We start from the raw sequence: 230,686 nt of genomic DNA on the forward strand, positions 1-230,686 counted from the left end.
GCCGCAATGATAGATCACAGAGGCTCATCAGGGAATATACTGATAATGAGAAATGTGGGCACCAATGTGGCGAGGGTGAATAAGTCAGGGACAGGTTTTTTCAATGGCGGAACACAAAACAGCGGTGCAGACGTTGCTGAAGCATTTGATGTGGAAGGAAAGACTTCAGAATATGAACCTGGTGACATTTTAATTATTTCAACCAACTCAGACCGTACAGTAGAAAAATCATCAAAACCTTATTCCAACCTCGTAGCCGGAGTGTATGCAACAAAACCAGGCGTGCTCCTTACCGAAGAGAATATAGATTCTGAGCTTACAGGAAAAGTTCCGATGGGTGTTATTGGAGTGATCCCGACAAAAGTTTGTCTTGAAGGTGGTAAAATTAAAAGAGGAGATCTTCTGGTTACTTCATCAAAAACGGGAACAGCCATGAAAGCCAACCCTAAAAAGGTAAAAATAGGACAGGTGATTGGAAAAGCGCTTCAGGACTACGACCAAAACTCTATTGGTAAAATTAAAGTATTGGTAAACATTAAATAAACGATCATGAAATCACTATATATCATTTCATTTTTAGCATTAAGCGTGTCCGCTTATGCTCAGGAAAACAAGAAAGTTCAGGAATCCGAAGATCAGGCTCAGATCGTGAAACAGCTCAGAGAAAGGGAAGCCCAACAGGCAAAGGATCTTCAGGAAAATACACTCCAAAAACAGACCGTGACCACTCTGGTTTCAGAACAGGGGCTTGAGGTAAAGAAACAGGCCACAAAAGCTCAGAATTCCAGCTCAAATAATTCTTCAGGAAAACTGCTGCCCAATACGGCAACATTAGACGAAATAAAAGCTTCAATTCCCAACAGACAGACATCCCGCACTGGTACAGCAAATCCAGGGAAAACGAGCAGTAATGCCGTAGGTCTGCCCAATACGGCAACTCTGGAAGAAATCAAGAAAACCATTCCAAAAAACTGATAACATAACCAGATTTCAAACAAAAAAGTCCGTTCCAGCGCGGACTTTTTTTATTTTTAAGTTCAATAGCTATTTTCATATCCAAACTTCAGTTTTCCTGAGCTTGAAACGATGCTTTTAATCCCAGTCTGCCGCTACAAATTTCATAGAATTTCCTCTGTCATCAGACAAGGTAAGAAAATGCCCTTCTATGGAATAACGGGTCATTTTATCGAATTTCCGGGTGAAAGCTGTTTCCAGTTCCATATTCTGACAGGCTTTCAACGTACTCCCGACTCCTGAGATTTTTACTTTTCCTCCGTTTTTAAATTCGGAAGTAAAAAATATACTGTTGCATCCCATATGGGCGGAACCCTTTATTTTTCCTTTTTCCATAATATCTGTCAGGTTGATCCCGGCCTTATTTCTAATCAGTTCTTCTTTGGAAAACTGATCGAAGGAGACCAGCATCCACTGTCTTTGAAGAGCTGGATTTTTTTCAGGAACTGCAGAACAGTTTACCACAGCTCCCAGAAATAAAACTGCAAAAAATGCTGTAAGTATTTTTTTCATGTGGGGTATCCTTCCATTTTCATACCATTCCGGGACAGAATATCGTAAAAATTAGTAAATTAGCGACACAAAAATTATTTTATAAAATGAAAAGACTATTTCTACTGTTCACTTTCTTATTGGGCTTTGCCCAGATGAGGGCGGATGAGGGGATGTGGCTGTTAATGCTCATCAAAAGACTTAACGGGGTCGATATGCAAAAAGAAGGACTGCATTTGACACCTGAAGAAATTTATTCGGTAAACAATTCAAGCTTAAAGGATGCTATCGTAAGTTTTGGAGGCTTCTGTACAGGAGAAATTGTTTCTGACAAAGGACTTATCTTCACGAACCACCACTGTGGTTACGGTGCCGTTGCTGCTGCTTCCACTCCGGAAAAAGATTATCTGAAAAACGGATTCTGGGCTATGAAGCAAAAAGATGAATTCAATGCAAAGGATCTCTATGTAAGATTTTTGGTAAGAATGGATGATGCTACACAGAGAATCAATTCCAAGCTTAACAACAACATGACCGGAGCAGAGAGAAAAGCAGTCATTGATGCTGAAACCAAAGCCATCCAGACTGAAAACTCCGAAAACGGAAAATACACGGTAGTTGTAAAAGATTTCTTTAACGGAAATGAGTTCTACTATTTCGTATATCAGGATTATAAAGATATCAGATTGGTAGGTGCACCTCCTTCATCATTGGGTAAATTCGGAGGTGATACCGATAACTGGGAATGGCCAAGACATACCGCTGACTTCACTGTGTTCAGAGTATATGGAGATGCAGCAGGAAATCCAGCAGAATTTTCTCCAAGCAATGTTCCATTGAAGCCTAAGCACTTCCTTCCGGTTTCTCTTAAAGGAATCAAGCCTGGAGATTTCTCTATGATCCTGGGATACCCTGGAAGAACAAACCGTTACCTTACTTCTTACGGAATCCAGCAGATGGTTAACAAAGACTATCCGGCTTGGGTAGAAGCTTCCAAACTAGCTATGGATGTTATGAAAAAGTATATGAACAAGGATAAAGCAACTCAGCTTAATTATGCTTCTCAATATGCTTCTGTAGCCAACTACTGGAAAAACAGACAGGGAACTATCGATGCGGTAGACAAAAACGGAACGATCTCTGATAAACAAAAGATCGAGGATACTTTCAGAAAATGGGCTGCATTACCTGGAAATTCAGAATATGACGGTGTTTTAGAAGATATCGGAGCTTACTACAAGCAGGTTTCTGACAGAAATGTTGAAAGAAACTATGCTACCCAGTTCTCCAGAAATGCCAAATATATTACTCTTGCCCTACAGCTGGGATCTGTTCTTAAAGCTTATGCAGCTCAGGATATGCAGGGAAGACTGGCTATGAAGCCTAAAACTGAAGCAGCAATCAAAGCAGCTTACGAAAACTTCAGCCCATCTCTGGAAGGAGAAATGCTAGCTTCTATGGCTGGCCTTTACCAGTCCAGAGTAACGAATAAAGAAGTGGCATCTGCTACTATTTTAGGATTAGATTCCAAGACTCTTTCCAATGTAGCCTATGCTTCAATTTTCGCAAACAAGACTTCTGCAACGAACTTCTTGTTGAACCCGGATGCATTGAAACTTGATGCCGACCCACTTTGGAAAATCGCCAACGGAATCGTTGCCGATCAGAAAATGATGACGGAAAAGTATTCTAAAGTTGATGATAACTTTAACAAGAACAACCGTTTATTCCTGGCTGGGTTAATGAAAGCTATGCCTGAGAAAAAATTCTATCCGGATGCTAACTCTACAATAAGATTAACTTACGGAACGGTAGATAAACTTCCTGTAAGAAATGACAGAAACTACTTCGGGGTTACTGACAATTACTATACGGATATGACAGGTCTTGTAGGAAAATACAAGAAAGGAGATGAAGAATTCGACCTTCCTCAAAGAGTGATCGATCTTTATAACCTTAAAGACTTCGGTCAGTATGCTGATGCTGCAGGATATATGCCGGTAAACTTCCTTTCAAACAATGACATCACGGGTGGTAACTCCGGTTCTCCAGTAATTGACGGAGATGGAAACCTTATCGGTATTGCATTCGACGGAAACAGCGAAGCATTAAGCGGTGATATCGTATTTGAACAGGACTGGCAGAAAACAATTAACGTAGATGTACGTTTTGTTCTTTGGACAATCGACAAATATGCAGGAGCAAGAAGGCTGATCGATGAATTAAAGCTTGTAAGAGGGGAAAACACACCTCCTGATACGAAGTCTAAAAATTCAGGGACTACCCAAATGCCTAAGAAAGCAAAAAAAGTAAAATAATCTTTTTTGATATATTTTAAAACCGTGAATTTACGTTCACGGTTTTTTTTATTTTTGATTTAAAATCCTCATGATGAAACAGAAAATAGAATTTACCGGAATTATAAAGCAAAACGGATCCATGAATGCTGCTTTTGTAGAATTCCCTTTTTCTACGGAAGAGCTGTTTGGCAAAAAAGGCCAGGTAAAGATCAAAGCGTTATTTGATGACAGGGTTGAATACCGGGGCAGCCTTGCCAAAATGAAATCCGACTGTCATATTTTAGGATTAACCCAGGACATTCGGAAGCAGCTTGGAAAGACTTTCGGTGATGAGGTTTTAGTAAGTATTATCGAAGATAAAGAAGAAAGAACTATTGCCATTGCTGATGATATCGCTTCTGTTTTCAATGAAAATCCCGATGCCAAAAATCTGTTTGACACCATGAGCTATACCCACAGAAAAGAATACATCCGCTGGATTGAAGAGGCTAAGAAACCTGAAACCAGGGAAAGCAGAAAAATCAGGATGATTGAAATGATTTTGAGTGGAAAAAAGGGAGTTTAGAAATCCAAACTCCCTCAATTATTTATACTTTCAATTCTGCTTTAAGCCATTGTGCTGTGTTTCCATTTGTAATGGTAATTTTCCCATTATTATGAGTAATAGTAACTCCAAGATTGTTGACAACCGGTAGAAAATATCCTTTATTAAGATTAGTATCTATATCCCTCTGCCACAAGAACATTGCAAACTGTCCGGAATCATTCTGAAGCATTAAAGTTCCCAAAGTACTTCCAAAACCAAAAGGTTCAATCCCAATTTCGCTAACTTCATTGGCATTAAAATATTTTTTTGGAAGTAAATCAATAGATCCGTTCAGATAAGCTTTCGTTTTCTTGCCATTGGTCTGCCAGGTATGCTCCATATAATTAGCTGTTGTGGTTGCATCAATTGCAGTTGCTCCAAACTGGTGATTCCCATCTTCCAGAAATCTTGCATGAAAAGTCTGTGGTGTAAAAATAATGGGAACATTCCATTCCGGGGAAGCGTTTGCTCTTCCACCATCATACTCACCAACATATTCTGAAGCCTCTGCTACTGGTATTCCACCTTGTTGCGAAGGGGTATATCTCCATGCGTTGCCGTTATAGTTAATATTTCTTTGGGTAGAATCACCATTTCCACTCAAATTAAGAGCATGTAAAGTTCCTATAAAGTTTCCAGTGATGGAAATACCCACTACATTATCTAATTTGATAGCCTGCATCGCACCTGTGTAAAATAAATTTCCCGCAATGTTAATGCCTGCTACGTTTTCATATCTGGCACTTAAACTAAGCTTGATATAGGTGTCTACCTTCTTTTCATCATATCCTTCAAAATAGTTCCCGGTAATATTAATCCCAAAACTCCTGTCTATGACCAGACGTCCTGAAGCATCTTCAAAGCTACATCCTGAAATGTTTCCTCCGGTGGTAGTATTAATAATTTCTGATGGAATACCTCCGCCCAGAATTTTTAAATTGGTCACATTAAAAGCATTTGTTGCATTATGAAACTTAAACGCCTGATATGTTCCCTGAAAATATATAGAATTCAGTTTTGTATAATAGCAATTACTTAAATCGAAGCCTAATTTCATACCGTCAAAATTGCAATCAGTGATTCTCAGATAATGACTTGAATCTGCTTTAAGAAAAGTCTGTGCTTCAGGGACATTGCTTGTTAAAAAGTTTTTAATATGAATATTATTAGCTTTATAAGCATCGCCTGCATTATCAATAGTAAATATAATGACATCCGCTCCTCTCATACTTGAAATAAAGCAATTTTTACCATCAATAATAAGATCACCACGCTGAATATTGATTGTGGAATTTACCAAGACTTTTTCCAATCCGTAAAACGCAATTTCGTTTACTTTTCTGTTATCCTTAATATCTAAAAACACTTGATTTAATTTTGCGCTTTCATCAGTTCCATCTCCACTTACACCCCACCATCTTACATCTGCAACTTCAAATATTCTTTCATATTTATAGTTTCCTATATTTTTGGTTAATACATTGTTTACTGTGCTATCAGCAGCTCCTGTTTTTCTCCACGAATATTCCAATCCGGTAAATTCATCTGTCAATAAAATAATTTCGTCTGTTGTACTCATTTTTAATATTTTTTGATTTGTTATAGGGCAAGCATATATTGATATCTGTTCAGTATTTGTTTGTCCATATTGCAAATATCACCCTGTATAGCGACAAAACTCGACGTATTATTTTAATAAGGCCGGAAAGTTTATTTCCGGCCTTATACTCAGCAATTAAGGTTATGATGTTGGAATTCCCAGATACTTTAAATAGACATCCAGTATCTTTTTATCAAAAACCGGCTCCTCAATACCTGATCCGTCCAGAAACTGAATGACATTCGAACAGTCCCAGACATAAGTATTCTGATAAAGCTCCACCGTGGAAAGTCCTTCATGCATATTATCCTTAAACAAACTTGTTAATGGATAAAGACGATTTTTACTATCATCTTCCCACTGTTTCCTCCACTCTTTGTAAGGAAGTCCCTCAAGAGTAAGCGGGTAATATTTCTTCAGGAGCATAAAGAAATCTTCAAGGGTAAGATTGGTTTCCGGTCTTGCGATCAGATTAAACTTTTTACCGATCGCCTCTTTATTTTTTGTGATATGAGCCATTGCTTTGGTCATATAGTCTACCGTAATCAATCCTTCTCTCAATTCAGTAAGCAAGGGATAAGATTTAAATTCAACACAGTTTTTTACAAGTCCAGACCACCATTGGTAAGGAGCGCTGGCCCCTGTCCGGCTGTGACACATGGCATAGCCAAGACGATAAGTAATTAACGGAAGTCCTTGTTTAGCGGCAAGATCAGCCACCGCTTCCATGACCCATTTACTTCTTACATACCCGATATCCTTGCTTACAGACATCAGATTCTGGGCAATATCATCACTTTCCAGCATTACTTTTTTCCCAGTGAAAATATGCCCCCAACTGTAAACAGAAATAGTAGATAACAGGGCCAGACATTTGGTTTTCACGGCACCTGCAAGCTTTATAATTTCCCTTAATCCTTCCACATTAGGTGCTTTCATATAAGAATAAGGTTCTATAAAATTAACAGAACTGCCGGAGTGATAAATAAGATCCAGCATCCCCGCAATATTTTTGAACCTTTCTTCAGAAAGACCTAATAACGGAAGAGACAGATCTCCTATTACCGGGATAATTCTAGGCTTCTGTTCTTCTTTTCTGTCAATATGATATTGTTTATAGCACCGGTCTATTTTATCTATCGCATGAAATTCATCCTGGGCCCTTACGAGACAGTAAATATCAGCTGATGTAGTATCTAAAAGTTCCTGGAGCAAATGGATTCCGACAAATCCGGTAACTCCGGTCAGAAATATTTTTTTAGGATTTTCCAGCTGTTCAGGATCAAAACCTCCTGCAAAAACGGTCCCCGGGGCCAGGTAAACATCCTGCTGAAGGGCTACATATGGCTCTACATCTTCCTCAGGAACTGCACTTTGAGCCTCTTTCGTTCTGGATATCAGCTCATTGGAAAGCTCTTTAAGAACCGGAAACTGGTAAATATCCCGCATATAAACTTTGGTTTCCAATCTGGAATTCAAGGCAGTGGCCACTATGGCAACAAGCAGAGAATTTCCACCTATATCAAAGAAATTATCGGTAATATTAATGACGGGACGCTCCAGCTCTTCAGCCCAGATATCTGCTATAATCCTTTCAGTTTCGTTGGTAGGAGGTTCTGTAGAAATAAGTTCTCTTGCCTCTTTATCTGCAAGTTCCTTTAGCAAATGGGTGTCAGTTTTTCCATTAGGAGTAAGGGGTATTTTATCAATAGTTATGATCTGGGCGGGAATCATATAGCCCGGAAGCTCTTCTTTCAGTTGTTGTCTTACCCATGCAGCATCTGCTTTTTCTTCAGATTTCAGTAAGATAAAGGCTACAATATATTTATTGCTTCCATGATCTTTTGTAATGACAGCAGCTTCCTGTATTCCTTCCAACCGGGTAAGGCTGCGTTCAATTTCTCCCAATTCCACCCGGAAACCTCTAATTTTCACCTGATTGTCTATTCTCCCTAAAAATTCAATATCTCCATCAGGTTTCCAGCGGGCAAGATCGCCGGTGCGGTACAGTCTTTCATTTCCTCTGAATGGATTTTCAACAAATTTCGAAGCGGTAAGCTTTTCATTGTTAAGATAACCTTTAGCCAGAAGCGTTCCTCCTATATATAATTCTCCCACGGCTCCTACGGGCAATAATTCTCTGTCTTCTCCTAAAATGTACGCCTGCGCATTGGCTATTGGCTTCCCTATTGAAGAAATGTATTGTCCATTTATATCTTTAACTTTTCTGAAAGTAGCATAGACCGTACATTCGGTAGGACCGTAGTAATCAATCAATTCATAGCTCAATTCGCTGGTAAGCACAGGCTTGAGCTTTTCTCCTCCTGTAAAAAGGTACTTAAGATCTATATTATTATATTTCCGGGTTTCTTCAACAACAGCCGGTACAAGAACCGAAGGTGCAAACCCATGGGTAATTCTGTTCTTTTGATAAAATTTAACAAGCGCTGATGCTTCCACCCTGTCTTCGTTGTCAGCTATAAAGATAACAGCACCGGAAGTAAGTGCTGACCAGGTTTCCCATACGGAAATATCAAATGCAAGCCCGGCAACAAGGGTAAGCCGCGAGGTGTGATCAACATGAAAATACTGGTTGTGCCAGACCGCCAGGTGCTGGATGCTATGGTGGGAAATCATAACACCTTTAGGATTTCCTGTTGATCCGGAGGTGTAAATGGTATATGCCAACGCCTCCTGATGTAAAGTAATATCAGGCAGTTCAGTTGGTAAATAGTCCAGGCTTTCCTGATGGTCCAGGTAAAATATTTCAGTCCCCTCCGTTAATAAATTTCCATGGGCAGTATCGGTAATAATAATTTCTGCTGAAGTGTCTGCCAGGATGTATTCTACCCGTTTTACCGGATAAACAGGATCTACAGGAACATAAGCGGCCCCGGTTTTCAAAATTCCAAGGATGGCAATAAGCCATTCCAATGAACGGTCCAGCCATACCGGGACAAATATTCCTTCTTTTATTCCTTTTTCCAACAGGATATTTGCCAGTTGATTGCTTTTCTGATCAAGCTCCCGATAACTTATTTGTTTTTCCTGATAAACAGCAGCAATATTTTCCGGGTGAAGTAACACCTGTTTTTTGAAAAGAGAAACCAGTGTTTCTTCCTTGGGATAATCCCAATTTGTTTCATTAAAACTATTAAGAAGTTTTTCTCTGTCTTCAGTAGACAAAAGAACAGGTACACTAGCAGGCTGCCCCGCCGGTGATGGTATTGTATTCGGCATATTAGTTTGTTTTGGTGGTGATAATAGGGTCAAATGATCTGCATTAAGCAGCCTTCCAGACATATTAATATATCTAGTACAGATTAAATAGCTAGAATACTGTAGCTTCTATACTATTCTCATTCAAAAATTTAAATGATTAAGTCGTGTTAATGAATTTCTCTTTCATAATGCAATATTTTTAAAAATTTGGTAATCAAATTTAACATAATATTTAGTATGAGCAAGAATTTATCAGAAAACAATAGGTAGCATTATTTAAAGAAAATAACAAGAGAACATTCTCATAATTTTGAAAATGACAGGAAATATCAAATAAATTAGAATCCTTTTCCGGAATTAGACTATTCCGGAATTTTAGCATTATACATTCCAGAACTCCCGATCCAGGCTTCTGTATTGTATAGCTTCTGAGATATGATGAGACAATATATTTTCTGCCCCCTCCAGATCAGCTGCTGTTCTGGCTACTTTCAGGATACGGTCGTAAGCTCTGGCAGAAAGATTCAGTTTTTCCATAGCCAGTTTAATAAGCTGCAGCGAGGCTTCGTCTAAACTGCAAAAGGCTTCAATTTCTTTAGGACCTATCTGCGCGTTATAACTGATATTAAGATCTTTATACCGTTCATTCTGAATGCTGCGTGCTTTCAGGACACGTTGTCTTATATCTGCACTTTTTTCTCCTTTTCTTTTTTCTGCCAACTGTTCAAATTCCACTTTCTGTACTTCAATATGGATATCAATCCTGTCTAATAAAGGCCCGGAAAGCTTGTTCATATACCGCTGCATTTCGTAAACGGATGAGGTATTTCCCGGATCATCAGGAAAAAACCCACTGGGACTCGGATTCATAGAAGCAACCAACATAAAGCTTGCAGGATAGTTTACGGTAAATCTGGCCCTGGAAATTGTTACTTCCCGGTCTTCGAGGGGCTGTCTCATCACTTCCAGGACCGTTCTTTTAAACTCCGGCATCTCATCCAGGAATAAAACCCCATTGTGAGCAAGCGAAATTTCTCCAGGCTGGGGATAGCTTCCTCCTCCTACCAATGCAACATCTGAAATAGTGTGATGCGGGGAACGGAAGGGACGGACGGTCATCAGAGAGGTTTCAGCACCCATTTTACCGGCAACGGAATGTATTTTTGTTGTTTCCAGGGCTTCTTTTAACGTTAAAGGAGGAAGAATACCCGGCACTCTTTTGGCAAGCATGGTTTTTCCGCTTCCGGGAGGACCGATCAGAATGATATTGTGACCGCCGGCAGCTGCAATTTCCATCGCCCGCTTAGCTGTTTCCTGGCCTTTAACTTCGGAGAAATCAAACGGAAAATCATTCATTTTTTCCTGAAACTCCTTTCGGGTGTCCAGTGTAACTTTTTCGAGAGGTTTTCCTTCATTAAAAAAATCAATGACCTCTTTAATGTTTCCTGCGCCGTAAACTTCCAGATTGTCCACAATTGCTGCTTCCCGTGTATTTTGCATAGGGAGTATTATTCCTTTGAAACCTTCTTCCCGCGCCTGAATCGCAATTGGAAGCACTCCTTTTATAGGTTGGAGGCTTCCGTCAAGGGAAAGCTCACCCATAATAATGTAATCATGAATATTTTCAGCATGGATCTGACCTGATGCGGCAAGAATGCCTACAGCAATGGAAAGATCATAAGCCGCTCCTTCCTTCCGGAGATCTGCAGGCGCCATGTTGATTGTAATTTTTTTACCCGGAATTTTGTATCCTACGTTCTTCAATGCAGCGGAGATTCTGTAACTGCTTTCTTTGATGGCATTATCGGGTAGGCCCACAAGGTGATACCCTACTCCACCGGTGTCTACATTGACTTCAATGGTAATGGTTTGCGCGGCAACCCCGTGGATTGCGCTGCCATAAATTTTAACTAACATGATTGGTGTTTTTTGTAAAAATAAATAATATATTATTTTAAAAAATCACCTTTGTGCGGATAGTTTTCCTTTAGAAAATATATTTTGAAACAAATTATTCTTAAAAAAGACAAACCGGCACAGATTATCTCCATACCGGCTTACCATTGATTAAAAAAAACTAATTAAGGAATCTATATACCATTATTTTTTGATGAATTTATTCTTATAGGATTTTCCTTCTGAATCTTTGGAAAGAATAATATAATTTCCGGGTACAAGCCTGCTTACGTCAATGGCTTCATTAAACCGGTGATCTTTCTTCTGCAGGACTACTTTACCTGACATATCCAGAATAGAAATCTCTTTGTACATCTTATCAGATTCTTTTCCGATGTAAAGGAACTGCGCTGTAGGATTCGGGTATACTTTCAGGCTATTTTCTTTTCGTTTTACTTCGTCAGTTCCTAGGCTGCAGAATTCCCAACTTCCGAAATTGACTTTTACAAAGTTTCCGGTTCCTAAAAACTCACACTGATCCGGGCAATATTCCGTACATGCATAAAATCCGTATTCTCCCGATTCCGTTGCCACATAACTATCTCCCGTTACCCCATTGATGACGCAGGGATCTCCCGGCGAAGGCGGCGGGCTGCTGGGAATGCATCTGTACCAGACATGGGTTCCGTACAGATCAGGGAAAGCATCATCGAATTTTACGGATGCACCTGTACATACATTAAGCTCTCCTGCTCCTACCACCTCAAAGGTTCCGGGAGCCATCGTGCTGATCATTGCAGGAAGCGCATAAGCAAAGCCATCTGCCATTATTGCAGGGCTTTCCGCAGTACAGTCGCCCTGTGTAACCGCTACTTTAAAATAATAAAGCTGGTCATCATTTCCATTAATGGTAAGGGTTTGTGAGGTTGCCCCGGGAATTGCAGTCCAGGGATTGTTATTGGGTGTTTGCCAGGTCCATTCTTGTTTGTACCACTGGTAAGTTCCGAATGCCTGCGTCGAAAGTACTTCTGTTTCGGTGTTGCAGAACAGAACTTTATCAGGGTATTTCAGGCCCAGCCTCGGACTTGTAATGGTGGGGTTGCACTGTGCTTTCATATTCATTAAGGCCATGAAAAGGAAAGCCAAAAAAATCAGTTTTGGTTTCATATGTTAAATATTTAATGGTTTGATATATTTAGAGGCATCAGTCTAATAAAAGCCTGATCCCGAATTTCATATTGAAGTTTAAAGGTTTTTCTTTATAAATGGTATTAAGCTGGCTGTCATTCTTGAAATGGTAACCAATTCCGGGCTCTGCATATATTCCGATCTTATCGATAATCTTCACCTGCAATCCTACCGCTGAATTCACGGAAACCTGTACGGGTTTAGTATCAAGCTTCTCTTCCTGTGTATCCTGCACTTCATCGTCAACGATATACTGGGTTTTAAGCTTTCCTGCGACTGCTTTTTCAGCAAGCACACCTCCGGTAACATATCCTGTAAAACGCCCTTTCTGAATCACATTATAATTGACCTGCACAGGAATACCTATATAATGAACGCTCTGATCACCTTTTATGTAATTTGAATTGCTTCCTGAGTGAAGTTCTGAGGTAAGTTTTGTATAATTCACCCCTGTTCCTATCCCCCATCTTTTTCCAAGGTTGTAATATACAGATACTCCAAATGTAACGGGAACCTTATGCCTTATCCTGGCTTCCACTTCTTTACTTTGATTAGCCAAAAGCACTTCTGTAAGCGGATCAGGGTCTGTCCCGGAAATCCACATATCGCTAAAAGTCATAGGCGCTCCGCTGATGGAAGTGTAGCCCGGAAATTTTTGTTCGGAAGAATTGGAGGAAACATTGCCTGTAAGCATGCTCAGCATCCATTTCCTTGATTTACGGCCAGAAATTTTAGGCTTATCATTAGCGGCAAACTTTTCCGGAAACTTCTCATTATTATTAAAATTCTCTCCCGCATTTTGTTCATTCAGCACCGGATTTTCATTGATTGGAGAAATGCCAGAAACAGGAGGTTCTTTTTTAGTTAAAAGGTTTACTTCGCTTTCTCTTTCTCCGTGTCCCGGAATTGTTGTAGGACTATCTGTTATTTTTTTGCCCAATACATGATCTAAAATGTTATGAACACTCATCTTTCCTGCCGGCTGATCTCCCTGGCTGCTATACTTATCACCTGATACAGTATTGATTGGATCGTCTGTATCTGTTTTTACCTGCTTTTCGTGTTTTGTATCGTTTTGCTTAAAACTATCTGCGTTTTCAACATTTTTTGATATTTGAGGTCCTGTTTTATCTGCATTCATTTCCAGCAGGAATTTTCCTGTAAAGAACAACATGGCAATAGCTGCTGCCATTCCGCCAATACGGTACAGCAATGTATTTGTTTTAACGGGAGGAATTGTTTTGTCTTCTTTTTTGTCATCATTTTGCAACATCAAACCTCCGGCAATTCCTTTGTCTTCTTCTCCGGAAAAAAGTTCGTCTTTAATATCATCCCACAGCCCATCCGGAACATCCTCTTCGTGGTCTTCCATTTTCCTGTGCAGGTCATTCAGCCACTGATTATTCATATTGTGCTTTTTTTGACATTTTAAATTCTTTAATTTTCTGGACCAGCAGCCCTTTTGCCCTATGAAACTGGGAAGCAGAAGAGTTTTCTGCTATTCCTAAAAGTCCGGCAATTTCTTTATGGCTTTTTTTCTCAAATACAAACAGGTTAAAAACAGTTCTGTACCCATCCGGAAGCGACCGGATCATTTTCATAATAGCTGCCTGAGGAATTTCCTCAAGATCGGGTTCTTCATCATTGGGAATATCAGGATATTCCGCGAAATCATCGGTTGTTGTAATGCCGGAATGCTGTCTTATATGCTTTAAAGCTTCGTTCACGGTAATGCGGATCATCCATGCCTTCAATGAACCATTGCCTCTGTATTCAAATGTTTCTATTGAGCGAAACATCTTAATAAAGCTGTTCTGGAGAACATCATGAACATCATCTTTTCCTGAAAGATAACGGGAACAGACTCCGGCAAGGTTTCCGGAATAGTTTCCGAAAAGTTCTTTCCAGGCAGCTTCTTCCTTCGTGAGAAGGCGTCTTATCAAAATCTGCTCCTTGTTTTCTTCCATGTATGATTGAGGTCCGGGTTTTGATACCGATTAAAATTTTAAAGCAAAAATAGACTGCATCCGGCAAACCACAATCTATTGTCTATATTTTATGAATATTAATTCGTTTTTATGCAGTATGGAAAATTATAGTAAATAGGCTCAAAAGGGTTAAGTGCCGTTCCATTTACGGTAATTTTTTCTGCTGCCAGAGCAAATCTCAAGGTGTAATCCAATCCGGAAAAGTAACCTTTCTGTTTTGCTGCCAATGTTACAACTGTTTTTTTATTGACTCCATCTACGGGAATCTGAAGTTCAAGATCTTTGGGTGCAAAAGTGAGTTCTACCCAATTTTTATCCGCATTTACTGCAGCGTTATAGTTGAGGTTATATTTCACTTTTCCCATTGCTGCTAAGGCATTCTGCACTTTTACAGGATCTTTTACTACTGCCGTTACAATTTCTTTCAAGGGAAACTCAGGAAATGTCAATGTATCTTTTTTTATTTTAAAGTCAACAATCTTCTCTGCTTTGAGCTCTCCCTGTACCGTAATCAGCCTTCCTTTGTAATTGCCGTTAATATTTTCCAGCTTTACAGGTGGTACCTCTATCCTGTCCTCATTCATGCATGAGAACAGGGAAAAGAGGATTGAGATAACCAAAACGGCGGTAATCACTTTAAGTACTATTAAATTCTTCATTTCATTATTTTTTTAACATTAAACATTAATTATATTGAGTACTCATTTATAAAATCCGGTTTTTGGGAAATCTTGCGTGGAATTTTGAAAAAAGGGGAATTATTTTTGCAATTCGTTGATTTACTGTGGATAAAATTTGCAACCAATTTCTTTTCTTTTAGAAAAATTTAAGTGGGCCCCATCTATCTTGCAATAACTAAGCATTTAGTTTACTAGGAATCAAAAACTATAATGTAATAATAAACAGGAAAGTTTACCCTTAAGAAAAAATAGCAAACGAAAATTGATCAATAACAACGAACTTCCTGAAAATCAAAACAAAAAGTCGTAAATTTATTATGTAAAAAACAGTGTTTTCCCCCTTTTGCAGAGTTGAGCAGTTACCTAATTTTGTTATAAAACTAAAACCCATAAAAATGAAGACTCTCTTTTCAATCAAAGACTTAAGTTCACTTTTTGTTGTACTTATCGTAAGCTTTTGCATGTTAAGTTGCACCCGTTGCTCCGAACCACCTAAGGAACCTGTAAGCGACAGTTATAAAAAGAAACTGATCAGCTATCGTGAAGGCAGAATATTGTATGACGAATACTCCAGAACCAACAACGCAATTCTTACCAAATACCGAAACGGAGAACCCGATTCAAGATGGTACTGGTTTTCTGTGGAAGATCTGGAGGGTTATATTCATTACGTAAAGGAAACGGCTAAAAAACAGCATCTTAAAAACCCCGGAATCAGGATTTATATGGGAAAATACCCGATGAACCATCCCAGAAATAAAATGGCAAAACCTGAGTATGCCGGCTATCAGACTATATTTCTGGTGCCGACTGCTCAAGGTTTAAAACAAGACAATCCTAATGTAAAGTCCAGAGCAATTATTTCAACGGACGAAAATAAAAATCTGACAGACATGGAAGTTCTGAATATGACCAATTTGGCTCCTCCTCCTAAAGTATCCACAGCCGATATGCCTTAAAAATAAAAGTCATGAACTGGAACATAGAAATAGGGAAGCAAATATCTATGGTGATATCGCTTCTGGTGATCGCTTTGATGGTCATCAAATACAGGAAAATCGGGAAAGAGAATTTGTTTTTTATCGCAGGATATATCTTATTCTCCCTGATTGATATTTTTTGCTATTTCTATTTTAAATCTACTCATCAATCTACCGAAATGTTCTATGTGATTGGCTTTCTAATGGTCGTATTCTGTATGTACCTGCTGTATTATTTTCAGCTCCTGTATTGGCACGTTCTTAAAAAATTACAGCTTTTTTTACTGGTTCTTTTTGTTGGTAATATTGCTGTAATGTTTTATACGGAGGAAGACCTGCTGCATCATTTTTCTTTTAACATGCTGTATATCAATATCCTCTTGTTGTTATTTTCCATTATTTTATTTTTATATCAGACCTTTAATTCCGATAAAATACTGGAACTTAACAATTACCTGCCTTTTTGGATATCGGTGTCTTTATTGATTCTTTTTATCGGGAGTATTCCTATCCTGTATTTCAGGACTACTGTTTCAGAACATATTTATTTTTTCATTTTGTTTATGTTGAATCTTATCAGTAACGGAATACTCATGTTAGGATTGATCTGGAATAAAACTGGACAGACTTAGATAAGCATTTTTTGAAGTATGGAAGAAAATAATTTGGTTATTACCTTCACCATTACCTTACTTATTGTCGTTTTAATGATGATCTTCATCTATGTGGTCTTTATCAAAAAGAAAACAAGCCTGCTGATAGCGCAAAAAGAAAAAGATATGCGGTTTGAGAAAGAACTGGCTACTTCACAGGTGGAAATAAAGGAACAGACGCTGAATTATATTGGCCAGGAATTGCATGATGATGTGGGTCAGAAACTCTCAGTGGTTCGTTTACGGCAAAATCAGCTGATTTCCAAACTGAAAAATGCAGAAAAGGAAGAACTAAATGAATTAAGTGAACTTTTGGGCGAATGCATCCAGGATATCAGGAATTTATCCAAAACACTGATCACGGAGCAGATTATCCATTTCGGCCTGACAGAATCCATAGAAAGAGAAGTAAAAAGGATTCAGAAACTAAAATTATTAAAAATAGATTTCATCACCCAGAAACAGGATATCGACATTTCTCCAAAACATGGACTTATACTCTTCAGGATCATTCAGGAAAGCATCAATAATATTTTAAAGCATTCCAGAGCCAAAAATGTATCCATAAGGCTGGAAGACAACCCTGACATTTTACGAATTTATATTTCGGATAATGGAAAAGGCTTTGATACCACCAAAATACAGGACGGTTCGGGATTGAAGAATATGGAACTGAGGGCAAAATTAATCCATGCTGAATTTTCCATACAGTCGGAAATTGATAAAGGAACACAGACCTCAATAACCTATCATAAACATTTAACATGAAAACTATCCCTATAGCTATCGTTGATGATCACACTCTGATGTCCAAGGCACTGGAGAACATGATCATGGAAAACCCGCAGTACAGTGTTATCATGAATTGTCCTAACGGTGAAGATTTCATAGCTGCCATAGAGAACGCTCCCGAATTGCCGGCCGTTGTGCTAATGGACATCAACATGCCTTATAAAAACGGTATAGAAACCACAGAATGGCTAACCGAGCATCATCCTGATATAAAAGTAATTGCCCTGACCATGGAAGACGATGAAAAAGTACTCATCAAAATGCTGAAAGCCGGAGCAAAAGGATATCTGCTGAAAGATATGCAGCCTGCCATTCTCTTTCAGGCAATAGATACTGTATTTGATAAAGGCAGTTTCTATACTGATTTTGTCGCCCAGAAATTATTGAAAGTAAAATCAGAAAACATAAAAAACGCTTCCCTTCTTTCCGAATTAAAGGACCGGGAAAAGGAATTCATCAAATGGGCCTGCAGCGAACTTACCTACAAAGAAATTGCGGACAAAATGTTCCTCAGCCCTAAAACCATCGACGGTTACAGGGATTCCGTCTTCACCAAGCTGGAAATAAAGAACAGAGCCGGGCTTGTCCTTTTTGCCTTAAAGCATGATCTGTGCTGATTCGGTTTTTCCTTTAAACAAACATTTATAGCTCAATATTCATCCGGTAGATTTTACAATTTTCCGGATTTTTTTGTTTTTAGTTGTATTGAAGAGTTTTGTTGTAAAAAATTATGTTTGTTTTTTTACGCAAAGTTCAATTTTTTAATGCTGTATAAGGAAAGCAAAGGAAGAATCAATTTCATTGATTCGATTAAGCAGGCTTCTTATCTGAGCTTTCATCATTTACCAGTATCTACAATCATTCGTGTAATCTGCAATCCGTGGCTAAAAACTCATCACTCATTAGAATTGTCACGCAATATAAAGACCTACCTCTTGTTGACCATCAAAAAAGGTGTTTTTCCTGCCATATAATCAGTCCTTTGCCTCTGTTTTCACTTTCTTAAATGATGGAATTTTGTCCTGTAAAATAACACTTGAAGGCGGAACCCGAAAAGCCTAAACAGAGTAGGGAGCATTTTAAAAACTAATAACAATGAAAAAAGCACTAATAGTAGGAATTAATGACTATGCCCCTATCGGATCAGGCGGCCCGGACCTAAACGGATGTATCAATGATGCACGCGACATGGCCAATACATTGGTAATATGCGGTTTTGATCCGGCAAAGATTAAAATTCTCACCAATCAAAATGCTACCAGAGCCAATATATTAAATTACCTGAAATCATTGGTTAACAGCAGTGTAAAAGGAGACTCTCTTGTCTTTTATTATTCAGGACATGGAACCAGGGTAGCCAATATAGGAACAGATCTGGAAATTGACGGTATGGATGAAGCTATTTGTCCTCACGATTATGCAAGTGCCGGTGTGATCCGGGATGATGATTTCAAAACGGTGCTCAGTAAACTGAAAGCCGGTGTAAACCTGGAAGTTATTTTCGATTGCTGCCATTCAGGAACGGGAACCCGCAAAATGGATCTCGGGCTAGATCTGGAACTTTCTTATGAAACCCCACGCTTCATTCCTCCTATGCTTGAAGATGAATTTTATATGACCTATGCAAGCGAAATGCAGTCGTCCAAAAATTCAAAAAAAGCAATTACCATGACCAAAGCTTTAGTCCCGGTCACTGGAATGAACCACACATTATGGGCCGCTTCTAAAGACAACCAGGTATCCATGGAAGGAAATATGAGCGGGCAGATCAGGGGATATTTCACCTATCATTTATGTAAAATATTAAGGGCGACCAACGGTAATATTGTAAGAAAAACACTCGATAAACAGATTGCCATAGCTCTGGCAGCAATGGGTGCCGCACAAATCAACCAGACAGAAAGCATCCCGGCAGAATTTTCTCAAAAAATATTCTCATAACATTCTGGCGGAATCCGAAAAGCCATCCAAAGAGTAGGAAAAAACTGACAAAAACTAAACAATCATGTCTAAAACTGAAAGTAACAAACCAATGACAGCGGAAGAAGTATCAAGACTTAAAACCGTTAAAGCAAAATCAGCTGAAAAATTAACCAATGCCGAAAAACTAACAAACCAGGGACCCGCCATGGAAACCATTGACGGACGGTCTTTCCCAAAAGGAATGAAATCGATCGGAATGCCTGCCAACGAAAAAGCTGCAGAAGGAAAAGTACTGGAAACCGATCACTTCTATCCTACTCATTCAGATTTTGAGTACCAGCCTAAGCTTGAGGCTAAAAAAGATCGTAAGCCGAAATTTATTGAAAGAGAATCTTTCTTAGCCGCAGAAGGGGTAAAAACTATATTCGGTCCTGATCAGAGAAAAGTATATAACTCTACTGCCTATCCCTGGCGATGCGTAGGAAGAGTAGAAAGCGCATTGGGTTCAGGAAGCGGAGTGATGATCGGTCCGAGACACCTCCTTACCTGTGCCCATATTGTAGACTGGCAGCCTAATAACACCACAGGCTGGCTGAAATTCACACCTATGTATTATAATGGAAGTGCACCTTACGGAAGTGCCTGGGGTACATTAACTTATTATAAATACAAAGTGGCGGGACCTACCATTGATTCAACGGAAATCCAGTACGATTATGTAGTCATAGTTCTGGACAGACCCATTGGAAACAGTACAGGATGGCTGGGTTCAAAATCATATTCCGATTCGTGGGATGGCGGGGCTTACTGGACGCATGCAGGTTATCCGGGAGATTTAACGGGAACGCAAAGACCTACTTACCAGACAGGAATTGCTTTAGATGGTGATTTTTGGAGCGCAGACGATAATGAAAGTATGAGCCACAAAGCAGATATCTGGCCAGGACAAAGCGGCGGCCCGTTCTGGGGTTACTGGGATGGAACTCCATATGCCGTTGCTACACAAAGTGCCCATAATCCAAGTGAAAATTTTGCAAGTGGCGGTTCTGATCTTGTTAACCTTGTTATAAGAGCCCGAAACGAGCATCCTTAACCAATTTATTATCTTTACTGAAGAGCCCGGCTAATGCCGGGCTCTTTTTATATGCTTCCTGAACTTCAAACTGATATTTAAAAATACAGGAATTAAATTATTTTAATGATTTACTGTTCAACAATTGTAAGTGCATTATATACTCCACTTCCCGAAACATCAAACTGACTGATTGTACCATCAAATGCTACTGTAATCCAGGTAAAAGGTCTTAATTTATCACCCTTATTTAAATAGACACTTACAGTACAGGCTGAGCCTACCGGTACGGCATTAGGGCTTCCTCCGGTATCGGAAGAATATCCGTTATTGGTTTTTACCCTTTGGGTGATGGTACCTGCCGAATTTCTAACTTCCCAAATTGCCTCTGTCTGGTTATTGGAACCGGTATTTACCTGGCTGGATTGTAGTGCGAAGGTAAAAGTTGCAAAATACACACCGTCACGCGGTGCTATAAATTCACCTGTAGCAGGATCAAAGTTGGAGGTTGGAACACCCGAATCTGAATCTAGTTTTTCTGTCCAATTGGTTAAATAAGAAGACCTTCTCTGGACAATACCGGATTTAGGCCCTATTTCTGAAGGGGTTGCACTTTCAAATACATAGGTATCCTGAGTAGTTTTACTCGCCATTACTATAATACGAGGTTTTCCTTTAGGGAAAAAGCTCACCCAGTTTGTACCGTCGGAAAATTCTAAATAACCCTTTACACCAATAGCAGGACTGTTCACATATCGTAGCGCACCAGCACCAGCCTGAGAAGCGGTTTTTGTAGTATTACCAATAGCGATAGTCCCATTATTTGTACCGCCGCGCAAATCCAGTGCTACTTTTGGATTAGCTGTCTGTACACCTATTCTTCCGGAATTATTAATGATAATATTGCCTGCATCTGTTTTTATTTCGACAGGATTGGTTGGATTGGGTACCCCTATTCCTATCTGAGCATTTATTTGTGTTACTGCAATTGGCAAAACAATAAAGGCACTGATCAATCTTTTTATTTTATTTTTTGGTCCCATCATCATATATTTTTTACAATTCGCTGATGCTTAAATTATTTAATTTACCGTCGTTCAGAGTGTTTCGGGCACTCCCAATATTATGTCTCACACTAAACCGTATGGTATCATCTTTTTTAAGATTGAAGATAGCGTTACAATTGCCTCCTATAAAGTTACTTACTGCACCGGCCTGAAAAGCAGGGTAAGAATTTACAGTTTTGAATACAGGGATGTTATTCGTGCTCTGACTGCTCTCTATCGCAGTTTCTATAAATGTATTTTTAGGTATATTTCCATTAGCCAGGGTAATATTGAAAGAAACCAGATAAAAACCATCACGCGGAGCTTTAAAAATTCCAGTTGCCGGATCAAAGTCTCCACCAGCACCGGTACCTAAATCAACGGTTTCCGTCCAGTTTGTAATGACTGTTGTGGTAGCACTTGAAATGCTTTGTGCAGAGGATTTACTGGCATTCACCAATGCTTTGGTCGGAGGAGCCAGAGGCAGTGCTATCCATTGTTCGCCATCAGAATATTCTAAAAATCCACCGGCATTGTAACGTATTGCTCCTCCGCCTGCTGCAGCAGGACTCTGAGTATTAGTTCCCAATCCAATGATTCTCTGGTCGCTAGAAGATCGAAGGTCTACTTTAGTAACCGGATTTAAAAGCCCAACGCCTATCTGTCCTTGTGATGAAATAACAACATCATTGGATATTTTTGTTGCATCAGGAGCAGCGCCGTTATCTTTCCCTGCATCTATGTGTAAAGGCTGCGCAGGAGTGGGAGTGAAAAATCCTACCTGTGCAGTGGTTTTAATTGCAGAGAAGAATAAAATACAAGCGAATAGTTTATAAGTTATACCGATTTGCTTTTTCATAATCTATATCTTAGTGTTCTATTATGGTTAAATTATTAAATCCATCATCCGGGTTTGCAGGATCAGAAGCGTTACTGGTCACCCTAAGTGGAATGGATCCTGAGGTAAGATTTTGATATAGTCTCACACTTACCTTCGTTCCGGCGGTCAAAGTAAGGGTAACGGTACTCGATCCTCCAGCCTGTGTTGAGCGTGTAGAATTTGCGTCATCGGATGTACCTGTCATAGACTGACCAAAAGTTTTATATACGCTGGCAAGAACTGTGCTTGTAGTAGGGTTATAAAATTGGGATTCAACTCTGGAACCATCACTAATAACAGCCCCGTTAAAATTGAATGTTAATAAAAAAGTATAAGTTCCGTCCCGGGGAGCTGTAAATTCACCGGAAGTGGGATCGAAACTATTGCTCATGTCACGTACTTCGTTCCAGTTAATAATAGTTGTAGCAGTAGCTGTAGGTATCGACTGGCTTGAAACTTTACGAAGAACAACCACCGCTTTTTGAGGAGCGATATAGGCTTTGTTCCATGCTACACCATCAGACACTTCAATTTTAGGTCCTACCGGTGCACTGCTTACGTCGTATCGTGTAGCACCCGCACCAGCCGTTGCTGCCGACATGGTAGTTGTGCCTAAACCAAGGGCGTTTTCACTTCCTGCTGATCTGATATCCAGCTGAACCTGAGGATTCAGAACCCCCGCTCCAATAAAACCTGTTGTTTTATTTATAATAACATCATTGGAAATTTGTGTTGGAGTTAATGTTCCGGACGCCGGATTATCCTTTGCACCATCTATGTGTAGAATCCCTTGCGGGTTATTTGTCCCAATTCCAATTTGTGCATGTAATATATTAATTAGAAAATAAACGGGAAGTATCAATGTTTTGCGTATTTCTTTTCTCATATTCATAATTTAAAATTTAAAGTAATAATTAAATTTAATCGTCCGTTAATCTTAATTTATACTACATAAACAAGATCAGATAGCATTCAATACATCATCTTAATACCTGGTAAAATGCCTATTAATTATGTAAATCTTATATTTGGTGCTGCACTTCAGTCAAATTAAAAGCTTTGCTTTCGAGGGATGAGGCAAAGCTTAAATTTTTTGGCATGTAATTAATAATACATTTTACTCTAAAAATTATAGCTTTTTATAGTTGAGTTTCTTTTGATTTAATGTGCTTTTAGAATCTTACTTTATTATGCAACTATTCAATTCTAGCTATTGAGAATAAATTTTTTGCAAAATTGTTGATTTTATGCAATCAGTCAAAAGATTTCACGTCGATATATTTCGATGTACCTGTAGATTTTTTCCTACGGTTAGGATGCAGAAGATTGGGGAGTACCATCAAATGGTATTTTCTTGTCTAAAGAAATCGAGGGAGGAATAAAAATTTTCATAATGTATGTTTTTTGCAAAGCTATACAATTTCTACAATATTTTAATAGCAAATTGCTATAATTCAATAATTTATTTTTTAAAATGTAAAATATGATTGATTTTATGATTATTGATTTATCATTTCGTATTGCAGATAATCCTCCTTTTTTGGGGTTAAAAAAAGAACAAAAAACCTCTCTAAATTCCTTTTTAAGAAAGCAACACTATAAATATTTTAATACATTTGTTTAAAACATATTCTGAATGAACTTTGAGCAGATCAACTTACATCTTGAGGCTTACAAGGAACACAACCAGATCCTGGATGCCGCCAGATTTCTAATCCATTCTTTTGACCTGGAACATGAAAACTTTGCCGGCTTTGGATTCCGGGAAGAGCTTTCGCCCACTTCCATGCTTTTAACGGCAGAAGGGGTATTAGGCGGCCCTCAAACCGTAATGATTCCAAAGAATCTATTTGATTTTGATCTTAGTCTTGTCCTGAATATGATTGCCCATGAAATGCTTCATGTACGTCAGAAAGCCCCCGGGCAGGTTATCGAAGATAAAAATGAGCGGGAATTTCAAGCGTATTCTGAAATGCTTTTTCATAAAGTATTTCCACGGATCCCGGAATTATCAGATCATTATAAGAAATTCTTCGGAGGCCAGGCATTGGAATATTACAGAAGAATGGGTGAAGGGTCTGAACTTCAGAAAAAATATGAAGCACAGAAATCAGAAGTAGAACATTTAATTAATTCATTACCATGACGATAAAACCGGAAATATCCTGGTCAGACTTTGAAAAAATAGACATCCGATGCGGAACAATCATTTCTGTAAACGATTTTGAAAAGGCAAGAAACCCTTCTTACCAGCTGGAAATAGATTTCGGGGACCTTGGCATTAAAAAATCTTCAGCACAGATCACTTCCCTCTACGGAAAAGAAGAGCTGATAGGAAAGCAGGTAATGGCCGTGGTGAATTTTCCCAGAAAACAGATCGCCAATTTTTTCAGCGAGTGTCTTGTGATGGGAGTTTATGGTGAAGACAAAAAGGATGTTACCCTTTTAACCCCTTCCCTGCCTGTAAAGAACGGTATGCCAGTAGGATAAAAACATCAACACATATGATACAGCACATTCCACTAGAAAAGATCTTATTTCTTGATATTGAAACAGTTCCGGGCTCAGGATCCTGGGACGAACTGTCTGAAGCCGAACAGAAACTCTGGGATAAAAAAACAAGGTTTCAACGAAAGGAAGATGTAACTGCTGAAGAATTTTATGACCGGGCAGGTATCATGGCCGAGTTCGGAAAGATCATCTGCATCACGATCGGAATGGTAGAAAAGAATGAAACTTTAAAAATTAAGAGCTTTTCCGGTCACGATGAGAAAAAACTGCTTCAGGAATTCGGAGAAATTTTCAACAGCCCGAGACTGAATAATGTAATTCTCTGTGCCCACAACGGGAAGGAATTTGATTTTCCATGGATTGCAAGACGGTATCTGATCAATGGAATACAGCCTCCGGTTCCTTTCCAGATGTTCGGGAAAAAGCCCTGGGAGATTCCCCATATTGATACTATGGAGCTCTGGAAATTCGGGGATTATAAAAGTTTTGTTTCCCTTGAATTACTGGCTCATGTGTTCGGAATTCCCACTCCCAAAGATGATATAGACGGCTCAATGGTTTCATCAATCTACTACATAGAAAAAGACTTGCAGCGAATAGTTGACTATTGTGAAAAAGATGTCTTAACTTTGGCAAATGTTTTCCGGCGTATGCGTCAGGAAGATTTGTTGAAAAGGAATATCAATCTAGATTAAAAAATGAAATTTACAGACGATCAAATTGCTGACATTGGTGAGGAAATCATTAAGGTTTTAAAATCCGTTTACGACCCGGAAATCCCGGTTGACATTTACGAATTGGGCCTTATCTATGATGTCCAGATCTCCGAAGACGGCGATGTAAAAATTATAATGACCCTTACTACCCCGAACTGTCCGGTTGCAGAATCCCTGCCGCAGGAGGTCAAGGATAAGGTAGGAGATGTGGAAGGCGTAAAAAGTGTAGATTTAGAACTTACTTTTGAGCCTAGCTGGAATAAGGATATGATGAGCGAAGAAGCGAAGTTTGAACTGGGAATGCTTTAAAACCTAAGGGGTGAAACTAATCCGGACTTTAGCTTTGGTAATCGCTTATAAAATAATGGCTCAGATTGTAAATCTGAGCTTTTTTTATGACTTGTTTTAATTGATTGCGCCTATCAATAGAATTCCCGTTTTTTCAATACTCCGTCTTTATATGTTTCAGTATATATCAGTTTCCCTTTTTTTCTTGTCTCTATTATTGGTTCTCCTGTTTCTTCATTGTATTCCTGAGATAATTTATAAAAATTCCATTTTCCTGTAGGCAAACCGTTTTTATATTCAGCTTCAAGATAAGTATACGAATCTGTAAATTCAGGGTATTTTTTTAAATCTAAATGATTATTTGATTTAAATTCTACCCATTTCCCCTCTTTCGTGTGATTTTTCACTGTACCTTGTTCTCCTTCATTTTGATAAGAACCGTCATGATGATAATACACGGAAAATTTTCCGGAAGGAAGAATCTGGTATTTACTTGAAGGCTTTAGCTTAAAAGGACTTTCAGTAAATTCATAGTCCTGTAAGGAAATGATATAATCTTTATCAATGTTAAATAAGGTATAGTTGGCAAACCCCATTTCTCCCTGGTGATTCAGGTATATTCTTTTCATATCAATAAGATGGTTATTCTTCATTGAAACTAAATAGATCTTTTCAATATACGGGTCAGCGTAACGAACGGTATTGAATACACCAATAAAATACAACGAGTATTCTCCGTAACACAGAAAGTCAGATGCTATTTTGATCCTGTCAACTTTTTCATTAACATTTTTGCTGAATGGCAGGAAAACATTGTATTCTTCAGGAAGCAACAAAAGGTCTTTTTTTATATCCTTATCAAATTTTAATGATTCAATTTCTTTCAATTTACTTTGGTCCTGTATGGCAGCCAGAACTGAATCAACAGTTTTTAGCCTTGAAATATCTCCATAGCCGAAGGGCAGCGTTATACAATCTGCTTTATTGGTATTGAAAAGTGTTCTTTTTTCTGCTGAATATGCTTCTGTTTTTATTGTTTTATTCTCATTTGCTACCTGAGACTTACCCAAACAAGAAATAATGAAAAATAAGGCAAAAAAGCAGGCTCTGTTAATGTTACGCATAAATATCTGGTATTTGAGCAAAACCGTGAACATGCAAATGGTTATTGTGTCTCGGAGTGGCTGTATGGGTTGTATGGGGTAACCGTGTACTGGCATTGTCTGCAGTACTGGCATTTGCGGTATTGGAAAAGTTCTCTGAGCGCCCTAATAAAAATCCAAAATCATAGAGAATATTTCGGAGAATGACTGCATTATCATAATCAAAATTCGCTGCCGTAAGGATCGTATTGACTCCATCCTGTTGTGTCGTCAGCAAATTAAGATCCCCTGCCTCTCCATTTACGTGCTCTGCGCTGGGATAACATGATGCATCAGAATAAGAAAACCCCTGGGAAACAATATAATGATTGTGTCCTTCCTGCCTGAATTGGGCTAATGATCCCAGAAAACCGGCAAATAAATCCGGCTGAATGCTTCTTCTCCTTGTATGCTGGAATCCATACCGGATAATGACCCCGTTTTGATTATAATTGAATGCTTCAAAAATCTGTGGTCCTACTCCTGCATTTCCTAAAATATCCATATTCACCAGCTCTACATTTCCCTGTTGGTTAGCATACCATTTGTCCGTGGCCCCGTCACCGAGGGTTCCATTGGAATACACCAATAGCTGATGGGCATCAATATTCTCTCCGGCAGCTCTGTTTGCGGTGTAATCTATTGTTTGCAAAAGAGTTCCTCTCTGAGCAAGCGGCGGAATGGTATTGACTCTTCTTTTTCTGGTTACAGTTTCTTTAATTCTGGAACAGATCCTGTGTTCATTATCATTCTGGTCATAGTAGAAAAAAACAACTTCAGTAGAATGGTTATTCAGCACTTTCTGAATCCTTCTTCTTCTTTCCGGATTTGTACTGATTACCGCTAGGGTATTGTAAGCATTACTGCCATGATGAATGTTATATATATTTTTACCGACTACCCTGAATCTTGCAGTATCATTTAAGAAAATACCGGCTCCGTTTACTTCCTGCTGTTCGTCTTTATAGGCACATGGATTATTGTCTGTTCTTTCTACTGCTACTTCCAGATTGATGCTGCCCTCTGCCAGTCTTCTGGTCCATTCATCAAAAACAGCTCTTCCATCAGGTCTGAGTTGCAGTTTAATAATAGCTTTATTGATATGGTCAGCCTGCAAATTAGTATAATGGGCATGGCTGCCGTCTTTGTTGTTCAGGGCATCAAAATTTCCTACCTGTACCGTAAACAGTCTCTGTGCTTCATACCGGTCAGGAGATACAAAACGCATGAGCTGTAAGGTATCCGTATTTTCTGTCATGGTATTGGCGGAAGGTCTTATGACGGCATCTATACTCAGGGTGGCCATATTGCTGGTTTCTATGATGAGATAGACCGTTTTTCCCAATATGGAATCGTATGGAATTTCCTGATTCTGGTGATCCCGCTGCACGTGGGCAGAATCAATTTTTGTGAAACTTACCCTTGTTCCATTGTCAGTTGTCACTTTTTTGGCAAAATAAACGTCACTGATGCGCTGTAATGAGTCATCGGGAGTATCCGGAGCCAACGGACTATTTAAGGTTTGAGTTTGTCCGGAATCTGTTATGGTAATACGTGTTGCCATCTTAAGATTTTTCTTTTTTTAATATGGGTGTTTTTGCTATTTCCTGACGAGAATTATCGCAATTTTATTTTGATCTAACCAATGCTGCATTTCTTCAATTCATCTTAATTTTTTAAAGTTCTTCATGACTTATTTCTTTTATATGATAGATGATTTTCTTTTGGTAGTTTTCTCCCAGGGAAAATTCTATGGTAAGTTTATGCTCCAGAACCTGTTTGGTTTCAAAATCCAATAACATCTGTCCTTTGTATTTGTCCAGTTTGGGAACATCTGCTTCCCTATAAGCAATTTCCTTTCTTCGCATCTCTCCATAAAACATTTCCCAGTTTTTATCCGAGGGGATGTGACCGGTATACTGTAAAAGCAATAATTCATCATCATAACGCATAGCCTCGGTTTGTATACTTTCGTCTATATCTATTACAGTGTTGGTCATAAAATTACGGTATCGTACACTATGCTTTACCTCGTTTTCCTGCTCATATCTCCCATAAAATTTATGAAGGATCATCCCAAAATGATTATTTCTTAAAAAATCTCTACAGACTAAATTTTCCTTTTGGTAAAACGTCTTTAAAAACTGATAAAAATCTTCTGCCTGCCTGCCAACAAAGGACCGGGAAAGTTTTTCTACTGTCTTTTCTAGTTTATCCTGAAGAACCGACAATCCCTGTAAGTTTTTTAACTTTCCATATTCATCCGTTATGAGTACTACATCATTATTGATCGCTGCAATTTGATCTAAAAAATCCTTTTCGGACAGTGAAAGTTCTTTATCCCGGTGAACTCTGTCAAAAATTTCGATATGATATTCAAATGTTCCTGTTTCTAAAAGCTTCAGAGTGACATGAAAATTTTTGTTAAGCTCACTTCTATGGGTTTGCCCATTGACCGTTGTATATTCGTTATAGGTATAGCGGTAAAATTTTTTTCCTTCGTGAAGGTTTAATTTAACGTCTATAGGAAATACCGGCTCCATAATTTTTACGCACTATTTTTTATTTAAATACTACTTTTCCACCGGCAGAAATCCACTGGCTTTTTTTGTTCCATGATCCATCACAATCCTGTTGCATCTGTTTTACTATTTTTACTTTTTTCAGATCGATAATGGCACAGGTATAGTTTTCATGCAGGGTACTGTCTTTATCACTTTCATGTACATAATCTTTGATGACGGCATCCACAACTACATAATTTGCATTAGGGGATAACCTGGAAAAGAGCTCACTTCCGGTGCCATTGTATTCATTTCCTTTACCTACTTTTATACGTTTCTTTTTCTTGATGATATAGAGATTATACCACAGTTTAGTATCGCTGTTATAGGAAGCATAGTATAATGATAAAGTATCATTTAAAGCTATGATGGTATCTTTCTTTATTGTTTTATTCTGTACATAATGACTTTGGCGGTGAACTGTGTTTCCGCATGTAATACAAATGATTAAAATCATTACGATCGATGTAATTTTTTTCATGACAGGTTGGAATTTTTTTTCATTTTTTCATACCTTTTATCCATATCGGTCCCTCTTCTTGCATCACCATAATCATCCAGAATTTCCTGCTCATATTTGCCGTGCATATCTCCCCAGTCTCCCGGATTTCTTGATAGTTTTTCTAATTTTTCGCCTTCTTTTTTTGTTTTATTTTGTTTGGCCGTATCTGCATCTTTTTTAGCAAAAAACCGGCCTAATGCCGCTCCGAAATCGTCTTTCACAAATCCCGGCCTGTTAATGTGATGATCCAGTACGGTGGCTTTACCTAATTTTGACTGCAAATAGTCTGACAATTTATATGAATAGCCTGTAGGAGTTAAAGGAAGTACTTCCTCTTTTAATCGCTTGATAAAATCCAGCACCTGCTTTTCCTGAAATGTCTTATCAATAACTGCATTTACAATGGGCTGCAGAGGTTTACATTCCACTGTTTTTCCGAATAAAGATTCTTTACAGTTTTCTCTGATTTTATTTGATAAGGTATTTCCTGTAATTTTTTCCGCTTTGGAATTCGAAGGATCTTTATAATACAGAATTCCTGAATCAACCGTCCATCCGCATGATACAAACAACTCGTCATATTTTTCAGGATACTGCGCTTTAAATTCTTCAACCTGTGTTGTAAATTCTCCTTTTCCTGTATGATCCACTGTTTTCTGCATGGCTCCGGCAGTTAATATCATCTGTTCTCCGGAGAGGTCCCAGTCATAGGACTGTACAGAATCCAATTTACCTTCATTTTCAGACATTCCTATCAAGATAGCCTTTTCTTCAGTGGTGATTTTTTTGTCTGCAATCAGCGTATCCCAATCAGCATAATTTTCAAGTTTTTTCGATCCCCAGTAGGCGGGTCCGTATCTTTTGCTGTACCGGGTACAGGTTATATCATAGTTATTTCCACAATTACAGTATCTGATCTCAAACCTCTCATTGTCTTTATTTAAAAACTCATGTGTCTCATCCGGAAACTTCACTTCATCCTCTGTCCCTGTTACTTCAGCTTTGAAATATAAGAAAGCATTCCTGTCATCTCTTTTATTAAATTTATCTATCAGCTTTTTTAAATCTTCATCACTTTTGGGACGCATCGTTATTTCTTTTGCATATACCAGTTTTCCGTCGATCGTGAACTCTATTTTATTTTTCTCTGTCTCACCATCCAAAAACTTGACAGGATTTTCATAGATGTTTTCCGTATTTTTCAATTTATTCTCATGAATCTCCACAGAGAGTTTTCCACTGGCTCCCTGACATTCTGCGACAACCCATACTTTTTTTTTAATGGTGGCGCTGTTTATTTTTTCAAAATCAAAATCCGGGCTGCCATCAGCTTTTTTTGCCTGCACTTCTTCTTCCCATGTAATTTTCACCTCATCTTTTGCTTTTAATTTTACAGAATCTTCTTTATCTGCCTGGATGTTTCTTCTTCCTTTTTTTTCATACTTCTTTTTTACGTCAGATACCAGACCGCCACTTTTTACGGGATAAGTTTCTTCTTTCTTTTCCCAGGTCATTTTAGGAACCTGTTTCGCAAAATATATTTTCACCACATTCACCTCATGATCTACCTGGTGCGGTATATCAAAAGACTTCTGATTGGGGTTTGCAGCATAATCATCTTTTTGTTGTACTTCACTCATGACGTTTTATTTTAAGCCGATTAGTAAAAATCATTTGAGCTTTCTTTTCCAAATCTTTAATAGTTTTAAAAATCTTTACCAGCAAAATTTATCTGATACTGCATATTCTGTACATTGATCAACCCTTTTGAGTTTGTCTCCAACAACTTGATTTTTATAAAGTTTTCTTTCGCCAGCATCACTCATTCCTGTTATCAGATACTTCCCGGTCTTATCCCATCCGTAGAATGCGGCTTTATTGAAAAAATTCTCTTCAAGTGAAATTCCATTTTTCCCTCCTTTGAACATAACATATACATCGTTATCCCGCATACTGTTTTGAAGGTCAAGAAGTAAAATATCTTCATATCCATCTTGGTCAACATCGAAAATATATAAAAGCTTAGAAGAAAACTCTCTCACATATTTTTTTTCGTATTCTACAAAATCCGTCCTCTTAAATTTCAAATTTTTATAATTTTCGTAAGCAGATTCATAATCAGTATTAATAAGACCTGTTGAAGAATTAAAGTTGTCCTGTAATATTGTATAAAATTCTTTCGGTAAAGGAAGATTACTAGTAATGCTTGATACATTTGTATAAACACTATCTTTCTCACATAATAATTGGATAGAATATTCTTTATTATTGTAATGTAACGGAATAATAAAAGTGAAAGAATCTGATGCCCTTTCCTTTTCAACATTAATATTATTGGCTGGAAGATTGGTATGTGCCTCTTTACCTGAACAATTAATATTTATAGAAAATATTAAGGGAAGGAGTATTATTAAGTTATGTGCTTTCATAAAAATTATTCGTTAATTTTTCCTATTCTTTCATTATAATTAAAATCCAAGCTATTTTTTCGCTCTATACTTAATGTTCCATCTTTAGAAACCCCAACAATATAATGACCACCATTATATAGTTTAATTATTTCTGCGTCTAATATGGATTTTTCATTCTGATTTGCAGAGGTATCCGGTAAATACCCACTAAATTGTTGCAATTCCGGAATTGTGCTCGGACATGTTTTATAGGTTATATCTCCTTCCTTAATAGAATATGATTTTAATTGTTTGGTATTTTTTAAAAGACGACGAATATGATTAACTGCAGCCCGTATTTTTTCCGGTAATTTTATATTCATTTTCACTGCAATATTTTCTTTCCAATTCCAAATATAATCTGGGTTTTCAAGTGCTTTTTTTGATTCTGCAGATGTTGTACTTAAGTTATTTTTCTCATATTTAAAATCTATTTGACATATCCCCCAACCATCAGGATAACCATAATTAGGAATCCCCTTACTTTCAGAGTTTCTTCCGGAAGGCCCATATACTGCCTCTTTTCTATTTTTCCCTTTCCCCACAAATTCAGGATCCCAAAACTGTTTCATTAATGGGATACCCTCACTTCCGGATTCACTGACAGCCATTTTATAAATAAACCAGTATTTTGATAAATATCCCTTATCCGTAAAATATTTTTTTACTACTTCCTTAGTAGGATTTTTTCCTCTTATATAAAATTGAAAATTACTTACCATAGAAGTTTTTGCTTCATTCCATACTTCTACAGTAGCGGTACCTCCTCTAAATAGTCCCCGGAAGTCAACATCCCATTTGGTTTTTCCTTTATTGGCAATCATAAATGCAGCCCCTCCATCAGACTTTGCCGGAAAATAATCAACATCGTTTCTGTCATAGAGTGTGGCACTAGCTTTAAACTTAAATTCCGTCTTTAATCTAAATCTTAAACTTTTATGTATACAATCCTTTCCTATATAAACTTCAATTCTTATTTTAGGCATTGCGGGCTCTGGCGAAATAAAAACGAAAGACTCGGGATCAATTTTTACATCATTATAATAAACTGAAACCGTAAAAATATTATCTTCTGGTGTTAAAATCCTATCCACCTTCGGTATAGGCGACGGAGAGGCAGAATTAAATTCAGGATCGCAATTGATAAAAGACTCTTTTACCAAAACCTTTTGTTCCTGTATAATAGAGGTTCCCGGATTTTGCCAGGGGCTTAACTTTATAACGCTCATACATGGTGGGGGAGACATATTTCTTGCAGGCCATTTGGGATGCCCACAGGTTCCTTTAAACTGAAGGTTCACCATGTTATTACCATCACCTATTGTTGCAAATGGCTGATCCTGAAGCTTTATTTCGTTAGAGGTAACTTTCAGTTCCCCGGGTGACTGAGCATAGGGACATTTCAGCTTTGCTCCATGCATTACCTGTTCTCTTTTTTCTACAGGAGAATCTTCGCTGGATTTCTTTTGCTGTTCTGTTCTTTTTTGGTTAAGCTTTTGATCGTGCGCTGAAGTATTTTGATCTTCCATGTGTTAGTTTTTTGGATTGGATTCAATTGCAAGGCTGGAATCATATTCGCAGGCAATGAAATTTACTTTCATCACCGTAGCAGATTTAGCCTTTACTTACTTTAACGTCTTTTCCTCCCTGGAATACGGCCAATGATGTTCCTCTCAGTTTTAAATCTCCTTTAGAGGTCTGTATATCGGCTTCCCCGGAAATACTTTTAAACTTATTACCCGTGCTTTCCGTCTGATCCTGTTTAACAGTAATTATTTTATTTTCAGAAGTTTGTATATATCTCTTTGTTATAGACTCAGTATGATCATTTCCAATGTTTATGGTGCTGTCCTGCCCAATCTTAGTGGTCATATTCCTTCCCACGGAAATATGCATATCTTCACCTGCCGTAAAGGTCATATTCTTAGGTGCGGTAACATGAATATTCCCCTGACCATCCATAAAATAAGTATTCCCGCTTGGGTCTTTAATGGTTACACTTTTTTCCGCATCATTCATTAAAACCTTAATTCCACTTCTGGTCTGTATAGATTTCAAATGATTGTCCACACCTCCGCCCAGGCCTACCTGGCCATGAAACATTCCACCCATTGCAAATGGAAAATCGGGATTGTGGTATTCAAATCCCACCATGACCTGATCCCCAATTTCAGGAACTGCTACAAATCCCCGGTTTTGGGTAACAGCATCCGTACCTCCTGCATCAGGGCTCATCATCCTGATAAAGTGGGTGGTATCATTTAGCTGCCAGTCAAACCGGACCTGTATTCTACCCTGATTCAATGGATCTACATTGGATATAACTGTGGCTACCTGCGGCTCTGCTTTAGGCATTTCAAAATCAGGTTTTGGCATAAATCCAGTTCCTTCAGCAATAGCTTCAAAACTTCCTGTATAATATCCTCTTGCATTAACTTCATGACTCACCTCTGTGATCATAAGGGTTGTAAAATGCGAGGTTTCATTGCTGTCCGTCTTTCTCATAGCCAAATCTGCAACACAGCCAATATACAGGAATGGAACTGTCGTGTGTCCTGTAACGGTAAAAACCTCTACTGCTTTACTTCCCCTTGCACTTTTCTGGGAATCATCCACATCGCGGAACATATTGGCATTAATGGGAGTAGGAGTTAATGATCGGGTAGTAAAAATAGTATCATTCAGTTGATAAGCTTTGGAAGATAATTCTCCTACATGTTTTACAGGATCGTCAGCACCGATCATTTTAGTATGACTGCTGCTGTTATAGCCAAAGTATTCCGGTTTGGTGTGAACGGCCTTTAACTCAACATTCACATCAGTTACGTTGCTACCATATATCAACTGGATAGGTTTCTCAGAAGCGGGGAGTTTCCCGAAATGAAGAATTTCTCCGTCATAATAAAACTGTTCTCCGTAGGCTTCTGCAATTCTTGTAAGATAGTTGTAGTGGGTTTCGTTGTATTGTGAGCTGTAACTGATATAGCTTTTATTCTGGGTATCTATCCTGAAATCAAATTTATTTGACCCTAATGTCTCATTGATAATACGGTTGGCAATAATATTTGTATTCACCTCCTGGCCCCCCCCGAAACTTTGGGTATGTGGAGCGGAATCCATCAGGATAGTGGGGCTTTTCCCTTTTAGAATAATATTTCCCAGACTCATTTTTTCCTGACTGAATGCCACTTTGGTAATAAGACCCACAAACGTTCTCTCAGGGCTGTCATTTTCAGCATCCTTATATTTAAAAACAATGGTTATTCTTTTTCCTAAAAATTTCTGGGCCTGTTCAAGGTTGTGATTTTGTGCTTCCCCTAAAGAGTCATGAGCCAATACCAGTTCAAAATCATGGTGCTTTCTTGCACTCTGCTGTAAACGAAAGTGTTTGAAGTGATTGATAACCTTGCCCTCAATCACAATTTCCAGTTTCACCACACGGTTAATACCCGAAATATGGTTTTCTGAAATCTTATTAGAATTTGAGGTATTTTTCATAATATTTTGGGTGTGTTTTTATATTATGTCACCTAAGTTAGATAAAAAATTGAACGCTAAATATATAATTTTATTAAAATCTGAATAATTGTAGTAAAACTACGATTCATTAAAAAGAGCTTTGAAGTGCTTGGGTTTATATTTTTGAGGTGAACTTTTAGCTTCATGTAATCAGTGGTTTAGATCTTTTTTTCTCATTCTGCTCCAACACTGATTTTAAATCATATTTTTCCAAAGTCTGTTGATGATGTATAAAATAACACCAAAAAAATCCGCCTCAGCTGTGAGGCGGATTTTTGATCCTGAGATATTCTGTTTAAACAGGTAAAAGAATAAAAAATTATTTTCTGAGAACTATGATTATTTATCTGAAAATAGCTTTCAGTCTTTAGCTCTCCTTCGCAATTTCTTTCCCTTCCCTCCTGCTCCATTCGCTCCACGAACCTACATAGAGGTCAGGAATCGGGAAACCTGCATAATCCAAGGCTAAAATAGTATGGCAGGCAGTAACTCCTGATCCGCAATGGATGATCAGATGCTGAGGTTTATCTTTTAAAATCTGTATATATTTTTCTTTTAAAACTTCGGGTTTCAGGAAGTTTCCGTTTTCATCCAGGTTTTCTGAAAAAGGAATATTGATGGCTCCCGGAATATGGCCGGCCACGAGATCAATCGGCTCAGATTCACCTCTGTAGCGGTAAGCATCCCTTACATCAACAACCGTCGAAGAATGGCTTATCAACTCATTTTCAACATCTTCCAATGTCTTAACAGGAAGAAGCCAACCTTCTGTTTTAATTAGATCTGCTTTTTTAAAGATCTCTTCGCCGGCTGAAAATTCTATTCCCTCTTTTTCAGCAGACTGAATTCCGCCATCCAAAACCTGAACATTCTGAAACCCAAATGATCTCAGCATCCACCAGGCTCTTGCAGCGGCATTAGCTCCATTCTTATCATCATAGATAACCACATGCGAATCTTCAGCAATCCCTAATCCCGCAAGTGTTTCTGCAAATCTTTCAATTCCCGGCAGAGGATGTCTTCCTCCAAAGGCAGCATTGTCCCCGATTTCTGCCAGATCTTTATCCAAATCTATAAATCGGGCCCCCTTAATGTGCTTTTCAAGGTAGGTTTGATACATATTTTTCCCAGCTCTGGCATCAAGAATGATGAGGTTAGGGTTCTGGAAAATATCTTTTAATTCTGCTGGTGAAATAATGGGTGACATGGTGTTAATATTTGAGATTAAATAATAGGTTTTGGCTAAAGCCAGATTGATTTTTTAATATAACAGAGCGGGTTAAAACCCGCTCCTATTGATTTTTTACGCAGATTACCAGAATATATAGTTATTTCTTTCTAAAACTTATATGTATCTGACTGATTGCGTGAGAATATTAATTAAAAATGAAAGATATCCTTTGCTTTATTGTAAGAACTTTCAAAATTCAGCAGGTTCAGTTTATGAGCTGCTTTTTCTACACTCATAAAATTGATCACCTGTTCTGTCGGCATATTTCCTACAAGATCGTCTTTTGCCATAGGGCATCCGCCGATTCCTTTAATCGCGCTGTCGAATCTTCTGCAGCCTTTGTCGTAAGCTGCTTTCAATTTTGAATAGGAATCTTCGTAACGGTTATGAAAGTGTCCTCCGAAGTTAATTTCCGGATATTTTGACGGAATTTTTTCAAATAAAAGAGCAATGGTTTCAGGAGTGGCAACGCCTGTAGTATCGGAAAGCAGAATGTCTTTAATTCCTATTTCTGAAAATCGTTTTGCCCAGAAATCCACATCCTCCCATTTCCACATTTCACCGTAAGGATTTCCGAAAGCCATAGAAAAATAGATATTCAGCTGTTTTCCTTCACTTTTAACCAATTCAAGCATTCTGATGACTTCTGCAAAAGCTTCTTCCTGGTTCTTATTGGTATTCCTGTGCTGAAATGTTTCCGAAATAGAGAACGGAAAGCCCAGAATATCTACCGACTGATGCTTCAGTGCTTTTTCGGCACCTCTGTAATTCCCGATGATGGCAGAGACTTTTGTATCGGATAGAGATTTATCAATATTTTCAGCAACCTCATCAGAGTCGGCCATCTGCGGAATTGCTTTCGGGGAAACAAAACTCAGACAGTCCAGTACATCGAACCCAACTTCCATCAGGGAATTGATGTAATCTATTTTTTTACTGGTCGGGATAAATTCTCCCCAACCCTGCATGGCATCTCTAGGACATTCTGTTAGAAACATTTTTACTTTTTGATTTTCTCAAATATAATAAAACTATACTATTCTGTACAGGCTTTATACAAAGCTAATATTATTTTGATTTTCAAAGTTTTATATCCGATTTAAAATTTCGATATTTAATATTTTTGTTCAGATAATAGGGATGAATGGTAAAATATAAGTGGATTTAAGATTTACACTCACTCTCAATGATTAAAATCTTTCCAATCCGGCATCTTTAAAATGATTTTTGAATCTATCTTTACAAGAACACTAATGTCCAATTATTTGCAGGAGTTTTGACTGTACCCGGCAGTTGATATTCATATTTTTGGAGCAATTACTCCAGAATCATTATTCCTATTATCAACAGTGTACTTAAAGGGCTTTTATTATTTTTCATACATTAATACGACGATACGTGCAAACAATCATAGTAATTCAAAATAAAATACAGAGTCTTTTCTAATTACTTTTAAACTTAAACTTTTTTTTTGTTTAATTAAGCTATCTCCTATTTTCAATTTATAATAAATAATATCTTTTACTGAAATTTTTTTATTCTCAGCCGTCAAAACAGTCCCCTGTCCATGATTATCATAATCTCTGTATAATTTTTTAATTCTAGAATTAACCGTATCATTAAAATGATTTGGATGTGTTTTAATTAAGAAATAAAACCCACTAAAAAACACGATAAGAATCAAAATAACAGTTATATTAGTAATAAGTTTTAGTTTCATTTCTTATTAATTTTTCATTACTTCCCTGCTAATATATAATAAATATATTATTTTCAGTGCATCCAATCTTCTTTATATCAAAGATTTAACAATGGTTATCAGGCTCATGATAATAACCACTACCCCTACAACAGCAAACATTTTTTTGGCCGGCAGCCGTGAAGCAAACATCGCTGAAAAAGGAGCAGTAAAAACACCTCCCAGAAGAAGTCCGAGCACAATATTCCAGTGATGAATGCCAATGGTAAAAATGAACGTCACCGCACTTACAATAGTCAGTAAAAATTTGGCCATCGTTGAGCTTCCCACTACATACCTCGGTGTTCTGCCTTCCTTAATTAGGGTTCCGGTAACGAGCGGTCCCCATCCTCCTCCGGCAAAAGAATCGATGAAACCTCCTGCCAGACCCAATATTCTAAGATTGGTCTTTCTTTTACGAAGCCTGTTTTCCAATCTTTCTTTTCCTTTAAAGGCATTCCTAAGAATGTTAATCCCTAAATAAAGAGTATAGCATGCAATGACCGGCTTTACAATATGGGCATAATATTCCCCGAAATGCGACAGCGCAAATGCTCCGATAAACGCTCCCACTGCTGCCACAGGAAATAAAACCCACACCATTTTTTTATTGACATTCCCCAGTTTGTAATGGCTGATACTTCCCGCTGCCGAGGTAAATGATTCTGCAGAATGGATGCTTGCACTTACCACAGGTGGCGGAACATTCAATAAAAGTAATATGGTTGTACAGATCACACCATAGCCCATTCCCATTGACCCTGCAACGATTTCAGCAAGGAAACCGGCCAGCAGCATCCAGTAAAAAATATACCCGTCTTTGCTGAGAAAACTTTGGATATTTCCTGCCAGATTAAATTGATAGATAATTAATGCCAATACACCGACAAGTGCCAGCACTCCAATGATTCCCAGATAAATGTTGGCTCTGCGCTGTACTGTTTTGGTAATATTGATCAGTTTTTCCATCTCCAGTTTTGTTTCTCCAGGATGAATTTCCTGCTCTCCCAGATATTCTGTAGTGAGCCTGTTAAGTTCCTGTACTTTATAGGTAAAGTCTCCTTTCAAACGGTTTCTGATATCCTGCATATTATCCAGAAGGCCGTCCATTTCCTTATCCGGAATGGTTTCTGTCAGTATTTCACGGATTCTTTTGGCTATCGTCGGGGACTTTCCATTGGTAGAGACTGCAATTTTAAGATCTCCTTTGCGGACAATTGATCCCAGATAAAAATCACACAGGTCCGGTTTATCAGCAATATTCACCAAAGTATTATTCTGATGGGCCCTGTCCCGGATCTGTTCTGCCACAAAAATGTCATTTACTGCAACAATCGCAATATCGGCACTGTTAAAATCATTATCCGTGTAGGACCTTTCGTGAAGGGTAAGATTGGGGTAATTTTGCTTTAAATCTCTAACCTGATCATTAATTTCCCTGGCTACCAGCTTAATACGGGCCCGGGGAGAATTTCCCAGAACTGACTGCAGTTTTTCCAAGGCAATATTTCCGCCTCCAATGATGAGTACAGATAATTCATCAAGTTTTAAAAATATGGGATATAAGGTATTGCTCATTGTTTTCAGAGTTTTAAATCGTAGGTAAACGCTAAATAATAAAGGCCGCCGATCTCCGGGCCTGCCGCATACTGGAGATATCTGCGGTTCAGCAGATTGGTGGCCCCTATTTTCACATTTGCTTTAATTTCAGGGATTCTCCAAGTTGCCTGCGCATCAATGGTATAGTAAGCCGGAATATTTCCCGACGCCAGCGGACTTTCCCATAAAAAACTGTTCTGCCATCTTGCAGCAACGGTAAAACCTATATTTTTGATAATTTCCCGGTTGCCTACACTCAGGTTCACAGCCCATTTGGGTGTATTGAACGCTGTAATAAAAAGGTCTGACGTATTGGTAGAAATCAGATCATTATAGGATACGTTCACATTCACATTATAGTTCTTCACGAGGTTATAGCGGATTCCTAAAGATGTTCCAAAGCTTTTATAAGTACTGTTGCTGTTGGTATACACCCTGTAACGGTCCTGCTTGCTTCTGTCGAGCATCGCCAAAACAGCGTTGTCGCTTCCGATGGTTTCGTTTTTAGGGACAGCCACTTCTACCTGTCCTAAAAAGCCTTCGTAAACATTGTAGTAAAAATCCCAGTCAATGACCAGTTTGCTGTTAAAAAGTGCTGATTTATATCCTATTTCAAAAGAATTTACCTTTTCTGGCTGTAATTTAGGCAGATTGGCTGCAGTTAAAAGATTTCTGTTTTTCAATGCCGCCTGATTCTGGCTGAGTCCTCCATCCACATCTTTATTTACTGCACTTGTAAACTGATCGATGGAAGCCAGTGTGTAAGAGTTCTCAAGGTATCCCAAGCCTTCATTCGCCATGGAAAGACCTCCTACTCTTCTTACATTTCCGTTATTCACAAAAGACAAAGCTTCAAATAAGGAAGGAAAACGGTAACCGTTCTGGAAAGATATCCTGAAGTTATGCTGGTTAACAGGAGAATATACAAGACTTATACGGGGATTGAATTTGGTTTCAAATTCCGGATTTCTGTCTGCACGCAATGCCAGATTCACCTTCAGTTTATCATTGAAAAAAAGTTTGGTAAGCTGGGCAAAAGCTCCGTATTTCTGGTAGATCACATTTTTCCCGAAAGTACCGTCAGCCAGCGGAATATTTCTTTCTGCGACAGGTCTTCCAAAATCAACGAAATTATTCCCGTCCGGTGTAATGCTGTAAAGACGGTAATCTGCTCCCGCCAGAAGGCTGAATACTTTGACGAATCTGCTGAAATCGTAAGTGATTTCTCCCTGGTAAAAACGGGATTTCTGATCAAGCTTTGCTCCTCCGGTTGCCGGAGCGCCTGCAATTCCCGAATTAGCGGAATCCCAGTTGTTAATGCCAATAATTGTACTTTTTAACTGTTCAAAAGCGGCTGTTCCTGGAACGACTCTGTTTTTATCTGCTTCCTGTCTGGCAAGAATAAAGGCATCATTAAGGTTCACGCCGGCATTGAGCCTATCCTGTAAAGCGGACTGAAATATATTTTTCCAGTTGGTATTGGAAAGATTCGTAAGATCAAGATTATCTGCCAGAGGTTTCAGATTGTAGGAATCTCCTGTATTTTCTATCGACATATAAGCTCTGAATGTCAGCTCTTTCCCCGTTAGTTCCACTTTATGATTCTGAACGGTAGCATTCTGCAGCCGGATCTTGTTTCCGCGCTGGAAAGTCCCGTCCAGAAGACCATAACGATAGACGTAGGAAGTTCTCCACTGATCCCCGAAACGGTAATATAATCCGGCATCAAATTTTATATTTTTTACTTCCGGACTTATGAGATCTTTTTCATAATAACCTGTCCTTGACACATTAAACGTCGTTGGCTTTCCATTGTAATTCACTTTTACAGTAGTTCGGTTATTTCTTTCATCACCGTATTTGTTCCAGAGATCTTCAGCAGGATTATTGTTTAAAGAAAAGTTCGGATTGGCAGTGATTAATGAATTGGGATTCTGATCTGTATGGTTGTCCGAGATCCAGTCTATACCGCTGAAATAGGACCCGTTGATTTTGACTGCAAAGTTTTTATTGATAACCTTCGCTATTCTGAATGCACTTTCTCCTAAAGAAGCTATTTTGTGATTAACATTATCGACATGGTTCACGCCGCCCCTGAAATAAAGACTTACTCCTTCCGAAGTAAACGGATCTTTCGTCTGGAGGCTGGCAAGACCATTAACGGCATTCATTCCATAAAGAGCTGAAGCTGCTCCTGGTGTAATTTCCATAGACTGGATATCCAGTTCCGTAGGGCCAATAGCATTTCCAAGCGGAACACCGAGTGTGGCAGACTGTACATCTACCCCGTCTACCAACTGCATGAAGCGAAAGTTATTCGGAGAATTGAATCCCCTGGAATTGGGAACTTTGAGGGTAAGACTTGAGGTTAAAAGTTGAAGTCCCTTTACATTTTCCAGGGTTTCGTAAAAAGTGGCAGCAGGGCTTTCCCGGATGGTTTTAATATCTATTTTTTCAATGGCAATCGGGGATTTCATGATTTTCTCCGGAACACGGGACGCTGAAACAACCACTTCATTAATGATGGTATTCTGAGGATTCAGGTCTATTGAAATTTTATTGGATGGCGAGAGTATTTCGGTAGTTTGTCCGGCAAATCCGTCTTTGGTAACAACAATTCTGAAGGGAATCTTTACTCTTGTTCTTAATTTAAAGCTTCCATCCTGATCGGTTGTGGCGGTGTCCTGAGTATTTTCCACCTGGATCTGTACTCCGGCAATCCCTTTCTGAGTATCCGTGTGCTTAATAATTCCACTGACTTCAATAAGTTGCTGCTGAGCCTGTAAAAATCCCGTAAAGAAAAGGGCCAGGAAAGAGATAAGATATAATTTCTGTTTATAATATTGGTGGTGTATGGATTTCACTTGTATAAAATTTAGGGTTTAAAAATGATTTATGTGTTGTCTATCAATTAATGAACAGCACATACACATTCGTATCCCTAAAAGATTCCTGTAGTGTTTTCTGGCATTTTTCTGCCTGTAAAGAAGATTGATCATATTTTATGGTAGGGTTTGTAAATAGCGGTAAGAGAAATCTCCGAATGTTTCCTCCGGTTTTCTTTGCTCCGAATAAATTGCGAAAAGTTCATCAAGAGTTTGCAGAATCTCTTCTTCGCCGATGTTTTCTTTAAATTTTGTATTCAGGCGCATTCCCAGTCTGTCTCCACCGATATGAAGGTTATATTCGCCATAAGCCGTTCCCACGAATCCGATTTCGGCATTGGGAGATCTTCCGCAGCCATTGGGGCAGCCTGTCATTCTGATGGTTATATCTTCATTCTGAAGACCGTATTTTTCAAGAAGGGGTTCTATTTTAGTGACTAAAGATGGTAAATAACGCTGAGCCTCTGCCAGTGCCAATGAACAGGTATTCAGTGCCACACAGGCCACAGAGTTTTTGCGCAAAGCACTGGCTTCATCCGTATAACCGGAAATTCCTGATTCTTTCAGAAGAGCCTCAATTTCAGCCTTATCATTTTCTGAAATATCGGACAGGATCAGGTTTTGATTACATGTAAAACGGAAAGTCACTTTTCCGGTCTCTGCAATTTTCAAAAGCCCTGATTTTAAAGGGTATCCTTCAATATCCAGTACCCTTCCGTGTTCTACAAATAAGGTATAAAACCATTTCCCTTCATGGTTTTGTGTCCATCCGTAACGGTCTTTTCTCTGTTTAAATTTAAATTCTCTTGCCGGTTCAAAGCTGAAACCGCATCTTTTCTCTACTTCTGCTCTGTAACCTTCGATGCCAAGTTTATCTATCGTATATTTTAACCTTGATAATTTCCGGTCACTTCTGTTTCCAAAATCGCGCTGTACGGTGATAATTTCATATACAGCTTTCACTACCTTTTCTTCAGTATCCACAAATCCCAGCACAGACGCCAGACGGGCATACGTAGCCTCGTTGCCGTGGGTGGCGCCAAGCCCGCCGCCTGCCGCAATATTATATCCTACAATTTTATCATTTTCTATAATGGCAATCAGGCCAATATCATTGATAAAAACATCCACATCATTATTGGGCGGAACCGCAATTCCTATTTTAAGTTTTCTCGGCAGATACCTGTCCTGGTACAAAGGATCTTCCTCTTCTTTTCTGTTGATCACCAACTCGTCATCGATCCACAGATCATAGTAGGCTTTGGTTTTCGGCAGACACATTTCACTGATCTTTCCTGCCAGCTCAAAAGCTTCCTGATGCAGGGGCGATTCGGAAGGGTTGGAAGTACAGGTTACATTCCGGTTCACATCCCCACATGCTGCTATAGAATCCAGATGCTGAAGATTGAAGCTCTGAATAGTCGGCTTTACGTGAGATTTTAAAATCCCGTGCAGCTGGATGGTCTGGCGGGTCGTTATTTTAATGACTCCTGTGGAATGTGCTCCTGCAATGTCATTGAGCCCAACCCATTGTTCCGGCGTCAAAAAACCTCCAGGAAGCCTTAGTCGGATCATGTATGAATACAGCCATTCCAGTTTTTTTCTTACTCTTTCTTCGCGTCTGTCCCTGTCATCCTGCTGGTACATCCCATGAAACTTGATGAGCGTCTGGTCATCTTCCCTGATGGCTCCTGTGAAATCGTCCAAAAGGCTTTCCTTTAAGGTTCCTCTGAGGCCGTTGCTACCTGTTTTTATCCTTTCTACCGGGGAAAGGTTATTTTTATCTGTCATTGTTATCCATTTATGATTTAATACACATCTTTTACGTATCTCCCGCTGAGTTCCAGCTCTTCAAGATAAGCCTGCGCTTCTTCTAAAGTCTGTTTTCCCTTGTCCTGAAGGATGTTCAGAATTGTTTTCTCTACATCTTTACTCATAGGATCTTTAGCTCCGCATATATACACGGATGCTCCTCCTTCCAGCCAGTGGTATACTTCCTGGGCTTTCTGCTTCAGCCTGTGCTGTACATATATTTTTTCTGCTGTATCTCTGGAAAAGGCAAGATCAAGATGGGTAAGTGTTCCTGTTTTGAGGAAGTCCTGAAGTTCTGCCTGGTAAAGGAAATCTGAGACAAAGTTCCGGTCCCCGAAAAAAAGCCAGTTTCTCCCTTCTGCACCTATAGCATCCCTTTCGTAAAGGAAAGACCTGAAAGGGGCAATCCCGGTTCCCGGCCCGATCATAATAATGTCTTTATCCTGGTTCGGAAGTCTGAAATGTTTGGCTTCCTGAATGTAGAATTCAAGGTCTTCTCCTTCATTAAAAGCGGAAAGAAAGCCACTGCACAGTCCATTCTGCTTTTTATCGCTGATCAGGAACTCAGATTTGGCTACGGTAATATGAATTTCAGTATCGCCATGAGCTTCCAGTGATGATGAAATGGAATATAAACGGGGCGACTGACCTGTTAAAATGCCGATCACCTGTTCAAATTCTGCTGCACTTTTTACAGGATAGATCCGAAGGAGATCAAGAAGGCTTAATCGTACTTCAGGAATATTCTGACCTGTGATTTGGGCGTATTGAGCAACCGTAGATTTAAGGAGATAGCTTATATTCAGATGTTTATACAGCAGTTCTTCTGCACTGGCAGTAATTTTTGAGGTTACAATTTGCTTTTGGGCGTCAATTCCGGTCAAAGAAATGATTTCATCCACTTCTGTTCTTGGGTTGAAAGCCATCACTCCCAGAGCATCTCCGGGGCTGTAAACAAGGGGTTCTTCGGTTTCTATTTCGATGTGGTAGGTTTCCTTATCAGATCCGATATCATTCAGGTTAATGATGGATGAAACTTTTCCCTGGTATTTTTTTCTTCCCGTGGATGTTTTTGGCGATATCGTACTTTTCTGGCTGCTTTCTGCTGTTTTACTGACTACATTTAAGATATGTTCGGCCCAGCTGTGGGATTCCTGCTCATAATCAACATCACATTTTTTTAGAGGAATGATTCGCTGTGCTCCTAATACTTCAAGACGTGCATCCACATCTTCTCCTGTTTTACAAAACAGAGGATAACTGCTGTCTCCCAGTGCCAGGACTCCAAATTTCAGGTTGCTGAGATCCGGATCGTTTTCATGAAGATGATCATAAAATTTCTTTGCAAGAATCGGAGGTTCTCCTTCTCCCTGCGTACTGATAATAATAAAGAAAAAGTCTTCTTTCAAAAGATCTTTCGGCTTATACTGGGAAAGATCTGCCAGCTTCACCTGAATGCCTTTTTTCTTAATAATTCCGGCCAGTTCTACTGCCAGTTTTTTGCTGTTCCCCGTTTCAGTACCGTAAGCAAGGGTAATTTTTTTGGCAGAAACAGTTTCGGCATGAGCAGCCGGCGAAGGAATATCCTGTACTGTAACGGAAGAACCTGCAATACCGGCGAGAAAACCACTGGCCCAGACAGCTTCATCTCTGGAGAAGCTTCCGGATATTTCTTTCAGGGCATTTAATTTAGTTTCAGACAGCATATTCAAATATATTTTGAGGGTTTGATACTAAGGTTCCATTGGTTACAGATTTAAAATAAATCCCTTCCTGTATAGGCTCTTTCAGCCAGGAAAATTCTTCATGCAGGTTCACTACTTTCCCGATAATAACCAATGACGGTGATACAAAATCCTTTTTTCCCAATTTTTCATGAAAATCTTCGAGAGAAGCGGTGTATACTTTCTGGTAAGGGGTGGTAGCCTGTTCAATGACGGCGATCTTTTTGCCTTCTGTTTTTCCTACTGATAAAAACTGATCGACCAAACCTTCCAGATTTCCTTTAGACATATAAAAAACAAGGGTGTCTTCTGATGCTCCGAGTTCTTCCCAGTAGTCACTGCTGAGAATTTCGGTTTTGTAATAAGTCAGGAAACGGACTGACGTGGCGTAGCCTCTTGCTGTTAAAGGCATTCCGGCATAGGCAGCCGCCCCCGAAGCCGCTGTGATTCCCGGAACAATTTCAAATGGAATATTGTGTTGTTTCAAAACTTGAAGCTCGTCCAGAACATTGGAAAAAAAGGAAATATCTCCTCCTTTGAGCCTGACCACAGTTTTTCCCTGTAAAGCATAATCAACGATTAATGTATTGATCCGGGATTGCGGTGTGGAAGCATTTTTACTGCATTCTTTTCCCACATATATAATTTCTGCTTTTTTACCGGCATAACGTTCTATGATTTCGGGACTTACAAGACGGTCACATAAGATCACATCGGCTTTAGCAATGGCTTTTACGGCCTTTACAGTAATCAGATCAGGGTCGCCAGGTCCTGCGCCTACCAGGAAAACCTGTGGCGAATTGTTATTTTGTTTCATTTTAAATCTTTTTATTAGTGACGTCTAGAAGAGCCCTTCAATAGACAGGTATCTTTCGCCTGTATCATAATTCACAGTCAAAATGCTGGATCCGGCAGGTATTTCAGGTAGTTTTTTTGCTACTGCAGCCAAAGCGGCCCCGGTAGAAATTCCGACGAAAAGCCCTTCTTTTTTGGCGGCTTCCTTTGTATGTTCAAAAGCTTCGTCTTTACCGATCTGAATAATTTCATCTAAAAGAGCGGTATCAAGAATGGACGGAACAAATCCAGCTCCTAAGCCCTGCAACGGATGAGGCGCCGGAGCTCCTCCACTAAGGACAGGTGAAAGTTCCGGTTCTACAGCAATAACTTTGATATCGGGGAACTGCTGTTTTAGAACTTTTGCAATTCCTGTAATGTGGCCGCCGGTTCCCACGCCTGTGATGAGATAATCAAGTCCGTCAGGAAAATCTTTAATGATTTCCTGTGCAGTGGTTTCTACGTGCACTTTTACGTTGGCCGGGTTGTCAAACTGTCTCGGGATCCAGGAATTCGGGGTCTGCTGTGCCAGCTCTTCTGCCTTTTCAATGGCTCCTTTCATTCCTTTTTCTCTGGGAGTCAGAACGAATTCTGCTCCATATGATTCCATAATTTTGCGGCGTTCCAGACTCATACTTTCAGGCATCACAAGGATGAGTTTATAGTTTTTTACAGCAGCTACCAGAGCGAGTCCTATTCCTGTGTTTCCGCTGGTAGGTTCGATGATAACACTATCTTTGTTCAAAAGTCCTTTGGCTTCTGCATCCTCGATCATGGATAAAGCAATTCTGTCTTTGATGCTTCCTCCGGGATTGGATTTTTCAAGTTTGATCCAAACCTCGTGTTCTGTACCGAAAAGTTTATTAATTTTTACAACCGGGGTATTTCCGATGGTTTCTAATGTGTTCTGGAACTTCATACCGACTCAATTTTATGTTGTTTTTTATATTTTAACCATTAAGAATTTATCATTGCTATATCACAAATGTTAAAGATTCCGGGAGCGGCCCGTTGTCTTTTATCTTTATTTCACTTTTATTATAGACCAGAGAATTGGGCGGAACATCCTGTGTGATCCAGACATTTCCTCCGATAATACTGTCTCTGCCTATGGTTGTACTGCCTCCTAAAATGGTCGCTCCTGAATAAATAATGACATGGTCTTCAATATTGGGATGCCTTTTTTCGTTGGCCTTATCTTTTGAAACATTCAAAGCTCCGAGGGTTACTCCCTGATACAGCTTCACATGATTCCCGATCCGGGTGGTTTCCCCTATGACGATTCCAGTTCCGTGGTCAATAAAGAAATGTTCTCCAATGACCGCTCCGGGATGAATATCTATTCCTGTTCTGCTGTGAGCATATTCCGATATCACACGAGGCAGGGTTTTCACGTTCTGAATCCACAGCTGATGGGAAATTCTGTAAACATACGCTGCAAAAAATCCCGGATAGGAAAGAAGGATTTCTTCCAGAGATTCCGTAGCAGGATCAAATTCCAGGATGGATTCGGCATCAAGGACCAGTTTATTATAAATATCGGGAAGTACGTTAAAGAAATCTTCGGTCTGCTTTTCAGCTAAAACCTCATCCTGCGTGGTACTTTTAACCAAATTCAAGAGAAGTTTACCTAATCGCTCAAACTCATTCTGAAGATGATCTTCCGTATTTACTTCCTGGCAAAGAAACAAGTTGCCGTAAAGCTCTTTGACAAAATTTTCCATGCTTGTTTTATCAAAGAAGCCTCCAGAGCTGCCGTTCTTTTTTTCAAGGACTTTTTTAATAAAATAATCTGAAACTGCCATGATCTACTGAATTATACATGCTGCCACCGTCGCATTGGAGGTTTCATCCACTAAAATGGCCGATCCCGTTTTCTTATTGCTTATAAAATCGTCAAATACTAAAGGCTGCGCTGTACGAATCGTTACTTTTGCTATTTCATTGAGCTTGATTCCTTCATCCGCACTTTCTTTTTCGAGAGTATTGACATCAATTTTATAGTCCACCTGCTTTACCACAGCCTTCAACTGCCTGCTGTGATGCTGCAAAACATATTTATTTCCAGGCTGAAGACCTTTCTGATCCAGCCAGCACAGTAAAACCTCTATTTCTTTTTCAACTTTGGGAAGTTCTTCTGCCGAGGTGAAGAAATCTCCCCTGCTGATATCGATATCATCTTTAACCTGAATGACGGCCGGCTGCCCTTCAAAAGCTTCCTGAACCTCAGCACCATTGACTTCTATGGATGAAATCTCCGTGATAATCCCGGCGGGAAGAATAGCAATCTTATTTCCTTTCTGAAAACTGCCGCTTACGATTGGTCCTGCATACCCCCTGTAATCATGCAATTCCTCAGTCTGAGGACGGATGACATACTGCACCTGGAAACGGCTTCCGCTATTCTGCTCCTGATCAATCTGTACTTTTTCCAGGTATTCGAGAAGAGAGCTTCCTTTGTACCATCCGGTAACAGCCGACAGGGAAACAATATTGTCTCCTTTCAATGCGGAAATCGGAAAGTAGGTAACATCTTCCAGCCCCAGTTCTTCAGCAATTCCGGAATAGTCTGCTTTTATGGCTTCAAAGACTTCTTCCGAATAGTCTACCATATCCATTTTATTGATGGCAACGGCTACCTTTTTCAGTTTCAGCAATGAAGCGATGATGGAATGTCTTCTTGTCTGCTCAATAACTCCTTTCCGGGCATCGATCAGGATGATCATCAGGTCAGAATTGGAAGCTCCGGTAATCATATTCCGGGTATACTGAACATGTCCCGGAGCATCTGCAATAATAAATTTCCTTCTGGATGTCGAAAAGTATCGGTAGGCGACATCAATGGTGATTCCCTGCTCTCTTTCTGCACGGAGCCCATCCGTTAAAAGGGCCAGATCCACACCGTCTTCATTTTTGTTTTTAGAATGTTTCTCAAGCACTTCCAGCTGATCCTGTAAAATACTCTTGCTATCGTAAAGCAGTCTTCCGATGAGGGTGCTTTTACCGTCATCTACGCTTCCTGCTGTTATTAATCTTAATATATCCACGATTTTTTATAAATGATGATTGATCAATGATGAGTAATAAGTAATGGATAATGAGTAATATGTTGTATTCGCTATTGCTCATTACTCATTGTTCATTACTGATTAAAAGTAGCCTCCTTTTTTACGGTCTTCCATTGCGGCTTCGGTCACTCGGTCGTCAATTCTGGTTTCGCCCCTTTCTGAAATTCTGGTGGCGACAATCTCCTCAATGACTTTGTCTACGGTAGCTGCTTCAGATTCTACTGCGGCAGTACAGGTCATATCTCCTACGGTACGGTAACGGATCCGTTTTTTTGTTACCATATCACTTTCTTCCAGTACAGCAAATTCTGAATTCGCGATCCACTGTCCGTTGAGGTCCACTACTTCTCTTTCATGCGAGAAGTAAATAGATGGCAGCTCAATTTTCTCTCTTCTGATATAGTTCCATACATCCAGCTCTGTCCAGTTGCTGATCGGGAAAACCCTTACATTTTCTCCTTTATGGATTTTTCCGTTGAAAATATTCCAAAGCTCAGGACGCTGCAGTTTAGGATCCCACTGTCCGAATTCATCTCTTACAGAAAATATTCTTTCTTTTGCCCTGGCCTTTTCTTCGTCTCTACGTGCGCCTCCGATGCAAGAATCAAATTCAAATTCTTCAATGGTATCCAGTAGTGTAAAGGTCTGCAACCAGTTGCGGCTTGGGAATTTTCCTTTCGGTTCTGTGAGTTTTCTTTCACGAATGGTATCTTCTACCTTTCTTACAATCAGGTCGACATTCAGTTTTGTGGCGAGATCGTCTCTGAAGCTTAAAACTTCCGGAAAATTGTGCCCTGTATCTACATGAACAAATTTGAAAGGAATTTTCCCGTGGGGAAATGCTTTTGCCGAAAGATGAGCCAGTACAATACTGTCTTTTCCGCCACTGAACAGTAAAGCCGGACGCTCAAACTGTCCTGCCACTTCCCTCAGTATATAGATGGATTCTGCTTCTAACTGATCTAAATAATTTAAATGATATAATGACATATTGAATTTTTTATTGATGGACATGTAAACCGCATTCTTTTTTATCTGCATCTTCCCACCACCAGCGGCCCGCTCTGAAATCTTCCCCTTCTTTGATCGCTCTTGTACAGGGTTCACATCCGATACTTACAAATCCTTTTTTATGAAGATGATTATATGGTAAGTGGTGGTTTTGAACATATTCTGCGACCTGCTGCGTCGTCCAGTGAAGGATGGGATGGAATTTTATGATCTGATGATCCGGATCCCATTCCAATTGAGGCATCTGCCCTCTTCCCGCGGAATGCTCCGAACGTAAGCCGGTGATCCATACTTTATATCCCTGAAGTGCCTTTTTGAGAGGAACTACCTTCCTGATATTACAGCAAGCTTTTCTCTGCTCTACGGATTGGTAAAAAGAATCCGGTCCGTTTTCTGAAACAAATTGCTGCAGAGATTCCGGGTCCGGATAATAGGCTTTTATATTTTTTTTAAAGAATGCTCTGGATGAGGTCCATGTCTCGTAGGTCTGCTCAAAAAGTCTACCCGTATCCAGAGTAAAGATATCGATATCAAGATTTTTTATCAGATGGGTGACTACCTGGTCTTCATAACTGAAGCTGGTAGAAAAGATGACTTCTGCAGGAAATTTTTTGGCAAGAACCTCCAAAAAATCATTGGCAAAAACCCCACCAGAGGCCTCTCCAAATAATTTATCGAATTCTATTTTCAGAGTATTTTCCATTTTGAATTGAAATTAACTTCTGCAAATATATATAAATCCTATTTATCCTACCAAATTAGTAGGATATAAAAATTAAAAAAAAATTCAGCTGTTTTTTATGAAGGAAGTAAGGGTGGCTTCCATCATACTTTTTCTTGTTTTTTCTCTTACAATGATCAGTTCATTCCTTAGATAACAGGTTGCCTCATCTACACAATCGTCACAAGGTTCATAGAAATTTATTGAAATACAAGGAGTTAAGGCAATAGGCCCTTCAAAAATACGATAGATATCAGCCAGCGAGATATCATCAGGCGACTTCAGCAGGTAATATCCTCCGGCAGTCCCCTGCTTACTGTTGACCAACTTGGCTCTTTTCAGCTCAAGAAGGATTTGCTCTAAAAATTTTTTGGAAATATTCTCATCCTGTGCAATAACGGCCGTTGACAAAAATCCCTGATTATAGTTTCTTGCCAATCTAACCATTGCTTTCAAAGCATATTTGCAACGTTTGGACATCATAATTCATGCAAGTTATAACAAATTATTTGATTATCGAAATTGTGGTTCCTGATTAGGAAATGAAATCGTATTCAGGGCTGAAATTATGCTTTAAAACCCAGATTTGAAAAATTTACATTGTATATTTGTTGAAATTTAAAATTCATGAGCGCAATAGAATTTAACCAGATGTGGAAAGAGAAATTACTGAACCGTTTTCTTGCCTATGTAAAAATATATTCAACCAGCGATGCAGAGAGTGAAACTACACCTTCTACTCCCAGACAATGGGATATTGCAAATTATATTGCTGAAGAATTAAAAACGATAGGTCTGGAAAATGTTTTTATTGATGACAACGGTTATATCATGGGATATGTTCCTTCCAACCTGGATAATGATGACAGACCTACGATCGGTTTTATCTCACACTACGACACGTCTCCGGATTTCAGCGGAGAAAATGTGAAGCCACAGGTTTGGGAAAACTATGACGGTAGTGATCTTCTTTTAAACTCAACTACCGGATTTACATTATCCGCTTCAAAATTTGAAAGCTTAAAAAAATATATCGGTCAAACGCTGATTACTACTGACGGAAATACATTACTTGGAGCTGATGATAAGGCTGGTTGTGCAGAGATTGTAACGGCTGCAGAATATCTTATTGCCCACCCGGAAATTAAACATGGAAGAATTGCGGTAGGATTTACGCCTGATGAAGAGATCGGAAGAGGTGCACACAAATTTGATGTAGCAAAATTCGGTGCTGAATGGGCTTATACAATGGACGGAAGTGAAGTGGGAGAGCTTGAATATGAAAATTTTAATGCTGCAGGTGCTGTGGTAAAAATCCACGGATTAAGTGTTCACCCGGGTTATGCTTACGGAAAAATGGTGAATGCGGCTCTTTTGGCTGCTGAATTTATACAATTGCTTCCGGCCAATGAAACTCCGGCTACGACTAAAGGTTTTGACGGGTTTTATCATTTAATGGACATTACAGCTGATATTTCTGAGGCTAAACTTCAATACATCATCCGTGATCACGACGAAGAAAAATTTGAAGCCAGAAAGAAATTCATGGAGGAAAAAGTGGCTGAATTCAACCAGAAATATGGAGAAGGGACCGCTGAAGTTGAGATTAAAGAACAGTACCGAAACATGAAGCAGCAGTTTGAAGGAAAAATGCACATCATTGACCTGGCTGCCAAAGCAATGAAAGAAGCAGGCATTGAGCCCTTAATCAAAGCAATCAGAGGAGGAACGGACGGAGCACAGCTTTCTTATATGGGACTTCCTTGTCCGAATATTTTTGCAGGAGGAATGAACTTCCACGGACCTTACGAATATGTTGCCCTGGAAAGCATGGAAAAAGCAACCGAAGTAATCATTAATATTGTAAAAGCGTAATCCTGATGAAAAAACTTTCAGCATTAGTACTGATTCTTATTTTTTCTTTCAGCTATGCCCAGGTTTCTGAATTTCAGAAGGCGGACTCACGGTACGAGAGAAAGATCAAGTCTCTGTACAAGAAATATCCGAAGCCTAATGATGAAAGAACTAAACAGGAATGGCTACTTACGGAAGAAAAGATTTCAGCATACAAAAATGCGTTAGAAAAAATTTCTGAGGAGGAAAAGAAAAGTTTTACGGATGTTCCGCCTCCGGCAGCTCCCAAAATTACAAAGGAAGCTGAATATGAAACCGGAAAAGCATCTTTTCAGAAACTTTTAAATGAAGCTATAGACCTTACTTTCCTGAACTTTGCCGTAAATCCTTATAAGATCACTTTGAAATTCACTCTGGATTCTAAAGGAAATGTTTTTAATGCAAGGGTAAAAGGAAATAATGAAGACGTGAATGCCTTTATAGAAGCCGCTTTTTACCGTATCAGGGATAAAGGAAAATGGAAACCGGCAGAATCCAATGGAAAACCTGTCCTTTCTGTAGTCAGTCTTCCTTTACAGTTAAATTTCAGTAAAAAATAATTATCAAACCGTTGTGAGAGCAGCGGTTTTTTATTTTAAGAACTTTCAACGCTAAATCTTATCTATCCTATTTCTCTTCCTGATGAAATGATTTCTTTTTTTGGTATATTTACGTAAATACCAGATTACTAACTTTAAACATCAAATTATTATGAGAAACATTAAGAAAATTTCAAGGAAGAATCTTGCAGTGATTCTTGGCGGAGGAGGCAACGGATGCCATATGAGCGGCGATTCTGCTTACTGCTGGACAGACTGTGACTGTACTTTCGGAAAAGCCTGCGAAATGGATGCTGACGGAAATCCGGGAACGTGCGTTGCAGTAGGCGGAGGAAATCCAGGTGGCGGAGGCGGAGGCTGCATTCCACCAACCATTTGTGAAGAAGAACCTTTTTAATACAACCGGCCGGAAGATCTGCTTCCGGTTTTTTTATTTCATTCACCCAAAAACAGGTCCTTGTCAAAGCATCTGTGCCGTTCATCAAATAAAGTTTCATAAACACTCTGATCGTTGTTGTTTTGCATCAAATTATTAACAACAATTTATGAAACAGCAGATTTTAGCACTCAGCACTTTTTTATTATGTATTACCTGTTCGGTAGAAACCAAGGCACAACAAACACCGGCTTTCCATATCGGGATCAAGGGCGGCGCCAACTTCACCAAAACTTCAGCGGGATCTTCATCACTGGAAGGAAAGTATGGTTTCGGGTATCAGGGTGGAATTATGACCAGAATGGACATCGGAAGGCTTTATGTACAAGGAGAGGCTTTATTCAACAAAAGAAAGACATCATTTGATTCCAAAGACGGAAGTTCTCCGAAACTGACCTGGAACTCAGTAGATGTTCCGATCGTTATCGGGTATAAGCTGATCAATGATAAGGATTTTAATGTAAGAGCGTTTGCCGGAGGTGTTTACAGCTATGCTTTAAAAAATAACCTATCAACCTCTAAAGCATTGCAGGATGGCTTTAAAAACTTTGACAAATCCAATATTGGCATTACGGGGGGTATAGGAATTGACTATAAAAATTTCTCGGCAGATTTGAGGTATGAAACCGGCCTGTCAAGCATCAGTAAGGAGTTTAAATCCAAACCGCACAGCTTTACGCTCGGGATAGGATACTTCTTATTCTAAAAACTTGAATTATCTTTACGTGTTAGAAACTGCGTCCTGCAGTTTCTAATTTTTTATAAATCCACTTTATTTTATCCATGACAAAACCATTTATTTTAAGAAAATATATTTTTGTTACCATTTTCTGGCTGGTGTTTGCTGTTGCGGTGTACGTGAACTTTCAATCGAGCGGCGACCGTGACACGGCCTTCCTTCAAACTGTTGTGCTGGTTGTTGTCTCCTTTCTTTTTACGCATGCGCTTACCACAAAACTTCTCCCCAAGGCCCTTAGATTAAAAAAAATGAAGCTGTTCCTTTTTCAAGCTGCTGCTGTCATTCTTCTCCTGAGCTTGATCTATGCCGTCATTTTCACTTATATCGAAGTTGAATCTAAAAACCAGCTTCCTCCAGGCTTCCGGAATCATATTCCTGTTTTATGGAAAGGCTTTTATATGTCTATTCCGGCCTCTTTCCTGATCAACGGATCTGCATGCGGCATCAAGTTTTATCAGGAGCACGGAAAGATAGAACGGGACCATATCCTTCTTCAGCAGGCTCATTTGGAGAATCAGCTGAAACTATTGCAGGACCAGATCAATCCCCATGTGGTCTTCAATATCCTGAATCATATTCATATTTTAATGAAAACCGACACGAAGCTTGCAGATTATTTATTGCTTAAATTTTCGGATATTCTGCGCTACCAGCTTTATCACTGCAGCCAGAACCTGGTCCCGGTGATGCAGGACATTGAACATCTGCAGAACCTGGTAGAAGTGGAAAAACTGAGATGGGGCAATGAGCTGGACGTAAAAGCAGAATGGAACATCCAAAGTAAGGGAGCATTCATCGCTCCTCTCCTGCTCGTGCCTCTTGTTGAAAATGCATTTAAATTCGTCTGCAGGCTACCTGGCCAAAGGGGTTATGTAGCGATTTCCTGCCTTGAAAAAGACGGAATTCTTGTGTTTTATGCCGAAAACAGCTACTCGGATGTGGCAAGCTATAAAAAGAAGGAAGGATCCAGCGGTATCGGTCTTCAAAATGTAAAAAAACGTCTGAAACTCCAGTATCCGGATTCCCATGATCTTAAAATTGAATCTGATAATAACGTATACAAAGTAACTTTAACCTTAAAACTGTCGAACGAAAATGAGTAATGTTCCTAAAATGAAATGCCTGATTATAGATGATGAACCTCTTGCAAGATTTCATATGAAAGAGCTGGCCGGTCAGATTGATTTTTTAACGGTTGAAGGAACCTGTGCCAGCGCTCTGGAAGCCGGTACTGTGGTAAAGGAAAAGGAAATTGATCTTCTTTTCCTTGATATCAATATGCCGTATTTAAGCGGCCTGGAATTCCTGGAACAACTGGAAAATCCTCCTTTGTGCATTTTAACAACCGCCTATTCAGAATATGCACTGGAAGGTTACCGTCTGCAGGTTGTGGATTATCTTTTGAAGCCTATTGCTTTTAACCGTTTCTATCAGGCCGTAAACAAGGCACAGCAGCAGTTCATTGTATCTGAAAAGATGATGAAGAATTCTCCTTTTGATGATCCTTTTCTGTATGTAAGACAGTCTGATACCTTTATAAAAGTTTCCTGGGTAGATATTTTATACATTGAAAGTATGCAGAACTATACAAAGCTTCATTTTAAAGATAAATCTCTGGTGATCCATCAAACGATGAAGGCCATTGAAGAGTCTCTGCCAGCTGAACATTTTTTCAGAATCCATAAATCGTTCCTGATCAATATCACCCATATTGATATGATATCGGGCGGACGGCTGTTTATCAATAAAACTGAGCTTCCTATTTCCCGAACCCGAAAAGAGGAGCTGCTGAATCAGGTGGTGTATAAGAAGCTTATCAGTAAATAATTTAGAAGGAAGACGGGAGCGGAAGGTTTTTTGAAGCGGATCATTATCATTCAACTTCCTTTTTATTAATATCTGTACAAGATAACTCTAATAGGTGAAGACATGCAATAGACGTTGGATATTAACTTTTTCTCTCCCCATCTTCCATTGATTCTTATGGCAGATTCCACCTCAGCGATACGGCTGCGTAAAATGTGGTGGCAAACTTCGGGTCATCCATTTTTTTGTCTTTGAAAATGCTTTTGATTTTTCTGTCGTTTTCACTGAAGCTTCTCAGCAGAGCTGTTCCTCCTGTAAGACTGAGGCTAAGTTTATCATTCAGCTTTACTTCAGGACGGATTCCGGCTGTAATCTGCTGATAGCCCAACAACATTGATTTCCCGTCTTTATTTCTTTCTACGGTCATTCCGCTGAGGTTTACAACGGCTTTTAATGCAAATCTGTCTGAAAACAGGTAACCGGCTTCCATTCCTTCCGGGAAGTTGATGTTCAGCTTAACTTTTCCGTTTGTTTTCCAATCGAAATAGATCCAGGGTAAGATCATGGGAACTCCAAACGCGGTTGTAAGTACCGGACCTGCTCCAAGCGCCAGATTGGGATTAAAATGTCTTATAAATAATACTCCACCCTGTCCCAGGATATCATCAGAACTTATTTGCTCAAGATCCGTATAAATTCCGACCGAAGCGGTCATCATCATACTCCATTTCTTCCCCAAGGGTCTTATGTGCTGGATTCCAGCCTGTGCATTGAGCATCTGATCGGGAAAAAGCTGTTTCTCATAGTCTTTATGGGTCATTTTTGCATAAGAACCGCTGAGCAGTACGGACCAGGCCTTTACCCTTCCGCTGCTGTCTTTTTTCATTGAAAGCGGAATGCTCAGGTTGAGGTCTGCGCGTTTAAAATTGCTTTTAGAATTTGTTTTTACACTGTCCTCCGGACGGATATAGCTGGAGAACGGGATATATTCTGTTTTAAGCTCTCCGGATATTCCTGACTGTGCACTGACCCAACAGCCAAGCAGACAGCCAGCAGCTGCCAAAAGATGTCTCTTCATATTTTAAATTTTATGCAAAGAGATACTTTTGGAGATGGTTTACAAAAATTACTTGATTAAGTGCCCGGATGGTATGACCAAACGGAGAAACAGCGTGATGACCTATCAGAATGACTTCCTGTTCCTGATCAAGTATAGTTTTAAAATCACAGAGAGGCTTTTCTGTTTTTAAATGAACGATAGGCAAACCAAACAGCAATACAGGCAATGCCAGCCCGAATCAGAACCATCGGCATAATGGAATCTGCCTCTAAAAAACCCGCAAGTCCTGAAAGTAAAAAGGTAACCATGAGCTGCATAAATCCCATGACAGCAGCAGCAGTTCCACGCCCTTCCTTAAAAGGAGATAAAGCATGGGCAGAAGTAATGGGAAATAGAATTCCTATGGCCAGCAATGACAGGTAGAGCATCATAATTTCCAGTATTACTGAAAGGTTCGTGGCTGCGATGAGGATATGCAGGCTGCACACCGACAGCAATATCAGGGTAGCAGTTAATAAAAGTTTTGTGTCACTGATCCTCTTTATCAATTTAGGGGTGAGATAGGCCGCCGTTATCAGAGCCAATGAATTAAACCCAAATATCAGACTGAAAACGCCGCTGGAGAATCCGTGGAGCTTCATGAATAAAAACGGGGCATTGGAAATATAAATAATAAGGGAAGCAAATGCGATACTTCCAATCATAGTACTGTTGATGAATTCTTTGTTGGATATGATGGTTTTCAGATGGTCTTTTAATTTTTTTTCATCTTCTTTATGATCGAAAATTTTATCCTTCAAATTGGTTTCAGGAACAAATTCAAATACCATGAACAGGGTAATCAGACCAAGAATACTTAAAAAGGCAAACGAACTGTTCCATCCCCAGAATTTAAGAAATACACTACCGAGTAATGGGGCAATAATAGGAGCAATCCCGCTTATCTGAGATTGCTGGGAAAAGATCGCTACAGATTTCTGCCGGTCGTACAGATCAATAACAATGGCCCGTCCTATTACAATTCCGGCACTTCCGCCGAATGCCTGCAGAAAACGCATGGCCCATAGCACGTAAATATTTTCTGTAAAAAAAATGGCAGTAGCACCTATGATAAAAAGGAAAAGTCCGCAGTACAGCATTGGCTTACGTCCGGTTTTATCCGATAAAGGCCCCCAAAGAAGCTGTCCGAAAGCAAATCCTGCAAAGAATACGGAAATTGAAATCTGGATATGCCCGATATCGGTCTGAAATATCTGAGCCATACTTGGAAAAGCAGGCAGATAAAGGTCTATACTCAGTGATTCGAGGGTGTTGAGCAGTGCCAGAATAAACACTACGATACTTAAGTTTCTCATAAAGGGTAAGTCAGTAAAAACAATCCGCAAAGGCGGTTTTTTCTTCCGGCAAAATTCCTTTAAAAAGTAAAGCCGCTCAATACAGGAACTGGAGAAATGCCAGCACAAATTGAGTATTTAATTTTGCATTTTCTTTTATTTAAAACAATTTTAAAAGAATATTCCGGAGATTATGATTTCCCTGATTTAAAACCTTCAGGATTCTGGCCTGTCTGTTTTCTGAAAAAGCGGGAGAAATAGGAAGCGTCACTGAATCCAAGTTTAAAAGCAATTTCTTTAACGGTTAATGCTCCAAAGCTAAGTTCTCTTTTAGCTTCCAGCAAAAGGCGCTGGGCGATCATTTTTTTTACGGTCGTTCCTCTTGAATGGCGGACAATATCATTGAGGTGATGTATGCTTATTTTGATTTGATCTGCGTAGAAACGGGTGTCTTTTTCAACAGTATAATGTTCTTCGATCAGGCTTACCAGCTGATGGATACGCTGCCTGTCATTAATTGAAGGATCCTGCAAGCTGATCTGTTCTGTAATGATAATACAGAATGCTCTCAAATAGGTTTTTAATAAACCGATCCTCGACGCTCCATTATATTCTTTTTCTATAAGCGAAATGACCGTACTGCAGGTTGTCTCATTTTCTTCATCCAATAAAAAAGGAATTGTTCCTCCCGCCAAGATAGTTTCAATATCACACGTTTCTTTGAATATTTCTCTGCTAACGGCAATTACATACCCCTTTTCCCCTCTCAGCTTCATATTGAATACCTGTCCGGGTGCAATGATACAGATCTGGTTATTTTTGAGGCTATAACTTTCAAAATCCAATTCCAGACTACTGTTTTCTTTCACTTTCTGAAACCATATGATCTCAAAGAAATTATGCCGGTGAATATCATTAAAATTCTCCGGATGGCCCGTGTCGAGAGTCATCAGCTGAAACTGTTCGGTGGTGAGGTGATGGGTGGGGATGTTTTTTTCTGATGGAGGCATTTTTGTTTTTGAATGATAAATGTAGAGAATTATTTGCTTTATGAAAAGAACCGCCACGATGTTGTGACGGTTCAATTTTATTATTACTTAAAGCTCTAAATTTGCATAACACAGTGGCTTTAGTTATTTACAAAAAATTTATATGTTATAAATATCATTATTAAATTAATTAATATATTTATAATCATTGCTAAAATATTATTTTTTTTATAAAACAATAAAGTTAATAATTGCACTAATAATAAAGGTATTATTATATAGATATCTACATAATATGCTCCAAAGAATCCATTCGATGGTAACATATTCGTAATTAGTATTAATATGATAGAAAATATAATACTTCCAAAAATTTTACTCAACCCCATTTTGTTGTAATTTTCTACCTAATTGTTCAATTTTTTTATCAACTTTTTTTCCTGGTCGAGCCAAATCAAAATGAGCACCATTATCTCCATCTCCTAAAGGACTATTTTGTATTCCTCCTCTTATAAATTGTCCTTCAGTTTTTGGATTACTTAAAAGATCTCCTTTAATATCCTCTCTTATTATATTTCCAATTTTACCAGCTTCTTGATATTCTTTTAATTTATTCATTAAATCACTACCCTCAGAGGTAGGGCTTCCTATTAAAATCAAATTATCTACCTTATACCCTTTATCTGCTAATCCAATTGCAAGATGCTCTTGTAAAACAGAACCATAACTATATCCTGTAAGATTTAATTGCTCGCCATCTTTCAAAGGATTTTTCTTCAAATCATTTAAAATACCTTTCAATGCCATTTTATATTGTTTATCATCTGAGGCACTATGTTTTTGAGGAGAAGAAAACTCTGGATTTGTCCAATATGATTGTTTATTACGAAAATCATTTACGAATCCAATATCTCCAATTTTACCATGACTAGCATTAACTCTTTTAAAGTCTTTTATTCCTAAAGAAGACCATATTGATTTAAAGCGACCTATATAGTTCCATCCATCAGAATCATTCCCTGCTCCTCCAATAAAATAAACTCTACGGCCATCAGGGTCAATTGCATTGATTGGATTTTGCATACAATATATATAAGGACTCCAAGATGGATACTTCTCTGCCAGCGGATCCACATTCAACCAAAGAGAAACTCTAGGATTATAATACCTCGCTCCATAATAATAGTACCCTGTTTCAGCATCAAGTTCCTTGCCATTAAATTTGTATGGGCTATGGTTACTATTTCTGTGGTTTTCCACAAAGGTTTCACCGCTTGGGAAGTATTCTATATTCTGGGTTACCTCTCCATCTGCACCTGTAATAAAGCTGCTGGAACCTAAATGATCCGGATGGAACCAATAGATTTCTAGTTCTTTATTTCCTGCATAATTATTAACACAAGCTCCGTTGTATCCTGCATTCTGCCCGTAATTAGGAGGTGGCGTGATATTATTCTGCTGCATTACTGTAAGAGTAGCCTGAGTAGCTGTCTGCAGAATGGCATTTGATGTATTGACCGGATTAATCGGCGGAGTGCTTCCTGCAAATGGAATAATCAGCCAGTTACAATCAAATACTCCAATATTTTCACTTGTCCCGTTTTTAGTGACTATTCTCTGGCTTCCTGCATAATAATGCTTGGTGTATCGGGGCTTCAGAACGGTTCCATTGTCATCAAATGATACATTCAGAGTCAATAATCCATTCGGATATACTGCTGTATTATGAGTAGTCCCAAAATATTGCGGCGGAGGCGGGGATATAACAGAGGGATCAGCTATAGCTATAGCTCTTGCCAAAATCCCAGATTGTAATACATCCTTAATAATTCTTTCTCCTCCCGCATCATAGGTATAAATTGCTGCACCATCAACTTCCGGTGTAGAAGGGTTGGTATCTACAAAACGTAAACGATTTTCTTCATCCCACTGATAAACTGTTCTTTCTTCAGTGTAGGTACATGTTTCCTGTTCAATAGTAGTAGGATTTCCTTTTGCATCGTATTTATAATGTTGGAACTTCACTCCCGGATCATCCGGATTACAGCATGTGGAAGATGGCACCAAATTAGGTTCATCTATAATGGTTGTAGGAGCATGTGGATGTGAAGAGTTTTCATATTTGTAGTTCAGCCTGTAAGAGGTTGGCTCCATTGCCGTCCAGTTATTGTTGCTCGCACCTGTCGTCCATTCATGCTTCTGGGTTTTGCTCATGATATTGTGCATATTATCATAAGACATGGCAACGGTATACCGGTGGCGTTCTTCCTGAGCCTGTGTATTGATTCCTCTCCAGTTTCCTGAAGCCGAAGTCAGACGATACAAGTCATCATAACCGAATGCATAATTGGTTCCTCCTCCTAAAAGACCATTTACGACAGGAGCATTATTGTGAACCTGCATTACGTTAGATACCACATCGTATTGGTATACGTTCTGCATGAAGAACCTGTTGGCATTGGTATTCTGAGCATACATTTTCAGCAGTCTTCTACGGTTTGTCTCGTATTCATACGTTGTTTCTGTACCGTTTCCATTTTTCAGGTATACTCTCTGCTCAAATTTATCATATCCAAGATTATTAATCATCGGATAGGAATTACCGTCTTTTACAGAGGCAACATTATTTAAGTTACCCGCTCTGTTGTATTTGTATGTTAATTTTTCTCCATCCGGATATGTAATGGTTTTCACACGGTTCCAGGTATCATACTGCCATTCTGTTCCGAACCAGTAAACCTGTGCTCCAGGTACTGCAACTGAACGTCTTTGGTAGGTGAGTTCACCCAATCTTCCGTATTTCAGATACTGCGTTCCTGTAGCATCTGTCTGATACCATAATCTCCCTACTGCATTATTATCCATCGCTGAAGCATCCAGTGCATTTCCGTAGTAATATTTTACGTTGTTTTCAGGATATAAAGGATATTTAACCTCTTTCAGCCTTGAATAATCATATTGATATTCTACCGTTTCATTGGCTGCATTAGTTTTGGAAGTCATGTTACTTGCCGGATCATACTTGTAAGTAGTAACTCCACTATCAGGATGAGTGTAAGAAACCCTTCTTCCCAGGTCATCATAAACGGATGTCGTAATATTACCATTTACATCTTTTACCTGAAGAATTTCGCCGATAGCATCATGGGTAAACTGAGTTTTGATATCTCCGGTATTGGATACTTCATGAACTGAGGTTGTTCTTCCTTTGATATCAGTATATGTTTTTTTAACGCTTCCCAGTTCATCTTTGAAAACTGTTTCAAACATATTTCTTCCCTGAACATCTGTCCCAAAACCGTAAGTAATTGTTGAGAACAGGTTTTCTCCAGGCAGTTTGGTATAAACCGCCCTGTCTAATACATCATACTGGTTGATGGTAGGCTCAATAGTATCTACGGCAGGATTATACTGTGTATTATTTGAGCTAATACTTTCAACTGTCGGATAGTAAGTTTTTAACGCTCTTCCAAAGGCATCTTCTTCTACTTTTCCTCCTACAATATATTTTACTCCTTCATTATGAATATCTCCGGTTTTCTTCACCTGAACCGCCCCTCCGAAACCATCTGCAATGGTAATGGTATTAATGGTGCTGTCTGTATATTCCGGATCATAATGTTTGGTTGTTGCAAAAGACTGTGCATTTGTTGCATTAAGCGGAGCATCCGTAATCGGATTGTACTCAAATTTTATAGTCCATGGAATGTTGTTAAATAATTCGTATGGTCCTGTAATTTCTGTAGTTCTTGCTTTGGCATCATATACATACTTCATCGGCTGCAGGTTCATATCCTCAGTATAAGTAGGCACTCCGAAACGGAAATCATACTGGGTTTTGCTGCTGTATCCAAAGGCATCCTGCACTTTTACCGGATAAGTTTTTACATTATCATCATAAGTATACTGCTGGAAGAATCTTTGGTTCTGAACATTTGCAGGGCCAGTAGACTTGGTTATATTTCCATAAACGTCATATTCAAAATCATAAACGGAATAATTCACGCCCTGATTAAGAACCGTCATCTTAGAAAGATTACCATCAGTGTTATATTCTGCTTTTTTCTCTCTGGTTACACCACTTGCCGTATTTTTCACTGAGGTTGGCATAATGATATATGCCGACGGATTGATTAAAGTGTATACGATCTTACTCGTTAATATCTCAGAAGCTCCAATATCCGGATCTCCTGAATCTTCTACATCTGTGGCATTACCCCACTGGTCATATGTGTTTACTTTTGTAATTATATTTTTCCAGCCAGTATCGCCCTCACGGAATATAGATTGGTTTTGAAATAATGCTATAAAACAAGCGTAATTTTGATACGTTTTTTCATCTTCTTTGTTCTTAATAATAAAATTACTATTTGTATTTTGAATTTCTTTTAAAGAATAATCATTGGTTTTTATTGTCCATGTTTTATCGTTCGCATCAAAAAGTCTTTCTGTGCTTAATAATCCTTTTAAATAATAGTTTCCATTGTGAAATCTTTGTATCGTTTTTCTGTAAATCACATTGGAGGAGGCTCCACCCTGTTTTGTATCAATCTGATTGATGGTAACTTGTCTGAAGCCATAAAATGTTCTCTCTCTTCGGCTATGATAAGGTTCTTCATAATTTACCGTAATTTTAGAAACATCCGGACTGTAGGCATTATCCCCGGTAAATCCGTCATTGGTAATTACACTTTTTAATACGTATTTACTTTGAGGCATATCATAAGTATTCCCTACTCTTTCATAATCAACTTCCCAAGAACCTCCCATTGGAGTGGTTACCTTTTTAAGAAGATTAGTTGTCCCAATTTGGTTTAGTTGTACAGTAATATTATCTGTATCGTCAGATTTTACAAAATCCGGATAGCCATCTCCATTCATATCTCTGAACGTCGTATGGGATCTTGAAGTGGAATTCCCTTTAGAAACACCTAAAGTCACATTCAGCTTCAGCCCGCTTACTCCTGCAACAATAGGAATAGGAATTAGAATAGTTCCTGCTGCATTTCCTCCAACACTGATCGATGCATCTTTATGAACATCATTCACATTCTGGAAATTTAAATTTAACGGAGTGGTGGACATTCTGTCTCCTAAATTAAGATATACTGTCGCGGTATTTCCTGAATATAAAACCTTATCTGCCAGACCATCACCATTAATATCAACCAGCTCTTTTGTGGTGTTATTTGTATTAGAGCTAAAATTAACTCCGAATTCAAAACTTCCCCTGAATAAACTGATTCCTCCTCCAAGTCCAAATCCATTTCCTACACCCTCCGGCTTGATATCTGATCCCCAGGAATCATTTCCTGCAAATCCGTTTCCTATATTCAGTTCAAAATTATTTGTATTAAACTTATCAGGAAGGCCATCTCCATTAATATCCAGGAATGTCTGTTTTGAATGTTCTGTAGAAGTCTCTCCGTTTGCACTGACAGATAATTTAGTAGCGGCTACCTTACTATCAACTGAACTCTTGATTAAGTTATCATTGAATGCTCTGCTTTTTGATTTTTCTCCAGTCGTCTGTATAAAGGCCATTCTTGTAGATTCACCATGTACAAATGAATAACTTGATGAAAGACCTGTGGAGCTGGCTTTTGAAATAGACTGGCTTCCCACGTTTAAAGAATTTCCTGATAAAAACCCTACAGGATATGTAATTTTCACATTGGTTTTATTGAAATCATCCGGAAATCCGTCTCCATTATAATCTAAAACATTTCGTACAGATTTAGCTTCAGAGAAAATAGTTTGTGATACGTTCACTCCGGCAAAGCCGGCACTTGCTCCCGCACCAACACTTATACTTTGATTTTTAAGCTGAATATTCGGTGCATTCAGCTCAGACCCGACAGCCTGGCTTAATGAATTGTTATTAAAATTAGAATCTATATTATGTACTCCTAAACGGGAAGCATTGATTGTATTCTGAGAAATATATATGCTTGGATCTACATCTATTAATCTTCCCTTATCAGTATTATTAACATTTGAATTGATGGTCAGGAAATAATTCTTTGATAATGCTCCATCATTATCTACAATCGTAACATTTCCGTTAGGATCCACTGTAGGGTTGTTAATTGTCGGGTTCGTACCCGGATCTGTACCATAAGCATTGCTTAGTTTCAGGCGCGTCTCATCCACTTTCATTTCTGCAACAGTGCCTCCATTAGCATAGTTATTGTTAATGTCATAGGCTTCTACAACTGTATTCTTGCTTAGATTATTACCATTCAGGATAAATCCACCCCAGCCACGATACAGTATACCAAATCTACTGTCATACTCATTTGAGTTTGATGCAGATGTTGGTGTTTGCGGTCCCAAAACTGGTTTATGCGGCGGCGTATTTGTAAAACTGGTGATGGTAGTTTCACTTCCCGGATTTTCAATATATAATTTTGTAAATGCTGAAGGTGCTCCTCCAGGAGAAAATGTCAGCGTATAGGTATAAGTTCCCGGATTCAGCATGGTTTCCGAATACACAGGCATTCCCGATTGCCCGGATAAGGTTCCGTTAGGGAAAAAAGTATTTATACCGAGTGTTGCTGATGTTCCTGCAACATAATTTCCTAATTCAAACTTCAGCATTGTAGCCTGGCTGATTACAATTGTTCCTGTTTGCTGTACGGTATTTGAACCGGATAACTGTACCGATAAGTTATTCGGGTTGTCTATATAATTGAGACCATTGTTGATCAGGATACCGCTAATGCTTGTTATATTGTTGATAAAGTCTCTGTCGTCACTACTTACTGTTGTTTCCAGGTATATATTCTCATTTAAATCCTGAGAAACTATAGTATATGGTGTTCCAAAAGCCGGAGTTACATTACCACTAACAACATTATAAACTGTCTTGGTTAATAATTTATTTTTAATTTTTGCCGAGATAACGACCTTTCCGCTTTTACCATTAAAATTAGGAAGGGATGATGCTTTTACAGAAATCTTTTTCCCGATATCTCCCGATTGGGTTGCGTAGGTTATAAAATTTCCTCTGTCATTATACATACTGTACTCTACCTGTAAATAGGTCTTTTCACCGGTTGAAGTCTCGGTAAATTCAGGAATTAATTTAAAGTTTGACCAATCGATCTGGGTATCAGTATATACTTTTACAGATACTTTATCATTAGGATTCAAATTCACCTGTGAACCAATAACACTATTGCTGTAAGTAGAGCCAGAGGCGATCGTCATTGGGAACTGAGGATAATCCACATCATTGATTGTCAGAAATATTTTAGCATCATCTGACAGCGGGATTGTTTTATTTAAATATAAATTTAATGTCCCGGCATTTCCCACCATGAAAGAGCTGGTCCCGGAGTTTACAAAATCTTCCTGTGATTTATAGGTTGACAAGTCTCTGTTATCACTATCAACAGCTGGAATATTTGGAGTTGAATAGGTGATTTCAGGGTTCCATGTAACCTGATCCATTGTCCCGTCATATTTAGAAGAGACTCTGAAATATAATTTTTCTCCTTTCCCAATATTTATTACCTGATCTCCAAAAGAATGTAAACTATAATCTCCTGCATTAATATTATTAACCAGCGGATCATTATCTTTATACTGAAAAGAGACTGCAACCCCATCTGCCTTACTGCAGTCTTCTTCCGGATTACACAGTATCTGATTCAGTTTGAAAGCATTTTTAACTGTAATCGTTCCGGATTTTGGAGCAACCCATACACGAACGACATCGTGCAGTGGATTTTGTTCCAGCATCATCTTTTTCTCTGCTTTATCCTGATCATCAAATAATGAGACTGAAGGCTGCACACCGGTTGCTGTAACATTAATAGGATATGGCGTCAAACCACTATTAGGATCAAACGAAGGAACATTTCCTACGAGTCTGTTAAAGTATACTTTTCCATTTTTAACAAAATCTACCAACCCATCGTTATTGAAATCCATAAAATAGGATGAAGTGGTATTGGTGCTATTGGAGTAATCGAACCCAAGGCTTGCCCCTCCAAAATTAGCATCAATTCCTACTCCCCACGATGAGTTCTTGGACTTTCCTATATCCTGTAGATTTCCAACATTTACCACAGGGCCAAATGCCTGAACCCCGTTTGTTGCCGTTGATAAATTTTTAGAATAAGAAATAACCCCGTTATTCTGATATACTCTGTCTGCCAGATTATCCCCATCTATATCTATTAAAGTAATCTGATTTTCTGAGGCCGAATTGGTAACAGATCCATGAGCTCCTACCGTTCCTTTTCTGAAACTAAACAAGCTGGTATCACTTGTGGGAGGAGAAGATAAATTATATGCCCCAACACTGATTCCAAAGTTTGTTCCTGTAGATTTTCCGAGACTTCCGGAAAGCATGGTATACCCCTGGAATAACTGCCCTGAAGAAAGCAAGCCGGGAAAGCTAGCATGATCCGGGGCTCCCCAAGACTGAGGTGCACCAAACATATTGGCGGCATCAGGAGCTTCATTATATTCTATCTTATTAGTATAGAAAACAGCACCTGCCGCATCTTTCTCCGTTATAGTTTTTAACAGTGACTTTTTGAAGGTTTTATCATCATTTTTGTATTCAAACTCATAGCTTCTTACATTTTCATCACCATATTTAACTTCTATTTTGCTTAATCTTTTTGATTCTATCTGAAGAAATCCCAGTCGTCCATTAATCTGAACATCCTCTCTACCGGAAGTTGTTGTGAATAAAACTTTATACTTTTTTGCCGGGTTCTGGGAGGTATGTAATGTATAATCTATTTCAGAGATGTGTAATTCCTGACCACCATTTCCGGGATTTCCCGAATATGTTGATTTATCATAAGTATATAAAACATAGTTCCCATTCGTATCAATTGTTTTATATAAAGCCCAATGTCCAATATTTCCAAGAGTATCTTTAAGTATAGCATTATATTTTACCCCTGTTTCATCCCCTCCAAAGTATGATTTTGTTCCATCTTTAGATGTTACTATCCATACATAATCTTTAGGGTTTGTCCCTTTTCTTATGATTTTGTTAAATGCCCCCTCAACTCTTGGATAAAACTGCCTGTTCGGTTGCCTTGTTTTATTAAATCCTTCATTTCTGTTTGGCATAGCGAAAACACCCGGGCTTACTTCAAAAGTAAGCTGCTCGCCTCCCAATGAATAAATTTCAGTTTCTATTCCATCATCAACAGTATCTCCATCAAAATCTCCATATGTTGGCACTCCCCATCTTGTATCAATCGTTACAGCAGGGATAGACATATCCCAGCCCAGTCCCATCCAGCTATTTCCGCCTTCACTGCTATAGCTTACTCCTAAAGACGGCTGCATTCCTGCTCTACCGGCAGGAAGTTTGATTGGAAAGCTTGTTGTAACACTTCCCATACTGTTGGGAGTTGGTGGTGCAATGCTTACAATCCCTTCAGAAGGATTGGCTGCTTTGATATCTTTGATAGAGTTCGGGGCATAGCTCCCTGTTTCCGGAGATTCAGGAACTTTTAAAATCCCGTTTACCATGTCGGTAAAGTGAGTGGTTTTTGACACTAAAATGTTTTGCTGTACATTGACACTGTCTTTATCTAAAGCAATCCATTTTTTCTCTGTTGTGTTAAAATAAAAGGTTTTAATATCCTGTTCCGTATATCCGGTAGGTATTTTCTTTTTGTCGTACCCTAAAGATACTTTTGCCGGGGCCGAAAAATGATCCCCATGAGGAAGAAACCGGTACCCTGCATTATCTGAGGTTACATTGACCATTTCCGGAGTAAGTGCAGGCATGTCTATGTCTCTAAGTGCAGTAATTGAGAAGAGTTCTGCACTTTTAAGAGCTCCTTGCGGGATGTTTAATTCGGCTGAACTTAGGCTAAGCTTTTCGGCACTGCCTATACTTCCAACAAATTTTGAAACAGATTGGGCATTGTATTTTGCTTCAATTGTATTTTCAAGATTTTTCTTATTGGAAATTCCTATCCTAAGGTTTCTTACTTTATAACTGTAATCTGATAGCTGGGGTAATGTAAAAATTACCATATTCTTTCCCTGTCTGACTGACTGGCTGGCAATAGGTTCTGATTGATGGGTCCAACCAGAGTTTTTCACGACACTCTTGCCTCCCACTGCCAGATCATCATTGATTACTTTACTGACTTGTTTATAACTATCTACCCCATACAAATCATATTCTAAAGTATACTGATAGGAAGGATTTATTTTTTCATCCACAGAAATCGTAAAGATATTATCATAGATCTGATCAATCGGATGTTCTGCATTCGTTCCTATTATCCCTTCTCTGATATCGGAGATATAGTACCTTTTTTCATTGGATGCAGATACAGATGCCTTATTACTGATGGTTTTAGTGACAGGAACAAGCATTCTGTTGGCTGAATTCTTATTCTTTCCATCAAAATTACTTTCCGGGATATTATCGGATCCTTTAGAATCTTTTTTATTTTCTTCAGTAACATTATCACCGGAAATTTCTTTATTCGTATTGTTTCTTAATGCATCGTCAATTTTCATTATGGGCACCACGCTCTCCTGCTTACTCATATAATATGAATTAGCATGGGCATGAACCTGGGACCAGCAAGTGAAAAATATAATTGAATTAAGAAGTTTCGTATTCGTTCTTAAGACGCTTAATAAAGACCTTTTCATTCTTTTATGTGTATTATTTCATCCGGGGCACTTCTGTTTTTATAGAAGTGCCCGGACATGGGTATTAGTTTTGTACAATTAGCTTGAATACTTTGATTTCAGATGAAGTCTTAACGATAATTAAATAAACCCCTTCTGTTGGAAGAGTATCTTTTATTTCATAATAATCCTTGCCTTTGTCTTGCATGGTTTTTACCAACCTGCCGGATCCGTCATGTATTTTTATATCTACCGTTTCTATTTTATCTGAAATAATTCTGATGGTAAACTGCTGTCCTTTAGGTACTGGATTAGGGTAAATTACAATTCCGTTTTCACGTTTTCTTGTCACTTTTACCGTATCTTTTTTAATACAGCCATCTGATGTTGTTACCGTTACCGTGTATTCGCCCGGTTCATAAACATTAATTTCCGGAGAGTTGCTTGTAAATCCGTTATCAGAAGTCCATGAGTATACAGCATGTGGATCTGTAATCTGTGTGGATGCATTAAACTGAGCTGCATTTCCTGAAGAAATTGCCACGTCCGGACCAAGGTCTAAATTAATAGTACTGAAATCGCTGACTGAAAAGTCATAGGCAGTCACGTTATTATCAGCATCCTTAATGACCAGGTGATAATTGCCTACTACTAAGTTCGGAAATGATACCTGTGCAGTCTGAACGGTGATATTCTGCGAAGTTCCGTTACCGGTAAGAGCCACATTAAACGGAGCTTTCCCTCCTTTAATATTCAAATTAAGCGTTCCGTTTGTAACAGTACATGTAGGTTGGGTAATCTCGTAGATAGATAAAATCTTATTTCCCAAAGCAAAGGAGAAAACATCTGTTCCTGATAAGTCCTGATCAAAAACAACATTTTTAAAATGCACGCCCTGATCATTATCCATATGGTCCATCGGGTAAGCTTCAATATTGGAAGAATTAAAGTTTCCCTGCCCTGTTCTATCCACCAGGAGCCAAAGTTTTTTATCCGCCGGAATTTGCTGAATAATATCTTTAATGGAGAAAACCACTTCCGTTGGAATTGTCTGCGAGTTTTCAGTAGTGAATCTTGCTTTCCATTTTCTTTTTAACAATTGATACCCGAAAGTATCATTATCCAGCTCGAGTGGCTTTTTATTATCACCCCAGATCAAAAAACTCTGATCTGCAAATTGGGCATCATTTGATCTGTTATCTGCCGCTAATTTCTTTGCTGCAATAATCAGTCTTTTGGGTTCCGATGAGCTGGTTGCCTGTTTTTGATAAAGATCTGAATATCCGTCTCTTGCAATACCCGTGATACGGGCAGGGTAATCATTAAAATCGCTCTGACGCCAGATTTTTTTATTTTTAGAACTCAGGTATTCCGTATAAGGCATGGTAATAGCATATTTTACAGCCAGATAGGAATTCACCCTGTTCCTTTCATTAAGGGTAAGAATCTTTCCGTAGGCAAAAAACTCAGGAAGCTTTCCCTTAAAGTTCTTCCACTGATGACTTCCTTCATCTTTCCCGATATACATTGATGAAAGCCCGGTTTTGCCTATAACTTTAGTGATTTTAGCCGAAGGATTTCCAAACTTTGAGTACAGACTGAAAGAAGCCAGCGTATCTATTGTACTGGTATTAATGAAATTAACCTGATCATTATTATACCTGAAAATATTCTTGGTACTGTAAAACAGCTCTTTCTCATCTGTATTATCCGTTGTAAACAAAGCAGATTCCTGTGTTGGATTATTGTTCTGATAAGCCGTGAAGAAAGTCAGTTTATCCATTGTTTCTATCACAAAAGGAAACTTCAAAAAATCATCTGTTCCATCAAAATTTAAACATTCATTATAATTAAGTAATGAATAGGCCGGTTTATTGGCTCCTGTTAAAGCCTGTATTTGATGCTGATTGCCGCTGTAATCCTGATACATCAGAGAGGGAGTCTGAAGTGAGTTGGTTTTATACCAGACACTTGTACCCCTTACTCCTCCGGGAGACTGGGCATTCGAAATACAGACAAGTAAAACGCTGAGAACCGTAAGTATTTTTTTCATGTAAAGCGTTTTTATTTTATTATCAGTTTTTTTGTTTCCTTATATTCGGCAGTTTCTATAGAAACCATATAGATCCCCTGAGAAAAAGATCTTGTATCTATTGTCTTTATGAATTCTCCTTTTGGAAATTTCGTTGAACTCTGATCCGTTGATACCAGCTTACCTGAAGCATCATATACTGAAATTTTGATTGCAGATTCACTTTGTAAGAAAAATCTGATATTTACTTCTTCTTTTGCCGGATTTGGGAACAGGGTAAAATGCTCAGGCGCCACACCACTGGTGGTTGTGGAAAGAGTTCCTGCATCAACTCTTTGCTGCGCCACATATCTTAAAGCAGAAATAATATCAAAACATGGTGTTATAAAAGCAGTAAACCCGGATCCCTGCTCAACCTGGAATCCTGGCAGCAAAAGGATATCCCTGGATGCGATATATTCAACACCCTGAACCGGAGCAATGATTTTATTGCTTGCAACAATCTGTTTAGCCAATATTGTTTGGGTTGTTGTAATGTCATCTGTAGGGCTTACCAGGGTTTTCAGATCTTCTTTATAACAGAAATCCACGTTCGAAACGACGATTGAAAATGTCTGGTTTCCGCTTGGTAATAAAGGAGTTGTATTTGTTTTTGGAGAAACAATGATTTTGTAGGTTACTTTCTGAGGGTTTTTAATATCAACCCTTTCTATGGTGTCTACATCGTTTGTCGATGTATTCGTTGCAGCGCCTGTAAGGTTACTCATTCCACCTAATTTCCACGGATAGTAGGTGCTTTCCGTTCCGTCAGGGTTTATTTTTACAATTTTTAAATCCAAATCATTGATTACATTCGGACTGCTGAGATCTACTACATTACTCACTGTATTACCCTGAGGATCTGTCCATGAAATTGTTGCGGATAATGGCTGGGTAGTTTCGTAAGGAACTACATACAGAGTATACTTGTTTCCCTGGTTTAAAGTAACTTCTTTTATTAATGTTGACTTTTTCTCATTATTAATAATTCCCTCAATGTTATTATAAATGGCTTCTGATGCTCTTTTTGCATCTGCCAGCCCCCAGCCGTATATATAATCCGGACCTTCTGTTCCTTTATCGTTTGCAGTATGGGCCAGCAATGCTCTTACTGTAGAGGAAAGCATATACTTTTGTGACGGGTTCACGGATTTATAGTATTGCTGAAGCAGTGTAATGATGCCGGAAACAACAGCCGCCGCCGAAGAGGTTCCCCTGTAGGTACCGTATGCTGCGTCATATGTTTCAATGGATGAATAGATATTTTCTCCGGGAGCACAGATATCAGGCTTTATCCTTCCGTCATCCGTCGGTCCGTAACTGCTGAATGCTGAAATGTCAAACGCTTCATCAGAACTCATATTAATATTCTTCTTTGCTGAAGCTACAACCAGAACGTTTTTGGCAACTCCTGCTCCTTCGAGTAAATCGTATCCATTTTTAGCGGAAACCTGAGGGACAATACCGGGATCTATTTCCCTTGCATTTCCCGCAGCTTTTACAATTTGCAGATAAGGCTTCAAATACATCAGATTATCCCAGGACTGGGCTGTAAGATTATATTTTCCGAACTGATAGGTCTGAAGGTACATAGGATCAAAACCATAGCTGTTATTGGCAACCAATATTCCTGTTGTTCCGTTATAAGCTTCAGAGAGCATTTCCTGAACGTCATTTACCCAGTCATAGGCATTGATTTTTGCCTCGTAAGCAATTCCCCTGGCTTCGGCCTCCCCGTTATTTCCTGCTAATGTCCCTGCTATATTCGTACTATGCCTGGAAATCGTTTGATTTTGTGAGCTATCATAAGTATTGATTTTTCCGGTTAATAACTGATGGGTTATTCTTGGCTTGGAATAATCCCACTGCCCAATAACCATATTGTTCCCAGTTATATTAAGTCCGATTCCACCACCCGGATATAGATTGTCAGCTTTTGTCATTTTTGCTGCTCCGGCATTAAGAGTGGTATAATACATTGGTCTTCCGTTTTCGTCAGCTCCTATAAGCTGTTTTTCATTCCCTTTTTCAGAAATGAATTCTTTATGACCCAAGCCTTTAAGCCTTTGAATTTCACTTTTTTGCTTTTGCGTGTAATCCTGTATTTTTTTCTGAAAAGTCTGGACTTCACGTTCCTGCGGATCTGTTTTTAATCCATCTTTGGTTTGTCCGTAGGATGAAAAAAAGAACATCACAGCAATCCCTAATATAGATTTATGGTAGATTTTCTGCATGTGAAAAAGTTTAATGTTGTGTATTTTATAAAAGATAGGATACGGCCTTAACCTTTATTATTCAATTAAAGGTTGTTACAGTAAGAGGTAAGAAAGGATGATCCTTTTTCCAATTCTACTTGCTCAGTGATTCTACTGTTTTTTTAAGCTCCTTGTTTTCGTCCCTTAATTGTTTTACGTCTTTATTAAGCTGGATAACATATAAAGTTAATTCTTCTATTTTTTCAAGAAGTTTAGCATCCATTTCCCCTAAATTGATTCCGTTTTCTTTTACTTCTTTAGCAGAAGGGATATTCGGTAAATGTCCTTTTTCATCAATATGCTTTTCAACCGATTCTAAACTGTTAAGTTTATAATCTTTTTTGAATACATAATCTGCCCAGCCATTTGCAGAGGCAACATCTACTTTTACTTTTTCAGTTCTTATTCCATCCTTTACTATTAATCTATAGTCATTACAATCACTACATGCTGAAATTGACGTAACATAACCCATAAAGATTTTTCCACTTGCTCTAACCGTAAATACTGGTTTTGCCCAATCTCCTTGAAAAAGGGGGGCGGAAAGAGTAAGCAATCCTACATCATTAGGTTGGTAATTGTTATACCTAAGCCACATTAAATCCAAACCTCCGTTGATGTTTTGCGCACTATTAAAAAAATGATAACTATCTCTAGTTGTTGTATCTGTTGTGAACTCCGTATTACCGAAAAAGTTGAGTGCTCGATTTACGTTAGGGGCAATTCCTATTCCAATATTACCGGATGAGTTTATTCGTATTCTTTCGAGATTATTAGTTTTAATTACAAAATCATTTGGATCTGTTGTTCCTATAAAATCAGCAGCACCGTTTGTTCCTGAATTTCCGGTTAAATTCCAAGATTGAGAAAAGTAAAAATTCGAGAAGGAAACTAAAGCAAATAATAGAATTTTTTTCATAAGATATTTTCTGTTTTTATTATGTTAGCTCTTAGAGCCACATATGATTATTAATTTTTTATGATAACTTATTGATTAAGAGCACCATTATTTCTGAGTTTTTTATTCTCTTCCTCCAGCTTTTTAAAATCCTTGTTAAGCTTAATAACATATAATGTGAGCTCTTCTATTTTTTCAAGAAGCTTGGCATTCATTTCACCCAGATTAATTCCGTTTTCCACGACGTCTTTAGCAGAAGGAATGTTCGGTAAATGCCCTTTTTCTTCAATATGCTTTTCAACATATTCCAGACTGTTGAGTTTATAATCCTTTTTGAAGACATAATCTGCCCAGCCGTTTGCAGAGGCTATATCTACCTTTATTTTTTCAGTTCTTATCCCGTTCTTTACAAATAGCCTGTAGTCATTACAATCTGAACAAGAAATATTACTGGAAGTCCCTAAAAAAAGTTTGCCATTTGCTTTAAGTGAAAACATCAGTTCATAAGCACTGGAAGTTGGCCAGCCTGCAACATCCAAAACTCCGGGATTATTAGGCTGATACTGACCATATCTTAAAAAAACAAGGGATGAACCGCTACCAATATTCGAACCCGTGTTCCCAACATAAAAAGTATCGCTGTCTATATCGGTAATAACCTGGGTTCTCCCATTTACTTTAAAGGCTATATCAGGGTGAGGGTCTGTTTTAATTCCCACATTCCCTCCTACAAACATTTGTCCGTCATGCCTTAATGAGAACGTTAAATCTTCAGTACCTGTTCCGAATACAATATTTTTCATAAAATACCTATCCGAATTTCTTAAATGGTTTGTTCTGAGTTCAAAATTATTTGATCCTACCGGTCCGCTTTCATACACGGTCAGTTTTGATGAAGGATCAGTTGTCCCTACACCTACATTACCATTATTCAAAAGCTGAATCCCTACCCCTGCAGATGTTTGAAGCTTAATACCTCCATACCAGTTAATATCTAATCCATCTGAGCTGGTTACAGGATAATGTCCTAAATAATAATGCGCTGGATCTGAGTTGCTATACAGTTTGTCAAAAGCAATGTTCTGGGAAAAAAGGGAGCCAAAGATGACTAAGCCCAAAATTGATAAAGATTTTCTCATAAAGCTTTATTTAAGTTATAGATGGTTATAAACTATTATTTATTTAAATTTTTCACTTTGTTTAGAATTTTTAAATAATATATCTGAGTAAAACTATTCAAACTTTAAATTCTATAAAACGGGATATACATTGAATTTATAAATTCATTGAATGAATTTATAAATTTGATCATAAATAAAATTATGAATTACAGATAATTACACAAAATCATCATATTTTTTTTCACCAAAAAGTGTCCTAATTATGTCTCTTGAATATGATTTTTGAATAAATTTGAAAATACAAACACACACAAATGATTTTAATAAAAAAAGTACTAATTGTACCTATTTTTCTTATAAGTCTAAAAATACTTTCTCAAAGTATGGCGGATCAAAAATTCTCAACAGAAATAGATGGCTTAATAAAAAAAGATCAGATGGATTTGGTACATTTCAAACTGAATAATGAAAATATAAAATTTAAACGCCTTTCAGAATATCCATTGCGCTATGATTTACTTATTAAACTTGATTCTGCTTCCGTTTTATACAAGAAAGGGGAATATCTGGATGCAGAGAGGGCTTTCTTATCTACATTAAATAAGATTGAAAATAATAAATACAAACTGACATCTGTAGACTATGAAAATCTGAGGCATATTGATATATCAGGATTGTTTCATATTGAAAAGAGATTGGGAAATGTTTCACAAGGATTAAAATATCTTCAATTCTATTCTAAAGGAATGGCCCCTGCGCAGAAGAAAAAACAAAGACTGTTTTTTGCTATTGCGAATATAGAATTGGGAAACTACAAAAAGGGAATTCAGACCCTCAATCTTCGGTTGAATGACATCCTGCTGGATAGAGAAAATATTCTTTATAGTCATTTTTCTAAGCCGGAAGAGATTGCTGTAACTTATAATGCAAAGGGAGATGCATTTATTAAATGGTTTAAAGATACCGGCAAAAAAACGTATCTGGATTCTTCAAAAATTAATTATGAAAAGGCTTATAAAGTGCTGAAAAGCTCACCAGATTACTCCCAATACTCCCAAAATGTGCTTATTGACCATCTGGCCAATATTGCTCTGCTGAAAAGGCAATATCATTATTCATTGTCACTCTACAATACATGTGAAAAGGATTCAGTATTTATGAAAGAAAATTTTTCAAGCGAGTCAATCTGGCTGGGAAAAGCAGAAATATATACACTTCTCAATAAAACTGACTCCGCATTTTATTACATCAATAAGCTAAACAGTAAAAAAGAAAAAGTAAACGATACCTATGAAAGTAAATTAAAAATGTACCATTTATTGAGCATTAACTATGAAAACACTGGAGATCATAAAAATGCCTATAAGTTTGCAAAACTAAGCCTGGCTGAAATGGAAAAGAAAAAAAGCTGGGATACTTCAGGACATAACTTCCTGATAATGCAAGAACAGGAGGAAATAAAGGCCTTATCCGAAGAAATGGTAAAGAAACATAGAAGGTATAGTTTTCTGTCAATTGCTTTAATCATATTGATATTCTCCATCATTATATTTTATATCACTTATAGAAATAATAAAAGAAAAAAGATCATCTTTTCAGAGATGCCCAAAAGGATTGATCCCATTAATAATTCCAGTATTTATCCTGTTATAGCTCAAAAAGAGGAAGGTCCTTTGATCATAGAAGATGAGCTGGTCAGACGGATTCTTAAAAAAATTACCTTAATGGAATTAGATAAAAAATTCCTGTCTAATGATTTCAAGCTTTCTCATATTGCAAAGCAGGTTAATACGAACACTACTTATTTGTCTCAAATAATAAATCAGCATAAAGGAATGACATTTTCAGAGTATGTGAATGATTTGAGAATCAGTTATATTTTAAAAGAGTTAAGTGAAAATCCTAAGCTCAGGAAATATACTATTAAAACAATATCTGAAGAGATTGGTTATAAAAGCTCCTCTACTTTTATCAATGCCTTTAAAAACAGAGCCAAAATGACGCCTTCGTATTATATTCAATTACTGGAAAAAAAATAAATTCTATAAGATTAGAGAAATTTACTAACTAGAAAAACCACAGCGGTATGCTGTGGTTTTCATTATTAAAATCAAATATAATTCTATCCGTTCTGCTGATTCCCTAAAAAAGCATCCCAGCCTTGTGCTGTAAGTGGGATTAACTGATTGGAACCTCTTGCTACCATATAATTTCCGTCTTCCTTATCTACCGCATGGCCGATAATTGTGAAATCAGGATGGTTTTTAATTTTATCAAAGTCATTAGGTGAAATAGTGAACAGAAGTTCATAATCCTCACCGCCGCTCAATGCCGTCATTACCGGGTTAAGGTTCATTTCATCCGCTGTGGAAATCGTAAGGCTGTCCATCGGTATTTTTTCTTCATACAATCTGAAACCGGTTTTAGACTGATCGGAAAGATGAAGGATCTCTGAAGCCAATCCGTCAGAAATATCAATCATTGAAGTTGGTTTGATGTCAAGCTCTTTCAGAATACCTTTAACATCCGTTCTTGCTTCCGGTTTAAGCTGTCTTTCCAGAATATAGTCGTAGCCTTCCATTTCCGGCTGCATATTAGGATCTGCAAGGAACACAGCATGTTCTCTTTCAAGGATCTGCAAGCCCATGTACGCTCCGCCAAGATCTCCGCTGACTACCAGAAGGTCATTCGGCTTGGCGCCGCTTCTTTTTACAATATTCTCATCATTTTCAATCCCTACAGCAGTAATACTCATTACTAATCCTGAATTGGAGCTTGTGGTATCTCCCCCTATAAGATCTACTTTATATCTTGCACATGCTGCCTGAATTCCGGAATAGATCTCTTCCAAAGCTTCCACCGGAAAACGGTTGGAAACCGCCAGAGAGACCAGAATTTGGGTCGGTACAGCATTCATCGCGGCAATGTCGCTCAGGTTCACTACCACAGCTTTGTACCCTAAATGTTTTAAAGGTACATACCCCAGATTGAAATGAACTCCTTCTGCCAAAACATCAGTAGTAAGAACTACTTTTTTATTTCCAGGGTTAATAACCGCTGCATCGTCTCCCACTCCAAGTTCCGAGGACTCGTTGGATAGCGGAAAATATTCCGTTAAATGCTTTATAAGGCCGAACTCTCCTAATTTGGAAATTGGAGTCAGCTCCTGTGATTTATCTTCAAACATATTTTTTGTTTATAAGTGATTATTGATCAATGATAATTGATGTGTCAAGAATACAATATTTCATCGACATCATTGATCTATCATCATTCATCATTTATATATTAATTTCTGCCGGGTCCACATTAGTGGGATGAAAAGGAAGCTTTTTAAAATCTTCCCTGCTCATTACAACGGTTTCCGGGCTTTTGTATTTATTCATTGCTTCTACCACATCATCCGGCGGGGTCGTCATTTTTCTGAGCATCATATCGATCCATACTCCCGTAGCTTCTGCAGTGGCACAATGTACTCCGTCCGGCGTATAGAATTTATGAACAAAGCGGTAGATGGAAGAATCCTCTGAACATCCGTCGATCTCAAGGCTTACGATAACCGTCTGATCTGCATAGATCTCTTTAAAGAAAGAATATCTTTCATGCAGGATCACCGGACCGATTCCCCATCTGCTCAGCTGGGTAACTCCCATTTTTTCTTTGGTCATAAAAGCCATTCTGGCTTGGGCGCAATACTGCACGTATGATGAATTGGCCAGGTGTTTATTGGCATCCAGATCACTCCAGCGTACTTCGAATTTATGGTAAAAAATCATGTAAAAGTCGTTTTTAGTATGATTAAATTATATTCTTCAAAATTACTCAAATAAGATGGTTTATAAAAATTGTACTTTTGAAAAAATAATCTTCAGCATAGGATTGCCAATACATGAAACAGATCATCATTATCGGAGGCGGTGCGGCAGGCTTTTTCTGCGCATCAAATCTTGACGAAAAAAAATATAAGATTACCATCCTGGAACAGAATTCCGATGTTCTTCAGAAAGTTAAAATTTCTGGAGGCGGGCGCTGCAATGTGACCCATGCCTGTTTTGACCCCAGAGAACTGGTTCAGTTTTACCCAAGAGGAAATAAAGAATTGCTCAGTGTTTTTACCAAATTTCAGCCCGGAGACACAATGGATTGGTTCGACCAACGCAGTGTATCTTTAAAAATTGAAAATGATAACCGGGTTTTTCCGGAAAGCAATTCTTCGCAGACCATTATCAATACTTTCCTGAACGAAATCCGGAAAAAGAATGTAGAGGTTAAAACAAAATGTTCCGTTAAGGAAATCGAAAAACAGGATGAAAAATACCTTGTAAAAACAAGCTTAGGTGATTTTCCGGCAGATTACATCGTTTATGCAACCGGAAGCTCTCCTAAATCGTTGAAAATTGTTGAAAATCTGGGGCATAAAATCATTGATCTTGTTCCATCCCTTTTTACATTCAATATAAAAGATGACTTGCTTAAGGATCTTCCCGGAACAAGTTTTGAGAATGCCGAAATTTCAATTCCTTTTTTAAAAACCCAAGAAAGCGGACCTTTACTGATCACCCACTGGGGCCTTTCGGGACCGGCTGTCCTGAAAATTTCCGCCTGGGAAGCGATAAGCCTGGCAAAATCAAAATATCAGTTTGAAATTGAAGTCAATTTTATTTCAAAACCTATAAACGAAGCTGAAGAGGACTTTCAGAACTTTAGGCAATCCAATCCTAAAAAAACAATCGGACAGGCAAAAATCTTTGACATTACGAACCGTTTCTGGCAGAAAATCGTAGAGGTTTCACAGGTTGATCTCAATAAACAGGTTTCCAACATTTCTGCAAAAGAAATGCATAAAATCCTTGAAAACCTTTGCCAAAAGAAGCTGAAAGTGACAGGAAAATCGACTTTTAAAGATGAGTTTGTAACCGCCGGAGGTGTTGATTTAAAGGAAATTAACTTTAAAAACATGTCTTCCAAACTGCTCCCGGATTTTTACATCGCCGGAGAAGTTTTGAACATTGATGCGGTGACGGGAGGATTTAATTTCCAGGCATGTTGGAGTGAGGCGTGGCTTATTTCACAACATTTAAATAATCTATAGTAACCAATAATGCTTACAGCCAAAAAACATATTTCTTTTTTCCTAAAATCTCTTCTAATAGCGGGATTTGGATATTTCTTTTGGCTCATGCTAAAAATTACGCTGGAATACATTCCTTTCAATCCAAATGTGAGCTTTCTGATGATTAAGCAGACGGAAGTTCAGGACAGGCCGGAATATCTTTATTTTTTCTATACCCACGTTTACACCAGCATTTTTGTACTGTTTTCAGGTTTTCTGGCTATCCTCAGAAAGGATTTTGGCTTTAAAAACTTTCATAAAAATATGGGTAAGATCTATATTTTTTTGATTCTGGCTCTTGCTGCTCCATCAGGAGTTTACATGGGATTTTTTGCCAACGGAGGATTCTTTTCAAAGATATCGTTTGTTATTTTAGGTTCTTTCTGGTGGCTAACAACCTATAAAGCCTATCAATCCGCAAAACAGAAAAGGTTTAAAGAACATAAGCAGTGGATGTGGCGAAGCTTTGCCCTGACTTTATCTGCGCTCACCTTACGCATCTGGAAAGTAATTATTGTATATTTATTCCATCCCAATCCTATGGATGTTTACCAGATTATTGCATGGCTGGGCTGGATACCCAATATCCTTTTAATTGAATATTTAATCACAAAAAAACATATATGAAAATTCTAAATTACACATTAGCCTCTTTGCTTGCCATTTCTCTGATAAGCTGTAAAAAAGATGGAAAAGTAAACGAAACAGGAAAAGATTCTGTGATCGCAAAAAAGGATTCTGCTGTAGTTCCTGAGATTTATAAAGAGTATTACGGCATTTACACAGGAAATTTTGCAGGAAAAGAAATGATTAAAGCCGAAGATGGTGAAGAATATGAGGATTATGTTAACAAAAGACTTTCTCTGAAGATCAACAGAATTACCAGGGACAGTGTTTACGGCCAAAGTATTGTGAATGGAAACCAGCGACCATTCAGAGGGATCTTTAATGAAAGTACAAAATCTTTTGTCCTGGATGAGCCCGGAAATGATAAAACCGACGGCAGGTTTGAAGTAAAGCTAAACGGCGACAGTATTACAGGAAAATGGAATGCATTCAATAAAACAGCTGTAAAATCACCTTTAAAAACAATTAAACTTTCTAAAAAAGAATTTGTTTACAATCCGAATTTTATGCTCGATAAGGATTCCGATCTGGTAGACTGGTCTAATCCGAAGGATTTTGTAGAAAAGTATACCGATGAAGAAACCGGAAAAACGGAAAGCTATACCACCTCCAAAAACAGGGTTGCTTCTGAAGCTATTTTTGAGCTGAATGCCTCCAAGCAGAAACTGACTGAAAAAGAACTTAAAAATTTAAGGAAAATAGACCTGGAAATTATTAAGAATTCTGTTTTTGCAAGACACGGCTACTCTTTCAAAAAGGAAACCTACAGATACTTCTTTGAGCAGACAGACTGGTATATTCCCGTTTCCAATAACGTAGACAAAGAACTTTCGCCTATGGAAAAAGAGAATGTTGCTTTACTGAACCGTTTTATTAAGTACGCTGAGGATAAATATGACAGTTTCGGAAGATAATTGGAAATCATGAAAAAATATCTGTTATTTATCCTGGTATTCTGGGCTGTTTCCGTTGCTGCACAGAAAGATTCAACGGTAGTTCCGGACTCTAAACCAACAGCTTCTGCAGAAGCTGTATCAATAAAAGCTGCCGAATTCCCGGGCGGCCATCGGGCTTTTGTTGCAGAGATCCTGCAATATTTCCGGACCACCCCAATGGTTAAAGCTGAAATTATGAGCGCAAAAGCTGTTGCTACTTTTATTGTTGATACCGAAGGCAATATGGTGGATATCAAAATAGAATCCTATGAATATAAAATAGTGAGGGATGAATTTCTGAGAGCACTGAAAATGGTGAAAACCAAATGGATCCCTGCCGAGCAGGATGGTAAAAAGGTCAGAAACCTGATGAGACAGCCTTTGGTATTTAGTCTGCAATAGTCTGCACCTCTTTTTCCGGATTCAGTTTTACCCAAAAGAACAGCAATAAGCATCCTGCAGCATAACAAAGAATGTCGATCCAGGAAAACGAATTTCCTATGACAATATACATCAGGCTTCCAGGACGGAAGCCTAGTTTTTCTGCAATGGTGAAGTATTGTGCAAATTCTATAATGCAGGAAAAGACCAGAATTCCAAGAATCAGCCGTTCGTTATTCATCTTCACGAAGGTTTTAACCAGGGTATACAGAAGCATCACCACAATAACATCACCGAGATAGGCTCTTACAAAGAAAATATCTGCCAGTTTTGTGGCAATCAGGACTTCTGTCAGAAAAATCAAGATGGACAGGAGAAGATAGGTAAGGCTGAATTTAAATTTCATGTGTTTCAGATTTTGGCTAAAGCCTTTGGTTGGTTATCAATTAAGCGGGCTAAAGCCCGCCTCTATTGAATTAAGGGCTACAATGCATTAAGATCATAAAAAATCGGTATCCAAAGAACACCGATCTTATTGAATTATCAGACAAATATATTATTTTTTTGCCTTTGTCTTTATTGTACAGCCTATTGCTACTGTTTTTGTCATGCTTATCGCATCTCCTTTGATCAGAGCGTTTACCGCATCCTTAACGTAATATTCTGAGACATCTTTGGGGTTTTCGTAGTTATTGTCAATAGCGCCGATATATTTTACAATATTCTTCCCGTTTTCTTTCTGCAATACAAAAACATGGGGTGTTTTAGTGGCTCCGTAAAGCGGATAAACCTTTTGTCCTTCATCTACCAGATAAGGAAAGGTAAAGCCTTTTTCCTTAGCTCTCTCTATCATTTGACTATAACCGTCTTCCGGCTGTACAGCCGGGTCATTGGGGTTGATGGCAATCACCGGATACCCCTGATCTTTAAAAGTCTTATCAAGCTCCACAATCCTGTCTTCATATTTCTTTGCATAAGGGCAATGGTTGCAGGTGAAAACTACGATAAACCCTTTGGCGGTTTTAAAATCACTTAAAGAGACCATTTTTCCGTCAATATTCTTCAGTTTGAAATCTGCCGCCTCATCACCTACTTCGTAACCTTTTACAGGAATTTGTGAATGTTTCGGAGGAAAATTATTCTTCCCATGATCCGGCGTGGTAAAGCTTAGCAGTCCAAGCCCGGCAATCAATGCTGCCATTACAATTTTCAGGTTTTTCATATCTTATTTTTTATTTTAAGTGATCGTTAATGGTTTTTTCGAGGTCTTCTTTGCTCATTTCACCATCGTTGAAATATATTTTTTTGCTGTTCTTATAAAAAATGGTTACCGGAATATTTCCGTCCCAGTTTTTTTCAAATTTCGGAATCCAGGTATTCATCCTCTTGATATCATCCAGAAGTATAACCTCAGCCGTAAGGTTTTTATTTTTGATAAAACGGATAACCCTTTCCTTATCCGCAAGCCTGTCCAGGGAAACCAGGATCATTTTGAATTGAGGATGATCCTTGAACTTATTATTGACCTCCATGAAATGTGGTAGCTCTTTTACGCAGGGAGCGCAGGTTGTTGACCAGAAATTGACTACCAGCAGCTTATCTCCTTCTTCCTTTATCTTTTTTTCAAGCTCTTCATACTTCACAGCACGCACTTCTGTCTGCTGGGCCCGGAAAGCAGAAAAGCAAAAACAAAGAATCAACAGGCTTAGTAAATTTTTCATGCTTAAAATTAGTGAATGCATTCCTTTTCTTTAAATATCAATCTGTTAAACTTTGTTAAGTGTTTTAAAATTCTTCTTATATTTTATCACATTGCATTGAATTAAATGAAATAAAAATGTAAATTAGCCTACAATCAAATCAAAATCTATTATGAAAAAATCAAATTTCCAGAAAAAAAGACTTTCAAAAAATGAGTTGAAAGAGATCAAAGGGGCAAGGCCTGTTTGTCCAAGAGTAATAAGCTGCATTGATCCGGATACCGGTGTGGAATTGTATGGTGTAACTGGTGTTCAGGACGGATACTGTTGTTAAGAATTTAATTAATACTCAAATCAGAACAATATGAAAATTTCAAAAATTCAGACAAGAAAGTTGACTAAAACGGAGCTAAAGGCCATCAACGGAGGTGCCGGCTCGTGCGCAGTAGGCGAGTGTAAGCTTAGAGGCGTAAGTCATTTCATTATAATCGGACCGAGAGGTAATGACGGATACTGCTGCTAATTTTGCAGTACAGTACAAATAAGGAATGGCCGGATAGTTTCCGGTCATTTTTTATAATATATTTTATGTTCAGACTATATGAAGTTGATCTATTATTCTGTCCGTATCTTTATAAAAATGGGTCTAGAATTGGGCCTTTAATTTTTTTTCATTATCAATTCATTTTTTTTCTATTTTTACGCATTGTTTAAAAAACTCAATTGATAATGAAAAAAATTTATTTACTCTTGCCAATATTCTTTTTGGCATCATGCTCAAGTAGTGATAATGAGACCGACACTCCAAACAACAACGGAAATGGTAACGACAGCAGCCCCGTACTGGTAACTAAAATGGTTTCTGATGGAGACATCTCAACTTTTACGTATAGCGGAACCAAAATTTCTCAGTCCAAAAACCTTACTGACGGAAGTATTACCAATTATACATATACAGGGGATTTGATCACCCAAACGGTAACCTCTTCCTCAGGCTCTACATTTACTACGACATACACTTATGACGGAAGCAACAGATTAAGCAAAAAAAAATCTGTACATACTGCTCCCGGACTTTCAGCAACCTATGAAGTCAATTACACCTATACAGGAAGTAATAACGTAAAAATGGTAGTTACTTCTTCCTCAACAGGGTCTTCGAATGTAACCACCTATACAAGGAATGCCACACTAAATGCAGATGGCTCACTTGGCAGCTGGACGGAAACAGTTACAGCCCCTACATACACTGGTAACGGAACCCTGAAGCCTATTGTATATGATACAAAAAATACTCCCTTTAAAAATGTTACAGGGTACTTGAAAATAATAGATCAGGAAGAAGAGAACGGATCAACACACAATATCCTGGATTACAACAGTGTACTTCAATATTCCGGTACTACAGGAGGAGAATGGAGTATATTTAAGTCTACTTATGAATACAATGCAAGTAACTATCCTATAAAAGATACCAGAAAATACTACGATAAAACGGGAACTACTGTTACCAGCACAGAAATCAATACCTACGAATACAATCATTTATAAAAAAAGAGAGCTTAAGGCTCTCTTTTTTTGGAAAATCGTATTGACAAAAAGATGATTGGACTACCCTCCAATCATCTTTTTTATAGAATTCAGCTTCATCAACGCTTCAATAGGCGTTAAAGTATTGATATCTATTTTCGTAAGTTCTTCGCGGATATTTTCCAGAACAGGGTCATCCAGCTGGAAAAAAGAAAGCTGCATATTTTCTTCGGTTACCCTTTTGATGCTCTCTGAGGTGCTCGTGGTCTGGGTACGGCTTGCTTCGAGGGTTTTCAGGATTTCATTGGCCCTGTTGACCACTTTTGAAGGCATTCCCGCAAGTTTGGCGACATGAATCCCGAAACTGTGTTCACTTCCTCCCGGAATCAGCTTCCTTAAGAAAATGATATTTCCTTTATTTTCCTGGATGGAAACATGGAAGTTTTTCACTCTTTCAAAATTCACCGTCATTTCGTTCAGCTCATGGTAATGGGTGGCAAATAAGGTTTTTGCCTGTGTAGGATGCTGGTGGAGGTATTCTGCAATAGCCCATGCAATAGAAACCCCGTCATAGGTTGAAGTTCCGCGGCCGATCTCGTCCAGCAGAATAAGGCTGCGCTCGGAGATATTGTTCAGAATATTGGCAGCTTCATTCATTTCCACCATAAAAGTAGATTCTCCGGCAGAAATATTGTCGGTAGCTCCTACCCTTGTGAAAATTTTATCTAAAATTCCTATTTCAGCATGTTTTGCCGGAACAAAACTTCCTATCTGGGCCAAAAGACATACAATAGCCGTCTGGCGCAGGATTGCGGATTTACCGGCCATGTTCGGTCCTGTCACCATAATGATCTGCTGGGAATCTTTATCTAAAAAGATATCGTTCGGGATGTATTTTTCTCCAAGCGGAAGTGCATTTTCTATGATCGGGTGTCTTGCTTCTTTAAGGTCAATAGCATAGCCCTGATTGAGAACAGGCTTTGTATAGCTTTCGGAAACGGCCAGTTCAGAAAGACCTGTTGCCACATCAAGCTGTGCAATAATATTGGAATTTCCCTGAATCTGGTCCATATAAACCATTGTTTCAGAGCATACGTTTCTGTACAGCTCGTTTTCCAGTACACTTATCTTTTCTTCAGCACCCAGGATCTGGCTTTCATATTCTTTAAGCTCTTCGGTAATGTAACGTTCGGCATTTACCAGGGTCTGCTTTCTTAACCAATCGGAAGGAACTTTATCTTTATGAGCATTCCTTACTTCTATATAGTATCCGAAAACATTATTGAAATCTATTTTAAGACTTGAAATTCCTGTTCTTTCTATTTCTCTCTGGCACATTTCATCCAGGAAGCCACGTCCTTTGCTTTGAAGGTTTCTTAGCCTGTCAAGTTCTTCTGAAATCCCTTCTTTAATGATATTTCCTTTGGAAAGGTTCACCGGAAGTTCTTCATTAAGATGATTCTGCAAAAACTTAATAAGCTCCTCCATATCAAACAGCGGTTCCAGCCAGGCAAGTACATCGGCATGCGGATGAAGTAATGCTTTGATCTGATGAATATTCATCAAACTCTGACGTAAATAGCCCAATTCCTTCGGTGAAATTTTTTCTGCCGCCAGTTTTCCCATTAATCTGTCCAGATCTGAAATAGATTTCAGCAATTGGCAGATTTCATATTTCAGCTGGTCGTTTTCATTCAGAAAGTCGATCAGGGAGAGCCTTCTCATGATCTCGTCCACAGATTTTAAAGGTAGAATAATCCTTCTCCTCAATAATCTTCCACCCATCGGGGTCAATGTTTTATCAATAATATCCAGCAGAGATTTTCCCTGTGGATTGCTTGGATAAACGATTTCAAGGTTCCTTAAGGTAAAATTATCCATCATCAGATAATCTTCCTGAGGTATTACCTGAAGTTTTGTGATATGGGCCAGCAGGTTGTGGTGGGTATCTTCCACAAGATAAGCGAAAATGGCCCCTGCAGCTGTAATGGCAAGAGGAAGATTTTCAACCCCAAAACCTTTTAAGGAATTTGTTTTAAAATGGGAAGTCAGTTTTTCGTAGGCAAAATTATACTGAAAAGCCCAGTCTTCAAGTTTAAAGGCACTTTTGTTTTTTAACTGTTCCGGAAGCTGAACGCTCCTCTGGAAAACAATTTCACTGGGATCAAAAGTATTGATGATGTGCAGAAGTTTTTCCAGATTGCCCTCACTCACCAGAAACTCTCCGGTAGAAACATCCACCATGGCAATTCCATACTTTTCTTTTTCTTTATGAAGGGAAAGGAGGAAATTGTTCTTTTTTGAATTCAGAACCTGATCATTAAATGTTACTCCCGGTGTCACAAGCTCTGTAACGCCTCTTTTCACAATTCCTTTGACCATTTTCGGATCTTCAAGCTGATCGCAGATCGCCACCCTCATCCCGGCCCTTACCAGTTTGGGAAGATAAGAATCCACCGAGTGGTGCGGGAATCCTGCCAGCTCAATATGCCCTTCTCCATTGGCTCTTTTAGTAAGAACAATTCCTAAGATCTGGGATGTCTTCACAGCATCCTGTCCGAACGTTTCGTAAAAGTCCCCAACCCGGAACAGCAGCAGCGCATCAGGGTATTTTGCCTTGATGGTATTGTACTGCGTCATAAGCGGGGTTTCCTTCTTCGTTTTTGCCATAATAAAAAATGAGCCCCAAATTTAAATAAAATAAATTCAGGGATTGAAATTAGTGTAGAATTAATCTCTTAAGCGGGACCAAAAAAGCTGCTTATATATTTCAGAATAAAATATTTATTGTACTTTTCAGTAAAATAAATTCTATGATGTATCCTGTTCTGGAAACTGAAAGACTGCTTTTAAGACAACTTACTCCTGATGATGCAGAGGACCTTTTTGAATATTTTTCTCTACAAGAGGTTATGGAATATTATGACCTTGAAGTTTTCAAAACCCTGGACGATGCCCGGAATATTATCCGGTATTTTAATGGTGAATTTGAAAAAGGAAAAGGCTTCCGGTGGGCTTTGGAACTGAAATCCGAAAAGAAAGTCATAGGAACGTGCGGCTATCACAACTGGTACCGCTATCATTTCCGCGCTGAGATAGGCTATGAACTTAACCCGAAGTACTGGAGAAAATCTTATATGAAAGAAGCTATACTTCCTATCCTTACCTTCGGATTCGAAAGCATGAGGCTTCACCGTGTAGACGCCTTCACTGATCCTGCCAATATTTCTTCCGAAAAGCTCCTGCAGTCTCTAAATTTTAAAGACGAAGGAATTCTGCGTGGTTATTTTTTTGAAAAAGGAAGGTTTGTAGATGCTAAAATTTTTGGTCTTATTAATGAATAGATGGAAAGCGGATACCGGAAAACGGAAGTTTCCAACGCCCGCGAAACCACTGAACATTTTTTAATAACTTTTATAGTATTTTTTTTCCGGCATTGACCTTGTTGAATGACAATCGCAGCAAGAAGTACCGGACGAACAGTAACGTCTTACCTTATCCTTTTTTAAATTTTTGCTGCTTTTCAAATGCTTCCATCCCTTTCTCATACGCCCATTTCTGTTTGTAATTCACCCATTTAGCCTTAAAAAGTTTACGAAAGAGCTTGTCGGTATACCTCATGATAAAAACATGGTACAGCATATTGGCAAAAACATTCGGTTTGTTAGGCAACGCTCTGAGTGACATTGAAAATCCCGGTTCCAGATATCTGTTGAAGTGCCAGAAGGCTCCCGGAATGAAAAGGGCATCGCCATGTTCCATGAAAATCTCATACCCTTTGGCATATTGTAAAGCCGGGAACTTTTCATAATCAGGATTTTCATAATCTATGTCGTAAACGGTATGTACGGAAAGCGGAACCTTATACAGGAAATCCGACTGTTCCTGATCAAACAGGAGTATCCTTTTTTTACCCTCGAAATGAATGTGAAGGAAATCCCCGAGATCCACATCATAATGCATCAACACATGGGCTTCACTTCCACCGAAAAAAAGAGTGGGAAGCCTTTTGAAGAATTTGATTCCCAGATCCGGATAGGTGAAGTTTTTCAGCAGCTCAGGAAGCCTGTCTGTAATAATATAGAAGAAGATACGAAGATCTGAAGGTTTACTTTTTATGGTGTCAATATAATCCTTCATCTTCATATGGGTAACCGGTGCATCGGAACTTTTGGAAGCATCGGCAGGCTTGTTGTCGTAAAGAGGAACATCCTGATCACCCGCTTTTTCACGGATGTAAGCCAGATTCCACTTGTCGAAGGCATCCCACCGGCTTGCAAAATTTTTGATCAGAAGCGGTTTGTGTTTTCTGAAATAATTTTTCTGAAAATCTTCTTTACTGATATCGTTGACTATATCTACGTTTTCGAGGATCATCTTGTTTTGTTGTTTAATGCGAAATAAAAATAGTGTTTTTTTGAAATCTGTAAAAATCTGCAGAAGAAAAAACAATTAATTTTCATTCATTAACTAATGTCCGCTGATCCATTTTCCTTTCCTGAAATGCCCTTTCCTGTAGTAACCCTTTTTTTTCTTACTATCCTGGTTGGTGGGTTCTCGTAAAGAACAGATAAAACGAAAAAAATTATCTTTGTAAGACCAAGAGAATTTATGAGAGTTTACAATACCAAGCATTTCCTGAAGATCCTTTTCAGTATGCACAAAAGCGATACCATGAAGATCCTTTTTCCAACGATGATCCTGGTGGGGCTTTACTCGTGGGGAATTCAGTACCTGGAAGTGGAATACCTTCACCTTACTGCAAAATCAGGGGTCAGTAATGTGGGAATGATCCACTCCCTACTGGGTTTTGTATTGTCGCTGCTGCTGGTTTTCAGAACGAATACTGCGTACGACAGATGGTGGGAAGGCAGGAAATTATGGGGAAAACTGGTGAATGACACCCGGAATTTCGCGGTAAAAATCAATACTATTTTAGGAGAGAATCGCGAGGATGCAGAACAGATAGCACGGTACCTAAAATATTTCCCGCATTTCCTTGCCAAGCATCTTTCCAAGGAATCCACAAGATTAGCTTTGGATGAAGATTATTCTGAAATAGAAAAATCGCTGAAACATCATGGTCCCAGTGAAATTGTTATTCTTTTGACCCATAAACTGAATCAGCTGAAAAAAGAAGGAAAGATCTCGGATATCGAAATGTTGTATCTTGACACTCAGCTTTCAGGTTTTCTGGATGTCTGCGGAGGCTGTGAGAGAATAAAAAATACACCTATTCCCTACTCTTATTCTTCGTTTGTAAAAAAATTCATCATCTTATATGTCCTGGCCCTGCCGGTCGCCTATGTTATCACAATCGGGCTCCTGATGATCCCGCTTACGGTTTTCGTTTATTACGTTCTGATGAGTCTGGAGCTGATCGCCGAAGAAATTGAAGATCCTTTCAATAATGATGAAAATGATATTCCTATGGAAGCTTTGGCTCAAAACATTGAGAGAAGCGTCCATCAGATCATGGGTTTAAAGTAAGAAAGCTCTTAGAGATTGATTTCTTTCAGCTCGCCGTCTTCTTTTATTTCCACAAATTTACTTTCACGGTTGGCAGCGGAATAACCATAGAAAAAAGTCTGGTATATCGGGGTGGAATACAGATAACCTCCATAGGCATTGTAGGCATCCGATGTTCCTGTTTGCTGCTGATAGCTTGCTGTTGCAGTAAAATTAACGATGGTTTCGAGGTAATATTTTCCCGGCTTCAGTTTTTCAAATTTAAACCTTCCGTAATCATCTGTTAAAGCTTCCAATCTGTATTTAAAAGCCTCTTCCGACATGTATACGGTCGTTTTCTTATTCTCATACTTTCTTCTCATGCTGTAAAACTCATCAAAATAAGGAGTCACAGGAAAAAGCATGACAACTGTTCCCTTTGGAGCATAATGTTTTGCGCCAAGAAGAGGTTTGATTCCCCAATTATTTTTCTGTTTCGTGGAGGCTACTCCTTCTATCGTAGAATTTCCAAAGCTGAGCATTTCACGGGCCATCTTTTTATCAAAAAAGGCCTGCGGATAATAAGTATTCTGTGCCTGTGAACATATAAAAGTAAATACCGGCAGCAGTAAAGTGAGTATTTTTTTCATGTTAATAATTTAAATCAAATATAAGTATTTTGCTATTTTTGAAATAAAAATATCTATGAAATACTTTTTTCTGCTGTTAATGGCCGCATCATCATGGGCTACAGCACAAAAACCATGCGGATTCAAAGACGGACTGCAGGAAGGATCCTGTAAAGATTTCTACGAAAACGGGCAGGTAAAGCAGGTGGTGGAATGGAAAAAAGGTAAAATAGACGGTGAGGCCGTTTATTATTACGACAACGGAAAAGTACAGGCCAAAGGAGAAAATAAAAAGGGTTATAAAGTAAAAGAATGGTCCTACTATGATAAAAATGGTGTCCTTACTTCCAAAGAAGTTTTCAGAAACGGTGAAAAAAACGTATATGATGATAGTTCTACCGCTACTTTTTACTCTCCGGCCGGCAAAATAACCGAAATTTCCAACTACAGACTTGGAAAACTTCACGGTGAAACCAAACTATTCCATGAGGACGGAAAAACGCCAAAACAGGTTGGCCAGTATGAAAACGGTCTGGCTGTGGGAAAATGGAAAGCGCTTTATCCATCAGGAAAAGTACAGCGTGAAACAGAATTTGCCAACGATAAATGGAACGGGACCCGGGTTCATTACCGTGAAGACGGAAGCATAGAAAAGACTGAGGTCTACAAAGACGGAAAATTAATCTCAACAAAATAAAACAATTGGTACAAAAACTAAAACTGGAAGAACTTAACAGGATAGATGTGGAAACATTTAAGAAAGTTGAGAAAATTCCATTGGTCATTATTTTAGACAATCTAAGGAGCATGCACAATGTGGGAGCATCTTTCAGAACGGCAGATGCTTTTCTGATCGAAAAAATAATTCTCTGCGGGATTACCCCTCAGCCCCCACACCGCGAGATCCATAAAGCGGCACTTGGAGCCACGGAAAGTGTAGATTGGGGGCATGAAAGCGATATCAACACTGCGATAAGTGATTACAAAAGCCGCGGATACGAAATCATAGGCATTGAACAAACCACGGACAGCATCATGATTACCGATTTCAGCATCGACAAATCAAAAAAATATGCACTGATCCTAGGGAATGAAGTGGAAGGAATAAGTGATGAGGCACTGCCGAATATTGACACCTTTCTTGAAATTCCTCAGCTTGGAACAAAGCACTCTCTGAACGTAAGCGTATGCGGCGGAATCGTGATGTGGGAGTTCGCAAAAGCCCTAAAATAAAAAAACTGCATATGTCCTTAAAAGACAGTGCAGTTTGAAATAAATCTAATAAAAAGTAAAAATGAAAGGCGACAAAGGTACCTTTTTTTTCTTTACAAACAAATTTTAACATCATTTTTTTTATTTTTCCCGAAAAAAAGTGATATTTTGAGAAAAAGTTTCATTTAATTTTTTATAAATTAGCACAATGTTTATCAAGGATTATATCTCAAAAGACTTTCCGTGTTTTAGCCTTACTGACTCAATAGAATCAGCAAGGAATATGTTAGAGGATTTTGGATATTCCCATATTTTCATTAAAAAATCCCATCATTTCTACGGAGCAATTGCAGAAGATTTTCTTTATGAAGATGACGGGATATTGAAGGATCTTGAACACCAGATCGAGCGCTTTGCCATTCTGGAAGACAATAATATCATGGACAGCATCCGTCTGTTCTATACCTTCAATGCCAATGTGATTCCGGTGATCAATAAGAACGAAAAATATCTCGGGTATATTACCTGTGAGGATATTTTTCAGAATCTTTCCAGGTATCCCCTGTTTTCAGAAACGGGAGCTATTCTTACCATAGAAACTCCGGCCAGAAAGTATTCGATGACGGAAATCGCCAATATTGTGGAAAGTAACAACTCGAAGTTCTATGGCGGATTCATCACTTTAATGTCCGATGAAGTAATCCAGGTAACCATTAAGATCAGCAATGAAAACCTCTCTTCGATAGACGCTACTTTTGACCGCTACGATTATAGAATTGTTGAAAAATACTATTCTGATGAAAAATCGGATCTGTTTAAGGACAGGTTTGGGTTTTTCCAAAAATTCATAGAAATATAACATGAAGGCAGCCATATATTCTCAGAAAAAAGACCTCGATACTTTTTTATATTTAAGCAAGTTTATCTCAGAACTTGAAACCAGAGGCGTAAAATCTGTTCTGTATGATGAAATGGCTGAAGCGCTTCAGTTCTCAAAGATATTTGAAACATTCAACAGCAAGCAGGACCTTCTGGACAAAGAAGTAGACCTTTTTTTCACTTTCGGAGGCGATGGAACGATCGTGAATTCATTAACCTTCATTGAAGACCTGGAAATACCGATTGTCGGTGTAAATACCGGGAGATTAGGTTTTTTGGCAAGCTTTACCAAAGAAGAAGCCTTCAAAGAACTTGATGCTATCCTGAAAGGGGACGTGAAAACAAGCCGCCGTGCCGTAATTGAGGTTGTTTCCCCAAAATCGGATGATTTTTTCCCGTATGCACTGAATGATGTTACCGTATCCAGAAAAGAAACCACTTCCATGATTACGGTGGATTCCTATATCAATGACGAATTTTTAAATGTATTCTGGGGAGATGGAGTAATTGTTTCCACACCTACGGGTTCCACAGCTTATTCTTTAAGCTGCGGCGGACCGATTATCTCTCCGAATAACGAAAATTTCGTTATCACTCCTATCGCTCCGCACAACCTGAACGTACGTCCATTGGTTGTCAATGACAGGGTAGAAATAAAATTTAAAGTAGAAAGCAGAGTACCGCAGTATTCTCTTTCGCTGGACTCACGACTGGTCCATATAGAAACCGACAAAGAAATTATCATCAAAAAGGCCGCTTTTCAGATTCTTCTGGTACAGCCGAACCATTTAAGCTTCTACGAAACGATCCGCCAGAAGCTGCTTTGGGGCAGAGACAAAAGAAATTAGTAATTCCTCAAAAATGATTACCTTTACAGGAATTTTAAAACGCCTAATAATTTAAAATAAAAAGTAAAACATGAGCAGAATTTTTCCGGCAGGAGTTGCCACAGGTCAATTAGTTACTGATATTTTTCAGTATGCCAAAGAAAACAAATTTGCACTGCCTGCAGTAAACGTAATTGGTTCAAGCAATGTAAATGCTGTAATGGAAACCGCAGCGAAATTAAACTCTCCTGTCATCATCCAGTTTTCAAACGGCGGAGCTGCTTTTAACGCAGGAAAAGGATTAAGCAATGACGGTCAGAAAGCAGCGATTTTAGGATCTATTGCCGGGGCTAAACATATTCATACTCTTGCAGAAGCTTACGGAGCTACTGTTATTTTACATACAGACCACTGTGCAAAGAAACTGTTGCCTTGGATCGACGGGTTATTAGATGCAAGTGAAGAGCATTATAAGCAGACCGGAAAATCTCTTTATTCTTCTCATATGCTTGATCTTTCTGAAGAATCTCTGGAAGAAAACCTTGAAATCTCTACCAAATACTTCGAAAGAATGGCTAAAATGCAGATGACATTAGAAGTAGAGATCGGAGTTACAGGTGGTGAGGAAGACGGAGTTGATAATTCAGATGTTGATAACTCTAAATTATACACTCAGCCTGAAGATATCGCTTACACTTACGAAAAATTAAAAGCGATTTCCGACAATTTTACTATTGCAGCAGCATTTGGTAACGTACACGGAGTTTACAAGCCAGGAAACGTAGTTCTTACGCCAAAAATTCTTGACAATTCTCAGAAATACGTTCAGGAAAAATTCGGAACAGCGGCTAAGCCGGTAAACTTTGTATTCCACGGAGGTTCAGGATCTACTTTGGAAGAGATCAGAGAAGCGATCGACTACGGAGTTATCAAAATGAATATTGACACTGACCTTCAGTTCGCTTACACAGAAGGAGTTAGAGACTATATGGTTAACAATATTGATTATTTAAGATCTCAGATCGGAAACCCAGAAGGAGAAGAAAAACCAAACAAAAAATTCTATGACCCAAGAGTTTGGGTAAGAAAAGGTGAGGAAACTTTCTCTACAAGACTGGTTAAAGCGTTTGAAGACTTAAATAACGTAAATACTTTAAAATAAGAACTGTACATTTGTATTAATGTAAAAAGTATTCATAAATGGGTACAGTTTACATTAATACATTTTACATTTATACCCCTAATACAATCAAAATGGCATTCGACTGGTTTAAAAGAAAAGCAAAAAACATTACCACCTCTACTGATGAAAAAAAGGATGTTCCCAAAGGCCTTTGGCATCAGACTCCATCAGGAAAAATAGTGGAGCATGATGAACTGAGAAGAAACAATTACGTTTCTCCTGAAGACGGATTTCATGTAAGAATAGGAAGTGCAGAATTTTTTGACATCCTTTTTGACGAAGGTAAGTTCACTGAACTGGATGCCAATGTTGAAAGTATTGACATCTTGAATTTCAAGGATACAAAACCTTATAAAGACCGCTTAAAAGAAGTAAAAGCAAAAACAAAGCTTACAGATTCCATCAGAAATGCAGTAGGAACTGTAAAAGGAACTGAAATGGTAGTTTCGTGTATGGATTTTGCTTTTATCGGTGGATCTTTAGGTTCTGTAATGGGTGAAAAGATCAGAAGAGCGGTGGATTACTGTATTGCCAATAAACTTCCGTACATGATCATCTGCCAGTCCGGAGGAGCAAGAATGCAGGAAGCAACCTACTCCCTGATGCAGCTTGCCAAAGTACAGGCTAAGCTTGCCCAGCTATCTGAAGCAGGACTTTTATACATTGCTTACCTGTGTGATCCTACTTTTGGAGGAATTACAGCGTCTTTTGCTATGACAGCAGACATTATCATGGCTGAACCAGGGGCACTGATTGGTTTTGCGGGCCCAAGAGTAATCCGTGAAACAATCGGAAGAGATCTTCCTGAAGGTTTCCAGACTTCTGAATTCTTACAGGAAAAAGGATTTGTAGATTTCATTGTAAAAAGAACAGAAATTAAAGATACGGTAGCTAAAACAGTCAATTTATTGGCTGTAAATGCTTAAGATCTGTAACAAACACTATACAATCTCTCTCTAATTAGGGAGAGATTTTTATTTATGAGGACTTTTAAGATATTTTTTAATGCCATCCGTAGCATGAGCCTGAAAAAGATCATGCGTCTTTTATCGCTCCTTCTTCCCCATCCCATTTTTGCAATACTAAGCTTCTATGCAACGGTACAAACCTTTAGCATTGCCCAGAAAAAATTCCCGAAAACAGCCTCTAACAATGGTATTGGGAATGCCTACAGACATGCATTATGGTGCTGTTTCATTATGATGTACTGCTGCAAAGTCTCCTCACCCCAAAAAGCATTGGATTTCTGTAAAAGGTTAACGGATATGCATGAAGAACTCTTCCCCAATGAGCCTTTGGAAACCAAAATGGACCTTCACAACAACAAATTCGGGATGGATTATTTCATGGAACTGCTTCCGGGAATACACCGACAGTTTTTTGAAAAAGGTTTTTTTATCGATAGCCTGGAAAAGAAGATGGCTGATGCAAAAGTTTTGAAGAGCGTGGATGATGATTTTGAAGGGCATCTGGTTTATCTAAAGGACTAAAAATAGAACTCTTCAACTCTGCCCAACATGGCACAAGTAAATTATTACCCTCATATAGAGGCTGTTAGTATTAGCACTGTCCTGCTGAGCGAAGTCGAAGCATTTCGTAAATATTTTGAAATAAAGAGTCTTACAATAAAAGTTTTTTCAAGTTTTACATTTAATTTATTATCTTTTCTAAAATTTTAATTTAAACGAATGGTCCTCAGCAGAATTTGGTCGGCTTTTATTATCATTGCCATTGCCATAGCCAGTATTAAATACGTTTCGTCAGACCACTACAAAACCATCTTTAATGATATGGTGGTAGGAAAAGGCGGTGACACGGTTCAGATCGCTTCACAGCCCATGAATATGCTCACTCCGGTTGTACGGGACAGCCTGATGAAAAAAAATGACTTTGCAGACAGCAGGATCCATTATAAAACAGATTCTTTAAAGCAAAACGTAAAGGTCTACCGCGTTCAGGAAGCAGATGGAGTAATAGGGACTTCAGAAACAGCAGTAAAGATCTGTATCGGTCTCATCGGAATTATGACCCTGTTCATGGGATTCATGAGTATTGCTGAAAAAGCAGGAGGAATTAATCTTTTAAGCCGTTTTATACAGCCTTTTTTCTCAAAACTATTTCCCGACATTCCTAAAAATCACCCGGCTTTCGGACATATGCTGATGAATTTCAGCGCCAATCTCCTGGGACTTGACAATGCCGCTACTCCATTTGGACTAAAGGTTATGGAAAGCTTACAAACTTTAAACCCCAATAAAGATACAGCCAGCAATTCACAGATTATGTTTCTGTGTCTCCATGCAGGAGGAATGACACTGATACCAGTTTCCATTATTGCAATAAGGGCCTCAATGGGATCTAAAACCCCTACCGATATTTTTCTTCCATGTATGATTGCCACTTTTGCAGCAACATTGGCAGCAATGATTATTGTTTCTTTATATCAGAAAATCAATTTATTAAAACCTGTTGTTCTTGCTTATGTAGGCGGGATTTCAGCTGTTATTGCACTTCTGGTTGTTTACCTTGTTCAATTAAGCAAAGATGAACTGGATACTTTCAGTAAAGTTTTAAGTAATGGACTGATTCTCTTTATCTTCCTCGCCATAGTACTGGGGGCGGTTTATAAAAAAATCAATGTTTTCGATGCATTTATTGAAGGGGCAAAAGAAGGGTTCACAACCTGTGTCAAGATTATTCCTTATCTGGTTGGAATGTTAATCGCTATTTCTCTTTTAAGAACTTCCGGTGTTTTTGATGTTATCATAGACGGTATGAAGTGGGTAGCCAACACAGCCGGTTTTGATCCAAGATTTGTGGATGGTCTTCCAACGGCATTAATCAAACCTCTTTCGGGTTCCGGAGCCAGAGGAATGATGGTGGATACGATGTCAACTTTCGGGGCAGATAGTTTTCAGGGGAAACTTGCGGCAGTTCTTCAGGGAAGCTCAGATACGACGTTTTACGTGATCGCTGTTTATTTCGGGGCTGTAGCCGTGAAGAATACAAGATACACGGTAATTGCCATGCTTCTGGCGGATTTAGTGGGTGTTATTGTTTCAATTGCACTGGCGTATTTGTTTTTTGCTTAAGTTTATATTAATTTAAAACGAAACCGTTTAAGTTGAAAAATATAAAATTTGGATTCTTTCTAAAATCTTTGAGTTTATATGAAATAGTTTTACTGAGCCTATTTCTACTCATCGAAATTCTAGTTTATTATCTGGAATTTAATCGAATTCATCTTGAAATTATAAAAATTATAGGTTCAATAATAGTCGTTGCTCTTTGGTGGATACCAATTTCCACTCCTTTATCAGAAAAATTCAGAAACATATATTTTTCTCTATTTTGGTTGGTAATTTGTACGTTATGGGTAATAATACAAAAAGATCATGTAACTTCTATTTTACCACTTTTAGCTTTTGTATTCGTACAAATTATTCGTTTCGTTTTTAAATGGATCTATAAAACAGAACCAATCCCTTTACTCGTCAGCAAATCTCCACATCATAGATATAGCAAAATAGAGAATAGAAAATCCAACCAAAATGATTTCATTTATAGTTTGGTAGTTTTTCTTGTCGGTTCTTTCTTGTCTATTGTAATTTCTTTAGATTAGCAGACCATTAGCAATAAATTAAACTCAATTATGATCACAGATAAAGAATTCACGTTAAGATTAATACGCCAGTTAACTCAAGCACTGGAAAAACTTATTTTAGACAAGCCTGAAGAAAGTTTAATGCAGAAAGAATTGGATTTTGATTCTTTAATGAGAGATATTTTCAAATTTGATTTTACTGCACTTTCAGCAAAAACAAAAGAAGAAATTATAGAAATCGTTAATGAGAGGCAGGAAAGAGATCATAAAGATTATTATGAAATGCTGGGTAACCTTTTCTATTTTAAAGGCAAGCAGGATGCTAATAATGAGTTTTTAGACAAAGCAAAAACGTTCTACGAGTTGTATCTCCAGACGAGCGGTATTTTCGCACTGCCGGTAATCAACAGAATTAATGAAATAAAAAAAGCACTTGAGTAAAGTGCTTTTGTATTTTTAGAAAGTTATTTTATAAGTTCCTGTGGAGGAAGTGCTTGCTTTTTCAGCTTTCACATATTTCTTAACCCATGCTATCGCATTCGATGTAATGCAGGGATCGGATGTTCCACCTGATCTTTTTGCTGAAACTACATTTCCGGCCTTATCCACAGTGTAAGCAACTGTAATTGTACCGCTTGATTTACAGCTGTTTGCAGGCTGTTCTCCACCTCTTCCCATGGTTCCAGGAATATATCCTACCAGTTTTCTGTCAATTCCCACTTTACTGTCTCCGTTTCCGTCACCTCCTAAAGGATCTCCGGCATTTCCTATACCGGTTCCTGTACCCTGGCTTCCTGCTTTTGTTCCTCGCCCTCTGATCAGGTTTCCGATGGCGGCATTTCCTTTTCCGTCGCCATTTCCAGTTTTGGAATTAGCTGTTGTTGCGCCCGATTTTTTAGTAGTTTTTGAAGCGCTTGAACTTGTTGAAGTCTTTTTATCTGTCTTTTTTGATTCCTCTTTCTTAGGAACGCTTACTTTTGAATTGTTCCCTGTCAGCACTTTTTCCTTTACCTCTGTTTTTTTTGGTTCTGGTGCCGGTTCTGGTTTTATGACCGTTTTTGTTTCCGGAACAGGGGTTTCTGCCGGCTCAGGGTTTACTTCTTCCGTAGCAGCAGCTAAACTTCCCGGCTGATCGGCAGGTTCTTCAATACCGTTTCCATTCCTGTTGTCTCCGAAGTTAACAAGCATTGTTGTGATCACTTCATCTTTCTGCTTATCCAGCTCCGGCTTCAATTTATAAAGAAAAACAAAAAGTAAAATTGCAGACCAGATAAGGATAGAAAGTAAGGCACTTTTTATCCTGTCTTTGTTTTGCTCGTCTTTGTTTACTGTATAACCTCTCATTTCAAATGGTTCTTTCCGGCTGGCCGGAGGCATTATTTATCTTTAACGGTTGCAATCGCAATATTAAATTTATTCTTTTCAGCAATTTCCATTACAAAAACAACATCTTTATGCATGGTATTTTCATCTGCCCGTATGGTAAAAGATTTGTTGGTCTGACCTGTTAGTTTACTGACAATCAACGATTCAAGCTGATCTCTCGTCACCGGGCTGTCATCTACAAAATAAGATCCATCCGGTTTGATACTCACTGTCAAAGGATTAGGAATATTATCTTCCACGGCCCCGGCTTTTGGCAACTTTACATCAATCGCACTTTGATTGGCGGCTGATGAAGTGATCATAAAGAATATCAGCATCAGCAAGATAACATCGGTCATCGCTGCCAGACTGAATTCGGGATTCGCTTTATTTCTTCTCTGAATTTTCATCTGTTTATATTTATTTTTTTAATGGTCAGATGGAATCGCTTGATCCATTAGTCTTTGAAAGAAAAATATCTTTGTAAGCGATTTCATAACGAAGATTTATAAAGGTTTGTTGATAAGGTCTAAAAATTCCCCTGACATATTCTGAGCTTTCAGTACAAACTTATCAATTCTGGTCAGAAGAATATTATAGAAAAAGTTAGCAGGGATAGCTACAGCCAAACCTACCGCCGTTTGCCCTAATGCTGTATAAATACCTTCAGACAATGTTTTAGGTGAGAAAGATCCAGTTGCATGGGAAAGATTGAAAAAGGCGATGATCATCCCGATAACCGTTCCCAAAAGTCCTAACATTGGAGCAATACTTGGTACTACAGCCAGAAGGTTCAGGTTTTTCTCCATGTTGGCTACCTCTACCTGGGCCTGGGATTCCATTGCACTTACAATATCTGAAACAGGGCGTCCAAGCCTTGAAATTCCTTTTTCCAGGATTCTGCCTTCAGGAGAATTCTGTCTTTTACAGTAATCTGCGGCAGATTCTATTTTACCTTCTTTGATAAAATCTTCAATATTATCCATGAAGTTGGCATCTGTTTTTGAAGTCAGCCTTTTGATAAAGAAAAAGCGCTCAAAAAACAGGTACAGTGAAAATACACCCAAAGCCAAAACGGTAACCATCACTATTTTAGCGAAAGCCCCTCCGTGGAACATGATCTTCCAAAATGAAAATTCTAAATCGTCTGTTGCAACTGCAGGAGCAGTAATCTGTGCAAATAAAATCTGAGTAAGTTCCGTTAACAGCATTAATGTGAATTTTTATAAAAATTTAACGACAAATGTAGTGGAATATTATGAATTGCTCTCTTAAAAATTGCTTAAAAACAACTTAAAATTTGTTATGACTGGAAAACAGCAAATTTCTTTCCAAAAGAAGATTTGAAAAGAAATTTGTTATTAAAATAATGAGAAAACGGTTAGTCTTCGTCTATATTAATATCGTCCTGCTTGAATTCGCATTTTAACCGGAATGGGATCGGTGTCTCTGATCCTGTATAGAAATCGTCGATAGTTCCTTTCCAGATTACCTGAAGCTCATCCTCTTCATTTTTCTCAAACAAAAGCTCATTATCATAGATAAAGGCTTCTTCGTCATCGAACAGATCCACTTCTGTGTAGGTTTCTTCATCAGAATCATTGATTTTGATTGTTTTTCCCTCAATCTCCTTCGATTCAATGGGAAAATCAAAAATTTCAAGTGAAAGCTGCGGAAAGTTGTACTGTAATGAATCATCATCTACATGATCCAAACTGTCATCCGTTATAATTTCAACCTCAAGAAAATGCTGCTGGTTGCTGTAGACCGCTTTACAATAAGTATTTCTAATATTGTATTTTAAGGTCTCCTCCGGATGGTAAATTTTTAAAATCCCTTTCATTATTTCTTAAAAAAGAGCTGTAATAATATGATTGTTAAATGTTTTAGACAAAGATAAAAAATTGATTCAAAGTTGAAAATATTTTGAAAATTATTTTTTTAAATCATTATGATTGAGTATTCCGTATATGCCAATAATACTTACTTTTGTCTCATAAAGATTCTGAAAATGAAAAACATTTTATCAAAAGGCATTTTAGGACTGGGACTGGTAATCAGCCTGGCATCCTGTAAAAAATCTGATTCTCCGCTGACGAAGGTAACTCCTACGAATCTGGATTCTATTGCATCCAACTATTATGAGCAGTATCTTAAACTATATCCTTTAGAGGCTACCTCTCAGGGAGATACGAGATATAATGACCAGCTTCCTATCAATATAGACAGAGATTTTATTTCCGGAGAGGTGGCTTTCTACAACTCGGTTCAGAAGCAGCTGGAAAGTGTTGACTATAAGAATCTTTCGGATGATGAAAAAGTGGTTTATGACGTCCTGGACTATACTTTAAAAGATAAAATCGAGGCATATGCCTATCATCCGGAATATATTCCTTTTACCCAGTTTGGAGGACTCCCGCTGAGTTTCCCTCTATATGGAAGCGGAGAAGGAAGCCAGCCTTTCAAAACTGAAAAAGACTACAGTGACTGGCTGAAAAGAATGGAAAAATTCCCGGACTGGATGAATGCAGCAGCAGATAACTTCCGTGAAGGAATCAATAATAAAATCGTTCTTCCTAAAAAACTGGTGGTTAAAATGATCCCCCAGATGAAAGCTGAAGAGATTACGACAACTGATATGACCAAAAATATTTTCTATGGTCCTATCAGAAATTTCCCCAAAAATCTTACAAAAGCCCAGAAAGATAAATATTCAGCTTTATATGCTGATGCTATTACCAAAAAGATCATTCCGGCTTACACCAAAATGGGTGCATTTCTGGAGAAGGAATATCTTCCTAAAGCCCGCGATACTGATGGGTATAACAGTCTGCCGAATGGAAAGGAAATTTATAGATATTATGCTAAAAGCTGGACTACAACCAAGAAAACACCTGAAGAGATCAATAAAATTGGCCTGCAACAGGTAGCCATGCTCCGCGCAGAGATGGAAAAAGTAAAGCAACAGGTAGGTTTTACAGGAACACTGGAAGAGTTTATCAATTCTGTGAAAACAGATCCTAAAGCTATGCCTTACAAAACTTCTAAGGAGGTTCTGAACGGATTTAATGATATTTTAGCGAAAATCACTCCAAAGCTGAAAACCATGTTCAGTGTAACTCCTAAAACGAAATTTGAAATCAGGCAAACGGAAAAATTCAGGGAAGCAAGTGCAAGTGCGGAATATATTCAGGGAACTCCTGATGGGAAAAGACCGGGAATATTTTACATCCCGCTTCCGGATCCTTCCAAGTTCAATGTAACTTCCGGAATGGAATCTCTTTTTCTTCATGAGGCTATTCCCGGGCATCATTATCAGGTTTCGCTGCAACAGGAGAATACAAAACTTCCGAAGTTTATGAGGTTTGGATGGTTCGGAGCTTATGGAGAAGGCTGGGCGCATTATTGTGAAACTTTAGGTCCTGAATTTGGCCTTTACACAGATCCTTACCAGAAAATGGGTTACCTGAGCGACCAGATGCTGAGAGCGGTAAGATTGGTTGTAGATACAGGAATCCACACCGGAACCATGAGCAGAGAAGATGCCATTAAATACTTCCTGAGCAATATTTCTTATGATGAAGCCGGCGCTACTGCGGAAGTAGAGAGATATATGGCCATGCCGGGACAGGCTCTAGGCTACAAAATCGGATCGCTTCGCATCCGTGAGCTTAGAGAACAGTATCAGAAAGAGCTTGGAAAGAAGTTTAATCTTGCCAGCTTTCATGATGAGATCTTAAGCCAGGGATGTCTTCCGCTTGATGTTCTGAACAGAAAGATGGAACTTTGGGCGAAGAAACAGAAATAATTTCTTGAAAGATGTAAAATATTAAGGATGGGATAATTAATTTTAATATCCCATCTTTTTTGATTTTGAAAACGATAAAGAGTCAATAAATAGATTTTTAATTTAATTCAATCAGCATGATCATAGAAAGCCTTAAATCACTCTACAACAGAGACTTAAACAAATTAAAAACAGAGATAGAGTCTTACCGGAATGAAACAGCCATCTGGAAAACCGATAAAAACACTTCAAATTCCGCAGGAAATCTCTGTCTTCACCTGGTGGGCAACCTCAATAATTATATAGGTGCAGAGCTCGGTAAAACCGGCTATATCAGGAACAGGGAACTGGAATTCTCATTAAAAGATATTCCTCAGGCAGAACTTATTGAAAAAGTGACGGCAACAGTAGATATGGTAGACGATGTTCTCAGTCAGTTAACCCCTGAAGATCTGGAAAAAGAATATCCTTTGGCTGTTTTCGGAGATACAATGACCACGGGGTATTTTCTTATTCATCTGATTACGCATCTGGATTATCATCTGGGACAGATCAATTATCACAGAAGGCTGTTGGATATCTAATCCTTGCTTAACTACCCTTCTTTTTGCTACGCAAAAATCCACCCCTTCAGTGAATGGGAATTGGTGTAGCCGGAAATATCACCTTATTTTTCAAACATCATTTTTGTAATGAAATCTTTCTCTCCTTTTCCTCTGGCGGGAGAATATTCCCTGCCATAGTAAATGATCTGAAGGTGAAGTTTGTTCCATACTTCTTCCGGAAATATGGCCTTTGCATCTTTCTCCGTTTCTACCACGTTTTTACCTGAAGTGAGCTTCCATTGCGTCATCAGTCTGTGAATGTGCGTATCAACCGGAAAAGCAGGAAATCCGAAACCCTGACTCATGACCACAGAAGCGGTTTTATGACCGACTCCCGGAAGGGCTTCCAGTTCTTCGTAGGTTTGGGGAACGATACCGTTGTGTCTTTCGAGTAGAAGTTCCGCCATTCTTTTAAGGTTTTTGGCTTTGGTATTGGACAGCCCTATTTCTTTGATCAGTTCCTTGATCTGGTATTCTTCAAGTTTGGCCATCCTTTGCGGGGTTCCGGCGACTTCAAAAAGGTGGGGCGTTACCTGATTTACTTTTTTATCCGTTGTCTGTGCAGAAAGTGCTACGGCAACCATCAGGGTATAAGGATCGGTATGATCTAAAGGAATCGGTGTGGTGGGATATAATTTATCCAGTTCTCTCTGAACAAGCTCAGCTCTTTGCTTTTTTGTCATGTAACCATTAAATTTGAACAAAATTAATTCATTATGTTGAAAGTAGGAGATAAATTACCTGAATTTGAAGGAACAAATCAGGATGGAGAAACCATAACCTCATCGAAATTAACCGGGAAAAAACTAGTTGTTTTCTTTTATCCTCAAGCCAATACTCCTACCTGTACTGTAGAAGCCTGTAACTTGAGTGACAATTATTCAAAGCTTGAAAAAGCCGGTTACCAATTGCTTGGAGTAAGCGGAGACAGCGTAAAGAAGCAGAAGAATTTTCATAACAAATTTGCATTTCCTTATGACCTTATTGCCGATGAAAGCCATGATATCATAGAGAAATTCGGCGTTTGGCAGGAAAAGAAAACATTTGGAAAAACCTATATGGGAATTGTAAGAACCACTTTTATCTTTGATGAAAAAGGGATTTGCACAAGAGTGATAGAAAAGGTAACTTCTAAAACAGCGGCGGAACAGATTCTTGAAGGCTAAGAAGGCAAAAAGGCTGAGAAAGCAAAGAAAGTGAATCCGTTAAAAGCGAAAATATGCTTTCTTTGCCTTCTTTACTTTATAAGTTTTCTTTTTCTAGTAGTTTGCCATAAGAAGTTTATTTCGTTTCAAAATACATCAGCTCTTCATCATCATTAGGAAGTGTCACGTAATTTTTGAATTCAAGACCTAACTTTTTGATCAGTTTTTGAGAAGAAAAATTATCTTTTGAGGTGATCGCTGAAATCTTCTTCAAACCAAAGTCATCCATCCCGATAGATTTTACCTTTTGGGCTGCCTCATAAGCGTATCCTTTACCTTCGAACTCTTCCAGCAGGGAGAACCCTATATCCACCACATCCAGTCCTTCCCTTTCAAAGATTCCAACACCTCCGATTTTCTCACCCGTATCTTTGGTAACGACCAGGTAGTTTCCAAAACCTAATTTTTCAAACTGTGGAAGAAATCTGTCCCGGATATAGTTTTCTGCATCGGAAACCGTTTTAAGATTGCGGTCGCCGATATACCTGATAAAGCTGGGCCTGTTGTAAAGCTCAAAAATAAATTCTTTATCCTCCAGAGACATTGGCTGAAGGATCAGTCTTTCCGTTTCGTAAACGTTATTTCCGTTTGGTTGATTTTTTAGGCTCATCTTTGGGTTCTTCTTTTTTCTGGATTTTTAATAGCCTTGGATTATTAGCGCATTTTTTATTGTAAAGCTCAATGTAGGTTCCGTTGTCTTTTACATTGGAAACTGTTCCGGAAGATTTATTGACCGTTAAAGTATAATGCGTTTTCTGGTAAGGACATTCTTTTGAAGTAAGTTTCCCCATATCCAGATAATAGTGGCCCGGATCTTCATAATAATTACCTGCTACATCTTTAAACTCTTCGTCTACCATATATCCGTCGGCCGTCAGTATAATTGCTGCTTCCTCTGCATTGTCTATTTTTCCTGCAAATTTCTTCAGACCTTCAAGATCTGTTATATAATTTGTTTTTCCGCCTGCATTATAGGCAATATAGTAAAAGCTGTCTTCTTCAGGAAACAAATTGAATCCCGAAAACTGAGGGATATAATCTGTTTTTCCACCTGACGTTTTGATTTCCTGGTTCTTTCCGTAGTTGTTATACACCAGGACCCAGGAATCTATTCTGTCATTCGGGATAATCTGCTGCAGAATGTTCGGGATACCGGAAAAGTTTTTCTTGTTCTGGGAATATCCTAAAAATCCCAAAAGCAGAAATATAATGGCTGTTGATCGTGTTGCGGTTTTTATCATAATTCAAAAATCCGTAGAAATATACCCAAATTACATGAATTTATCGCCTTTCTTAAAACTTTTCAGGTCAAGAACATAGTCTTTGATCAGCTGATCGTTATCTCTCGGGCAGATCAGCAGCGCTTTATCCGTATCTACCACAATAAAATTTTCCAATCCGTCAATAATCACGGCCTTGTTATTATTTTTGAGACGGATAATGTTTCCTTTGGAATTATAGTTAAGAAAATGTTTCAGGTTTACAGCATTTTCGTTCTCATCCTTTTCCGTATTCTCATATACGGAAGTCCATGTTCCCAAATCACTCCATCCAAGATCCGACGGAATTACATAAACATTTTTTGCTTTTTCCAGGATACCGTTATCAATAGAAATTTTCTGAACTTTCGGATAAATGGTTTCAATACAGCTGTTTTCTTTTGCAGAATTATATTCACAGGCCATGAAATGCTGCATCATTTCAGGAAGATACAGATCAAATGCATGGTGAATGCTTTTTACATTCCAGATGAAAATCCCGGCATTCCAAAGAAAATCACCACTTTCTAAAAAGCTCTGGGCTATTTCAAGAATAGGCTTTTCCGTAAAGGTTTTTACTTTAAAATAATCGGAACCTTTCTTTTCCACAAACTGGATATATCCGTAGCCGGTATCGGGTCTTGTTGGTGTAATTCCAAGCGTTACCAGGTAATCGTGGCTGGCTGCAAGGTCAAAAGCCAGCTCTACTTTCTCCAGGAATATATCTTCTTTCAGGATCAAATGATCTGCCGGAAGCACGATCATCGTCGCATCCGGATTAATTTCAGCAATCTTATTGGCCATGTACAGGTTACAGGCCGCTGTATTTTTCATCAGAGGTTCTCCCACAATATTCTCTTCAGGAATTTCCGGAAGCTGCTGGTGGGAAAGCGCAACATACTCTTTATTCGTAATGACGAATATCTGTTCTTTAGGAATGATGCGGCTGATTCTGTCATAAGTCTGCTGAATCATGGTACGCCCAGTTCCTAAAATATCCTGAAACTGTTTTGGAAATTTATGTGTACTCATGGGCCAGAACCGGCTACCGATCCCTCCTGCCATAATGACACAGTATCTATCTGATTTTAACATTCTTGCCTACATTTTTCAACCCTAGCCAGAGGCTTGAAAGAATACTTCCTTCCTGTAGCCAGATTCTTACAAAGATAGTTTTTTTTAATCAGACCTTCTAACAAATACTTTTCGTTCCTGTAGATAAAAAATTCTCCTTTTTGAAGCTCTTCAATGAAATGCAGCCTATCGTCTTGTTTTTCAGTATGAAAATATCTTACAAGATCCGGACTGGCCATGAAATTGGCTTTCGGAGATTTTGAAAATCTTATGATGATTGGCCTCAGATCTTCATCGTATACCTCAAGGCTTTCAAGAAGCATATTTCTAAATGTTTCTTTCCATTCATTGCCATGCGGCGATATTCTCCGGCCATACTTTTCAAAGGCGATCAGATGAGCCAGTTCATGCGTAAGGACAAAGAAAAAAAGCGGCGGCGTCAGGGTAGAATTCACCGTTATTTCATGGGAATTATCAGGAAGCTTCCTGTAATCCCCCAGTTTGGAATTCCGGCCTCGCGTAACTTTTATGTGTATATAATAATCAGCGAACCAGACTCTTAGGAATTTATGGGTATTTTGTGGTAAATATTTTTCTAATGACTGGATAGACATTTTACAAAGTTAATGGAATTCCTGAATAGAAGTTCAGCAGTTTAAGACTGAAAAGATAATTATATTTTGCCTGTGCAACCGATCCCTGTGCATTGGCATAGTTATTTCTGGCCACGTTCACATCATAAATGGTAGATCTTCCTGCCGCATAGCTTTTATCTGCAAACTCCAGAGCCAGCTTTGTGCTTTTCTCTGTTTCCAGTGCCGAAAGATAGGTTTCATAATTGGCATCCACATCAAACTGGGCTTTCTGTACATTCTGTCTCACAGTCTGTTTCTGTTGTTCCAGGGTATTTTTGGCAACATTCTGATTGATAACAGACTGTTCTACCTGCAATCTGGTAATCCCTTTGTTGAAAATAGGAATGTTCAGGGAAAGTCCTACATTCTGACCGAAGTTATCTTTATACTGCTTGAAAAAAGAGGGATCATTAACAATGTTCCCAAGCTGGTCATAGTTTTTGCTTAACATATTATTATAGAACGAAGAAATACCGGCACTAGCGGTCAGTGTCGGCCAAAATCCTGTTCTGGTAACTTCTGTCTGTGCTTCAGCAGATTTAATCCTGCTTTCCGCGGCTTTTATCTGAGGCTGGTTCTCATAAGCCGTCGCAAGAACTTCATCTACAGATTTTAGCTGGGAAGGAAGAGTATCTGAAACCGTAACATCCTCTACATCAAAACCTTTATACTCAGGAAGCTGTAAAAGCTGAACAATGGCAAACAATGCTCTTCCCACATTTATTTCTGCCGTTTTCAGATTCTGCTTTTCTCTGGCAAGGGCTGCTTCAGCTTCAGCAAGAACTGTCTGTGCAGTAGTTCCTACCTGGGTCGTTATTTTCGCCCTGTCATATTGCTTCTGGGCATTTTCCACAGCACTTTGGGAGATCTTTACAATCTCTTTATTCAGAAGAACCGTAAGGTACTGCTGAGCGATCTGAAGGGAAATATCGTTTTTGATCGTTTCTATATCGTATTGGCTGGCTTCTACATCAAACTTTATTTTTCTGATATTTTTTTCCAATCTGCCATTATTGTAAAGCAGAACATCCGCACCCAGGTTCGCACTGTTGTTGAACCTGTCATTCCTGATACTTCCCGTACCTAATGGAAGCTGCCCGAAACTCACTGAATTGGACATTCCCGCTGATACAGAAGGCAGGTATTCTTTTTTAGCCATTTTAAGATTGGAATCCTGGATCTGTTTAGAATATTGATTTTGGATAACCTGAAGATTATGTTCCACGGCATAGTCCACACATTCCCTTAAGGACCATTTCTTCTGAGCACTCAGCCCCAGACAACTTAATCCGAAAACGATAATCCAAACTTTTTTCATATTAATAATTTTCCCAATTAGACGAGCCAAATATAAAAAAGTTACAGTTTAAAAAAATTATTGTTTCTTTTTAATAAAACTTTTGAGAATTTTGTATCATGACAACCGAACAATATCAGGAATCTGTCGACTGGCTTTTCGTACAGGCTCCGAACTACCAGATTGACGGCCTTAAAGCCTATAAACCGGGATTAGACAACATCACAAAGCTTTGCGCTTTCTTTGGCAATCCGCAGGAAAAGATAAAATGCATCCATATCGGTGGGACCAACGGAAAAGGATCTACAAGCAATATGCTGGCTTCCGTACTGCAGGAAGCCGGGTATAAAGTGGGGTTATATAATTCTCCTCACCTTATAGATTTCACGGAACGTATTAAGGTGAATGGTAAAAACTGCAATAAAGAGTTTGTGTATAATTTTATCCAAAAACTCAAAACCCTTCCTGAAGATATCCTTCCCTCTTTTTTTGAATTCACAACCATTATGGCTTTTGAATATTTTTACCAGCAAAAGGTAGATTTTGCCATTATTGAGGTTGGACTTGGCGGAAGGCTGGATTCTACTAATATCATTAAACCTTTGGTCGCCGCCATTACGAATGTACAGCTGGATCATCAGAATATTCTAGGAAACACCATTGAAGAAATTGCAGCAGAAAAGGCAGGCATCATCAAAAATAATATTCCCGTAATTTCCGGGGATGAAAACAACAGCGTTAAAAGTATTATCAGAGAAAAAGCTGACAGGGAAAATGCTCCGTTTATCGATGCCACAATGATACAATCTGATTTAATTTCTGATCTGAAAGGAAACTATCAGAAAAAAAACATCCGGGTAGTTCTTGCTTTAATAGAAGAATTAAAAAAGATAAACATTCCTGTTTCCGAAGAAAATATTGTGAAAGGCCTGCTGAATGTTCATCACAATACCGGTTTCATCGGCCGTTGGTTCGAATTTTCAAAAGATCCGCTTACGATCTGTGACACAGGACACAACCAGGCGGGGCTGGAATATGTATTTTCCCAACTGAATTCTATTGAGCGCCACAAACATATTGTCCTCGGCTTCGTAAATGATAAAAAAATAGATGAAGTAATGACTCTTCTTCCTGAAAATTCAGAATTTTATTTTGCAAAACCATCCATCAACAGAGGAAGACATCCGGAAGACTATGAAAATCTTTTACAGGAGGCAAAAATTTCCTATAAAATTTTCAATTCTGTACAGGAAGCGTATCTTTCTGCAAAAGAGCACTGTACAAAAGAAGAAATGATTTTTATCGGCGGAAGTAATTTTGTTGTAGGAGAATTTTTAGAAAAAAATTTGGAGATTTCCGAATAAGTCGTATATTTGCACCACTCTAAACGAGGATACAAGTATAGAGGGTTCTTAGCTCAGTTGGTTCAGAGCATCTGGTTTACACCCAGAGGGTCGGGGGTTCGAATCCCTCAGGACCCACAGAAAAGGAAACGAAACCTTTCAAAAAAATTCGGGTTCTTAGCTCAGTTGGTTCAGAGCATCTGGTTTACACCCAGAGGGTCGGGGGTTCGAATCCCTCAGGACCCACAAAAATCTCTCAGGAAACTGGGAGATTTTTTTTTGTAAATTTCCAAAAAAACTACTAACCCCATGAAAAAAATATTTTTACTCTCTTTATTAATAGCTTCATTCGTAAAAAGCCAGACTCCAGGTACACAGGATATGTCTTTTGGAGCTAACGGAACAACAGAATTCATTACCAGTTCAAACCCTTTCAAAGGATTCCAGGGAAACGGCATGGCCCTCCTTCCAAATAATGATTTTATTGTGGGTGGCGTTTCTAATTGGGGGTGCAGCGCAACCAGCTATTATACGGGAATTATTTCTAAATTTAATCAAAACGGCATTCTTGACACCTCTTATAGTCAGAATGGTATACTTAATAATGTCGGTGTCGTAGGTACAATGAAACCATCCAATGATGGAAATTATTTTATTATCGACCAATATACACGCTTAGTGAAAATGAGTCCCTCAGGAAGCCGTATAGCCTCTTGGGGAACCAGTGGGTTTGTAAACCTGCCAACAGATTATTTTATCAAGGACTGGAAGGAAACCTCTAACGGCGAAGTTATTGTCACCAGCGTTAAAAGAAATTATGACAATAAATATTATTCGGCCATTTTTAAGTATGACATGAACGGTATTTTAGTAACTTCTTTCGGAACAAACGGGACAATAGATTTTACTGCTAACCCTAACTGGCTTTTCACTAATGTAAATATCGATAATGATAATAATCTTTTGTTTACCGGAAAGAAAAGAACCAGTGCTGTATATGATGATGCGAATATTGTCGTTTTTAAAACAGATATCAATGGTGTCCCTGTCACAAATTTCGGGTCAAACGGCATGCTTACAATAACTAACTATAATTCTTATTACAATAACAATACATTTACTTTTATTACTCCAGATAATGGTTTGGTAGTAAGCACAAGCGGTTCAAACCGTTATTTAATTGTAAAGATCCTACCTAATGCAACTCTGGATCCTGCTTTTAACAGCGGCTTTAAATTTGGCTCAAATGTAGTAAACCCTATCAATACTTTTTTCATCGATAACAGCTTCTATGTTTTTGGAGAATTCAATGCTTCAAATTTTATTGTTGGAAAAATAAACAGCAGCGGAAATGCCGATACAGCCTATAATACCAACGGCTATGTCATAATCAACAGATTACCGGGTTTACATAATGCCACTAAAGCTATGCAACAAGACAACAAATTAGTCATTGCAGAAACGATGGATAATTTTTATTGTGCCCAATCCAACTGGAAACTGGTCATGAGAAGATTCTATTTTAAAGCAGCAGGTTCCCTTTCAACAAACGAAAATATTAAAACAAACGATATAAGCATATATCCTAATCCTGCCGACAATAGTATTTTCCTAGAAGGATTAGAGAAAGATATAGAACTCATCGCAGCAGATGGTAAAAAAATAGATATACCAACCAAACGCGAAGGAAAAAAATTGACTCTCAACATAAGTCACCTCATAAAAGGAACTTACATCCTTAAAGGAAAAACTTCTGATGGAAAAACGGTAACTAAAAAGTTCATTAAAAAATAAACATTCTTGATATCTTTGTGATCTCACAGCCTTAAATAAACTGTTTTTGAAGGAACTTCATCTTATATCGTTCAATTACCCCTACCCTCCTTCTTACGGCGGTATTATTGATGTTTATTATAAGATCAAAGCCCTGGCGGAAATTGGTGTAAAGATTCATCTTCATTGTTTTGTAGACGATATTCCCGAAACTGTTGATCAGGAAGTCAAAAACATTACAGAAAGCGTTTTTTTTTACAAAAAAAAGAAAAATCCTCTGCATTACTTTTCAAAGGTTCCCTTTGCGGCCTCTATAAGGACTTCCGATACTCTTTTTGAAAACCTGATGAGTGTAAAGGCTCCCATTTTGTTTGAAGGACTGCAAACCACACCAATCATCAGAAGGCTTAAAAACAGAGGCTGTAGCCTTTATCTGAGGTTTCATAACAATGAAGCTGAATATTACAAAGGGCTTTCTTCTTCTGAAAAAAACATTTTCAAAAAGATCATTTACAGGATAGAATCTTTAAAGTTTGCTGATTACCAGAAAAAACTTCTTAAGGAATTTAATGCTGTATTCTGTCTTTCTGAGAAGGAATTCAACGATGTGGAAAGCTATTCGGAAAATGCACAGCTTATTCATATTTTTCACGGCAACAGAACTGTAAAACCTTTGACTAAAAAAGGAGATTATTTCCTTTTTCATGGTGATTTAAGCATTTCAGACAATAAACGGGCGCTCGAAGAAACCATCACAATGTTTAAAGCTCTTCCCCAGTACAAACTTGTAGTGGCATCCGACCGTGCCGGTGATGATTTAAAAAAGAAAATCAGCAACATCGATAATATAAGCCTTGTTCCCATTGAAACCAGAGAGAACCTTCACCGGCTTTTTGAACACGCCCATGCCAATATTCTGCTTTCCTATCAGAATTCCGGAACAAAAGTAAAACTGTTTAATGCATTGTATAACAGTCGGTTTGTGATTATCAATCAGAATATTACAGACGATAAAACCCTGACGAAATTGTGCCGTTTTGGTTCCACTTCAGATGAGATCCGGCAGCAGATCATTGAAACCGCAGTACAGGATTATAACGAATACGAAACCAGGAAAGACATTCTGGAAAGAAACTATTCTGATGACGCTAAAGCAGAGGAAATGAGTAAAATTATTTTTAAAGATTGACCGCTTTTACTATTTTCTGAATATTAAGCTCTTCCAGGCAAGCCCAATCTCCCCTGTAGCACTCTTTATCTCCAAAAACAGAACAAGGTCTGCAGGTAAGATCTTTCACCTGGACAACATCATCTTCGCTCTGTCCGAAGCCTAAAAAGCCCGCATAAGGATGAGTTGAACCCCAAACTGAGACACACCGGGTCCCCACAAGGCTTGCAAGGTGCATATTGGCAGAGTCCATAGAAATCATCAGCTCCAGTTCAGAGATCTTCTGAAGCTCTTCTGAAAGACTTAATTTTCCTGAAAGGCTCTTGGTATTGGGAATTTCTCTTTCCCATTTTTCAAGGGTTTCTGTTTCTTTTTTACCGCCACCAAAGAAATAGATGGGATGTTTTTGAGCCAAAATTTTTGCCAGATCATAAGATTTTTCCAAAGGGAGCATTTTTCCCCTGTGCTGTGCAAAAGGAGCCAGGCCTATTCCTGATTTCGGTCCCGGCGCCGGCCTAAGCTTATGAGAAAGCTCAACCCTAAAGCCCATAGCTCGGAAAACATCAGCATAGCGCTCAACAGTCTTTTTCAACTGAACTTTATTCAGGTTCCAGACGTCTGTAAGCTCTTCTTTTTCTTCTTTCCCCTTATTAATTTTAAAAACCTTAAATCCTTTTCTTCTGAAAATTCTATCAAGGATTTTGGTTCTTATTACATCATGAAGATTCGCTATAAAATCGGGATTAAACTCTTTAGCCAGTTCATTCGCCAGCCTTGTCAATCCAAAGATCCCTTTATATTCATCAAGATTAATTCCTTTAAATGTAACATTCTGTATATCAGCAAATAAGCTTTCAAAGTTTTTCCTCGAAACCATGATGATTTCCACATCCGGATTCTGTTCCAGGAATTCCCTAAAGACAGGCGCCGTCATCGCGACATCGCCAAAAGCAGAAAAACGATATGCTAAAATTCTGGTCACGGTTACGATTTTAGCTGATAGGCAACTGCGTAAAATTTGATCTGTTTTGTCATCGCCATTAATCCGTTTGCTCTGGATGGCGAAAGAAACTCCTGAAGCCCAATTTCAGAAATGAACTCAAAATCAGAATCCAGGATTTCCTGAGTAGAATGCCCGCTGTAAATGCTGACGAGTAGAGAAACAATCCCTTTTGGAAGAATTCCGTCGGAATCTGCATTAAAAAAAAGTTTACCATCTTTAAACTCAGCATCAATCCACACCTTACTCTGACAGCCTTTAATTAAATTATCATCCGTTTTGCGGTCTTCCGGCAACCCTTTCAGCTCTTTCCCAAGATCAATAATATATTCATATTTTTGTTCCCAGTCATCCAGAAATGCAAATTCGTCGATTATTTCCTGCTGTTTTTGTTTAATGGTCATTTTGTTAACAAATTTTAATGCAAAGATATCATTTTTATAAAGATTATTTATTCCGATGCCTTTTCAAAAACATTCAATAATTTAATTTCTTCATTTTCCCAGCAGAAAGTTTTGGAAGCCTTTTCAAGTTCAGCCTGATAGTTTTTTCTTCCTTTATCAAGAATTTTCTGCACGGCAGCGGCAATATTTTCGGGCTTGTGATCTTTGATAATCTCTCCTATGTCGAATCTGCTTTTGATATTTTGCATTTCGGGCAGGCTTGAGAGTATCAAGGGGACCCGGGACTGAATACAATCCAGAACTTTGTTCGGCAGTGAATAAAGATAACTTTCACCTCCATTTTCCTCAATACTCATTCCCACATCAGCTGTTACCGTGATCTTTCTTAAATCATCCGGTTTTAATTTTCCTAAAAACTGAATTTTATGGTGAAGTTTTTCTTTACTGACAAGATCTTCATATTCTTTTTTTCTGGGTCCGTCACCTGCTATTTTGAAAATCACTCCTTCAAGATGATGCATCGCCAGAATAGCCTTGTCGATTCCGCGAAAAGGATTGATCGCTCCCTGGTACAAAAGTATTTTAGGATTGTTTTCAGGAATTTCCATTGTAAAATCAACCTTTTTCGGAGCATTCTGGATGACAACCGGATCAATTCCGTATTTTTCACGGAACCATTTTGCATAGCTTCCACTCGCTGTGATCATGAATTTAAGGTTGGGAATGACTTTCTTTTCAAGATACCTCCAGATTTTTTGTGACATTTTGCCCTGAATTGCAGGCATTTCTGAAAAAATTTCATGACTGTCAAAAACCAGCGGAATATTCAGCTTTTTGGCGATAAGATAATTGGGCAGCAGTGCGTCCAGATCATTGGCATGAAGAATGGTATTCTGATCCGCTTTTTTCTTTAACTGCCGGTATAGTTTCCAGTTAAATTCAAAGTAAGCTGTTTTAAGGCTCTTTGAATCCAGATGAATCCGGGAAAACGGATAAGGCCTTTCCATATGTTCCGCCCCTTTCCAGTCATTACCAATAAGTTCCACCTGGTAGCCCGCTTCATATAAAGTCCTGCATACCTTCTCTATACGCTGATCCGTGTACAGATTACTGAAAGCAGAAGTAATTACTTTTTTTTTCATTGCTTTCTATTTCCAGCCAGCAAATGATAAATCTGGATAAAGCAGATCAGTCCGTTTGGAATAATGACAGGCCAAAGCATTCCGTTAAAAATGCCATAAATGACAAAGCAGATGCAGCCTATCATATTGACAATTCTGATTTTTCTTACATCTTTTAATATGAAGCTCAGCACTATGAATATTGATGCAGAATAACCGATATATGTAGTAATTTCGGGATTCATGGGGAAATTTTAAAGGATCACAAACTTAATCATTTTCAATAAGATAATAAAATTTTTTCTGCCATAAAGTCATTAATTGATTTTTGGTAAAATATTTGTAATTTAGATAATGAATAAATGGCAACGCTGCCGTTATTCTAATGAGATATATTATGGATTATAAGTTTTCACAAGGTTTGAGCCAGGTGTTCAAACAAAGCAAGAGCGAAGCGAAGAGGCTCAAAAGTGAATTTCTTAATACAGAACATCTACTTTTAGGTATTATAAAAACAGAAAACTCTGCAAAAGAAATCCTTCAAAACCTTAATGCGGATTTAACACAAATCAGAAGAAAAATTGAAACTCTAAATACAGCAAGTCTTAATCCTATTTCTGAGGAGGTTACTAATATTTCTTTCACTAAGATGGCAGATCATGCCATCAAACGTGCTGAACTGGAATGCAGACAATACAAGAGCAATGAAATTAATACCGTTCATTTGCTTTTAGGCATTCTTTACAAATATGAGGACCCTACTTCAAATATTCTGGGAGCTTACGACATCGATTATGAAGGAGTTTCAAGAGAATACCAGACTATGCTTAAAAATTCCGGGCAGTCACCACAAATGAGTGCTTATGATGATGACGATGAAAGAGAGGAATTCGAGCAGATGAGAAAGCCTACAGGAAATTTAGGCTCTGCAAAAAGTAAAACTCCTACATTGGATAACTTTGGTAGAGACCTGACTTCTTTGGCAAGAGATGGAAAATTAGACCCTGTCATCGGCCGTGAAAAAGAAATTGAGAGAGTTTCTCAGATCTTATCACGAAGAAAGAAAAACAACCCGCTTCTTATTGGTGAACCCGGAGTTGGTAAATCTGCTATTGCAGAAGGACTGGCTTTGAGAATTCAACAGAAGAAAGTATCCAGGGTTCTTTACGGAAAACGTGTGATCACGCTGGATCTGGCAAGTTTAGTAGCCGGAACAAAATACCGTGGCCAGTTTGAAGAAAGAATGAAGGCCATCATGACCGAGCTGGAGAAAAACAGGGATGTCATCCTATTCATTGATGAGCTTCACACCATTGTAGGTGCAGGAAGTTCTACAGGAAGTCTGGATGCTTCCAATATGTTCAAACCTGCTTTGGCAAGGGGTGAAATTCAATGCATCGGGGCTACTACTCTGGATGAATACCGTCAGTATATTGAAAAGGACGGAGCTTTGGAAAGAAGATTCCAGAAGGTAATGGTAGAACCTACTTCCATTGATGAAACGATTCAGATTCTTAATCAGATCAAAGATAAATATGAGGAACACCATAATGTAGTGTATACTCCGGAAGCTATTTTAGCGTGTGTCAATCTGACATCGAGATATATTACAGACCGTTTCTTACCGGATAAGGCTATTGATGCCATGGATGAAGCCGGTTCACGTGTGTACATCAAAAACATGAAAGTTCCTACCGAGATCATTGATTTTGAAAAGAAAATCGAAGACATCAAGGAAATGAAGCAGAAAGCTGTAAAAGCCCAGGATTATCTTGAAGCCAGAAAGCTTAAGGATGAAGAGGAACGCCTCCAGATGGAACTGAATGTGGCCCAGGAAAAATGGGACAAAGATGTTAAAGAGAAAAAAGAAACCGTAACTGAAGAAAATGTGGCTGAAGTGGTTTCTATGATGAGCGGTGTTCCGGTAACCAAAGTCGGTAAAAATGAGCTTGATAAATTAGCTCAGATGGATGAAAAACTGAACGGAAAAGTAATCGGTCAGGAAGATGCTGTGAAAAAGGTTGTTAAGGCAATCCAGAGAAACAGGGCTGGTCTTAAAGATCCGAACCGTCCTATCGGTACTTTTATCTTCCTTGGTACAACCGGGGTTGGTAAGACCGAGCTTGCCAAAGTAATGGCAAGAGAACTTTTCGAGTCTGATGAATCTCTGATCCGTATCGATATGAGTGAATACATGGAGAAATTCGCGGTTTCAAGATTAGTGGGAGCTCCTCCGGGATACGTTGGATACGAAGAAGGTGGTCAGTTAACTGAAGCCGTAAGAAGAAAACCTTATGCTGTGGTTCTTCTGGACGAGATTGAAAAAGCTCACCCTGATGTATTCAATATCCTTCTGCAGATCCTAGATGAGGGTCATGTAACTGACAGTTTGGGAAGAAAAATTGATTTTAGAAATACAATCATCATCCTTACTTCAAACATCGGAACGAGAGATCTTAAAGATTTCGGAGACGGTGTAGGATTCGGAACTTCAGCTAAAAAGACAGGTTCAGACACAAGAGCAAGAAGCACCATTGAAAATGCCCTTAAGAAAGCATTTGCTCCTGAATTCCTAAACAGAATTGATGATATTGTGATCTTTAATTCTCTTGTACAGGATGATATCAAGAAAATTATTGATATTGAACTGAGCAAACTTTATAGCAGACTTGAAAAACTAGGCTACAAAGTAGAGTTAACTGAAGAAGCAAAAGATTTCATTTCTGAAAAAGGATGGGATAAAGATTTTGGTGCAAGACCATTGAAACGTGCCATTCAGAAATATATTGAAGACTTATTGGCAGAAATGCTGGTTAACAAGCAATTATCTGAAGGAGAAACAGTAATCCTGGATCTTAACGATACAAAAGATGCGTTAATTGGAAAAGCTCCAAAAGCAAAAAAGACAACTGAAAAGTCTTCTCAATCATAATTGATTACTATAATTATATAGAAAAGCACCGGAAATCCGGTGCTTTTTGTTTTTTAATAGATTTTTGGCTAAAGCCGAATTAAATATGTTAAAAAAATGAAGCGGGCTAAAGCCCGCTCCTATTGATCATTGAGTTTTTATCCGGCCACGAATTTACATAAATACTTAAAAATTAATTATTGGGATATGTAAAGTCTTTAGAAAGATTAAAGCCCTACAACGAAACCGATATTAGGGACAAGTCCGCTGGAGAACACACTTGAATTTTCTTTCCAAAGCACATTATACATCAACCCCAGCTGCATAAAAGAATTGGCTCCAATCCTTTGCATATACCCTCCGCCAAGGTACAGTGCAGTTTCCTGCTCGTTCACTTTGTAATCATAAAATTTATCTTTATAATTGATGAAATACTGCTGAAGATTCGCTCCTACATAAAAAGACCTCGCAATGTAATAGTTGACAAAAGGTCCCACCCCGAACATCGTTGATTTATAATAATCGGAGGTTTGCCAGGAAATGCTTCCCACCACACCGCCTTCAAGGTCGTCGGTAATTTTGTATCCTACTCGTGGGGAGGCCTGAAGATAAAATGCGCTGTTGCTTCCGAATCCAACACCAATCCCGCCACCGAAGGTCCATCTGTTATTTTGTTGTGAACCCGTACCTATTGAAACCTGGGAAAATAATGATCCTGATATCACCAGCATCAGAGGAATAATAAATTTTTTCATATTAATATCGTTTTTATCAATGTTTAAAATTATGGTTTTTTTACGAATTTATTTAGTTGTATTTTTGCCCCGTCAAACTAAGAACTCCCGTTAAGAGTTTCGTAAAATTGAAATACAATGAAAGTAGTAGTAGGATTATCCGGAGGTGTAGATTCCAGCGTTACAGCATATCTTCTACAGCAGCAGGGGCACGATGTGGTAGCTCTGTTTATGAGAAACTGGAACGATGCTTCCGTGACCCTTGAGGATGAATGTCCGTGGATTGAGGACAGTAATGATGCCCTGATGGTGGCCCAGAAACTGGGAATTCCTTTCCAGGTGATCGATATGAGTGAGCTCTACAAAGAGCGCATCGTTGATTATATGTTCGATGAATATCAGAAAGGGAGAACCCCTAATCCAGATGTTCTGTGCAACAGAGAAGTTAAATTTGATGTTTTTATGAAAACAGCAATGTCTTTAGGTGCTGATAAAGTAGCTACAGGACACTATGCACAGGTAAATTCTACTTTCGATGAAAACGGAAAGGAAATTTTCCATCTTCTTGCAGGAAAGGATAACAATAAAGATCAGTCTTATTTCCTGTGCCAGCTGAGTCAGGAACAGCTGTCTAAAGCTCTTTTCCCGATCGGAGAACTGACAAAGCCTCAGGTAAGGGAAATTGCTAAAGAGATCGGACTTGTCACAGCTGATAAAAAAGATTCCCAGGGTCTCTGTTTTATCGGAAAGGTAAGCCTTCCCCAGTTTCTGCAACAGCAACTGGTCCCTAAAGAAGGGGAAATTGTAGAAATTTTCAAAGATTCACCTTTATTTTCGGCAGAAAAACCTGAATTTTCTTCAAAAGAAGAAGAGCTGGAATACCTGTCTCAGAAAATCAATTATAAAAAAACCGACGGCAAAGTAATCGGAAAGCATCAGGGTGCCCAGTTTTACACAATCGGGCAAAGTAAAGGTCTTGGCATCGGCGGCCATAAAGAAAGCTGTTTTGTGGTTTCCAGAGATATGGAAAACAACATTATTTTCGTAGGTGAAGGCCACAGCTTCCCGGGACTCCATAAAAAAGCATTAAAAATAGATCAATCCGAAGTGCATTGGGCACGTGAGGATATGAAGCTGGAAAACGGCGGCTCTATGGAAGTAATGGCTCGGTTCAGATACAGACAGCCTTTACAGAAAGCCACTCTTTATCAGCTTGAAAATGCAGCTTATATTGAATTTGAGGAGCCACAGTCTGCCATTGCCGAAGGACAGTTTGCCGCATGGTATATTGGTGAAGAACTGATAGGAAGTGGCGTTATTGCCTAAAAAATAGAAAAGACCTCTTACCGGTCTCTGTAAATCCCGAAGCATTTTTGTTTCGGGTTTTCTTTTAATTATTGTATTGGACTTTTAGCGTTTAATTTTATCCTTGAATTCAGTTGACATAAAAATCATATTAACAATAGCTTCTATTACCAGAATACTGAATAAAATTCCGACCGGACGGTCTAAGCTCAATCCTCTGAATAATTTGACCACGCCTAAAAGGAAAATGAAAATCATAAAACAGAGGGTTATTTCTGAAAGCCTTTCTTTGAAGAATTTTAAATAAATAACTGAAAGGTAAAATCCTATGACCAGGCTAAAATAAAATTTTAAAAAATCCGGACCTCTTAAAATAATGGGATTCATCGTATGATAAAATATAGCCAGTCCTATAAAGCCTATCAATATTGGTATTGAGTGAATGATGATCTTTTTCATAATTCTGTTTTTTAGCCACCGCATCCCCCACAGCCACCACAACCGCCACCGCATCCCCCACAGCCTCCTCCACTACAGCTTGAACCTCCACTACAGCCTCCTCCATCATTATTCTGATTGTCTTTTTTATGATGTTCAGAAGCTTCGTTGTCCCTTATATTTGATGTTATTACTCCAACAATAAAAATAATTCCAAGTATAACTGCTGTAACAAACATTCCCATCCCGGTTTCTTCCGTACAAGAATACAGCAGTAGTAAAATCAGAATTGGAGAGAAGGCAGCCGCTCTTTTTAACCCTGATTTTCTTTTAGCCCTTTCTTTCCTTTCGCCCCAGATCTCTTCCGGTGCTTTCTGCTGAAATACTTCCTGATAATTCTTTAATGTATCTGTAAACCAGTTCTGATGTTTTTCCTTTTCTATCATTCCTCCTTTTGAAGGATGATGATGAAGTTTCCTTTTCAGGATATTGGGACAGAATTCTTCCCAATAGTTTTGGGTGTAAATAAGATGCATGTGCCATACTTTATCTACCGTTTCACTTGGGGAGGCTCCGTTTGGCAAAATACAGCAGAGATAAACAAACTTTTTATACTCTTCTATGGCTTTTTTAGTAAAATCTAAGGTCCAGTTTTCTTCTTTAGCCAGTTTTTTCGAAAAAGGAAAATCAGCCCCCGAAGCATCTAATGAAAAACTCCGGATCCTGTCCCAAAGGGTTTCGTCTTTTAATAAGATTGCTGTTTTCATTGTGTTAACTTTTTGTTTTCTACTCAAATATCATTTGATTTTAAAATATAAAAGTCTTGTAGCTGTATTTTTTGGTTTTAAAAAAATCTTAAATTAGTCTTATGAAAAAGGAAGATATTCTGCATCTTGAGAAACTGATGAATTTTCTCAGCCTGCATTTTTTAAAGAAAAACTGTTGGGAAGATGTTACGAAAACGGAATGGTCCTATATCGTTGCGGAAATTAATGACCTCATCATCCGTGACAATGAGGAGAAAGGTATTAAAAAAGCTGCTGATGTCCTGGGATTAAACTATCTTTATGAACATCTGATAATCAACAAATTAAAGAAATATTATCACAACGAAAATTCGGTTTTAAGCAAACCGAATTTAGCCAAATTAAGTCTTATCGTTAAAGTCCTTGGATATTCAAATTATATTGATTTCATTAATTCGCATACGGGAGCATTTAATTTTAATGACCTGAGAATTGATATGGATAATGCCCGCCAAAACACTGCCCTTCTGGACCGTTTGGTTGGCTGCTGGTATTCTTACAACAGGAATTTACCAGATAATCCATCGGAAGCAAAGGACAACCGTATATGGCGTTCAGCAATGGAAATCTACAAATCCGAGACTTCGGGGGAATACTATATTGAGCGAAGCGGCGGAGATCACCATAAGTATTTCGGGAAGGTGACGGCCTATTCGGATTATGTATTCATCATCATGAACAGTAATACATTTATCCGCCAGAGACATTTTATCTCAAGGATAAAAGATATCAAGGAAAAGCTCAAAAATCCAGAATATAAGCTCCATGAGTTGCATTTTATAAGTACGTGTATCAGTTTTAACCAGGAGCCTATTGCCCTGTTTGAAATATTTCAGAAAGCAGACAGAAAGACCTTTATTGCGGACTCTATCAGCTTTCCGATTGACAGTGATGAAATCCCGCAATCTATTATTAAACAGCTTGAAGACACTGAAGCTAACAGGATAGATTACAGGTAGATGCGGTTCGGGTTGCGAGGTGCGGATTCGGGTTTAAAGTTTAAGGCCTAAAGTTTAAGGTTTGAGTTAGGTTATTATAGCTGCGGCTATTAAGACCTGAAATCTGATGTCTGAAATCTGGTATTATCCTAGCCTACCAGCCATTCTTTAAAATCCTTTACCCTGTCCCGGCTGACGGTAATCTCTTCCTGAGGCTGAAACTCCATATCCACTTTGTAGTAAGGTGAGGTATGAATGTTTTTTATGTAATCGGAATTGATAATAAACTGCCTGTTTACCCTGAAAAATTTTTTTTCATCCAGAATATCTTCCAGCTCATCCAGCGTAAAATCTGAGGGATAAACGCGTTCCGCGGTCTGGAGATATACGATCTTATTCTCACTGAAAAAACAGCTTATTTCGTGGGTCTGGACAATTTTCAGGTTATATCCTATTTTCACCAGAACTCTTGACAATGTAGATTTTTCTTTCCTGATCAGCTGCTTGATGTCCTCGGAACCTGTCGTATTGCTTGCCGGTATAAATGATTTGAACTTTTCTACCGCTCCGGAAAGATCTTCTTCCAGGATAGGTTTCAAAAGATAATCGATGCTGTTCAGCTTAAATGCTTTCAGGGTATACTGATCAAAAGCTGTGGTATAAATGATAAACCCTTTGGTAGGTGTTTTTTCAAAGATATCGAATGACAAGCCGTCTCCAAGAACGATGTCGGAAAAAATAAGCTGTGGATGTTCATTTTCGGAAAACCAGGCTACTCCTTCTTCTACCGATTCTATTTTAGCAACCACTTCTATCTCAGGAAAGTTACTGAGCATTCTTTCCAGCTTCCGTGAGGCGGGTTTTTCATCTTCAATAATGACAGTCTTGATCATGGTTATTGTTTTAGCAGGGATAAAATTAGATAAAAAACGGAAAGATTAAAAGTTAATATTCTTTTTGCTCTTTTTCATTTCTTTTTCTATGATATCGTTTTCCCATTCTGTATCCAAAAGGAATAGTTTTACTGCTTTTACCATTAAAACAATTCCCCATATCAAAAGGATGACAGATCCGTCGAATAAAGAGAAATTAATGGTTCCCTCTTCAAAAATATCGTCAAGAAAAATAAACCCGGTTACTATTCCAAACCAAAACAGGTTTTTATAGAATTTTTTTAATTGGCTGACTCTTTCGTATGCGCTATTGTAATCCATGATTATTAAATTTTTAAGGTGATTATAATATTTTTGTATTGTTTTTCTCCTGTTTCATCAGTTCCTGGATCTTTCTTTCTTCCCATTCTTTCCCTATCCCGAAAACATTGACTGCATGAGCTACGATCCCGATTCCCCATCCCAGCATCGGCCAGTAAAACCATAAATGTTGGGGAGAAGTAAGAAGATTCAGGGCAAGCAGGAATGGAATGACCAAACAATATGAAGTAAGGTTTCCGTAGAACCCTTTCAGTTCTTTTACTCTTTTTGCTGCTTTTTCGTAAGCTAATGTTTCTTTAGTGTATCCTATTGTTTCCATAATTCTTAATTTAAAGATTGGTTTGTTATTTTTTGTTGAATCAAAGGTAGGTCAGAAACAAGGCTCTTATCAACTTTATATGACCGAATGGTAGAATATGATTACTGAATGGTAAAAAGAAAGATTAAATGCCTGTTATTGGCTCCGAACAGGATCAGTAAATGAACGGGATAAGCTTTTTTGTGGTTCTCCTGTATTCCAGATACTCTTCTCCAAATTTTTCTATCAGGGCCTGTTCTTCAATTTTAATTCTGTAAATGAAGGCTAAAAACGGCGGAAGAAAAGCCAGCAGCAAAGAAATCCAGTTATTAAGATATAGTCCTAATCCTAAAGAGGTTAGCAGAGAAAAAGCATAGGAAGGATGCCTTAAATATTTGTAAAAACCTTCTTTTTTGATTTGGTGGTCCTGTTTTATCGTCACATCTACTGTAAAGTATTTCCCTAAAGACCTGATGATGATATACCTGAAAACAATTCCGATAAGAATAAAAGCTTCACCCAAATATAATATCCAGATGCCTTCTGCAATAGGAAATTTTGTGATATTAGAAACTGTAACTGAAGCTGCAATGGAAAACGGAATAGCAACCCATAGAATGTTTAAAGTCGATTTATCTTTATCCTTGCTGTCTTCTTTACCGGATTTCAGCATATTTTTGTAAAGGATCTCCGTGAGAAACCAGGCGACCATTGAAATGGTGAACAGAATTTGTAGTGGATTCATTTTTTTAGTTTTTTTGGTAAATGGTACATAGCAAAAAGGTAAAAGAGCTTATCAGGTCATTATACAACATCTGATCTTATTAAAACTATCCTTAGTCGAAAATATTTTCTTACAGGACAAAGACAATTTAGCCTTTAATTACTCTTTATTCTTCTTCATCTCTTTCCTGATCCTTTCCTCTTCCCAGTTTCTGACAAAGCCGACATTGGGAAGAAAAACGCTTATTGCATGAGCCACCAGCCCAATCCCCCAAAAGGTAGCGGTAAAGAAGTTTTTGAACTGGAAATAACTCTCCCCGGGATCTAAATGTTTACAATTATAGAAAACAATTAAAATATTTACAACGATGTAGATGAACAGGTGCCTGTAAAATCTGCTTAACCGTTCTACCTGCCTTTTTGCATGCTGATACCGGATGTCATTTTCATCATAATCTTTCATGGTCACTGTTTTTTTGTTTGTTCATAATTTCCCGGATCTTCCTTTCTTTCCAGGATTCTCCGACCCCAAACACGCGGAATGCATGAGAAGCGAGGCCGATACCCCATCCCAGCATCGGATAATAGAACCATAAGTCTTTGGATGAAGTCATAAGGTTGATAATAATTAAAAAAGGGATCACCGTACAGTAGGAAATTAAATTGGCATAAAAGCTTTTCAGCTCTTTTACCCTTTTCCTGGCTTTCTCGTAAGATCCGTTTTCATCTTCGCTCTTTACGCTGGTACTGTTTGGCTTACTGACAAGTATCGGAACTTTTACTTTAAAATAGTCTTCTGATTTTTCAATAAAAACATTTTTCTTGGTAAGCAGAGCATAACGCTGAACAATATTGGCCAGACCTATTCCTGCACTTTCCTTCATCTGCTCTCTTGCCTGAAGGTTGTTTTCAATACAAAGGGTATCGTTATCCGAAAATATTTTAATCACCAAAGGTTTTGAAGAGGTGGCAAAATTATGTTTGATGCAGTTTTCCAGTAAAAGCTGGAGGGAAAGCGGAACTACATATCTCCTGTAATCTTCTTTTTTAACATCAAAAATAAAATCTACACTGTCCTCGAATCTTGTTTTCAAGAGATCACAGTAGGTTTTTGCAAATTCGATTTCATCCTCTATCGTGACAAGTTCTTTGTCTTTCTGCTCCAGCACATAGCGGTAAATCTTTGACATTGAAGCGGTAAACTTCTGAGCCTGAGCAGGATTTTCATCAATCAGTGAGCTCAGTACGTTCAGGGAGTTAAAGAGAAAATGAGGGTCCAGCTGGTTTTTCAGGCTTTCAAACTGCGCATTGGCAGATTTTGCGATGAGTTTCTGTTCTACAACTTCTTTCCGTGATGTTTTTTTCAGCTCTTCCATAAAGCCTTTTGCATGAAGAAATGCGGAAATAAGAAGAGCGATATTAATCATGAACCAATTGGTGACGCCATATTTTTTGGAAAAGAACTCTTCTGTAGTTGCCACTTTCTGAATCACCACATAATTCATATAATTACAGAAATACACGAGGATAAAATTCCCGATAATAATGGAAATAATACTTAAAATGGCTCTTGTTCTCGTTGTTTCGGACCAGGGAAACTTTTTATTGAGGAAATCATTAATCAGACCGTTTCCTACTCCCAATACAAAGGAATACATCGTGGAGAGCAGCAGTGTCATTATAAAGCTCTTTAAAGTCCTTTCATTAAAGAACAAGAAGAAGAACAGTGCTGTTCCCAATGATATCCAAAGTAATGAAATAAAGTATCTGCGTTTCATGATCCGTTTTCTTAGCTCAAAATTAATCTTTAATAAAGGTATCTGAAATTATTTTTTACCGAAGGGCGGATTTTGTTTCCTGAACGGCATAAAAAAACCTTCCGTGTAAGGAAGGTTTAAGGTTTCTTTATTATTCAGCTTTAGGCATATTGATGAAATATTCCGCTTCTGCTCTGCCCCAGTTCGGATCTAAGGCCGTTTTAGGTTTGTAAGCATTAAACTTGGTAATCGCCTCTTTAAACATTTCCAATCCTTTAGTCTTGCTTCCTCCATATTGTTCAGGGGTAAAATAAGTGTCTTCTGCTTTGATAAGAGCGATTCTCGGGTTTGAAGGATCCAGTTTTTCTGCAATTCCCATTTCTTCCGTAGCCTTGGCTCCGTCTGTCATATAACGCTGTGCCGGGTTCACCATCATTCTTAAAGAAGCCGCCATTTTTTTCAGCAAATGGATCTCTGCATTGTCGGCTCCTGCAAGATTCTGGGCAGATGCCAGGTATTTGTCCGCCTGTTCAGCAGTTTCATCCAGTGCCTGCATATTCCCGTTTCTCATCATCAGTCTTCCTTTCTGGATCTGGGAGAAGGCTGCATAGTATGGAGGAAGCCATTTTGAGCTCTCCTTACTTCCGATTCTCTGGAAATCATTAGCCAGTGTCTGGAATTCTTCCGGGGTTTTGCAGGTTTCTATTTTTGCGATTTTTTCAGCCATTACTTTTTCGTAATCTGCCTGTGCAAAAGCTGTTAAACTCATAAAAGCTAAAGCAAAACTTAAAAGGTATTTTTTCATTATATCAATTTTTTAGTTAGTTAATTTGTTGTCCGAAGTTATGTATTTTGTTATTATCTATGATCTATGTTATTACTTTTTTATAAATTATTGTTGATGGCATCCTGTGTTTTATCGACACCAAAGCTGATGAAGGCTCCTATGAATACAAAAGTATTGACCGGTGGAACCACTGCCGAACTTCTGGATCCATCCAGGGAAAAATTATATCCGTATACGTTTTTAGAACCCAAAACATTGGAAACACTTAATACAAATACAGTGAAGGCTTTAGCGTCTTTCTTTCCAAGATTCGGAAGATAATTAAAGCTGATGTTCAAAGCATTATAATCTTTCAGTCTTCCTTCATTTCTGATATAGTTGATCGCATTGTTATTTTCAGTTTTTGTAGCAATATCATAATAAGGACGGCCTTTGGAATAGGTGTAAGATAAATTTACACCCAGTTTCCATTCTGGAATAAACCTTTTAGCTACAGCAGAAAGCGTGTGTGCAGAAGCAAAATTCGGTTTCAGGCTTACAGGATAGTTGATAAAGTCTCTCTTTGAATCGAGGAAAGAGTAGCTGATCCAGTAATCTATATTCTCAAAGGTTTTTTTATCTCTCCAGAAGAGTTCAAGTCCTTTTGCATAGCCAAAGCCGTTATTATTTAAAGCAGTTTGTACCTGCTGGTTCTGCTCTTTGTCCGGTGTGATATTAAATGTTTTGATCAGCTGGTCGTATTTTTTGTAAAAGGCCTCAAAACGAAGACTTCTACCTTCTGATGCTCTCTGAACCTGGAAAATATAATGCTGGGATTTCTGAAAATCAAGATCTGCAGGCCAGTTGATATATTTACTTTCGGGATTCTGATAAAAAAGTCCATAGGCAAAGGAGGTCGTCCAGTCTTTTGCCAGGCGGTAAGCCAGTGCGAAACGGGGTGCAATATTGCTTTTTCCTAAATAAGAAGAATTTTCAGCCCTCACTCCTATTTTGGCAGACAGCGCATTGCTGAATCCCAGATCGGTTTCTGCAAATACGGATGAGATAAGATCTTTATAATTTTTCTGTACTTCCCCGAAATTCAGGTTCTCATTGGTATTATTCAATTCAAAACCGGCTCTCACTGCACTGATCTTGTTGATCTTTCTTTCCAGAACCGCTTTAAAATTGATGTAATTTCCGTCTGTTAAAAGCTCAGTTCTGCCTGATTCTGTATCATTCGTTTCCGTGGAAAAATTAAGATCGGATCTGTTGTAGGAATAAGAGGTTCCTGCATTCAGAAGATATTTCCCGAATTTCTGTTTAAAAGACAGATTATGATAAGTGTTTTTTCCCTTAAGTCTTACCAGGGCAAAATCGTATTCCGGTTCCAGGCTTTCCGTTCTTACCCCCATTTTATTGGAGTCATACATTCCATAATATTTCAGGAATCCGCCTGATTTTGTTTTAATTCTGAAGTTAAAATCACCATTTAAGCCCTGAGGAGCATCAATAAAATCTGTATTAAAATTAAAAACTTTCTGCATAGCACTTAAAAGTGAGTATCCAAGAGTTGCCCCGAAAGAATGGTTTTTATCTGCTCCCAGCTTCTGAAATCCTGCACTGAGAAAGATAGGCGATACCCCGAAGTCATAAGAGCTTTGGTCCGGAAGATCCACGCTTTCAAGCATCAGAGCTCCCGAAAGTGCCTGTCCGTATAATGCAGAATATCCACCGCTTGAAAAGATATTGCCTTTAAAAAGAGAGGTATTGAAACGGTCTCTTCCTGCAATTCCCGGAACTGAATTCGAGAAATAGTTGTTGATGAGGCTTCCGTCCATAAAGATCTTGGATTCTGTTCCTGTTCCTCCCCTGATGAAAAGACCTTCGGTTTCCCCAACCTTCTGGACGCCCGGAAGGTAATTTAAAGCTGAAGAAATCTGTCCGTCCGCTCCTGCCGTAGTATAAATATCAATGGGTGTCAACAGGGCTGTCGCTCTTTTTTTATCGCTGGCTTCAATAGAACCTGCAGAAACCACTACAGCATCAATTTCACTGATCTGTTCTTTAAGTTCTGTATTGACTGAAATATCCTGATTATCAATAACAACGGCTTTTTCTACCTGCTGGTATTTTGGATGGGTAAAAGTCAGGATATGGTTTCCTTTTTCTGAAGTTTCAAAGGAAAAGTTTCCCTGAGCATCTGTAGTGGCACCGTCATAAGTATCTTTTAATGTGACGTTTATTTCGCCAATGCCTTTACTTTTAAACGTCACTTTTCCTGAGATTCTGACCTGCGAATATCCTGCGATGAAGGATAGAAAAGCAATCAGCAGTAAAAGTTTATTTCCTTGTGTTTTCATGGAGTTAATTTTCGGATCAAAAATAATACGGAATATGCCTTTCGTTAAAATAATTTTTACTGAAAGGCATAGTTTGGCTTCTGAATGGGAAATTAATGAACCGGAATGCAGAAATCCACGATCATCTTGCCTTCCGGATGCTCCCTGAAATTGGTGTGATAGATCTCAAATGGAAATGCCTTTCTTATAGAATAATGATGCTCATTCATCCATAAAAAAAGAGAAACCCAGCACTTCTCAAAGTCGTGAAGGGTCACTTCCCCGCTTCCTACAATAAACTTTCCGGCATGTATGGTTTCCGGAAATACCAGACCTTCCTGTTTTTCAAGATTTTTATCCAGAAGCATACATGCATGGATTCTCACTTTGTCGGGCGGAGTTACTTTAAAGCTGTCATGATACACAGACATCATTTTAACGTTCTCACGGGGAAACAATTTCTTCTTTTTCGCCCAGTCTATGAGAATATTGTAAGAAGGTTCCACATTGGCAATTCCTAAACTCATTACCGCAGCCAGATTCATTTCCGGCAGTTCTTTTACTTCGATTTTTAAATTCATTTTGGTACAGTTTAACAAGTTTTCTATACTGCAAATGTATTGGCTGAAAACTGTATCCATTTGTCCGTTCTTGCTCTGTATCTGTAAAATCTTGTGAAAAGTTTCGGGTGCGGAATTCCTGAAGGCAGTCGGAGATATTCCATAATATTTTTTAAAGGTCTTGCTGAAAACGGAATGGTTGGAAAACCCGAGATCAAGATAGAGTTCCTTCAATTCAATATCCTTCTTTACGGCCAGGTAAAAAGCGCTTTTTTCTGTTTTTTTTCTAATGATATAATTCTGGAGTGTTTCGCCGGTAATGAGCTTAAAAATCCTGTGAAAATGAAAGGAAGAATACATGGCAATTCCTGCCATTTTTTCCAGGGACAGATCTGCATCCAGATTATTATCAATGTATGCTATTGCTTTAATAATTCTTTTTTTGTGTTCCTCCATTTAAAAATACTGATCGGTAAAGGTATTAAGATCCATCCTTTTTCATTTGTCAGATATTGCTGTTTTCGAAAAAAAGGACTGAAATCATAAAGTCTTTCGGAAAATGTTTTATAAATTTATCGTTAAAATCACTTTAAATCATTTAAAAATGAAAGGACAAACATTAGCATTACTGGCGGGGTGTGCATTTTTAGCGGCTTCATGCTGCACGACAAAAACGTACACTGTTAACGCTAAGAGCGGAACTCAGACGGGCGGAACGGCCAAGTTTACCCAGAAAGGAGAAGAAGTGACAATGAAACTTGAGGTTACCAATCTTACTCCAGGTATTCATGCGGTGCATATTCACGAGAAAGGAGACTGCTCTGCAGCCGATGGAACTTCTACAGGCGGGCACTGGAATCCTGCTAAAGACGACCACGGAAAATGGGGTGCCGAACATTTCCACATGGGAGATATAGGAAACCTTACTGCTGACGCAAGCGGAAAAGCTGTCCTTACTTTCAAAACCACCAAATGGTGCCTGGGTTGTACAGATGAATCTAAAAACATCATCGGAAAAGGATTAATTGTACATGCTGCTGCAGATGACTTCCATACTCAGCCTACCGGAAATGCGGGCGGAAGAGTGGGATGTGTAGAAATTAAATAATTCTCTATTGCCATAAAAAAGGCGCTGATCTTCGATCAGCGCCTTTTTTATTATTTTATGATTTTGCTCCCATATCGGAAACGATATTCATAGCTTCTTGTAAGTATGGATCTTTTTTCAGATTCTTGATCCACATTTCAGATTTTTTCTTGAATGCTTCGTCTTTTTTCTCTCTTTCCAATTCGCTTGGATACATCATGAACTTAAGACCATTCTCGAACTTGCTTAAAGCTTTGAATTTTTCTATCTGAGCTTTTCTCTGCTTCATCAACTCATTGAATTTGTTGATATTAAGCGTGATGCTTTCTTCTTTATCCAGCTTTTCTCTCCACTGGGCAGATTCTAGCAATAATTGGTAGTTGCTGTTTTTAGCCATTCTGTCTGCGCTTGCTTTTTCAAGAGCCTGAATATTGAAATAATTCAGTTTCTGGAAGTTTGTGCTTGGAATTTTATCCCAGGCCAAAGCATAATCATCATATCTTTCTCCTACCTCAGCATAAGTAAAGAAGTCTTTCATCTGGATATCGGAAACAATTCCTTTTCTCTGGGTAGATTCTCCTGTGATTCTGTAGAATTTCTGGATGGTCAGTTTTAAAGATCCGAAATCATCTTCTGTATTCAGGAATCTGTTCAGGTCTACGAAAGTCTGTACTGTTCCTTTCCCGAAAGACTGTGGAGAACCAATGATCATTGCTCTTCCATAATCCTGCATTACTCCGGCTAAGATCTCAGAAGCCGAAGCAGAAAGTTCATTCTGCATAATCACTAACGGGCCTGTCCAGATCGGAGTTTCGTTTTTGTTCTTCAGGGTCTGGATTTTTCCGTTTCCGTCTTTCACCTGTACATAAGGTCCTGCATCCATGAAAAGTCCCATGATATCTCCTACTTCAGTTAATGATCCACCTCCGTTATTTCTAAGGTCAAGAACGATTCCTTCGATGTTCTGTTGTTTAAGCTTGATGATCTCATTTTTGATGTCATCAGAAGCATTTCTTCCTTTAGCATCCTCAAAATCAGCGTTAAAGCTTGGAAGGTTAATGAATCCGTATTTCTTCCCGTTTGGAGAATTCACTACGATACTTCTTGCGAAAGTGTCTTCAATAGCTACTTCTTCACGGATCATCGTTACATCCTTAATTGTTCCGTCTTTTTTCTGAACTGTCAGTGTTACCGGTGTTCCTTTTTCACCTCTGATAAGTCTTACGGCTTCATCAGAAAGCATTCCCACTACATTTACGGCATCTTCTTTCGGTTTTGATCTTACTTTCAGGATTTTATCTCCTTCTGAAAGCTGCTTGGACTTCCAGGCCGGTGCACCAATCGTTAAAGCTCCAAGGAAAAGATTTCCTTTTTTCTCCTGGATCAGAGCTCCGATACCTATCACTTTTCCGGTAAATTGAGTGTCAAAATCTTCTTTATCTTTTGGAGAATAGTAGTTGGTATGCGGATCGAATACTTCGGTATAGGCATTCATATACACGGTAAACCAATCCATTTTCTTTCTCTTTTTGAATCTTGTAAAGGTATCTTTTACCAGGTCTTTCACCTCATCAGTTGCTTTTTTGATCTTTTGGTCCTGATTAAGCGGCTGATATTTGATGGTATCTTTCAATTTATATTTCTGAACAGAGTCTTTCTTCTCCTTCTGGGCCTCTTCCTTGCTATTCATAGATTCGATCTCCTGAAGAATATTGTACTTAATATACTTTCTCCATTCGTTATACTGTTCCTGCTTATTAACAGGCACTTTTTTAAGCTTAGGCTCAAGAGTCAGCGATTCATCTTCCTGAAGGTTGATAGGCTTGCTGAAAATATCCTGAGTGATTTTATCGATTTCATCTACTCTCTGGTAAAGCCTGTCGATCGTCAGCTTATAGAAGGTAAGGTCACCCTGGCCGATATAGTCATCAAGCTTGGTCTCATGCTTGCTGAATTCGTCCATATCCGACTGCAGAAAGTATCTTTTTGCAGGATCTACCAGTTCGAAATAATGTTTATAAACGTCCTTGGAATAGGCATCATTGATGGGTTTCGGGCTGTAATGTAAATAAGAAAGTGTATTCTTTACGCTCACCATAATCGTCTGCATCTTTTCATCGTCGTTCTTTGGCGAGTTGAAACAAAACATTAGACTTGTCAATGGAATTAGGAGTAAAAATTTATTCAGTTTGAAATTTTTCCACATAAACTGTCTTTTTATTAATTTTTTTTAAAATATATACTACAATTTGTAGCAGCAATTAATTCGCTGTTACAAACTATCAAATTTAATACCTTATTTATAATTATCGGATAGTTTTAAGTATTTTTGTTAAAATTAAATTTTTTTATGGAAAGACCACTTATTCTGGTTACTAATGATGATGGAATCACCGCACCCGGTATCAGAAACCTTATACAATTCATGAACGAAATAGGAGATGTTGTTGTCGTTGCACCCAACTCTCCCCAAAGTGGAAAAGGCCACGCTATTACTATCAATTCTACTTTAAGCTATGAAGAAGTAACTCTTGAAGGACCTCAGACCGATTTTTCGTGCAGCGGAACACCTGTTGACTGTGTAAAAATGGCTCTTGACAAAATTCTTACAAGAAGACCGGATATTGTTGTTTCAGGAATCAACCATGGGGCCAACTCTTCAATCAACGTGATTTATTCCGGAACAATGTCTGCAGCTGTAGAAGCCGGTGTGGAAGGTATTCCGGCTATTGGATTCTCCCTTCTTGATTTCAGCTGGGAAGCAGATTTTACCCAGGCAAAAGAGCATATCCAGAATATCGTAAGAAGAACCCTGGAAAACCCAATGCCAAAAGGAATTGTTCTGAACGTTAATATTCCTAAGCTGACAGCCGCTGAAATAAAGGGCATCAAAGTCTGCAAGCAGGCCAATGCAAAATGGGAAGAAAGCTTTGACGAACGTGTAAATCCTCACGGAAAGAAGTATTACTGGCTAACAGGATATTTCAACAATATGGATGATTCTGAGGATGCTGATGAAACGGCATTGGCCAACGGATATATTTCAATTGTGCCTGTGAAGTTTGATCTTACAGCATACGAATACATGAAAACCCTTGAAGAGGTAATGAATTTCGACTGATGTACGGCAAGCTAGACAATCCTGTTTATCATTCACTTAATGAATACCACGAAAAGTTCTGCTTCAACTTCGGGGATACGAAATTTTATAACCCTGAAGTTGCCTCTTTTGGTGGTGCAGCAATGGTTTCAAAAGCAGAAGACATTACAGAATATACTAAGATCTGTGATGATTTTCTGATTTTCGGAGAGCGTCCCGGCCTGGGAAACTTAAAAACGGATCTGTCACAACTTGTATGTGATCAGTATGTTCTGGAAAATCCGATTAATATTGATTTCACAGAGGAAATTATTGAGCTGAAAGAAGAAAATCATGGTGAACTTCTGGCATTTGTGATGAAATTCTATCCTTACTACTTTAAAGCAAGAACTCCTGAATTAGGACGCTATTTCGGTATTTTTAAAGATGGCCAATTAGTGGCTGTAACGGGCGAAAGGATGCAGATGAATGATATGACGGAGGTAAGCGCTGTGATCACAGATACGGATCACCTGGGAAAAGGCCTGGCCAAACAGCTGGTGACTTTTGTGTCCGGAAAGATCTTTGAGGATGGGAAAACACCTTTCCTACATGTGGCAGAAAGCAATACAGGTGCTAAAATGCTCTATGAAAAGCTTGGCTTTATGCATAGAGGAAAAATAAACTTATGGGGTGTGAAAAGATAATTTTCCCGCCCTTTTTTATTATAAGTGCTATCCTATTTATTTTCCCGCAGATCTCACAAATTTTACAGATGATTGAGCATGAAAATCTGTGGGAAATTATTTTTAAAATAAAATTTTATCCTCTTTTCTCAATTCCTCAAGGTATTTAATTTTATCATCCCTGTAAAATAAATTCATGGTCTCGAAAGGAATCATTTTTAAATCTTTATTGACAATGTGAACACAAGATTTTTTGATAGCGCGCACATCAAAATCGTGGGCGTCCATAAAATTCATGATGATAATTCTAAAGAGATTGTCGTAGTCTAAATCCGGAGCTGAAACTTCAGGTAGACAGCACAGTAACTGGTTGACTTTAGGCTGAACTTTATCTACAGAAATCCCGGTGCTGAAAATATCTAAAAGCTGCATTTGCAATCCCGTATCCTGTTCGTAAACAATAGTATTTCTTGTTTCATTATTCAGCAAATCGGCAGGGTTAATATATCTTGTAAGAGGAATGGTTTCACCTTCGAGTTTCAAAATATAGCCCATTGCCAAAGCATCCGGATTACACGGAACGGGGATAATATCATCGGCGTTCAGAAGTGGAAACTGATTTAAAATTTCCTGCCTTACTTCTGTCAAAGTAATTTTCTCATGGGCAGAATCCTCCCTGTTTCTTCCTGCTACTTCAACCGGCTGGAAGGTAATCCCGCGGACGCACTTCTGTTTTAAAGCAAAATCAATTAATTTTCCAATCTCGTCGATGTTTTTTCCTTTCTGAAGAACGATAACCAAAGTTGTGGAAAGATTTAATTCATTTAATTTTTCCAGGGCTTTCATGCGGACATCCGTTAAATCTTTTCCTCTGAAATCTTGCAAAACTTCCGGTTTAAAAGAATCAAACTGAAGGTAAATTTCAAATTCCGGGGCATAAGTTGCCAGTTTCTCCGCAAAACCGGGATCATTGGCAATACGGATCCCGTTGGTATTGAGCATCAGATGTTTAATCGGTTTCGATTTGGCGATATCCATAATCTTAAAAAACTCGGGATGAATTGTCGGCTCACCACCACTGATCTGTACAACATCCGGCTCGCCCTCGTTTTTAACGATAGTATCAAACATGGCTTCAATCTGCTCCAAAGTTCTGTGACTTCCATAATGCGGCGAAGACATCGCATAACAGGTAGGACAGGTCAAATTACAGCGGTCAGTAACTTCCACAATAGAAAGGCAGCTGTGCTGCTCATGGTCTACGCACAAACCACAATCGTACGGACAGCCATATTCCACATCAGTTCCGAAATGAACGGGCATTTCAGAGGCTTTATTGTAGTTTCTGATATTTTTGTAATACTGAACATCTGAAGCAATCATGGTCTTAAAAAAGCCGTGATCAGGACATCTTTTTGTCATAAAAACTGCTTCATCCTCAATAATGATCTTCGCTCCTACCCTTTTCAGGCATTCCGGGCAAAGACTTATGGTATAGTCGTAATAGGTATAATTTCTTACCGGCATAATTTCAATTTTTACATTCCTCCACAAACAAAACCGCTGATCAGGCCACAAATCAACAAAGAAATAAGCATCGTCTGCCAAAACTGTTTTTTTGTGAATTTCCTGTCGTTATTCCACTCGTAAATAACTTTTGCGATCAGGGTTATAACCAGTGAAACAACTAAGGCAATTACTATGATTACTCCTATAATCATGACGACCAGGCCGCCGAGATTACCAACTTCCAGAAGTGTCAGCATTTTCATAATTTAAATTTTATGGTGTTTTTAATTTTATAAATGTAGTAAATAATCACTGAAAGAGATACCAGCTGAATCGTTCCCAAATTTCCGATGATCCCGACTTTAGGTTTGATAAAATCCAAAAAGAACCTGAATGTAAAATAACTCAGCATAAATACCTGAAAAATAAAGCCTGAAGGATATTTTCTTTTGCTCTCAATCCTTTTTAAAAAGATCCATAGAATAATCAGAAAAGCAATTTCATAAAGGGCTACCGGATGCCTCAGATATTCATCCCCAAGATGCATTCCGAATACTGATGTTGTGGGCAAACCATAAGTTTCTTCGTGAACTCCCGTAAGAAAACAGCCGATTCTGCCAATGATTATGGCTAATATCAAAGGGTAAACAATCAAATCCCCGGTACTTTCTTTGTGCCCTACTATTTTTTTGGCCAGTTCAACCCCGATAAGCCCAAATGCCAACCCGCCAACAATGGTGTTATTGGTCCAAAATCTTTTAAAGCTGAAATGTTCAAATAAGGCATAAGGATCTTCAAGATTACCGATAAGCTTTGAACCAATTAAAGCTCCTGCCGTTGCCCCGATGAGTACCGCTGCGGAAGTATTGAAAGACAGTTTTTCGGTTGATTTCCTTTTTAAATAAAAATAAAACCGCATCCCCAGAAAAATACCCAGGGTTTCAAATACAGGATGTGCAAGAACTGTTTTACCGAAAATCTGAAAAGTAACAGGGAAATCCATCCTGTCAAAAGTAGTATATTTAAGGTAAATTACTAATTTTAATTTTTAAACAACAAATACATTCATTAAAATGCGAATAGAAAATGATATAAAACTAGGTTTTAAAGATGTGATGTTCAGACCAAAGCGTTCTACTTTAAAATCCCGTTCGGAAGTGAGCCTTGAAAGGGAGTTCACTTTCAGACATACCAAAAAGAAATGGAACGGCGTTCCTCTGATTGCAGCCAATATGGACACGGTAGGAACTTTTGAAATGGCCGTAGAGCTTGCCAAAGACAAAATCATTACAGCCGTTCACAAACATTATACTCCTGAAGAATGGAGCCATTTCCTGGACAGCCAGCCCGAAAGCATTTACCAGTATATCGCATTGAGTACCGGTACCGGCCAGGCGGATGAAGAAAAACTTAAAACGATCCTCGAAAAGCATCCAAAAATTGAGTTTCTCTGCATAGATGTAGCCAATGGTTATTCCGAACATTTCGTTGGATTTGTGAAGAAGGCAAGAACCAATTTTCCCGATAAGATTATCATGGCAGGGAATGTGGTTACCGGGGAAATGGTAGAAGAGCTTCTTTTGGTAGGTGCAGATATTATTAAAGTCGGCATCGGACCCGGTTCGGTATGTACAACAAGAGTGAAAACAGGAGTAGGTTATCCTCAGCTTTCTGCAATTATAGAATGTTCTGATGCTGCACACGGCCTTGGAGGACATATTATCGCTGACGGAGGCTGTAAAGTTCCCGGAGATGTAGCCAAAGCCTTCGGTGGAGGCGCAGATTTTGTAATGTTGGGCGGAATGTTTGCCGGGCATGATGAAAGCGGTGGCGAAATCATTGAAGAAAATGGTAAAAAATACCGTTTGTTTTATGGGATGAGTTCAAAAACAGCAATGGATAAGCATTCGGGAGGCGTGGCAGAATACCGTGCTTCGGAAGGAAAAACAGTGAAAGCGGCTTACAAAGGTCCTGTTTCGGAAACGGTGAAAGATATTTTGGGTGGCGTGCGTTCTACATGTACTTATGTAGGAGCTTCCAAACTGAAAGAATTGTCTAAAAGGACTACTTTTATCAGGGTTCAGGAGCAGGAGAACCAGATATTTAAAGATTGATCTCTTATAGTAAATCAGGCTCTCGCTGATTTTGCAGATTGCGCAGATTTTTTCTTTTTTGATCTGACAGAAATAAAAACCGGCTGTACAAATGATGTACAGCCGGTTTTGTTTGTTTTATTAAGTCAGCATTCCGCCGTCTACGTTCAGGGTTTGTCCTGTGATGTAAGAAGCCATCTCGCTTCCTAAGAATACACAGGCATTGGCTACATCGCTGGTCTGCCCGGGTCTCTTCATCGGAATTCTGTCTCTCCATGCCTGAAGTGTTTTTTCATCCAGATCAGCAGTCATTTCAGTTTCAGTGAATCCTGGTGCCACAGCGTTACATCTGATGTTTCTTGATCCTAATTCCAGTGCGATGGATTTTGTGAATCCTATCACTCCGGCTTTAGAAGCTGCATAATTGGACTGTCCGGCGTTTCCGCTGATCCCAACTACAGAGGTCATATTGATAATAGATCCTGATTTAGCTTTCATCATTGGTTTGATCACCGCTTTTGTAAGGTTAAATACCGAATCCAAATTGATTCTCATTACTTTGTCCCAGTCCTCTTTAGTCATTCTCAACAGCAGGTTGTCTCTTGTGATCCCTGCATTGTTGATCAGAATATCAATTTTCCCGAACTCTTCCATTACATCATCGATTAATTTTTGAGCTGCATCGTAATCTGATGCGTCAGACTGATATCCCTTGATCTGGGTTACAGAACTTAAAGCTGCTTCCAATTCCTTGGCTTTTTCTACAGAGCCGGCATAAGTAAATGCTACTTTTGCACCCTGTTCAGCGTACATTTCAGCGATTTTCTTTCCGATTCCTCTTGTAGCTCCGGTAATTAGTGCTACTTTTCCTTCTAATAGTTTCATCATATCTCTTGATAATTATATTCGTGGTAAATTCTTCCGTCTTTAAAAAACGGCAATTTAGCATATTTAATTTTATACAAATTAATCAGTCCGCAAAGATATTATAATTTGTTATTCAATATATTTGAAATCATCAAATTAGTGAATTTTTTTCTCTGTTTTTTATCATATTTCAAAGACGGTTCCCTTTATTCTTAAATCTTGTGAAATAAAGAATATCGGTTTTTTTATCCTTATCCAGCCTCAAAACTTCTTTCTGCCAGTAATATTTGTCATAAACAATATCCTTCAAAGGCTCATTCTGAAAGTTTAAAACGCCATATTTATCCTGTTTCTTTACTACAAATTCATTCTCAGAATTTTCAAAGGCAATAATATCATCATATGTAAAAGGAACGATCTCCTTCCCTTTCTCATCTATTATGCCATACATCCCGCTGCTGTTTCTGCATACGACAGGTTTTGAATAGAGATTGAAAATATTAAAAAAATCAGGCAGCTGTTCTTTAATGGAAGCAATATCTTTCATTACTGAAACAGACTTATCCAATACGGAAAAATGATAATAAGCATCTTGTTTTTTAATGATAAGCCGGTCCGGATAGAAGGCAATGATCCGGGTATTCTCTTCCAGAATATTTTTCAGGTCCTTATCCAGAAGCTGTTCTTGTTCTGCTTTTTTAAGGTAAATAAAATCTTTGCCTGAGATGTTGAAATTCCGGATGAAATCATATTCCTGGGGATAAATAATTTCTCCCTGCAGATTGACGATTCCGGTTTTACCTGTCTTATCATTGTAAACCGTGAAAAGATGGTCAAACAAAGGGGTCAGATATTTGAAGTTTGCGGGATAAAGATTTCGGTCTTCCTTACTGAAAACGGTCGCTTTTCCTTTTTTTCTCAGATAAATATATTTTTTCTCTCCAAAATATTCCGGTGTGGCTTCATCAAACATCTCCTCAGCCAGAATATTTTCTTCAGTATCAATAAGGCCGTATTTTCCTGTTGTTTTATTTTTGGTAATCAGGTAAGGATAAGCATCTGAATTGTAAACCTGCCTGGAAAATTTGTGCAGGGTTTGCCCATCTTTCCCTATGATCTCACTTTCATTGGTTTCATTAATGATCAAAGCCCTCCCGTTTTCAAAGTGAAAATCCGATTTAAGACCTCTGCTGTTGACTTGCTTTCCTTCAGGATCATAAAGGAACCATTGTTTATCTTTCAGAACAAAAAAGCGGTCTTCCCCGGCAAACTGGATTCTGTCTGAATACGGAATGATCAGCCTCCCGTTATAGTCATAAACCGCATCTTTACCCGCTTTTGAAGAAATAATACGTTCATCGCTGAGCCAGGGTGTATTGAACGTCTGTTCATCTAAAGGAAGGAGCTGATTTCCTTTTTCATCAATAACAGTTGATTTTATTCTTCCGGATTCCTGAGAAGTAAGGATGAATCTGTTTTTAAAGATATGTGAAATACCGGACCGGGATTCAAAGGTTATATTCCCCAGTGAATCTACAATCCCTTGTGTTTTTGTTCCGGAATCATACACCGTTCCATATCCTCCCGAATAGGAACTTACTTCCTTTCCGATCTTTTTGGATAAAAGAATCTTGGTATACTGATTGGTCTGGGCCATACACACTGATGAGCACAGTGCAAAAACTAAGTTTTTCAATGGTATTAAATAGAGTTATTTACAATAAGAACAATCTCTCCTTTTAAAGTTTTACTTTTGGAAAATTCTATTAATTCACTGATTGTTCCGCGTTTGGTTTCTTCAAACTTTTTGGAAATTTCCCTGCTCAGGCTTGCTTTTGTTTCTTCACCAAAGAATTCTCTGATCTGCTCCAGAGTGGTGTTAATCTTATGCGGACTTTCATATAAAACAATCGTCTTTTTTTCTTCTGCAAGCTGTTTCAGCTTGGTCTGCCTTCCTTTTTTCTGGGGAAGGAATCCTGCAAAAAGAAACTCATTATTGGGAAGTCCTGAAACCACAAGTGCCGGAATTAAGGCTGTTGCTCCGGGAAGGCAGATCATTTCGATGTTGTTATCGGATCCCGCTTTGGCCAGAAGATAACCAGGATCTGAAATTCCGGGAGTTCCCGCATCTGTAATAATGGCAATATTCTGCCCGTTTTTAAGGTCACCGATCACTTTTTCAGTAGCCTGGTGTTCATTATGAAGGTGATAGGATTTTAAAGGTTTGGAGATCTCGAAATGCTTTAAAAGTATTCCTGATGTCCTGGTGTCTTCACACAAAATATAATCAACTTCCTTAAGGACTTTTATCGCCCTGAAGGTCATATCTTCTAAGTTCCCGACGGGTGTGGGAACAAAATATAAGATTCCGCTCAAAATTTATAAGAATTTATTTTCTACCAATATCCAGAGTCTCTGGGCATATTCATCTACTTTACTCCACTTTCTTTCGTAATAAAGATCGCTGAGATATTCTTTTGCTTCTTCCAGATTTCTGAATCCGTTCAGGCGGGCCACCGTTTCGTTAAGGTCCGACTGGCTTCCCCCAAACAGCATTTTTGAAAAAGCAATCCTGTCATTCAGATCCAGTCTGAACTCCGGTTTTACCTTATCAGCTTCCATAAAATTGGTAGGAATGTTAGTTTTAAGGATGCTTCCTGCGTCTTCTTTAGCTTCGGGTGTCGGTTTTTCCTTAGGAACCTCTCTTTCAAGAGGATCATCATCAAAAAGGCTCTGTACCACCTTAAGGCCTTTGATATTGGCCAGCTTTATTTTTTTCTCCCGCTGATAAGCATCCAGATCTTCGAAGCTTTCATCAGAAGCATGTTTTTCTTTTTCCGAAAGAGGTTTGTCTATTTCAACGATTTTTCTTCTGTCGTACACTTCTGCGAGGATCGTCTCTTCTTTTTCTTCAGAAGGAACGTCATGTTTTATTTCACTCAGAATTCCCTCCACATTGGATGTTTCCGTTAGCATTTCTCCCTGGTCAATGCCAGCGCTGTTCACCATGAACTGTTCTTCATTTTCTTCAATCAGAATTTCATCTTCCAGCATTTCCGGATCGAATATGCTTGGAATTCTTTCTGTCTGTTCTCTGGCTCTATCTGCAGCTTCTTTGTGCGTCGTTTCTTCTTTCAGCAGGTCATCTGAAGCAATTGTTTCATGTGAAACCATTTCTTCATCTTCGTCAATTTCATTGAGTTGATTGTTAAAAACCGCCTCTTCTTCTGTCAGTTCATTAATAAATAAATCTTCATTCAGATCTTCATCATTATCAGGCTTCGCATCTGCAAGAACTCTTTCTTCATCAATAAAGCTGAACACTTTTTCACTGGCGTTGAAAGTTTCGTTTTCATCAATTTCATTCAGCTGGTTATTGAAAACAGCTTCTTCTTCCGTCATTTCGTTGTGAGGAGTCTTTTCATGAGCAACCGCCTCCTGCCCGTTAATTTCCTCTGCAAAACTCACAATGTTTTCGTGGAATTCATTTTCTACGATCTCATCAAGCTGATGATTGAATTTTTCCTCTTCATCTGCTGATGTCTCTGAATAATTTTCATTCCCGTTTTCATCAATTTCATTAAACTCATTATTGAAAATGGCCTCTTCTTCCGTTACTTCATGATGAGACTCGTGTACATCATCCGAATTTAAAGAAACATATTGATTCTCTGTATTCTGTTGTGGATGATCTGTAATAAAATACTCAATATTTTTTTCCAGAAGCCTTAAAAAAGAGATCCGGTTCGCAAGCTCATCCACAAGATCCTGCTTGGAAAGTAATTCGTCTACATTGTTTATTTTCTCCAAAATATCAATGATATTTTTGGATTCAAAAAAAATTTTTTCCTTTAAATCTTGGATGTTTTGCATAATAAGAATCTTATTAAAATTGCTTACTTTTGATCTTAAAAATATACGGCTAATTTAACAAATGTTTTTAGAAAATACAATTAATCATTCCAAACAAAGTGGTTGGATGGAAGTTATTTGTGGCTCTATGTTTTCCGGGAAAACCGAGGAGTTGATCCGGAGATTGCGCAGAGCAGAAATGGCAGGGCAGAACGTGGAAATTTTTAAACCGAGACTGGATATACGATATTCCGAAGATGACGTCGTTTCTCACAATCAGAACAAGATCCGGAGTACGGCAGTAGATAATCCCAATGAAATTCTCCTCCTGGCTTCCAACTGCGATGTGGTGGGAATAGATGAAGCGCAGTTTTTTGATGAAAGCATTGTTGATATTGCCAATCAGCTTGCCAACAGCGGCATAAGAGTAGTGATCGCCGGTCTCGATATGGATTTCCTTGGACGTCCGTTCGGACCTATGCCCAATCTGATGGCAACGGCGGAATATGTCACAAAAGTGCATGCTATTTGCAAGAGAACGGGTAATCTGGCCAATTATTCAATGAGGACTTCACAGGGAAATGATCTGGTAGAACTTGGCGAAACCGAAAGCTATGAAGCAGTAAGCCGCCGTGTTTTTATTGACGAAGTTCTTTCAAAAAGAAAATAGCTGTAAAGCAAAGCAGCAAATATAAAAATGGCTATTTAATATAAAATGAAAAGCGAAAAAGCTACACTGTAGAATATTTAACAAGGGAAAACCAGATGATCTCATACATCTCCCCTTTTACTATTTTACCTTTTGCCATTTCGCTAAAAAAATAAAGCAGAAGGGGGTACCAATGAACTATACAGTAAAACAAATTGCAGAGATCACCAATGCGAAAATCATTGGAGACGAAAACCTATTGATCCGGAATATAGCATTTGACAGCAGGATTATTTATTCAACGAAGAATACGGCATTTATTGCGATCAATACGCATAAGAATTCCGGTGAAAAATTCATTGAGTCTGCAGTGGACCGCGGTATTGATGTGATTATTTCCGAGCATCAGTATCCAGGGTTTGAACATATTACATGGATCATTGTTGACAATTCAGTAGATTTCCTTCAGAAATTAGCTCAATATCATTTTGAAAACTCTCATCTTAAATCTATCGGAATTACAGGAAGCAACGGGAAAACCATCCTGAAGGAATGGCTTTACCAATGTTTGTGGAATGAATTTCCGACTGTAAAAAGTCCAAAGAGTTTCAATTCCCAGATCGGGCTTCCCCTTTCCCTTCTCCAGATCAACAACTCTTATGAGCTTGGAATTTTTGAAGTAGGAATTTCAAAGCCTCACGAAATGGAAAAGCTGGAAAGAATATTCCATCCTCAAATAGGTCTTCTAACCCATATTGGGAATGCCCATGCAGCCAATTTTCAATCTGAAGAAGAACTTATTGACGAAAAAATAAAACTTTTTAAAGCTTCTGAAGTCATTATTTACAATGGCGATAATTCATTAGTCAGCAAAAAAATACACGAATTATATTCAACCAAAAAATTAATCTCTTACGGTCTTAAGAAAGATAACCAGGTTTTCATTAAAGAAGATGTTTCTAAGGATGAAAATATAACGGTTGTTTACATTGACGAAGAGATCTCCTTCCCTGTTCATCAGAGAGACGAAGCCACACTCACCAATGCCCTGGCATTGATTACCGTTTTAAAGGAGCTGAAGATCGATAATCTGAAGATTATTGAAAAAATCAATTCCTTAAAAGCTGTAGAAATGCGTCTGGAAGCTATTGAAGGCGTTAAAAATAATATTGTTATCAATGACTCTTTTAACCTGGATCTGGACTCCCTGAAAACAGCTCTTCAGTTTCTGAATGAATACAATAAACCTAAAAAATCTTTGGTACTGACGGATATTGTAGGGGTAAATTCCAATTCTAAAGAACTGTACGAGGAAGTTTCTGAGCTGGTGAATGACCAGAATTTTGACTTTGTATTCCTGATCGGCGATGAAATATCAAAATTCAGTGAATTATTTAAAGCTAAAACCTCTACTTTTGTCAGTACTCAGGAATTAATTGATAGTAAACGACTTACTGAAATAGAAAACCAGATTATTCTTCTTAAAGGAGCAAGAAAATTTGAGATTGAAAAGCTTAAAGATATCCTTGAACTCAGAAAACATGACACCGTTCTGGAAATTAATCTGAATGCTATTCTTCATAACATCAACTATCATAAATCCCTGCTGAAACCGGGAACCAAAATGATGGCTATGGTAAAAGCAAATGCTTATGGATTGGGAAGCTATGAAATTTCTGAATTCCTGCAGCATCATCATATCGATTATCTTGGAGTTGCCTATGCAGATGAAGGTGTGGAACTTCGTAAAAAAGGGATCACCACTCCTATTGTGGTGATGAATCCTGAACAGCACAGTTACGAGGCTATTATTGAATATAATCTGGAACCGGAAATTTACAGTTTCAGGGTTTTGGAATTGTTCTACGAGGCAGTACAGAAATCAGGCTACGATAAAAAATACCCGATCCACATTAAATTGGAAACCGGAATGCACCGTCTTGGTTTTAAGGATTTTGAATTGGATGAGCTCAGTGAAACTTTAAGCCATAAGAATGTAAAAGTTCAGAGTTTATTCAGTCATTTATCATCTTCTGATGTGCCTGAGGAGAAGGAATTCACCTACAAACAACTTGAAGTCTTCGAAAAAAATTCCTCTTACCTCATTGAAAAACTGGGCTACACTCCCATCCGCCATATTCTTAATTCTTCAGGAATAACGAGCTATACTGATCACCAATATGACATGGTGAGAATAGGGATTGGAATGCTGGGAGAATCACCAAATAGTGAAATACAAAAACAGCTTCAGTCTGTGGTAAGTTTTAAAACCGTAATTTCACAGATATCAATAGTGAGCAGTGGTGAATCCGTTGGGTACAGCAGAAAATATAAACCCGATCATGCCACTAAGATTGCCACTATTCCGGTAGGTTATGCAGACGGAATTCCTAGATTAATCGGGAACCAGGTAGGAAATGTTGGCGTTCACAAAATACTGGCTCCTATCGTCGGAAATATCTGTATGGACATGATGATGATCAATGTAGACCAAATACCTAATGTAAAGGAAGGTGACACTGTTACCGTTTTTAATGCAAAACCAAGTTTAAAAGAATTCGCAGGCTACTGCAAAACTATAACCTATGAAGTGTTAACCTCCATTTCGCCCCGGGTGAAACGGATTTATATAAAAGACTAGTTATGAGAAAACTCCTGATCCTTCTCTTCGTATTTCAACTCCTTATGATCCATTCCCAAGTGAAAAAGGATCTGGTTATACCAAAAAATCCAAGAATCGGTCTTTCACTTGCGGGTGGCGGCGCCAAAGGATTTTCACATGTCGGGGTACTGAAAGTATTGGATTCATTGGGAGTAAAGGTCGATTATATCTCCGGGACCAGTATGGGTGCCATCGTGGGCGGGTTGTATGCTTCAGGATATTCGGGGAAAGAAATAGAAAAAATCGTAATGGATACGGATTTCTATTCTCTCATCATGGATCCGAAATCCAGGCAGGAATCTTCTTTCTTTAATAAATCGGTAGATAAATATCTTCTTTCCATTCCTTTAAAGAACGGAAAAATATCCCTACCCTCTTCTATAAGTTCCGGCCAGAGAAATGTATATCTTCTGAAGGAACTTTTCAAAAATGTTTCGAACATTGATGATTTTTCCAAATTGCCAATCCCGTTCATGTGTGTTGCCACCAATCTGGAAAGCGGTAATATGGAGATTTTTGAAAAAGGAGATCTTGTACAGTCCATTATGGCGAGTTCAGCATTTCCATCACTAATGGATCCCGTTAAGATTGGTGACAGTATATACATAGACGGAGCTATGACCGTTAATTATCCTTCAAAGCCGTTAAAGGACAAAGGAATCGATATCGTGATCGGTGTGGACCTTAACCAGGATTTATCGAAAAGAGAGGATTTAAACAACATTATTTCAATTCTGAACCAGGTTATTGATTTCGGAATCAAAAGAGATACAAAAAAGCAATACAAATACACAGATATTAATATAAAACCTGATTTGAAAGGCATGACCGCAACCAGTTACGACGAGAAGAAAAAAATTCTCGACAGCGGGTATGCAGAAGGGAAAAAATATGCCGCGGTATTGGATCAGCTTCCAAAACGCCAGTTTGACCGTCTCAGGGAGCGCGTAAATCCAATATATTCCAATGTATATAAGATTGACAGCATCTCACTGGATGGAGGCCGTATTTACGGTAAAAATTATGTTCTCGGGAAAATGAGTCTCCGCCTACCTTCCATGCAGACTTACGGCTCTATCAACAAAAAAATAGATAAACTGGTGGCTACCAACAATTACCGTTTTATCAACTATGATATTATCCCGGAAAATGATGCTAATTACCTTAAACTATACGTTACGGAAGATGATGCACGCCATTTCCTGAAAGTTGGACTGCATTATGATGAAGTATTCAAGACCGGTCTTCTTATGAATTACTCAGGAAAACGACTTTTATTCAAAAATTCAAATCTTTCACTCGATGTAGTTGTAGGTGACAAACCCAGATACTATCTGAATTATTTTATAGATAACGGATATATTCCGGGCTTCGGTATTTATTCTTCCGGAATGAGCTTTGACCTTAAAAATATAGACAATAATGTGATTGATAAATGGGAATGGTTCAGGAATGAGGCCTTTATACAGTCTGTATGGAGGGATAAATTTGCCATCGGAGGCGGTATCAGCCACGATTATTTCGGAGCAGAGATCAATGGCGAACACGAAAGATATATGAGATTTCTAAATCCTTACGTATTCTTAAAAAGCGATACCCAGAATGATAAAGATTTCCCTTCCAGAGGTATTTACATCAATGCTGAAGGAAAAGTAGTCGATCTTTTGAAATCTGAAGTTGAAAAGAGAATTATCCAGGTTAAAGCTGATATCAGGCTGAATGTTCCCCTTTCCAAACAGTTTTCCTACCGTCTTAACCTTTACGGGGGAATTACAATCGGGGACGATCTGCCGGAATTTTACCAATACAGACTGGGAGGAATTTTTGAACAGAATATAATCAACTTCAGGAATTTCGGAGGTTTTTATTTCGCACAGCTTAATACCAATAATGTCATCCTTGTCTCTAATGATATTCAGTTTAAATTCAACAAAAACTATTTCCTGAGCGGAAATTTCAGCTTTGCTAACCTTTCGGACGATATCAACTTTGAAAATACAGTTAAAGTAAATTATAGCTCAGTAGGACTTACGGCTGGATACAAATCTCCATTCGGGCAGATTAAAATCAACTTTAGCCACTCACTTAAAAACAATCAAAAAGGCATATTCAGTGTTATTTTAGGACACTGGTTTTAATACAATGATACAATTCTTTTACGAAAACTTACAGGAATCTGTCAATACAGATTATCAAAAATGGCTGGAAGATATTATTCTTTCGGAAGGAAAAAAACCAGGAGAAATCAATTATATTTTCTGTGATGATGAATATCTTCTGAAGATTAATCAGGATTATCTGCAGCATGATTACTATACCGATATCATCACTTTCGATTATGTAAAAGGTAAAACAATAAGCGGAGAGATTTTCGTATCTTTGCAGCGAATTTCGGACAATGCTTCTACCCTTTCCAGAGATTATGAGGAAGAATTAAAAAGAGTCCTCGCCCATGGAATCCTTCACCTTGCAGGATACAAGGATAAAACGGAAGAAGAAGAGAAAGAAATGCGAAGAATGGAAGATCTGTACCTGTCTAAATATAAGGAAACAAATCCTTAACAAATTGAAGATTTGCTTAAAGAACAATCCGTAAAGCACTCAATTATAGCAAGTATAGAAGCTCATTTGGAGTATATTCTTCGAAAATGTTTCACGTGAAACATTCATGAAAAACAGTGTAAATAAAGAGCTTTAAATAAGCAATATAAAAAATGATTTCAGAAATATACGACGTAATTGTAGTAGGTGCCGGACATGCAGGATGTGAAGCTGCAGCCGCTGCTGCGAACCTAGGTTCAAAGACCCTGCTCGTTACTATGAATATGCAGACCATTGGACAAATGAGCTGCAACCCGGCCATGGGAGGAATCGCAAAAGGACAGATTGTAAGAGAAATTGATGCTATGGGAGGATACTCCGGAATCGTAGCCGATAAATCTGCCATCCAGTTCAAAATGCTGAACCTTTCTAAAGGTCCTGCCATGTGGTCCCCAAGAACCCAAAATGACAGAATGCTTTTTGCGGAAGAATGGAGACTTGCATTAGAGAATACCCCAAATCTTGATTTCTTTCAGGATATGGTGAAACAGCTTATTGTAGAAAATAATAAGGTAACCGGAGTTATTACTTCTTTAGGAATTGAAATAAAAGCTAAATCCGTAGTTCTTACCAACGGAACATTTTTGAACGGATTGATACATGTAGGAGATAAACAATTAGGTGGAGGAAGAATGGGTGAACCGAGAGCTTTCGGAATTACCGAGCAGCTTGTAAGTTTAGGTTTCGAAGCCGGAAGAATGAAAACAGGAACCCCACCCCGCGTGGATGGTAGAAGCCTGGATTATTCCAAAATGGAAGAACAGAAAGGAGATGAAAATCCTCAAAAGTTCAGCTATATGGATACACCTAAATTAACAAAACAATTAAGCTGTCATATCGTTTATACCAACGAAACGGTACATGATATTTTACGAGAAGGTTTCGACAGGAGTCCGATGTTTAATGGAACCATTCAAAGTTTAGGGCCAAGATACTGCCCAAGTATTGAAGATAAGATCAATCGTTTTGCAGAAAGAACGAGACACCAGCTTTTTGTAGAACCGGAAGGTTGGAAAACTGTTGAAATCTATGTAAACGGGTTCAGCTCGTCACTTCCGGAGGATGTCCAAATAAAAGCAATGAAGCAGATTCCAGGATTTGAAAACGTAAAAGTTTTCCGTCCCGGCTATGCTATTGAATATGACTACTTCCCTCCTACCCAGTTAAAGCATACCTTAGAAACCAAATTGATTGACAATTTATATTTTGCAGGCCAGATCAATGGTACTACAGGATATGAAGAAGCAGCAGGACAGGGTTTAATTGCAGGTATCAACGCTCACAATAAAGTACACGACAAAGAAGACTTTATTTTAAACAGGGATGAAGCTTATATCGGAGTTTTGATTGATGATTTGATCACAAAAGGAACAGAAGAACCTTACAGAATGTTTACTTCCCGTGCGGAATACAGGCTTTTACTGAGACAGGATAATGCCGATATCAGACTTACTCAAAAAGCATTCGACTTGGGACTTGCAAAAGAAGACAGATTAAGAAAAGTTGAAACCAAAGTATCTAAAAGTCAGGAACTTGAAGAGTTTTTAAGAGAAACTTCTTTAAAACCAGGCATCATCAACCCTATTCTTGAAAAAGCAGAAAGTAATCCTGTAGACCAAGCTTATAAAGCTGCACAATTTCTTACCAGACCTAATATCACATTAGATAAACTGGATGAAATAGATACTATTAAAGAATTTTCGTCCAGATATGATGATGAAATAAGAGAGCAGGCTGAAATTAATATTAAATACAAAGGCTATATTGAAAAGGAAAAAGAAAATGTTGCCAAACTTAACCGTTTGGAAAACATTAAAATTCCTGAAGACTTTGATTATAAAAGCCTTTCAAGTCTTTCTTCTGAAGCAAAACAAAAAATGTCCAATGTAAGACCTAAAACCATTGCACAGGCAGGAAGAATCAGTGGTGTTTCCCCAGCCGATATAAACGTTTTACTGGTCTATTTAGGACGTTAAATGAAAAATGTTTCACGTGAAACATTTCTAAATTAAAAGCAAAAATAAGGGTATTTATGAGAGTGTAATCTAATATATAATGCCCTTGTTTTAAAAATATCAAGATATCATTTCATGAGAATAAAAGATCATTTTCTTTCACAGGAAATATTTGAAATTAAAGAAACGGAAACAAAAGGAGTTTTTAAGACCTCCCCTATTCCATCCAATATTTCCAGATATTACGAAAGCGAAGATTATATTTCCCATCACCAGGATTCAGGAAGTTTAAAAGAAAAACTTTACAAGTTCCTGCAGTCTTTTAATCTCCAATACAAAAGAAATATTCTTGCAGACAGAATCAAAAAAGGATCAAAAGTTCTGGATTATGGTTGTGGCGCCGGAGAATTTGTGAAGTATATAGAAAACGATTTTGAAACTTTTGGTTTTGAACCTGATGCAGACGCCAGAAAAGCTGCACTCAGTAAAATATCCAAAGCTGCAATACTTGATACTATTCAAACCATTCCCGACAACAGTTTGGATGCCATTACATTATGGCACGTATTTGAACATATAGAAAATCAGGATGAGATGCTGGAAATATTTCACGGAAAATTGAAAGAGAAAGGTTTGTTGATTATTGCTGTTCCCAACCCCACTTCTTATGATGCAAAACATTATAAAGAATATTGGGCAGCATATGATGTACCAAGACACATTTATCATTTCTCTAAAAACGGTATGGAAAATTTAATTTCAAAAAAACCGAATTGGAAAATGAGAAAAATCAAACCTTTGGTCCTTGACTCATTTTACATCTCTATGTTGAGCGAAAAGTATAAAAAATCACCGCTATTTTGGCTTAAAGCAGTCATCTACGGAACTATTTCTAACGTAAAGGCACTTTTTTCGAACGAATTTTCGAGTTTGATATACATTATCGAAAAAAAGTAGAAAATCGATTTTTGAGCCATTTCTGAAGGTCAATTTTCACCCAATTTAGCATAAAAAACAAAACCCTGGAGAATTTTCCAGGGTTTATATTTTTTACATCTCAACTATAATATTACTTTTTAGTAGATTGTTAGCCGGAAAAGTATACGGTGCAATATTATCAACTTTAAAATCAACATTTGCACTTCCGCCCTTTCCAAAAGTAACAGCGTGGAAAAAAAGTTCCTGAAAAGGATAAGAAGGTTGGATCGTATACATCGCCCCTACCCTTTTATGATCATTGGAAAAATACGGAATGATAAAATCATAATCATTGGCATTAATTGTTGGAACCGGTGTATCAATCAAAGAAAGAATATATTTTGCATTATTGGTGGAATCAGCCTTAAAAGCAGAAGAAGGTGTAAATTCCACACTTGGCTTATTATTCAGATAAGTATTATTTCTGATTGTTGTAGACTGGATCGCATTACTATTAATCTCAATTAAGTCAGTTAAATTATTGGTTTCAAGAGATGCTGAATTATCAGAAATCAAACTATGGGTAACTTTTTCAGCATTTAAAGTAACCAGTTTATATAATGAAGTAAAAGAATTTCCAGAAATTTTTACAAAAGAATAACTACCCAATAGATCTGATTCCTCTTTATCTAAAAGGAAACCTAAAGAATGTCCTGAAAAATTATTATCACTGATTTCCAGAACGTCCACACCTGCAAAAATATCAGCTGCATACCTCAGATGATCTCCTATGGTATACAGTATATGACATGAATTACCTTTTGCAATAATTCTTTCATATTTTCCCCCTTTATTAAGAATACTTAATAGTCCCTGATGACCATTATAGTTCTGGGTTTCTCCTTCAATATGCTTTTGTCTTACATTGTTTCCGCTTATCAAAACATTGGAAATTAATGAATTAACATTAGACCAAAAATACACAACAGTATTTGTAATCTCAGCAATATTATTAGTGATACTGATATTCGTAATATCCTTTCTTTCATAATCATAAGAAGCAACGAAATTCATCCTTGTATAGTCGTAAACTTTATTATTATCAAAGGATGAATGACTACTGTGGATTTCACAAGCACAACCAATCAAACTCATTAGTCTGTTACCAATAAAAACATTATTATGAACCGATAAAAAATCAACATTTCCATAAATAGTAGAATGATCATGATTTATTTCTTTAGTTCCTGTTGTAAGATTATCAAATGTGCAGTTTCTTATCGTTACATTACCTCCCGAATTTCCTTTTCCTACAGCTATACAATTCCGTAAATCGCCATTTGTCCAATATAAACCATCAATGAGAACATTGGTACAATTTCCTCCTTCAAAGCCTACTCTGTTCAGATATAAAGATCTCATTTTAGAAACATCACCGCCAAAATCAATAATACCTTTCCCTTTAAAAGAAATGTTATATAAAGGGGAAGAATCAGCAGTAAGACCAGAAAATAATACAAAAGCACTATCATCAAAATAGGCATCAAGCTTAATTACACTGTAGTCTTCAAACTCGACATCTAAGCCTGATCTTAATTCAAGAATATTTTCAGATGATGAATTAAAGCTTTTAATCAAAAAATGTCCGCTTGGAAACACAAGTTTTAAACCTAGTTCAGAGCATATATCAAAAGCATGCTGAATAAAAGCTCTCTGATCATCATTGTATGAAGATTTAGCTCCAAAAGCGGTTATGTATACTCTTTTAGATGAAAATACAACCGTATTTACATAAAATTCATTACCTCTTGTACGGTAAATAACCTGATCGTTTAATACCCTCGGATCATTGATAACAAGTACTGTTCCGTCAATCCATATATTCACCTTCTTGAAGCTAACAATTTCCCCCGTATTAGAGTCTATCAATTGTACAAAGTCATCATCCGGGCCTGATAACGATACGAAAAATTCATTTGTTGTAAGCATAATATTTTATTTGGTACAACAAATATATAGTCCTGAAACGCCAAAACTTGACGTATAAAAAAGCCTGCTAAGTTTTAGCAGGCTTTATCATTATATATTTTCAAACATTATTTATTAATCGCAGCAACTCCCGGAAGCTCCAGTCCTTCCAGACTTTCAAGCATCGCTCCGCCTCCAGTAGAAACATAGCTTACTTTATCGTCATAACCGAACTGCTTCACAAAAGCAACACTGTCTCCACCTCCTACTAAAGAGAAAGCTCCCAGTTTTGTAGCTTCGGCAATACTGTCACCAAGAGCAACAGTTCCACCTGCAAAATTTGACATTTCAAAAACTCCGATCGGGCCATTCCAAAGAATTGTTCTTGAATTTAAAAGAACATCATTGAACTGATCTCTTGACTTATTACCGGCATCAAGCCCCATCCATCCTTCCGGAATTGCATATATGTCTGCTTCTTTTCTTTCAGCATCGTTACTGAAAGTTTCAGCAATAATAACATCCGAAGGAAGATACACTTTTACTTTATTTTCTTTAGCTTTTCCTAAAATTTCAAGAGCTAAAGGAAGCTTATCCTCTTCTACTAAAGAGTTTCCTATCTTTCCTCCTAAAGCTTTGATAAACGTGAATGCCATACCTCCTCCGATAATCAAATTATCAATAGCCGGTAGTATATTTTCTATAATGGTAATTTTAGTTGAAACCTTAGATCCTCCAAGTATAGCAGTTACAGGCTTTTCTCCCTTCTTCAATACTTTTTCAGTCGCCTCCAGCTCTTTAGCCATCAGTAAACCGAAAAATTTAGTTGATTGAAAATACTGGGCAATAACTGCTGTAGAAGCATGCGCTCTGTGAGCTGTACCGAATGCATCATTTACATACGCATCGCCAAGTTTGGCAAGCTTCCCGGCAAATTCTTCATCTCCTTTCTCTTCTTCATTATGAAAACGAAGGTTCTCCAATAATAAGATTTCTTCCGGCTGAAGCTCAGAAGCAGCCTTTTCAGCCTTGTCTCCGATACATTCATCCACAAACTTAACTTCATGCCCAAGAACAGTTGAAACTTCATCTACGATATGCTTAAGAGAAAATTCATCCTTCACCTCACCTTTCGGTCTTCCAAGATGCGTCATAAGAATGACAGAACCTCCGTCATTAAGAATTTTCTCAACCGTAGGTTTTACAGCTGCTATTCTTGTATTGTCAGTCACTTTCAGCTGATCGTCCTGCGGAACATTGAAATCCACTCTTACCAAAGCCTTCTTGTCTTTAAAATTGAAATCATTGATTGTTTTCATAAATATCTTTGAATTTTCTTTTCACAAATGTAAGCTTTTAAACATTTTCAGCGGAACCATTGAAACAAAAGTTTTGGAAAACTTTCCCCAACTCCATTCACCCATTAATCAACAATTTTATTCTCTTTAAAAAAAAGAAATAATGTAGTTGTTGTTGAGTATTGTTAGTTTCGGGGATAAGTTTTAATGAAATATTTGATAACAAATAGTTTTTATTCAATTCATATTTAATTCACATTGTAATCTCTTGTAAATCTGCTTTTTCACAGACTTATTCACAACTGTTAGTAACTTCCCCACGAAACCATTATTAGTAATTTTATTCTGGAAAAACTTCGGATTGTGTGAAGAAAACATTTTTGAAATTGTGATTAAATTTTTCAATTACATTTCCCATTACGAAATAAATTCATCTTTAAAAATAGAAAGTTGAGAAAAGTTTTCCACAGTTACTCACACCGCTTTTCACAATTTACTCCCGAACAATTCACAGACTTTGTTATTATTCTTACCTTTGTATTGAAATTAAATCTAAAAAGACCTAATAAGAGTATTATGAAAAGAAAAATAGCTATTGCTGCAGACCATGCAGGCTATGAATATAAGGAGATTGTTAAGAACTATCTCTCAGAAAAGTTTGATGTTCAGGATTTTGGCACGTTTTCCACAGACAGTGTGGATTATCCGGACTTTGTACACCCAGCTGCAACATCTGTTGAAAACGGGGAAAATGAATTGGGAATTTTATTCTGCGGAAGCGGAAACGGAGTTCAGATCACGGCAAACAAACACCAGAAGATCAGATGTGCCCTTTGCTGGATGCCGGAGATTGCAGTGTTGGCAAGACAGCATAATGATGCGAATATGATCTCTATCCCGGCGAGATTTATTTCTAAAGAGCTGGCCATAGAAATTGCAGACAAATTTCTTTCCACAGATTTTGAAGGGGGAAGACACCAGAACAGGGTTGATAAAATTGCTGTTTGCTAAAAATATAAAGGCCTGTAAATCAAACTGCAGGCCTTATTTATTTTTTATTTTATATATTTGTACCAGCTAATAGAAAATTAGCATTCTATTATTTCCATACTGTGCCTGAAATATTTAAAGATATTTAATCAAAGGTTTTCTCCACTCTTCTCCATATTTATAGTAATTTTATACAGACTAAAGTTTCCATTACAGATAAAATTGGAAGGAAAATTGATGCTGTACGATTAATAAGAAATGTAAAAACTGAATGAAGATCATAGTATCTGCTGTATTATTTTTTGTAATAAGTTGTTTCCATACCCAGGAAATAAAGGATCAAGATGCTTTTAAGAAATGCAGAAAGGAAAACAGTAGAAAGATATGTCTTAGTGATAAGGATGCAGATGGAATTTTATTTTATCTGGATCAGTGTCCTGAAACTTCCGGTCCGGTGGAAAATCATGGTTGTCCGTGGCCTGATAAAGATGGTGACGGTGTTAGAGATAATATTGATCTTTGTCCGGATTTAATAGGAGAAGTAGAAAATAACGGTTGTCCCTGGTCTGATTTTGATGGTGATAGTATTTTAGATAAAGATGATGCCTGTCCTGCAGATTTTGGTTATGCTTCAGATGATCCTCATAAAAATGGTTGTATGAAACAGGATTGCAAGAAATTATATGAAGAAAGCATGATCAGGTTAAAGAAGTTTCAGGAAGAATCGAAATTGGTGGACTACAACGGATTACAGGATAAAATTATTAATGATATTAATTTGAAATTACTCAAAGAAGATAATGTTATAATTTTTAATAAAAATCAAATGTTTACCTGCGGAACAACCGGAAGAGATTATTATTGTCCTGCATATTATGATTATGAAACACCCGTATACTCTACCAATGATTTCTGGAATGATATAGCCGTTGCAAAAATATATGATAAACTGCCGAAAAATATAATTTTTGCAACAAATAATGAAGGTGAAGGAAGTGGTATAGAATATGAAAAGGACCGTATCCTAAATGAAGTTAGTAAGCCTGTAAAGATTTTGGATAGATATAATAACGAAAAAGAAGCAATAGTATATCCGAAGCTTAAAAATAGTCAAGTAAAAATTAATCAATACAATAGTCTGTTCATCAAAATTCTAAAAAATGATTTTGAAAATAAAATTAAAGTAATGGTATTGTACAAAAATGCTGATAACAGCTACAGTGAAAAGTATTTAATAACATATCAATACATTGGTAACCAATGGACGACTATTGAAACAAAAAAAGAAAATTAAAATGCCAAGAAAAGGTAAATATATAAGCCATAAAAACGAACAGAAACTCATAGAGATCGGAAGACAGATCCTGCGTTTCATGAACACTAATTCGTCAAAGATCTATAATTATAAACAGATCGCAGACGGAATAGATTATAAAAATCCACGACAGAGAGAGCAGGTAATCCAGGCTCTTCATAAGCTTCAGGGGTCTGAGAAGATCAAAGAAGTGGAGAAAGGAAAATATATCGTCAACCTGAAGATCGCTGGAACTTTAACAGGAATCATCGATTTCAACCAGTCTGGTAATGCTTACGTGAGCGTAGAAGGGGTGGAAGATGATATCTTTATTCACTCTAAAAATGTGAAAGATGCCCTACAGGGCGATAAAGTTCTGATCATCACCTATCACTTCAAAGGAAAAAAACTGGAAGGTTCCGTACTGGAGGTTCTGGAGAGAACAAGAACTGAGTTTGTAGGAACATTCCAGCTTGTTGCCCATAAAGATTTTGGATTTGTGGTTTGTGATAAAAAAACGATCAACACCGATATTTTTATTCCGAAAACAAAATTCGGAGGAGCTGAAAACGGTGATAAGGTCATCGTTAAAATGACAGAATGGAAGCCTGGCGATAAGAATCCGGAAGGAGAAATCATTCAGGTTCTTGGAGCTCCGGGAGAGCACGAAACAGAGATCCACTCTATTCTTGCAGAATACGGACTGCCTTATGAATTTCCACAGGAAGTGGAGCTTGATGCAGATAAAATAGACCGTAGGATTACAGATGAGGAAGTAGCAAAACGTTGGGATATGCGTGACATATGTACATTCACCATCGACCCTAAAGATGCGAAAGACTTTGATGATGCGCTTTCCATCAGAAAACTGGAAAACGGATTCTGGGAGATCGGTGTTCACATTGCGGATGTTTCCCATTACGTGGTTCCCGGGACAATCCTGGATGATGAAGCCTACAACAGAGCAACTTCGGTTTATCTTGTGGACCGTGTGGTTCCGATGCTTCCGGAAGTTTTAAGTAATGATGTATGTTCCCTGCGTCCGAATGAAGATAAATATACTTTTTCAGCAGTTTTCCAGCTGAATGATAAAGCAGAGATCCAGAAACAGTGGTTTGGAAGAACAGTGATTCATTCAGACAGAAGATTTACCTATGAAGAGGCTCAGGAACGCATAGAAACGGGAGAAGGAGATCTTGCTGAAGAAATCAATACACTGGACAGGCTGGCGAAAATTATGCGTGATCAGCGTATTAAAAACGGAGCCATTACATTCGACAGAAGTGAAGTAAGGTTCAATCTGGACGAAAACAGTGAACCTGTAGGGGTTTACTTTAAAATAAGCAAGGATTCCAATCACCTGATCGAAGAATTCATGCTTTTAGCCAATAAAAAAGTGTCCGAATTTGTATCATTAACCCACAAAGGAGGTGTTACAAACAATACCTTTATTTACAGGGTGCACGATGATCCGGATCCTGCAAAGCTGGAAGCATTGAGAGATTTTGTATCTACTTTCGGCTATAAAATGAATCTCGACAATACCAAAAAAGTTGCAGAATCATTGAATAACCTTCTTCATGATGTGAAAGGAAAAGGCGAAGAAAATATGATAGAAACGCTGGCGATGAGAAGTATGAGCAAGGCGGTATACTCTACAGAACCTATCGGCCACTACGGTTTAGGTTTTGAATACTACAGCCACTTCACCTCTCCCATCAGACGTTATCCTGACCTTCTAGCCCACCGATTGTTACAACATTACCTGGATGGAGGAAAATCTCCAAGCAAAGGAGAACTTGAAGAGAAAGCCAAACATTGTAGTGCAATGGAAAGACTGGCTGCTGATGCAGAAAGAGATTCTATTAAATTTATGCAGGTGAAATTTATGGAAAAACATCTTGGAGAAACCTTCAGTGGTGTCATCTCCGGTGTTGCGGAATTCGGGTTCTGGGTTGAAATCCCTGAAAACGGTGCCGAAGGACTCATCAAATTAAGAGATCTTGTGGATGATTCCTATTCCTATGATGGTAAGACCCATGCGGTATACGGAAACAGAACCGGTAAAAAATATCAACTGGGCGATGAAGTGAGGATTAAAGTAGTAAAAGCAAATCTTATTCAGAAACAGTTGGACTTTAAGATTGTTGATTAATTAAATCATAAAGTCTAACTTTGTATAAATGGGATGAATTTTTTTCATTTTAAAATACTATTGAATGTTTGAACTTGTACTTTCTGCCATTGTCTTAGGATTTATGCTGAGCCTGGTTTTTATAGGACCTATTTTTTTCCTTTTAATTGAAACCAGCTTCACCAGAGGACCCAGACATGCTTTGGCACTGGATCTTGGTGTCATTACGGCGGATTTGCTATGCATCGTTGCTGCCTATTATGCAAGTGCGGACATTGTTACTTTGATAGATAAGCATCCCGGATTTTACAGGATCACTTCCATACTTATCTTTGTATATGGGATCGTCATGATGGTCACCAAGACCAAAATGCATATGCCCGGTGAAGAAAAAATCATTGGCCAGAACTATTTTAAAACGTTTTTCAATGGTTTTTTCTTTAATCTTTTAAATGTAGGAGTGATACTTTTCTGGTTGGTTACGGTAATCTCCGTAAGAAACCAGTATCCTGATACCAGCAGCTTTATTTTGTACATAAGCATCGTTATCGGAACGTATTTATGTATTGATCTTGCTAAAATATTCCTGGCAAAACAATTTCACGATAAACTTACCCAGAAGCTTGCCAACCAGATCAGAAGAATAGTTGGCGGGATTCTTATTGTTTTCAGTTTCTTTATTTTCCTGCAGAGCTTTAAGAAATTTAATCAGTTCGACAGACGTTTGGAAGAAGCTGAGAAAAAAGAAATAAAGTATCAAAAAACAGAATGAAAAAAATAATATTTCCCAAACCACTTAAAAAAGGAGCCAAAATAGCCGTTATTTCCCCGGCGGGAGCAGTAGATGCTTCTCAGCTTGAAAAAGGGATAGAAATGATTAAAAACAGGGGATTTGAACCTGTTATCGGCGAACATCTTTATTCAAAATTTTCAAACGGGTATAGCTATGCCGGGACTGAAGAAGAAAGGCTGAAAGATATGAACTGGGCCTTAAATGATAATGAAATTTCTGCAATCTGGGCTTCCAGAGGAGGTTATGGATGCCAGCACCTGGTTCAGCATTTAAAGCTTAAAAAATTTACGGAAAACCCAAAATGGTATATCGGTTATTCAGATAATACCGTTATTCAAAGCTATTTACTCAACAAAGGATTTGCATCTATTCATGGACAGACTATCAAGACCTCCAGTTTTGGAGTTACTGATGAGAGCTACGATATGATCTTTGATGTCCTCAAAGGGAAAATGCCTAAATATGCCCTAAAATCCCATGCATTTAATAAGCAGGGGAATATTGAAGGCGAACTCGTCGGAGGCAATTTAGCCCTGATCTATGCCCTTCTGGGAACCAAATATTCTTTTGATTTCAGGAATAAAATTCTTTTCATTGAAGATATCGGTGAAAATTTCTATGCTCTTGACAGAATGATCATGAGTCTGGAGCTTGCCGGTGTTTTCGGAAAAATAAAAGGACTGATCGTTGGCGGGATGACCAATATGGGCGACGAAAAAGAAAATAAAAGCTATGAAGAAAGCTTCGATGAATTCGCTTATAAACTGATTTCAGAACGGATTTCAAAATATAAATTCCCGGTTGTTTTCGGTTTTCCGAATGGGCATATTAAAGACAACAGACCTCTGATTATCGGAGGAAATGTGAAATTGCAGGTAAAGGATAAGGTTAAGATTGAGTTTTAAATAATGGCAACTCACAATGACTTTGGGAAGCAGGCAGAAGATGTAGCAGCAGAATACCTGCAGAAAAACGGCTACAAAATCCTTGTGAGAAATTTCCGGTTTCAGAAAGCTGAAATTGATATTATTGCTGAAAAAGACAATCTGATCATTATTGCAGAAGTGAAAGCCCGTTCTACAGATGCTTTTATGTTGCCTCAGGAAGCTGTAACCAAAACAAAGATCAAATCTATAGTGGCTGCGGCCAATCATTATCTGGAAAAATTTAATAAAGATCAGGAAGTGAGGTTTGATATTATTTCTGTTCTGCCTGATGAAAAGAAAAACTTAATTATTGAACATATAACGGATGCTTTCGAAGCATTTGATGCTAATTGAATATTAATAAATCAAACCGTTAATCAAAATTTATTATATGCCATTTGTAAGAATTAGTTTGCCCAAAACACTGAGTCTGGAAGAGAAAAACCAAATTTCTATTTCTATTCATCAGTCTTTAATTAAAGAATTTAATATACCTGTTGATGATTACTTTCATGTTATTGAGGAATTAGATTCACATCAGATTAAATTTCCTCAGAATTATCTTGGAGTTTCACATACAGAGACAATTATTTACATTCAGATTATTGCAGGAAAAGGAAGGGACCTGGAAAAGAAGAGAAGGTTATATTCTGCTATTGCAGAAGAAATATCAAAATCTACTTCAGTCACAAAAAACAATATTGTTATTGTGTTACTTGAAAACAATATTCAGGAAGACTGGTCATTCGGAAATGGAGAAATACAGGAATCTAAACATTTGTTACCAACTAATAAAGGATAGTATTCTGAAAAATGTAGCAGATTATCAATTGTTGTACTGCTATGTTATTAGATTGGTACATTAAAATTTACATTTTTTATGAAAACAATACTCATCACCGGAGCCACTTCCGGAATAGGAAAATCTACAGCAGAACTACTGGCTAAACAAGGTAACAGAATTATTATCTGCGGGAGAAGAAATGAAGTTTTAGAATCTTTGAAAACCGAACTTTCTCAACATACCGAAATATTTAGTTTAAAGTTTGATGTAAGAAATCTTGAAGAAGTTGAGAAAGCTATAAATTCCCTTCCTGAGGAATGGAAGACTATTGATGTCTTAATCAATAATGCAGGAAATGCACACGGTTTGGAACCTCTTTCTTCCGGAAATACAGATGATTGGGATTCTATGATCGACGGCAATGTAAAAGGTCTCCTATATGTATCCAAAATGATCATCCCGTCTATGAAAGGGCGTAATTCCGGACATATTGTAAACATTAGTTCAGTGGCGGCAAGACAGACTTATGCCAACGGTACAGTGTATTGTGCAACTAAAAAAGCAGTTGATGTAATTTCTGAAGGAATGCGTCTGGAACTTACGGAATTTGGGATCAAAGTAACCAATATTCAGCCGGGTGCCGTAGAAACAGACTTTTCCCTTGTAAGATTCAAAGGCGACAGTGAAAGAGCTGCTACTGTATACGCCGGTTATGAAGCCTTAAAAGCAGAAGATATTGCGGATGCCATCGCTTACTGCATCAACGCACCAAAACATGTGATGGTTTCAGATATGACTATTTATCCAAGTGCCCAGAGCGAACCGAGAACCATTTACAGAAAATAGTCTCAAATAAAACGCATAAATTTGCAGAATATCCGGGAGATATTTGGTCTTTCGTAATTGGACATTAGCTTAAATAAAAAGAGATGAAAATTCTATATCTGGAAACCTCTTCCAAAAACTGTTCTGTAGCTATTTCAGACGATGAAAAGCTCCTGTGCCTTTGTGAGGAAGTCTCCGAAAACTATAAACAGTCCGAAAGCCTTCACACCTATGTAGAATGGGCTTTAGAAGGCGCAGGTATCACAATGAATGATATTGAGGCCGTATCATTGGGAAAAGGGCCTGGTTCTTATACGGGATTAAGAATCGGAGCTGCTTCTGCAAAGGGGTTCTGCTACGGACTGAAGGTACCGTTAATCGCCGTAAATTCTTTAGAAACGATGATAGAGCCTTTTTTAGGCAAAAACTATGATTATGTAGTGCCATTGATCGATGCAAGGAGAATGGAGGTATATACGGCCGTTTATGACGGTGTGACGGGAGAAGAACTTTCGCCGACCGAGGCTAAGATTTTAGATGAAACTTCTTTTCAGGAGTTTAAAGATAAAAAAATGATCTTCGTAGGAGACGGAGCAAAGAAAGCAAAAGATATCCTGGATCTTCCTGATGCGGAATTTAAAGATGATGCTTATCCTTCTTCTCAGTTTCTTATCAAAAAGACCATAGAAAAGATCAGCCGGGAAGAGTTTGAAGATATTGCCTACTTTGAGCCTTTCTATCTTAAAGATTTTCATGGAGTAAAGAAAAAGAATTCATCAGATTCTGATTGACTTTAAAAAATAGATTAAAAAAGCGAAGATTTATTCTTCGCTTTTTTTATTTTAATGAGGCATTTCCGGAATAGCGTCAGGATTGTTTTCCTTACTTTTATCCTTTTTTAGCTTCTGTTTAGGTTTTTTAGGGTCAGTATTGGCATCCTGTATAAATTGCTGAAGCTGGGCATTCTTATCATTTCCGGCTGGATTTACTGGAATACCATTATTCATATTCTGTACAGGCTGTGCAGGCATTTCCGGCTGCTGGGAAAGAGAATTCCCTTTATTATCGGTCGCCTGAAATGAAAGATCACTTTTCAGATAATTCAGCATTTCTTTCGCTCTTATGCCTTCAGGGGTTTTGGAATAATTCAGTGCGATCTGTTCAAGCTGCAGGATCATTACCTCTTTTCCGCTTGTTTTCCCGGTGTTGAATGCATTCAGCAGCTGGAACTTCGGAACAAGGGCATCTTTAGGATACTTCTGGATCGTCTGATCGATCACGTCCCGGCTTTCCGTAAACTTTTCAGATTCATAAAGAGCATAAGCCTTTTTGTATTCGTTTTCAACATCTTCCGATGATTTTACGAATGAATTATTTTTAGGATTTCTTGCAAATTCTGCGTAAGAAGTATAAGGATAGTCTTTTAAAAGAATTTGTTTTGCCTTTTCAGCGGCCTGTGGATTCTTTTGGTAGTTCATCGCAAATATTTCATACAGGGCCTGAAGCATTACTTTTTCTTCTGGTTTCACGTCAACAAGATCATACAGGGTCTTCGTTGCCAAAGGCGTATTGGTAAAGTAATTCTGGTACATCACACCCAGTCCTAAAGAAGCGGTATCCCTGTCCTTCTTGAGCTGCCCCAGCTTTTCCTGATCTGTAGGGATCTGTTCAATATAGTAGGTAGGCTCAAAACGTCTTGGGTTAGGTGCTGAAGTCACTCCCAAAGCTTCATTTTTCATATCTTCAATGGTCGCCATTTTTTTGGAATAACGCCAGTTATCTGCTAAAGCACGGTCGCCCCACACCTGCTTAAATGAAGAGGTTCCTTTGCTCACCGTTCCCGTATTGCTGAAATAAAAGCCTTTGGTAGTTACCCCAAAATCTTCAAACGAATTGGCATTATTGGCAAATATTGAATTGGCATTGTAATCTCCCGTATCAAAACCTTTGTTTCTTTCCGCACGCTTTCTCTCCAGTTCTTCTTTTTCTTCTTTGGCTTTAAGTTTGGCAATATGTTTTGAGAAAAATTCTGTTCTCTGGGCATCACTCATCCTGGCAAGTGAAAGAATACTGTCGTTCTTCTTGATCAGATAATAATTTTTGGAGATCTTCTTGATATATTCGGACTGGTCTTTTAAAAGGACTTTGGAAGGTTCATAAGTCATTACGGTAAGGGCAGAATCGTAGTAAGCGCCGGCTCCTATGTAGTCATTTTTTTCAAGGTAACTCTTCCCTATTTCATAATACGTAAGACCTCTTACCTGCGGATCAGATACCTTCTCAAACAAAGATTTTTTAAAGAATTCCTGGGCTTCATCTTTTTTTCCGGCTTTATTGGCCATTAAGCCTAAAGCATAGTAAAATTCGTTCTTTCTAGAACCGTAAGTTCCTTTTTTACTGATTCCTTCAAGATAATTTTTAGCTCCGTTATAGTCCCCTTTTCCATTGAAGGTTTTAGCGATTGCGATCTGGGATTTTACCTCAAATTCAAAATCATTGGCATATTTATAGGCCTGGGTATAGCTTTCACGGGCTTTATCATTCTGGCCCAGATTTTCAGTAACCTGCCCTCTCAGATAAGCAATTCTGCTTTTCAGTTTTCTGTCGGAATTCAGTTCAAAAGCCCTGTCAAGCTCAACTACTGCTTCATTTAATTTTCCTGCATCCAAGAGAGCCTCGGAATGATAGATGCTCAATAGTTTAGCATAGCTTTTATTAATGTCCTCCCCTTGCAGTTTGGCAAATGTTTCATTGGCTTTATGGTAATCTTTAATCTGTGCATAAGCCACACCCTGATAAATTCTTGCCAGCGGAAGCCTTTTATCATCCTTCATATGGGTAAAAACATAGTTCAGGGCATCCAGGGCCTGTACAGCTTTATTCTGATAAATCCTGGACTGTACAAGGATCATATAGGCATCAAAAATTTTCTTATTTTTTTCTTCACCGTTTCTGATAACTGAGTATTTATTGATGGCTTTTTGGGCTTTTGCTTCAGCAATTTCTAAAGTAGTTGCCCCTTTATTCTGAAGCTCATCAGGCATTTCAGGGGTTGCATTCCCCTTTGCGTTCGGCATGGAAGGAGGCATTCCAGGTGATCCCCTTTCAGAACCCCGGTTGATCTCACCCATTTTCATAGAATTTTCTGCAAATGCCTCAGACTGGCCCAGATCACTTCCCAAAGGCTGATCCTCGTATGTAAGAATAGGAATGTAAGGAGCATAAAAATTATCTTTATGGCCCTTATCTCTGCTCGTAAATTCACTGTTTAACGCATCTTTTGCATTAAAAAGGGTATTATAGTAAGTGTTGAATCCTTTTAAGAATTTTGATCGCTGTTCCGGCTTTTTTGTCTTGGTAGCACAGGAAGCAACAATACACATGATTAAAAGGAATAATATATTCTTTTTCATTATTCAATATAACTCTCTTATCTGCTTTTTATTATGAGCAGTTGATGATTTTGTAAAAATAACAAAATTTTGTAATGAATAATATTTATATTTCTTTCAAAATTTTATAAACCAAATGGGTAGGAAGTCCCATGATGGTATAAAAGCTTCCGTTCATCCTGCTGATCTTTGCCATGCCCAGCCATTCCTGGATGCCATAGCTTCCTGCTTTGTCGAAAGGCTTATAGTTTTGAATATAATATTCTATTTCATCATCCGTCATTTCATCCAGTTCTACATCCGCCACATCAGTTTCAGTAATTGTTTTACTACCGGATTTTATCGTAATTCCGGTGTATACCTGATGGGTTTTTCCTGAAAGTAAACGAAGCATCTGTTTTGCTTCATGCTCATCTTTAGGTTTTCCCAGGATCTGGTCTTCTATGGCTACTACCGTATCGGCTGTTATCAGGACTTCATCATCCGCTAATTCCCTGAATGCCTTTGCTTTTAGTTCTGACAGGTAAGCTGCGCCCTCTTCTATTCTGATGTCTTCCGGAAGAATTTCCTCACAGTCTATTTTTACCACTTCAAAATCGAAGCCTAAACTTGAAAGCAATTCTTTTCTTCTGGGTGACTGGGATGCTAAAAGTAATTTCATAAGCCGTTTTATACAGATTGAGTGTTATCGTCGTGCCAGTTCCCCTGAACCTTCATCACCTGCTCTATCACATCCCGTACGGCTCCGCTTCCGCCTTTTTTTTCAGAAATATAATCAGATATTCCTTTTACTTCAGGAACAGCATTTTCAGGGCATGCGGCAATAGCTGAGTTTTCCATGATATGAATATCGGGAAGATCATCTCCCATCGTCAGAATCTCTTCGTTTTTAAGGTTATATTTCTTTTTAAAATCTTCAAAATCAGCCATTTTATTGTGGGATTTCGGGTAATAGTCTTCTATTCCCAGGTAATTGATCCTGTGCTTCACCATTTCATCGTTTCCACCGGTGATTACCCCAATCAGATAATTGTTTTTCAATGCTTTAACTACTGCATAACCGTCCAGAACATTCATTACCCTGCACATATTCCCGCCCGGAAGCAGATAAACGCTTCCGTCTGTAAAAACTCCGTCCACATCAAATACAAACGCCTTAATATCTTTTAATTTCTCTTTATAGCTCATACATTTTTTGAATAGAATGATTCATTGTCTTATAAATTTCAAGACTTTCGTCTTTTAATAGCTGTTCATGTAGTTCCAGAACCCTTACATCATTTCTTACGGCAGGTCCGGTTTGTGCAGATTTCGGATCTATTTCATAAATTTTCTGTACCGTTTCATTGATAAGCGGCAGGAAATAATCAAACGGAATTTCCTGTGAATCCGAGATTTCTTTAGCTCTTGCGAAAAGATGATTCACAAAATTACAGGCAAAAACAGCCGTCAGATGGATATATTTTCTCTTTTCATAACTGCTTTCCATGACATTCTCAGAAATCCTGGAAGCCAGCTCAATAAGAAGCTGCTGGTCCTGATCATTTTCAGCTTCAATGAAGAATGGAATTTTTTCATAATCCAGTTCTTTTGATTTTGAAAATGTCTGTAAAGGATAAAAGCTTGATTTTCTGTACTCCCCTGTTAAAATTTCTTTAGGAAGAGACCCTGAAGTATGGGCAACCAGACAGTCTTTTTTAGTGATAAGCTGAGAAACATTTTCCACAGACTTATCACTTACACAAATAATGTACAGATCTGCATCCTGAAGATGCTCCGTAGAGAAAGGAACATTCAATTCCTCAGAAATTTTTCCCAGTTCTTCCCTGTTTCTTCCAAAAATCTGTGCTAATGGAATACCTTTCAGTCTAAAAGCTTTTGCCAGATGGTAAGCTACATTTCCGGATCCTATGATTACAATTTGCATCTAACAAAGATAAGATTTTAAAGGAAGACAGGAAAAGAGAGCCGGAAGTTTTGTGGGAATAGTCCATGAGCCTATTGCTTAAGGCTCACCATATAAGGATCTGATATTATTTTAAATATTTGGACTGAAAATTGAATAAGTAATTTAACTTTCGGCTATTTTTGTAATCCAAAACAGTGAAAGCATCTTATGAAGATTAAGGACGCGGAAATTATTTCGTTGATGCAGAATCCACGGACCCAGGAAAAAGGGGTACGTGCCTTGATGGATGCTTATCAGAGCAGATTGTATTGGCACATCAGAAGGATTATTGTGGATGGAGACTTGGCTCAGGATACGCTGCAGGAGACTTTTATTAAGGCCTATCAGAATTTTCACCAGTTCAAAAACGACAGCCAGCTGTATACCTGGTTGTACAGGATCGCTACCAACGAAGCATTACAGCAGGTAAACAAGATGAAGAAAATGCAGAAAACGGATGAAGATCCGGAATATTATATGCAGAACCTGGTGGCCGACAATACGGACGGAGATGCAGAAGAAATACAACTGCTGCTCCAGAACGCTATACAAAGCCTGCCCGAAAAGCAGAAACTGGTATTTATGATGCGGTATTATGATGATTTACCCTATGAAGAAATATCTAAAATTGTTGATATGTCCATAGGAACTTTAAAAACAAATTATCATTATGCCAAACAGAAAATAGAAGAGTTTATTAAAGAAAATTACGAAAGATAATTTTTTGACCCAAATCAAGATGAAAGAGTTCGACATAGAAAAACTAGAACGAAAAAACATTTACAAAGTTCCGGATCATTTATTTGAAAATATCCAGAATAATGTAATGAACGAAGTGAAAGCGAATAAAAAAGCACCCATTTTTAAATTGAATTGGATGTATGCCGCTGCGGCATCACTGGCTTTGATATTTGGAGCAACGTATGTTTTTAATTCTGACCATGAGACGACAGAAAATTTGTTGAATTCAAAAACATTAGTCGACAATAGCCAGAAGCCCAAAACAGAAAGTGAAAGAGCTTATGAAACACTGGAAGCAGATTTAACTTCTGTTGAAAATAATAATCAAACAGTTGTAAATCAGGAAAATAAAACTATTGCAAGCAACCCGGTGAAGGAAGTTGACCATAAAACAACTTCACAACCCGCAAAAGCAGTCACTAAACAAGAAGAAGTTAAAATGAATGAATACCTGGATACGTTTTCCAATTCTGAAATATCAGAACTGGCAAGTAATTCCACGCAGGACGTTTATTTAGATTTATATAATTAAAAGAAAGATGAAAAAGATATTATTTACACTTTTTATTATTTATGGTTTTGGTCTGAATGCGCAAAATGGGCAGACGACAGATTACGACTGGAAAAAAATGGACCCTAAACAACGAAAAGAGGTAATAAACAATCTTTCTCCCGAGGAGAGAAAAGAACTTCTTAAAAAGTTCAGGAATAATATGGTGCTGGAAAATCTCGATATTGATCCCAGCGATAAAACAGAATTTACTCAGCTTTATAATGAGTATTTAGATAATCAGAAACAGATAAAAAGCCAGTTTAATTCTAATTTTAACCCGGAAACTTTATCTGATGAGGAAGCTAAAGCAAAACTTCAGCAGAGCTTCGAAGTGGGACAGAAGCTGCTGGATAACAGGAAGAAGTATGCTGACAAGATGCAGCAGGTAATTCCTTGCCAGAAAGTATTAAAACTATTCCAGACTGAAGGAATGATGAGAGATAAGATGAATGAAAGAAGACCTCATTCCGGGTACAATAATATGGCAAGGCCCAAACAAAACCCATAATAGTTTATTTTTTTAATGTTGGACGGCTCTTACAGATTTATTCTGTGAGAGCCGTTTAATGTTTATGAATTACTATTTTTGCACCAAAAAAATAGAATGAAAAAAATGATGCAATTGCTGCTTACCTTTGTCGCTATAATTTCTTTTTCACAGTCAAAGGAAGCAATAAAATTTAAAGGAAATATTTTAAATTACACTGAAAATACTTATAAATCTTTCAAGGTAATTGATCAGAGAGAAGATAAACAAATTGGAACGCTGCCTTTCGGAGAACAAAAAGAAATGAGAGAAGTTGTTTTCCCAACAACACCGGATAATGATTTTAGCGCATGGTATTTAAAGAGTAATCAAACGGGTGCATCAACTGAGTTTGTTATGGTCTTAAAAAGGCTGAAGCTTTCAACAGGAGGGTCTGATGGCAAAAAGACAGAAGGTAAATTAGATTTTTATGCTCAGACTTTTGCAAAAAACGGAGATAAGTATCAGTTTCTTTATAAAAAAGATACAGTATTTACTTTTTATGATAAAGAAGTTTCTGAACTGATGGTGAAAAATATTCCTTCTATTTTTTCAGTATTTATTAAAAAATCCTATTCATTAAATCCGGTGGGAAATTCAGTTTCGTTTAATGAGTTAGGAGATTACAGCAATTATGTAAATAATAATTATGCTGCTTTAAAGGAAGGGCAGTTAAAAGACGGAATTTATCTGGATTATATTTCATTCTTTAACCAAACTCCTGAGCCTGGGAGCTATACTTTTGAGCTGAATAATAAAGGAGATATTACTAGGGCAGTGAAGGAAGAAAACGGAAAGAAAACTAAAATTCCTGCCCATAAAATGTTTGCTTATGTAGAAAACGGGAAAGCCCATAAAATGACATTCTCAGGCTTCCTTGACCTTGATAAAGATGAGAACGGCTTCTATATTACTGCCAATCGTGGGCATCTTTTCCCTGTACAAATGAACAGTACATATGGAATGTTTGGTTTAATTGGTGGAGTTGCCGGAGCAATAGAACAAGGGGCAAGACAGAAGAAAATGAAGAATGGAGATGTTGGAAAAGTTTATATTGATTCTCTGACCGGAGAATATGATTTCCCTGACGAATAAGAAATTTTTAATACGATGAATATAAGAGAGATAATCTCTCGCTTTTTTTTATCTTTGCAAATTACAACGTTCTTAAATGAAAAACATACGAAATTTTTGCATAATCGCTCATATTGACCACGGTAAAAGTACTTTGGCAGACCGTCTTTTGGAGTATACCAATACCGTTACCCAAAGAGAGTTGCAGTCTCAGACCCTGGATGATATGGATCTGGAGAAAGAACGTGGGATTACAATTAAGTCTCACGCTATTCAGATGGATTATGAGTATAAAGGAGAAAAATATATCTTAAACCTTATTGATACCCCGGGGCACGTAGACTTTTCTTACGAAGTTTCCCGTTCTATTGCTGCCTGTGAAGGTGCACTTCTTATTGTAGATGCTGCGCAGAGTATTCAGGCTCAAACTATCAGTAACCTGTATCTGGCTTTGGAAAATGATTTAACGATCATTCCGATTCTTAATAAAATTGACCTTCCGTCTGCCAATCCTGAAGAAGTAACCGACGAGATTATGAATCTGATCGGATGCGACTATGATGATGTTTTAAGAGTTTCAGGAAAAACAGGAGAAGGGGTTCATGATCTGCTTGAAAAAATTGTAGAAAGAATTCCTGCACCGGTAGGAGATCCGGATGCTCCGCTTCAGGCTTTGGTTTTCGACTCGGTTTACAACCCTTTCAGAGGAATCGAAGCTTATTTCAAAGTAGTAAACGGAAGCATTTCTAAAAATGAAAAGATTAAATTCTTTGCTACCGGTAAAGAATACGGAGCTGATGAAGTAGGAACACTGAAGCTAAAGCAGGTTCCGAAAAAGACAATCGGATGTGGAGACGTAGGATATCTGGTTTCCGGAATTAAAGATGCAAGAGAAGTAAAAGTAGGAGATACGATCACTTCTTTTGAAAAGCCTGCATCAGGGCCTATCGAAGGATTTGAAGAAGTAAAGCCGATGGTATTCGCCGGTATTTACCCTATCGATTCTGAAGATTTTGAGGAATTGAGATTCTCTCTTGAAAAATTAAGACTGAATGATGCTTCTTTGGTATTTGAACCGGAAAGTTCAGCTGCATTAGGATTCGGTTTCCGTTGCGGATTCCTGGGAATGCTTCACATGGAAATCGTTCAGGAGCGCCTTGACAGGGAATTCAACATGAATGTGATCACTACGGTACCCAACGTATCTTATTTCGGGTATTCCAAAAAAGATCCAGAAACTCCCATTCTGATCAATAACCCTTCAGAAATGATGGATCCTTCGATCATGGATAGAGTAGAGGAGCCGTTTATCAAAGCTTCCATTATTACAAAATCCGATTTCGTAGGAGCTGTAATGACCCTGTGTATCGAAAAGAGAGGAGAAATTGTTAACCAGAGTTATTTAACTTCGGAAAGAGTAGAGCTGGTCTTTAATATGCCTTTGGCAGAAGTGGTTTTCGACTTCTATGACAGATTGAAATCTATCTCCAAAGGTTATGCATCATTCGATTATCATCCGATCGGATTCAGAGCTTCCAAGCTTGTAAAAATGGATATCCTGATCAACGGAGATATGGTAGATGCCCTTTCTTCACTTATCCACGACAGTAACGCATATTATATCGGTAAAAAAATGTGTGAAAAACTTCGCGAGCTGATCCCTAGACAACAGTTTGATATTGCTGTTCAGGCTGCATTGGGTACGAAAGTTATTGCAAGGGAAACCATCAAAGCTTTGAGAAAAGACGTTACCGCAAAATGTTACGGAGGAGATATCTCCAGAAAACGTAAACTTCTTGAAAAGCAGAAAGAAGGTAAAAAGAAAATGAAGCAGATCGGAAGGGTAGAAGTCCCGCAGTCTGCATTCATGGCAGTATTGAAACTAAACGATTAATATAAAAAAGACCGGTAAATTTTTACCGGTCTTTTTATTTTCAGAAATTACGCTGCTTCTCAGTCAGATTGGCTTGTATTACCAGTGCTCCGAGACCGAGAATAACTTCAGCAATTCCCAATGTTCTTACAAGATTGATCCCGCATACGAGACATTCAGGTTCAGGAAAAGGCTTTTTCCCTACAACAATGATCAAAACTCCTCCTATGATGATAATGACCACGATAAAGGCTCTTAATAGTGTTTTCATGATGGTATAAATTTTATTTCTTATACCAAAGTTGAGTATATCTGCCAGGAAATTGATAATGAAAAACACTGTTTCGTGCTAGTGATTTCACTTGTTTTTATTTCTTTGTTTTTGCAGGAGTTGTTTCATTTATAAATTGTACCTTTGTGTATTCATAACGCAAACTAAATATGGGATCTCCAAAAAAAATTCAGGATATAAAAGTAGCTGTTGATGCTGTTATTTTTGGGTATTTTGATAAACAGGACCTTCAGATTCTATTGATTAAAAGAAAAATTGATCCGTTCAAAGGAGGCTGGGCACTTCCCGGCGGGCTTGTTCTGGATGATGAAAACCTGGATGATGCCGTGAAAAGAGAGCTCTATGAAGAAGCGGGCATAAAGCCTGATTTTTTGGAACAACTCTATACTTTTGGCAACGTAGGCCGTGATCCAAGAAACAGGGTGATTTCTGTGGCTTATCTCGGCCTTGTGAACCCTTCCTATCATGAACTCTTTGCAGACTCTGATGCAGAAGACGCCCAATGGTTCAGTGTGAATAAACTTCCGTCACTTGCTTTTGATCATAAATCAATCATTGATATTGCGTTAAAAAGGCTCCGTACCAAGCTTCAGTATCAGCCTATCGGCTTTAATCTCCTGAATGAAGAATTCCCTTTTTCAGATCTCGAAAATCTCTACAGAACCATTCTCGGCCGAGAAATAGACCGCAGAAACTTCCGTAAAAAGATCATGAGTTACGGCTTGCTCAATGAGACGGAGCATGTGAAAAAAGAAGGAAGCGGCAGACCCGGTAAACTCTTTACCTTCAACCAGGAAAAATATGAAGAACTTGAAAAAGAGGGCTTCTATTTCGAGATCAAATAGTCCTCATCCCAATACTTTTTGCAATTAGAATAAACTTAAAACGATAAGCTTAATAGTCTTCCTTATCTAATTCGTGTAATATTATTGTTTAGTGTAAATAAATTAAAATTATTGAAAACCAGTAAGTTAATTTAATAGCGTAAAAATAACACAAAATAAATTTGCTTTATAAAATGATATTGTTTTACATTTGTGTATAAATAACGCAATCATGAAATACACTTTACAAAATACCATTGAAAGATTTCGGAAAGAAGAACTTGAATTTCTGTTTTTCCGAGAGTGCATTGTAAGAAAATAAATCCTTTACAGGAATAGGCATTATTATGTCAGCTTTATTTAGCGTAAAAACAACACAAATAAATAAATTTAAAAGATGGAAGCTGAGTTAAAACCAAGATTTATTGAGTCATTACAGAGAAATAATGACCAGATCAGAGAAGATCGGGCCCGTACCATCGGAGCAGATTCCGAATTGCTTTACAGGCGCAGGATAGAAGACATCGAACTTAAAATAAAAAGGCTGGAACGGGAACAGGAAGGGCTTATTGATATCAGCCCGTTAGACAGGAACAGCTTAACCTTTGCGGATTTTCAGCCGGAAACATTTGTTCAGAAAGACATAGAATTATCATTAACAATCAGAAATTTAAATATTCAGCTGGAAGTTGCAGTAAAAAGATTTGAATATTTATTCGGTAAAACATTTTAATCATGGGAAGTACAAGATACGATATGAATGCTCGTTTTGACAGAGCAAGAAAAGCAGGTTACGGTTTTAAATCCGCAGGGGAGATTTTCACTCAGAATGCATTGGGAAGAGCTCATGAATCTATGAACCCAAAAGGCATTTCTTTCAGGGAATCAAGAGATTCCGAGGTACATCCGGACTCTGTTCCTATTATTTTAGGACTGGATGTAACGGGCAGTATGGGGCATATTCCTCACGAGCTTATAAAAGAAGGGCTTCCCAAATTAATGGGCGGAATTATCCAGGGCGGTGTTCCGGATCCGGCCCTCTTATTTCTTGGAATAGGGGATCATGAGTGTGACAGCTATCCTTTACAGGTAGGTCAGTTTGAATCCGGTGACGAAGAGCTGGATATGTGGCTTACCCGAACGTATATTGAATCCGGCGGTGGTGGAAATGCAGGGGAAAGTTATCTTCTGGCGTGGTATTTTGCCGCTTTTCATACCCGAACCGATGCTTTTGAAAAAAGAAACCAAAAAGGGATTTTATTTACAGTAGGTGACGAGCCTTGCTTAAAAACACTTCCCGCTTCAGCGATCAGAGAAATTATGGGATCCGGACAGCATACCTACACCCATTATGAATTACTGGCGGAGGCAAGAAAAAAATATGAAGTTTACCACATCAGTGTTCTGCATTCAGAACAGGCGATGAGAGCAGATAGAGGCTGGAAGGAATTGCTGGGTCAAAATTGTCTCTCAATAGCCGATCACAGGGAAATTCCTGACGTTATTAAAGGAATTATTTGCGATACTTTTAAAAATGGAACTTCAGGAACAGCAGATAATACAGGATTTGATCATATTCAAATGTTTTAAGTCATGAAAAAGGCACAAATAGTAATAGGGCTGGGTTTCGGTGATGAAGGAAAGGGAATCACAACGGATTTTCTGGCACAGCAACACCCGGAATCTGTGGTCATAAGGTTTTCCGGGGGACAGCAGGCGGCACATACCGTAATGATTGATGATAAAAAGCATATTCATTCCAGCTTTGGAAGCGGGGCACTTCGGGGATTACCGTCTTATTTTACGGAGCATTGCACCATTCATCCTGTTTTTCTTTTAAATGAAAGAGAGGAATTAATACAAAAAAACGGAAATGTAGAGCTGCATATTCACCCTTTAGTCAAGGTCACTACTCCATTCGATGTCTGGCAAAACAGGATCGATACAAAAAATCTGGATCACGGAACCTGCGGAAAAGGCATTGGTGCTACCATGAAAAGACACGAAAGCCCTTATAAACTATTTGCTGTCGATTTAATAGCACCAAGAGCAATGCTGATTGAGAAATTGAAGGGAATAGCCTATTACTATGGCTTTATGGAGAAAGAACAGATAGAAGAAGCTCTGAATGATTTTGTGCAGGCAGTGGATGAAATTGACTGGAAAATAAGTGATTATAGCTATCTGAACACATTCGAAAACCTCATTTTTGAAGGAAGCCAAGGGATTCTTCTCGATATGGATCATGGGATATTCCCCAATGTGACCTATGCCAATACCACTTCTAAAAATGCATACGAAATCTGCAGGCTGCTGAAAATAGAGAATATTGCAATGTATTATGTGACCCGCATCTATTCCACCCGTCATGGAAGCGGCTGGATGAGCAATGAGAAGGAATTGAAACTGGAAAATAATCAGGAGGAAACCTGCGTATTTAATGACTACCAGAAAGACCTTAGATTAGGTGATCTGGATTATGATTTACTGAATTATGCTCTTCTTGTGGATGGAGCTTATGTCAAGGCAACTAAAAAGAACCTGGTCGTAACTTGCCTGGATCAGATTGATGAACAGTTTAAATCACAGAACATAAGTCAGGAATTTGATAGAATTTATGGCTCATATTCTCCGTATTCAAAAGATTTTAAACCAATTTTTTAACCAAATAATGGCTTATATTTGATAGAGCCGATACATTAAATGATGAATACAAAAACATTATACAGACCGGTAGGTGAAAAAGAAATGATCCTGATTGCAGAAAATGGTTATAAAAAATTTCCGCCAAGACTGGAATGGCAGCCTATCTTTTATCCTGTTCTGGATGAAAGCTACGCTTCAGAAATTGCTGAAAAATGGAACACAAGGGATGAAGCCGGGAATTATCTTGGTTTTGTAACAAAATTTAATGTAAAGGAAGAAACAGCCAATCAGTATCCAGCACAGAATGTTGGAGCCAGAAATCATAATGAATTGTGGGTTCCGTCTGAAGAACTGGATGATTTTAATGATGCGATTGTGGGAGAGATAGAGGTGATCAGGATGTTTGTGGGGAAAGATTTTAAAAGATCCGGGAATACTGAAATTAATAGCCTTATTGTAAAGATGCAGGAAAGATGAAAAAGATAACCTACCTGAAAGGAGATGCAACAAATCCTTCAACAAAAGGAAATAAAATTATTGCTCACATCTGTAATGATATTGGAGGCTGGGGAAAGGGCTTTGTTGTAGCAATTTCTAAAAAATGGAAGCAACCTGAAAAAGAATATCGAAAATGGTTTAAAAGTGAAGAGGGGTTTAATCTTGGCGAAATTCAGATTGTTGAGGTTGAATCGGATATATGGGTTTGCAATATGATTGGACAGCATAAAACTGTTACACATTCAGTTAAAGTTCCGCCGATAAGATATGATGCAGTAGAAAAATGTCTGGAAAAATTATCTCATGCAGCTTTACAATTTGATGCTGAAGTACATATGCCTAGGATTGGCAGCGGATTGGCAGGAGGAAAATGGGAGAAAATTGAACCAATTATTCATAAAACATTGCTTACAAATAATGTGTCGGTATATGTTTATGATTTTGAATAAGAAACTTACTCGATTTATTTGAAAATGTTATGAAACTTGAATTAGAAAAATATACAGAACAGCTTAAATTATGGCCTCAGGAAGGATATCATATAATGGCTCAATATGATGATGACAAAATCATTGTATACCAATCTTATCGAAGAGACATTGGAGAATTTGCAGTCAAAAATCAATATTTCGGAGGAGCATTCAGTTTAGAAAGAATGACTTGGATAAAGCCTAATTTTCTTTGGATGATGTACCGAAATGGGTGGGGAAGAAAAGAAGGACAAGAGCATGTTTTAGCAATTCACTTAAAAATAAGTGCATTCAAAAGTTATCTGGAAAATGCGGTGTATTCAACATACTCCGATAAACTGGAAATTTCCCGTGAAGACTGGCAAAATCAGGTAAAAGAATCTTCTGTCCGTTTGCAATGGGATCCTGATCATGATCCGTTTGGAAATAAACTGGAAAGAAGAGCTGTACAAATTGGTCTGCGAAATGAATTTATACGCTCTTTTTCGCGGGAAGATATTCTTTTAATTGAAAATATATCAGATTTTGTAAAAGATCAGTATCAATTTGTATTAAATGATGATTTAGATAATTTGCTAACTCCTTTAGAGAGGCCGTTGTTATTTGATGATGAAAATTTGAATAAAAAGCTGAGATTAGATTATAATTAACATCATGAACATTGAATTAATAAAAGGCGACATTACAAAAATCCATGCAGATGTTATAGTTAATGCAGCTAATTCATCGCTTCTTGGTGGTGGCGGAGTAGACGGAGCAATTCATCGGGCAGGAGGAAAGCAGATTCTTGAAGAATGTATCCAGATAAGAAACCGTCAGGGCAAATGTAATACCGGAGAAGCTGTAGTAACATCCGCTGGAAATCTTCCTGCAAAATACGTAATTCATACTGTAGGTCCCGTTTGGAATGGAGAAGAAAGTAAAAGCTCCAAGCTTTTGGAAGACTGCTACAAAAACTCCTTACAGCTGGCAGAAAGTCTTAATGTTGAAACGATTGCTTTTCCCAATATCAGTACGGGAGTCTATAGATTTCCAAAAGAACTGGCTGGGAAAATTGCAGTGGAAACGGTAAAGAATTATCAGTCAGAAATCATTAAGACCGTTATTTTTGTATGCTTTGATGACGAAAATGAAATGATATATAAAATGATTTTAGAATAATGGAGAAGTTTAATTTCAGATTTGTAGATGATCCTAAAAATCAGAATGTTGGATTAACATTTGAAGAAATTGATGCTCTGAAAGAAAAGATGGGGCTACGGTTTCCAAAAGCTTATATTGATTACCTTCTGAATGCAGGGAAGAATTCAAATCTTTTCAATGTAGAAACAAATAGTAACGAATTGCAGAAAATTCAAAAAGAATTAAGGTTGGAATTAAATCTTCTCAATGTATTTCAAAATGAAGAAATCTTATGCATAAAGAAAAATTTTGAAGCCTATTATTTTTTTAATCTGTCTGAAAATAAGGGGAAACCAACACTTTATATTCTTTCAGAAATCTGTATAAACGAGAATTGGAATGCCTTCCAAAAAAGAATAACAAAAGGGGAAGGAGAAGATTTTGTAACCTTTATTAACCGATTGGCGGAAAGAGAATACGGAATAACGATAACGCAACACCTTAAAAATATTCCATTACACATCATTGCATTGCCAATAGCTATTGTTTTTATAGTGGTAGCTGGCGTGATGATTTTAATAGAAAAAATTTGGGGTGAAAATTAAAAAACCAATGAAAAAACTAACCATATTAAGCGGTGCCGGAATCAGTGCCGAAAGCGGAATAAAAACCTTCAGAGACGGCGATGGTCTCTGGGAAAACCATAATATAACAGACGTAGCCAGTCCGGAAGGATGGAGAAAGGACAGGGAACTGGTGCTTGAGTTCTATAACCAGAGAAGAAGGCAGCTTCATGAAGTACAGCCCAATGAGGCCCACAAATTATTAGCCGAACTGGAAAAATATTTTGAGGTTCAGATCATCACCCAAAATATAGATGATCTTCATGAAAGAGCCGGATCTACCAATATTCTCCACATTCACGGTGAATTGTTCAAATCCTGCTCATGCAATAATAAAAATCTGATCTATGAGCAGAAAGACGATATCCGGAACGGAGATAAGGCAGAAGACGGTGCTCAACTGAGACCTTTCATCGTATGGTTCGGAGAAGATGTTCCATTATATAAGGAAGCACAGGAAAAGGTAAAGGATGCAGATATTCTGGTGGTTATCGGAACCTCTCTTCAGGTCTATCCGGCAGCCGGATTGATCCATGAAATCAAAGATGACTGTCTCTTAGTGGTGATCAATCCCAACGAAACAGGATTTGGCTATGGGAAAAGAGCTGTTGTTATGAAAGAATCAGCAACCCGGGGAATGCAGCTGCTGTTTGATAAATTAATAGATCTTGCATAATGGAAAATGTGGTAAAAGCAGGAATTTTTGGAGTGTGTGTCGGAGATGCGCTGGGTGTTCCTGTAGAATTCAAGAGCAGAGATCAGCTTAAACGTTCACCAGTTACTGAAATGCGGGCATTGGGAACCCATCATCAGCCGGCAGGGACATGGAGTGATGACGGTTCGTTAACATTATGCCTTACTGATAGTCTCTGCAATGGATATGACCCGGAAGATATGGCTTTAAAATTCCTTCAATGGTATAATGCGGAAATATGGACTCCGCATGGAAGAGTTTTTGATATCGGAATTGCAACCTCACAAGCCATTTCCAGAATAAGCAAAGGTACGCCTCCTACTTTATGCGGCGGAAATTCTGAGTTTGATAATGGCAATGGCTCTTTAATGAGGATATTACCCCTTTTATTTTATATCAAAGACTTTCCTATTGAAAAGCGGTTTGATATTACAAAAGATGTTTCATCCATCACCCATAGTCATATTCGCTCTGTCATAGCTTGTTTTATTTATTTAGAATTGGCTTTAGAAATTCTGAAAGGAAAAGATAAATGGGAAGCATACAGAGCTATGCAGATTAAAGTTCGAAACTTTTTAGATTATCATCCTGTTTGTTCACAAAATGAAATGGATAAATTCCACAGGATTTTAGAATTAAAGATAGGAGAATATGATTTGGCTCCAATACATACTTTGCAGGAAGAAGAAATCAGTTCTTCCGGCTATGTTCTTCACAGTCTGGAAGCCTCATTGTGGTGCTTTCTCAACTCAGAAGCCTATGCTGAAGCTGTTTTAAAAGCTGTAAATTTAGGAGAAGATACAGATACAACCGGAGCCATAACTGGAGGACTTGCAGGAATTTATTATGGGTTTGAAAATATTCCGGAAGAATGGGTAAATGAGCTGGTGAGGAAAAATGATATTGAAGCTTTATGCGAAAAGCTTCACAAGAAATTAATGAAATAAAAACATAGACAATGAATGAAATAGAAAACAAAAGAATAAGCAAATTTTTAAGCCTTATTCTGAGGCATCAGCCTGAAACCATTCAGCTGAAACTTGATGAAAACGGATGGGCAGACGTCAGTGAACTGATTACAAAAGCTGCAAAGGGCAGAATGCACTTCAGTTTTGAAGACCTTGAAGAAGTAGTGGAAACCAATAATAAAAAACGTTTTGCCTTTAATGAAGACAAAACCATGATCAGAGCCAGCCAGGGACATTCCATCGATATAGATCTGGCTTTAAAAGCAATACAGCCGCCCGACTTCCTGTATCATGGAACTGCGGATTCCAATATTTCTTCCATTTTTGAAAAAGGAATTGAAAAAAGAAACCGTCAGCATGTTCACCTGAGCGCAGATAAGGAAACAGCCACCAAAGTAGGAATGCGTCATGGAAAACCTGTTATTCTGACGATCAGGACAAAGGAAATGTTCGATAATGGAATACCTTTCTACCTTTCAGCAAACGGAGTTTGGCTGACAGATTTTGTGGATGCCAAATATATTTCAAAGTAAGATGGGCAGAACATTAGTCGTAGGGGATATTCACGGAGGCTTCAAGGCATTGAAACAGGTTTTTGAAAGAGCGGAGGTTACAGATAATGATCATCTTATTTTTCTGGGAGACTATGTGGATGGCTGGAGCCAATCTGCTGAGGTCATCAGCTTTCTCATTGAGCTGTCAGAAAAACAGCCGTGTATTTTTATTAAAGGAAATCACGATGCCTGGTGCGAAGACTGGCTGTCATCCGGAAACCAGCCTGATAAATGGCTTTTTAACGGAGGTAAAAGTACTGTAGAAAGTTATAATGACTATTCATTGGAAGACCTGCAGCTCCACCTTGAATTCTTTCAGAGGATGAAAAACTATCATATAGATCAGAAAAAAAGGTTATTTATTCATGCAGGTTACTCATCTATGCATGGTCCTGAAAATGAGGTTTATTCAAGCAATTACCGATGGGACAGAACCCTGTGGGAAACGGCCGTTGCCATGGATAAAAAGCTGAAGAAAGATTCGAAGCTTTATCCCAAAAGATTGCTTCTGTATAACGAAATATTTATAGGACACACGCCGACATTGGATATTGGAATTAGTTATCCGGTGAACAAAGCGAATATCTGGAATATGGATACCGGAGCTGCTTTCACAGGTTCTCTCTCCATAATGGATATTGATACCAGGGAATTCTGGCAGAGCGATCCGCTTCCATCCTTATACCCTGACGAAAAGGGCAGGAATACGGACATCACAGGCACATAAGTTCTTTAAAAAACCAAAGATCATTTTATTAAAAAAAATCTGCGCAATCTGCAAGAGAAAGAAACACAATAATCTTAGAAAACAGTAAACCTCCCAGTTTATTTCAAAAAATTGTACTTTTTTTATCGTTAAAAATAAAAGTTTAAACAAAATCATTAAGTAATTTTGAAGATCAAAATTTGCTTCAATGAAACTGAAATACCTCCTGATCTTCCTGAGCTCATCCTGGCTATTCGCCCAAAATTCATTTCAAACCCCTTTTGAAAAAGGAAACAGAAACCAAACGGTAACCTATGACGAAATGAATGCCTATTACCAGGGACTTTCCAAAAACTTTAATACGGTTCAATACCTTAAAAAAGGGGAAGACGACAACGGAAAACCAATCTATGTGGTCATTTACAACCCCTTTCCGGAAAAAAATATTGAAAAACTAAGAAAAGATAAAGCGGTTCTCTTCGTCAACAATGGGATCCATCCGGGCGAACCGGACGGAATAGATGCTACAATGATGCTGATCCGTGATCTGGCAACCGGAAAAGTAAAAACACCCAAAAATTTTATCGTAGCGGCAATTTCCGCTTACAATGTCAGTGGAATGCTGAACAGAGGTTCTTATTCAAGAGCCAATCAGAACGGACCGGAACAGTATGGCTTTAGGGGAAATGCAAGAAATTATGATCTGAACAGGGATTTTATTAAAGCAGATTCCAGGAACGCCAGAAGCTTTCAGGAAATTTATCAGTGGCTGCAGCCGGATGTTTTTATAGACAATCATGTAAGTAACGGAGCTGATTATCAGTATACTTTTACCTATATTTCCACCTTTAAAGAACGCCTTGGAAATACCCTTGGAAATTATTTTTACAATGATTACCAGGCTAAAAATCTGGAGGATATGAAAAAGCAGGGCTACGAAAGTACCCCTTACGTCAATATTCACGGGGATGTACCGGATGAAGGATTTGCCGCTTTTGAAGATTCTCCGAGGTATTCCACAGGATATACCACATTATTTAATTCCCTGGGAACCGTTCCTGAAACGCATATGCTGAAACCTTATGATAAAAGAGTGGATGCAACCTATAAATATATGTTGGTGAACCTTCAGAATATAGAAAAGGATTATCAAAAAATAAAGCAGCTGCGACTTGACAATTTAAAACAGTACAAAGCCGGAATGCAGTATGGAATCCGCTGGAAAATAGACTCTGCAAAATTCTCTACCATGGATTTCAAAGGATACGAAGGAAAATATAAAGCCAGTGATATTTCAGGGAAACCAAGGCTGTATTACGACAGAAACAAACCCTTTACAAAAAAGATAAAACTCTTTACCACAGCTGTTCCTGTAGGATATATCACCATTCCGAAATATTATATGGTTCCGCAGTCCCAGTATCGGGTAATTGAAGAGCTGAAGAGAAACAGGATTCAAATGACAAGGCTTCAGAAAGACAGCATTGCAAACGTTGAATCTTATAAAATTAATGATTTTAAAACAGTGAAAAACCCATATGAAGGACATTATCTTCATTATGATACAACGGTAGAAACAGCAAAAAGAAGCCTCACTTTTTCTGCCGGAGATTATTTAATTTCTACAGATCAGCCTGGTGTTAAATATATCATAGAAACACTTGAGCCTGAGGCATTAGACTCATTTTTTAACTGGAATTTCTTTGATGGAATTTTAGCGCAGAAAGAATATTACTCCCCATATATTTTTGAAGACACGGCTTCAGAACTGTTAAAAACCGATAAAAAGCTGAAAGAAGCGTTTGAAGCAAAAAAAGCAACAGATAAAAAGTTTGCAGATGACGGAAATGCCCAACTCGACTGGATCTACAGAAATTCCCCGTATTTCGAAGAAAAAACATTCAGACAATATCCGGTTTATAGAATCTTATAAGAAATTAAAATTAGATTTAAAATATTGATAATCAGTTTATAATTTTCAGGTTTTGCACCTATGCAATTAGGGTGTTTTTCCTGTCAGTCTTTCCTTATATTCAGACGAAATTTGCTTTATAAAACCAATAAAAACTATAGTTATGGCAACTAAAAAGCATTTTTTCGTTTCATTGGAAGGGGTAGACCTTTCGGACGAGCAGTTAAAAAGCATTGACAGAGGAATTCAGAGTGTAGTTCTTTCTGAACTTTCAAAAATTGATAATTCACAAGCCTTTGGGGCTCACAGGGATTTCAAAGGTTTGGTAAGACCCTTGAAGATCAAAGACTGGTTCCCGTGGGGAATCATTATTTTCAAACCGGGTATTGATATCCAGAGCCAGATCAAAGACATTCAGTCTCAAATTAAAATGTATGGAGGCTAATTCCAATACTTCAAAGAAGATGTGTCCCAGTTACTTAGGGAAAATTGGGGCACAGCTTTTTGGAGTGGTCAGCAAAGATGGTAAAGTACGGTTCATTACACCTCTTACCGTTACAGAAGACTTTCTTGAGCGAAATAAAGACAAAAACAGTCTTGAGCAGAGATTCCGGTTTACAGGAAAATGTGTTGAGAAAGGCTGTGCACAATGGAATGCAGAAGAATCCAAATGCTCCCTGTCCCAAAAAGTTCAGAATTTAGACACCCATAAAGAAACTGAATTATTCTTTTGCCCGATCAGGTCGCAATGCAGATGGTTTTCACAGGATGGTAAGGAAGCCTGTTTTGCATGCAATGAAGTAACAAGGAATATGGAAGAGCTTCTTGTAGGTTCGCAACAATAAAAAAGACGCTTCAATTTGAAACGTCTTTTTGTTTTATTTTGGTAAGCCTCTTTTTAAAGCTAGCTCTGCTCTTTTAACGGCTACTTTTTCTTTCCAGTCCATGTATTTCTTTTTGAAATTGGCCTTCATGATGTCATCAAATTTGCGCTGTACAGTGAGATTCCATAGAGAATGTGCTTTTACTGCCCAGGATTTGTCCCAAGCCCTTAAAGAAATGGAAAAACTGCCATCCAGATATTTCATCCAGTGCCACCATCCGGTAGGCATAAAAAGGGTATCTCCATGCTCAAGGAAGCATTCGATTCCTTCTACACCGTCAAGAGCAGGAAATTTGGTAAAATCCGGGTTTTCTATGTCATAATCTTCCAGGGCATACGTAGCATAAGGAAGCTGATATAATCTCTCTTTCCACTTATAATCGAAAAGCAGAACATGCTTTCTTCCGTTGAAGTGGGTATGAAAAATATGCGCCATGTCGATGTCATAGTGAAGGAATGTTACAGACCCTTTACCTCCGAAGAACATAGATGGATATTTGTCCAGAAAACCTCCCATAAGATCTTTGGGAGAAATATAATCCTGTAATAAATTTTTAGCATGCTTTATCGGATCGAAGAAGAAAATTCTAAGATCGGTCGGCTCTCTCTGGATTAGATCAATATAATCCCCGAACTTCATTTCAGCCGTTGGAGTATTGATTGGAGCCGCGGGATCAGCTTTTGAACTATCATATAAAGGAACCGTAACATCTCCTACCGTCTCCTTCATATATTCCATTGTCCATTTCTGATAAGCAGGCCATTTTTTTGCCATGTTCTTAATGACAACGGGCCTTCTCGCCTTAAGATATTTTTCGTAGAAATCTTCTTTAGAAATATCATCTACAACATCTATAGGCTTTAAAATAATTCCCATTCTATAAATTTTATGTTACAAAATTATTAAATAAATATATATGAATCAGTGTTTAAGTTTTTTTTAATCTATGATTCAAATCATTTTTAACTATTTAGACTAAATTAAAAAATTAAAAAATAAATGAGGTCTGAAATTATCTGAACTTTTCCCTTTATAATCAATCATTTTTCTTTAATGATAGAAATATAGTAAATAGAAAATAAATATTCAGAATTTATTTTTTGCAGGATAAATTTAAGGATTTTGCATACCAAACAAATTATTAAAGTAGAATTTGCATATTATTTTTATAAAAATAGCCGTCAGAATGTAAGTAAATAAAAAATATAACTACATTTGTAGTGATACAAATTTAACCTTTATCTCCAAAACCCATCTTTATAAAGTGTAACAAAAAACACAAGCTACAAACTAATTAGGCAAATAATAAATTATGAAAGGAAAGATTTCTTTACTTCTGATGCTTTTTTTCACCGTGCTCACTTTTGCACAGAAAACAGTGTCAGGGAAAATTACCGATGAAGACGGATCCGCTATTCCCAGCGCCAGCGTTACCATAGAAGAACCGGGTAAAGATGCTATTCTGGCCTACGGGATCACCAATTCCAAAGGGGAATATAAGGTGACTTTCACTTCTTCAGAGCCCAATGTAGATCTGAAAGTAAAAGCATTCAATCAAAAACCCCTGACCAAACAGATCAGCAACAGCGACCAGACCCTGACATTCAAAATGCAGTCTGAAGCAACAGAAATAAAAGAAGTACAGCTAAAAACCAAGATGATCACTGCCAGAGGAGATACCATTGCGTATGATCTTAAAGCTTTTGACAGTAAAAGTGACAGAACGCTTGCCGATGTAATGAGAAAAATTCCGGGAATTGAAGTGAACAAAGACGGAAGTATTCTTTACCAGGGAAATGCCATCAATAAATTTTATGTCAATGGGAAAGATCTCATGGAAGGAGGATACGGAACCATCAACAATTCTCTTCCTAAAGATGCCGTACAGAAAGTGGAAGTCCTTGAAAATCACCAGCCGGTAAAGATCCTTCAGGATAAAGTACCTTCCGATCAGGCCGCTATCAATATCAAATTAAAAAATTCCGTTACCATGACCGGAAGAGGAGAAGTGGGAACCGGTTTTGGAGATCCATGGTTATGGAACGTCAAGCTGACGCCTATGTTTTTCGGGCAGAAAAGCCAGTGGGTAGTCAACTATAAAACCAACAATATGGGCGAGCAGGTGGAAAACGAGGGCAATATCCTGGCATTCGGAAGCGGATGGGAAGGCAAAAGAATCAATGCAGCCCAGAACGACTGGCTGAATGTGGAAAATGCCAGCACTCCCAATCTTCCTGTAAAAAGATACCTGATGAACAGCGTACACTATCTTTCTGCCAATTATCTTACCAATATTGATACAAAGAAAGAATGGGAACTTAAAGCCAATGCAAACTATACAAATAATACTGTAGAAAGGGAAGATATTGTAGAGACGATATACAGCCCGAGAAATGATAAGCCGGGATCAACAATAACAACAAGTACCAGAAATAACTTCTATACAGATAAAGTAAAAGGAGAACTGATCTTTACAAAAAATGCAAAGAAAGGTTTCTTTAAAAATACAACCAGTTTCAGCCAGTTCTGGAATGCAGACAGAGCAGTGGCCACAAGAGTGGGAAGAATTGGAAATGAGGCTGTGGAATCGCCAACATCTTCCTTCCAGAACTCATTGAGTACCATCATTCCATGGAAAGAAAAAATGGTTAATTTTAAATCATATATCAGTTATCAGGATGATAAGCAGTCGCTCGAGGTTTCTCCCGCCAATTATCTACAGATCTTATACAAAAATCCTGTAGCAGATTCAGCTACGGCAATTAATTTTGCTCCGGGAACATCTGTAATACAGAATTTCAGACTAAAGACTTTGGAGACATCTCATTCTGCAAACATCAGTTTTTCTAAGAAAGGATGGACCTTTACCCCTCAGGTAGGATTTGATTTCTCTTCAAAAAACCTTGATACTCGTTTTAATGGAACAGCAATACCAAATCCGGCTATTGAGAATGATGTGGCTCCGAGTTTTGAAGGCCCGGCCTATCAAAATGATCTGAGATTTACAGAATTCAATCCTAATGCATCATTAGGAATAAATTATAAATCGGAAGCATGGAGCATTTTTGCCAATGCACCGGTAAATTTTAACAGCATCAAAGCTGAAGATGAATTGAGGAATGTACATAAATCACTTAATAAAACGACATTTACTCCCAACCTATTTGTTCAGTATTCCTTTGCCTCTTTCTGGAAAGCAAGTTTGAACGGGAATATCAGCAATAACTTTGGAGATGTTCAGTCCGCATATGCCGGTTATATGCTGCAAAGTCCGGGAGGATTCAGTGTAATGGATCCTAATAACCCGATTCCGCAAACCAATTCAAAAAGTGCAGGTTCAAGAATCGAATATAGAAACCCTCTGAATAATTTATTTTTCAACGTAAATTACTCTTTAAGCGACAGTAAGAAAAATCTCTTAGCGTCTCCGATACTTGACATCAATACAGGATTTACATTGATTCAATACCGAGAGCAGGAAAATCATGCAAAGAGCAACAGGCTGAGCATAGAAGTAGGTAAATATTTTCCGAAATTTAAAACAAATGCCTCTGTGAGCTATAGCAATACGGTGTCTAAATCAGATGCATTCCTTGATAATATTCAGTATTTAAGTAAAAATAATACCCAATCCTATGGGTTTAAATTAAATAATACCTATTTCAGCTGGATGAGTCTAGATTATAACCTTAATTTTTCCAGAAACAAGCAGGATAATATAGGATTGAATGACAAAGGAGGAAGATTGGGGATCAATAAAGGATTTAATCACAATTTAGGAGCATTTTTCTACCCGATCGAAAACCATACAATAGGATTCAACTGGGATCAGGTAAATACAAGCGATGGGCAGAATAAATACAATAATGCTTTCTATGATCTTTCTTATCAGTTCACTTGGGCAAAAAAGAAAGTCGACTTTGAGCTAAAATGGATGAACATTGCCAACAGAAAAGTGTTTGAAACATATAACATAAATCAGGCAACCAATAGTGTTGCGTACACGAGAGTTCAGCTCCGCCCAAGCCAGGTCATGTTTACCGTAAAATTCAACTTTAAATAAAAGAACAGAAAACCAATCTCAGCGAGATTGGTTTTCTGTTTAAAATATATTTTGTTTTCTAAAACCCTTGATGATCTGCAGAAGGGCCATAGCTTCCCGGCAGAGGAATATTGTTGAGTCTGTAATAAACACCAAGCTGGGCTCGGTGGTGGGTGATCTGGTTCAAAGCATGGCGAATCGCTCCGTACTTGCTCCAGCTTGCCAGTTCGTGGCCGTCATTTTTAATCGTCCAGCTGGGATTAAGATCGGCTTCTGTGCTATTGTCCAATGCCGTTTTTGCCGACTGATAATCGTCTTCCAGTTTTTTAATAAGATCATCTTTTGTAGAAAGAACAGTCGGTTTGTAATCGCCTTTACCAAAATTCAGTTCTGAAGTTTTCAAAATAGTGTTCGGCCATTCAAAAACTTCTACAAGGTGGGTGGCAAGAGGCATCATTTTCATGCTTTTTTCATGAGGAGCATAATCGTTTTTTCCTTCAGGGAATAGTTCGATAAATTTTTTTGTGGTTTGGAATTCTCCCTCCAGTTCGGATTTTAATTGTGCTAAAGTGTCCATAATATTTTGTTTTTTAAGTACTTAAAGATAAGGCTTTTGAAGATCAGAAAGTGGTAAAGAAATCATAATTTTATTTCTGACCGATTTTGGTAAGAATGTAATTTTTTGATTTACAATAATTTATAATTGTGCATTCAAAAATTTTGAAAAAAAATGTAACATATTTCAGGAATTGATAACTAATTAGGTAAACATTATTACAATGAAAAAGCTATTTTCTGTATTCTTTATTGCTCTTTTTGCTTTTGCATCGGCACAGGATTCCAAAGAGTCCAAAGAAACAGCAAACAGGTTCTTTTACGAACTTACTTTTAAACCAAAAAAAGATTCTGCCAAGATGGATAAAGTAGTGGCTATACTGGACATTACAAGTAAAAAATCAATCTATCAGGATTACACAATTCCCGCTCAGGACTCCATTATTAAAGTGGCTGTGGAAGAAATGGAAAAGACAAAAAGCTGGAAAGATGTAACAAAGCTTATTAAAATGCCTAAGTTTTCATATAAAATTGTTAAAACTTATCCGGAAATGAAAGAGCAGTATATTGACAGGGTAAGTATGAATCTATTTGGATATGATGATGACATTAAATTCAACTGGAATATTTTACCGGAAAAAGAAAAAGTAGGCGAATACAATACACAAAAAGCTACTACAGAATTCGGAGGAAGAAAATGGACGGCCTGGTTCAGTACAGATATTCCTTTTCAGGATGGACCTTATAAATTTTACGGTCTTCCGGGCTTGATCGTGAAAGTTGAAGATTCCGAGAAAAACTACTCCTGGAAACTAAGCGGAAATAAGAAGATCTCTAATTATGACGAGATGTCTTATTCCGACAAAATAAATGCAAAATATGGAATTCCTCAGACGATAACACCTACAACTAAGGAAAAATTTGAAAAAGCTTATGCAAGCTTTAAACAAGATCCAATGGCTGAGTTTCGTCAGAAAGTAACCCCAGAAATGATGAGCATGAAAATGCCGGGTTCAGACCTTACCATTGGAGAGTTTGCAAAAAAACAGGAGAAGCAGGCAAAAGATTTCTTTAATGCCAATGATAATCCGATCGAAATTTCATCACAAAATCAGGAGAAAAAGAAAAAATAAGCATTCATATCAACTAAATTATATTATTAAATCAACCCGGATACAGCAATGTGTTTGGGTTGATTTCTTTCAGGTCTTTTGTTATTTAGATTAAATTTAAATAGCGTATATTTGCCCTTACAAAAAATCTGGCTTTGGAAGAGATTAACTTACATAAATTAAGTGGATTCCCTAAAAACAAAATGGGGAAGATTTTGGGTTATGATAATGATCAGCTGAGAATGCCCAACAAGATTATAGAGATGGGGCTTCTGCCTGAAACTATTTTCAGGGTTTTGTACCAGGCGCCGTTCAAGGGACCCATGTATGTGGAGTTTGGAGAGGAAAAGAGCCGCATCGCTCTTCGTGAAGAAGAGGGAGAGTATATCATTGTTGAAGAATTGAATTGATGCAGGAAAATAAGAAAAAAAAGGTCCTTTTGGTCGGGAATCCTAACGTAGGAAAATCCACCGTTTTCAATGCTCTGTGCAATAAAAAACAAAAGACCGGGAATTATGCAGGAGTTACCGTTGCAAGCCACTCAGGAAATTATATTTATAAAAACGAAGAGATCGAAGTAATTGATCTTCCGGGATCATACAGTGTATACCCAAGTTCTGAAGATGAAGCTATTTTTTCCAAATTTCTTATTGATGAGCAGAAAAACTATGAAGGGGTCATCTATATTCTTGAAGCATTAAGCTTAAAAAGAGGACTGCTTCTCTTTCAGCAGATACAGGATCTTGGCATACCTATGATTCTGGTCGTCAACCAGATAGATCAGGCAGAAAGAAGAGGAATCAGCATTGATATACAGAAGTTTTCTGATGCTTTAGGCATTAAAATTATTCAGACCAATGCTAAAGAACAGATTGGAATAGAAGAGATTAAAAAAGCAGTCCTGAACAATGGCTTCCAAAAAGCAGATAAGATATCATTTGAAACTCCTACCGAACATAAAGATTTCATACAAAAAATAGTAGCTCATAAAGGTTTCGACAATGAGTATAAAGCCTGGATGAGCCTTTCATTAGGTTCCGGCCTGGGGAAAATAGATTCAATAAAAGACCTGCTGAACGAACCGGAAACTAAAAGTTTGGTTCCGAAACGGCTTCAGGTTCAGGAAACCGTAAGAAGATATCAGAATGTAGATAAAATACTGTCAGATGTCATCTCTAAAAAAGCACAGTTCAAAGAGCTTCTCACAGAAAAGCTGGATAAAGTACTCGTTCACAAATTCTGGGGTTATGTAGTTTTTCTCGTAATCCTGCTGATCATTTTCCAAAGTGTTTTCTTCCTGGCGGAATACCCGATGAACTGGATCGATGATACCTTTTCATGGTTGGCTGCATTTACAGGAGAACATCTTCCGGAAGGGCCCATTAATTCACTGGTTTCAAGCGGAATTATTCCCGGAATCGGTGGAATTGTAGTATTTGCACCACAAATCGGGATTTTATTATATTTCTTATACCTATTGGAAGATTCAGGATATATGGCAAGGGTTGTATTCCTGATGGACAGGCTGCTGCGTCCTTTCGGACTGAACGGAAAAAGTATAGTCCCTCTCGTATCTGGAACCGCCTGCGCCATTCCTGCCGTAATCTCTACAAGAAATATCGAAAATGTAAAAGAAAGACTATTAACCATACTCGTTACTCCTTTCATGACCTGTTCTGCAAGGCTTCCGGTGTACAGTATTATTATCGGGCTTATTATTTCAGACGGATCATTCCTCGGAATTAAATACAAAGCACTTGTATTGATGGGAATGTATCTTTTAGGGTTTTTGGTAGCATTATTTTCAGCATCCATCCTTAAAAGATTCATCAAAAATAAAGAAAAGACTTACCTGGTAATGGATCTGCCGACCTATAAAAAACCACTTTTCGGATACGATCTTAAAATGGTTCTGGGCAAGGTGTGGGAATTCGTTACAGGAGCAGGAAAGATCATTTTTATTGTAAGCATCATTGTATGGTTTTTAAGTTACTTTGGGCCTAAACAAAAGCCTGAGCAGTTTGTGGCTACCAATGTAGAACTCGACCATTCCTATCTTGCTAAAATGGGCAAAGGAATTGAGCCGCTTATTGAGCCTCTTGGTTACGACTGGAAGATGGGAGTGGGAATTCTGACCAGTTTTGTTGCCAGAGAAGTTTTCGTAGGAACAATGTCTACCCTGTACAGCCTGGAAGACGACGCCCCCGAAGTAAAAGTAATTGATAAAATGAGAAGAGACGTAAAACCCAATGGTGAAAAAGTATTCAGCTTTGCCACGGGAATTTCCGTACTTTTATTCTACGCATTTGCAATGCAGTGTGTTTCCACACTTGCAGTAGTCTACAGAGAGACCAAAAGCTGGAAATGGACCGGCCTTCAGGTAGCGATGATGACCGGTTTGGCATATTTTGTGTCGTTAATAGCTTATCAGATTTTAAAATAATGGATACTTCATTGATTTTTCAGTACGTAATCATCCTGTTAATTGTTGCATTTGCCTGCTACTCTTTATTTAAAGTGCTCAGAAAAAACTTTGCACCGAAAAAATTCAGCTCCAAAAGAACCAACTGCGACAAAGACTGCGGATGTTCCTGATTATATTTTTTAAGTTTATAATTAAAAAAATAGTAGTATTTTCATCTTTTGAAACTAAAACTATTTCAAATTGAACCTTAAATTATCAGCTGCCTTATTATTTTTTCTTTCCACAGTTCTGGCAAAAGCCCAGGCAGATACCACCAAAATCAAGTCTTATGCAGACCAGGTAATGGTCCGCGTTAACCTTGATACCAATATTGAAAATTATATTTTTACAGAAGGTCCCGAAGACAAGCCACTGGAAACCATTTTTACCATCAATAATAAAATAAGGACCTCTTTTTCCATTGATTACAGAATTATAAGTGCCACCATTTCATTCACACCAGGGTTCCTTCCAGGGAATAATGATGACCATCTTAAAGGCACCAGTTCATATACAGATCTGAGATTCCGGTTTTTCCCAAAAAAATTTATCCAGACCGTTTATTATAAAAATGTAAAAGGATTTTACATGGAAAATATGAGCGACTTTTTCCCGGACTGGAAAGAAGGAAGAGATCCGTACATTCAGTTCCCCGATCTGAGAGTACAAAGCTTTGGAGGATCCACAGCCTATGTCCTGAAAGATAATTTTTCCCTGAAAAGTATTTATACTCAGGGAGAATGGCAGAAAGAAAGCCGTGGAAGCTGGGTTCCCATTCTGGATTATGATCTTTCGGTATTCAGGGATATCTTAAACGGGCAAAAAAGTAAAGAGACCCAGTACAGTTTCGGGGCAAGTATGGGCTACTTTTACAACTGGGTTCCCGGAGCCAGAAAAAGAGTCAATATTGCGCCTAACGTTTCTCTGGGATTTGGCGGAATGTTTTCCAGCAGCTGGGATATTCTTGAAAACGGCTCCAAAGCCAATAAAGTCAATACACAGTATTTAACCCTCAGGTTTGCGACAGGCCTTCACATAGGATATAATACCGATAGATTTCTGTTTGGAGGCAAATTTAATGTCACCGCATATGCCTATAACGAAAAAGACAACCAGAATGTACAGAATAACAATATATTCGGATTGCTTTACATAGGCTATCGTTTCCCTCCGCCAAAAGTGGTAGAAAGAAATTATAACAAGGTTCAGAAAAAAATTCCCATTTTATAACTTATTAGTCTTTTGAGTATCTTTGCCGGGAATACAACCAATTAAAATAATAATATCAGAATGTCATTAATTAAATCTATTTCAGGGATCAGAGGGACAATAGGAGGAAAAGTAAATGATAACTTGACCCCTTTGGATGTGGTGAAATTTGCTTCCGCATTCGGAACGTGGCTTCAGAATACACAAAATAAAAAGAATCTAACCCTGGTTATAGGAAGAGACGCCAGAATTTCAGGGGAAATGGTTTCTTCGCTCGTAACTGCGACCTTGCAGGGATTGGGAATCAATGTGGTGGATCTGGGACTTTCTACAACACCAACGGTAGAAATAATGGTTCCGGAACTTAAAGCAGACGGAGGAATTATCCTGACAGCTTCTCACAATCCTAAGCAATGGAATGCCCTTAAACTATTGAATGCTAAAGGAGAATTCATCAGCGGGGAAAATGGTGCTGAAGTATTGGCTCTGGCGGAAAGCGAAGACTTCAATTATGCTGAAGTGGATGATCTAGGAAAGTACGAAACCAGAAATGATGCCTTTGATATCCATATCCAGCAGATCCTTGATTTACCGATGGTAGATGTTGAAGCCATTAAAGCCAAAAAATTCAAAATAGTTCTGGACGCTGTCAACTCTACAGGAGGAATAGCAATCCCGATGCTTCTGGATAAACTGGGCTGCGAAACAGTAAAATTATACTGTGAACCCAACGGACAGTTTCCACACAACCCTGAGCCTTTAAAAGAACATTTGGGAGATATCTGTGAGCTTGTAAAAAAAGAAAATGCAGATTTAGGAATCGTTGTAGACCCGGATGTGGACAGACTGGCATTAATTGATGAAAAAGGGGAGATGTTCGGCGAAGAATATACCTTAGTTGCAGTAGCAGATTATCTGTTAAAGCATAAAAAAGGAACTGCAATTTCCAATCTTTCTTCAAGCCGTGCCTTAAGAGATGTTGCAAGGAGCCACGATTCAGAATACTTTGCCAGCGCCGTGGGAGAAGTAAACGTAGTAAACCTGATGAAAGAGAAAAATGCAGTAATCGGCGGTGAAGGAAACGGAGGAATTATCTATCCTGATCTTCATTACGGAAGAGATTCTTTAGTAGGTGCCGCTTTGTTCTTAACCCATTTGGCAAAAGAAAACAAAACAGTATCCGAATTAAGAGCCGGATATCCGGAGTATTTCATGGGTAAAAAGAAAATAGAATTAACACCGGAGATCAATGTAGATGATATCTTAGCCAAAATGGAAAAAGAATACCAGAATGAAGAAGTTTCAACGGTAGATGGGGTAAAAATTGATTTCGAAAAGAACTGGGTTCACCTGAGAAAATCAAATACGGAACCGATCATCAGAATTTATACAGAGGCTCATTCACAGGAAGAAGCAGACAAACTTGGGGATGATATTATAGCTAAAATTAAAAGTTTAATCTAAAATAAAACAGGAACGGAGCAGAAATGTTCCGTTCTTTTTTCTTACAGATGTTTGAGCATATACAAAACAGATTTCACTTACCGAAAGGGGAATGGCGGAAATTTCTAAGCTGCTTTGAGCGCATTGAAGTTCCAGCCAGAACTTTACTTTTAAAGGAAAATGAAATTTCAGACAGTGCCTACTATATTGAAAAAGGGATCGCGAGGGCCTGGTACAACAATGACGGGAAAGATGTGACCTTCCAGTTCTTTATGGAAAACACGATGTTCTCATCCCTTGAAAGCTTCAGGAAAGGCCTGCCAAGTATGGTTTCCTTCGAAACCATAGAGCCATGCATTTTATGGAAGATCAATAAAGCAGATGCAGAGGCTGTTTTAGCTGAGGTATATGAAGATCCTGAGCTGAGAACCCAATTCATGGATGCTCTCTTTGAAAGGATATTCGACTACATGAAACATTTTTTCTCATTTATAAAGGATACTCCCAAACAGCGCTATCTCAGTCTTGCCAGAGAACGTCCGGAAATCATTAGAAGAATTCCGCAGCATTATATTGCTTCCTACCTGGGAATTACCACGGTACATCTTAGCCGTATCAAAAGTGCCATCTTAAAAGAGGATGCTTTAAAAAAGTAATCAATACAACAACTGATAACAAATGTTATTGCACTGCAGACTGCTCTCATCCTAATTTTGTATAAAAATTTAAATAATGAAAGCAGCAGTTGTATTTGAAAAAGGAAATAATCCTCAATATGCAGAGTTTCCGGATCCGGAAATCCCTAAAGAAAATGAAGTGCAGGTAACAGTAAAAGCAGCTTCAATTAAAAACCTTGACAGAGCTATTGCAGGCGGAAACCATTATTCCGTCAGCAGCGAAAAACATCAGCCGAAAATTATAGGAACAGATGGAGCCGGATATCTTAGCAATGGTCAGAAAGTGTATTTTTTCAGTAAGAAAGGGACCGCCGCAGCGAAAGTCAATGTGGAAAAAGGATTTACTATCCCCGTACCGGAAGAGCTGGACTTTATTACCGCCGCCGCATTGCCCAATGCCGTAATGGGATCTGCGATGGGACTGAAGTTCAAAGCAGGGATGAAACCTGGCGATACTGTTTTAATCAATGGAGCAACCGGGGTTACAGGAAAAATTGCCGTTCAGGTGGCCAGATTGTATGGTGCCAAAAAAATTATTGCCACAGGCAGAAACGAAGAATCCTTACAATTACTTCTTACACTGGGAGCAGATGAGGTGGTTTCTTTAAAACAACCCGATGAAGATTTTAAAACAAAAATTAAAGAAATTCACAGCGAAACCCCTGTTGATATTATTTTGGATTACCTGTGGGGACATTCCGTAGAGATGATACTGAATACTTTGAAAGGAAACGGAACATTTTCTCACAAAACCAGATTGGTTTCTGTAGGAGGAATGAGCGGGGATATCATTCAGCTGTCTTCACAGATTCTGAGGGGAACAGATATTCAGATCTCGGGCTCCGGATTGGGAAGCTGGACAAAAGAAGAAACCCATCTCCTGTTTACGGAAATCATCCCCGAAATGTTTCAGGCAGCAGTAGCCGGTAGCATTCAGATAGATACAGAAACGGCAGACATCAAGGATGTAGAGGCAGTCTGGAATGCCGAAATTCCGGCTGGAAAAAGACTTGTTCTGACTATTTAACCACAATTTCACTTTTTTATCCACAATCCTTTTATCTCTTTTCTTTTTTTACTATCTTTAATATAGAAATTTATGAAAAATTAATTCAAAAAAAAGTTGCAACTTTGCATAAACATTTGAATTTCAGTTTCAGAAGTTATTATTAATTAAAAAGTTTGCCGAGGTTTGTAAGCATATTCAGACATCTGGCCGACGAAGACGACACTATTGGAAGAGTATTTTGGAAATGAACTTGTAAAAAAGTTCGAGGAAATGATGGAAAACAATGATGAATTCTACTTCGACACCGAAGAGCTGGAAGATATTATTGTTTATTATTTGGAGCTGGGAGATTTTAACTACGCAGACAATGCTGTTAATTATGGCCTTAAGCTTCACCCGAATTCATTGGATATCAAGATCAAAAGACTTGAAATTCTTCTGGAATGGGAAGATTATAATACGGCAAAAGAACTCATAGACGAGCTGAAAGGCTCATCTATGGAAAATACAGACTTTATGGTCTGCTATGCCAAGTATTATTCGAACCTGGGAAATCCCAGAAAAGCCATTGACATCTGCAAAAAAGCATTAGAACTGAAAGAAGAAGAAAACTTCCTTCACAACTTTATTGCAGACGAATATGTAAACTTGGGAGATCCCTTTAACGCTCTTAAGCACTACAGAAAAGCCCTGAAAGAAGATCCTACGGACGAATATTCGCTTGAAAACTGTATGATCTGCTTCAGCGACCTGAATAAGAGTGAAGAGGCTATTGCCTTTCTTAATGAATATTTAGATGAATTTGCCTATTCTGAAACCGCTTGGTTCGAGTACGGACAGTTTTACTTTAACAGAAAGAACTACGAAGAAGCCATAAAAGGATATGATTACCTGCTGGCGATCAATTCAAGTTCTGTAGGAGTATATGCTAACAAAGCAGCGTGTTATGAAGCTCTTGGGCAGTACCAGAAAGCCGTGGAAGTATATGAGGAAATGCTTGAGCTTGAATATACCAAAGCATTTACATTTTATAAGATAGGATTGTGCTACAAAGCACAGAAGCAGTCTATAATGGCCCTGAATGCATTTCAGAAATCACTGAGAGAAGATCCTCAGTTTTATCTGTCCATGATGGAACAGTCTTACCTGTATGAAGAAATGGGCGGTATGAAAGAAGCACTGCATTTTGCCAAAGAAGCCACCCAGCTTAATGACAGCAACCTTGACTATCAGAAAAGACTGGCCTTCCTGTTCATCGATTCCGGAAAATTTGAAGAAAGCCTTGGCTGTCTTAAAAAACTGGTAGATGCAGAGCCTTCACGATTTTACAACTGGTATGCCTATTCGGAAGTACTGATGCTTCTGGGAGAATATGAAGAAGCTGTGACTATTCTGGATAAAGCCATCAAAGTGCACAACAGAGCAGAGCTTTATTATCAGCTTAGCAACTGCTATTTCAACCTGAGAAATCCGGAAAAAGGAGCCGAATCTCTTCAGAAGGCTTTAAATATCGATTCTTCCCTGGCCACGGATATGCAGAAAAAGTATCCTTTCATTAAGGATGAGGTGAAGAAAGTAAAAGCTAAAGTAAAAAAGAAGAATTCTTAAATGGTTTAATTTACCATCATAAATAAAAAATCCTGCAGCGATGCAGGATTTTTTATTTTAATAATTATATTCGTAGGTATAAATTTCAGGTTGAGAGGGGCTCGGAACTCCATTCAGATCGGTAGGCTGTCTGCTTTCGTAAATAGGATAACCACTTGAACTAAAAGTAGTCGTAAACTTGTAAGCTGAGTAACCGCTTCCGCTTCCACCGGAATAGGTATATGTTGTATTTTCTTTATAACCGCTTAAGTTATTTTTTAAATTGGAAAATAGGTAGGATACTCCGTCACTCATATCACCATTATATATGATCTTATCAAAGCCTTTTACATTTTTAAAAGGATAGTTTTTATCGGTATAAGTATAAGCCGCTGTTTGATTATAATTGGTAATAATTCCATTGCTGGTTCCTGAGCCACTTCCCGCAGCACTGATCAGATTCCCGCCATTGTAGTTATATACGTGGTTAATCGTATAATTGGTGTTAGTACTGATAACCTGTCTTTTTACATTGATTTGGTTGGCATTTATATGGGTATATGTATGGATTACAGTATATTCCGTTACCCCTGAAGCTGAATATTCCTTATTAGTAGCTGAGGTCATCAGGTTATTCGTATATCCGTATTCTGTGGCAGACTGAAGGATGTTGCCTTCATAGAATTTAATATTGGCAATATTATCACCACTATAAGTAAATACAATCTTGTTACCGGAGTTATTATTACTTGTAATATTTAAGATTTTAGTCCCATCATAATTGATTTTCATGTTTTCGCCATCAACACTCATTTTCACGGGAAGGATAACATTTTGTGTGGACGGATTGCTGTTGTCTACTGTATTATCATCGTCGTCAGAACCACAAGATAGTGTAAGTAAGGCCATTGAGCCCAAAAGAATAATTTTTTTCATGATTTATAAATTAAAGAGCCCAAAGATATATTTTTTTTCTACAAATCAAAATTTTATTTTTTGGGTTTAGACCTTAAAAAAATCAGTCCTCCGATAATAACTGCTGCGCCTACAAACTGTAAAAAACTCAGCTTTTCGCCATCCAGAAAACCCCAGATGATAGCAACGATAGGCATCAGCAAGGTTACTGTTGAAGCAAACAGCGGAGTAGATACCTTTAATAAACGGTAATTCAGTGTCATAGCCAATCCGGTTCCAAAGATGGATAACAGGCTTACAAACATCAGCCCCAGCATATTATCTTCATTAAAGGAGAATGTTGAAAAGAATCCCGTGAATGCCAAAGCAACAACAGAAGGGAAAAATAGAACAAATGAGAAAACAAATGCCGATAAAATCGTAGAAGAAACTTCCATAAGTTTAGATTTCACCGTTGTGGTACTCATTGCATAGCACAATGTAGCCAATAACAGCAGTAATATAGGAATCAGCTTGAATTTCCCACCCTCGCCATCACCGCCAAAGGCCAGTAAACAGACCCCTGCAAAGCTTATTAATGTTCCGACGATCTGTTTCTTTGTTGTTTCGAACTTCCATACCAGCCCGCCTACAATGATTACAAAAATTGGCATCATGGAATTGATGATTCCCGCAATGCTGCTGCTTACTTCCGTTTCTGCAATCGGAAAAAGGAACATAGGAATGAAATTTCCTGTAAATGCAGCCATAATAAGCCATTTCAAATGCTTTTTAGGGAAAAGTTTATATTTTGAAATCGCAACAGGCATCAAAATAATACCGGCAATCAATACCCTTAGTGCTCCCACCTGATAAGGACTGAAATGTTCAAGGGACTTCTTGATCAGGATAAAAGAAGAACCCCAGATCAGGGTTAATACAATCAGGAGAATCCATTTTTCTTTATTGGCGTTCATTATTTTTGTGTAAGATTTTTAAAAATTCTTTTTTGGGAATCATTCTGGCGCCCAGGCTTTCAAGGTGTTCGGTATGAGATTGACAATCAATAAGATCTAGGGTGTTTCTGTTTTTTTCTACAAATTGAATAAAGCCGGCTTTGGAAGCATTGCTTACTTTGGCAAACATACTTTCCCCACAGAAAACATTTCCAATCTGAAGACCGTAAAACCCGCCGACTAATTCTCCGTCCTGCCACACTTCAATGCTTTTGGCAAGGCCATATTCGTGAAGCTTGATAAAAGATTCCATCAGTTCATCCGAAAGCCAGGTTCCCGTTTGTCCTTTTCTGCTCGCCTGCTGGCAATTCAGGATCACTTCCCTGAAATTTTTGTTTTCCGAAAAAGTAAAAATACCTCTGTTCAGGATTTTCCGCATCGATTTGGAAACTTTTATTTCATCAGGAAACAGGACGAATCTTGGGTCCGGACACCACCATAATATTTCCTCTCCCGGATTATACCATGGAAAGATTCCCAGCTGATAAGCAAACCAAATACGCTCTATGGAAAGATCTCCTCCAAAAGCAACCAGCCCTTCATGACCGTCATAAAGCTCAGGATCAGGGAATGAAATCTCGTTTTCGTCTAATCGGACCATTTTTTTGGAAAAAAAATCCCACTTGAGAAAGCAGGATTTATATTGGATCTTAATTTTTTAATTAAAAAGGTAAATCGTCATCATCATCTCCAGCGAAAGGATTTTCATTGGAAACCGGAGAAGCAGATTGGGACGGGGAAGCTTGTGTAGGCTCAGATCCGTTATCCATAACCTTCTCTACTCTCCATCCTGTAATAGAGTTGAAATATTTGGTTTCGCCCTGTGGAGAAACCCATTCTCTACCTCTGATGTTGATTCCCACCTTTACAGTCTCACCTTCTCTAAGGTTATCTAATAAACTGATCTTATCAGACAAAAATTCTATGTTTATCGGCTGTGGATACTGTTCCTGAGTTAAAATAACCATTTCTCTCTTTTGAAAGCCACTTGCAAATGTCTGAGCATCAAAAAGTTTCTTTACCGTTCCTTGTAATTCCATATTGTAATTATTAACGTTGTAAAAGTAAGAAAATGAAATGTAATAATAGAGGGGGCGGAAAAAAAATGTGTGAATTTTAATTTTTTTTTCTCAAAAGTTTGGAGAGAAGGGAAAAAGTCCTATATTTGCACTCACAAAAACGAAACAAGTTCTTTAAAATAACAACAAACCAGCGGATGTGGTGTAATTGGTAGCCACGCCAGACTTAGGATCTGGTGCCGTGAGGCGTGGGGGTTCGAGTCCCTTCATCCGCACTATGCGAAAATAGCTCAGCTGGTAGAGCACAACCTTGCCAAGGTTGGGGTCGCGGGTTCGAATCCCGTTTTTCGCTCCACACCATGCCCTGGTGGTGGAACTGGTAGACACGCAGGACTTAAAATCCTGTGCCTCTTTTGGCGTGCGGGTTCAAGTCCCGCCCGGGGTACTAAAACTCTCTGTTGATCTCAACGGAGAGTTTTTTAGTTTTAAAAGGTTTGTAAAAGCTGTTTATTTATTCAGTTTTTTGTACGTTTTTATATCTTTAGGTTCTTATTTTAAAGCAAAATGTTTTATATTTGTAACCACAAAAAGATACAGTTCTTATATAAAAAGAAACAACCAGCGGATGTGGTGTAATTGGTAGCCACGCCAGACTTAGGATCTGGTGCCGTGAGGCGTGGGGGTTCGAGTCCCTTCATCCGCACCATGCAAGACAACTCTCTATTGAACTTCAATGGAGAGTTTTTTATTTTATACCATAGTAAATATTCAGTAAAACCGCCTTTTCATCAAATCAATCAAAGATTGACTCCTTCTTTACACCTTTAAACTGGCCAGGCATGATATTAACCTTGCGTAAGAAAATGCAGTTCTGTTTAGGCAGAAAACGATAAGATTAATATTTGCATCCAATCTGTACCCAAAATAATATTAACTTCTGTATCTGTATCCTTAAATAGATACCCTATAACTTTGTTATACTAAAACAGGATATTATGGAAACAATTATTCGTAACTATCAGCAGCTTCAGTATGCTGAGGTTTATATTTCAGATATACCATCCCTAAAAAATATTTTTCTGCAGGTACAGAATTCTTCCAAGCTTACTAAAGAATTTGGCGTTCCTTTTCTTTTGGTGAAGAAAAAGAATCAGATAGTAGGATTTGCAAGCCTTATTATTAATGGAAAAGGAGAAATCTCGTTTACCATATATGGGAAGAATGAACTTTCAGATTCCGAAAAAAGGGATTTCAATCTTCGGGCAGAGCGTTATTTTAAACAGAATAATTCGGGAAACTTCAGGAATGCGGATCAGCTGAAAAGCAGTATCGAAAGAATGATCGCCTGGCTGAACGTAGGATAAACCTGAAATGAATTTGTAAATTTACTTTAAAACTCAGGCTTTATGTCAAAAGATGCTCTCTATCTTAAAATAGCAAAATCGGTCACCGAACAGATCAAAAGTGATACCCTGCAGTTTGGGGACAGACTGCCTTCGCTCAGAAGTGCCCAGAAGCTTTATAACGTAAGTCTCAATACTGTTAAGCAGGCGTATATGGAACTGGAAAGCCGTTCTCTTGTAGAATCCCGCCCCAAATATGGTTATTTTGTAAGTCAGACCTCCCAGAGAAAGCTGGCATTGCCCTCTGTGGCACCAATGAAACAGGCAGAAAGAAAAAACTGCCCCGAAGATCTTATTGATAAGGTATTTGGAACTATCGACGGAACAGATGTTACCCAGTTTGCCTTAGGCATTCCCGGAAAAAGCTTTCTCCCTTTGGCGAAGCTGAAGAAATCCATGATTAATGTGATCAAAAGAAAGAACGACAGCGGCACAGATTATGAGCCGGTACAGGGAAATGAGCATCTGCGCAGGGAGTCTGCCAAATGGGCTATGGTTCTGGAAGGGAAAATTTCGGAAGATGACTTGGTCATCACTTCAGGAGCGATGAATGCGGTATATACCTGTCTTATGGCGGTTACCAAGCCCGGGGACTCCGTTGCAGTGGAAAGTCCGGTTTATTTTGGAGTGCTTCAGGCGATCAAGCAGCTGGGACTCAAGGTGGTGGAGATTCCTACCCATCCTGTTTATGGAGTAGACCTTGAAGCATTGAAAAAAGTCTTGCCTACACTATCTGCATGCTGCTTCGTGACCAATTTCAATAATCCGCTGGGCTTCCAGATGCCGGACGAAAACAAAAAAGAGCTTGTAAGGCTCATCACAGAGTATAATGTTCCGTTAATTGAGGATGATATTTACGGAAACCTGTATTTCGGAGCGGAAAGACCAAAACCATGTAAATTTTATGATGAGGCAGGTCTTGTGATGTGGATAGGATCGGTTTCCAAAACCCTTGCTCCCGGCTACCGTGTCGGTTGGGTTGCTCCCGGGAAATTCAAGGAAAAAGTGATCCGTCAGAAACTGGTTCAAACCGTTTGCAGTCCGTCTCTTTACCCGGATGTGATTGCAGATTTTCTTGAGCATGGCCGTTATGATCACCACCTCAGAATGTTCAGAAAAAAGCTGTATGCGAATTATCTCCAGATTCAGAAATCAGTGTCAGAATATTTCCCGGACAATACAAAGGTTTCGGAACCTAAAGGAGGCTTTATGCTATGGCTGGAGCTGGATAAAAAAATATGCACAGAAGATCTTTATGATGAAGCCATGAGCCAGAAAATAACCTTTGCCCCGGGGCGAATGTTTTCCCAATATAACCAATATCAAAACTGTATGCGTCTTAATTATGCACTGGAATGGACAGACAGGGTGGAAAGTGACCTTGAAAAACTGGCAAAACTGGTAAAAAAGAGAATTTAACTAAACCTTATAAACAATGAATGATACAAATAATGAAGTAAAAATTATAAGTTATGATCCTCAGTATAAAGAAGCTTTCAAAGCATTAAATGAAGAATGGATCAGAACTTTTTTCAAAATGGAAGCGGGGGATTATAAATTATTGGATAATCCGGAAGAACATATTATTAATAAAGATGGACATATTGTTTTTGCCTTATTAAATAATAAACCGTTGGGAACCTGTGCATTAGTAAAAATATCAGACCAGCCGCTTAAATTTGAATTGTCAAAAATGGCGGTAAGTCCTGAAGCACAGGGAAAGAAAATCGGTTATCTGGTAGGAAAGGCTTTAATAGAAAAAGCCAAAGAGTTAGGAGCGGAAAGTGTTTTCCTGGAGACCAACTCCATCCTGGTGCCTGCCATTAAACTGTATGAGAAACTTGGCTTTAAGCATATGCCTGTATCAGATTCCGTCTATGACCGCTGTGATACCCAGATGCTTCTGGAATTCAATATTTAAATAAAAATATATCAAAGATATCGGTATCGGATAAAATGTCCGTGCCGGTATCTTATTATGATAGAAGTCACCAGCCGCAGGGAACCCTCATCCCTTTGCCATTTCGCCTTTTTGTCCTTTAATAGTTCTCCTTTTCTCCTATTCACTCTTTTTCCCTATTTTTGTGAAATTCCTTATTTCAATGAAAAAGATTATCCTCATCGAAGACGAAACCAGTGTTGTATCTTTTATAAAGAAAGGGCTTCAGGAAAACGGGTACGAAGTTTCCGTTGCTTTTGACGGCCGTACAGGGGTACAGCTGGTACAGGCAAACGATTTCGATATGGTGATTCTGGATATTATGCTTCCGGAAATGAATGGTCTGGACGTCTGCAAAGAAATCAGGAAAACCAATCAGCATGTTCCTATCCTGTTTTTAACAGCTTTGGGAACTTCCGAAAATATAGTGCTGGGTCTGGAAAGCGGAGGTGATGATTATCTCGTAAAGCCATTTAAATTCATTGAGCTTGTTGCCCGTGTGAAATCATTATTAAGAAGAAGTAATGGGGTAAGCCCTCAGGAAATTGCTGAACCTGAGCCTGATAATGAATATGTCTTCCAGTTTTCAGATCTGGTCGTTAATGATTATACAAAGAAAGTGACCCGTGCCGGAGAAGAAATTTCTTTAACCTCTACAGAATACAAGCTGCTGCTTTACTTCCTGAATAATCCTGAAAAAGTAATTTCCAGAGCTGAAATCCTGGATGCAGTCTGGGGGGTAAACTATGAACTGGGAACGAATGTGGTAGACGTTTATGTGAATTATTTAAGGAAGAAGCTGGATAACCAGGATGATAATAAACTGATCCACACTGTAATAGGTATGGGATATGTGCTGAAAAAACCTTAATGAATGTCTAAAAAAGTTGTCACAAATCAGACCAAAACAATGGTGCTCTTAATGTTGGTATTTACTGCCATCATTCTGTTGTTCAGTGGTTTGGTTTACTTTTCAATTGTCAACTTTTCGCACCAGAGATTTTATGAGCTGTTAAAAATCCGTACGGCAACCATTGTTCAGATCGAGAAAAGCAAAGATCATCTTGACCTTCCCGAAAACTATATCCTCAACAGTCTGAATGATGAGGAGCTTCCTATGGAAAGGGACTATGTGTTTGCGGTTCCTACGGATTCCAATTTCAGAAAAATCTCTCAGGAAGTTCATATTCCCGACTATTTTTTCAAAAGCATCGTTAAAAAAGGGGAGGCCAATTATAATGACAAAGAGTTTTACTACATCGGACAGACCTTCAGGTATGAGAACAAGGACTATATTGCCATTGCTTCTGCTAAAAACCATTATGTGATCTACTATCTTGGGTTTTTAAAAAGAACGCTGATCACCTGCATTGTACTTTCCCTGTTCTTCAGTATGATCTTTTCTTTTTATTTGTCTAAAACTTTATTCAAACCGATCTTAAAAATTACCGGTAAAGTAAAAGAGATCAGTTCCGAAAACCTCCACCTCAGACTGGAGCCACAACCGGACAATAAAGAATTGAATGAGCTTGTAGATACCTTCAATGGAATGCTGAACCGTATAGAAACCTCATTTGAAACCCAAAACCATCTGATCGGAAACGTTTCCCATGAGCTGAGAACACCCCTCACATCCATTATGGGTGAAGCGGATGTTGCCCTTTCTATCAACAGGACTGCCGATGAATACAAGGAAACCTTAGAAATTATCCTCGACGAAGCAGAAAAACTTGATAAAAAGATCAAAGCATTATTAATGATCGCCCAGACCGGTTTCGATGGAAAGATCCAGAAAATGGATAAAGTAAGGATCGACCAGCTGCTTTGGGATGTCATAGAAACCCTCAGGAAAATTGATTCCAGGAACAATATCTATCTGGATATCAGCATGCTCCCTGACAATCCTAAAAAATTAAAAGTACAAGGGAATGAACAGCTGCTGCATCTCGCGGTCGCCAATATTATCAGTAACGGGTGTAAATATTCTAATTTCCAGCAGGTAAAAGTTTCGCTGGGTGCCACAGATACAGATGTTTATATCATTGTTAAAGATTTCGGGATCGGGATTCCGGAAGTTGAGATGAATAAGATCTACGACCCGTTCTTCAGAGCTTCCAATACCAAAAACTATGAAGGTTACGGAATAGGGCTTCCGTTGGCTAGAAATATCGTAAGAATGCACCGGGGCGAACTTATCGTAAGTTCTCACGAAAATGAAGGAACCACCGTACAGATGCGCTTTCCGAATTTCTACAGTATGCGGCCGGAAGAAGTTTAAAAGCAAGTTTGCTTTCAGTCTCAACAAAACATTTATATCAGCCATCTTAGCTTTCTTCGCCATTTTACCCCTTCACGATTTCGTCTTTTCGACCTGTATTAATTTCTCTTACCAATATTCTAATCTCATTTTAATCTCTTTAATCACATTTTAATTCCGTTCCAAAAGACTTCTAATCTTGCCGTTTTAGTTTTGTAACATCAAAATAAGATAACACAAACCTAAATCTAAAAGATATGACCAAAACCATTTTAATCGCCACAGATTACTCTCTTGAGTCACTGAACATATTAAAAAAAGTACTGAAAGAGAAAGACGCATCGGAAGACCAGGATCAGTATAATATTCTTTTGGTTTCAGGATATGAGCCGGGAGATTCTATCAGGGACCTTCTGTTCAATACAAAAAATACCATTTTTAATAAGATCAGGCCGCAGGAATTTTGTGATGCTTATGGGATTATTAAAAATAAATATCCTCATCTGGTCAATAAGATCGTCTGCGATATTTTCACAGGAAGCTTTCAGAGAACATTCAACCATTATGTGAAAGCGGAAAATATTGAGGAAGCATATTATTCTCCGTCCATTAAGAGTAAAGGAAAAGGAAAGTTCGATATCGCTCCTTACATCAGAAAATGCAAAGATATTAAGGTTCAGGAAATTAAAGTGGAAATTCCTGAAAGACTTCCGGAAAGAGGAAGACTGGCTGAGGTCTTTGTTGAGGTCTAAAAAATAAATAAACACAATATAAAAGAATAAAAAAATGTTAAGAAATTATAGTAACAGCCGAACGTTGGGAGACAATATCAGATTGGGGACGCTGACTGCATTTACTGCAGGTACTATAAATATTGCCTCTCTGTTAATATTTCTCTCCTTCACGTCAAACGTAACGGGACATTATGCCATCTTGGCTGCGGAAATCAGCAAGGGTAACTGGACGCAGGTAGCTGTGGTTGGAGCCTGGATCTTTCTGTTCTTCTTCGGAAGTTTTTTGTCCAACTTTATTGTTATCAACTTTAATAAGAAAAGTAAATACTTTGCCCATGCGATGCCGATTGTGCTGGAAATCATATGTTTGCTTTTCGTGGGGATTTACGGACAGTTTTATTATCAGAAAACATTGGAGGAAACAGAATATCTGGTTGCGCTAATGCTTTTTGCAACAGGACTTCAGAACGGTCTTACGGCAAGTATCTCCAATTTCTCGGTGAAAACGACCCACCTTACGGGTACCACCACCGATCTCGGAATTCTGTTTTCCATGTTTACCCAGAAAAAATACAGGAAAAACGGTGAGCTGATAGGAAGAGCAAAACTGCTTATGAGCATTATGGCGGCTTATGTTTTAGGTGCTGTTTTCTCGGGACTTACCTATTATTATCTTGAATTCAGGGTATTTTATGTGATCAGTCTGTGTCTTTTAATTGTGATCGGGTATGATGCCTATAAAATCCATATCAGGCACTTCAATACCAAATACCGCTACAGCAAAATTTATAAAAAACCCAATGTACTGGCTTATTTGTATGATAAAGTTCACGGGATCCCCAAAAGGAAAGAAAAAAGAACACTTGTCTTTGATGAATAAAATAAATAAATATCAATATTATTTTTGTGTAAACTAGCTGTGAAGCACTCCTTTTTATGATGAAAAGGGGTGTTTTTTATTCAATTTAAAGCAAAATCTGAAGTAATTTGCCAAGAGAATAGTCTAAATTTTTTAACGAAAAGCTTTATTTTTGAAAACGCTTAGTTTTAAGTTTAAAAAGTAATGGTCAATCTCTGATTCATCAGATTAAGCGAATGTAAACCCTTCCGCTTAATCAGCGGCTTTCCATATCCTTTGCTCTTCTCTAAATCATCAGCCTTAAAATAAAACTTTGCATTAAAAAACACCAACCTTATTTACTCCGTCATTCCCCAACTTTGTAAAAGCATAGAAACCATACGGGATCAGGAAATGTGATTAAAATGTTGATAATTAAATTTTAATTCACGGTTTTAATGTTTTAATTCCGGTTTCCATTGCCTATTTTTGTAAGTTGATTATACGTTTTATGTCAGATATTATTCAGCTTTTACCGGATCATGTAGCCAACCAAATTGCGGCAGGAGAAGTGGTGCAGAGACCTGCGTCCATTGTGAAGGAACTTTTGGAAAATGCTATCGATGCGGGCGCGTCCAAGATAGAATTGATTATCAGGGATGCCGGAAAAAACCTAATCCAGGTGGTGGATGATGGCAAAGGAATGTCTGAAACAGATGCCCGGATGGCGTTTGAAAGGCATGCTACGTCAAAGATCAAAGCAACAGAAGATATTTTCAAGATTGCCACAAAAGGATTTCGTGGGGAAGCACTGGCTTCTATTGCTGCTGTTTCCCAGGTTGAACTGAGAACAAAACAGAATGATGCCAAAATCGGAACCAATATTTACATTGAAGGCGGGGTATTTCAGTTCCAGGACCCGATACAGACTGCCGACGGATCCAATTTCCTGGTAAAAAATTTATTTTACAACGTTCCTGCCCGAAGAAAATTCCTTAAAAATAATAATGTTGAATTCAGACATGTTATTGATGAATTCCAGCGCGTTGCATTAGCTCATGAAAACCTGGAATTTTCCTTATTTCATGATGATGAAGCCGTTTTCAGATTAAGAAAAGGCAGCCAGATGCAGCGTATAGTGGATGTTTTCGGACGTAAACTGCAGCCACAGCTGATCCCGATTAAAGAAGACATCATCTGGTGTAAGCTTCACGGATTCGTTGCAAAACCGGAAGGGGCTAAAAAATCCAGGGGAGAACAGTTTCTTTTCGTGAACGGAAGGTATTTCAAAAGTCCGTATTTTAATAAAGCCGTTCAGGAAGCTTTCGAAGGATTGCTTTTACCGGGTTATGTTCCTACATTTTTCCTTTATCTTGAATTAGATCCTGAAAAAATAGATGTGAATATTCATCCCCAGAAAACGGAAGTGAAATTTGAAGATGAGCACCTGATTTTCGCCCTTCTTCGTTCCACCATCAAAAGATCTCTGGGAATTTATAACGTTTCTCCAAGCCTTGATTTTGATAAGGATCCTGAAATGGATGCTATGATGAATAAACCTTTCCCAAGCAAAGGAAACAGCAGCGGAGGAGTGATCAAGATGCCGGAAATTATCGTAGATAAAGACTACAATCCATTTATTGAAGAAAGAAATGTACGTCCCGAAGAGATTCAGAATCTTACGGAAATGTACCATCAGAATATTAATATTACAGCAGAACCCTCAAAAATCAATTTATTTGAAGACGAAGATTTTGACGAAGACCTGATGAGGCTGCCGAACGGTTACTGGCTGTTCAATAAAGGCGACGTTACCCTGATGCTGGACCTTGGAAGAATGCACAGGCTGGTTGTTTCCGAGAATAATAAAACGTCCAAGAAACCCAACATTAACCCAAACAGCCATACGTTGCTGTTTTCTTTAGAGTATCACATGAACGAAATAGAAAAGAATAAATACAATTCTTTCAAAAAATTTCTTCCTGAACTCGGGTTTGACATGAAAATTGCACATGAAAGCGTACTGAGAATAGATGCACTTCCGGAAGGACTGAAAGAAACCCAGGCGATGAAGTTCCTGGAAAACCTTTTTGAGATCCTGGATTACAAAACGGAAGAAGAATTTATGCAGTTCTATCTCAACCAGTGGAATAAAATGCAGTCCAAATCAAGATTTGATTTCATCTATAAAAAAGATGCGGAACAGATGATCAAAGACTTCACAGCATTAGGCTTCCCGGAATTTTTACCGGATGGCAAAAGATGCTTTTATGAAGTTCCGTTTAATGACTTTAAAAACAAATTTTAAATAAATGTTCAACAATATACCGCCGATCACCAGAAACCTTATCATTATCAATGTTATCGTATTTGTTGCCTCTTATTTTTTAGGAAGCAAGGCAATCGAATATCTTGCGGGTTTTTATCCTTTTTCGCCGTTTTTCCATTCATGGCAGGTTATTACACACATGTTTATGCATGGAAGTATTATGCATATTTTGTTTAATATGCTGACGCTATACAGCTTTGGACCCATTCTGGAGCAGTCTTTGGGGGATAAAAAATATCTGATACTCTATTTCTTAAGTGGATTGGGTGCTTTTTTCCTTTTCAACTTATGGAATTTTATAGAAGTTCAGCAGTTTACCCGTGAGTTGCAACAGCTCGGGTTTAATGTTAATGCTTATTTATCGGGTGCCAATGTTGAGTTTACCGGAACAGCAGAATCTATTGCCACGCAAAGAGGTTTGCTGGAAAACGTCAAAAATATTGTGACAACGCCAATGGTTGGTGCTTCCGGAGCTATTTTCGGAGTTGTAGCTGCTTTTGCTACTCTTTATCCGGATTCAAAAATCATGATGATGTTTATCCCTGTTCCTATGAAGGTAAAATACCTTATGCCTATCGTTATTCTAGTTTCCATATACCTGGGAGTTTCAGGAAACGGAGGAGGTATTGCCCATCTGGCTCACGTTGGAGGAGCATTAGTTGGCTGGATTCTTGCAAGGATCTGGAGAAAACATCTGTATCGATTCAATTAAAAATTCTGTGAAAGTTTTCCGTCTTGTCATATTAATCCTGCATGTTGGTGTTTTTTTCCTCTTGTTGGGCACTTTACTGAATGCATATGTTCCGCCTAAAATATTTCCGTGGTTCAACCTGCTTTCCTTAGGGTTTCCCGTATTTATTGTCATCTATATACTATTCACTATTTTCTGGCTTTTCAGCTTGAAAAAGAGAACCTTTATATTTATGCTGGCCGGGCTTATCTTTATGGTTCCCGTGCAAAGATGGGTGAACTTTTCTTCCGGGGCAAAAGAAACTGCAGATCTGAAGGTAGTCACTTTTAATGTTAAAGCCGGTTTAATGGGAGCTTCTGAAATCGAGAATTATCTCACAAATGCCAATGCTGATGTGATAATGCTGCAGGAAACCGGAAAAAAAGTTTCTGTAAAAGGAATGCAGGTTATTGATAAGAATGGGATTACCAAGGTTTTTACAAAACATAAAATTATCAACTCCAAAGAGCTTATTGATAGTAATTATGATAGCAATAATGCCTATGCTTCTCAGGCGGATATTGAAATCAAGGGAAAGGTATACCGTTTTATCAATATTTATCTGGAACCGTTCAAATTTGAAAAAGGAATGATAAAAATGGACGGGGTAAAAGAAGAAGATGAGCAAAAACTCAAGAATATTGTTAAAAGGCTTATCCCTGTATTTAAGAAGCATCAGGATCAGATACGAAGTATTAAAGAAGGAATTGAAAACTCACCTTATCCTGTCATTGTGATGGGAGACCTGAATTCCGTTCCCAATTCCTATGAATATTATCATTTGTCGGATGGGCTTCAGGATGCTTTTGTAAAAGCAGGTAAAGGGAGTGCGACAAGCTTTCATGATTATAAATTTCCCATCAGGATTGATTATATTTTTACTTCAAAAACAATACAGCCGGTTAGCTATGAAGTTGACCGTACTATAAAGCTTTCTGATCACTATCCTGTCATCGGAACATTTTCAATAAATAACTAATTATCATAAAATTAGTTAAAATATTTCCGCTTGGTAGGGTTTTTGATGAATGGAATAGAGTACCCAAGTCTGTATTCCATGAAGCTGAGTCAATTACTGCTATTTATACATATCGTTGTTGCCGTGTTGCTGCTATGCACACTGGGTAATGCATGGATACCACCTAACTTCTTAGGTGCCCTTAACCTGCTGTCTCTGGGCTTCCCATATCTTATTATCGTTTACATTCTGCTCACTTTTGTCTGGGTAATCAAAAGAAAAAAAGTTGCCATTGCTTTTGCACTTGGAGCGCTTCTTTTTTATAATCCCGTAAGACGCTGGGTTAATTTTTCCCCCAAAACAGAAAATTTAAAATCGATCAGAGATATTAAAGTTCTTACTTTTAATGTAAAATACGGTGATTTCGGTTGGGACAAAGTAAAAAAATATATCACAGACCAGAATGCAGATATCATTCTTGTTCAGGAAAAAGATACCAATCGCGCTATAAGAAAGGATATGATTAAATATCCATCCGTCATTTTAAAAACCAAGCATACCATTTTAAGACAGGAATCTCTGATTGAAGACGAGGCAAGAGGGAATTCCTTTTACGCGGATATAGATATCAACGGAAAGATCATAAGAGTGGTCAATGTATATCTGGAGCCATTCAGACTTCATAAATCGATGCTGAAGTTTGACGGTTTTGCAAAAGAGGGAGGAAAGATAGCCACGCTGCTTTCTCATATGACTCCTACTTTTAAGGCTCATGAAGACCAGATCAAAAAAATCAGAAAAGTAATTGATTTCTCACCTTACCCGGTAATTCTTGCAGGCGATTTTAACTCTGTTCCCAATTCTTATGAATACTATAACCTGGGAAAAGATCTTCAGGATGCCTTTCTTACGGTAGGAAACGGAGCTTCCACCAGTTTTCATGATTATAAGGTTCCATTAAGAATCGATTATATCTTTACCTCCAAATCCATTATTCCTTTAAGCTATAAAGTGGACCAATCTGTAAAATTATCGGATCATTATCCTGTAATTGCAGAATTTCTGCTAAATTAGTTCCATGAAAAATTTACTGTCTGCACTTTTTATGGTGTCCCTGTTATTGGCAGCCTGTTCAAAGAAAGAAACACCCGGTTTCGCAAATGAACAGGATGTGAAGGTTCACTATGATACAGCAGCAATTGATTCATTTTCAGCTGGTGCCACATCAATAGATATTGTGCGCCAGATCAGAATGTCTTCCCAGAAATATCAGGATTCTGTAAAAGAAGCTTTAAAACTTCAGAAAGAAGAGCAGAAGCTGAAAGAAGAGCTTGAAAAAGAAAACAAAAAGAAGCAGGAAGAAGAAAAGAAAAAAACGGAAGCAGAGAAAAAGCAGAAAAATTCTGATGCTCCGCCGGCCAATGGAACAGAATAAAATCAACAGAAAAACATTTTTAAAAAATTACAATATGAAAAAACAAATTTTCGCAGCTGCTGCCATAGCGCTATTTGCTGTATCGTGTACAAAATCAACGACTAAAACAGAGCAGGTTGAAAATGCTGACGGATCCTTAACAACGACGACCACTACAGTTTCAGAATCTCCGGCTGTATCCGTAGATACTGCTAAGATAGATAAGGCAAAAGAAGATGTAAAAGCCAAAGTTGATGCTGCAGGAAACAAAATAGATGATGCTGCACAGAAAACGAAAGAAGGCATTAATAAAGCAGGAAGCGATATTAAGGAAGGAGCCAATAAAGTAGGCAGTGACATTAAAAAAGGAGCTCAGGAGGTGAGCAAAGATGTTAAAGATGCCGCAGCAAAAGGGGCTTCAAAAGTAGAAGAAGGAGCCAAAAAACTGAAGGAGGATTTAAGTAAGTAGTGAAATACTAAAATATATGAACGCAGCTGGAATTCCAGCTGCGTTTTTTATGCATTTTTAATGGATGCGGTTGTTGAGTTGATGGGGAAATTGGGTTTTAGTATCAAATATCTTCTATCTTCCCACTTCTGACTCTCTTTCTGAACCAGCCTTGTTAAGTTCCAGCAAAGGGTCAATATATTCCCTGTCATTGCTCAGTCTGGGAACTTTATTCTGTCCGCCGAGTTTACCTTTGGATTCCAGCCATCGATAGAATAATCGTGGTTTGGCAATATGTACGATCGGCCTTTTAAGGGTCAGGTTATTGTACCTTTTTGCCTCGTAATCGGAATTTATTGTTTTCAAATGACGGTCAAAGGCGTCGGTAAAGCGTTCAAGGTCATCCGGATACCGGCTGAATTCAAAGATCCATTCGTGGGCTCCACTTTCATTCTCTTTCATGAAAACAGGAGCTCCGGTAAAGTCAGTAATGCTTGCTCCTGTCATTTCACAGGCCTTAGAAAGAGCAGATTCTACGTTGGTAATCATAAGCTCTTCGCCAAACGCATTGATGTAATGTTTGGTTCTTCCCGTAATCTTTATTCTGAAAGGATTGGTTGAGGTAAAAACAACAGTATCTCCGATCAGATATCTCCATAACCCGCCGTTGGTGGTGATCACCATTGCATAGTTTTTCCCCACTTCAACATCTTCCAGGTTTATGACCTTCGGATTGGAGAAATGGAACTGATCCATCGGAATGAATTCATAAAAAATACCATAATCCAGCATCAGAAGCATTTCGTCGCTATCCGAGCGGTCCTGTATCCCGAAGAAGCCTTCGGAAGCATTGTAAATTTCGTAGTAATTGATCTTTTTTCCGATGATCTGTCTGTATTGTTCCCTATAGGGCTTAAAACTGATTCCGCCGTGAAAAAAGACCTCTAAATTAGGCCAGAGCTCAGAAATACTTCCGCTTCCGGTTTCCTTTAGAACCCTCTGAAGAAGAACCATCATCCAGCTAGGTACTCCGAGGATACTTCCTACGTCTTCATTTTTTACTTCTGAAGTGATGGCTTTGAGCTTACTTTCCCATTCGGACATCAGGGAGACTTTTTTACTGGGTGTTGTAGTAATTTCTACCCAGAACGGAAGATTGTCTATTAAAATTGCCGAAAGATCCCCGAATTTGGTGTTAAAATCGGCATGAAGTTCAGAGCTGCCTCCTAATCGAAGGTTTTTATTCGTGAAGAGTTGGTTTTCCGGATGATTGTTGGCGTAGATGGAAACCATGTCCTTTCCCGCCTTCATGTGGCAGTATTCAAGGCTTTCCGTAGAGATCGGGATGAATTTGCTTTTCGCGTTTGTGGTTCCCGATGATTTTGCAAAATGCTTGATGTAGCCGGGCCAGCTTACATCCTTGTGCCCTTGTCTGGCTTTTTCAATAAAAGGTTCAAAATCTTCATAAGTAACGATCGGAACCTTGTTTTTAAAGTCCTGATAGCTGGAAATGGAATTGAAACCGTATGCTTTGCCGTATTCAGTATCTTCAGCATGAAAAAGCTGCGAAAAGAGTATACCTTTCTGGGTTTCAATAGGATGATCCATGAAATTCTGAATCTGATCTATCCTTTGACGGATGAACCAGTTAACGACCGTATTGAAAAGTGCCTTTGTTGCCATTCCAACAAATATAATAATATTTGGATTTTCAGAGAATTTTTATCGTGTTAAATAAAAAAACCGCTACAAATTATGTAACGGTTTTATATTTAAACTTATTGTTTCTTAACAATACTCATCAAAGGCAGCCTGAAGATTTGCTGCAATAGCTCCCGCAGGATTTCCTTCAATATGGTGTCTTTCAAGCATATGAACCAGTTCTCCGTCCTTGAAAAGAGCTACACATGGTGAGCTTGGCGGGAATGGGGCCAGGTGTTTTCTTGCTTCTGCTACGGCTTCTGTATCGAATCCTGCAAAAACAGTTGTTAAATGATCAGGCTTTTTGTCCCCTGTAAGAGAATATACAACTCCGGGTCTTGCTGCTCCGGCTGCACATCCGCATACTGAATTAATAACCAGAAGGGTAGTTCCGGACTGTTTTAAAGCCTCTTCTACCTGCGCAGGAGTTGTTAAATCTTCGAAACCTTTATCTGTAAGTTCTGCCTTCATAGGCATTACCAAATCTGTTGGATACATATATTTTGTTTTTATCACTACAAAGTTAAACAATTCTTTGCGTTTGTTCAATATATAAAAACTATCAACGCTTTAGTCATAAAAAATTAATACAATATTAATATTTCAATAATATCTAAAAAAACATGAAATAAAACTATGAATAATGATAAATATTTATTAAATTTGAAATGATTCTAAAACAACTGACCATGAAAAAAACATTTACCGCTTTCCCTCGAGCAGTCAAATTATTTAACACAACCTGATTTTTCAGCAGTTAAAGCAGATGCTCTCATTCAGTTTTAAATAGTGACAAGCTGAATTAATAATTATGAATATCCAAAAATGAATCCGGGAACGCCAGCGTTCCCGGATTCTTTAATCAAATCGATATGCAAAGGTTGGATATCCTGTTTTTGGGTCCGTGTTTTGTGTTCCGAGGTTATATATCCCGGATCCCAGACCGCCTTTCCTGTATTTATGAAAGAAGCTTTTTAGCCATTTCGGAAATACTTTTCCCGTCTGACTTTCCTGCTAAAGCTTTTGAAGCAGCTCCCATTACCTTTCCTAAGTCTTTGGCAGACTCAGCTCCGGTCTGAGAAATAATATTCCTGATTTCTGCTTCCAGTTCTTCCGGAGTGAGTTGTTTGGGCAAGAATTTCTCAATTATTTTCATTTGAGCTTCCTCCACTTCTGCAAGGTCATTTCTTCCCTGTGCTGAAAACTGTTCGAAAGAATCTTTACGTTGCTTGATCATTCTCTGCAGAATGGCAATTTCCTGCTCGGGAGTAACTTCAGCGCCTCTCGCTTCCGTTTGTAAAAGTAAAATTTGTGCTTTTACAGCTCTCAGAGAATCCAGAGCAACTCTGTCTTTCTCCCTCATCGCTGTTTTAATAGCTTCACTTATAGTATTTTCTAAACTCATTTTTTTTGCTTTAAGCTTTAGGCAATAAGCAGTAGGCTTTAAACTGGCTTCCTGATAAGATAAGCCTGCAGCTTACTGCTTATTGCTTATAGCAATTTAGTCGACGTCTTTATTTAAAAATCTGTTTTCTCTTACCTGCATAGACCCATTATTGTCAGACAGATAGGTGTTGATGTTCTGATCTGATGCATTGGTTCCGTCAATAGAAATATTTTTTCTTTTAAAAGCCGGTACAGACTCGAATTCACTTGTACTGTCAAAACTCTGATAGCGTGAGTTGAACTCTTTTAATTTATTTCTTCTCTCCAGAATTCTTTCCTGATCTACTGCTTTATTCACGAAGGTGAATTCAGATTCTGCAGGTTTTGGAGCTTCAGTTTCTTTTTTTTCTTCAACAGCCGGTTTGGTTTCAGTTTTTGGCTCTTCCTGTCTTGTTTGGAAGATGGCTTCAGCTGCCTGAACCGGAATTTCAGTTACTGCAGCAGATGTAGTAAATTCTGCTTTTGGCTGTCCGTAATCTGTTTTAGGCTCATTGGATGATGGCTGATTATTGACAAAGAAACTGAATTCAACCGGTTTTTCATCTGAGAAAGCACGGGTTGCCGGTGTAGACGGGGTTTCGTCTTTTTTGGCATCAAAATCAAATTTAAAAGATTCGATTTCCAGATCATTAGGATCTTCACCTTCTTCATCGTAAGAGAAAAGACTGTAAGATTCTTCCTGCTGCTCTTCTTCATTTCTCCAGCTGTTAGCAGGATTGTTTTGCTGATCCTCCTCTTTATCAAAGAATTTTATTTCTGTTTTGATCTCTTCTTCCTCAATAATCATTTTTTTCTCGGAAGACTTCAGCCCGAACTGAGGGATATCACTATCTTCATCATCCAGTCTGAAAGTATGTTTTCCTCCGAAATCACGTGTGGTTTCAGAAGAGGTTTCTCTTTCCTCTCTGGTTTTAAAAGGGGATGCTTTCGGAGTTTCAAGGCTGTCGTTAAGACTGATTCTGATCTTTTCTGTAGGACCTGCAAATTTTTTGCTGTCATTTGAAAAACCGGTAGCGATTACAAGAACGCTTACAGAATCTCCCAATTCCTCATCAGCACCTACCCCGAAGATAATATCAGCCGTATTTCCTGCTTCTTTCTGAATGTGGTCCATAATTACCCCGATCTCATCCATGGTCACTTCTTCAGCACCACTTCTGATCAATAGAAGAACGTTCTTAGCTCCTGTGATCTTATTGTCATTCAACAATGGGGAATCAAGGGCTTTTTTAACGGCTTCTTCTGCTTTGTTTTCACCTGAAGCAATTCCGGTAGACATCAATGCAGTACCTGAGTTCTGAAGTACGGATTTGGCATCTCTAAAGTCAATGTTTACATCAAAGTAACCGGTAATAACCTCTGCCATGCCTTTTGCGGCATTGGTTAAAACTTCATCGGCTTTCGAGAATCCCTGCTTGAATCCAAGGTTTCCGAACTGCTGTCTTAATTTATCATTATTGATCACAATAAGTGAATCAACGTTATTTCTTAGCTTTTCAAGACCATTTTCTGCCTGCTCAAGTCTTCTTTTCCCTTCAAAGCTGAAAGGAACGGTAACGATACCTACTGTAAGGATACCCATATCTTTGGCCACTTTGGCAATAACAGGGGCTGCTCCGGTACCGGTACCACCACCCATTCCGGCAGTGATGAACACCATTTTGGTATTCTGGCCCATTGCTGCTTTGATCTCTTCGATGCTTTCGATAGCCGATTTTTCTCCTACTTCGGGATCCGCTCCCGCACCAAGACCTTCTGTGATGGTTGTCCCCAGCTGTACTTTATTGGCAACAGGGTTGTTGTCAAGAGTTTGGGCATCGGTATTACAGATTACGAAGTCTACTCCGTAAATACCTTTCTCGTACATGTGCTTCAGAGCGTTGTTTCCACCGCCACCTACACCGATTACTTTTATGATGGATGAATTTCCTTTTGGCAAATCAAATGAAAATCCTTGTGTATCTATGTTTTCCATAACTATGCTTTTTATAATTGATGACTGATGAATGATAATTGATGAGTGATAAATGGCGATGAGCAGTAATATGCTGTTTGTTTTTTATTTATCAATTATCAATAATCTTCTATCATTTATATTTTACTCTACTTCTTCAAAGAATTTTTTAACTTTTTCCATAAGCGACTGCCCGAAAGTCAGTTTTGCTCTTCTGTTTTCCTGTTGCTCGCTGGCAATAGTTTGCTCCTGAACTACGGCTGCCGGCTGAACGGGCTGAACTGTTTCTGTCTGTGTTACAGCAGCTTCTGCTTTGGCTGGTTGTTCTTCAACAACTTCTTCTGCTTCGGCTCCCTGCTTTTTGTCACGGATCTTTAAACTTTCCATCAGCAAGCCGATTGATGTAGCAAATTCCGGGCCTTTCAGGTACTGGTTTTTATCGTTGGCAATATATTCGTTGGCAAAACCGATTCTGCTGTCAAAACCTGTTGTATAATTGGCCAGCTGACGAAGATGCTTCAGATTGGATCCGCCTCCCGTAAGAACGATCCCGGCAATCAGTTTTTTCTTTTGTTCAAATGCTCCGTAAGCTTTTAATTCTGTATTTACCATTTCCAGGATTTCCTCCACTCTGGCGTTGATAATCTGTGCCAGGGTTTTAAGGGAAATTTCCTTGTCCGGTCTTCCGTGAAGTCCGGGAATGGTAACAAATGTACTGTCTTTTTCCAGCTCCGGAACTGCAGAACCGAATTTTACTTTCAGTTGTTCTGCATGTTTTTCAATAATTGAGCAGCCTTCTTTGATATCTTCCGTAATAATACCGCCTCCGTAAGGAATTACGCAGGTATGACGGATGATATTGTCTTTGAAGATCGCAATATCTGTAGTACCGCCGCCTATGTCTACAATAGCAACGCCGGCTTCTTTTTCTTCTTTGGTTAAAACAGCTTCTGAAGATGCCAAAGGTTCCAAGGTAAGGGCTTCCATTTCAAGGCCGGCTTCTCTTACACACCTTGCGATGTTCCGGATGCTGCCCATTTGTCCTACTACCACATGGAAATTGGCCTCCAGACGTTTACCGTGCATTCCTACAGGCTCCTGAATTTCACCTTCGGAATCCACTTTATATTCCTGAGGAAGAACATGGATAATTTCTTCTCCCGGGAGCATGACCAGTTTTTTTACCTGATCTTTAAGCGCCTCGATGTCGTCGTCTGTAATAAATTTGTCCGGATGCTCACGCATGATATAGTCGGAATGCTGAAGGGAACGGATATGTTTTCCTGCAATACCTACCGTAACTTTACGGATGGGAACTCCTGCGCTGGACTGTGCTTCAGAAACGGCAGCCTTGATGGAATTGATGGTTTGTGAGATATTATTCACAATGCCTTTATGAACTCCAAGACTTTTGGCCTTTCCAACGCCGAGAACTTCTATCTTCCCGTGTGCATTCCTCCTTCCGACAATCGCAACAATCTTTGTTGTTCCGATGTCCAGACCTACTGAATACTCTTGATTTTCCATTTTATGTCGATTTGATTTTTTTTTCTACTTTTTCTTACAATCGGGTTTGTCCAATTTTATGTTTTAGTCCATCCGGACTCTTTCTATTCTATTTTTACTTTTGCTTTCGGCTTTGTTCCGGCCGGCTTTTTCTCTGTCTTTTTAGTTTCCTTTGGTTGGGTTGTCGCTTTTGGTTTTATTTTTTCCTTCGGCTTTACTGAAGTTGTTTTTGTTTTTTGGGCTTCGGCCGTTTTGGGCAGTATTTCCGGTTTTTTTACGGCTGCAAGAACCGGAGCTTTCGCCAGTTCTTTGTTTCCTGCTTTCAGAATACTGTCATTTTCTTTGAAATATGGATTTAAGGTGGTTACAATCTGGTTCTGATATTTTACAGACACCATGCTGTATTTTTGCGGATCCTGGAATACAAGGTATTTTTCCACAAAGGTTTTCAGGCCTTTCACTTTAAATTCAATATTATCCAGATCTCCTATTTCCACTTTATAATTTCCGTCACTGGTCAGAAGGTTGTAATCATCTTTGCTTTTTGAGATTCCGATAAAGAATTTTTTGCTGAAATCATCTTTATCAATCTTTTCAACCAGCTCAGCCAGCTTTTTGTACTCATCCGGCTTTACATTTCCTGTTACCAGCATGCAGGGATGGGAGTAGGTTTTTGAAATAGGAAACTCGGTTCCTTTTTCATCTACATAAAAATCTCTTCCTTCTTTATTTAGCCTGAAAACAGGGACTCTCTGTGTGATGTCCAGATACAGTTTCCCATTCAGGTTTAAGTAGACATTGGCACTGTCTACAGCGGGAAGTGCATTAATTTTCTTTTCAAGCACCGGAATATTCAGATCTCCGACTTTTCCGGAAGGGTTTTCTTTTTTTACAATTTCACGGATATCTTTTTCATCAATGAAGTATACCGGGGTTTTCTCATTCATTTTTACAGAAATCTTATTGTCCGTAATCTTCTGGCCGCTGAATCTCTTCAATGAGAAACTCAGCAGTAATCCTAAGATGATCACTGTGACAGCAATTTTTAATATTCTGTATTTATTTTTCATAGTTGAGTTCCGTGTTCCGTGTTTTCTGTTCCGTTTTTTGTAATAATTATTTTAATTTTTCTCAATCCATTCACAAAGAGGGTCGTACAGGGTATCAATGTTTCCTGCGCCTACGGTGAGGAGGATGTCAAAATCTTTTTCTTTTATTTTTTCGAAAGCACCGGACAGGTCCGATTTTTCTTTTTTATCTAAATTCACTTTTTCGAGCAGCCAGCCGGAAGTAATTCCTTCAAAGTTTTCCTGAAGTTCCCTTGCAGGGTAAATGTCAAGAAGGATCAGCTCGTCTGCCTTGCTTAAACTTTCGGCAAAACCATCTGCAAAATCTCTTGTTCTGCTGAAAAGATGCGGCTGAAAGACTACCAGAAGTTTTTTATCCGGGTAAAAGGTTTTGATGGAGCTCACAACCGCATTGATTTCTGTAGGGTGGTGGGCATAATCATCAATATAAATCTTACCGTTCGGATAAATATGTTTGGTATATCTTCTTTTAATTCCTTTAAAATTGGCAATAGCTTTTTTCAGGGTTTCAAAATCTACGCCTAAATTATGGAGGATGGCCAGTGCCGCAGTAGCGTTTTCGACATTATGAATTCCCGGAATTTCCCACACAAAATCTTTTACGGTTTCATACGGGGTATGGAAATCAAAGTAAATCTTATCATGATCCATACGCAGGTTATCCGAATAATAGTCTGCTGCCTCGTTTACGGCATAGGTTTTATGATCTCTGCCGATATCCAGGCCTTTTCTTACAAATAACTGCTTATCATCAGGAACCAGTGCAGCAAACTGCTTGAAACCTTCTTCAATATGGCTCTTGTCACCATAAATATCCAGATGGTCTGCATCGGTAGAAGTTACTACCGCCCAGTCCGGGGAAAGGTTTAAGAAGCTTCTGTCATACTCATCTGCCTCCACAACGGAATATTTTGTCCCGTTATACAGGAAGTTGGATCTGAAATTTTCAGAAATACCGCCTAAAAAGCATGAAAACGGAAGGTTTGCCTCTTTACAAAGGTGAGAAACCAAAGTGGAAGTAGTTGTCTTTCCGTGAGTTCCTGCTACGGCAATACAATCCGTATTTTCTGTAATCAGGCCTAAAACTTTAGCACGTTTCAGAACTTCAAACTGGTTCTGATTGAAGTAATCCAGAATTCCTAATGTTTTAATAGCAGGGGTATAAATTACCAAGGTATCTTCTTTTTGAAGACGGGTTATTCTTTCATCAATGAGGTCTTCAAAAACAATATCAATTCCTTCTTTCATTAACTGTTCTGTAAGCTTGGTGTTGGTTTTGTCATAACCCAGCACTTTTTTACCGGAAGCATTGAAATAGCGTGCCAAAGCACTCATTCCGATACCTCCGATTCCTACGAAGTAATAATTTTGATATGTTTCTAAAATCTTCATTCTTTTTGTATTAATGTATTTTGTAAAATGTATTCATGTATGCTTTGTCATTAATACATTTTACATTGTACTTTTTACAGTTTTAAATATCTCATCCACAATCTCTTTTGCTGCGTTTGGCTTGGCAAAGTATTCCAGGTTTTGAGACATTTCTTTTCTTACATTTTCACTGCTGCAGATTTCTTCCAGTGTATTCCAGAATTTTTCCTGCATTTCAGAGTCTTTTACCATTCTGGCTGCATTTTTTTCAACCAGGTTCATGGCGTTTTTGGTCTGATGATCTTCCGCCGCAAAGGGGAAAGGGACCAGAAGAACGGGTTTTCTAGCTACTGCCAGCTCTGAAATGGCAATGGCTCCTGCTCTTGAAACGATAACATCAGCTGCAGAATAGGCCAGCTCCATATCTCTGATGAATTCTCTCAATTGAATCTGAGATCCGAGATCCGAGATCCGGGATTCGTTGTTTAATTCATGGTAATCCAGTTTTCCGGTTTGCCAGATCAGCTGATATCCTTTTTCTTTAAGGTTTTCCAGGTTATCTTTCCAGGCATTGTTTAATGTTCTGGAACCTAAGGAGCCACCTACAGAAAGGATGGTAAGTTTGTCTTTATCAAGACCCATTTTTTCTTTTGCCAGAGCTGTTTCTGTCATTCCTGTAACAATATTCTCACGAATAGGATTGCCGAGGAATTTTATTTTTTCGGAAGGAAATCCTTCTACTTTCGGATATGCAGTGAAAACGGCTTTGGCTTTTTTGCTTAAAATCTTATTCGTTACTCCTGCATGGGCATTCTGCTCCTGAATGAAGATCGGAATTCCCAGTCTGCTGGCTTCATATAAAGCGGGTCCGCTCGCGAATCCACCCGTTCCTATAGCAAAATCCGGGGCGAAGTTTTTAATGATCTTCTTTGATTTAGAAAGGCTTTTCAGAATTT

Annotated in this window: 214 protein-coding genes and 6 tRNA genes (2 of these 220 only partly in view); 116 read left to right on the top strand and 104 right to left on the bottom strand. The window is 38.2% G+C overall.

Annotated features, from left to right (window positions below; genetic code table 11):
- A protein-coding gene (locus BUB03_RS09080; RefSeq protein ID WP_073062178.1) for a beta strand repeat-containing protein crosses the window boundary here: on the top strand, nt 1-543 show its final stretch. It extends 2,004 nt beyond the left edge of the window; the window shows 543 of its 2,547 coding nt (coding positions 2,005-2,547); its start codon lies off the left edge, out of view; the stop codon is at nt 541-543.
- Nucleotides 544-549: 6 nt separating this feature from the next.
- Nucleotides 550-975, top strand: a complete 426-nt coding sequence (locus BUB03_RS09085; protein ID WP_073062181.1) for a hypothetical protein — start codon at nt 550-552, stop codon at nt 973-975.
- A 117-nt stretch (nt 976-1,092) separates the two neighbouring features.
- Here the strand turns inward: BUB03_RS09085 and BUB03_RS09090 are convergent, their stop codons facing one another.
- The gene (locus BUB03_RS09090) at nt 1,093-1,527 is read right to left on the bottom strand and encodes an META domain-containing protein (protein WP_073062184.1); all 435 of its coding nucleotides are present in this window, start codon (nt 1,525-1,527) and stop codon (nt 1,093-1,095) included.
- 86 nt (nt 1,528-1,613) lie between these two features.
- Here BUB03_RS09090 and BUB03_RS09095 point away from each other — a divergent pair, with 86 nt between their 5' ends.
- On the top strand, nt 1,614-3,824 hold the full coding sequence (locus tag BUB03_RS09095) for a S46 family peptidase (protein WP_073062187.1): 2,211 nt from the start codon (nt 1,614-1,616) through the stop codon (nt 3,822-3,824).
- Nucleotides 3,825-3,897: 73 nt separating this feature from the next.
- Nucleotides 3,898-4,371 (top strand): YdeI/OmpD-associated family protein, encoded by a 474-nt coding sequence (locus BUB03_RS09100; protein ID WP_083538886.1) that lies wholly within the window; start codon nt 3,898-3,900, stop codon nt 4,369-4,371.
- Nucleotides 4,372-4,393: 22 nt separating this feature from the next.
- Here BUB03_RS09100 and BUB03_RS09105 read toward each other — a convergent pair whose 3' ends face one another.
- The 7 genes from BUB03_RS09105 to BUB03_RS09135 all read right to left on the bottom strand — a co-directional run bounded on the left by BUB03_RS09105 (nt 4,394) and on the right by BUB03_RS09135 (nt 14,945).
- Nucleotides 4,394-5,971 (bottom strand): hypothetical protein, encoded by a 1,578-nt coding sequence (locus BUB03_RS09105; protein WP_073062192.1) that lies wholly within the window; start codon nt 5,969-5,971, stop codon nt 4,394-4,396.
- A 162-nt stretch (nt 5,972-6,133) separates the two neighbouring features.
- The gene (locus BUB03_RS09110) at nt 6,134-9,232 is read right to left on the bottom strand and encodes a non-ribosomal peptide synthetase family protein (protein ID WP_083538887.1); all 3,099 of its coding nucleotides are present in this window, start codon (nt 9,230-9,232) and stop codon (nt 6,134-6,136) included.
- A gap of 363 nt (nt 9,233-9,595) precedes the next feature.
- Nucleotides 9,596-11,131: a YifB family Mg chelatase-like AAA ATPase gene (locus tag BUB03_RS09115; protein ID WP_073062194.1), complete on the bottom strand. Its 1,536-nt coding sequence runs from the start codon at nt 11,129-11,131 to the stop codon at nt 9,596-9,598.
- Between the two features lie 183 nt (nt 11,132-11,314).
- Complete coding sequence (locus BUB03_RS09120) at nt 11,315-12,277, bottom strand: T9SS type A sorting domain-containing protein (RefSeq protein WP_073062196.1); 963 nt, start codon at nt 12,275-12,277, stop codon at nt 11,315-11,317.
- Nucleotides 12,278-12,314: 37 nt separating this feature from the next.
- The gene (locus tag BUB03_RS09125; RefSeq protein ID WP_073062198.1) at nt 12,315-13,706 is read right to left on the bottom strand and encodes a porin family protein; all 1,392 of its coding nucleotides are present in this window, start codon (nt 13,704-13,706) and stop codon (nt 12,315-12,317) included.
- Nucleotides 13,699-14,265, bottom strand: a complete 567-nt coding sequence (locus tag BUB03_RS09130; RefSeq protein WP_073062199.1) for an RNA polymerase sigma factor — start codon at nt 14,263-14,265, stop codon at nt 13,699-13,701. The genes BUB03_RS09125 and BUB03_RS09130 overlap by 8 nt, the downstream gene beginning before the upstream one ends.
- Before the next feature lie 98 nt (nt 14,266-14,363).
- Nucleotides 14,364-14,945 (bottom strand): DUF4840 domain-containing protein, encoded by a 582-nt coding sequence (locus tag BUB03_RS09135; protein ID WP_040993217.1) that lies wholly within the window; start codon nt 14,943-14,945, stop codon nt 14,364-14,366.
- A gap of 416 nt (nt 14,946-15,361) precedes the next feature.
- Between BUB03_RS09135 and BUB03_RS09140 the strand changes: the two genes are divergently transcribed.
- From BUB03_RS09140 to BUB03_RS09165, 6 genes are all read left to right on the top strand, one after another.
- Complete coding sequence (locus tag BUB03_RS09140) at nt 15,362-15,925, top strand: hypothetical protein (RefSeq protein WP_139258806.1); 564 nt, start codon at nt 15,362-15,364, stop codon at nt 15,923-15,925.
- Nucleotides 15,926-15,936: 11 nt separating this feature from the next.
- Nucleotides 15,937-16,578 (top strand): hypothetical protein, encoded by a 642-nt coding sequence (locus BUB03_RS09145; RefSeq protein ID WP_139258808.1) that lies wholly within the window; start codon nt 15,937-15,939, stop codon nt 16,576-16,578.
- 18 nt (nt 16,579-16,596) lie between these two features.
- The gene (locus tag BUB03_RS09150) at nt 16,597-17,367 is read left to right on the top strand and encodes a sensor histidine kinase (protein ID WP_040993202.1); all 771 of its coding nucleotides are present in this window, start codon (nt 16,597-16,599) and stop codon (nt 17,365-17,367) included.
- Nucleotides 17,364-18,008 carry a response regulator transcription factor gene (locus BUB03_RS09155; RefSeq protein WP_073062207.1) on the top strand — a complete coding sequence of 215 codons (645 nt, stop codon included), beginning with the start codon at nt 17,364-17,366 and terminating at the stop codon, nt 18,006-18,008. Before BUB03_RS09150 ends, BUB03_RS09155 begins: the two co-directional genes overlap by 4 nt.
- 478 nt (nt 18,009-18,486) lie before the next feature.
- Nucleotides 18,487-19,332 carry a caspase family protein gene (locus tag BUB03_RS09160; RefSeq protein ID WP_040993199.1) on the top strand — a complete coding sequence of 282 codons (846 nt, stop codon included), beginning with the start codon at nt 18,487-18,489 and terminating at the stop codon, nt 19,330-19,332.
- Nucleotides 19,333-19,396: 64 nt separating this feature from the next.
- On the top strand, nt 19,397-20,407 hold the full coding sequence (locus BUB03_RS09165; RefSeq protein ID WP_073062209.1) for a trypsin-like serine peptidase: 1,011 nt from the start codon (nt 19,397-19,399) through the stop codon (nt 20,405-20,407).
- 110 nt (nt 20,408-20,517) lie between these two features.
- Here the strand turns inward: BUB03_RS09165 and BUB03_RS09170 are convergent, their stop codons facing one another.
- From BUB03_RS09170 to BUB03_RS09180, 3 genes are read right to left on the bottom strand one after another with little or no spacing between them, the layout of a single operon-like run.
- Entirely contained in the window at nt 20,518-21,429 is a 912-nt protein-coding gene (locus BUB03_RS09170) for a hypothetical protein (RefSeq protein WP_228417815.1), read from the bottom strand.
- A gap of 13 nt (nt 21,430-21,442) precedes the next feature.
- On the bottom strand, nt 21,443-22,291 hold the full coding sequence (locus BUB03_RS09175; protein ID WP_073062212.1) for a complement C1q domain-containing protein: 849 nt from the start codon (nt 22,289-22,291) through the stop codon (nt 21,443-21,445).
- Nucleotides 22,292-22,301: 10 nt separating this feature from the next.
- On the bottom strand, nt 22,302-23,198 hold the full coding sequence (locus BUB03_RS09180) for a complement C1q domain-containing protein (protein ID WP_073062746.1): 897 nt from the start codon (nt 23,196-23,198) through the stop codon (nt 22,302-22,304).
- Between the two features lie 750 nt (nt 23,199-23,948).
- Here BUB03_RS09180 and BUB03_RS09185 point away from each other — a divergent pair.
- Genes BUB03_RS09185 through BUB03_RS09200 form a run of 4 tightly spaced genes read left to right on the top strand, consistent with a single transcriptional unit; the run spans nt 23,949 to nt 25,848 of the window.
- On the top strand, nt 23,949-24,458 hold the full coding sequence (locus BUB03_RS09185; RefSeq protein ID WP_040993195.1) for a hypothetical protein: 510 nt from the start codon (nt 23,949-23,951) through the stop codon (nt 24,456-24,458).
- Entirely contained in the window at nt 24,455-24,802 is a 348-nt protein-coding gene (locus BUB03_RS09190) for a tRNA-binding protein (RefSeq protein ID WP_040993193.1), read from the top strand. Before BUB03_RS09185 ends, BUB03_RS09190 begins: the two co-directional genes overlap by 4 nt.
- Before the next feature lie 14 nt (nt 24,803-24,816).
- A complete protein-coding gene (locus BUB03_RS09195) occupies nt 24,817-25,518 on the top strand; it encodes a 3'-5' exonuclease (protein WP_073062214.1) in 702 nt (233 codons plus the stop codon).
- A 3-nt stretch (nt 25,519-25,521) separates the two neighbouring features.
- A complete protein-coding gene (locus tag BUB03_RS09200) occupies nt 25,522-25,848 on the top strand; it encodes an SUF system Fe-S cluster assembly protein (RefSeq protein WP_048501455.1) in 327 nt (108 codons plus the stop codon).
- 113 nt (nt 25,849-25,961) lie between these two features.
- Here the strand turns inward: BUB03_RS09200 and BUB03_RS09205 are convergent, their stop codons facing one another.
- The 22 genes from BUB03_RS09205 to BUB03_RS09310 form a co-directional block, all read right to left on the bottom strand.
- Nucleotides 25,962-26,951: a hypothetical protein gene (locus BUB03_RS09205; protein ID WP_073062217.1), complete on the bottom strand. Its 990-nt coding sequence runs from the start codon at nt 26,949-26,951 to the stop codon at nt 25,962-25,964.
- Nucleotides 26,944-28,533 carry a hypothetical protein gene (locus BUB03_RS09210; protein ID WP_073062220.1) on the bottom strand — a complete coding sequence of 530 codons (1,590 nt, stop codon included), beginning with the start codon at nt 28,531-28,533 and terminating at the stop codon, nt 26,944-26,946. The genes BUB03_RS09205 and BUB03_RS09210 overlap by 8 nt, the downstream gene beginning before the upstream one ends.
- 112 nt (nt 28,534-28,645) lie before the next feature.
- A complete protein-coding gene (locus tag BUB03_RS09215; RefSeq protein WP_073062221.1) occupies nt 28,646-29,512 on the bottom strand; it encodes a hypothetical protein in 867 nt (288 codons plus the stop codon).
- Between the two features lie 19 nt (nt 29,513-29,531).
- Nucleotides 29,532-30,014, bottom strand: coding sequence for a hypothetical protein (locus BUB03_RS09220; protein WP_139258810.1), 483 nt, complete (start codon nt 30,012-30,014; stop codon nt 29,532-29,534).
- Nucleotides 30,011-31,675: a hypothetical protein gene (locus tag BUB03_RS21555; RefSeq protein ID WP_083538888.1), complete on the bottom strand. Its 1,665-nt coding sequence runs from the start codon at nt 31,673-31,675 to the stop codon at nt 30,011-30,013. The genes BUB03_RS09220 and BUB03_RS21555 overlap by 4 nt, the downstream gene beginning before the upstream one ends.
- A 75-nt stretch (nt 31,676-31,750) precedes the next feature.
- Complete coding sequence (locus tag BUB03_RS09230) at nt 31,751-32,464, bottom strand: hypothetical protein (protein ID WP_073062224.1); 714 nt, start codon at nt 32,462-32,464, stop codon at nt 31,751-31,753.
- Nucleotides 32,465-32,469: 5 nt separating this feature from the next.
- Complete coding sequence (locus BUB03_RS09235) at nt 32,470-34,014, bottom strand: PAAR-like protein (RefSeq protein WP_073062226.1); 1,545 nt, start codon at nt 34,012-34,014, stop codon at nt 32,470-32,472.
- A gap of 85 nt (nt 34,015-34,099) precedes the next feature.
- Nucleotides 34,100-35,983: a type VI secretion system Vgr family protein gene (locus BUB03_RS09240; protein WP_073062228.1), complete on the bottom strand. Its 1,884-nt coding sequence runs from the start codon at nt 35,981-35,983 to the stop codon at nt 34,100-34,102.
- 388 nt (nt 35,984-36,371) lie between these two features.
- Nucleotides 36,372-37,211 (bottom strand): sulfurtransferase, encoded by an 840-nt coding sequence (locus tag BUB03_RS09245; protein WP_073062230.1) that lies wholly within the window; start codon nt 37,209-37,211, stop codon nt 36,372-36,374.
- A 173-nt stretch (nt 37,212-37,384) separates the two neighbouring features.
- Nucleotides 37,385-38,233, bottom strand: coding sequence for a hydroxymethylglutaryl-CoA lyase (locus BUB03_RS09250; protein WP_073062232.1), 849 nt, complete (start codon nt 38,231-38,233; stop codon nt 37,385-37,387).
- A gap of 410 nt (nt 38,234-38,643) precedes the next feature.
- Nucleotides 38,644-38,955 (bottom strand): hypothetical protein, encoded by a 312-nt coding sequence (locus BUB03_RS09255; RefSeq protein WP_040993171.1) that lies wholly within the window; start codon nt 38,953-38,955, stop codon nt 38,644-38,646.
- A 72-nt stretch (nt 38,956-39,027) separates the two neighbouring features.
- A complete protein-coding gene (locus tag BUB03_RS09260) occupies nt 39,028-40,551 on the bottom strand; it encodes a TSUP family transporter (RefSeq protein ID WP_073062234.1) in 1,524 nt (507 codons plus the stop codon).
- A 5-nt stretch (nt 40,552-40,556) separates the two neighbouring features.
- Entirely contained in the window at nt 40,557-43,436 is a 2,880-nt protein-coding gene (locus tag BUB03_RS09265; protein ID WP_083538889.1) for a TonB-dependent receptor, read from the bottom strand.
- 138 nt (nt 43,437-43,574) lie between these two features.
- Nucleotides 43,575-45,248: an NADPH-dependent assimilatory sulfite reductase hemoprotein subunit gene (locus tag BUB03_RS09270; RefSeq protein WP_073062236.1), complete on the bottom strand. Its 1,674-nt coding sequence runs from the start codon at nt 45,246-45,248 to the stop codon at nt 43,575-43,577.
- A gap of 17 nt (nt 45,249-45,265) precedes the next feature.
- Nucleotides 45,266-46,975, bottom strand: a complete 1,710-nt coding sequence (locus BUB03_RS09275; RefSeq protein WP_073062238.1) for a diflavin oxidoreductase — start codon at nt 46,973-46,975, stop codon at nt 45,266-45,268.
- A complete protein-coding gene (gene cobA, locus BUB03_RS09280; protein WP_073062240.1) occupies nt 46,965-47,810 on the bottom strand; it encodes a uroporphyrinogen-III C-methyltransferase in 846 nt (281 codons plus the stop codon). Before cobA ends, BUB03_RS09275 begins: the two co-directional genes overlap by 11 nt.
- 24 nt (nt 47,811-47,834) lie before the next feature.
- Nucleotides 47,835-48,746, bottom strand: a complete 912-nt coding sequence (cysK, locus tag BUB03_RS09285; protein ID WP_073062243.1) for a cysteine synthase A — start codon at nt 48,744-48,746, stop codon at nt 47,835-47,837.
- 55 nt (nt 48,747-48,801) lie between these two features.
- Complete coding sequence (gene epsC, locus BUB03_RS09290) at nt 48,802-49,632, bottom strand: serine O-acetyltransferase EpsC (protein ID WP_073062246.1); 831 nt, start codon at nt 49,630-49,632, stop codon at nt 48,802-48,804.
- 3 nt (nt 49,633-49,635) lie between these two features.
- Nucleotides 49,636-50,874, bottom strand: a complete 1,239-nt coding sequence (locus tag BUB03_RS09295) for a sulfate adenylyltransferase subunit 1 (RefSeq protein WP_073062248.1) — start codon at nt 50,872-50,874, stop codon at nt 49,636-49,638.
- A 102-nt stretch (nt 50,875-50,976) separates the two neighbouring features.
- Nucleotides 50,977-51,885 carry a sulfate adenylyltransferase subunit CysD gene (cysD, locus tag BUB03_RS09300; protein WP_083538900.1) on the bottom strand — a complete coding sequence of 303 codons (909 nt, stop codon included), beginning with the start codon at nt 51,883-51,885 and terminating at the stop codon, nt 50,977-50,979.
- A 10-nt stretch (nt 51,886-51,895) separates the two neighbouring features.
- The gene (locus BUB03_RS09305) at nt 51,896-52,609 is read right to left on the bottom strand and encodes a phosphoadenylyl-sulfate reductase (RefSeq protein ID WP_040993151.1); all 714 of its coding nucleotides are present in this window, start codon (nt 52,607-52,609) and stop codon (nt 51,896-51,898) included.
- Between the two features lie 84 nt (nt 52,610-52,693).
- Nucleotides 52,694-53,110 carry an RrF2 family transcriptional regulator gene (locus BUB03_RS09310; protein WP_073062251.1) on the bottom strand — a complete coding sequence of 139 codons (417 nt, stop codon included), beginning with the start codon at nt 53,108-53,110 and terminating at the stop codon, nt 52,694-52,696.
- A 144-nt stretch (nt 53,111-53,254) separates the two neighbouring features.
- Between BUB03_RS09310 and pepT the strand changes: the two genes are divergently transcribed.
- The 6 genes from pepT (at nt 53,255) to BUB03_RS09340 (ending at nt 58,082) form a co-directional block, all read left to right on the top strand.
- A complete protein-coding gene (gene pepT / locus BUB03_RS09315; RefSeq protein ID WP_073062254.1) occupies nt 53,255-54,502 on the top strand; it encodes a peptidase T in 1,248 nt (415 codons plus the stop codon).
- Nucleotides 54,503-54,507: 5 nt separating this feature from the next.
- Nucleotides 54,508-55,080, top strand: a complete 573-nt coding sequence (locus tag BUB03_RS09320; RefSeq protein ID WP_073062256.1) for an energy transducer TonB — start codon at nt 54,508-54,510, stop codon at nt 55,078-55,080.
- 151 nt (nt 55,081-55,231) lie between these two features.
- On the top strand, nt 55,232-55,477 hold the full coding sequence (locus BUB03_RS09325) for a hypothetical protein (protein ID WP_040993147.1): 246 nt from the start codon (nt 55,232-55,234) through the stop codon (nt 55,475-55,477).
- 148 nt (nt 55,478-55,625) lie between these two features.
- Nucleotides 55,626-56,222 carry a porin family protein gene (locus tag BUB03_RS09330; RefSeq protein WP_040993146.1) on the top strand — a complete coding sequence of 199 codons (597 nt, stop codon included), beginning with the start codon at nt 55,626-55,628 and terminating at the stop codon, nt 56,220-56,222.
- Between the two features lie 77 nt (nt 56,223-56,299).
- On the top strand, nt 56,300-57,358 hold the full coding sequence (locus BUB03_RS09335; protein ID WP_073062259.1) for a sensor histidine kinase: 1,059 nt from the start codon (nt 56,300-56,302) through the stop codon (nt 57,356-57,358).
- A complete protein-coding gene (locus tag BUB03_RS09340; protein ID WP_073062261.1) occupies nt 57,351-58,082 on the top strand; it encodes a LytR/AlgR family response regulator transcription factor in 732 nt (243 codons plus the stop codon). Before BUB03_RS09335 ends, BUB03_RS09340 begins: the two co-directional genes overlap by 8 nt.
- 154 nt (nt 58,083-58,236) lie before the next feature.
- Here the strand turns inward: BUB03_RS09340 and BUB03_RS09345 are convergent, their stop codons facing one another.
- The 8 genes from BUB03_RS09345 to BUB03_RS22080 all read right to left on the bottom strand — a co-directional run bounded on the left by BUB03_RS09345 (nt 58,237) and on the right by BUB03_RS22080 (nt 78,439).
- Entirely contained in the window at nt 58,237-59,139 is a 903-nt protein-coding gene (locus BUB03_RS09345; RefSeq protein ID WP_073062264.1) for a DUF6268 family outer membrane beta-barrel protein, read from the bottom strand.
- A 146-nt stretch (nt 59,140-59,285) separates the two neighbouring features.
- On the bottom strand, nt 59,286-60,476 hold the full coding sequence (locus tag BUB03_RS09350) for a multidrug effflux MFS transporter (protein WP_073062266.1): 1,191 nt from the start codon (nt 60,474-60,476) through the stop codon (nt 59,286-59,288).
- A 170-nt stretch (nt 60,477-60,646) separates the two neighbouring features.
- Nucleotides 60,647-61,465, bottom strand: coding sequence for a helix-turn-helix domain-containing protein (locus BUB03_RS09355; protein ID WP_073062268.1), 819 nt, complete (start codon nt 61,463-61,465; stop codon nt 60,647-60,649).
- 354 nt (nt 61,466-61,819) lie between these two features.
- Complete coding sequence (locus BUB03_RS09360) at nt 61,820-71,989, bottom strand: SpvB/TcaC N-terminal domain-containing protein (protein ID WP_175547495.1); 10,170 nt, start codon at nt 71,987-71,989, stop codon at nt 61,820-61,822.
- 172 nt (nt 71,990-72,161) lie between these two features.
- Nucleotides 72,162-74,129 (bottom strand): DUF8202 domain-containing protein, encoded by a 1,968-nt coding sequence (locus BUB03_RS09365; protein WP_073062274.1) that lies wholly within the window; start codon nt 74,127-74,129, stop codon nt 72,162-72,164.
- An 11-nt stretch (nt 74,130-74,140) separates the two neighbouring features.
- The gene (locus BUB03_RS09370) at nt 74,141-76,381 is read right to left on the bottom strand and encodes a S8 family serine peptidase (RefSeq protein ID WP_073062277.1); all 2,241 of its coding nucleotides are present in this window, start codon (nt 76,379-76,381) and stop codon (nt 74,141-74,143) included.
- Between the two features lie 115 nt (nt 76,382-76,496).
- On the bottom strand, nt 76,497-77,321 hold the full coding sequence (locus BUB03_RS21855; RefSeq protein ID WP_073062279.1) for a TMF family protein: 825 nt from the start codon (nt 77,319-77,321) through the stop codon (nt 76,497-76,499).
- A gap of 68 nt (nt 77,322-77,389) precedes the next feature.
- A complete protein-coding gene (locus BUB03_RS22080; RefSeq protein ID WP_073062282.1) occupies nt 77,390-78,439 on the bottom strand; it encodes a hypothetical protein in 1,050 nt (349 codons plus the stop codon).
- 365 nt (nt 78,440-78,804) lie between these two features.
- Between BUB03_RS22080 and BUB03_RS09385 the strand changes: the two genes are divergently transcribed.
- Nucleotides 78,805-80,460: a helix-turn-helix domain-containing protein gene (locus BUB03_RS09385; RefSeq protein WP_073062285.1), complete on the top strand. Its 1,656-nt coding sequence runs from the start codon at nt 78,805-78,807 to the stop codon at nt 80,458-80,460.
- Nucleotides 80,461-80,543: 83 nt separating this feature from the next.
- Here BUB03_RS09385 and thiL read toward each other — a convergent pair whose 3' ends face one another.
- Nucleotides 80,544-81,608, bottom strand: coding sequence for a thiamine-phosphate kinase (gene thiL, locus BUB03_RS09390; RefSeq protein ID WP_073062290.1), 1,065 nt, complete (start codon nt 81,606-81,608; stop codon nt 80,544-80,546).
- Between the two features lie 94 nt (nt 81,609-81,702).
- The gene (locus tag BUB03_RS09395; RefSeq protein WP_040993118.1) at nt 81,703-82,197 is read right to left on the bottom strand and encodes an acyl-CoA thioesterase; all 495 of its coding nucleotides are present in this window, start codon (nt 82,195-82,197) and stop codon (nt 81,703-81,705) included.
- 113 nt (nt 82,198-82,310) lie between these two features.
- On the opposite strand from BUB03_RS09395, the gene BUB03_RS09400 reads away from it, so the two are divergent.
- From BUB03_RS09400 to BUB03_RS09415, 4 genes are read left to right on the top strand one after another with little or no spacing between them, the layout of a single operon-like run.
- Entirely contained in the window at nt 82,311-83,513 is a 1,203-nt protein-coding gene (locus BUB03_RS09400; RefSeq protein WP_073062292.1) for a BaiN/RdsA family NAD(P)/FAD-dependent oxidoreductase, read from the top strand.
- A 9-nt stretch (nt 83,514-83,522) separates the two neighbouring features.
- Nucleotides 83,523-84,161 carry a DUF2306 domain-containing protein gene (locus BUB03_RS09405; protein ID WP_073062295.1) on the top strand — a complete coding sequence of 213 codons (639 nt, stop codon included), beginning with the start codon at nt 83,523-83,525 and terminating at the stop codon, nt 84,159-84,161.
- Entirely contained in the window at nt 84,158-85,075 is a 918-nt protein-coding gene (locus tag BUB03_RS09410; protein ID WP_073062298.1) for a YARHG domain-containing protein, read from the top strand. Before BUB03_RS09405 ends, BUB03_RS09410 begins: the two co-directional genes overlap by 4 nt.
- A 9-nt stretch (nt 85,076-85,084) precedes the next feature.
- Nucleotides 85,085-85,498, top strand: a complete 414-nt coding sequence (locus BUB03_RS09415) for an energy transducer TonB (RefSeq protein WP_073062301.1) — start codon at nt 85,085-85,087, stop codon at nt 85,496-85,498.
- Here BUB03_RS09415 and BUB03_RS09420 read toward each other — a convergent pair.
- The 3 genes from BUB03_RS09420 to BUB03_RS09430 form a co-directional block, all read right to left on the bottom strand.
- The gene (locus BUB03_RS09420; protein ID WP_073062303.1) at nt 85,485-85,883 is read right to left on the bottom strand and encodes a ribosomal maturation YjgA family protein; all 399 of its coding nucleotides are present in this window, start codon (nt 85,881-85,883) and stop codon (nt 85,485-85,487) included. The genes BUB03_RS09415 and BUB03_RS09420 overlap by 14 nt on opposite strands.
- 150 nt (nt 85,884-86,033) lie before the next feature.
- The gene (locus BUB03_RS09425; protein ID WP_073062306.1) at nt 86,034-86,699 is read right to left on the bottom strand and encodes a thioredoxin family protein; all 666 of its coding nucleotides are present in this window, start codon (nt 86,697-86,699) and stop codon (nt 86,034-86,036) included.
- Nucleotides 86,700-86,709: 10 nt separating this feature from the next.
- Entirely contained in the window at nt 86,710-87,198 is a 489-nt protein-coding gene (locus tag BUB03_RS09430; RefSeq protein WP_073062308.1) for a TlpA family protein disulfide reductase, read from the bottom strand.
- Nucleotides 87,199-87,349: 151 nt separating this feature from the next.
- Here BUB03_RS09430 and BUB03_RS21860 point away from each other — a divergent pair, with 151 nt between their 5' ends.
- The 3 genes from BUB03_RS21860 (at nt 87,350) to BUB03_RS09435 (ending at nt 88,728) form a co-directional block, all read left to right on the top strand.
- Nucleotides 87,350-87,511 (top strand): hypothetical protein, encoded by a 162-nt coding sequence (locus BUB03_RS21860; RefSeq protein WP_155859055.1) that lies wholly within the window; start codon nt 87,350-87,352, stop codon nt 87,509-87,511.
- A 30-nt stretch (nt 87,512-87,541) separates the two neighbouring features.
- Nucleotides 87,542-87,700 carry a hypothetical protein gene (locus tag BUB03_RS21865; RefSeq protein WP_155859054.1) on the top strand — a complete coding sequence of 53 codons (159 nt, stop codon included), beginning with the start codon at nt 87,542-87,544 and terminating at the stop codon, nt 87,698-87,700.
- A gap of 206 nt (nt 87,701-87,906) precedes the next feature.
- On the top strand, nt 87,907-88,728 hold the full coding sequence (locus BUB03_RS09435; protein ID WP_073062311.1) for a hypothetical protein: 822 nt from the start codon (nt 87,907-87,909) through the stop codon (nt 88,726-88,728).
- Nucleotides 88,729-88,788: 60 nt separating this feature from the next.
- On the opposite strand, the gene mutS is transcribed toward BUB03_RS09435, so the two are convergent.
- Nucleotides 88,789-91,377 carry a DNA mismatch repair protein MutS gene (gene mutS / locus BUB03_RS09440; protein WP_073062313.1) on the bottom strand — a complete coding sequence of 863 codons (2,589 nt, stop codon included), beginning with the start codon at nt 91,375-91,377 and terminating at the stop codon, nt 88,789-88,791.
- A 143-nt stretch (nt 91,378-91,520) separates the two neighbouring features.
- Here mutS and BUB03_RS09445 point away from each other — a divergent pair, with 143 nt between their 5' ends.
- Nucleotides 91,521-92,051 (top strand): GNAT family N-acetyltransferase, encoded by a 531-nt coding sequence (locus BUB03_RS09445; RefSeq protein ID WP_073062316.1) that lies wholly within the window; start codon nt 91,521-91,523, stop codon nt 92,049-92,051.
- A 151-nt stretch (nt 92,052-92,202) separates the two neighbouring features.
- Here the strand turns inward: BUB03_RS09445 and BUB03_RS09450 are convergent, their stop codons facing one another.
- Nucleotides 92,203-93,084, bottom strand: a complete 882-nt coding sequence (locus BUB03_RS09450) for a cupin-like domain-containing protein (protein WP_073062318.1) — start codon at nt 93,082-93,084, stop codon at nt 92,203-92,205.
- A 234-nt stretch (nt 93,085-93,318) separates the two neighbouring features.
- Between BUB03_RS09450 and BUB03_RS09455 the strand changes: the two genes are divergently transcribed.
- On the top strand, nt 93,319-94,197 hold the full coding sequence (locus BUB03_RS09455; protein WP_073062320.1) for a bestrophin family protein: 879 nt from the start codon (nt 93,319-93,321) through the stop codon (nt 94,195-94,197).
- Between the two features lie 8 nt (nt 94,198-94,205).
- Here the strand turns inward: BUB03_RS09455 and BUB03_RS09460 are convergent, their stop codons facing one another.
- On the bottom strand, nt 94,206-94,805 hold the full coding sequence (locus BUB03_RS09460) for a hypothetical protein (protein WP_040993091.1): 600 nt from the start codon (nt 94,803-94,805) through the stop codon (nt 94,206-94,208).
- Between the two features lie 55 nt (nt 94,806-94,860).
- On the opposite strand from BUB03_RS09460, the gene BUB03_RS09465 reads away from it, so the two are divergent.
- From BUB03_RS09465 to BUB03_RS09510, 9 genes are all read left to right on the top strand, one after another.
- Entirely contained in the window at nt 94,861-95,481 is a 621-nt protein-coding gene (locus BUB03_RS09465; protein WP_073062323.1) for a toxin-antitoxin system YwqK family antitoxin, read from the top strand.
- Nucleotides 95,482-95,486: 5 nt separating this feature from the next.
- Nucleotides 95,487-96,017, top strand: coding sequence for an RNA methyltransferase (locus BUB03_RS09470; protein ID WP_073062325.1), 531 nt, complete (start codon nt 95,487-95,489; stop codon nt 96,015-96,017).
- Nucleotides 96,018-96,279: 262 nt separating this feature from the next.
- Nucleotides 96,280-96,855 carry a CBS domain-containing protein gene (locus BUB03_RS09475; RefSeq protein ID WP_228374738.1) on the top strand — a complete coding sequence of 192 codons (576 nt, stop codon included), beginning with the start codon at nt 96,280-96,282 and terminating at the stop codon, nt 96,853-96,855.
- A gap of 1 nt (nt 96,856) precedes the next feature.
- Nucleotides 96,857-97,723, top strand: a complete 867-nt coding sequence (locus BUB03_RS09480; RefSeq protein ID WP_040993083.1) for an NAD kinase — start codon at nt 96,857-96,859, stop codon at nt 97,721-97,723.
- Between the two features lie 70 nt (nt 97,724-97,793).
- Entirely contained in the window at nt 97,794-98,864 is a 1,071-nt protein-coding gene (gene fbaA / locus BUB03_RS09485) for a class II fructose-bisphosphate aldolase (protein ID WP_040993081.1), read from the top strand.
- 92 nt (nt 98,865-98,956) lie between these two features.
- On the top strand, nt 98,957-99,811 hold the full coding sequence (gene accD / locus BUB03_RS09490) for an acetyl-CoA carboxylase, carboxyltransferase subunit beta (RefSeq protein ID WP_040993809.1): 855 nt from the start codon (nt 98,957-98,959) through the stop codon (nt 99,809-99,811).
- A gap of 54 nt (nt 99,812-99,865) precedes the next feature.
- Nucleotides 99,866-100,375: a DUF6973 domain-containing protein gene (locus tag BUB03_RS09495; RefSeq protein WP_040993079.1), complete on the top strand. Its 510-nt coding sequence runs from the start codon at nt 99,866-99,868 to the stop codon at nt 100,373-100,375.
- Between the two features lie 198 nt (nt 100,376-100,573).
- A complete protein-coding gene (locus BUB03_RS09500) occupies nt 100,574-101,977 on the top strand; it encodes a nucleoside recognition domain-containing protein (protein WP_073062327.1) in 1,404 nt (467 codons plus the stop codon).
- Nucleotides 101,978-102,537: 560 nt separating this feature from the next.
- Nucleotides 102,538-102,930, top strand: coding sequence for a hypothetical protein (locus BUB03_RS09510; protein ID WP_073062333.1), 393 nt, complete (start codon nt 102,538-102,540; stop codon nt 102,928-102,930).
- A 15-nt stretch (nt 102,931-102,945) separates the two neighbouring features.
- Here the strand turns inward: BUB03_RS09510 and BUB03_RS09515 are convergent, their stop codons facing one another.
- The 4 genes from BUB03_RS09515 to BUB03_RS09530 all read right to left on the bottom strand — a co-directional run bounded on the left by BUB03_RS09515 (nt 102,946) and on the right by BUB03_RS09530 (nt 105,697).
- Nucleotides 102,946-103,833 (bottom strand): energy transducer TonB, encoded by an 888-nt coding sequence (locus tag BUB03_RS09515; protein ID WP_073062770.1) that lies wholly within the window; start codon nt 103,831-103,833, stop codon nt 102,946-102,948.
- A gap of 32 nt (nt 103,834-103,865) precedes the next feature.
- Entirely contained in the window at nt 103,866-104,264 is a 399-nt protein-coding gene (locus BUB03_RS09520; RefSeq protein ID WP_073062335.1) for an ExbD/TolR family protein, read from the bottom strand.
- Nucleotides 104,265-104,360: 96 nt separating this feature from the next.
- Nucleotides 104,361-105,065, bottom strand: a complete 705-nt coding sequence (locus tag BUB03_RS09525; protein ID WP_048501511.1) for a MotA/TolQ/ExbB proton channel family protein — start codon at nt 105,063-105,065, stop codon at nt 104,361-104,363.
- 170 nt (nt 105,066-105,235) lie between these two features.
- On the bottom strand, nt 105,236-105,697 hold the full coding sequence (locus tag BUB03_RS09530) for a hypothetical protein (RefSeq protein WP_040993070.1): 462 nt from the start codon (nt 105,695-105,697) through the stop codon (nt 105,236-105,238).
- Between the two features lie 168 nt (nt 105,698-105,865).
- Between BUB03_RS09530 and BUB03_RS09535 the strand changes: the two genes are divergently transcribed.
- Entirely contained in the window at nt 105,866-107,662 is a 1,797-nt protein-coding gene (locus BUB03_RS09535) for a DUF885 domain-containing protein (RefSeq protein WP_040993806.1), read from the top strand.
- Nucleotides 107,663-107,778: 116 nt separating this feature from the next.
- A complete protein-coding gene (locus BUB03_RS09540) occupies nt 107,779-108,225 on the top strand; it encodes a DinB family protein (RefSeq protein ID WP_073062338.1) in 447 nt (148 codons plus the stop codon).
- An 83-nt stretch (nt 108,226-108,308) separates the two neighbouring features.
- On the opposite strand, the gene BUB03_RS09545 is transcribed toward BUB03_RS09540, so the two are convergent.
- Nucleotides 108,309-108,929 (bottom strand): endonuclease III domain-containing protein, encoded by a 621-nt coding sequence (locus BUB03_RS09545; protein WP_073062340.1) that lies wholly within the window; start codon nt 108,927-108,929, stop codon nt 108,309-108,311.
- A gap of 33 nt (nt 108,930-108,962) precedes the next feature.
- Here BUB03_RS09545 and bcp point away from each other — a divergent pair, with 33 nt between their 5' ends.
- A complete protein-coding gene (gene bcp / locus BUB03_RS09550) occupies nt 108,963-109,412 on the top strand; it encodes a thioredoxin-dependent thiol peroxidase (protein WP_073062343.1) in 450 nt (149 codons plus the stop codon).
- Nucleotides 109,413-109,527: 115 nt separating this feature from the next.
- Here bcp and BUB03_RS09555 read toward each other — a convergent pair whose 3' ends face one another.
- From BUB03_RS09555 to BUB03_RS09575, 5 genes are read right to left on the bottom strand one after another with little or no spacing between them, the layout of a single operon-like run.
- On the bottom strand, nt 109,528-110,061 hold the full coding sequence (locus BUB03_RS09555) for a GNAT family N-acetyltransferase (protein ID WP_073062346.1): 534 nt from the start codon (nt 110,059-110,061) through the stop codon (nt 109,528-109,530).
- A complete protein-coding gene (locus tag BUB03_RS09560) occupies nt 110,030-110,692 on the bottom strand; it encodes a hypothetical protein (protein WP_073062348.1) in 663 nt (220 codons plus the stop codon). Before BUB03_RS09560 ends, BUB03_RS09555 begins: the two co-directional genes overlap by 32 nt.
- 30 nt (nt 110,693-110,722) lie before the next feature.
- The gene (locus BUB03_RS09565) at nt 110,723-111,805 is read right to left on the bottom strand and encodes a mannose-1-phosphate guanylyltransferase (protein WP_228417819.1); all 1,083 of its coding nucleotides are present in this window, start codon (nt 111,803-111,805) and stop codon (nt 110,723-110,725) included.
- Nucleotides 111,799-112,398 carry a SprT-like domain-containing protein gene (locus tag BUB03_RS09570; RefSeq protein WP_040993060.1) on the bottom strand — a complete coding sequence of 200 codons (600 nt, stop codon included), beginning with the start codon at nt 112,396-112,398 and terminating at the stop codon, nt 111,799-111,801. Before BUB03_RS09570 ends, BUB03_RS09565 begins: the two co-directional genes overlap by 7 nt.
- Before the next feature lies 1 nt (nt 112,399).
- Nucleotides 112,400-113,737 carry a TolC family protein gene (locus BUB03_RS09575; protein WP_073062351.1) on the bottom strand — a complete coding sequence of 446 codons (1,338 nt, stop codon included), beginning with the start codon at nt 113,735-113,737 and terminating at the stop codon, nt 112,400-112,402.
- A 98-nt stretch (nt 113,738-113,835) separates the two neighbouring features.
- Here BUB03_RS09575 and BUB03_RS09580 point away from each other — a divergent pair, with 98 nt between their 5' ends.
- From BUB03_RS09580 to BUB03_RS09600, 5 genes are all read left to right on the top strand, one after another.
- Complete coding sequence (locus BUB03_RS09580; RefSeq protein WP_073062353.1) at nt 113,836-115,080, top strand: bifunctional folylpolyglutamate synthase/dihydrofolate synthase; 1,245 nt, start codon at nt 113,836-113,838, stop codon at nt 115,078-115,080.
- A 42-nt stretch (nt 115,081-115,122) separates the two neighbouring features.
- Nucleotides 115,123-115,197, top strand: a tRNA-Val gene (locus BUB03_RS09585).
- A gap of 33 nt (nt 115,198-115,230) precedes the next feature.
- A tRNA-Val gene (locus tag BUB03_RS09590) sits at nt 115,231-115,305 on the top strand.
- A gap of 63 nt (nt 115,306-115,368) precedes the next feature.
- Complete coding sequence (locus BUB03_RS09595) at nt 115,369-116,853, top strand: T9SS type A sorting domain-containing protein (protein ID WP_073062356.1); 1,485 nt, start codon at nt 115,369-115,371, stop codon at nt 116,851-116,853.
- A 46-nt stretch (nt 116,854-116,899) separates the two neighbouring features.
- Complete coding sequence (locus tag BUB03_RS09600) at nt 116,900-118,021, top strand: glycosyltransferase family protein (protein WP_073062358.1); 1,122 nt, start codon at nt 116,900-116,902, stop codon at nt 118,019-118,021.
- On the opposite strand, the gene BUB03_RS09605 is transcribed toward BUB03_RS09600, so the two are convergent.
- The 4 genes from BUB03_RS09605 to BUB03_RS09620 are packed head-to-tail and all read right to left on the bottom strand — an operon-like array spanning nt 118,011 to nt 120,770.
- Nucleotides 118,011-118,982, bottom strand: a complete 972-nt coding sequence (locus BUB03_RS09605; protein ID WP_228417820.1) for a glycosyltransferase family 9 protein — start codon at nt 118,980-118,982, stop codon at nt 118,011-118,013. The two genes, BUB03_RS09600 and BUB03_RS09605, sit on opposite strands and share 11 nt — an antisense overlap.
- 2 nt (nt 118,983-118,984) lie before the next feature.
- Nucleotides 118,985-119,404, bottom strand: coding sequence for a SufE family protein (locus BUB03_RS09610; protein ID WP_040993040.1), 420 nt, complete (start codon nt 119,402-119,404; stop codon nt 118,985-118,987).
- A gap of 47 nt (nt 119,405-119,451) precedes the next feature.
- Nucleotides 119,452-120,546 (bottom strand): glycosyltransferase family 4 protein, encoded by a 1,095-nt coding sequence (locus BUB03_RS09615; protein ID WP_073062362.1) that lies wholly within the window; start codon nt 120,544-120,546, stop codon nt 119,452-119,454.
- Nucleotides 120,543-120,770 carry a uroporphyrinogen decarboxylase gene (locus tag BUB03_RS09620; protein WP_073062364.1) on the bottom strand — a complete coding sequence of 76 codons (228 nt, stop codon included), beginning with the start codon at nt 120,768-120,770 and terminating at the stop codon, nt 120,543-120,545. The genes BUB03_RS09615 and BUB03_RS09620 overlap by 4 nt, the downstream gene beginning before the upstream one ends.
- 152 nt (nt 120,771-120,922) lie before the next feature.
- Between BUB03_RS09620 and BUB03_RS09625 the strand changes: the two genes are divergently transcribed.
- On the top strand, nt 120,923-123,457 hold the full coding sequence (locus tag BUB03_RS09625; RefSeq protein WP_073062775.1) for an ATP-dependent Clp protease ATP-binding subunit: 2,535 nt from the start codon (nt 120,923-120,925) through the stop codon (nt 123,455-123,457).
- A 206-nt stretch (nt 123,458-123,663) separates the two neighbouring features.
- Here BUB03_RS09625 and BUB03_RS09630 read toward each other — a convergent pair whose 3' ends face one another.
- Nucleotides 123,664-124,191 (bottom strand): hypothetical protein, encoded by a 528-nt coding sequence (locus tag BUB03_RS09630; RefSeq protein WP_040993036.1) that lies wholly within the window; start codon nt 124,189-124,191, stop codon nt 123,664-123,666.
- 117 nt (nt 124,192-124,308) lie between these two features.
- Between BUB03_RS09630 and mnmA the strand changes: the two genes are divergently transcribed.
- Entirely contained in the window at nt 124,309-125,496 is a 1,188-nt protein-coding gene (gene mnmA, locus BUB03_RS09635; RefSeq protein ID WP_073062370.1) for a tRNA 2-thiouridine(34) synthase MnmA, read from the top strand.
- Nucleotides 125,497-125,580: 84 nt separating this feature from the next.
- Here the strand turns inward: mnmA and BUB03_RS09640 are convergent, their stop codons facing one another.
- Both BUB03_RS09640 and BUB03_RS09645 read right to left on the bottom strand, forming a co-directional pair.
- Nucleotides 125,581-125,934, bottom strand: a complete 354-nt coding sequence (locus tag BUB03_RS09640; RefSeq protein WP_073062373.1) for a hypothetical protein — start codon at nt 125,932-125,934, stop codon at nt 125,581-125,583.
- Between the two features lie 11 nt (nt 125,935-125,945).
- On the bottom strand, nt 125,946-126,680 hold the full coding sequence (locus BUB03_RS09645; RefSeq protein ID WP_073062376.1) for a glycine-rich domain-containing protein: 735 nt from the start codon (nt 126,678-126,680) through the stop codon (nt 125,946-125,948).
- A 101-nt stretch (nt 126,681-126,781) separates the two neighbouring features.
- On the opposite strand from BUB03_RS09645, the gene BUB03_RS09650 reads away from it, so the two are divergent.
- Nucleotides 126,782-127,678, top strand: a complete 897-nt coding sequence (locus BUB03_RS09650) for a hypothetical protein (RefSeq protein WP_073062379.1) — start codon at nt 126,782-126,784, stop codon at nt 127,676-127,678.
- A 128-nt stretch (nt 127,679-127,806) separates the two neighbouring features.
- Here BUB03_RS09650 and BUB03_RS09655 read toward each other — a convergent pair whose 3' ends face one another.
- The 9 genes from BUB03_RS09655 to BUB03_RS09695 all read right to left on the bottom strand — a co-directional run bounded on the left by BUB03_RS09655 (nt 127,807) and on the right by BUB03_RS09695 (nt 135,773).
- Entirely contained in the window at nt 127,807-128,550 is a 744-nt protein-coding gene (locus BUB03_RS09655) for a LytR/AlgR family response regulator transcription factor (RefSeq protein ID WP_083538892.1), read from the bottom strand.
- Nucleotides 128,551-128,595: 45 nt separating this feature from the next.
- Complete coding sequence (locus tag BUB03_RS09660) at nt 128,596-128,871, bottom strand: 2TM domain-containing protein (protein WP_073062381.1); 276 nt, start codon at nt 128,869-128,871, stop codon at nt 128,596-128,598.
- A 22-nt stretch (nt 128,872-128,893) separates the two neighbouring features.
- Entirely contained in the window at nt 128,894-129,190 is a 297-nt protein-coding gene (locus BUB03_RS09665) for a 2TM domain-containing protein (RefSeq protein WP_073062384.1), read from the bottom strand.
- Between the two features lie 154 nt (nt 129,191-129,344).
- Nucleotides 129,345-129,914: a methyltransferase family protein gene (locus BUB03_RS09670; protein ID WP_073062386.1), complete on the bottom strand. Its 570-nt coding sequence runs from the start codon at nt 129,912-129,914 to the stop codon at nt 129,345-129,347.
- Nucleotides 129,915-130,052: 138 nt separating this feature from the next.
- Complete coding sequence (locus BUB03_RS09675) at nt 130,053-130,355, bottom strand: 2TM domain-containing protein (RefSeq protein WP_073062388.1); 303 nt, start codon at nt 130,353-130,355, stop codon at nt 130,053-130,055.
- Nucleotides 130,342-131,670 (bottom strand): 2TM domain-containing protein, encoded by a 1,329-nt coding sequence (locus tag BUB03_RS09680; protein ID WP_040993022.1) that lies wholly within the window; start codon nt 131,668-131,670, stop codon nt 130,342-130,344. The genes BUB03_RS09675 and BUB03_RS09680 overlap by 14 nt, the downstream gene beginning before the upstream one ends.
- A gap of 130 nt (nt 131,671-131,800) precedes the next feature.
- Nucleotides 131,801-132,454 carry a hypothetical protein gene (locus BUB03_RS09685; protein ID WP_048501536.1) on the bottom strand — a complete coding sequence of 218 codons (654 nt, stop codon included), beginning with the start codon at nt 132,452-132,454 and terminating at the stop codon, nt 131,801-131,803.
- Between the two features lie 80 nt (nt 132,455-132,534).
- A complete protein-coding gene (locus BUB03_RS09690; protein WP_073062391.1) occupies nt 132,535-134,778 on the bottom strand; it encodes a TonB-dependent receptor in 2,244 nt (747 codons plus the stop codon).
- Between the two features lie 92 nt (nt 134,779-134,870).
- Nucleotides 134,871-135,773 carry an AraC family transcriptional regulator gene (locus BUB03_RS09695; RefSeq protein WP_073062392.1) on the bottom strand — a complete coding sequence of 301 codons (903 nt, stop codon included), beginning with the start codon at nt 135,771-135,773 and terminating at the stop codon, nt 134,871-134,873.
- Between the two features lie 148 nt (nt 135,774-135,921).
- Here BUB03_RS09695 and BUB03_RS09700 point away from each other — a divergent pair, with 148 nt between their 5' ends.
- Nucleotides 135,922-136,425, top strand: coding sequence for a superoxide dismutase family protein (locus BUB03_RS09700; RefSeq protein ID WP_048501736.1), 504 nt, complete (start codon nt 135,922-135,924; stop codon nt 136,423-136,425).
- A gap of 55 nt (nt 136,426-136,480) precedes the next feature.
- Here the strand turns inward: BUB03_RS09700 and BUB03_RS09705 are convergent, their stop codons facing one another.
- Nucleotides 136,481-138,610: a carboxy terminal-processing peptidase gene (locus BUB03_RS09705; RefSeq protein ID WP_040993018.1), complete on the bottom strand. Its 2,130-nt coding sequence runs from the start codon at nt 138,608-138,610 to the stop codon at nt 136,481-136,483.
- 144 nt (nt 138,611-138,754) lie between these two features.
- Between BUB03_RS09705 and surE the strand changes: the two genes are divergently transcribed.
- Nucleotides 138,755-139,525: a 5'/3'-nucleotidase SurE gene (gene surE / locus BUB03_RS09710; RefSeq protein ID WP_040993014.1), complete on the top strand. Its 771-nt coding sequence runs from the start codon at nt 138,755-138,757 to the stop codon at nt 139,523-139,525.
- A complete protein-coding gene (locus BUB03_RS09715) occupies nt 139,525-140,190 on the top strand; it encodes a GNAT family N-acetyltransferase (RefSeq protein ID WP_073062395.1) in 666 nt (221 codons plus the stop codon). The genes surE and BUB03_RS09715 overlap by 1 nt, the downstream gene beginning before the upstream one ends.
- A 102-nt stretch (nt 140,191-140,292) precedes the next feature.
- On the opposite strand, the gene BUB03_RS09720 is transcribed toward BUB03_RS09715, so the two are convergent.
- The 3 genes from BUB03_RS09720 to BUB03_RS09730 are packed head-to-tail and all read right to left on the bottom strand — an operon-like array spanning nt 140,293 to nt 142,681.
- Nucleotides 140,293-141,696 (bottom strand): radical SAM protein, encoded by a 1,404-nt coding sequence (locus BUB03_RS09720; RefSeq protein WP_073062398.1) that lies wholly within the window; start codon nt 141,694-141,696, stop codon nt 140,293-140,295.
- An 11-nt stretch (nt 141,697-141,707) separates the two neighbouring features.
- The gene (locus BUB03_RS09725) at nt 141,708-141,941 is read right to left on the bottom strand and encodes a hypothetical protein (RefSeq protein WP_040993006.1); all 234 of its coding nucleotides are present in this window, start codon (nt 141,939-141,941) and stop codon (nt 141,708-141,710) included.
- Nucleotides 141,938-142,681, bottom strand: a complete 744-nt coding sequence (locus BUB03_RS09730) for a prolipoprotein diacylglyceryl transferase (RefSeq protein WP_073062400.1) — start codon at nt 142,679-142,681, stop codon at nt 141,938-141,940. Before BUB03_RS09730 ends, BUB03_RS09725 begins: the two co-directional genes overlap by 4 nt.
- Before the next feature lie 70 nt (nt 142,682-142,751).
- Here BUB03_RS09730 and BUB03_RS09735 point away from each other — a divergent pair, with 70 nt between their 5' ends.
- Entirely contained in the window at nt 142,752-143,792 is a 1,041-nt protein-coding gene (locus BUB03_RS09735; RefSeq protein WP_073062403.1) for a GMP reductase, read from the top strand.
- A gap of 120 nt (nt 143,793-143,912) precedes the next feature.
- On the opposite strand, the gene fabG is transcribed toward BUB03_RS09735, so the two are convergent.
- From fabG to BUB03_RS09755, 4 genes are all read right to left on the bottom strand, one after another.
- Entirely contained in the window at nt 143,913-144,656 is a 744-nt protein-coding gene (fabG, locus tag BUB03_RS09740; RefSeq protein WP_040993000.1) for a 3-oxoacyl-[acyl-carrier-protein] reductase, read from the bottom strand.
- A gap of 172 nt (nt 144,657-144,828) precedes the next feature.
- Nucleotides 144,829-146,295, bottom strand: a complete 1,467-nt coding sequence (locus BUB03_RS09745; protein ID WP_073062405.1) for a WG repeat-containing protein — start codon at nt 146,293-146,295, stop codon at nt 144,829-144,831.
- 44 nt (nt 146,296-146,339) lie between these two features.
- Nucleotides 146,340-147,014, bottom strand: a complete 675-nt coding sequence (rsmI, locus tag BUB03_RS09750; RefSeq protein WP_040992995.1) for a 16S rRNA (cytidine(1402)-2'-O)-methyltransferase — start codon at nt 147,012-147,014, stop codon at nt 146,340-146,342.
- Nucleotides 147,015-147,017: 3 nt separating this feature from the next.
- On the bottom strand, nt 147,018-148,448 hold the full coding sequence (locus BUB03_RS09755) for a hypothetical protein (protein ID WP_228417822.1): 1,431 nt from the start codon (nt 148,446-148,448) through the stop codon (nt 147,018-147,020).
- A gap of 124 nt (nt 148,449-148,572) precedes the next feature.
- Here BUB03_RS09755 and BUB03_RS09760 point away from each other — a divergent pair, with 124 nt between their 5' ends.
- The 6 genes from BUB03_RS09760 to BUB03_RS09785 all read left to right on the top strand — a co-directional run bounded on the left by BUB03_RS09760 (nt 148,573) and on the right by BUB03_RS09785 (nt 157,314).
- Nucleotides 148,573-149,160, top strand: a complete 588-nt coding sequence (locus BUB03_RS09760) for a thymidine kinase (protein WP_073062409.1) — start codon at nt 148,573-148,575, stop codon at nt 149,158-149,160.
- 172 nt (nt 149,161-149,332) lie between these two features.
- Nucleotides 149,333-151,780, top strand: a complete 2,448-nt coding sequence (locus BUB03_RS09765) for a bifunctional UDP-N-acetylmuramoyl-tripeptide:D-alanyl-D-alanine ligase/alanine racemase (protein ID WP_073062411.1) — start codon at nt 149,333-149,335, stop codon at nt 151,778-151,780.
- Nucleotides 151,781-151,782: 2 nt separating this feature from the next.
- The gene (locus BUB03_RS09770; RefSeq protein WP_073062414.1) at nt 151,783-153,939 is read left to right on the top strand and encodes a patatin-like phospholipase family protein; all 2,157 of its coding nucleotides are present in this window, start codon (nt 151,783-151,785) and stop codon (nt 153,937-153,939) included.
- A gap of 4 nt (nt 153,940-153,943) precedes the next feature.
- Nucleotides 153,944-154,363, top strand: coding sequence for an rRNA maturation RNase YbeY (ybeY, locus tag BUB03_RS09775; RefSeq protein WP_040992986.1), 420 nt, complete (start codon nt 153,944-153,946; stop codon nt 154,361-154,363).
- 152 nt (nt 154,364-154,515) lie between these two features.
- Nucleotides 154,516-156,378: a tRNA uridine-5-carboxymethylaminomethyl(34) synthesis enzyme MnmG gene (gene mnmG / locus BUB03_RS09780; RefSeq protein ID WP_073062417.1), complete on the top strand. Its 1,863-nt coding sequence runs from the start codon at nt 154,516-154,518 to the stop codon at nt 156,376-156,378.
- 114 nt (nt 156,379-156,492) lie between these two features.
- Nucleotides 156,493-157,314 (top strand): class I SAM-dependent methyltransferase, encoded by an 822-nt coding sequence (locus BUB03_RS09785; RefSeq protein WP_040992983.1) that lies wholly within the window; start codon nt 156,493-156,495, stop codon nt 157,312-157,314.
- A 93-nt stretch (nt 157,315-157,407) separates the two neighbouring features.
- Here the strand turns inward: BUB03_RS09785 and BUB03_RS09790 are convergent, their stop codons facing one another.
- Together BUB03_RS09790 and BUB03_RS09795 are read right to left on the bottom strand one after the other, a co-directional pair.
- On the bottom strand, nt 157,408-159,264 hold the full coding sequence (locus BUB03_RS09790) for a glycoside hydrolase family protein (protein WP_073062419.1): 1,857 nt from the start codon (nt 159,262-159,264) through the stop codon (nt 157,408-157,410).
- 107 nt (nt 159,265-159,371) lie between these two features.
- Entirely contained in the window at nt 159,372-160,562 is a 1,191-nt protein-coding gene (locus tag BUB03_RS09795; protein ID WP_073062422.1) for a phosphoglycerate kinase, read from the bottom strand.
- 555 nt (nt 160,563-161,117) lie between these two features.
- Between BUB03_RS09795 and rpiB the strand changes: the two genes are divergently transcribed.
- From rpiB to tsaB, 9 genes are all read left to right on the top strand, one after another.
- Entirely contained in the window at nt 161,118-161,552 is a 435-nt protein-coding gene (rpiB, locus tag BUB03_RS09800; protein WP_040992978.1) for a ribose 5-phosphate isomerase B, read from the top strand.
- A 250-nt stretch (nt 161,553-161,802) separates the two neighbouring features.
- On the top strand, nt 161,803-162,825 hold the full coding sequence (locus tag BUB03_RS22260; RefSeq protein ID WP_073062425.1) for a hypothetical protein: 1,023 nt from the start codon (nt 161,803-161,805) through the stop codon (nt 162,823-162,825).
- Between the two features lies 1 nt (nt 162,826).
- The gene (gene rnr / locus BUB03_RS09810; RefSeq protein ID WP_073062781.1) at nt 162,827-164,980 is read left to right on the top strand and encodes a ribonuclease R; all 2,154 of its coding nucleotides are present in this window, start codon (nt 162,827-162,829) and stop codon (nt 164,978-164,980) included.
- Nucleotides 164,981-165,044: 64 nt separating this feature from the next.
- A complete protein-coding gene (locus tag BUB03_RS09815) occupies nt 165,045-165,731 on the top strand; it encodes a LysE family translocator (RefSeq protein ID WP_040992974.1) in 687 nt (228 codons plus the stop codon).
- Nucleotides 165,728-166,657 (top strand): S66 peptidase family protein, encoded by a 930-nt coding sequence (locus BUB03_RS09820; protein ID WP_073062427.1) that lies wholly within the window; start codon nt 165,728-165,730, stop codon nt 166,655-166,657. Before BUB03_RS09815 ends, BUB03_RS09820 begins: the two co-directional genes overlap by 4 nt.
- Nucleotides 166,658-166,660: 3 nt before the next feature.
- Nucleotides 166,661-167,032, top strand: a complete 372-nt coding sequence (locus tag BUB03_RS09825) for a YraN family protein (protein ID WP_073062430.1) — start codon at nt 166,661-166,663, stop codon at nt 167,030-167,032.
- A 37-nt stretch (nt 167,033-167,069) separates the two neighbouring features.
- Complete coding sequence (locus BUB03_RS09830) at nt 167,070-167,480, top strand: tautomerase family protein (RefSeq protein WP_040992968.1); 411 nt, start codon at nt 167,070-167,072, stop codon at nt 167,478-167,480.
- A 78-nt stretch (nt 167,481-167,558) separates the two neighbouring features.
- Complete coding sequence (locus BUB03_RS09835; protein ID WP_073062432.1) at nt 167,559-168,308, top strand: SDR family NAD(P)-dependent oxidoreductase; 750 nt, start codon at nt 167,559-167,561, stop codon at nt 168,306-168,308.
- An 83-nt stretch (nt 168,309-168,391) separates the two neighbouring features.
- Nucleotides 168,392-169,078 (top strand): tRNA (adenosine(37)-N6)-threonylcarbamoyltransferase complex dimerization subunit type 1 TsaB, encoded by a 687-nt coding sequence (tsaB, locus tag BUB03_RS09840; protein ID WP_073062435.1) that lies wholly within the window; start codon nt 168,392-168,394, stop codon nt 169,076-169,078.
- Between the two features lie 51 nt (nt 169,079-169,129).
- Here the strand turns inward: tsaB and porW are convergent, their stop codons facing one another.
- The 4 genes from porW to BUB03_RS09860 form a co-directional block, all read right to left on the bottom strand.
- Nucleotides 169,130-171,700 carry a type IX secretion system periplasmic lipoprotein PorW/SprE gene (gene porW, locus BUB03_RS09845; RefSeq protein ID WP_073062437.1) on the bottom strand — a complete coding sequence of 857 codons (2,571 nt, stop codon included), beginning with the start codon at nt 171,698-171,700 and terminating at the stop codon, nt 169,130-169,132.
- An 85-nt stretch (nt 171,701-171,785) separates the two neighbouring features.
- Entirely contained in the window at nt 171,786-172,340 is a 555-nt protein-coding gene (locus BUB03_RS09850) for a Maf family protein (protein WP_073062447.1), read from the bottom strand.
- A gap of 8 nt (nt 172,341-172,348) precedes the next feature.
- On the bottom strand, nt 172,349-172,867 hold the full coding sequence (locus BUB03_RS09855) for a KdsC family phosphatase (RefSeq protein ID WP_048501563.1): 519 nt from the start codon (nt 172,865-172,867) through the stop codon (nt 172,349-172,351).
- A complete protein-coding gene (locus tag BUB03_RS09860) occupies nt 172,857-173,606 on the bottom strand; it encodes a Rossmann-like and DUF2520 domain-containing protein (protein WP_073062450.1) in 750 nt (249 codons plus the stop codon). The genes BUB03_RS09855 and BUB03_RS09860 overlap by 11 nt, the downstream gene beginning before the upstream one ends.
- A gap of 189 nt (nt 173,607-173,795) precedes the next feature.
- Here BUB03_RS09860 and BUB03_RS09865 point away from each other — a divergent pair, with 189 nt between their 5' ends.
- The 5 genes from BUB03_RS09865 (at nt 173,796) to lepA (ending at nt 178,415) form a co-directional block, all read left to right on the top strand.
- Nucleotides 173,796-174,347, top strand: a complete 552-nt coding sequence (locus tag BUB03_RS09865) for an RNA polymerase sigma factor (protein WP_073062452.1) — start codon at nt 173,796-173,798, stop codon at nt 174,345-174,347.
- A 19-nt stretch (nt 174,348-174,366) separates the two neighbouring features.
- Nucleotides 174,367-174,900, top strand: coding sequence for a hypothetical protein (locus BUB03_RS09870; protein WP_073062455.1), 534 nt, complete (start codon nt 174,367-174,369; stop codon nt 174,898-174,900).
- A gap of 7 nt (nt 174,901-174,907) precedes the next feature.
- Nucleotides 174,908-175,429, top strand: a complete 522-nt coding sequence (locus tag BUB03_RS09875; protein WP_040992952.1) for a hypothetical protein — start codon at nt 174,908-174,910, stop codon at nt 175,427-175,429.
- 96 nt (nt 175,430-175,525) lie between these two features.
- Nucleotides 175,526-176,542 (top strand): hypothetical protein, encoded by a 1,017-nt coding sequence (locus BUB03_RS09880; RefSeq protein WP_073062458.1) that lies wholly within the window; start codon nt 175,526-175,528, stop codon nt 176,540-176,542.
- Nucleotides 176,543-176,618: 76 nt separating this feature from the next.
- On the top strand, nt 176,619-178,415 hold the full coding sequence (gene lepA, locus BUB03_RS09885; RefSeq protein WP_040992948.1) for a translation elongation factor 4: 1,797 nt from the start codon (nt 176,619-176,621) through the stop codon (nt 178,413-178,415).
- A 40-nt stretch (nt 178,416-178,455) separates the two neighbouring features.
- Here lepA and BUB03_RS09890 read toward each other — a convergent pair whose 3' ends face one another.
- Nucleotides 178,456-178,665: a hypothetical protein gene (locus tag BUB03_RS09890; RefSeq protein ID WP_073062461.1), complete on the bottom strand. Its 210-nt coding sequence runs from the start codon at nt 178,663-178,665 to the stop codon at nt 178,456-178,458.
- Nucleotides 178,666-178,853: 188 nt separating this feature from the next.
- Here BUB03_RS09890 and BUB03_RS09895 point away from each other — a divergent pair, with 188 nt between their 5' ends.
- From BUB03_RS09895 to BUB03_RS09970, 16 genes are all read left to right on the top strand, one after another.
- The gene (locus tag BUB03_RS09895; RefSeq protein WP_073062784.1) at nt 178,854-179,531 is read left to right on the top strand and encodes an NUDIX hydrolase; all 678 of its coding nucleotides are present in this window, start codon (nt 178,854-178,856) and stop codon (nt 179,529-179,531) included.
- 376 nt (nt 179,532-179,907) lie between these two features.
- Nucleotides 179,908-180,243: a hypothetical protein gene (locus BUB03_RS09900; protein ID WP_073062462.1), complete on the top strand. Its 336-nt coding sequence runs from the start codon at nt 179,908-179,910 to the stop codon at nt 180,241-180,243.
- A gap of 2 nt (nt 180,244-180,245) precedes the next feature.
- A complete protein-coding gene (locus tag BUB03_RS09905; protein ID WP_073062472.1) occupies nt 180,246-181,100 on the top strand; it encodes a hypothetical protein in 855 nt (284 codons plus the stop codon).
- Between the two features lie 3 nt (nt 181,101-181,103).
- Nucleotides 181,104-182,174 (top strand): adenylosuccinate synthetase, encoded by a 1,071-nt coding sequence (locus tag BUB03_RS09910; protein ID WP_073062475.1) that lies wholly within the window; start codon nt 181,104-181,106, stop codon nt 182,172-182,174.
- Between the two features lie 39 nt (nt 182,175-182,213).
- Nucleotides 182,214-182,633: an ADP-ribosylation/crystallin J1 gene (locus BUB03_RS09915; protein ID WP_228417824.1), complete on the top strand. Its 420-nt coding sequence runs from the start codon at nt 182,214-182,216 to the stop codon at nt 182,631-182,633.
- Nucleotides 182,630-183,103, top strand: a complete 474-nt coding sequence (locus BUB03_RS09920) for a macro domain-containing protein (RefSeq protein ID WP_073062478.1) — start codon at nt 182,630-182,632, stop codon at nt 183,101-183,103. The genes BUB03_RS09915 and BUB03_RS09920 overlap by 4 nt, the downstream gene beginning before the upstream one ends.
- 29 nt (nt 183,104-183,132) lie before the next feature.
- Nucleotides 183,133-183,774, top strand: coding sequence for a DUF4291 domain-containing protein (locus BUB03_RS09925; RefSeq protein WP_073062482.1), 642 nt, complete (start codon nt 183,133-183,135; stop codon nt 183,772-183,774).
- A 4-nt stretch (nt 183,775-183,778) separates the two neighbouring features.
- Complete coding sequence (locus BUB03_RS09930) at nt 183,779-184,285, top strand: O-acetyl-ADP-ribose deacetylase (protein WP_073062484.1); 507 nt, start codon at nt 183,779-183,781, stop codon at nt 184,283-184,285.
- A complete protein-coding gene (locus tag BUB03_RS09935) occupies nt 184,285-184,851 on the top strand; it encodes an SMI1/KNR4 family protein (RefSeq protein ID WP_073062487.1) in 567 nt (188 codons plus the stop codon). The genes BUB03_RS09930 and BUB03_RS09935 overlap by 1 nt, the downstream gene beginning before the upstream one ends.
- A gap of 7 nt (nt 184,852-184,858) precedes the next feature.
- Nucleotides 184,859-185,545: an SIR2 family NAD-dependent protein deacylase gene (locus tag BUB03_RS09940; RefSeq protein ID WP_073062788.1), complete on the top strand. Its 687-nt coding sequence runs from the start codon at nt 184,859-184,861 to the stop codon at nt 185,543-185,545.
- Nucleotides 185,545-186,510, top strand: a complete 966-nt coding sequence (locus tag BUB03_RS09945) for an ADP-ribosylglycohydrolase family protein (protein ID WP_073062490.1) — start codon at nt 185,545-185,547, stop codon at nt 186,508-186,510. Before BUB03_RS09940 ends, BUB03_RS09945 begins: the two co-directional genes overlap by 1 nt.
- An 11-nt stretch (nt 186,511-186,521) precedes the next feature.
- Nucleotides 186,522-187,064 (top strand): RNA 2'-phosphotransferase, encoded by a 543-nt coding sequence (locus BUB03_RS09950; protein WP_073062493.1) that lies wholly within the window; start codon nt 186,522-186,524, stop codon nt 187,062-187,064.
- A gap of 1 nt (nt 187,065) precedes the next feature.
- Nucleotides 187,066-187,812: a metallophosphoesterase family protein gene (locus BUB03_RS09955; RefSeq protein ID WP_073062495.1), complete on the top strand. Its 747-nt coding sequence runs from the start codon at nt 187,066-187,068 to the stop codon at nt 187,810-187,812.
- Nucleotides 187,813-187,999: 187 nt separating this feature from the next.
- Nucleotides 188,000-189,724 carry a M14 family metallopeptidase gene (locus BUB03_RS09960; protein WP_073062497.1) on the top strand — a complete coding sequence of 575 codons (1,725 nt, stop codon included), beginning with the start codon at nt 188,000-188,002 and terminating at the stop codon, nt 189,722-189,724.
- Nucleotides 189,725-189,866: 142 nt separating this feature from the next.
- Nucleotides 189,867-190,148 carry a hypothetical protein gene (locus BUB03_RS09965; protein WP_073062500.1) on the top strand — a complete coding sequence of 94 codons (282 nt, stop codon included), beginning with the start codon at nt 189,867-189,869 and terminating at the stop codon, nt 190,146-190,148.
- Nucleotides 190,138-190,548 carry a hypothetical protein gene (locus tag BUB03_RS09970; RefSeq protein ID WP_073062503.1) on the top strand — a complete coding sequence of 137 codons (411 nt, stop codon included), beginning with the start codon at nt 190,138-190,140 and terminating at the stop codon, nt 190,546-190,548. Before BUB03_RS09965 ends, BUB03_RS09970 begins: the two co-directional genes overlap by 11 nt.
- Nucleotides 190,549-190,581: 33 nt before the next feature.
- Here the strand turns inward: BUB03_RS09970 and BUB03_RS09975 are convergent, their stop codons facing one another.
- Nucleotides 190,582-191,463, bottom strand: coding sequence for a cupin-like domain-containing protein (locus BUB03_RS09975; protein WP_073062506.1), 882 nt, complete (start codon nt 191,461-191,463; stop codon nt 190,582-190,584).
- A gap of 436 nt (nt 191,464-191,899) precedes the next feature.
- On the opposite strand from BUB03_RS09975, the gene BUB03_RS09980 reads away from it, so the two are divergent.
- Nucleotides 191,900-194,650, top strand: a complete 2,751-nt coding sequence (locus tag BUB03_RS09980) for a carboxypeptidase-like regulatory domain-containing protein (protein WP_073062509.1) — start codon at nt 191,900-191,902, stop codon at nt 194,648-194,650.
- 58 nt (nt 194,651-194,708) lie between these two features.
- Here BUB03_RS09980 and BUB03_RS09985 read toward each other — a convergent pair whose 3' ends face one another.
- On the bottom strand, nt 194,709-195,206 hold the full coding sequence (locus BUB03_RS09985; protein WP_073062512.1) for a DinB family protein: 498 nt from the start codon (nt 195,204-195,206) through the stop codon (nt 194,709-194,711).
- Between the two features lie 202 nt (nt 195,207-195,408).
- Here BUB03_RS09985 and BUB03_RS09990 point away from each other — a divergent pair, with 202 nt between their 5' ends.
- The 8 genes from BUB03_RS09990 (at nt 195,409) to BUB03_RS10025 (ending at nt 204,706) form a co-directional block, all read left to right on the top strand.
- Nucleotides 195,409-196,317 carry a GLPGLI family protein gene (locus BUB03_RS09990; protein ID WP_040992911.1) on the top strand — a complete coding sequence of 303 codons (909 nt, stop codon included), beginning with the start codon at nt 195,409-195,411 and terminating at the stop codon, nt 196,315-196,317.
- A 134-nt stretch (nt 196,318-196,451) separates the two neighbouring features.
- Complete coding sequence (locus BUB03_RS09995; protein ID WP_081780125.1) at nt 196,452-196,706, top strand: FeoA family protein; 255 nt, start codon at nt 196,452-196,454, stop codon at nt 196,704-196,706.
- Nucleotides 196,706-198,739 (top strand): ferrous iron transport protein B, encoded by a 2,034-nt coding sequence (gene feoB, locus BUB03_RS10000; RefSeq protein WP_073062516.1) that lies wholly within the window; start codon nt 196,706-196,708, stop codon nt 198,737-198,739. Before BUB03_RS09995 ends, feoB begins: the two co-directional genes overlap by 1 nt.
- A gap of 222 nt (nt 198,740-198,961) precedes the next feature.
- Nucleotides 198,962-199,990 carry a DUF4421 family protein gene (locus BUB03_RS10005; protein ID WP_040992907.1) on the top strand — a complete coding sequence of 343 codons (1,029 nt, stop codon included), beginning with the start codon at nt 198,962-198,964 and terminating at the stop codon, nt 199,988-199,990.
- Nucleotides 199,991-200,050: 60 nt separating this feature from the next.
- Nucleotides 200,051-201,433, top strand: coding sequence for a phosphoglucosamine mutase (gene glmM, locus BUB03_RS10010; protein WP_073062518.1), 1,383 nt, complete (start codon nt 200,051-200,053; stop codon nt 201,431-201,433).
- 47 nt (nt 201,434-201,480) lie between these two features.
- On the top strand, nt 201,481-202,068 hold the full coding sequence (locus tag BUB03_RS10015) for a Crp/Fnr family transcriptional regulator (protein WP_040992903.1): 588 nt from the start codon (nt 201,481-201,483) through the stop codon (nt 202,066-202,068).
- A 76-nt stretch (nt 202,069-202,144) separates the two neighbouring features.
- On the top strand, nt 202,145-203,116 hold the full coding sequence (locus BUB03_RS10020) for a quinone oxidoreductase family protein (RefSeq protein WP_073062520.1): 972 nt from the start codon (nt 202,145-202,147) through the stop codon (nt 203,114-203,116).
- A 207-nt stretch (nt 203,117-203,323) separates the two neighbouring features.
- Nucleotides 203,324-204,706 carry a tetratricopeptide repeat protein gene (locus BUB03_RS10025; RefSeq protein WP_073062522.1) on the top strand — a complete coding sequence of 461 codons (1,383 nt, stop codon included), beginning with the start codon at nt 203,324-203,326 and terminating at the stop codon, nt 204,704-204,706.
- 57 nt (nt 204,707-204,763) lie between these two features.
- On the opposite strand, the gene BUB03_RS10030 is transcribed toward BUB03_RS10025, so the two are convergent.
- From BUB03_RS10030 to BUB03_RS10045, 4 genes are all read right to left on the bottom strand, one after another.
- Nucleotides 204,764-205,621, bottom strand: coding sequence for a hypothetical protein (locus BUB03_RS10030; RefSeq protein ID WP_073062525.1), 858 nt, complete (start codon nt 205,619-205,621; stop codon nt 204,764-204,766).
- Between the two features lie 53 nt (nt 205,622-205,674).
- Nucleotides 205,675-206,556, bottom strand: a complete 882-nt coding sequence (locus tag BUB03_RS10035; RefSeq protein WP_073062527.1) for a DMT family transporter — start codon at nt 206,554-206,556, stop codon at nt 205,675-205,677.
- Nucleotides 206,543-207,196, bottom strand: coding sequence for a leucyl/phenylalanyl-tRNA--protein transferase (aat, locus tag BUB03_RS10040; protein WP_073062530.1), 654 nt, complete (start codon nt 207,194-207,196; stop codon nt 206,543-206,545). The genes BUB03_RS10035 and aat overlap by 14 nt, the downstream gene beginning before the upstream one ends.
- Nucleotides 207,197-207,257: 61 nt before the next feature.
- Nucleotides 207,258-207,635 carry a DUF3127 domain-containing protein gene (locus BUB03_RS10045; RefSeq protein WP_040992893.1) on the bottom strand — a complete coding sequence of 126 codons (378 nt, stop codon included), beginning with the start codon at nt 207,633-207,635 and terminating at the stop codon, nt 207,258-207,260.
- Nucleotides 207,636-207,807: 172 nt separating this feature from the next.
- On the opposite strand from BUB03_RS10045, the gene BUB03_RS10050 reads away from it, so the two are divergent.
- From BUB03_RS10050 to BUB03_RS10130, 17 genes are all read left to right on the top strand, one after another.
- A tRNA-Leu gene (locus BUB03_RS10050) sits at nt 207,808-207,889 on the top strand.
- Nucleotides 207,890-207,893: 4 nt separating this feature from the next.
- Nucleotides 207,894-207,969 (top strand) — tRNA-Gly (locus BUB03_RS10055).
- A 6-nt stretch (nt 207,970-207,975) separates the two neighbouring features.
- A tRNA-Leu gene (locus BUB03_RS10060) sits at nt 207,976-208,059 on the top strand.
- Nucleotides 208,060-208,235: 176 nt separating this feature from the next.
- A tRNA-Leu gene (locus tag BUB03_RS10065) sits at nt 208,236-208,320 on the top strand.
- A 289-nt stretch (nt 208,321-208,609) separates the two neighbouring features.
- Nucleotides 208,610-208,978 (top strand): hypothetical protein, encoded by a 369-nt coding sequence (locus BUB03_RS10070; RefSeq protein WP_073062532.1) that lies wholly within the window; start codon nt 208,610-208,612, stop codon nt 208,976-208,978.
- A 42-nt stretch (nt 208,979-209,020) separates the two neighbouring features.
- Nucleotides 209,021-210,436, top strand: a complete 1,416-nt coding sequence (locus BUB03_RS10075) for an aminotransferase-like domain-containing protein (protein WP_040992890.1) — start codon at nt 209,021-209,023, stop codon at nt 210,434-210,436.
- Nucleotides 210,437-210,452: 16 nt separating this feature from the next.
- Nucleotides 210,453-210,938 (top strand): GNAT family N-acetyltransferase, encoded by a 486-nt coding sequence (locus tag BUB03_RS10080; RefSeq protein WP_073062535.1) that lies wholly within the window; start codon nt 210,453-210,455, stop codon nt 210,936-210,938.
- Nucleotides 210,939-211,119: 181 nt separating this feature from the next.
- Complete coding sequence (locus BUB03_RS10085) at nt 211,120-211,827, top strand: response regulator transcription factor (protein WP_073062538.1); 708 nt, start codon at nt 211,120-211,122, stop codon at nt 211,825-211,827.
- 3 nt (nt 211,828-211,830) lie between these two features.
- Nucleotides 211,831-213,234, top strand: a complete 1,404-nt coding sequence (locus BUB03_RS10090; RefSeq protein WP_073062541.1) for a sensor histidine kinase — start codon at nt 211,831-211,833, stop codon at nt 213,232-213,234.
- 236 nt (nt 213,235-213,470) lie between these two features.
- Nucleotides 213,471-213,965: a hypothetical protein gene (locus BUB03_RS10095; protein ID WP_073062543.1), complete on the top strand. Its 495-nt coding sequence runs from the start codon at nt 213,471-213,473 to the stop codon at nt 213,963-213,965.
- A gap of 34 nt (nt 213,966-213,999) precedes the next feature.
- On the top strand, nt 214,000-214,827 hold the full coding sequence (locus BUB03_RS10100) for a YoaK family protein (RefSeq protein ID WP_040992878.1): 828 nt from the start codon (nt 214,000-214,002) through the stop codon (nt 214,825-214,827).
- 469 nt (nt 214,828-215,296) lie between these two features.
- On the top strand, nt 215,297-217,093 hold the full coding sequence (gene mutL / locus BUB03_RS10105) for a DNA mismatch repair endonuclease MutL (protein WP_073062545.1): 1,797 nt from the start codon (nt 215,297-215,299) through the stop codon (nt 217,091-217,093).
- A 4-nt stretch (nt 217,094-217,097) separates the two neighbouring features.
- Nucleotides 217,098-217,826 (top strand): rhomboid family intramembrane serine protease, encoded by a 729-nt coding sequence (locus tag BUB03_RS10110; RefSeq protein ID WP_073062548.1) that lies wholly within the window; start codon nt 217,098-217,100, stop codon nt 217,824-217,826.
- A gap of 7 nt (nt 217,827-217,833) precedes the next feature.
- Nucleotides 217,834-218,823, top strand: coding sequence for an endonuclease/exonuclease/phosphatase family protein (locus BUB03_RS10115; RefSeq protein ID WP_073062791.1), 990 nt, complete (start codon nt 217,834-217,836; stop codon nt 218,821-218,823).
- Nucleotides 218,824-218,901: 78 nt separating this feature from the next.
- Nucleotides 218,902-219,876, top strand: coding sequence for an endonuclease/exonuclease/phosphatase family protein (locus BUB03_RS10120; protein ID WP_073062550.1), 975 nt, complete (start codon nt 218,902-218,904; stop codon nt 219,874-219,876).
- Between the two features lie 4 nt (nt 219,877-219,880).
- The gene (locus BUB03_RS10125; protein WP_073062552.1) at nt 219,881-220,237 is read left to right on the top strand and encodes a hypothetical protein; all 357 of its coding nucleotides are present in this window, start codon (nt 219,881-219,883) and stop codon (nt 220,235-220,237) included.
- Between the two features lie 34 nt (nt 220,238-220,271).
- Nucleotides 220,272-220,685, top strand: coding sequence for a hypothetical protein (locus tag BUB03_RS10130; RefSeq protein ID WP_040992868.1), 414 nt, complete (start codon nt 220,272-220,274; stop codon nt 220,683-220,685).
- Between the two features lie 114 nt (nt 220,686-220,799).
- Here the strand turns inward: BUB03_RS10130 and BUB03_RS10135 are convergent, their stop codons facing one another.
- The 8 genes from BUB03_RS10135 to murG form a co-directional block, all read right to left on the bottom strand.
- Nucleotides 220,800-222,347 (bottom strand): GH3 auxin-responsive promoter family protein, encoded by a 1,548-nt coding sequence (locus BUB03_RS10135; RefSeq protein ID WP_073062555.1) that lies wholly within the window; start codon nt 222,345-222,347, stop codon nt 220,800-220,802.
- Between the two features lie 105 nt (nt 222,348-222,452).
- Entirely contained in the window at nt 222,453-222,863 is a 411-nt protein-coding gene (locus BUB03_RS10140; protein ID WP_040992866.1) for a BrxA/BrxB family bacilliredoxin, read from the bottom strand.
- A 460-nt stretch (nt 222,864-223,323) separates the two neighbouring features.
- Nucleotides 223,324-223,770, bottom strand: a complete 447-nt coding sequence (locus BUB03_RS10145; protein WP_040992864.1) for a GatB/YqeY domain-containing protein — start codon at nt 223,768-223,770, stop codon at nt 223,324-223,326.
- A 96-nt stretch (nt 223,771-223,866) separates the two neighbouring features.
- Nucleotides 223,867-225,786 (bottom strand): cell division protein FtsZ, encoded by a 1,920-nt coding sequence (gene ftsZ, locus BUB03_RS10150; RefSeq protein WP_073062558.1) that lies wholly within the window; start codon nt 225,784-225,786, stop codon nt 223,867-223,869.
- 123 nt (nt 225,787-225,909) lie between these two features.
- On the bottom strand, nt 225,910-227,292 hold the full coding sequence (ftsA, locus tag BUB03_RS10155) for a cell division protein FtsA (protein WP_073062561.1): 1,383 nt from the start codon (nt 227,290-227,292) through the stop codon (nt 225,910-225,912).
- Between the two features lie 83 nt (nt 227,293-227,375).
- The gene (locus BUB03_RS10160) at nt 227,376-228,341 is read right to left on the bottom strand and encodes a cell division protein FtsQ/DivIB (protein ID WP_073062564.1); all 966 of its coding nucleotides are present in this window, start codon (nt 228,339-228,341) and stop codon (nt 227,376-227,378) included.
- A gap of 51 nt (nt 228,342-228,392) precedes the next feature.
- Nucleotides 228,393-229,751: a UDP-N-acetylmuramate--L-alanine ligase gene (gene murC / locus BUB03_RS10165; RefSeq protein WP_073062565.1), complete on the bottom strand. Its 1,359-nt coding sequence runs from the start codon at nt 229,749-229,751 to the stop codon at nt 228,393-228,395.
- Nucleotides 229,752-229,811: 60 nt separating this feature from the next.
- Nucleotides 229,812-230,686: the 3' portion of an undecaprenyldiphospho-muramoylpentapeptide beta-N-acetylglucosaminyltransferase gene (murG, locus tag BUB03_RS10170; RefSeq protein ID WP_073062567.1), read on the bottom strand. It continues 238 nt past the right edge of the window; the window shows 875 of its 1,113 coding nt (coding positions 239-1,113); its start codon lies beyond the right edge, outside the window; the stop codon is at nt 229,812-229,814.

The organism is Chryseobacterium oranimense (genome assembly GCF_900129755.1).
In the GTDB taxonomy this organism is placed as follows: Bacteria; Bacteroidota; Bacteroidia; order Flavobacteriales; family Weeksellaceae; genus Chryseobacterium; species Chryseobacterium oranimense.

Coding starts and splice junctions, on each gene's coding strand:
- BUB03_RS09310 (WP_073062251.1), bottom strand. CDS start 53,110: ATGATGTCCAAACGTTGCAAATATGCTTTGAAAGCAATGGTTAGATTG.
- BUB03_RS09620 (WP_073062364.1), bottom strand. CDS start 120,770: ATGAATCCCGAAATTACTACATATATCGGTTATTCTGCATCAATATTC.
- glmM (WP_073062518.1), top strand. CDS start 200,051: ATGTCATTAATTAAATCTATTTCAGGGATCAGAGGGACAATAGGAGGA.
- BUB03_RS10080 (WP_073062535.1), top strand. CDS start 210,453: ATGAATGATACAAATAATGAAGTAAAAATTATAAGTTATGATCCTCAG.
- BUB03_RS10145 (WP_040992864.1), bottom strand. CDS start 223,770: ATGAGTTTAGAAAATACTATAAGTGAAGCTATTAAAACAGCGATGAGG.
- BUB03_RS09320 (WP_073062256.1), top strand. CDS start 54,508: ATGAAAAAACTTTCAGCATTAGTACTGATTCTTATTTTTTCTTTCAGC.
- BUB03_RS09170 (WP_228417815.1), bottom strand. CDS start 21,429: ATGGGACCAAAAAATAAAATAAAAAGATTGATCAGTGCCTTTATTGTT.
- BUB03_RS10075 (WP_040992890.1), top strand. CDS start 209,021: ATGTCAAAAGATGCTCTCTATCTTAAAATAGCAAAATCGGTCACCGAA.
- BUB03_RS09610 (WP_040993040.1), bottom strand. CDS start 119,404: ATGACCATTAAACAAAAACAGCAGGAAATAATCGACGAATTTGCATTT.
- ybeY (WP_040992986.1), top strand. CDS start 153,944: ATGATACAATTCTTTTACGAAAACTTACAGGAATCTGTCAATACAGAT.
- BUB03_RS09085 (WP_073062181.1), top strand. CDS start 550: ATGAAATCACTATATATCATTTCATTTTTAGCATTAAGCGTGTCCGCT.
- BUB03_RS09745 (WP_073062405.1), bottom strand. CDS start 146,295: ATGGCCCAGACCAATCAGTATACCAAGATTCTTTTATCCAAAAAGATC.
- BUB03_RS09250 (WP_073062232.1), bottom strand. CDS start 38,233: ATGTTTCTAACAGAATGTCCTAGAGATGCCATGCAGGGTTGGGGAGAA.
- BUB03_RS09850 (WP_073062447.1), bottom strand. CDS start 172,340: ATGAAATTACTTTTAGCATCCCAGTCACCCAGAAGAAAAGAATTGCTT.
- BUB03_RS09530 (WP_040993070.1), bottom strand. CDS start 105,697: ATGAAAGGGATTTTAAAAATTTACCATCCGGAGGAGACCTTAAAATAC.
- BUB03_RS10035 (WP_073062527.1), bottom strand. CDS start 206,556: ATGAACGCCAATAAAGAAAAATGGATTCTCCTGATTGTATTAACCCTG.
- BUB03_RS10015 (WP_040992903.1), top strand. CDS start 201,481: ATGTTTGAGCATATACAAAACAGATTTCACTTACCGAAAGGGGAATGG.
- BUB03_RS09125 (WP_073062198.1), bottom strand. CDS start 13,706: ATGAATAATCAGTGGCTGAATGACCTGCACAGGAAAATGGAAGACCAC.
- BUB03_RS09970 (WP_073062503.1), top strand. CDS start 190,138: ATGGAGGCTAATTCCAATACTTCAAAGAAGATGTGTCCCAGTTACTTA.
- BUB03_RS09905 (WP_073062472.1), top strand. CDS start 180,246: ATGGGAAGTACAAGATACGATATGAATGCTCGTTTTGACAGAGCAAGA.
- BUB03_RS09160 (WP_040993199.1), top strand. CDS start 18,487: ATGAAAAAAGCACTAATAGTAGGAATTAATGACTATGCCCCTATCGGA.
- BUB03_RS09555 (WP_073062346.1), bottom strand. CDS start 110,061: ATGAGCCTAAAAAATCAACCAAACGGAAATAACGTTTACGAAACGGAA.
- BUB03_RS09925 (WP_073062482.1), top strand. CDS start 183,133: ATGAAACTTGAATTAGAAAAATATACAGAACAGCTTAAATTATGGCCT.
- BUB03_RS09515 (WP_073062770.1), bottom strand. CDS start 103,833: ATGAGAGGTTATACAGTAAACAAAGACGAGCAAAACAAAGACAGGATA.
- BUB03_RS09565 (WP_228417819.1), bottom strand. CDS start 111,805: ATGTTAAAATCAGATAGATACTGTGTCATTATGGCAGGAGGGATCGGT.
- BUB03_RS09695 (WP_073062392.1), bottom strand. CDS start 135,773: ATGGAGGAACACAAAAAAAGAATTATTAAAGCAATAGCATACATTGAT.
- BUB03_RS09275 (WP_073062238.1), bottom strand. CDS start 46,975: ATGCTGTCTGAAACTAAATTAAATGCCCTGAAAGAAATATCCGGAAGC.
- BUB03_RS09940 (WP_073062788.1), top strand. CDS start 184,859: ATGAAAAAACTAACCATATTAAGCGGTGCCGGAATCAGTGCCGAAAGC.
- BUB03_RS09335 (WP_073062259.1), top strand. CDS start 56,300: ATGACAAAACCATTTATTTTAAGAAAATATATTTTTGTTACCATTTTC.
- BUB03_RS09465 (WP_073062323.1), top strand. CDS start 94,861: ATGAAATACTTTTTTCTGCTGTTAATGGCCGCATCATCATGGGCTACA.
- BUB03_RS09880 (WP_073062458.1), top strand. CDS start 175,526: ATGAAAAAAATGATGCAATTGCTGCTTACCTTTGTCGCTATAATTTCT.
- accD (WP_040993809.1), top strand. CDS start 98,957: ATGGCATTCGACTGGTTTAAAAGAAAAGCAAAAAACATTACCACCTCT.
- BUB03_RS09350 (WP_073062266.1), bottom strand. CDS start 60,476: ATGAGAAACTTAAGTATCGTAGTGTTTATTCTGGCACTGCTCAACACC.
- BUB03_RS09625 (WP_073062775.1), top strand. CDS start 120,923: ATGGATTATAAGTTTTCACAAGGTTTGAGCCAGGTGTTCAAACAAAGC.
- BUB03_RS09820 (WP_073062427.1), top strand. CDS start 165,728: ATGAAAAAAATAATATTTCCCAAACCACTTAAAAAAGGAGCCAAAATA.
- BUB03_RS09395 (WP_040993118.1), bottom strand. CDS start 82,197: ATGATTTTTTACCATAAATTCGAAGTACGCTGGAGTGATCTGGATGCC.
- BUB03_RS10020 (WP_073062520.1), top strand. CDS start 202,145: ATGAAAGCAGCAGTTGTATTTGAAAAAGGAAATAATCCTCAATATGCA.
- BUB03_RS09230 (WP_073062224.1), bottom strand. CDS start 32,464: ATGAAAGCACATAACTTAATAATACTCCTTCCCTTAATATTTTCTATA.
- BUB03_RS09720 (WP_073062398.1), bottom strand. CDS start 141,696: ATGCCGGTAAGAAATTATACCTATTACGACTATACCATAAGTCTTTGC.
- BUB03_RS09155 (WP_073062207.1), top strand. CDS start 17,364: ATGAAAACTATCCCTATAGCTATCGTTGATGATCACACTCTGATGTCC.
- BUB03_RS09870 (WP_073062455.1), top strand. CDS start 174,367: ATGAAAGAGTTCGACATAGAAAAACTAGAACGAAAAAACATTTACAAA.
- BUB03_RS09190 (WP_040993193.1), top strand. CDS start 24,455: ATGACGATAAAACCGGAAATATCCTGGTCAGACTTTGAAAAAATAGAC.
- thiL (WP_073062290.1), bottom strand. CDS start 81,608: ATGTTTGAAGATAAATCACAGGAGCTGACTCCAATTTCCAAATTAGGA.
- BUB03_RS09400 (WP_073062292.1), top strand. CDS start 82,311: ATGAAACAGATCATCATTATCGGAGGCGGTGCGGCAGGCTTTTTCTGC.
- BUB03_RS09135 (WP_040993217.1), bottom strand. CDS start 14,945: ATGAAGAATTTAATAGTACTTAAAGTGATTACCGCCGTTTTGGTTATC.
- BUB03_RS09140 (WP_139258806.1), top strand. CDS start 15,362: ATGAAGACTCTCTTTTCAATCAAAGACTTAAGTTCACTTTTTGTTGTA.
- cobA (WP_073062240.1), bottom strand. CDS start 47,810: ATGAAACAAAATAACAATTCGCCACAGGTTTTCCTGGTAGGCGCAGGA.
- BUB03_RS10095 (WP_073062543.1), top strand. CDS start 213,471: ATGACCAAAACCATTTTAATCGCCACAGATTACTCTCTTGAGTCACTG.
- BUB03_RS09945 (WP_073062490.1), top strand. CDS start 185,545: ATGGAAAATGTGGTAAAAGCAGGAATTTTTGGAGTGTGTGTCGGAGAT.
- BUB03_RS09330 (WP_040993146.1), top strand. CDS start 55,626: ATGAAACAGCAGATTTTAGCACTCAGCACTTTTTTATTATGTATTACC.
- BUB03_RS09660 (WP_073062381.1), bottom strand. CDS start 128,871: ATGGATTACAATAGCGCATACGAAAGAGTCAGCCAATTAAAAAAATTC.
- BUB03_RS09865 (WP_073062452.1), top strand. CDS start 173,796: ATGAAGATTAAGGACGCGGAAATTATTTCGTTGATGCAGAATCCACGG.
- BUB03_RS09345 (WP_073062264.1), bottom strand. CDS start 59,139: ATGAAGAGACATCTTTTGGCAGCTGCTGGCTGTCTGCTTGGCTGTTGG.
- BUB03_RS09770 (WP_073062414.1), top strand. CDS start 151,783: ATGAGAAAACTCCTGATCCTTCTCTTCGTATTTCAACTCCTTATGATC.
- BUB03_RS09795 (WP_073062422.1), bottom strand. CDS start 160,562: ATGAAAACAATCAATGATTTCAATTTTAAAGACAAGAAGGCTTTGGTA.
- BUB03_RS09760 (WP_073062409.1), top strand. CDS start 148,573: ATGTTTTTAGAAAATACAATTAATCATTCCAAACAAAGTGGTTGGATG.
- rnr (WP_073062781.1), top strand. CDS start 162,827: ATGCCAAGAAAAGGTAAATATATAAGCCATAAAAACGAACAGAAACTC.
- BUB03_RS09220 (WP_139258810.1), bottom strand. CDS start 30,014: ATGAAAAAAATTACATCGATCGTAATGATTTTAATCATTTGTATTACA.
- feoB (WP_073062516.1), top strand. CDS start 196,706: ATGCAGGAAAATAAGAAAAAAAAGGTCCTTTTGGTCGGGAATCCTAAC.
- BUB03_RS09615 (WP_073062362.1), bottom strand. CDS start 120,546: ATGAAAAAAAAAGTAATTACTTCTGCTTTCAGTAATCTGTACACGGAT.
- BUB03_RS10120 (WP_073062550.1), top strand. CDS start 218,902: ATGAAGCTGAGTCAATTACTGCTATTTATACATATCGTTGTTGCCGTG.
- BUB03_RS09570 (WP_040993060.1), bottom strand. CDS start 112,398: ATGTCTATCCAGTCATTAGAAAAATATTTACCACAAAATACCCATAAA.
- BUB03_RS09890 (WP_073062461.1), bottom strand. CDS start 178,665: ATGAAAACACTATTAAGAGCCTTTATCGTGGTCATTATCATCATAGGA.
- BUB03_RS10100 (WP_040992878.1), top strand. CDS start 214,000: ATGTTAAGAAATTATAGTAACAGCCGAACGTTGGGAGACAATATCAGA.
- BUB03_RS09410 (WP_073062298.1), top strand. CDS start 84,158: ATGAAAATTCTAAATTACACATTAGCCTCTTTGCTTGCCATTTCTCTG.
- BUB03_RS09425 (WP_073062306.1), bottom strand. CDS start 86,699: ATGAAAAACCTGAAAATTGTAATGGCAGCATTGATTGCCGGGCTTGGA.
- lepA (WP_040992948.1), top strand. CDS start 176,619: ATGAAAAACATACGAAATTTTTGCATAATCGCTCATATTGACCACGGT.
- BUB03_RS09420 (WP_073062303.1), bottom strand. CDS start 85,883: ATGAAATTTAAATTCAGCCTTACCTATCTTCTCCTGTCCATCTTGATT.
- BUB03_RS09145 (WP_139258808.1), top strand. CDS start 15,937: ATGAACTGGAACATAGAAATAGGGAAGCAAATATCTATGGTGATATCG.
- BUB03_RS09930 (WP_073062484.1), top strand. CDS start 183,779: ATGAACATTGAATTAATAAAAGGCGACATTACAAAAATCCATGCAGAT.
- BUB03_RS09450 (WP_073062318.1), bottom strand. CDS start 93,084: ATGATCCTCGAAAACGTAGATATAGTCAACGATATCAGTAAAGAAGAT.
- BUB03_RS09455 (WP_073062320.1), top strand. CDS start 93,319: ATGAGAGTTTACAATACCAAGCATTTCCTGAAGATCCTTTTCAGTATG.
- BUB03_RS09915 (WP_228417824.1), top strand. CDS start 182,214: ATGATGAATACAAAAACATTATACAGACCGGTAGGTGAAAAAGAAATG.
- BUB03_RS09560 (WP_073062348.1), bottom strand. CDS start 110,692: ATGATAAAAACCGCAACACGATCAACAGCCATTATATTTCTGCTTTTG.
- BUB03_RS09715 (WP_073062395.1), top strand. CDS start 139,525: ATGTACGGCAAGCTAGACAATCCTGTTTATCATTCACTTAATGAATAC.
- BUB03_RS09785 (WP_040992983.1), top strand. CDS start 156,493: ATGAGAATAAAAGATCATTTTCTTTCACAGGAAATATTTGAAATTAAA.
- BUB03_RS09650 (WP_073062379.1), top strand. CDS start 126,782: ATGAAAAAGGAAGATATTCTGCATCTTGAGAAACTGATGAATTTTCTC.
- BUB03_RS09340 (WP_073062261.1), top strand. CDS start 57,351: ATGAGTAATGTTCCTAAAATGAAATGCCTGATTATAGATGATGAACCT.
- BUB03_RS09935 (WP_073062487.1), top strand. CDS start 184,285: ATGGAGAAGTTTAATTTCAGATTTGTAGATGATCCTAAAAATCAGAAT.
- BUB03_RS09540 (WP_073062338.1), top strand. CDS start 107,779: ATGATCATAGAAAGCCTTAAATCACTCTACAACAGAGACTTAAACAAA.
- BUB03_RS09240 (WP_073062228.1), bottom strand. CDS start 35,983: ATGAAAAATACCTCAAATTCTAATAAGATTTCAGAAAACCATATTTCG.
- BUB03_RS09325 (WP_040993147.1), top strand. CDS start 55,232: ATGAGAAACATTAAGAAAATTTCAAGGAAGAATCTTGCAGTGATTCTT.
- fabG (WP_040993000.1), bottom strand. CDS start 144,656: ATGAAACTATTAGAAGGAAAAGTAGCACTAATTACCGGAGCTACAAGA.
- BUB03_RS09105 (WP_073062192.1), bottom strand. CDS start 5,971: ATGAGTACAACAGACGAAATTATTTTATTGACAGATGAATTTACCGGA.
- mutS (WP_073062313.1), bottom strand. CDS start 91,377: ATGGCAAAAACGAAGAAGGAAACCCCGCTTATGACGCAGTACAATACC.
- murC (WP_073062565.1), bottom strand. CDS start 229,751: ATGAAGATTTTAGAAACATATCAAAATTATTACTTCGTAGGAATCGGA.
- BUB03_RS09825 (WP_073062430.1), top strand. CDS start 166,661: ATGGCAACTCACAATGACTTTGGGAAGCAGGCAGAAGATGTAGCAGCA.
- BUB03_RS09235 (WP_073062226.1), bottom strand. CDS start 34,014: ATGGAAGATCAAAATACTTCAGCGCACGATCAAAAGCTTAACCAAAAA.
- BUB03_RS09435 (WP_073062311.1), top strand. CDS start 87,907: ATGAAAAAAATTTATTTACTCTTGCCAATATTCTTTTTGGCATCATGC.
- BUB03_RS09110 (WP_083538887.1), bottom strand. CDS start 9,232: ATGCCGAATACAATACCATCACCGGCGGGGCAGCCTGCTAGTGTACCT.
- BUB03_RS09730 (WP_073062400.1), bottom strand. CDS start 142,681: ATGGATTTCCCTGTTACTTTTCAGATTTTCGGTAAAACAGTTCTTGCA.
- BUB03_RS10110 (WP_073062548.1), top strand. CDS start 217,098: ATGTTCAACAATATACCGCCGATCACCAGAAACCTTATCATTATCAAT.
- BUB03_RS09520 (WP_073062335.1), bottom strand. CDS start 104,264: ATGAAAATTCAGAGAAGAAATAAAGCGAATCCCGAATTCAGTCTGGCA.
- BUB03_RS10030 (WP_073062525.1), bottom strand. CDS start 205,621: ATGAAAAAAATTATTCTTTTGGGCTCAATGGCCTTACTTACACTATCT.
- BUB03_RS09725 (WP_040993006.1), bottom strand. CDS start 141,941: ATGAAAATGCTGACACTTCTGGAAGTTGGTAATCTCGGCGGCCTGGTC.
- BUB03_RS09960 (WP_073062497.1), top strand. CDS start 188,000: ATGAAACTGAAATACCTCCTGATCTTCCTGAGCTCATCCTGGCTATTC.
- BUB03_RS10130 (WP_040992868.1), top strand. CDS start 220,272: ATGAAAAAACAAATTTTCGCAGCTGCTGCCATAGCGCTATTTGCTGTA.
- BUB03_RS09195 (WP_073062214.1), top strand. CDS start 24,817: ATGATACAGCACATTCCACTAGAAAAGATCTTATTTCTTGATATTGAA.
- pepT (WP_073062254.1), top strand. CDS start 53,255: ATGAGCGCAATAGAATTTAACCAGATGTGGAAAGAGAAATTACTGAAC.
- BUB03_RS10090 (WP_073062541.1), top strand. CDS start 211,831: ATGTCTAAAAAAGTTGTCACAAATCAGACCAAAACAATGGTGCTCTTA.
- BUB03_RS09765 (WP_073062411.1), top strand. CDS start 149,333: ATGAACTATACAGTAAAACAAATTGCAGAGATCACCAATGCGAAAATC.
- BUB03_RS09790 (WP_073062419.1), bottom strand. CDS start 159,264: ATGCTTACAACAAATGAATTTTTCGTATCGTTATCAGGCCCGGATGAT.
- BUB03_RS09680 (WP_040993022.1), bottom strand. CDS start 131,670: ATGAAACGCAGATACTTTATTTCATTACTTTGGATATCATTGGGAACA.
- BUB03_RS09640 (WP_073062373.1), bottom strand. CDS start 125,934: ATGAAAAAGATCATCATTCACTCAATACCAATATTGATAGGCTTTATA.
- BUB03_RS09255 (WP_040993171.1), bottom strand. CDS start 38,955: ATGAAACTAAAACTTATTACTAATATAACTGTTATTTTGATTCTTATC.
- BUB03_RS09430 (WP_073062308.1), bottom strand. CDS start 87,198: ATGAAAAATTTACTAAGCCTGTTGATTCTTTGTTTTTGCTTTTCTGCT.
- BUB03_RS09830 (WP_040992968.1), top strand. CDS start 167,070: ATGCCATTTGTAAGAATTAGTTTGCCCAAAACACTGAGTCTGGAAGAG.
- rpiB (WP_040992978.1), top strand. CDS start 161,118: ATGAAAAGAAAAATAGCTATTGCTGCAGACCATGCAGGCTATGAATAT.
- BUB03_RS09385 (WP_073062285.1), top strand. CDS start 78,805: ATGGCGGATCAAAAATTCTCAACAGAAATAGATGGCTTAATAAAAAAA.
- BUB03_RS21555 (WP_083538888.1), bottom strand. CDS start 31,675: ATGAGTGAAGTACAACAAAAAGATGATTATGCTGCAAACCCCAATCAG.
- mutL (WP_073062545.1), top strand. CDS start 215,297: ATGTCAGATATTATTCAGCTTTTACCGGATCATGTAGCCAACCAAATT.
- BUB03_RS09245 (WP_073062230.1), bottom strand. CDS start 37,211: ATGTCACCCATTATTTCACCAGCAGAATTAAAAGATATTTTCCAGAAC.
- BUB03_RS21860 (WP_155859055.1), top strand. CDS start 87,350: ATGAAAAAATCAAATTTCCAGAAAAAAAGACTTTCAAAAAATGAGTTG.
- BUB03_RS09090 (WP_073062184.1), bottom strand. CDS start 1,527: ATGAAAAAAATACTTACAGCATTTTTTGCAGTTTTATTTCTGGGAGCT.
- BUB03_RS09535 (WP_040993806.1), top strand. CDS start 105,866: ATGAAAAACATTTTATCAAAAGGCATTTTAGGACTGGGACTGGTAATC.
- BUB03_RS09835 (WP_073062432.1), top strand. CDS start 167,559: ATGAAAACAATACTCATCACCGGAGCCACTTCCGGAATAGGAAAATCT.
- BUB03_RS09920 (WP_073062478.1), top strand. CDS start 182,630: ATGAAAAAGATAACCTACCTGAAAGGAGATGCAACAAATCCTTCAACA.
- BUB03_RS09460 (WP_040993091.1), bottom strand. CDS start 94,805: ATGAAAAAAATACTCACTTTACTGCTGCCGGTATTTACTTTTATATGT.
- BUB03_RS09875 (WP_040992952.1), top strand. CDS start 174,908: ATGAAAAAGATATTATTTACACTTTTTATTATTTATGGTTTTGGTCTG.
- BUB03_RS09630 (WP_040993036.1), bottom strand. CDS start 124,191: ATGAAAAAATTTATTATTCCTCTGATGCTGGTGATATCAGGATCATTA.
- BUB03_RS21865 (WP_155859054.1), top strand. CDS start 87,542: ATGAAAATTTCAAAAATTCAGACAAGAAAGTTGACTAAAACGGAGCTA.
- BUB03_RS09665 (WP_073062384.1), bottom strand. CDS start 129,190: ATGGAAACAATAGGATACACTAAAGAAACATTAGCTTACGAAAAAGCA.
- BUB03_RS09120 (WP_073062196.1), bottom strand. CDS start 12,277: ATGAAACCAAAACTGATTTTTTTGGCTTTCCTTTTCATGGCCTTAATG.
- BUB03_RS09415 (WP_073062301.1), top strand. CDS start 85,085: ATGAAAAAATATCTGTTATTTATCCTGGTATTCTGGGCTGTTTCCGTT.
- BUB03_RS09525 (WP_048501511.1), bottom strand. CDS start 105,065: ATGCTGTTAACGGAACTTACTCAGATTTTATTTGCACAGATTACTGCT.
- BUB03_RS09855 (WP_048501563.1), bottom strand. CDS start 172,867: ATGAGCTATAAAGAGAAATTAAAAGATATTAAGGCGTTTGTATTTGAT.
- BUB03_RS09115 (WP_073062194.1), bottom strand. CDS start 11,131: ATGTTAGTTAAAATTTATGGCAGCGCAATCCACGGGGTTGCCGCGCAA.
- mnmA (WP_073062370.1), top strand. CDS start 124,309: ATGAAAGTAGTAGTAGGATTATCCGGAGGTGTAGATTCCAGCGTTACA.
- BUB03_RS09700 (WP_048501736.1), top strand. CDS start 135,922: ATGAAAGGACAAACATTAGCATTACTGGCGGGGTGTGCATTTTTAGCG.
- surE (WP_040993014.1), top strand. CDS start 138,755: ATGGAAAGACCACTTATTCTGGTTACTAATGATGATGGAATCACCGCA.
- BUB03_RS09370 (WP_073062277.1), bottom strand. CDS start 76,381: ATGCAGAAAATCTACCATAAATCTATATTAGGGATTGCTGTGATGTTC.
- BUB03_RS09215 (WP_073062221.1), bottom strand. CDS start 29,512: ATGGAGCCGGTATTTCCTATAGACGTTAAATTAAACCTTCACGAAGGA.
- BUB03_RS09130 (WP_073062199.1), bottom strand. CDS start 14,265: ATGGAAGAAAACAAGGAGCAGATTTTGATAAGACGCCTTCTCACGAAG.
- BUB03_RS09965 (WP_073062500.1), top strand. CDS start 189,867: ATGGCAACTAAAAAGCATTTTTTCGTTTCATTGGAAGGGGTAGACCTT.
- BUB03_RS10140 (WP_040992866.1), bottom strand. CDS start 222,863: ATGTATCCAACAGATTTGGTAATGCCTATGAAGGCAGAACTTACAGAT.
- epsC (WP_073062246.1), bottom strand. CDS start 49,632: ATGGCAGTTTCAGATTATTTTATTAAAAAAGTCCTTGAAAAAAAGAAC.
- ftsA (WP_073062561.1), bottom strand. CDS start 227,292: ATGGAAAATCAAGAGTATTCAGTAGGTCTGGACATCGGAACAACAAAG.
- BUB03_RS09900 (WP_073062462.1), top strand. CDS start 179,908: ATGGAAGCTGAGTTAAAACCAAGATTTATTGAGTCATTACAGAGAAAT.
- BUB03_RS09185 (WP_040993195.1), top strand. CDS start 23,949: ATGAACTTTGAGCAGATCAACTTACATCTTGAGGCTTACAAGGAACAC.
- BUB03_RS10125 (WP_073062552.1), top strand. CDS start 219,881: ATGAAAAATTTACTGTCTGCACTTTTTATGGTGTCCCTGTTATTGGCA.
- BUB03_RS09180 (WP_073062746.1), bottom strand. CDS start 23,198: ATGAGAAAAGAAATACGCAAAACATTGATACTTCCCGTTTATTTTCTA.
- tsaB (WP_073062435.1), top strand. CDS start 168,392: ATGAAAATTCTATATCTGGAAACCTCTTCCAAAAACTGTTCTGTAGCT.
- BUB03_RS09645 (WP_073062376.1), bottom strand. CDS start 126,680: ATGAAAACAGCAATCTTATTAAAAGACGAAACCCTTTGGGACAGGATC.
- BUB03_RS09955 (WP_073062495.1), top strand. CDS start 187,066: ATGGGCAGAACATTAGTCGTAGGGGATATTCACGGAGGCTTCAAGGCA.
- BUB03_RS09270 (WP_073062236.1), bottom strand. CDS start 45,248: ATGACAGATAAAAATAACCTTTCCCCGGTAGAAAGGATAAAAACAGGT.
- BUB03_RS09860 (WP_073062450.1), bottom strand. CDS start 173,606: ATGCAAATTGTAATCATAGGATCCGGAAATGTAGCTTACCATCTGGCA.
- BUB03_RS09580 (WP_073062353.1), top strand. CDS start 113,836: ATGACAACCGAACAATATCAGGAATCTGTCGACTGGCTTTTCGTACAG.
- BUB03_RS09685 (WP_048501536.1), bottom strand. CDS start 132,454: ATGAAAAAATACCTTTTAAGTTTTGCTTTAGCTTTTATGAGTTTAACA.
- BUB03_RS09445 (WP_073062316.1), top strand. CDS start 91,521: ATGATGTATCCTGTTCTGGAAACTGAAAGACTGCTTTTAAGACAACTT.
- BUB03_RS10070 (WP_073062532.1), top strand. CDS start 208,610: ATGGAAACAATTATTCGTAACTATCAGCAGCTTCAGTATGCTGAGGTT.
- BUB03_RS09975 (WP_073062506.1), bottom strand. CDS start 191,463: ATGGGAATTATTTTAAAGCCTATAGATGTTGTAGATGATATTTCTAAA.
- BUB03_RS09165 (WP_073062209.1), top strand. CDS start 19,397: ATGTCTAAAACTGAAAGTAACAAACCAATGACAGCGGAAGAAGTATCA.
- BUB03_RS09950 (WP_073062493.1), top strand. CDS start 186,522: ATGAATGAAATAGAAAACAAAAGAATAAGCAAATTTTTAAGCCTTATT.
- BUB03_RS09355 (WP_073062268.1), bottom strand. CDS start 61,465: ATGCCTCCATCAGAAAAAAACATCCCCACCCATCACCTCACCACCGAA.
- BUB03_RS09205 (WP_073062217.1), bottom strand. CDS start 26,951: ATGCGTAACATTAACAGAGCCTGCTTTTTTGCCTTATTTTTCATTATT.
- BUB03_RS09475 (WP_228374738.1), top strand. CDS start 96,280: ATGTTAGAGGATTTTGGATATTCCCATATTTTCATTAAAAAATCCCAT.
- BUB03_RS09360 (WP_175547495.1), bottom strand. CDS start 71,989: ATGAGTAAGCAGGAGAGCGTGGTGCCCATAATGAAAATTGACGATGCA.
- BUB03_RS09980 (WP_073062509.1), top strand. CDS start 191,900: ATGAAAGGAAAGATTTCTTTACTTCTGATGCTTTTTTTCACCGTGCTC.
- BUB03_RS09305 (WP_040993151.1), bottom strand. CDS start 52,609: ATGGAAAATACTCTGAAAATAGAATTCGATAAATTATTTGGAGAGGCC.
- BUB03_RS09500 (WP_073062327.1), top strand. CDS start 100,574: ATGGTCCTCAGCAGAATTTGGTCGGCTTTTATTATCATTGCCATTGCC.
- BUB03_RS09200 (WP_048501455.1), top strand. CDS start 25,522: ATGAAATTTACAGACGATCAAATTGCTGACATTGGTGAGGAAATCATT.
- BUB03_RS10135 (WP_073062555.1), bottom strand. CDS start 222,347: ATGGCAACAAAGGCACTTTTCAATACGGTCGTTAACTGGTTCATCCGT.
- ftsZ (WP_073062558.1), bottom strand. CDS start 225,786: ATGGAAAACATAGATACACAAGGATTTTCATTTGATTTGCCAAAAGGA.
- BUB03_RS09735 (WP_073062403.1), top strand. CDS start 142,752: ATGCGAATAGAAAATGATATAAAACTAGGTTTTAAAGATGTGATGTTC.
- BUB03_RS10045 (WP_040992893.1), bottom strand. CDS start 207,635: ATGGAATTACAAGGAACGGTAAAGAAACTTTTTGATGCTCAGACATTT.
- BUB03_RS09690 (WP_073062391.1), bottom strand. CDS start 134,778: ATGAAAACACAAGGAAATAAACTTTTACTGCTGATTGCTTTTCTATCC.
- fbaA (WP_040993081.1), top strand. CDS start 97,794: ATGAGCAGAATTTTTCCGGCAGGAGTTGCCACAGGTCAATTAGTTACT.
- BUB03_RS09100 (WP_083538886.1), top strand. CDS start 3,898: ATGAAACAGAAAATAGAATTTACCGGAATTATAAAGCAAAACGGATCC.
- BUB03_RS10160 (WP_073062564.1), bottom strand. CDS start 228,341: ATGAAAAATAAATACAGAATATTAAAAATTGCTGTCACAGTGATCATC.
- BUB03_RS09405 (WP_073062295.1), top strand. CDS start 83,523: ATGCTTACAGCCAAAAAACATATTTCTTTTTTCCTAAAATCTCTTCTA.
- BUB03_RS09815 (WP_040992974.1), top strand. CDS start 165,045: ATGTTTGAACTTGTACTTTCTGCCATTGTCTTAGGATTTATGCTGAGC.
- BUB03_RS22080 (WP_073062282.1), bottom strand. CDS start 78,439: ATGAGAAAATCTTTATCAATTTTGGGCTTAGTCATCTTTGGCTCCCTT.
- BUB03_RS09990 (WP_040992911.1), top strand. CDS start 195,409: ATGAAAAAGCTATTTTCTGTATTCTTTATTGCTCTTTTTGCTTTTGCA.
- bcp (WP_073062343.1), top strand. CDS start 108,963: ATGTTGAAAGTAGGAGATAAATTACCTGAATTTGAAGGAACAAATCAG.
- BUB03_RS09985 (WP_073062512.1), bottom strand. CDS start 195,206: ATGGACACTTTAGCACAATTAAAATCCGAACTGGAGGGAGAATTCCAA.
- mnmG (WP_073062417.1), top strand. CDS start 154,516: ATGATTTCAGAAATATACGACGTAATTGTAGTAGGTGCCGGACATGCA.
- BUB03_RS09510 (WP_073062333.1), top strand. CDS start 102,538: ATGATCACAGATAAAGAATTCACGTTAAGATTAATACGCCAGTTAACT.
- BUB03_RS09210 (WP_073062220.1), bottom strand. CDS start 28,533: ATGGCAACACGTATTACCATAACAGATTCCGGACAAACTCAAACCTTA.
- BUB03_RS09260 (WP_073062234.1), bottom strand. CDS start 40,551: ATGAGCAATACCTTATATCCCATATTTTTAAAACTTGATGAATTATCT.
- BUB03_RS09495 (WP_040993079.1), top strand. CDS start 99,866: ATGAGGACTTTTAAGATATTTTTTAATGCCATCCGTAGCATGAGCCTG.
- BUB03_RS09675 (WP_073062388.1), bottom strand. CDS start 130,355: ATGAAAGATTATGATGAAAATGACATCCGGTATCAGCATGCAAAAAGG.
- aat (WP_073062530.1), bottom strand. CDS start 207,196: ATGGTCCGATTAGACGAAAACGAGATTTCATTCCCTGATCCTGAGCTT.
- BUB03_RS09910 (WP_073062475.1), top strand. CDS start 181,104: ATGAAAAAGGCACAAATAGTAATAGGGCTGGGTTTCGGTGATGAAGGA.
- BUB03_RS09150 (WP_040993202.1), top strand. CDS start 16,597: ATGGAAGAAAATAATTTGGTTATTACCTTCACCATTACCTTACTTATT.
- cysD (WP_083538900.1), bottom strand. CDS start 51,885: ATGTCATTATATCATTTAAATTATTTAGATCAGTTAGAAGCAGAATCC.
- cysK (WP_073062243.1), bottom strand. CDS start 48,746: ATGAAGTTCCAGAACACATTAGAAACCATCGGAAATACCCCGGTTGTA.
- BUB03_RS09655 (WP_083538892.1), bottom strand. CDS start 128,550: ATGATCAAGACTGTCATTATTGAAGATGAAAAACCCGCCTCACGGAAG.
- BUB03_RS09705 (WP_040993018.1), bottom strand. CDS start 138,610: ATGTGGAAAAATTTCAAACTGAATAAATTTTTACTCCTAATTCCATTG.
- BUB03_RS09095 (WP_073062187.1), top strand. CDS start 1,614: ATGAAAAGACTATTTCTACTGTTCACTTTCTTATTGGGCTTTGCCCAG.
- BUB03_RS09365 (WP_073062274.1), bottom strand. CDS start 74,129: ATGAAAAAAATACTTACGGTTCTCAGCGTTTTACTTGTCTGTATTTCG.
- BUB03_RS22260 (WP_073062425.1), top strand. CDS start 161,803: ATGAAGATCATAGTATCTGCTGTATTATTTTTTGTAATAAGTTGTTTC.
- BUB03_RS09575 (WP_073062351.1), bottom strand. CDS start 113,737: ATGAAAAAAGTTTGGATTATCGTTTTCGGATTAAGTTGTCTGGGGCTG.
- BUB03_RS09480 (WP_040993083.1), top strand. CDS start 96,857: ATGAAGGCAGCCATATATTCTCAGAAAAAAGACCTCGATACTTTTTTA.
- BUB03_RS09175 (WP_073062212.1), bottom strand. CDS start 22,291: ATGAAAAAGCAAATCGGTATAACTTATAAACTATTCGCTTGTATTTTA.
- BUB03_RS21855 (WP_073062279.1), bottom strand. CDS start 77,321: ATGAAAAAAATTCTATTATTTGCTTTAGTTTCCTTCTCGAATTTTTAC.
- BUB03_RS09670 (WP_073062386.1), bottom strand. CDS start 129,914: ATGAATCCACTACAAATTCTGTTCACCATTTCAATGGTCGCCTGGTTT.
- BUB03_RS10085 (WP_073062538.1), top strand. CDS start 211,120: ATGAAAAAGATTATCCTCATCGAAGACGAAACCAGTGTTGTATCTTTT.
- BUB03_RS09595 (WP_073062356.1), top strand. CDS start 115,369: ATGAAAAAAATATTTTTACTCTCTTTATTAATAGCTTCATTCGTAAAA.
- BUB03_RS09545 (WP_073062340.1), bottom strand. CDS start 108,929: ATGACAAAAAAGCAAAGAGCTGAGCTTGTTCAGAGAGAACTGGATAAA.
- porW (WP_073062437.1), bottom strand. CDS start 171,700: ATGAAAAAGAATATATTATTCCTTTTAATCATGTGTATTGTTGCTTCC.